General features: G+C 69.9%; 236 protein-coding genes and 4 pseudogenes (2 of these 240 only partly in view). 131 read left to right on the top strand and 109 right to left on the bottom strand.

Annotated elements, in window-relative coordinates; genetic code table 11:
- Positions 1–334, bottom strand: the 5' portion of a protein-coding gene (locus tag G4X40_RS12570) for a DUF222 domain-containing protein (RefSeq protein ID WP_277832869.1). It extends 71 nt beyond the left edge of the window; 334 of the gene's 405 nt are visible here — the first part of the coding sequence; its start codon is at positions 332–334; the stop codon falls past the left edge of the window.
- 151 nt (positions 335–485) lie between these two features.
- On the opposite strand from G4X40_RS12570, the gene G4X40_RS12565 reads away from it, so the two are divergent.
- Both G4X40_RS12565 and G4X40_RS12560 read left to right on the top strand, forming a co-directional pair.
- Positions 486–1064 carry a carboxymuconolactone decarboxylase family protein gene (locus G4X40_RS12565; protein WP_277832868.1) on the top strand — a complete coding sequence of 193 codons (579 nt, stop codon included), beginning with the start codon at positions 486–488 and terminating at the stop codon, positions 1062–1064.
- A complete protein-coding gene (locus G4X40_RS12560; protein WP_277832866.1) occupies positions 1061–1927 on the top strand; it encodes an RNA polymerase sigma-70 factor in 867 nt (288 codons plus the stop codon). The genes G4X40_RS12565 and G4X40_RS12560 overlap by 4 nt, the downstream gene beginning before the upstream one ends.
- A gap of 3 nt (positions 1928–1930) precedes the next feature.
- Here G4X40_RS12560 and yaaA read toward each other — a convergent pair whose 3' ends face one another.
- Positions 1931–2674 (bottom strand): peroxide stress protein YaaA, encoded by a 744-nt coding sequence (gene yaaA / locus G4X40_RS12555; RefSeq protein ID WP_277832865.1) that lies wholly within the window; start codon positions 2672–2674, stop codon positions 1931–1933.
- 60 nt (positions 2675–2734) lie between these two features.
- Between yaaA and G4X40_RS12550 the strand changes: the two genes are divergently transcribed.
- Complete coding sequence (locus tag G4X40_RS12550; protein ID WP_277832863.1) at positions 2735–4480, top strand: proline--tRNA ligase; 1746 nt, start codon at positions 2735–2737, stop codon at positions 4478–4480.
- Positions 4481–4544: 64 nt separating this feature from the next.
- Here G4X40_RS12550 and G4X40_RS12545 read toward each other — a convergent pair whose 3' ends face one another.
- Both G4X40_RS12545 and G4X40_RS12540 read right to left on the bottom strand, forming a co-directional pair.
- Positions 4545–5387, bottom strand: coding sequence for an SDR family NAD(P)-dependent oxidoreductase (locus G4X40_RS12545; protein WP_277832862.1), 843 nt, complete (start codon positions 5385–5387; stop codon positions 4545–4547).
- Between the two features lies 1 nt (position 5388).
- Complete coding sequence (locus G4X40_RS12540; protein ID WP_277832860.1) at positions 5389–5895, bottom strand: nuclear transport factor 2 family protein; 507 nt, start codon at positions 5893–5895, stop codon at positions 5389–5391.
- Positions 5896–6034: 139 nt separating this feature from the next.
- On the opposite strand from G4X40_RS12540, the pseudogene G4X40_RS12535 reads away from it, so the two are divergent.
- Positions 6035–6691: pseudogene (locus tag G4X40_RS12535) on the top strand (O-methyltransferase); the annotation flags it as partial.
- Positions 6692–6702: 11 nt separating this feature from the next.
- Here G4X40_RS12535 and G4X40_RS12530 read toward each other — a convergent pair.
- Together G4X40_RS12530 and G4X40_RS12525 are read right to left on the bottom strand one after the other, a co-directional pair.
- Positions 6703–7092, bottom strand: a complete 390-nt coding sequence (locus G4X40_RS12530; protein WP_332844338.1) for a ferritin-like domain-containing protein — start codon at positions 7090–7092, stop codon at positions 6703–6705.
- An 80-nt stretch (positions 7093–7172) separates the two neighbouring features.
- Positions 7173–7670 carry a hypothetical protein gene (locus G4X40_RS12525; RefSeq protein ID WP_408642189.1) on the bottom strand — a complete coding sequence of 166 codons (498 nt, stop codon included), beginning with the start codon at positions 7668–7670 and terminating at the stop codon, positions 7173–7175.
- 141 nt (positions 7671–7811) lie between these two features.
- Between G4X40_RS12525 and rimP the strand changes: the two genes are divergently transcribed.
- From rimP to truB, 11 genes are all read left to right on the top strand, one after another.
- Positions 7812–8429, top strand: a complete 618-nt coding sequence (gene rimP, locus G4X40_RS12520) for a ribosome maturation factor RimP (protein WP_277832857.1) — start codon at positions 7812–7814, stop codon at positions 8427–8429.
- A complete protein-coding gene (nusA, locus tag G4X40_RS12515) occupies positions 8426–9454 on the top strand; it encodes a transcription termination factor NusA (RefSeq protein WP_277832856.1) in 1029 nt (342 codons plus the stop codon). Before rimP ends, nusA begins: the two co-directional genes overlap by 4 nt.
- A complete protein-coding gene (locus G4X40_RS12510; RefSeq protein WP_408642188.1) occupies positions 9402–9815 on the top strand; it encodes a YlxR family protein in 414 nt (137 codons plus the stop codon). Before nusA ends, G4X40_RS12510 begins: the two co-directional genes overlap by 53 nt.
- Positions 9816–9934: 119 nt before the next feature.
- Positions 9935–12754: a translation initiation factor IF-2 gene (gene infB, locus G4X40_RS12505; RefSeq protein WP_277832854.1), complete on the top strand. Its 2820-nt coding sequence runs from the start codon at positions 9935–9937 to the stop codon at positions 12752–12754.
- Between the two features lie 90 nt (positions 12755–12844).
- Positions 12845–13138: a DUF503 domain-containing protein gene (locus G4X40_RS12500; RefSeq protein WP_277832853.1), complete on the top strand. Its 294-nt coding sequence runs from the start codon at positions 12845–12847 to the stop codon at positions 13136–13138.
- Between the two features lie 65 nt (positions 13139–13203).
- Positions 13204–13680: a 30S ribosome-binding factor RbfA gene (gene rbfA, locus G4X40_RS12495; protein WP_277832852.1), complete on the top strand. Its 477-nt coding sequence runs from the start codon at positions 13204–13206 to the stop codon at positions 13678–13680.
- Positions 13681–13712: 32 nt separating this feature from the next.
- A complete protein-coding gene (locus G4X40_RS12490; RefSeq protein WP_277833092.1) occupies positions 13713–14711 on the top strand; it encodes a DHH family phosphoesterase in 999 nt (332 codons plus the stop codon).
- A gap of 83 nt (positions 14712–14794) precedes the next feature.
- A complete protein-coding gene (locus G4X40_RS12485) occupies positions 14795–16075 on the top strand; it encodes an MATE family efflux transporter (RefSeq protein ID WP_408642187.1) in 1281 nt (426 codons plus the stop codon).
- 55 nt (positions 16076–16130) lie between these two features.
- Entirely contained in the window at positions 16131–17054 is a 924-nt protein-coding gene (locus G4X40_RS12480; RefSeq protein WP_277832851.1) for a metallophosphoesterase family protein, read from the top strand.
- Positions 17051–17719, top strand: coding sequence for a 4'-phosphopantetheinyl transferase family protein (locus G4X40_RS12475; protein ID WP_277832850.1), 669 nt, complete (start codon positions 17051–17053; stop codon positions 17717–17719). The genes G4X40_RS12480 and G4X40_RS12475 overlap by 4 nt, the downstream gene beginning before the upstream one ends.
- A 37-nt stretch (positions 17720–17756) precedes the next feature.
- Positions 17757–18698 (top strand): tRNA pseudouridine(55) synthase TruB, encoded by a 942-nt coding sequence (gene truB / locus G4X40_RS12470; RefSeq protein WP_277832849.1) that lies wholly within the window; start codon positions 17757–17759, stop codon positions 18696–18698.
- A 21-nt stretch (positions 18699–18719) separates the two neighbouring features.
- Here truB and G4X40_RS12465 read toward each other — a convergent pair whose 3' ends face one another.
- Both G4X40_RS12465 and G4X40_RS12460 read right to left on the bottom strand, forming a co-directional pair.
- Positions 18720–19784: a PucR family transcriptional regulator gene (locus G4X40_RS12465; protein WP_277832848.1), complete on the bottom strand. Its 1065-nt coding sequence runs from the start codon at positions 19782–19784 to the stop codon at positions 18720–18722.
- Positions 19785–20096: 312 nt separating this feature from the next.
- The gene (locus tag G4X40_RS12460; RefSeq protein WP_277832847.1) at positions 20097–20801 is read right to left on the bottom strand and encodes a metal-dependent transcriptional regulator; all 705 of its coding nucleotides are present in this window, start codon (positions 20799–20801) and stop codon (positions 20097–20099) included.
- A 116-nt stretch (positions 20802–20917) separates the two neighbouring features.
- Here G4X40_RS12460 and G4X40_RS12455 point away from each other — a divergent pair, with 116 nt between their 5' ends.
- The 9 genes from G4X40_RS12455 (at position 20918) to G4X40_RS12415 (ending at position 31499) form a co-directional block, all read left to right on the top strand.
- Complete coding sequence (locus G4X40_RS12455; RefSeq protein WP_277832846.1) at positions 20918–21886, top strand: bifunctional riboflavin kinase/FAD synthetase; 969 nt, start codon at positions 20918–20920, stop codon at positions 21884–21886.
- 134 nt (positions 21887–22020) lie between these two features.
- Positions 22021–22290 carry a 30S ribosomal protein S15 gene (gene rpsO / locus G4X40_RS12450; protein ID WP_277832844.1) on the top strand — a complete coding sequence of 90 codons (270 nt, stop codon included), beginning with the start codon at positions 22021–22023 and terminating at the stop codon, positions 22288–22290.
- 495 nt (positions 22291–22785) lie between these two features.
- The gene (locus tag G4X40_RS12445) at positions 22786–25122 is read left to right on the top strand and encodes a polyribonucleotide nucleotidyltransferase (protein WP_277832843.1); all 2337 of its coding nucleotides are present in this window, start codon (positions 22786–22788) and stop codon (positions 25120–25122) included.
- Positions 25091–26518: a M16 family metallopeptidase gene (locus G4X40_RS12440; protein ID WP_408642200.1), complete on the top strand. Its 1428-nt coding sequence runs from the start codon at positions 25091–25093 to the stop codon at positions 26516–26518. The genes G4X40_RS12445 and G4X40_RS12440 overlap by 32 nt, the downstream gene beginning before the upstream one ends.
- 103 nt (positions 26519–26621) lie before the next feature.
- Entirely contained in the window at positions 26622–27368 is a 747-nt protein-coding gene (gene dapB, locus G4X40_RS12435; RefSeq protein ID WP_277832841.1) for a 4-hydroxy-tetrahydrodipicolinate reductase, read from the top strand.
- Between the two features lie 38 nt (positions 27369–27406).
- The gene (locus G4X40_RS12430) at positions 27407–27826 is read left to right on the top strand and encodes a hypothetical protein (protein WP_277833090.1); all 420 of its coding nucleotides are present in this window, start codon (positions 27407–27409) and stop codon (positions 27824–27826) included.
- A 101-nt stretch (positions 27827–27927) separates the two neighbouring features.
- Positions 27928–28329: a flavodoxin family protein gene (locus G4X40_RS12425; RefSeq protein WP_277833089.1), complete on the top strand. Its 402-nt coding sequence runs from the start codon at positions 27928–27930 to the stop codon at positions 28327–28329.
- A 51-nt stretch (positions 28330–28380) separates the two neighbouring features.
- A complete protein-coding gene (locus G4X40_RS12420) occupies positions 28381–29124 on the top strand; it encodes an HAD family hydrolase (protein ID WP_277832840.1) in 744 nt (247 codons plus the stop codon).
- Entirely contained in the window at positions 29121–31499 is a 2379-nt protein-coding gene (locus tag G4X40_RS12415) for a glycoside hydrolase family 65 protein (protein WP_277832839.1), read from the top strand. Before G4X40_RS12420 ends, G4X40_RS12415 begins: the two co-directional genes overlap by 4 nt.
- Positions 31500–31517: 18 nt before the next feature.
- On the opposite strand, the gene gnd is transcribed toward G4X40_RS12415, so the two are convergent.
- From gnd to G4X40_RS12395, 4 genes are all read right to left on the bottom strand, one after another.
- Positions 31518–32537, bottom strand: coding sequence for a phosphogluconate dehydrogenase (NAD(+)-dependent, decarboxylating) (gene gnd / locus G4X40_RS12410; protein ID WP_277832838.1), 1020 nt, complete (start codon positions 32535–32537; stop codon positions 31518–31520).
- Positions 32538–32604: 67 nt separating this feature from the next.
- Entirely contained in the window at positions 32605–33993 is a 1389-nt protein-coding gene (locus tag G4X40_RS12405) for a glucose-6-phosphate dehydrogenase (RefSeq protein ID WP_277832837.1), read from the bottom strand.
- A gap of 102 nt (positions 33994–34095) precedes the next feature.
- Entirely contained in the window at positions 34096–34917 is an 822-nt protein-coding gene (locus G4X40_RS12400) for a tyrosine-protein phosphatase (RefSeq protein WP_277832836.1), read from the bottom strand.
- Between the two features lie 215 nt (positions 34918–35132).
- Entirely contained in the window at positions 35133–35567 is a 435-nt protein-coding gene (locus G4X40_RS12395) for an SRPBCC family protein (protein WP_277832834.1), read from the bottom strand.
- A gap of 178 nt (positions 35568–35745) precedes the next feature.
- Here G4X40_RS12395 and thyX point away from each other — a divergent pair, with 178 nt between their 5' ends.
- The 7 genes from thyX (at position 35746) to G4X40_RS12360 (ending at position 45646) form a co-directional block, all read left to right on the top strand.
- On the top strand, positions 35746–36498 hold the full coding sequence (gene thyX / locus G4X40_RS12390; protein ID WP_277832833.1) for an FAD-dependent thymidylate synthase: 753 nt from the start codon (positions 35746–35748) through the stop codon (positions 36496–36498).
- A 98-nt stretch (positions 36499–36596) separates the two neighbouring features.
- Positions 36597–37505, top strand: coding sequence for a 4-hydroxy-tetrahydrodipicolinate synthase (gene dapA, locus G4X40_RS12385; protein WP_277832832.1), 909 nt, complete (start codon positions 36597–36599; stop codon positions 37503–37505).
- A complete protein-coding gene (locus tag G4X40_RS12380) occupies positions 37502–39511 on the top strand; it encodes a ribonuclease J (RefSeq protein ID WP_408642186.1) in 2010 nt (669 codons plus the stop codon). The genes dapA and G4X40_RS12380 overlap by 4 nt, the downstream gene beginning before the upstream one ends.
- Before the next feature lie 63 nt (positions 39512–39574).
- On the top strand, positions 39575–40198 hold the full coding sequence (locus G4X40_RS12375; RefSeq protein WP_277832830.1) for a TIGR03085 family metal-binding protein: 624 nt from the start codon (positions 39575–39577) through the stop codon (positions 40196–40198).
- 99 nt (positions 40199–40297) lie between these two features.
- The gene (locus tag G4X40_RS12370) at positions 40298–43027 is read left to right on the top strand and encodes an FtsK/SpoIIIE family DNA translocase (RefSeq protein ID WP_277832828.1); all 2730 of its coding nucleotides are present in this window, start codon (positions 40298–40300) and stop codon (positions 43025–43027) included.
- A 196-nt stretch (positions 43028–43223) separates the two neighbouring features.
- Complete coding sequence (locus tag G4X40_RS12365; protein ID WP_277832826.1) at positions 43224–44213, top strand: TerC family protein; 990 nt, start codon at positions 43224–43226, stop codon at positions 44211–44213.
- A 146-nt stretch (positions 44214–44359) separates the two neighbouring features.
- Positions 44360–45646 (top strand): bifunctional lysylphosphatidylglycerol flippase/synthetase MprF, encoded by a 1287-nt coding sequence (locus tag G4X40_RS12360; RefSeq protein ID WP_277832824.1) that lies wholly within the window; start codon positions 44360–44362, stop codon positions 45644–45646.
- 24 nt (positions 45647–45670) lie between these two features.
- Here G4X40_RS12360 and G4X40_RS12355 read toward each other — a convergent pair whose 3' ends face one another.
- Complete coding sequence (locus G4X40_RS12355; protein ID WP_277832823.1) at positions 45671–45955, bottom strand: YciI family protein; 285 nt, start codon at positions 45953–45955, stop codon at positions 45671–45673.
- A gap of 37 nt (positions 45956–45992) precedes the next feature.
- A complete protein-coding gene (locus G4X40_RS12350) occupies positions 45993–46547 on the bottom strand; it encodes an amino-acid N-acetyltransferase (RefSeq protein ID WP_277832821.1) in 555 nt (184 codons plus the stop codon).
- 43 nt (positions 46548–46590) lie between these two features.
- Between G4X40_RS12350 and pgsA the strand changes: the two genes are divergently transcribed.
- The 4 genes from pgsA (at position 46591) to G4X40_RS12330 (ending at position 49352) form a co-directional block, all read left to right on the top strand.
- Complete coding sequence (gene pgsA / locus G4X40_RS12345) at positions 46591–47310, top strand: CDP-diacylglycerol--glycerol-3-phosphate 3-phosphatidyltransferase (RefSeq protein WP_277832820.1); 720 nt, start codon at positions 46591–46593, stop codon at positions 47308–47310.
- Positions 47294–47833 (top strand): CinA family protein, encoded by a 540-nt coding sequence (locus G4X40_RS12340; protein ID WP_277832818.1) that lies wholly within the window; start codon positions 47294–47296, stop codon positions 47831–47833. The genes pgsA and G4X40_RS12340 overlap by 17 nt, the downstream gene beginning before the upstream one ends.
- A 75-nt stretch (positions 47834–47908) precedes the next feature.
- A complete protein-coding gene (locus G4X40_RS12335) occupies positions 47909–48328 on the top strand; it encodes a helix-turn-helix domain-containing protein (RefSeq protein ID WP_277832817.1) in 420 nt (139 codons plus the stop codon).
- Between the two features lie 202 nt (positions 48329–48530).
- The gene (locus G4X40_RS12330) at positions 48531–49352 is read left to right on the top strand and encodes a PspA/IM30 family protein (protein ID WP_277832816.1); all 822 of its coding nucleotides are present in this window, start codon (positions 48531–48533) and stop codon (positions 49350–49352) included.
- A 24-nt stretch (positions 49353–49376) separates the two neighbouring features.
- Here the strand turns inward: G4X40_RS12330 and G4X40_RS12325 are convergent, their stop codons facing one another.
- The 3 genes from G4X40_RS12325 to G4X40_RS12315 are packed head-to-tail and all read right to left on the bottom strand — an operon-like array spanning position 49377 to position 51273.
- Positions 49377–49985: an energy-coupling factor transporter transmembrane component T family protein gene (locus G4X40_RS12325; RefSeq protein WP_277832815.1), complete on the bottom strand. Its 609-nt coding sequence runs from the start codon at positions 49983–49985 to the stop codon at positions 49377–49379.
- Complete coding sequence (locus tag G4X40_RS12320) at positions 49982–50662, bottom strand: energy-coupling factor ABC transporter ATP-binding protein (RefSeq protein ID WP_277832814.1); 681 nt, start codon at positions 50660–50662, stop codon at positions 49982–49984. Before G4X40_RS12320 ends, G4X40_RS12325 begins: the two co-directional genes overlap by 4 nt.
- A gap of 11 nt (positions 50663–50673) precedes the next feature.
- On the bottom strand, positions 50674–51273 hold the full coding sequence (locus tag G4X40_RS12315) for a biotin transporter BioY (protein ID WP_277832812.1): 600 nt from the start codon (positions 51271–51273) through the stop codon (positions 50674–50676).
- Positions 51274–51523: 250 nt separating this feature from the next.
- On the opposite strand from G4X40_RS12315, the gene G4X40_RS12310 reads away from it, so the two are divergent.
- The 3 genes from G4X40_RS12310 (at position 51524) to G4X40_RS12300 (ending at position 53144) form a co-directional block, all read left to right on the top strand.
- Positions 51524–51697, top strand: a complete 174-nt coding sequence (locus G4X40_RS12310) for a hypothetical protein (protein ID WP_277832810.1) — start codon at positions 51524–51526, stop codon at positions 51695–51697.
- Positions 51698–51773: 76 nt separating this feature from the next.
- Positions 51774–52490, top strand: a complete 717-nt coding sequence (locus G4X40_RS12305) for a PIG-L deacetylase family protein (protein WP_277833088.1) — start codon at positions 51774–51776, stop codon at positions 52488–52490.
- A gap of 9 nt (positions 52491–52499) precedes the next feature.
- The gene (locus G4X40_RS12300; RefSeq protein ID WP_277832809.1) at positions 52500–53144 is read left to right on the top strand and encodes a dihydrofolate reductase family protein; all 645 of its coding nucleotides are present in this window, start codon (positions 52500–52502) and stop codon (positions 53142–53144) included.
- A 26-nt stretch (positions 53145–53170) separates the two neighbouring features.
- Here G4X40_RS12300 and G4X40_RS12295 read toward each other — a convergent pair whose 3' ends face one another.
- Positions 53171–54091 carry a diacylglycerol kinase gene (locus tag G4X40_RS12295; protein ID WP_277832807.1) on the bottom strand — a complete coding sequence of 307 codons (921 nt, stop codon included), beginning with the start codon at positions 54089–54091 and terminating at the stop codon, positions 53171–53173.
- Entirely contained in the window at positions 54088–55668 is a 1581-nt protein-coding gene (locus tag G4X40_RS12290; protein WP_277833087.1) for an FAD-binding oxidoreductase, read from the bottom strand. Before G4X40_RS12290 ends, G4X40_RS12295 begins: the two co-directional genes overlap by 4 nt.
- 101 nt (positions 55669–55769) lie before the next feature.
- Here G4X40_RS12290 and G4X40_RS12285 point away from each other — a divergent pair, with 101 nt between their 5' ends.
- The 4 genes from G4X40_RS12285 (at position 55770) to G4X40_RS12270 (ending at position 59723) form a co-directional block, all read left to right on the top strand.
- On the top strand, positions 55770–56435 hold the full coding sequence (locus G4X40_RS12285) for a TetR/AcrR family transcriptional regulator (protein ID WP_277832806.1): 666 nt from the start codon (positions 55770–55772) through the stop codon (positions 56433–56435).
- Entirely contained in the window at positions 56428–57945 is a 1518-nt protein-coding gene (locus tag G4X40_RS12280; RefSeq protein ID WP_277832805.1) for a glycerol-3-phosphate dehydrogenase/oxidase, read from the top strand. The genes G4X40_RS12285 and G4X40_RS12280 overlap by 8 nt, the downstream gene beginning before the upstream one ends.
- 84 nt (positions 57946–58029) lie before the next feature.
- Positions 58030–58833, top strand: coding sequence for an aldolase (locus G4X40_RS12275; protein WP_277832804.1), 804 nt, complete (start codon positions 58030–58032; stop codon positions 58831–58833).
- Entirely contained in the window at positions 58833–59723 is an 891-nt protein-coding gene (locus tag G4X40_RS12270; RefSeq protein ID WP_277832803.1) for a dihydrodipicolinate synthase family protein, read from the top strand. The genes G4X40_RS12275 and G4X40_RS12270 overlap by 1 nt, the downstream gene beginning before the upstream one ends.
- Positions 59724–59734: 11 nt before the next feature.
- Here G4X40_RS12270 and G4X40_RS12265 read toward each other — a convergent pair whose 3' ends face one another.
- Positions 59735–59995 carry a hypothetical protein gene (locus tag G4X40_RS12265; protein ID WP_277832802.1) on the bottom strand — a complete coding sequence of 87 codons (261 nt, stop codon included), beginning with the start codon at positions 59993–59995 and terminating at the stop codon, positions 59735–59737.
- A gap of 191 nt (positions 59996–60186) precedes the next feature.
- Here G4X40_RS12265 and G4X40_RS12260 point away from each other — a divergent pair, with 191 nt between their 5' ends.
- The 5 genes from G4X40_RS12260 (at position 60187) to G4X40_RS12240 (ending at position 63431) form a co-directional block, all read left to right on the top strand.
- A complete protein-coding gene (locus G4X40_RS12260) occupies positions 60187–60453 on the top strand; it encodes a DUF2795 domain-containing protein (RefSeq protein WP_277832801.1) in 267 nt (88 codons plus the stop codon).
- A 129-nt stretch (positions 60454–60582) separates the two neighbouring features.
- On the top strand, positions 60583–60777 hold the full coding sequence (locus G4X40_RS12255) for a hypothetical protein (protein WP_277832800.1): 195 nt from the start codon (positions 60583–60585) through the stop codon (positions 60775–60777).
- 45 nt (positions 60778–60822) lie between these two features.
- The gene (locus tag G4X40_RS12250; RefSeq protein WP_277832799.1) at positions 60823–61251 is read left to right on the top strand and encodes a hypothetical protein; all 429 of its coding nucleotides are present in this window, start codon (positions 60823–60825) and stop codon (positions 61249–61251) included.
- A gap of 12 nt (positions 61252–61263) precedes the next feature.
- Positions 61264–61557: a DUF4193 family protein gene (locus G4X40_RS12245; RefSeq protein WP_277832798.1), complete on the top strand. Its 294-nt coding sequence runs from the start codon at positions 61264–61266 to the stop codon at positions 61555–61557.
- 668 nt (positions 61558–62225) lie between these two features.
- Positions 62226–63431, top strand: coding sequence for an AI-2E family transporter (locus G4X40_RS12240; RefSeq protein WP_277832797.1), 1206 nt, complete (start codon positions 62226–62228; stop codon positions 63429–63431).
- A gap of 15 nt (positions 63432–63446) precedes the next feature.
- Here the strand turns inward: G4X40_RS12240 and G4X40_RS12235 are convergent, their stop codons facing one another.
- Positions 63447–64556: an enolase C-terminal domain-like protein gene (locus G4X40_RS12235; RefSeq protein WP_277832796.1), complete on the bottom strand. Its 1110-nt coding sequence runs from the start codon at positions 64554–64556 to the stop codon at positions 63447–63449.
- Positions 64557–64695: 139 nt separating this feature from the next.
- Between G4X40_RS12235 and G4X40_RS12230 the strand changes: the two genes are divergently transcribed.
- On the top strand, positions 64696–65898 hold the full coding sequence (locus tag G4X40_RS12230; protein WP_277832795.1) for a phosphatidylserine decarboxylase: 1203 nt from the start codon (positions 64696–64698) through the stop codon (positions 65896–65898).
- Between the two features lie 103 nt (positions 65899–66001).
- Here G4X40_RS12230 and G4X40_RS12225 read toward each other — a convergent pair whose 3' ends face one another.
- The 3 genes from G4X40_RS12225 to G4X40_RS12215 are packed head-to-tail and all read right to left on the bottom strand — an operon-like array spanning position 66002 to position 68127.
- Entirely contained in the window at positions 66002–66766 is a 765-nt protein-coding gene (locus tag G4X40_RS12225) for a GAF and ANTAR domain-containing protein (RefSeq protein ID WP_277832794.1), read from the bottom strand.
- Between the two features lie 58 nt (positions 66767–66824).
- Entirely contained in the window at positions 66825–67562 is a 738-nt protein-coding gene (locus tag G4X40_RS12220) for a GAF and ANTAR domain-containing protein (RefSeq protein WP_277832792.1), read from the bottom strand.
- Complete coding sequence (locus G4X40_RS12215; RefSeq protein WP_277833086.1) at positions 67555–68127, bottom strand: TetR/AcrR family transcriptional regulator; 573 nt, start codon at positions 68125–68127, stop codon at positions 67555–67557. Before G4X40_RS12215 ends, G4X40_RS12220 begins: the two co-directional genes overlap by 8 nt.
- Positions 68128–68332: 205 nt before the next feature.
- Here G4X40_RS12215 and G4X40_RS12210 point away from each other — a divergent pair, with 205 nt between their 5' ends.
- The 5 genes from G4X40_RS12210 (at position 68333) to G4X40_RS12190 (ending at position 72699) form a co-directional block, all read left to right on the top strand.
- Positions 68333–69361 carry an STAS domain-containing protein gene (locus G4X40_RS12210; RefSeq protein ID WP_277832791.1) on the top strand — a complete coding sequence of 343 codons (1029 nt, stop codon included), beginning with the start codon at positions 68333–68335 and terminating at the stop codon, positions 69359–69361.
- Positions 69354–69737: a LapA family protein gene (locus G4X40_RS12205; RefSeq protein WP_277832790.1), complete on the top strand. Its 384-nt coding sequence runs from the start codon at positions 69354–69356 to the stop codon at positions 69735–69737. Before G4X40_RS12210 ends, G4X40_RS12205 begins: the two co-directional genes overlap by 8 nt.
- 80 nt (positions 69738–69817) lie before the next feature.
- Positions 69818–70765 (top strand): acyl-ACP desaturase, encoded by a 948-nt coding sequence (locus G4X40_RS12200; RefSeq protein WP_277832789.1) that lies wholly within the window; start codon positions 69818–69820, stop codon positions 70763–70765.
- Complete coding sequence (locus G4X40_RS12195; protein ID WP_277832788.1) at positions 70762–70926, top strand: hypothetical protein; 165 nt, start codon at positions 70762–70764, stop codon at positions 70924–70926. The genes G4X40_RS12200 and G4X40_RS12195 overlap by 4 nt, the downstream gene beginning before the upstream one ends.
- 450 nt (positions 70927–71376) lie before the next feature.
- Positions 71377–72699: a hypothetical protein gene (locus tag G4X40_RS12190; RefSeq protein WP_277833085.1), complete on the top strand. Its 1323-nt coding sequence runs from the start codon at positions 71377–71379 to the stop codon at positions 72697–72699.
- Between the two features lie 31 nt (positions 72700–72730).
- Here the strand turns inward: G4X40_RS12190 and G4X40_RS12185 are convergent, their stop codons facing one another.
- The 4 genes from G4X40_RS12185 to G4X40_RS12170 are packed head-to-tail and all read right to left on the bottom strand — an operon-like array spanning position 72731 to position 75936.
- Positions 72731–73411: a TIGR04282 family arsenosugar biosynthesis glycosyltransferase gene (locus tag G4X40_RS12185; RefSeq protein ID WP_277832787.1), complete on the bottom strand. Its 681-nt coding sequence runs from the start codon at positions 73409–73411 to the stop codon at positions 72731–72733.
- Positions 73408–74067 carry a glycosyltransferase family 2 protein gene (locus G4X40_RS12180; protein WP_277833084.1) on the bottom strand — a complete coding sequence of 220 codons (660 nt, stop codon included), beginning with the start codon at positions 74065–74067 and terminating at the stop codon, positions 73408–73410. The genes G4X40_RS12185 and G4X40_RS12180 overlap by 4 nt, the downstream gene beginning before the upstream one ends.
- Position 74068: 1 nt before the next feature.
- Entirely contained in the window at positions 74069–75127 is a 1059-nt protein-coding gene (locus G4X40_RS12175) for an NAD-dependent epimerase/dehydratase family protein (protein ID WP_277832786.1), read from the bottom strand.
- The gene (locus G4X40_RS12170; RefSeq protein ID WP_408642185.1) at positions 75124–75936 is read right to left on the bottom strand and encodes an S-methyl-5'-thioadenosine phosphorylase; all 813 of its coding nucleotides are present in this window, start codon (positions 75934–75936) and stop codon (positions 75124–75126) included. Before G4X40_RS12170 ends, G4X40_RS12175 begins: the two co-directional genes overlap by 4 nt.
- Positions 75937–76425: 489 nt before the next feature.
- Here G4X40_RS12170 and G4X40_RS12165 point away from each other — a divergent pair, with 489 nt between their 5' ends.
- The 3 genes from G4X40_RS12165 to G4X40_RS12155 all read left to right on the top strand — a co-directional run bounded on the left by G4X40_RS12165 (position 76426) and on the right by G4X40_RS12155 (position 78941).
- Positions 76426–77649 carry a molybdopterin-dependent oxidoreductase gene (locus tag G4X40_RS12165; RefSeq protein ID WP_277833083.1) on the top strand — a complete coding sequence of 408 codons (1224 nt, stop codon included), beginning with the start codon at positions 76426–76428 and terminating at the stop codon, positions 77647–77649.
- A gap of 10 nt (positions 77650–77659) precedes the next feature.
- A complete protein-coding gene (locus G4X40_RS12160; protein ID WP_277833082.1) occupies positions 77660–78217 on the top strand; it encodes a hypothetical protein in 558 nt (185 codons plus the stop codon).
- A gap of 70 nt (positions 78218–78287) precedes the next feature.
- On the top strand, positions 78288–78941 hold the full coding sequence (locus G4X40_RS12155; protein ID WP_277832784.1) for a class I SAM-dependent methyltransferase: 654 nt from the start codon (positions 78288–78290) through the stop codon (positions 78939–78941).
- Between the two features lies 1 nt (position 78942).
- Here G4X40_RS12155 and G4X40_RS12150 read toward each other — a convergent pair.
- The 4 genes and pseudogenes from G4X40_RS12150 to G4X40_RS12130 form a co-directional block, all read right to left on the bottom strand.
- A pseudogene (locus G4X40_RS12150) lies at positions 78943–79359 on the bottom strand (GtrA family protein); the annotation flags it as partial.
- 1007 nt (positions 79360–80366) lie between these two features.
- Positions 80367–80615, bottom strand: a complete 249-nt coding sequence (locus G4X40_RS12140; protein ID WP_277832783.1) for a hypothetical protein — start codon at positions 80613–80615, stop codon at positions 80367–80369.
- A 2-nt stretch (positions 80616–80617) separates the two neighbouring features.
- Positions 80618–80965, bottom strand: coding sequence for a DUF5994 family protein (locus G4X40_RS12135; protein ID WP_277832782.1), 348 nt, complete (start codon positions 80963–80965; stop codon positions 80618–80620).
- Between the two features lie 162 nt (positions 80966–81127).
- Complete coding sequence (locus tag G4X40_RS12130; RefSeq protein ID WP_277832781.1) at positions 81128–81607, bottom strand: DUF5994 family protein; 480 nt, start codon at positions 81605–81607, stop codon at positions 81128–81130.
- A 426-nt stretch (positions 81608–82033) separates the two neighbouring features.
- Between G4X40_RS12130 and G4X40_RS12125 the strand changes: the two genes are divergently transcribed.
- Positions 82034–83809, top strand: a complete 1776-nt coding sequence (locus tag G4X40_RS12125; RefSeq protein WP_277832780.1) for a glycoside hydrolase family 15 protein — start codon at positions 82034–82036, stop codon at positions 83807–83809.
- A 207-nt stretch (positions 83810–84016) separates the two neighbouring features.
- Here G4X40_RS12125 and G4X40_RS12120 read toward each other — a convergent pair whose 3' ends face one another.
- Both G4X40_RS12120 and G4X40_RS12115 read right to left on the bottom strand, forming a co-directional pair.
- The gene (locus G4X40_RS12120) at positions 84017–84370 is read right to left on the bottom strand and encodes a hypothetical protein (protein WP_277832779.1); all 354 of its coding nucleotides are present in this window, start codon (positions 84368–84370) and stop codon (positions 84017–84019) included.
- A complete protein-coding gene (locus tag G4X40_RS12115) occupies positions 84367–85563 on the bottom strand; it encodes an alcohol dehydrogenase catalytic domain-containing protein (protein WP_277832778.1) in 1197 nt (398 codons plus the stop codon). Before G4X40_RS12115 ends, G4X40_RS12120 begins: the two co-directional genes overlap by 4 nt.
- A 144-nt stretch (positions 85564–85707) precedes the next feature.
- Here G4X40_RS12115 and G4X40_RS12110 point away from each other — a divergent pair, with 144 nt between their 5' ends.
- Genes G4X40_RS12110 through G4X40_RS12095 form a run of 4 tightly spaced genes read left to right on the top strand, consistent with a single transcriptional unit; the run spans position 85708 to position 89017 of the window.
- On the top strand, positions 85708–86175 hold the full coding sequence (locus G4X40_RS12110; RefSeq protein WP_277832776.1) for an oxidoreductase: 468 nt from the start codon (positions 85708–85710) through the stop codon (positions 86173–86175).
- A gap of 12 nt (positions 86176–86187) precedes the next feature.
- Positions 86188–87678 (top strand): molybdopterin-dependent oxidoreductase, encoded by a 1491-nt coding sequence (locus G4X40_RS12105; protein ID WP_277832775.1) that lies wholly within the window; start codon positions 86188–86190, stop codon positions 87676–87678.
- Positions 87678–87962: a hypothetical protein gene (locus tag G4X40_RS12100; protein WP_277832774.1), complete on the top strand. Its 285-nt coding sequence runs from the start codon at positions 87678–87680 to the stop codon at positions 87960–87962. The genes G4X40_RS12105 and G4X40_RS12100 overlap by 1 nt, the downstream gene beginning before the upstream one ends.
- Before the next feature lie 11 nt (positions 87963–87973).
- Entirely contained in the window at positions 87974–89017 is a 1044-nt protein-coding gene (locus G4X40_RS12095; protein ID WP_277832772.1) for a S1C family serine protease, read from the top strand.
- Positions 89018–89040: 23 nt separating this feature from the next.
- Here G4X40_RS12095 and G4X40_RS12090 read toward each other — a convergent pair whose 3' ends face one another.
- The 8 genes from G4X40_RS12090 to G4X40_RS12055 all read right to left on the bottom strand — a co-directional run bounded on the left by G4X40_RS12090 (position 89041) and on the right by G4X40_RS12055 (position 92551).
- Positions 89041–89229 carry a hypothetical protein gene (locus tag G4X40_RS12090; protein WP_277832771.1) on the bottom strand — a complete coding sequence of 63 codons (189 nt, stop codon included), beginning with the start codon at positions 89227–89229 and terminating at the stop codon, positions 89041–89043.
- 41 nt (positions 89230–89270) lie between these two features.
- Positions 89271–89453 carry a hypothetical protein gene (locus G4X40_RS12085; protein ID WP_277832770.1) on the bottom strand — a complete coding sequence of 61 codons (183 nt, stop codon included), beginning with the start codon at positions 89451–89453 and terminating at the stop codon, positions 89271–89273.
- A gap of 136 nt (positions 89454–89589) precedes the next feature.
- A complete protein-coding gene (locus G4X40_RS12080) occupies positions 89590–90012 on the bottom strand; it encodes a glutamate--cysteine ligase family protein (protein WP_277832769.1) in 423 nt (140 codons plus the stop codon).
- Positions 90009–90344 carry a carboxylate-amine ligase gene (locus G4X40_RS12075; RefSeq protein WP_277832767.1) on the bottom strand — a complete coding sequence of 112 codons (336 nt, stop codon included), beginning with the start codon at positions 90342–90344 and terminating at the stop codon, positions 90009–90011. The genes G4X40_RS12080 and G4X40_RS12075 overlap by 4 nt, the downstream gene beginning before the upstream one ends.
- A 48-nt stretch (positions 90345–90392) precedes the next feature.
- Positions 90393–91178: an RNA polymerase sigma factor SigF gene (locus tag G4X40_RS12070; protein ID WP_277832766.1), complete on the bottom strand. Its 786-nt coding sequence runs from the start codon at positions 91176–91178 to the stop codon at positions 90393–90395.
- 15 nt (positions 91179–91193) lie between these two features.
- A complete protein-coding gene (locus G4X40_RS12065) occupies positions 91194–91616 on the bottom strand; it encodes an ATP-binding protein (protein WP_277832764.1) in 423 nt (140 codons plus the stop codon).
- Positions 91617–91631: 15 nt separating this feature from the next.
- Complete coding sequence (locus G4X40_RS12060) at positions 91632–92042, bottom strand: ATP-binding protein (RefSeq protein ID WP_277832762.1); 411 nt, start codon at positions 92040–92042, stop codon at positions 91632–91634.
- A gap of 107 nt (positions 92043–92149) precedes the next feature.
- Complete coding sequence (locus G4X40_RS12055) at positions 92150–92551, bottom strand: anti-sigma factor antagonist (RefSeq protein WP_277832761.1); 402 nt, start codon at positions 92549–92551, stop codon at positions 92150–92152.
- A 235-nt stretch (positions 92552–92786) separates the two neighbouring features.
- Here G4X40_RS12055 and G4X40_RS22965 point away from each other — a divergent pair, with 235 nt between their 5' ends.
- From G4X40_RS22965 to G4X40_RS12040, 3 genes are all read left to right on the top strand, one after another.
- Entirely contained in the window at positions 92787–93008 is a 222-nt protein-coding gene (locus G4X40_RS22965; protein WP_408642199.1) for a WhiB family transcriptional regulator, read from the top strand.
- Positions 93009–93172: 164 nt separating this feature from the next.
- Positions 93173–93343: a hypothetical protein gene (locus G4X40_RS12045; protein WP_277832760.1), complete on the top strand. Its 171-nt coding sequence runs from the start codon at positions 93173–93175 to the stop codon at positions 93341–93343.
- Positions 93344–93430: 87 nt separating this feature from the next.
- Positions 93431–93631, top strand: a complete 201-nt coding sequence (locus G4X40_RS12040) for a CsbD family protein (protein ID WP_277832758.1) — start codon at positions 93431–93433, stop codon at positions 93629–93631.
- Between the two features lie 53 nt (positions 93632–93684).
- On the opposite strand, the gene G4X40_RS12035 is transcribed toward G4X40_RS12040, so the two are convergent.
- The 3 genes from G4X40_RS12035 to G4X40_RS12025 form a co-directional block, all read right to left on the bottom strand.
- A complete protein-coding gene (locus G4X40_RS12035; RefSeq protein WP_277832756.1) occupies positions 93685–94377 on the bottom strand; it encodes a DUF6875 domain-containing protein in 693 nt (230 codons plus the stop codon).
- 8 nt (positions 94378–94385) lie between these two features.
- Positions 94386–98855 (bottom strand): amino acid adenylation domain-containing protein, encoded by a 4470-nt coding sequence (locus tag G4X40_RS12030; protein WP_277832754.1) that lies wholly within the window; start codon positions 98853–98855, stop codon positions 94386–94388.
- 344 nt (positions 98856–99199) lie between these two features.
- Positions 99200–99475, bottom strand: coding sequence for a hypothetical protein (locus G4X40_RS12025; RefSeq protein ID WP_277833109.1), 276 nt, complete (start codon positions 99473–99475; stop codon positions 99200–99202).
- On the opposite strand from G4X40_RS12025, the gene G4X40_RS12020 reads away from it, so the two are divergent.
- Positions 99372–101048: an HNH endonuclease signature motif containing protein gene (locus tag G4X40_RS12020; protein WP_277833079.1), complete on the top strand. Its 1677-nt coding sequence runs from the start codon at positions 99372–99374 to the stop codon at positions 101046–101048. The genes G4X40_RS12025 and G4X40_RS12020 overlap by 104 nt on opposite strands.
- Before the next feature lie 57 nt (positions 101049–101105).
- Here G4X40_RS12020 and G4X40_RS12015 read toward each other — a convergent pair whose 3' ends face one another.
- Positions 101106–101441 (bottom strand): hypothetical protein, encoded by a 336-nt coding sequence (locus G4X40_RS12015; RefSeq protein WP_277832753.1) that lies wholly within the window; start codon positions 101439–101441, stop codon positions 101106–101108.
- A gap of 33 nt (positions 101442–101474) precedes the next feature.
- The gene (locus G4X40_RS12010; RefSeq protein ID WP_277832751.1) at positions 101475–102509 is read right to left on the bottom strand and encodes a YncE family protein; all 1035 of its coding nucleotides are present in this window, start codon (positions 102507–102509) and stop codon (positions 101475–101477) included.
- Positions 102510–102727: 218 nt separating this feature from the next.
- Between G4X40_RS12010 and G4X40_RS12005 the strand changes: the two genes are divergently transcribed.
- Both G4X40_RS12005 and G4X40_RS12000 read left to right on the top strand, forming a co-directional pair.
- Positions 102728–103054 carry a hypothetical protein gene (locus tag G4X40_RS12005; protein ID WP_277832749.1) on the top strand — a complete coding sequence of 109 codons (327 nt, stop codon included), beginning with the start codon at positions 102728–102730 and terminating at the stop codon, positions 103052–103054.
- Between the two features lie 68 nt (positions 103055–103122).
- Positions 103123–104127 carry an iron-containing redox enzyme family protein gene (locus G4X40_RS12000; protein WP_277833078.1) on the top strand — a complete coding sequence of 335 codons (1005 nt, stop codon included), beginning with the start codon at positions 103123–103125 and terminating at the stop codon, positions 104125–104127.
- A 108-nt stretch (positions 104128–104235) separates the two neighbouring features.
- On the opposite strand, the gene G4X40_RS11995 is transcribed toward G4X40_RS12000, so the two are convergent.
- Positions 104236–104499 carry a CDGSH iron-sulfur domain-containing protein gene (locus G4X40_RS11995; RefSeq protein WP_277832747.1) on the bottom strand — a complete coding sequence of 88 codons (264 nt, stop codon included), beginning with the start codon at positions 104497–104499 and terminating at the stop codon, positions 104236–104238.
- A 72-nt stretch (positions 104500–104571) separates the two neighbouring features.
- On the opposite strand from G4X40_RS11995, the gene G4X40_RS11990 reads away from it, so the two are divergent.
- Together G4X40_RS11990 and mbp1 are read left to right on the top strand one after the other, a co-directional pair.
- Positions 104572–105297, top strand: a complete 726-nt coding sequence (locus tag G4X40_RS11990) for a HemK2/MTQ2 family protein methyltransferase (RefSeq protein ID WP_277832745.1) — start codon at positions 104572–104574, stop codon at positions 105295–105297.
- 246 nt (positions 105298–105543) lie between these two features.
- Complete coding sequence (gene mbp1 / locus G4X40_RS11985; RefSeq protein ID WP_277832744.1) at positions 105544–105780, top strand: microaggregate-binding protein 1; 237 nt, start codon at positions 105544–105546, stop codon at positions 105778–105780.
- A gap of 268 nt (positions 105781–106048) precedes the next feature.
- Here mbp1 and G4X40_RS11980 read toward each other — a convergent pair whose 3' ends face one another.
- The 6 genes from G4X40_RS11980 to G4X40_RS11955 form a co-directional block, all read right to left on the bottom strand.
- Positions 106049–107839 (bottom strand): thiamine pyrophosphate-requiring protein, encoded by a 1791-nt coding sequence (locus G4X40_RS11980; protein ID WP_277832743.1) that lies wholly within the window; start codon positions 107837–107839, stop codon positions 106049–106051.
- Between the two features lie 28 nt (positions 107840–107867).
- Positions 107868–109418 (bottom strand): GMC family oxidoreductase, encoded by a 1551-nt coding sequence (locus G4X40_RS11975; RefSeq protein ID WP_277833077.1) that lies wholly within the window; start codon positions 109416–109418, stop codon positions 107868–107870.
- Positions 109419–109519: 101 nt separating this feature from the next.
- Complete coding sequence (locus G4X40_RS11970; RefSeq protein WP_277832742.1) at positions 109520–110149, bottom strand: gluconate 2-dehydrogenase subunit 3 family protein; 630 nt, start codon at positions 110147–110149, stop codon at positions 109520–109522.
- Positions 110149–110607, bottom strand: coding sequence for a hypothetical protein (locus tag G4X40_RS11965; protein WP_277832740.1), 459 nt, complete (start codon positions 110605–110607; stop codon positions 110149–110151). Before G4X40_RS11965 ends, G4X40_RS11970 begins: the two co-directional genes overlap by 1 nt.
- A 71-nt stretch (positions 110608–110678) precedes the next feature.
- A complete protein-coding gene (locus G4X40_RS11960) occupies positions 110679–112946 on the bottom strand; it encodes an MMPL family transporter (protein WP_277832739.1) in 2268 nt (755 codons plus the stop codon).
- Complete coding sequence (locus tag G4X40_RS11955) at positions 112943–114052, bottom strand: acyl-CoA dehydrogenase family protein (RefSeq protein ID WP_277833076.1); 1110 nt, start codon at positions 114050–114052, stop codon at positions 112943–112945. Before G4X40_RS11955 ends, G4X40_RS11960 begins: the two co-directional genes overlap by 4 nt.
- Positions 114053–114233: 181 nt before the next feature.
- Here G4X40_RS11955 and G4X40_RS11950 point away from each other — a divergent pair, with 181 nt between their 5' ends.
- From G4X40_RS11950 to G4X40_RS11905, 10 genes are all read left to right on the top strand, one after another.
- Positions 114234–115466 (top strand): aminotransferase class I/II-fold pyridoxal phosphate-dependent enzyme, encoded by a 1233-nt coding sequence (locus G4X40_RS11950; RefSeq protein ID WP_277832738.1) that lies wholly within the window; start codon positions 114234–114236, stop codon positions 115464–115466.
- A 14-nt stretch (positions 115467–115480) separates the two neighbouring features.
- A complete protein-coding gene (locus tag G4X40_RS11945) occupies positions 115481–116992 on the top strand; it encodes an NAD-dependent epimerase/dehydratase family protein (RefSeq protein ID WP_277832737.1) in 1512 nt (503 codons plus the stop codon).
- A gap of 65 nt (positions 116993–117057) precedes the next feature.
- Positions 117058–118416: a TIGR01777 family oxidoreductase gene (locus G4X40_RS11940; protein ID WP_277832735.1), complete on the top strand. Its 1359-nt coding sequence runs from the start codon at positions 117058–117060 to the stop codon at positions 118414–118416.
- Positions 118417–118551: 135 nt separating this feature from the next.
- Positions 118552–119121 (top strand): lipocalin family protein, encoded by a 570-nt coding sequence (locus G4X40_RS11935; RefSeq protein ID WP_277832734.1) that lies wholly within the window; start codon positions 118552–118554, stop codon positions 119119–119121.
- A 20-nt stretch (positions 119122–119141) separates the two neighbouring features.
- Positions 119142–120629 carry an SDR family oxidoreductase gene (locus G4X40_RS11930; protein ID WP_277832733.1) on the top strand — a complete coding sequence of 496 codons (1488 nt, stop codon included), beginning with the start codon at positions 119142–119144 and terminating at the stop codon, positions 120627–120629.
- An 11-nt stretch (positions 120630–120640) separates the two neighbouring features.
- Entirely contained in the window at positions 120641–121024 is a 384-nt protein-coding gene (locus G4X40_RS11925) for a hypothetical protein (protein ID WP_277832732.1), read from the top strand.
- Entirely contained in the window at positions 120982–122385 is a 1404-nt protein-coding gene (locus tag G4X40_RS11920) for a cryptochrome/photolyase family protein (protein ID WP_332519298.1), read from the top strand. Before G4X40_RS11925 ends, G4X40_RS11920 begins: the two co-directional genes overlap by 43 nt.
- A 33-nt stretch (positions 122386–122418) precedes the next feature.
- Entirely contained in the window at positions 122419–123297 is an 879-nt protein-coding gene (locus tag G4X40_RS11915; protein ID WP_277832730.1) for a MerR family transcriptional regulator, read from the top strand.
- A 21-nt stretch (positions 123298–123318) separates the two neighbouring features.
- A complete protein-coding gene (locus tag G4X40_RS11910) occupies positions 123319–124023 on the top strand; it encodes a GAF and ANTAR domain-containing protein (RefSeq protein ID WP_277832729.1) in 705 nt (234 codons plus the stop codon).
- Positions 124024–124324: 301 nt separating this feature from the next.
- A complete protein-coding gene (locus tag G4X40_RS11905; protein WP_277832727.1) occupies positions 124325–124756 on the top strand; it encodes a VOC family protein in 432 nt (143 codons plus the stop codon).
- Positions 124757–124874: 118 nt separating this feature from the next.
- Here the strand turns inward: G4X40_RS11905 and G4X40_RS11900 are convergent, their stop codons facing one another.
- From G4X40_RS11900 to G4X40_RS11870, 7 genes are read right to left on the bottom strand one after another with little or no spacing between them, the layout of a single operon-like run.
- The gene (locus G4X40_RS11900; RefSeq protein WP_277832725.1) at positions 124875–125984 is read right to left on the bottom strand and encodes a histidinol-phosphate transaminase; all 1110 of its coding nucleotides are present in this window, start codon (positions 125982–125984) and stop codon (positions 124875–124877) included.
- Positions 125981–126985, bottom strand: coding sequence for an ornithine cyclodeaminase family protein (locus G4X40_RS11895; protein ID WP_277832724.1), 1005 nt, complete (start codon positions 126983–126985; stop codon positions 125981–125983). The genes G4X40_RS11900 and G4X40_RS11895 overlap by 4 nt, the downstream gene beginning before the upstream one ends.
- Positions 126982–127350, bottom strand: a complete 369-nt coding sequence (locus G4X40_RS11890) for a Dabb family protein (protein WP_277832723.1) — start codon at positions 127348–127350, stop codon at positions 126982–126984. The genes G4X40_RS11895 and G4X40_RS11890 overlap by 4 nt, the downstream gene beginning before the upstream one ends.
- The gene (locus G4X40_RS11885; RefSeq protein WP_277832722.1) at positions 127347–127955 is read right to left on the bottom strand and encodes a hypothetical protein; all 609 of its coding nucleotides are present in this window, start codon (positions 127953–127955) and stop codon (positions 127347–127349) included. Before G4X40_RS11885 ends, G4X40_RS11890 begins: the two co-directional genes overlap by 4 nt.
- Entirely contained in the window at positions 127952–128923 is a 972-nt protein-coding gene (locus G4X40_RS11880) for a branched-chain amino acid transaminase (protein ID WP_277832721.1), read from the bottom strand. The genes G4X40_RS11885 and G4X40_RS11880 overlap by 4 nt, the downstream gene beginning before the upstream one ends.
- On the bottom strand, positions 128923–130326 hold the full coding sequence (locus tag G4X40_RS11875) for a phenylacetate--CoA ligase family protein (RefSeq protein ID WP_277832719.1): 1404 nt from the start codon (positions 130324–130326) through the stop codon (positions 128923–128925). The genes G4X40_RS11880 and G4X40_RS11875 overlap by 1 nt, the downstream gene beginning before the upstream one ends.
- 9 nt (positions 130327–130335) lie before the next feature.
- Entirely contained in the window at positions 130336–130815 is a 480-nt protein-coding gene (locus tag G4X40_RS11870; RefSeq protein ID WP_277832717.1) for a DUF2000 domain-containing protein, read from the bottom strand.
- A 325-nt stretch (positions 130816–131140) separates the two neighbouring features.
- Between G4X40_RS11870 and G4X40_RS11865 the strand changes: the two genes are divergently transcribed.
- A complete protein-coding gene (locus G4X40_RS11865; protein WP_277832715.1) occupies positions 131141–132067 on the top strand; it encodes an acyl-ACP desaturase in 927 nt (308 codons plus the stop codon).
- A gap of 106 nt (positions 132068–132173) precedes the next feature.
- Here G4X40_RS11865 and G4X40_RS11860 read toward each other — a convergent pair whose 3' ends face one another.
- From G4X40_RS11860 to G4X40_RS11825, 8 genes are all read right to left on the bottom strand, one after another.
- Positions 132174–133136 carry an SDR family NAD(P)-dependent oxidoreductase gene (locus tag G4X40_RS11860; RefSeq protein ID WP_277832713.1) on the bottom strand — a complete coding sequence of 321 codons (963 nt, stop codon included), beginning with the start codon at positions 133134–133136 and terminating at the stop codon, positions 132174–132176.
- Positions 133133–133480: a hypothetical protein gene (locus G4X40_RS11855; protein WP_277832712.1), complete on the bottom strand. Its 348-nt coding sequence runs from the start codon at positions 133478–133480 to the stop codon at positions 133133–133135. Before G4X40_RS11855 ends, G4X40_RS11860 begins: the two co-directional genes overlap by 4 nt.
- A 94-nt stretch (positions 133481–133574) precedes the next feature.
- Positions 133575–134318: an anti-sigma factor gene (locus tag G4X40_RS11850; RefSeq protein ID WP_277832710.1), complete on the bottom strand. Its 744-nt coding sequence runs from the start codon at positions 134316–134318 to the stop codon at positions 133575–133577.
- Complete coding sequence (gene sigK / locus G4X40_RS11845; RefSeq protein WP_277832708.1) at positions 134311–134940, bottom strand: ECF RNA polymerase sigma factor SigK; 630 nt, start codon at positions 134938–134940, stop codon at positions 134311–134313. The genes G4X40_RS11850 and sigK overlap by 8 nt, the downstream gene beginning before the upstream one ends.
- Positions 134941–134983: 43 nt before the next feature.
- Positions 134984–136282: an SAM-dependent methyltransferase gene (locus G4X40_RS11840; protein ID WP_277832706.1), complete on the bottom strand. Its 1299-nt coding sequence runs from the start codon at positions 136280–136282 to the stop codon at positions 134984–134986.
- Complete coding sequence (locus G4X40_RS11835) at positions 136279–137004, bottom strand: DUF1365 domain-containing protein (RefSeq protein WP_277832704.1); 726 nt, start codon at positions 137002–137004, stop codon at positions 136279–136281. Before G4X40_RS11835 ends, G4X40_RS11840 begins: the two co-directional genes overlap by 4 nt.
- Positions 137001–138353: an NAD(P)/FAD-dependent oxidoreductase gene (locus tag G4X40_RS11830; RefSeq protein ID WP_277832703.1), complete on the bottom strand. Its 1353-nt coding sequence runs from the start codon at positions 138351–138353 to the stop codon at positions 137001–137003. The genes G4X40_RS11835 and G4X40_RS11830 overlap by 4 nt, the downstream gene beginning before the upstream one ends.
- A 301-nt stretch (positions 138354–138654) precedes the next feature.
- Positions 138655–139314 carry a fasciclin domain-containing protein gene (locus tag G4X40_RS11825; RefSeq protein WP_408642183.1) on the bottom strand — a complete coding sequence of 220 codons (660 nt, stop codon included), beginning with the start codon at positions 139312–139314 and terminating at the stop codon, positions 138655–138657.
- Positions 139315–139507: 193 nt separating this feature from the next.
- On the opposite strand from G4X40_RS11825, the gene G4X40_RS11820 reads away from it, so the two are divergent.
- Entirely contained in the window at positions 139508–141277 is a 1770-nt protein-coding gene (locus tag G4X40_RS11820; protein ID WP_277832702.1) for a cytochrome c biogenesis protein DipZ, read from the top strand.
- Positions 141278–141413: 136 nt separating this feature from the next.
- Here the strand turns inward: G4X40_RS11820 and G4X40_RS11815 are convergent, their stop codons facing one another.
- On the bottom strand, positions 141414–141689 hold the full coding sequence (locus tag G4X40_RS11815) for a hypothetical protein (RefSeq protein WP_277832700.1): 276 nt from the start codon (positions 141687–141689) through the stop codon (positions 141414–141416).
- A 206-nt stretch (positions 141690–141895) separates the two neighbouring features.
- Positions 141896–142192 carry a WhiB family transcriptional regulator gene (locus G4X40_RS11810; protein ID WP_277832698.1) on the bottom strand — a complete coding sequence of 99 codons (297 nt, stop codon included), beginning with the start codon at positions 142190–142192 and terminating at the stop codon, positions 141896–141898.
- A 529-nt stretch (positions 142193–142721) separates the two neighbouring features.
- Here G4X40_RS11810 and G4X40_RS11805 point away from each other — a divergent pair.
- A complete protein-coding gene (locus tag G4X40_RS11805) occupies positions 142722–143132 on the top strand; it encodes an STAS domain-containing protein (RefSeq protein WP_277832696.1) in 411 nt (136 codons plus the stop codon).
- Between the two features lie 264 nt (positions 143133–143396).
- Here the strand turns inward: G4X40_RS11805 and G4X40_RS11800 are convergent, their stop codons facing one another.
- The 3 genes from G4X40_RS11800 to G4X40_RS11790 are packed head-to-tail and all read right to left on the bottom strand — an operon-like array spanning position 143397 to position 146670.
- Positions 143397–143840, bottom strand: a complete 444-nt coding sequence (locus G4X40_RS11800; RefSeq protein WP_277832694.1) for a response regulator — start codon at positions 143838–143840, stop codon at positions 143397–143399.
- Positions 143837–145417 carry a sensor histidine kinase gene (locus G4X40_RS11795; protein ID WP_332844335.1) on the bottom strand — a complete coding sequence of 527 codons (1581 nt, stop codon included), beginning with the start codon at positions 145415–145417 and terminating at the stop codon, positions 143837–143839. Before G4X40_RS11795 ends, G4X40_RS11800 begins: the two co-directional genes overlap by 4 nt.
- 47 nt (positions 145418–145464) lie before the next feature.
- A complete protein-coding gene (locus tag G4X40_RS11790; protein ID WP_277833070.1) occupies positions 145465–146670 on the bottom strand; it encodes a PP2C family protein-serine/threonine phosphatase in 1206 nt (401 codons plus the stop codon).
- Between the two features lie 448 nt (positions 146671–147118).
- On the opposite strand from G4X40_RS11790, the gene G4X40_RS11785 reads away from it, so the two are divergent.
- Positions 147119–147781, top strand: a complete 663-nt coding sequence (locus tag G4X40_RS11785; RefSeq protein WP_277832692.1) for a response regulator transcription factor — start codon at positions 147119–147121, stop codon at positions 147779–147781.
- A gap of 336 nt (positions 147782–148117) precedes the next feature.
- Positions 148118–148366, top strand: a complete 249-nt coding sequence (locus G4X40_RS11780) for a LapA family protein (RefSeq protein WP_277832690.1) — start codon at positions 148118–148120, stop codon at positions 148364–148366.
- A gap of 120 nt (positions 148367–148486) precedes the next feature.
- Here the strand turns inward: G4X40_RS11780 and ectB are convergent, their stop codons facing one another.
- The gene (ectB, locus tag G4X40_RS11775) at positions 148487–149746 is read right to left on the bottom strand and encodes a diaminobutyrate--2-oxoglutarate transaminase (RefSeq protein WP_277832688.1); all 1260 of its coding nucleotides are present in this window, start codon (positions 149744–149746) and stop codon (positions 148487–148489) included.
- Between the two features lie 444 nt (positions 149747–150190).
- On the opposite strand from ectB, the gene G4X40_RS11770 reads away from it, so the two are divergent.
- The 12 genes and pseudogenes from G4X40_RS11770 (at position 150191) to G4X40_RS11715 (ending at position 160765) form a co-directional block, all read left to right on the top strand.
- Positions 150191–150760 carry a type 1 glutamine amidotransferase domain-containing protein gene (locus G4X40_RS11770; RefSeq protein ID WP_277832686.1) on the top strand — a complete coding sequence of 190 codons (570 nt, stop codon included), beginning with the start codon at positions 150191–150193 and terminating at the stop codon, positions 150758–150760.
- Complete coding sequence (locus G4X40_RS11765; RefSeq protein ID WP_277832685.1) at positions 150757–151740, top strand: TIGR03557 family F420-dependent LLM class oxidoreductase; 984 nt, start codon at positions 150757–150759, stop codon at positions 151738–151740. The genes G4X40_RS11770 and G4X40_RS11765 overlap by 4 nt, the downstream gene beginning before the upstream one ends.
- A pseudogene (locus G4X40_RS11760) lies at positions 151737–152415 on the top strand (HAD family hydrolase). Before G4X40_RS11765 ends, G4X40_RS11760 begins: the two are co-directional and overlap by 4 nt.
- 105 nt (positions 152416–152520) lie before the next feature.
- A complete protein-coding gene (locus G4X40_RS11755; protein ID WP_277832684.1) occupies positions 152521–153117 on the top strand; it encodes a hypothetical protein in 597 nt (198 codons plus the stop codon).
- A gap of 57 nt (positions 153118–153174) precedes the next feature.
- Positions 153175–153561 carry an ATP-binding protein gene (locus G4X40_RS11750; RefSeq protein WP_277832682.1) on the top strand — a complete coding sequence of 129 codons (387 nt, stop codon included), beginning with the start codon at positions 153175–153177 and terminating at the stop codon, positions 153559–153561.
- The gene (locus tag G4X40_RS11745) at positions 153561–154370 is read left to right on the top strand and encodes a SigB/SigF/SigG family RNA polymerase sigma factor (RefSeq protein ID WP_277832680.1); all 810 of its coding nucleotides are present in this window, start codon (positions 153561–153563) and stop codon (positions 154368–154370) included. Before G4X40_RS11750 ends, G4X40_RS11745 begins: the two co-directional genes overlap by 1 nt.
- 48 nt (positions 154371–154418) lie before the next feature.
- Entirely contained in the window at positions 154419–154961 is a 543-nt protein-coding gene (locus G4X40_RS11740) for an Rv1733c family protein (RefSeq protein WP_277832678.1), read from the top strand.
- Positions 154962–155042: 81 nt separating this feature from the next.
- Positions 155043–155603 carry a hemerythrin domain-containing protein gene (locus tag G4X40_RS11735; RefSeq protein ID WP_277832677.1) on the top strand — a complete coding sequence of 187 codons (561 nt, stop codon included), beginning with the start codon at positions 155043–155045 and terminating at the stop codon, positions 155601–155603.
- Between the two features lie 13 nt (positions 155604–155616).
- Complete coding sequence (locus G4X40_RS11730) at positions 155617–156579, top strand: TIGR03557 family F420-dependent LLM class oxidoreductase (RefSeq protein WP_277832676.1); 963 nt, start codon at positions 155617–155619, stop codon at positions 156577–156579.
- A gap of 6 nt (positions 156580–156585) precedes the next feature.
- Positions 156586–157260: a UdgX family uracil-DNA binding protein gene (locus G4X40_RS11725; RefSeq protein WP_277832675.1), complete on the top strand. Its 675-nt coding sequence runs from the start codon at positions 156586–156588 to the stop codon at positions 157258–157260.
- A 184-nt stretch (positions 157261–157444) separates the two neighbouring features.
- The gene (locus G4X40_RS11720; RefSeq protein ID WP_277832674.1) at positions 157445–157600 is read left to right on the top strand and encodes a hypothetical protein; all 156 of its coding nucleotides are present in this window, start codon (positions 157445–157447) and stop codon (positions 157598–157600) included.
- 54 nt (positions 157601–157654) lie between these two features.
- Positions 157655–160765 (top strand): FAD-binding and (Fe-S)-binding domain-containing protein, encoded by a 3111-nt coding sequence (locus G4X40_RS11715; protein ID WP_277832673.1) that lies wholly within the window; start codon positions 157655–157657, stop codon positions 160763–160765.
- Here G4X40_RS11715 and G4X40_RS11710 read toward each other — a convergent pair.
- Entirely contained in the window at positions 160742–161788 is a 1047-nt protein-coding gene (locus tag G4X40_RS11710) for an SDR family oxidoreductase (protein ID WP_277832671.1), read from the bottom strand. The two genes, G4X40_RS11715 and G4X40_RS11710, sit on opposite strands and share 24 nt — an antisense overlap.
- A 316-nt stretch (positions 161789–162104) precedes the next feature.
- Between G4X40_RS11710 and G4X40_RS11705 the strand changes: the two are divergent.
- Positions 162105–162257: pseudogene (locus G4X40_RS11705) on the top strand (DUF6328 family protein); the annotation flags it as partial.
- Positions 162258–162369: 112 nt separating this feature from the next.
- Here the strand turns inward: G4X40_RS11705 and G4X40_RS11700 are convergent.
- Positions 162370–162753 carry an STAS domain-containing protein gene (locus G4X40_RS11700; RefSeq protein ID WP_277832669.1) on the bottom strand — a complete coding sequence of 128 codons (384 nt, stop codon included), beginning with the start codon at positions 162751–162753 and terminating at the stop codon, positions 162370–162372.
- Between the two features lie 111 nt (positions 162754–162864).
- Here G4X40_RS11700 and G4X40_RS11695 point away from each other — a divergent pair, with 111 nt between their 5' ends.
- The 3 genes from G4X40_RS11695 (at position 162865) to G4X40_RS11685 (ending at position 163904) form a co-directional block, all read left to right on the top strand.
- Positions 162865–163020: a DUF6131 family protein gene (locus G4X40_RS11695; RefSeq protein ID WP_277832667.1), complete on the top strand. Its 156-nt coding sequence runs from the start codon at positions 162865–162867 to the stop codon at positions 163018–163020.
- A 24-nt stretch (positions 163021–163044) separates the two neighbouring features.
- Positions 163045–163440 carry a hypothetical protein gene (locus G4X40_RS11690; RefSeq protein ID WP_408642182.1) on the top strand — a complete coding sequence of 132 codons (396 nt, stop codon included), beginning with the start codon at positions 163045–163047 and terminating at the stop codon, positions 163438–163440.
- Positions 163441–163505: 65 nt separating this feature from the next.
- Positions 163506–163904, top strand: a complete 399-nt coding sequence (locus G4X40_RS11685) for an ATP-binding protein (RefSeq protein ID WP_277832666.1) — start codon at positions 163506–163508, stop codon at positions 163902–163904.
- A 59-nt stretch (positions 163905–163963) separates the two neighbouring features.
- On the opposite strand, the gene G4X40_RS11680 is transcribed toward G4X40_RS11685, so the two are convergent.
- Positions 163964–164623, bottom strand: coding sequence for an SDR family NAD(P)-dependent oxidoreductase (locus G4X40_RS11680; protein WP_277832663.1), 660 nt, complete (start codon positions 164621–164623; stop codon positions 163964–163966).
- Here G4X40_RS11680 and G4X40_RS11675 point away from each other — a divergent pair.
- From G4X40_RS11675 to G4X40_RS11665, 3 genes are all read left to right on the top strand, one after another.
- Positions 164564–164941 carry a hypothetical protein gene (locus G4X40_RS11675; RefSeq protein WP_277832662.1) on the top strand — a complete coding sequence of 126 codons (378 nt, stop codon included), beginning with the start codon at positions 164564–164566 and terminating at the stop codon, positions 164939–164941. The two genes, G4X40_RS11680 and G4X40_RS11675, sit on opposite strands and share 60 nt — an antisense overlap.
- 230 nt (positions 164942–165171) lie before the next feature.
- The gene (locus G4X40_RS11670; RefSeq protein ID WP_277832661.1) at positions 165172–165696 is read left to right on the top strand and encodes a DUF4142 domain-containing protein; all 525 of its coding nucleotides are present in this window, start codon (positions 165172–165174) and stop codon (positions 165694–165696) included.
- Positions 165697–165797: 101 nt separating this feature from the next.
- The gene (locus G4X40_RS11665) at positions 165798–166820 is read left to right on the top strand and encodes an alpha/beta hydrolase (RefSeq protein WP_277832660.1); all 1023 of its coding nucleotides are present in this window, start codon (positions 165798–165800) and stop codon (positions 166818–166820) included.
- Positions 166821–166911: 91 nt separating this feature from the next.
- Here G4X40_RS11665 and G4X40_RS11660 read toward each other — a convergent pair whose 3' ends face one another.
- Positions 166912–167820 (bottom strand): LysR family transcriptional regulator, encoded by a 909-nt coding sequence (locus G4X40_RS11660; RefSeq protein ID WP_277832659.1) that lies wholly within the window; start codon positions 167818–167820, stop codon positions 166912–166914.
- Between the two features lie 118 nt (positions 167821–167938).
- Here G4X40_RS11660 and G4X40_RS11655 point away from each other — a divergent pair, with 118 nt between their 5' ends.
- The 7 genes from G4X40_RS11655 to G4X40_RS11625 all read left to right on the top strand — a co-directional run bounded on the left by G4X40_RS11655 (position 167939) and on the right by G4X40_RS11625 (position 174122).
- Complete coding sequence (locus tag G4X40_RS11655; protein ID WP_277832657.1) at positions 167939–168391, top strand: tautomerase family protein; 453 nt, start codon at positions 167939–167941, stop codon at positions 168389–168391.
- 57 nt (positions 168392–168448) lie between these two features.
- Positions 168449–169375: an STAS domain-containing protein gene (locus G4X40_RS11650; protein WP_277832656.1), complete on the top strand. Its 927-nt coding sequence runs from the start codon at positions 168449–168451 to the stop codon at positions 169373–169375.
- A 27-nt stretch (positions 169376–169402) separates the two neighbouring features.
- On the top strand, positions 169403–169786 hold the full coding sequence (locus G4X40_RS11645) for an STAS domain-containing protein (protein ID WP_277832655.1): 384 nt from the start codon (positions 169403–169405) through the stop codon (positions 169784–169786).
- On the top strand, positions 169776–170186 hold the full coding sequence (locus tag G4X40_RS11640) for an ATP-binding protein (protein ID WP_277832653.1): 411 nt from the start codon (positions 169776–169778) through the stop codon (positions 170184–170186). Before G4X40_RS11645 ends, G4X40_RS11640 begins: the two co-directional genes overlap by 11 nt.
- Positions 170179–170808 carry a SpoIIE family protein phosphatase gene (locus G4X40_RS11635; RefSeq protein ID WP_277832651.1) on the top strand — a complete coding sequence of 210 codons (630 nt, stop codon included), beginning with the start codon at positions 170179–170181 and terminating at the stop codon, positions 170806–170808. Before G4X40_RS11640 ends, G4X40_RS11635 begins: the two co-directional genes overlap by 8 nt.
- Positions 170805–173045, top strand: a complete 2241-nt coding sequence (locus G4X40_RS11630) for a SpoIIE family protein phosphatase (RefSeq protein WP_277832650.1) — start codon at positions 170805–170807, stop codon at positions 173043–173045. The genes G4X40_RS11635 and G4X40_RS11630 overlap by 4 nt, the downstream gene beginning before the upstream one ends.
- A gap of 162 nt (positions 173046–173207) precedes the next feature.
- Entirely contained in the window at positions 173208–174122 is a 915-nt protein-coding gene (locus G4X40_RS11625) for an alpha/beta hydrolase (protein WP_277832648.1), read from the top strand.
- 74 nt (positions 174123–174196) lie between these two features.
- Here G4X40_RS11625 and G4X40_RS11620 read toward each other — a convergent pair whose 3' ends face one another.
- The 3 genes from G4X40_RS11620 to G4X40_RS11610 form a co-directional block, all read right to left on the bottom strand.
- On the bottom strand, positions 174197–174667 hold the full coding sequence (locus G4X40_RS11620) for a CinA family protein (RefSeq protein ID WP_277832647.1): 471 nt from the start codon (positions 174665–174667) through the stop codon (positions 174197–174199).
- A 12-nt stretch (positions 174668–174679) separates the two neighbouring features.
- The gene (locus G4X40_RS11615; protein ID WP_277832645.1) at positions 174680–175249 is read right to left on the bottom strand and encodes a flavin reductase family protein; all 570 of its coding nucleotides are present in this window, start codon (positions 175247–175249) and stop codon (positions 174680–174682) included.
- Positions 175250–175387: 138 nt separating this feature from the next.
- A complete protein-coding gene (locus tag G4X40_RS11610; protein ID WP_277832644.1) occupies positions 175388–175711 on the bottom strand; it encodes an ANTAR domain-containing protein in 324 nt (107 codons plus the stop codon).
- A 135-nt stretch (positions 175712–175846) separates the two neighbouring features.
- Between G4X40_RS11610 and G4X40_RS11605 the strand changes: the two genes are divergently transcribed.
- Together G4X40_RS11605 and G4X40_RS11600 are read left to right on the top strand one after the other, a co-directional pair.
- The gene (locus G4X40_RS11605) at positions 175847–176071 is read left to right on the top strand and encodes a hypothetical protein (RefSeq protein ID WP_277832643.1); all 225 of its coding nucleotides are present in this window, start codon (positions 175847–175849) and stop codon (positions 176069–176071) included.
- 52 nt (positions 176072–176123) lie between these two features.
- Entirely contained in the window at positions 176124–176438 is a 315-nt protein-coding gene (locus G4X40_RS11600) for a hypothetical protein (RefSeq protein ID WP_277832642.1), read from the top strand.
- 29 nt (positions 176439–176467) lie between these two features.
- Here G4X40_RS11600 and G4X40_RS11595 read toward each other — a convergent pair whose 3' ends face one another.
- Positions 176468–176647 (bottom strand): hypothetical protein, encoded by a 180-nt coding sequence (locus tag G4X40_RS11595; protein WP_277832641.1) that lies wholly within the window; start codon positions 176645–176647, stop codon positions 176468–176470.
- Positions 176648–176882: 235 nt separating this feature from the next.
- Here G4X40_RS11595 and G4X40_RS11590 point away from each other — a divergent pair, with 235 nt between their 5' ends.
- Complete coding sequence (locus tag G4X40_RS11590) at positions 176883–177416, top strand: DUF1360 domain-containing protein (RefSeq protein WP_277832640.1); 534 nt, start codon at positions 176883–176885, stop codon at positions 177414–177416.
- A 29-nt stretch (positions 177417–177445) separates the two neighbouring features.
- Here G4X40_RS11590 and G4X40_RS11585 read toward each other — a convergent pair whose 3' ends face one another.
- Positions 177446–177931, bottom strand: a complete 486-nt coding sequence (locus G4X40_RS11585) for a nucleotidyl cyclase domain-containing protein (protein ID WP_277832638.1) — start codon at positions 177929–177931, stop codon at positions 177446–177448.
- Between the two features lie 483 nt (positions 177932–178414).
- On the opposite strand from G4X40_RS11585, the gene G4X40_RS11580 reads away from it, so the two are divergent.
- Positions 178415–178828, top strand: a complete 414-nt coding sequence (locus tag G4X40_RS11580) for a ChaB family protein (RefSeq protein WP_277832637.1) — start codon at positions 178415–178417, stop codon at positions 178826–178828.
- A gap of 2 nt (positions 178829–178830) precedes the next feature.
- Here the strand turns inward: G4X40_RS11580 and G4X40_RS11575 are convergent, their stop codons facing one another.
- Positions 178831–180927, bottom strand: a complete 2097-nt coding sequence (locus G4X40_RS11575; RefSeq protein WP_277832636.1) for a catalase — start codon at positions 180925–180927, stop codon at positions 178831–178833.
- Positions 180928–181149: 222 nt separating this feature from the next.
- Between G4X40_RS11575 and G4X40_RS11570 the strand changes: the two genes are divergently transcribed.
- Positions 181150–181350, top strand: a complete 201-nt coding sequence (locus G4X40_RS11570; RefSeq protein ID WP_277832635.1) for a hypothetical protein — start codon at positions 181150–181152, stop codon at positions 181348–181350.
- Positions 181351–181363: 13 nt separating this feature from the next.
- On the opposite strand, the gene G4X40_RS11565 is transcribed toward G4X40_RS11570, so the two are convergent.
- On the bottom strand, positions 181364–181726 hold the full coding sequence (locus G4X40_RS11565; RefSeq protein ID WP_277832634.1) for a hypothetical protein: 363 nt from the start codon (positions 181724–181726) through the stop codon (positions 181364–181366).
- A 20-nt stretch (positions 181727–181746) separates the two neighbouring features.
- Positions 181747–182412 carry a hypothetical protein gene (locus G4X40_RS11560; protein WP_277832632.1) on the bottom strand — a complete coding sequence of 222 codons (666 nt, stop codon included), beginning with the start codon at positions 182410–182412 and terminating at the stop codon, positions 181747–181749.
- A 142-nt stretch (positions 182413–182554) separates the two neighbouring features.
- On the opposite strand from G4X40_RS11560, the gene G4X40_RS11555 reads away from it, so the two are divergent.
- The 4 genes from G4X40_RS11555 to recX all read left to right on the top strand — a co-directional run bounded on the left by G4X40_RS11555 (position 182555) and on the right by recX (position 185808).
- Positions 182555–183733, top strand: a complete 1179-nt coding sequence (locus tag G4X40_RS11555; protein WP_277832631.1) for a glycosyltransferase — start codon at positions 182555–182557, stop codon at positions 183731–183733.
- Positions 183734–183737: 4 nt separating this feature from the next.
- Entirely contained in the window at positions 183738–183932 is a 195-nt protein-coding gene (locus tag G4X40_RS11550; RefSeq protein ID WP_277832630.1) for a DUF3046 domain-containing protein, read from the top strand.
- Positions 183933–184194: 262 nt separating this feature from the next.
- The gene (gene recA / locus G4X40_RS11545) at positions 184195–185235 is read left to right on the top strand and encodes a recombinase RecA (RefSeq protein WP_277832628.1); all 1041 of its coding nucleotides are present in this window, start codon (positions 184195–184197) and stop codon (positions 185233–185235) included.
- 9 nt (positions 185236–185244) lie between these two features.
- Positions 185245–185808, top strand: a complete 564-nt coding sequence (gene recX / locus G4X40_RS11540; RefSeq protein ID WP_277832627.1) for a recombination regulator RecX — start codon at positions 185245–185247, stop codon at positions 185806–185808.
- Between the two features lie 46 nt (positions 185809–185854).
- Here the strand turns inward: recX and G4X40_RS11535 are convergent, their stop codons facing one another.
- From G4X40_RS11535 to G4X40_RS11520, 4 genes are all read right to left on the bottom strand, one after another.
- Positions 185855–186787 carry an amino acid ABC transporter permease gene (locus G4X40_RS11535; RefSeq protein WP_277832625.1) on the bottom strand — a complete coding sequence of 311 codons (933 nt, stop codon included), beginning with the start codon at positions 186785–186787 and terminating at the stop codon, positions 185855–185857.
- Positions 186784–187470, bottom strand: a complete 687-nt coding sequence (locus G4X40_RS11530) for an amino acid ABC transporter permease (protein WP_277832624.1) — start codon at positions 187468–187470, stop codon at positions 186784–186786. Before G4X40_RS11530 ends, G4X40_RS11535 begins: the two co-directional genes overlap by 4 nt.
- Before the next feature lie 62 nt (positions 187471–187532).
- Positions 187533–188381, bottom strand: a complete 849-nt coding sequence (locus G4X40_RS11525) for a glutamate ABC transporter substrate-binding protein (protein WP_277832623.1) — start codon at positions 188379–188381, stop codon at positions 187533–187535.
- Between the two features lie 12 nt (positions 188382–188393).
- A complete protein-coding gene (locus G4X40_RS11520) occupies positions 188394–189122 on the bottom strand; it encodes an amino acid ABC transporter ATP-binding protein (protein WP_277833066.1) in 729 nt (242 codons plus the stop codon).
- A gap of 211 nt (positions 189123–189333) precedes the next feature.
- Between G4X40_RS11520 and miaB the strand changes: the two genes are divergently transcribed.
- Together miaB and G4X40_RS11510 are read left to right on the top strand one after the other, a co-directional pair.
- Positions 189334–190833, top strand: a complete 1500-nt coding sequence (gene miaB, locus G4X40_RS11515; RefSeq protein WP_277832622.1) for a tRNA (N6-isopentenyl adenosine(37)-C2)-methylthiotransferase MiaB — start codon at positions 189334–189336, stop codon at positions 190831–190833.
- A complete protein-coding gene (locus G4X40_RS11510; protein WP_277832621.1) occupies positions 190830–191639 on the top strand; it encodes an Rv2732c family membrane protein in 810 nt (269 codons plus the stop codon). The genes miaB and G4X40_RS11510 overlap by 4 nt, the downstream gene beginning before the upstream one ends.
- A gap of 104 nt (positions 191640–191743) precedes the next feature.
- Here the strand turns inward: G4X40_RS11510 and G4X40_RS11505 are convergent, their stop codons facing one another.
- A complete protein-coding gene (locus G4X40_RS11505) occupies positions 191744–193285 on the bottom strand; it encodes a DUF349 domain-containing protein (protein WP_277832620.1) in 1542 nt (513 codons plus the stop codon).
- Positions 193286–193465: 180 nt separating this feature from the next.
- Here G4X40_RS11505 and G4X40_RS11500 point away from each other — a divergent pair, with 180 nt between their 5' ends.
- On the top strand, positions 193466–194218 hold the full coding sequence (locus G4X40_RS11500) for a class III extradiol ring-cleavage dioxygenase family protein (protein WP_277832618.1): 753 nt from the start codon (positions 193466–193468) through the stop codon (positions 194216–194218).
- Positions 194215–195147: a tRNA (adenosine(37)-N6)-dimethylallyltransferase MiaA gene (gene miaA, locus G4X40_RS11495; protein ID WP_277832616.1), complete on the top strand. Its 933-nt coding sequence runs from the start codon at positions 194215–194217 to the stop codon at positions 195145–195147. Before G4X40_RS11500 ends, miaA begins: the two co-directional genes overlap by 4 nt.
- Positions 195148–195151: 4 nt before the next feature.
- On the opposite strand, the gene G4X40_RS11490 is transcribed toward miaA, so the two are convergent.
- The 6 genes from G4X40_RS11490 to G4X40_RS11465 all read right to left on the bottom strand — a co-directional run bounded on the left by G4X40_RS11490 (position 195152) and on the right by G4X40_RS11465 (position 203513).
- The gene (locus tag G4X40_RS11490) at positions 195152–196936 is read right to left on the bottom strand and encodes a VWA domain-containing protein (RefSeq protein WP_277832614.1); all 1785 of its coding nucleotides are present in this window, start codon (positions 196934–196936) and stop codon (positions 195152–195154) included.
- A 98-nt stretch (positions 196937–197034) separates the two neighbouring features.
- The gene (locus G4X40_RS11485; RefSeq protein WP_277832613.1) at positions 197035–197895 is read right to left on the bottom strand and encodes a 3-methyladenine DNA glycosylase; all 861 of its coding nucleotides are present in this window, start codon (positions 197893–197895) and stop codon (positions 197035–197037) included.
- Positions 197896–197905: 10 nt separating this feature from the next.
- On the bottom strand, positions 197906–199006 hold the full coding sequence (locus G4X40_RS11480) for a hemolysin family protein (protein ID WP_277832612.1): 1101 nt from the start codon (positions 199004–199006) through the stop codon (positions 197906–197908).
- Positions 198999–200372, bottom strand: coding sequence for a hemolysin family protein (locus G4X40_RS11475; RefSeq protein WP_277832611.1), 1374 nt, complete (start codon positions 200370–200372; stop codon positions 198999–199001). Before G4X40_RS11475 ends, G4X40_RS11480 begins: the two co-directional genes overlap by 8 nt.
- A gap of 312 nt (positions 200373–200684) precedes the next feature.
- Positions 200685–202121, bottom strand: a complete 1437-nt coding sequence (gene guaB1, locus G4X40_RS11470; RefSeq protein WP_277832610.1) for a GMP reductase — start codon at positions 202119–202121, stop codon at positions 200685–200687.
- Between the two features lie 27 nt (positions 202122–202148).
- Positions 202149–203513, bottom strand: coding sequence for a DEAD/DEAH box helicase (locus tag G4X40_RS11465; RefSeq protein ID WP_277832608.1), 1365 nt, complete (start codon positions 203511–203513; stop codon positions 202149–202151).
- Positions 203514–203709: 196 nt separating this feature from the next.
- Between G4X40_RS11465 and G4X40_RS11460 the strand changes: the two genes are divergently transcribed.
- Positions 203710–204171 (top strand): DUF4262 domain-containing protein, encoded by a 462-nt coding sequence (locus G4X40_RS11460; RefSeq protein WP_277832607.1) that lies wholly within the window; start codon positions 203710–203712, stop codon positions 204169–204171.
- 77 nt (positions 204172–204248) lie between these two features.
- Here G4X40_RS11460 and gndA read toward each other — a convergent pair whose 3' ends face one another.
- The 3 genes from gndA to G4X40_RS11445 form a co-directional block, all read right to left on the bottom strand.
- Positions 204249–205709 carry an NADP-dependent phosphogluconate dehydrogenase gene (gene gndA, locus G4X40_RS11455; RefSeq protein WP_277832606.1) on the bottom strand — a complete coding sequence of 487 codons (1461 nt, stop codon included), beginning with the start codon at positions 205707–205709 and terminating at the stop codon, positions 204249–204251.
- Between the two features lie 71 nt (positions 205710–205780).
- Positions 205781–206746: a M56 family metallopeptidase gene (locus G4X40_RS11450; RefSeq protein WP_277832603.1), complete on the bottom strand. Its 966-nt coding sequence runs from the start codon at positions 206744–206746 to the stop codon at positions 205781–205783.
- A 33-nt stretch (positions 206747–206779) separates the two neighbouring features.
- Positions 206780–207235: a BlaI/MecI/CopY family transcriptional regulator gene (locus G4X40_RS11445; protein ID WP_408642181.1), complete on the bottom strand. Its 456-nt coding sequence runs from the start codon at positions 207233–207235 to the stop codon at positions 206780–206782.
- A gap of 465 nt (positions 207236–207700) precedes the next feature.
- On the opposite strand from G4X40_RS11445, the gene G4X40_RS11440 reads away from it, so the two are divergent.
- Positions 207701–208111: a PaaI family thioesterase gene (locus G4X40_RS11440; RefSeq protein WP_408642198.1), complete on the top strand. Its 411-nt coding sequence runs from the start codon at positions 207701–207703 to the stop codon at positions 208109–208111.
- A gap of 67 nt (positions 208112–208178) precedes the next feature.
- Here G4X40_RS11440 and G4X40_RS11435 read toward each other — a convergent pair whose 3' ends face one another.
- The gene (locus tag G4X40_RS11435; protein ID WP_277832602.1) at positions 208179–209549 is read right to left on the bottom strand and encodes an NAD(P)/FAD-dependent oxidoreductase; all 1371 of its coding nucleotides are present in this window, start codon (positions 209547–209549) and stop codon (positions 208179–208181) included.
- A gap of 354 nt (positions 209550–209903) precedes the next feature.
- Between G4X40_RS11435 and G4X40_RS11430 the strand changes: the two genes are divergently transcribed.
- The 4 genes from G4X40_RS11430 to G4X40_RS11415 all read left to right on the top strand — a co-directional run bounded on the left by G4X40_RS11430 (position 209904) and on the right by G4X40_RS11415 (position 213741).
- Positions 209904–210929, top strand: a complete 1026-nt coding sequence (locus G4X40_RS11430; protein WP_408642197.1) for a beta-ketoacyl-ACP synthase III — start codon at positions 209904–209906, stop codon at positions 210927–210929.
- A gap of 466 nt (positions 210930–211395) precedes the next feature.
- On the top strand, positions 211396–212016 hold the full coding sequence (locus G4X40_RS11425; RefSeq protein ID WP_277832599.1) for an Rv1733c family protein: 621 nt from the start codon (positions 211396–211398) through the stop codon (positions 212014–212016).
- A gap of 59 nt (positions 212017–212075) precedes the next feature.
- Positions 212076–212924: a COG4705 family protein gene (locus G4X40_RS11420; RefSeq protein ID WP_277832598.1), complete on the top strand. Its 849-nt coding sequence runs from the start codon at positions 212076–212078 to the stop codon at positions 212922–212924.
- 121 nt (positions 212925–213045) lie between these two features.
- Positions 213046–213741, top strand: coding sequence for a response regulator transcription factor (locus G4X40_RS11415; RefSeq protein WP_277832596.1), 696 nt, complete (start codon positions 213046–213048; stop codon positions 213739–213741).
- Here G4X40_RS11415 and G4X40_RS11410 read toward each other — a convergent pair.
- The 3 genes from G4X40_RS11410 to G4X40_RS11400 form a co-directional block, all read right to left on the bottom strand.
- On the bottom strand, positions 213723–215129 hold the full coding sequence (locus G4X40_RS11410) for a sensor histidine kinase (RefSeq protein WP_277832594.1): 1407 nt from the start codon (positions 215127–215129) through the stop codon (positions 213723–213725). The two genes, G4X40_RS11415 and G4X40_RS11410, sit on opposite strands and share 19 nt — an antisense overlap.
- 98 nt (positions 215130–215227) lie before the next feature.
- Positions 215228–215524 carry a hypothetical protein gene (locus G4X40_RS11405; RefSeq protein WP_277832592.1) on the bottom strand — a complete coding sequence of 99 codons (297 nt, stop codon included), beginning with the start codon at positions 215522–215524 and terminating at the stop codon, positions 215228–215230.
- Between the two features lie 132 nt (positions 215525–215656).
- A complete protein-coding gene (locus G4X40_RS11400) occupies positions 215657–216013 on the bottom strand; it encodes an ArsR/SmtB family transcription factor (RefSeq protein WP_277832590.1) in 357 nt (118 codons plus the stop codon).
- A gap of 199 nt (positions 216014–216212) precedes the next feature.
- Between G4X40_RS11400 and G4X40_RS11395 the strand changes: the two genes are divergently transcribed.
- Complete coding sequence (locus G4X40_RS11395; RefSeq protein ID WP_277833061.1) at positions 216213–218078, top strand: heavy metal translocating P-type ATPase; 1866 nt, start codon at positions 216213–216215, stop codon at positions 218076–218078.
- Positions 218079–218323: 245 nt separating this feature from the next.
- On the opposite strand, the gene G4X40_RS11390 is transcribed toward G4X40_RS11395, so the two are convergent.
- Positions 218324–219166 (bottom strand): COG4705 family protein, encoded by an 843-nt coding sequence (locus G4X40_RS11390; protein ID WP_277832589.1) that lies wholly within the window; start codon positions 219164–219166, stop codon positions 218324–218326.
- 208 nt (positions 219167–219374) lie between these two features.
- On the opposite strand from G4X40_RS11390, the gene G4X40_RS11385 reads away from it, so the two are divergent.
- The gene (locus G4X40_RS11385; RefSeq protein WP_277832588.1) at positions 219375–219857 is read left to right on the top strand and encodes an adenosine-specific kinase; all 483 of its coding nucleotides are present in this window, start codon (positions 219375–219377) and stop codon (positions 219855–219857) included.
- 58 nt (positions 219858–219915) lie between these two features.
- Here G4X40_RS11385 and G4X40_RS11380 read toward each other — a convergent pair whose 3' ends face one another.
- The 3 genes from G4X40_RS11380 to G4X40_RS11370 all read right to left on the bottom strand — a co-directional run.
- Positions 219916–220680 (bottom strand): SDR family oxidoreductase, encoded by a 765-nt coding sequence (locus G4X40_RS11380; protein ID WP_277832587.1) that lies wholly within the window; start codon positions 220678–220680, stop codon positions 219916–219918.
- A gap of 76 nt (positions 220681–220756) precedes the next feature.
- Positions 220757–222388, bottom strand: a complete 1632-nt coding sequence (gene nuoN / locus G4X40_RS11375) for an NADH-quinone oxidoreductase subunit NuoN (protein WP_277832586.1) — start codon at positions 222386–222388, stop codon at positions 220757–220759.
- Positions 222385–223876 carry the 3' portion of an NADH-quinone oxidoreductase subunit M gene (locus G4X40_RS11370; RefSeq protein WP_277832583.1) on the bottom strand. Its footprint extends 131 nt past the window's final position, so the window shows 1492 of its 1623 coding nt (coding positions 132–1623); its start codon lies off the right edge, out of view; its stop codon occupies positions 222385–222387. The genes nuoN and G4X40_RS11370 overlap by 4 nt, the downstream gene beginning before the upstream one ends.

The raw sequence follows: 223876 nt of genomic DNA, 5'->3' as shown, positions 1-223876 counted from the left end.
TCTCCGCCTCGACCCTGGACAGCAGGGAGTCGTCGATATCGGCCGTCGAACGCCAGATCGCGTCGACCCGTCGATGGTCCAGATCTCCTGCCTCGAACGCACCCCGGACCAGCGGAAGGGGGTCACGCAGTGCGGCGCTGATCGGGATGTAGTTCTGCGCGATGCGTTCGGACACGGTCGGGGCGACCGCCACCTCGCTGTTCGCGAGCTTCTCGGCCCGCTCGCATTCACGGAGCTGGTCACGGGCCGCCTCGGCGCAGTATCCGCCCGGCTTTCGCTCGACCGCGCTGGGCGATGCGCCCACCGGGGGTGCCGGTCGGTCGGTGCGTCTCACGGTCGTCATCGTTCACCCATGATGGCGAACAAATGTCCGAGTACCGCGTTGTGGATTTGTCCACCGCTGCCTGTCACAACAGTGCGGCGGCCGGTGTCTGAATGTCAGGAGAAGGGATGGCGGGGGAGAGCAGCCAACTCGAGGAGGAGTCATGTCCGGCAACAACAGGATCCCGAAGGCCGAGCTCACGGGCGTGCGTGGAGCGATCGTCAAGCGGGTCTCCCGCAAGATGCTCGGTGACGTGCCCGAGCCGGTGGAGATCGCCTGGCACAACAAGAAGGTGTTGAACTTCAGCTTCACGGTCGGTCGCAAGGTCGGGAAGTGGGATCAATGCGACGAGTCACTGAAGTCGTTCGCGCACATGGCCGTGGCCGGCATGGTCGGCTGCAGCTTCTGTCTGGATCTCGGCTACTACCAGGCGCGGAACGAGGGTCTGGACATGGCAAAGGCGCACGAGGTCGCCCGCTGGCGTGAGTCGGCGGCGTTCACGCCGCTCGAGCGGGACGTGCTGGAGTATGCCGAGGCCATGACCGCCACCCCGCCGACGGTCACCGACGAGCTGTCGGCCCGGCTGCTGGAGGCGCTCGGACCGGCCGCGCTGGTCGAGCTGACGACGTTCATCGCGCTGGCGAACTTCTACACGCGGTCCAACACGGCGATGGGCGTCGAGTCCCAGGGGTTCGCAACCGACTGTGAACTGCGGCCGCTCGACCTACGCTCGACCTCATGACCGACGACCCGTTCGTCGCCCACCGCGCGCTGCTGTTCACGGTCGCGTACGAGATCCTCGGCTCCGCCGCCGACGCCGAGGACGTCGTGCAGGAATCGTGGCTGCGGTGGGCCGACGTCGACCAGGTGCAGGTGCACGACCCCCGCGCGTACCTGGTTCGGGTGGTCACGCGGCTCGCGCTCAACCGGCTGCGGACCGTGGCGCGCCGGCGTGAGGAGTATGTCGGCGAATGGCTGCCCGAACCCCTGCTCACCGGCCCCGACGTCGCCGACGACGCGGTCTTCGCCGAGAGTGTGTCGATCGCGATGTTGACCGTGCTGGAGACCCTCGGGCCCACCGAGCGGGCGGCATTCGTGCTGCGGGAGGTGTTCGACGTTCCGTACGACGAGATCGCCGAGGCGGTCGACAAGTCGCCCGCCGCGGTCCGGCAGATCGTGCACCGTGCCCGTGAGCACGTCACGGCACGGCGTCCGCGGATGCAGGTGGACCGCGCTCGCCAGCAGGCGGTGGTCGAGAAGTTCGTCGAGGCGGTCACCACCGGCGACGTGCAAGCGCTGATGGACGTCCTCGCGCCGGACGTCGTGGCCATCGCCGACGGCGGCGGGGTGGCGACGGCGGTGCGCAAGCCCATCGCCGGGCGGCGGACCGTGGCGGCGTTCCTGTCTCGCGCGGCCACGCTCCCGGACCTGGACGTGACCGTCGCGACGCTCAACGGTCTGCCGGGCGTCGAGTTCGACCTGCGCGGTGACGTGACCGCGATCAGCGTGGTCGTCGAGGACGGACTCATCACCCGGATCTACGGGATGCGCAACCCGCACAAGCTCGGCGCACTGGGCACGGTCGCGGACCTGCGCCGGCGGTGACCGTCAGGTCAGGATCACCAGTTCCCGGTCGCCGGCGATCTCCACGGTCAGTCCGGCCTTGGCCGCGACCTTCGCGACCTGACCGAGCGAACTCGGCTCCGCGCGCGTGGTCGCCAGTGCCCGCGCCAACAGCCCCTTGTGGTGTTTGTTGAAGTGGCTCACGACCTTTCGGCTGCCGTCCGGCTGCTCGGTGAGCACCGTCGCGGTGATCGCGCCGGGGACCGGTCCGAGCACCTGGTAGCTGCCCGACCGGAGGTCGACCACCAGATCCCCGTCGGTCTGCGCCGCCAAGGCCTCGGTCAACTCCGGCTTCCAGACCGAGCGCAGCGTGCCGAACCCGGGCAGTGCCGACCCGCCGGAGAGCCGATAGGCGGGCACCGGGTCACCCGCCCGCACTGCGCCGAACAGTGCCGAGCCGATCGCGAGCCGGCCCAGCGCGCGGGCGTGCTGCGCGGCCGTCATCGACCCGTGGTCGAGCGCGTCGAACAGCACCCCCGTGTACCGCTCGACGGCGGGTCGTGTCGGCGACGTCCACAGCGCGGCGTTCCGGTCGATCTCGGAGTCCTGCTTCGGTCCGAGACCGAGCGCCTTGAGGCTCGCCGGGCGGTCCGCCGACAACTCGACGAGCGCGTCGGCGAGCTTGCGGCGGATCGGGCCCAGGGACCCAAAGGACAGCGCCTCGAGGTCGAGCGGGGAGCCGTCGCCGCCGTCGGACTTGGTTTCGGAGGGTGGCAGGAGGACGAGCACGGGTGGCAACGCTACCTGCAGTCACCGCGACACCCCGCGCACGGACTAGGCTGAACCCCCGTGATCACGCGTCTGTCCCAGCTGTTCCTCCGTACCCTGCGCGACGACCCGGCCGATGCCGAGGTGCCGAGCCACAAGCTGCTCGTCCGGGCCGGCTATGTCCGCCGTATCGCCCCCGGCGTCTACTCCTGGCTGCCGCTGGGCCTGCGGGTGCTCCGCGAGGTCGAGCGGGTCGTCCGCGAGGAGATGGACGCCATTGGCGCGCAGGAGATCTCGCTGCCCGCTCTGCTCCCGCGGGAGCCGTACGAGACGTCGAACCGCTGGACCGAGTACGGTCCCGACCTGTTCCGGTTGCAGGACCGCAAGGGCAACGACTACCTGCTCGGTCCCACCCACGAGGAGATGTTCGCGCTCACCGTCAAGGGTGAGTACAACTCCTACAAGGACTTCCCGGTCACCCTCTACCAGGTGCAGGCGAAGTACCGCGACGAGCAGCGGCCGCGTGCGGGCATCCTGCGGGGTCGCGAGTTCATCATGAAGGACTCCTACTCCTTCGACCTCACCGACGAGGGGCTGGCCGATTCCTACCGGGCGCACCGCGACGCCTACGAGCGGATTCTGGCCCGGCTCGGCGTGAAGTACGTGATTGTCTCGGCGACCTCGGGGGCGATGGGCGGCTCCGCGTCGGAGGAGTTCCTCGCCGAGTCCGAGATCGGTGAGGACACCTACGTCCGCTGCCTCGAGTCCGGATACGCCGCCAACGTCGAGGCCGTCAAGACCCTCGCGCCCCAGCCGATCCCGTTCGACGGATTGCCCGCCGCGCAGGTGCACGACACCCCGGGCACCGAAAGCATCGACACTCTGGTCGACTGGGCCAATGCCGCCGAGTTGGGTCGCACGGTCACCGGCGCGGACACGCTGAAGAACATCATGGTCAAGACTCGCGTGCCCGGCGGGGAGTGGGAGTTGCTCGGCATCGGCATCCCCGGCGACCGCGAGGTCGACGAGAAGCGTCTCGAAGCGGCGCTGGAACCGGCCGAGTACGTGCTCATCACCGAGACGGACTTCACCAACAATCCGTTCCTCATCAAGGGGTACATCGGACCGAAAGCGCTGCAGGACAACGATGTCCGCTACCTCGTCGACCCGCGGGTGGTGGACGGCACCGCCTGGATCACCGGCGCCGACGAGCAGGGCAAGCACTACGTCGACCTGGTCGCGGGCCGGGACTTCACCCCCGACGGCACCATCGAGGCGGCCGAGGTCCGCGACGGTGACCCGTCCCCGGACGGTGCCGGCACGCTCGTCGCCGCCCGCGGCATCGAGGTCGGGCACGTCTTCCAGCTGGGCCGCAAGTACACCGACGCCTTCGAGGTGAACGTGCTCGGCGAGAACGGCAAGCCGGTGCGCCCGACCATGGGCTCCTACGGCATCGGCGTGTCGCGACTGGTCGCGGTGATCGCCGAACAGCACCACGACGACAAGGGCCTGCGCTGGCCCGCCGAGGTCAGCCCCGCCGACGTGCACGTGGTGATCGCCAACAAGGACGAGTCGGCCCGCGAGGGCGCGGAGACGCTTGCCTCCGAGCTCGACAAGTCCGGCGTCTCGGTGATCCTCGACGACCGCAAGTCCTCGCCCGGCGTGAAGTTCAAGGACTCGGAACTGCTCGGCGTGCCGCTGGTCGTGGTCGTCGGTCGCGGCTGGGCCGAGGGCAAGGTCGAACTGCGCGACCGTTTCACCGGCGAATCCCGCGAGGTCGCCACGGAGCGGGCGCTCGGCGAGGTGCTGGCAACCCTCCGCGACTGACGACCGTCCGAGGCCGATGCGGTGCTCGGCGCCGGGCAACCCCCGGCGCCGGGCACCCGGCTCGTCAGAAGAGCGGGCCGCCGCCGAAGATCGCCCGATGCGAGTCGGGCTGGTTGCCCTCGATGTCGGTGACGCCGTAGTCGAGTGCGACCTCCGCGGTGATGAGCGTGTGACCACTGCGGTCGCCGACCTCGGGGTCGTCGGTCAGCGCGACGACGACCCGGCCGATGAACTCCGGCGTCTCGGCGTTCGCCAACGGGAAGCCCTCGAAATCGTCGCGACCGCGCGCGAGCATCGCCTCGTTCTTGACCAGTCCCGGCCACAGCGACACCGCGGTCACGCCCGTGCCCTTGAGCTCGACGGCCATGTCCGCGGCCATCTTGTCCAGGCCGGCCTTCGACATCCCGTACAGCACCGAGTGCAGGTGCCCTCGGGTGCCGAACGAAGAGATGTTCGCCATCACCCCGGACCCGCGCTCGACCATCAGCTTCGCCGCCTCGACCGACGCGACGTAGTGCGCGCGCAGCCCGATCCCGATCAGCTGGTCCCAGTCGTCGATCGGCCGCTTCCAGAACGGCTGCGAGAACCCGGCGTATCCGTCGGAAGGGCCCGCCCAGACGTTGTTGACCAGCAGGTCCAGCCGGCCGTCCTGCTCCTTCGCGATGCGCGCGAACAGGCCCTGGATCTGCGCGTCGTCGCGGTGGTCGACCTGCACGGCGATCCCGCGTCCGCCGCGCTCGGTGACCAGGCGGGCGGTCTCGTCGAGCGGCCCGCCGCTGCCGACCTCGCCTCGCGCGGTGACGTACACGGTCCATCCGGCCGAGCCGAGCGCCAGTGCGATGCCCTTGCCGACGCTGCGGCTCGCGCCCGTGACCAGCGCCACCCGGGGGGTGTTCGATCCGCTCATCTCACTGCTCCACGATTGTGTCGTCGGCCAGCGGCCGGGTCATCGCCCACAATTGCCGGAAATGGCACTTGGACATCTTCCACACTCCGTCCTCGATCACGTACTCGTCGTCGTACTCGCCGGTGAGCAGCTTCTCGGTGCGGTCCACGAGGTTGACCTGGCGGAACCGCAGCGTCCAGCGGCCGGCGGCGTGGCCGGGGCCGGTCGGGGTGATCTCCGGGTGCATGCCGTGGTGCATGTCCAAGATCACATGCTTGCCATCGACCTTGTGCAGCGCGATGCGCCGGAACACCTCGGCGATCTGGTCGGCGTCGGCGAACCGGCCCAGCGCGCCGTAGTCGACGTCGGCGCCGGTCGTGATGAAGCACGCTCGGAACGCCTCGGGGTCCTTGGCGTCGCAGGCGCGGAAGTAGCGGTGCTTGAGGTTCTCGATGGCTTCGATCTGCTCGAGTCGGTCGAGGCGTGCCGCGGCGGTGGCCTCGGCCGCGGTGGTGATCGGCGAATTCAAGTGGTCATCCCCTCCGTTTCGGTGGCAGTGTTGTGGTCGATCGCGATTGTGACCGGTTGCACAACTCGGCCGTGCGTCGACCTTAGGCGCTCGCATGTCGGGACGATGCCGAGGCGTCCCGCGCAGAGGGAGGACGGACATGGCGAACCACGACGAGGCCTGGGGCCGGGTCGACGAGTTCCTCGGCGCGACACTGATTCCGGAGGATCCCGCGCTCGCGGAGGTGCACCGGTCCAACGCCCGTGCCGGCCTGCCGCCGATCGACGTCGCCCCCAATCAGGGCAAGCTGCTGAACCTGTTGGCGCAGTTGGCCGGAGCGCGCCGGATCCTCGAAGTGGGCACGCTCGGCGGATACAGCACGATCTGGCTGGCGCGGGCGCTGCCGCCCGACGGCCGGCTGATCACCCTCGAGATCGACCCGCGGCACGCGGAGGTGGCGCGGGCGAACGTCGATCACGCGGGCGTGCGGGAGCGGGTCGAGATCCGGGTGGGCGCGGCGCTGCAGTCCCTGGCCGCGCTGGCCGACGAGCATGCCGAGGCGTTCGACCTGGTTTTCATCGACGCCGACAAGCAGAACAACGCCGCCTATGTGCGTGCGGCGCTGGGGATGTCCCATCCCGGCACGGTCATCGTCGTCGACAACGTCGTGCGCGGCGGCGCGATCCTCGACGCGCAGCCCGACCCGACGGCCGCGGGCAGCCGGGAGGTGCTCGAACTCCTCGGCGCCGAACCGAGCCTGGACGCGACCGCGTTGCAGACCGTCGGCGCCAAGGGCTGGGACGGGCTGGCCATCGCACCCGCGCACCGTCAGCGCTGTCCCGGGAAGGCCGTGGTGGGCGGCTGCACGTTCAGTGCGACGTTCCAGTTGCCCGCGCGCACCGCGCAATCCGCGAGCGCCTGGACGGCGATGTCGCGTACCGCCTCGGCGTCGGCGCGTTCGAGCGCCGCGCGCCACGCGACCGCGCAGTCGTCCTCGACGCGGACCGCCAGTCGGGCGGCGGACTTCGGGTCGGTCACCGGGAACGGGACGGTGTAGCCGGCCGCCTCCCGCGGGATCGGGGCGCCCGCGGAGGCGAGCAGGTCGACGGCCTCGTCGCGGACCGCGCGGTGGGCGGCCACGAGCGTGGCGACCTGCGTCGCGCGGGTCGGATTGGCGTAGGCGGCGATCAGGCCGTAGGCGTAGACGGCCGCGTACACGGACTGCAGGGCGCCGGTCAGCGCCTGCTGATCCGACGTGCTCAGGGAGGCGGGGGTCGCGCTCGGCGATACCGGTGTGGTCACGGCAGCAACACCGCCACCTCGGCCGCGCAGGCGGCGCCGACGCTGCCGGTCAGCCCGGCGCGGTAGCCCGAGAGCGTGCGGGCGACACCGGCGGCCTCCCGCTGGGACTGGCGCAGGGTCGAACGCAACTGGTCGAGCGTGGTCGTCGGCTCGGGGGCGACCGCGGTCGCCGTCGCCGACGCGGTGGTGGCACCGGCCGCCCGGGCGATCTCCGTGTCGAAGGCGTCCGCGTGCGCGGTCCGTTCGGTGCCGATCTGCGTGAGCGCGGTGGCCCGGTCGGGGAACTTGGCCACCATGGCTGTGGCGGTGGCGGCGTCCTGACGCGCCGAGCGCGACAGCGCGATGAGCGGATCGACGGACTGGCCGGAGTCGTCCGACGAGCAGGCGGCGACGGTGAGACCGGCCAGGCCGAGTCCCAGACCCGCCCCGGCGATCCGGAGCACCGAGCGGCGCGGCATCGTGGCCGGGCCGGTATGTGATGAGAGCGACTGCACGATGGACATCCTGCCAGCTGCGCCGGGTTACCCTTGACATCCACGCACTCGTGCGTCCGATGAACGCTGCCCCGGTGGAGGACCGCCCGGGCCGGACACCGGCCGCGGTGCCCCGGCCCGACAACTGAAACGAGGACGCCGATGCCAGTGCCGCACAGGGACAAGGTCGTCGAACTGCTGGGCGGTCTCGTCGAACGTGAGGGTTACGACCTGGAGGACGTCATCGTCACCTCCGCGGGCAAGCGCAGCGTGGTCAAGGTCGTCGTCGACTCGGACAGCGGTCTGGAACTCGATGCGGTGGCGCACCTGAGTCAGCTGGTCTCGGATGTGCTCGACGAGGAGAACTCGTTCGGCGAGGCGCCCTACACCCTCGAGGTCACCTCGCCGGGCATCGACCGGCCGCTGACCGAGCCGCGGCACTGGCGGCGGGCGCGGGGACGCAAGGTCGCCGTCGACCTGACCGGCGCCGAGCAGTTGCTCGCGCGGGTCGGCCGGCTCGAGGAGTCGCGCAAGTCGGCCCCGACGGTCGGTCTGGTGGTGCGGGGCAAGGGCGGTCCGTCGGTCCGTCAGGTTCCGCTGGCGGACATCCGGCGGGCCGTGGTGCAGGTGGAGTTCTCGACGCCGGACCCGCGGGAACTCGAACTCGCGGGTGGCGTGGTGCAAGGCAGGGTGCCCGCCGGTGATCTCGACAATGCCGTGGCCGCCGGTGCCACGGACGAGGCCGGTGTGGCGGAGGAAATGAAGGAGAGCGACAAGTGAACATCGACATCGCCGCCCTGCGGGCGATCGAGGCGGAGAAGGAAATCCCGGTCGACACGATCATCGCGACGCTGCAGACGGCGTTGCTGACCGCCTACCGGCACACCGACGGACACCAGCCGAACGCGCGGATCGACATCGACCGCAAGACCGGGGTGGTCCGCGTGATGGCCCGTGAGGTCGACGCCGAGGGCAACCTGATCTCGGAGTGGGACGACACCCCGGAGGGCTTCGGGCGCATCGCGGCCACGACCGCACGTCAGGTCATCCTGCAGCGGTTGCGCGACGCGGAGAACGAGAAGAGCTTCGGCGAGTTCGCCACCCACGAGGGTGAGATCGTCGGCGGGGTCATCCAGCGGGACGCCCGCGCGAACGCGCGCGGCATGGTCGTCGTGCGGATCGGCAGCGAGTCCAACGGGGCCGAGGGCGTCATTCCACAGGCCGAGCAGGTGCCGGGCGAGAACTACGAACACGGCGAGCGCATCAAGTGCTACGTGGTGGGCGTCACCCGCGGCGCCCGCGGACCGCAGATCACGCTGTCGCGGACCCACCCGAACCTGGTGCGCAAGCTGTTCGCGCTCGAGGTGCCGGAGATCGCCGACGGTTCCGTGGAGATCACGGCGGTCGCCCGCGAGTCCGGGCACCGCTCGAAGATCGCGGTGGCCTCGACGGTGTCCGGGCTCAACGCCAAGGGTGCGTGCATCGGCCCGATGGGGCAGCGCGTGCGCAACGTGATGAGCGAACTGGCGGGCGAGAAGATCGACATCATCGACTTCGACCCGGATCCGGCGACGTTCGTCGGCAATGCACTGTCGCCGTCGAAGGTGGTCTCGGTGACCGTCGTCGACGAGGAGAACCGGGCGGCCCGCGTCGTCGTGCCCGACTTCCAGTTGTCGCTCGCGATCGGCAAGGAAGGCCAGAACGCCCGACTGGCCGCACGGCTGACGGGGTGGCGGATCGACATCCGCAGTGATGCGGAGGCCGCACCGGCCGGGCAGCCGGCGGCGTCGCCGACAGGCGACTGAGGTGCAATGCGCCGGAAACTTGCGGACAGCGGTAGAGTGTTCAATGGTCCAGCGTGAAGATTCCGCGCCCGTGCCCGTGGCTGCCGAAACACCGGTTCGCACGTGCATCGGTTGCCGGTCTCGAGCGCAGGCCACCGAACTGCTGAGGATCGTGGCACGAGAGGCCGGGCCCGGAGCCTTCCTCCTCGTCCCCGATCCGCGGCGCAGGCTGACGGGCCGGGGCGCATGGCTGCATCCCACACCGGAATGTCTGGTCCAGGCAGAACGGCGTCGCGCATTCGGGCGAGCGTTGCGGGTATCCGGCCAGCCGGGCACCGAGGCGGTGGCCGATTGGATCGCGGCAGACAGCACGACCTCTTGAGAAGGACAGGTACGAGCACTCATGAGCACACCGTGAAGCACCAACGATGAACGTCCATCGGAGATAACCCGAGGTCGTGCGGGGACAGCCACCGCTCGACCTCATCAGTGAGGAGAGCAGTGGCAGGCAAGGCCCGTGTGCACGAGTTGGCGAAAGAACTCGGTGTCACCAGCAAGGAACTACTCGCGAGGCTCAAGGAGCAGGGCGAGTTCGTGAAGTCGGCGTCGTCGACGGTGGAGGCCCCGGTCGCTCGGCGACTGCGGGAGTCCTTCCCGAGGTCCGCAGACGCAAGCGGCGCGGCGCAGTCCGCCGCGCCGAAGCCCGCGACCCCGGGACGCCCGGCACCCAAGCCCGGCGCCCCGCGTCCGGGACCGAAGGCCCCGGCCGCCCAGGCGCCGGCAGCCCCGACCCCGGCACCCGCCGCAGCGGATCCTGCTCCGGCACCCGCCGCAGCGGCTCCTGCTCCGGCACCCGCCGCGAAGCCGGCAGCCCCGCAGCCGCCGGTCGCGAAGCCGGCAGCTCCCGCGGCGCCCGCCGCGTCGGCGCCCACGCCGGCCGCGCCGAAGGCCCCGTCCGGTCCGAAGCCGGGCCCGAAGGCCCCGCGTGTCGCGAACAACCCGTATTCGTCCGCGCCCACCCCGGCGCCGCGACCGGCTCCCCGCCCGAGCCCGGGCCCCGGTGGCCCGCGTCCCGGCGGCGGCCGTCCGATGCCGGGTCAGGGCGGTCCGCGTCCCGCACCGGGCCAGGGCGGACCCCGCCCGGCGCCCGGTCCGGGTGGCCCGCGTCCGAGCCCCGGCTCGATGCCCCCGCGCCCGAATCCCGGTGCCATGCCGGCGCGCGCCCAGCGTCCGAGCACGACCGGTCGCCCCGGTCGTCCCGGCGCTCCGGGTGGTCGTCCCGGCGGCGGCGGTTACCGCGGCGGTCCCGGTGGCGGCGGCGCTCCCGGTGCCGGTGGCGGCGCTCCCGCGGGCGGCTTCCGTGGTCGCCCCGGTGGCGGCGGCGGCCGTGGTGGCCGTGGCGCGACCGCCGGTGCCTTCGGGCGTCCGGGTGGCGCCCCGCGTCGTGGACGCAAGTCGAAGCGGGCGAAGCGCGCCGAGTACGAGAGCATGCAGGCGCCGTCGGTCGGTGGCGTCAGGCTTCCGCGCGGCAACGGTGAGACGATCCGTCTCGCCCGCGGCGCCTCGCTGTCCGACTTCGCCGACAAGATCGACGCGAACCCGGCAGCGCTGGTGCAGGCGTTGTTCAACCTCGGCGAGATGGTCACCGCCACGCAGTCGGTGGGCGACGAGACGCTCGAGCTGCTCGGCGGCGAGATGAACTATGTCGTCCAGGTCGTCAGCCCGGAGGACGAGGACCGTGAGCTGCTCGAGTCCTTCGATCTGAGCTACGGCGAGGACGAGGGCGGCGAGGACGATCTCGCGCAGCGTCCGCCGGTCGTCACGGTCATGGGTCACGTCGACCACGGCAAGACCCGACTGCTCGACACGATCCGCAAGGCGAACGTGCGCGAGGGCGAGGCCGGTGGCATCACCCAGCACATCGGCGCGTACCAGGTGGACACCGACCTCAACGGCGAGCACCGCCTGATCACCTTCATCGACACCCCGGGCCACGAGGCGTTCACCGCCATGCGTGCCCGCGGTGCCAAGTCGACCGACATCGCGATCCTCGTGGTCGCGGCCGACGACGGCGTCATGCCGCAGACGGTCGAGGCGATCAACCACGCCCAGGCGGCCGACGTGCCGATCGTGGTCGCGGTCAACAAGATCGACAAGGAGGGCGCGGATCCGGCGAAGATCCGTGGCCAGCTGACCGAGTACGGGCTGGTTGCAGAGGAGTACGGCGGCGACACCATGTTCGTCGACATCTCCGCCAAGCAGGGCACCAACATCGAGTCGCTGCTCGAGGCGGTCCTGCTCACCGCCGACGCGTCGCTCGACCTGCGGGCGAACCCGGACATGGACGCGCAGGGTGTGGCCATCGAGGCGCACCTGGACCGCGGTCGTGGACCGGTGGCGACGGTGCTGATCCAGCGCGGCACGCTGCGGGTCGGCGACTCGATCGTCGCCGGCGACGCCTACGGTCGCGTGCGCCGCATGGTGGACGAGAACGGCGACGACGTCGACGAGGCGCTGCCGTCGCGTCCGGTCCAGGTCGTGGGCTTCACGTCTGTGCCGGGTGCGGGTGACAACCTGCTCGTCGTCGACGAGGACCGGATCGCCCGGCAGATCGCCGACCGGCGCAACGCGCGCAAGCGCAATGCCCTGGCCGCGCGCAGCCGCAAGCGGATCAGCCTCGAGGATCTCGATGCCGCGCTCAAGGAGACCAGCGAGCTCAACCTCATCCTCAAGGGTGACAACTCCGGCACGGTGGAGGCCCTCGAGGAAGCGCTGCTCGGGATCGAGATCGACGACGAGGTGCAGCTGCGGGTCATCGACCGCGGTGTCGGTGGCATCACCGAGACCAATGTCAACCTGGCGTCGGCGTCGAACGCGATCATCATCGGCTTCAACGTCCGTGCCGAGGGCAAGGCGACGGAGCTGGCGAACCGCGAGGGCGTCGACATCCGGTACTACTCGGTGATCTACCAGGCGATCGACGAGATCGAGAAGGCCCTCAAGGGCATGCTCAAGCCGGTCTACGAAGAGGTCGAGCTGGGCAAGGCGGAGATCCGCGCCCTGTTCAAGTCCTCGAAGGTCGGCACGATCGCCGGTTGCCTCGTCACCTCGGGCATCGTGCGGCGCAACGCCAAGGCCCGTCTGCTGCGCGACAACGTGGTGGTCGCGGAGACCATGACGGTGTCCTCGCTGCGACGCGAGAAGGACGACGTGGTCGAGGTCCGCGAAGGGTACGAGTGCGGTCTGACGGTGACGTACAACGACATCAAGGTCGGGGACGTCATCGAGACCTACGAGCTCCAGGAGAAGCCGCGCGACTGACGCGGTACGTCCCGGTGGGCGGGCTGCCACGGCAGCCCGCCCACCGGAATCCCGGGCCGGGTACCGACCACGGGGCGCTGAAGGAGGTCCATGTACGTCGGTGCCTTGGAGCTCGACATCCTGCTCGGCGACGTCCGGTCGCTCAAGGAGAAGCGCTCCTACGTGAAACCGGTGGTCGCAGAGCTCCGTCGTCGGTACGAGGTCAGTGTCGCCGAGGTCGGTGAACACGACCGCTATCGACGCTCGCTCATCGGACTGTCCGCGGTCAGTTCCGATCTGCGCCACGTGCACGAGGTGCTCGACAACTGCGAACGTCACGTCGCCGGCCGTCCCGAGTTGCAACTGCTCGCGGTCAGGCGGCGCATTCTCGGCCCCGAGGACTGAAGATCCGCGGGCCGTCAGATCATCAGGCCCCAGAGTTCCAGGCCAACCAGAGGAGAGTGAGCGCGATGGCAGATCCAGCACGCGCGCGTCGGCTTGCCAAGCGGATCGCCACGATCGTGGCGACGGCGATCGCCCACGAGATCAAGGATCCCCGGCTCGAGTTCGTCACCGTCACCGACGCCAAGGTGACCGCGGACCTGCACGATGCGACCGTCTACTACACCGTGCGCGGCGCGAGCCTCGAGTCCGAACCGGACGACGAGGGAGCCGCGGCGGCGCTCGAGAAGGCCAAGGGCGCGCTGCGCACCAAGGTAGGCGCCGGCACCGGGGTCCGGTTCACCCCGACGCTGAAGTTCGTGGCGGACACCGTGCCGGACACCGCCCGGCACATGGAGGAGCTGCTGGCGAAGGCGCGGGCCGCCGACGATGCGGTCGCGCGGTCGGCGGTCGGTGCGCAACCGGCGGGGGAGGCGGACCCGTACAAGAGTCCGCCGGACACCGATCCGCAAGAGGAAGCCGGCACGACCGACCCCACGTTGTGACCCCACCGATGACGGAATTGCCGATGACCGACATGCAGTCCGCGCCCGGTGCCCCGATCGGCGGCACCGGGACCGAACACGGAATCGACGAGGCGGTGGCCTTGCTGGCGGCCGCCACGTCGGTGACCGTGCTGTGCCACGTCCACCCCGACGCCGACACCATCGGCAGCGGTCTGGCGCTGGCGATCGCGCTGGCGCGCAGGTCGATTCCCGTCCAGGTCTCGTTCCCGCATCCGCACGAACTGCCGGAGTCGCTGCGCTCGATGCCCGGCGTCGAACACCTCGTGGCGCCCGAACAGGTCGCCGCCGAGGTCGACCTGTTGGTGACCGTCGACGCGGGAAGTCCCGACCGGGTGGGGGATCTGGCCGGGCGGATGGCGGGAGCGCGCCGCACCCTGGTGATCGACCACCACGCGACCAACACGCGGTTCGGCATGGTCAACGTGGTCGACGTCGACGCCGAGTCGACGACCGTGGTGATCGCCCAGATCCTGCAGGCTTGGGGGGTGCCGATCGACGCGGCGCTCGCGCACTGCCTCTACGCGGGGCTGGTCACCGACACCGGCTCGTTCAAATGGGCCGGCGCGCGCTCGCATCGGCTCGCTGCGGACCTGCTCGACACCGGGATCGACGGCGCAGCGATCAGTCGCACCCTGCTCGACACCCATCCGTTCGGCTGGCTGCCGATGCTCTCCGCAGTGCTCGGCACGGCGCGGCTGGAACCGGACTCCGCCGGGGGACTGGGGTTGGTGCACGCGGTGATCCGGCGTGCCGACGTCGGGTCGCTGCGGTGGGAAGAGGTCGAGTCTGTCGTCGACATCGTCCGGACGACCGCCGACGCCGAGGTCGCCGCGGTGCTCAAGGAGCAACCGGACGGCCGGTGGTCGGTGTCGCTGCGGTCCAAGCGTGCCTTCGACGTGGCGCAGGCCGCCCGCACGCTCGGCGGCGGCGGTCACCGGTTCGCGGCCGGGTTCACGGCCGAAGGGGAGCCGGACGAGGTGTTGTCGTCGCTGCGCCGGGCACTCGGCTGACCCGCTCGGCCGACGTCGCTGCGGCCGACCTCCGTGCGGCGGGGGCGGGCCGGTTTCTCCGGCTCGCGCTGCCGGCGCTCGCAGTGCTGGCCGCCGAGCCGCTGTACCTGCTGCTGGACACCGCCGTCGTCGGCCGACTGGGGGCGGACGCGCTGGCGGGACTGGCGCTCGGCGGCGTGGTCCTGGCGCAGGTGAGCACCCAGCTGACCTTCCTCAGCTACGGCACGACCGCGCGGTCGGCGCGGATGCACGGCGCCGGCCGCACCGGCGCGGCCGTGGGGGAGGGCATCCAGGCCACCTGGCTCGCGGTGATCCTCGGAGTGGTCATCGCCGGCGCGGTCCAGGTGTTCGCGCGGCCGCTGCTGTCGGTGCTCGGCGGCGGCGGGCCGATCGCCGCCGAGGCGGTGAGCTGGCTGCGGATCGCCTCGCTGGGCGCGCCCTTGATTCTGATCGGGCTCGCCGGCAACGGGTGGATGCGCGGAGTGCAGAACACGGTGCGGCCGCTGCGCTGCGTGCTGGCCGGGATCGCGGTGTCTGCGGCGCTGTGCCCCGTGCTGGTGCACGGGTTGCTGGGCGCGCCGAGGCTCGGGCTGCCGGGCTCCGCGCTGGCCAACGTACTGGGGCAGGCGGTCGCGGCCGCGCTGTTCGTCGCGGCCCTGGTCGGCGAACCCCGCGGCGGGGTCTCGTGGCGCCCGTCCTGGGCGGTGATGCGCGCGCAGATGGTGCTCGGCCGTGATCTGATCCTGCGCAGCCTCGCCTTCCAGGTGTGCTTCCTGTCCGCGGCGGCGGTCGCCGCCCGGTTCGGTGCGGCCGCGCTGGCCGCCCATCAGGTCGTGCTGCAGCTGTGGAACTTCCTGGCGCTGGCCCTGGACTCGCTGGCCATCGCCGCACAGACCCTGGTGGGGGCCGCGCTCGGCGCGGGCCGCGTGGGCGAGGCGAAGGTGACGGCGGTGCGGGTGACGCGCTGGTCGCTCGGATGCGCGGTCGCGGCTGCGGCCTTCTTCGCCGCGGGCTGGTGGTTCCTGCCACCGGTGTTCACCCCGGACGCCGCGGTGGTGGCGCAGATGGGACGGATCTGGCCGCTGTTCGTGGCGATGATCCCGGTCGCCGGGGTGGTGTTCGCGCTCGACGGCGTGCTGCTGGGCGCGGGGGACGCCCGATTCCTGCGGACGGCGACGCTGGCCGCCGCGCTCGTCGGCTTCCTGCCACTGATCTGGACGGCGTCGGCGATGGACTGGGGCCTTCGGGGCATATGGTCCGGGCTGGCGGTGTTTATGGTGTTGCGGATGGCTGCCGTGCTGGTGCGGGTGCGGTCCGGACGCTGGGCGGTGCCCGGCGTGGAGATGGGACGGGCATCCGGCTGAGCGACGGCGGACGCGACGGTGCGGTCGGCGAGCAAGTGCGGCGGAAAGGTGATTCGTGGGAAAGCTGTGGGCGATCAGCGACATTCATGTGGGGCATCGGGGCAATCGCCCCGTCACCGAGGCACTGCATCCCGAGTCGCCGGACGACTGGCTGATCGTCGCCGGTGACGTCGGCGAGAAGGTCGAGGAGATCCGGTGGGCGCTGCGACTGCTCACCGAACGATTCGCGAAGGTCATCTGGGTGCCGGGCAACCACGAGCTGTGGACCACGGCGAAGGAACCGGTGCGCAAGTTCGGTGTGGCGCGTTACGACCACCTGGTGCAGATGTGCCGCGAGATCGGCGTGCTGACCCCGGAGGACCCGTACCCGATGTGGCACGGTGAGGGCGGCCCGGCCACGCTGGTACCGATGTTCCTGCTGTACGACTACAGCTGGCTGCCCGACGGCGCCGCCACCAAGGAGCAGGGACTGGAGATCGGACGTGACCGCGGTGTGCTGGCCACCGACGAGTTCCTGCTCTCGTCCGAGCCCTACGCCACGCGCGACGCGTGGTGCCGGGCGCGGCTGGAGCTGACCCGGCGCCGACTCGACGCGCTGGACCCCACCGTGCCCACCGTGCTGATCAACCACTTCCCGCTGGTGCGGGAACCCACCAGGGTGCTGATCCACCCCGAGTTCGCGATGTGGTGCGGCACCGACGAGACCGCCGACTGGCACACTCGGTACAACGCGATCTGCTCGGTGTACGGGCACCTGCACATCCCCCGCACCACCTACTACGACGGCGTCCGCTTCGAAGAGGTCTCCGTCGGCTATCCCCGCGAGTGGGAGCGCCGAGGGCTGCCCGAACCGGTGCTGCGGCAGATCCTGCCGGTCCCGGTGTACCCGCCCGGTCGGCTCAACAAGTGGGGAGGTCATTTCCAGGTGACTCCGGAACAAGAAGCGCAGGTGGAGCGGATGAGGGCGATGCGCCGATGATCGAGTCGATCCTTCCGTCGGGTGTCGCGTCGGCCGAGCTGTACGAGGACCCCGACGGACTGGAACTGTTCCCGTCCGAGCAGGCAGAGATCGGCCGCGCGGTCGAGAAGCGTCGACGCGAGTACACCAGCGCCCGGCACTGCGCGCGCCAGGCCATGGCGCAACTCGGGGTGCGGGCCGCGCCCGTGCTCAAGGGGGACATGGGGTCGCCTCAGTGGCCCGGTGGTGTGGTCGGGTCGATGACGCACTGCGACGGATACCGGGCGGCCGCATTGGGCTTCGCGATGCAGGTGCGCTCGGTCGGCATCGACGCGGAACCGCATGCCGGGCTGCCCGACGGGGTGCTCGAGGCGACCAGCCTGCCGGCCGAGCGCGACTGGCTGGCCGCGGTCGGCTCTGGGGGCGAGCCCGCCGTGCACTTCGACCGGTTGTTGTTCTGCGCGAAGGAGGCCACCTACAAGGCCTGGTTCCCATTGACCGGCCGGTGGCTCGGCTTCGAGGACGCGCACATCACGTTCGAGCGTTCCGACGAGGGGACCTGGGGGTCATTCCGCAGCGAACTGCTCGTGCCCGGGCAGACGCATTCGGGTCCGCCGCTGTCCGCGTTCGACGGACGGTGGCTGGTTCGTGACGGGCTGATCCTGACCGCCATCGCGGTGGTGTGACCGGCGCGTCCGATTGCTCCTGGCACAATCGCCTGTTGTGTCTGCACGCGCGAAACCTTCCTCCGGCCTCGACGGCGCCGGGCTGCTCATCGTCGACAAGTCCGGGGGGATGACCAGCCACGACGTGGTCGCGCGCTGCCGGAAACTGCTCAACACCCGCAGGGTGGGGCACGCCGGGACCCTCGATCCGATGGCGACGGGCGTGCTGGTGCTCGGCGTCGAGCGGGCCACGAAGATGCTGGGACTACTGGCGCTGACGACCAAGTCGTACACCGCAACGATCCGGCTGGGACAGTCGACGACCACCGACGACGCCGAGGGCGAGCCGACCGGCGGGGCGAGCGCGGCCGCCCTCGACGAGCAGCAGGTGCGCGACGCGATCGGCGCGTTCGTCGGCGACATCGACCAGGTGCCCGCCAGCGTCAGCGCGATCAAGGTGGACGGCCGTCGCGCGCACGCCCGGATCCGCGACGGTGAGCAGGTCGAGATCCCGCCCCGCCGGGTGCGGGTGGACCGCTTCGAGATCACCGGCGTGCGGCGGCCGGAGCCGGGCGATGGGCTGCTGGACGTCGACGTCGAGGTGGACTGCTCCTCGGGCACCTACGTGCGCGCGCTGGCCCGCGACCTGGGCGCGGCGCTGGGGGTGGGCGGGCACCTGACGGCGCTGCGGCGCACCCGGGTCGGGCCGTTCACGCTCGACCACGCCCGGACCCTGGAGGAACTCGCGGAGAACCCGGGCGTCAGCCTGGACATCGACCACGCAGCGCAGACGGCGTTCGAGCACCGGGTGATCGACGCGGCCGAGGCGGAGTCGATCAGCCAGGGGCGGTGGCTCGAGCCGGTCGGCATCAAGGGCGTGTACGCCGCGATCGATCCCGACGGCCACACCATCGCGCTGCTGCGCGAGAGCGGCCGCCGGGCCGCGTCGGTGATGGTGGTGCGGCCGGCCACCCTGCGTGACCTGGACCAGCAGGGGTAGGCCGGTCCGAGCCCGATCGGGTCAGGCGTCGCGGTCCGGTCCGCCGGCCGCCTGCCCGGTGCCGCGGACGAACTCGCGCACGACCAGCGCCGAGCGCAACTGCCACCGCCCGGAGGCGCGCACCGGATCGCATCCGGTCAACTGGGCGACCCGCTTCATCCGGTAGTCGACGGTGTTGGGGTGCAGGTGCAGTTTGCGGGCGGTGCGTTGCCGGTTCAGGTCGTTGTCGATGTGGACCTCGAGGGTCTCGAGCAGTTCCGGCGCCGCCTCGAGCGGTCCGAGCAGCTCGAGGAGCCGGTCACGCGCGGGGCCCGGCCGGGTGAGCTGATACTCGAGCGCGAGATCGGCCAGCCGGTACAGATCGGGTGCATGACCCAGGTGCCGCGCGAGGACGAGCAGCTCGTGCGCCTGGTCGGCGGCGTGCGCGACATCGCCGGTCTGCGCCGGCACCGCGGTGGCCGTGATGTCGACGTCCGCGATGCCCGACACCCGGTCGAGGTGGGACCGGACCTCGTCGATGTGCGGCGAGCCCGGCAGCAGCAACGTGCACTGCCGGGGAGACAACCTCGCGAGCAGCGGCGCGCCGAGTTCCGCGACCAGCGCCCGCTCGAGCCCCGGGACCGTGCCGCGGGCGGCGGAGAGGTCCGCGGGCCGGCGCGCGGCGGTGAACGCGACGACGGTGTGCTGGTCGGCCAGGACCAGCCCGCAGCGCGCGGCGAGTGTGGTCGCGTCGCGTCCGGCGAGCAGCGCGTCGACCACGTGGACGACGGCGGGCGCGGTCGACTCGACGGTGGTCGCCGTGGCCACATAGGAGGCCGAGGCCACCTCGCTGACCCGTTCGGCGAGCGAGAGCAACAGGCGTGCCCGTGTGCGCAACGAGTCCACGGTGACGTCGATGGTCTGCTCGAGGACGATCTCCCGTGCCCCGGCCATCGCGCGGTGGCACTGGGAGAGCACGTGGTCGATGCGCTCGCCGGAGCGAGCGCCCCGGGAGGCGAGCACACGCACCGGCGTGAAGTCGCCGTCGTCGGGCAGGTGCCCGAGTTCGAGGGTCGACACGCTCAGCCGCAGGCATGCCTCGACCATGTCGTCCGCGGCTGCGCGAATGGGCCGCGGCGCCACCGACGTGGCCGGCGGCACGTGCGGACCGGTGGTGTGCGCAGCCTCCAGTGGTGCGGTGATGACTACCTCCCCGACGAGATGTCGTGATTGCTCTCACAGACTTTACCGACTGGTCAAGCTTCCTGTCAGTTTTACTTCAGAGTTGGAACGAGTGATTTCGTTCCAGGGTGGAATCGAATACGGGTAGCGGCACGACCGCGGCCCGTGACCGTGTCGATGCCGTTGTCAGCGCGCGCTGCGGTCCGCGGCGGGGGCCGGCCGGAACCGTCGGGCGGCTCAGTCGCGGACCAGCCAGATCGCTTGTGCCGCAGGGTGGCCCAGATCGATCGGTCGCGCTTCGGTGCGGCCGACGCGGATCGAGAGCGTGCCCGCGTAGTCGCGTCGCTCGACCACGGTGATCGGCACGTCCAGGGTGATCCCGACGGTGTCGAAGTAGCGCAGCATCTGCGGATCGTCGTCGGAGATCCGCGCCACATGACCGCCCTGTCCGTCGTGGAACTCGCTCAGTGGGCGCGCGGGCGGCGCCGGGACCGAACCTGCCGGATCCGGAATCGGGTCGCCGTGCGGATCCCTGATCGGATGCCCCAGCTTGGCGTCGATGCGGGCGATGAGCCGGTCGGACACCGCATGTTCGAGGATCTCCGCCTCGTCGTGCACCTCGTCCCAGCCGTAGCCCAGCTCGGAGACGAGGTAGGTCTCGATCAGCCGATGCCGGCGGACCACGGCGATCGCCGCCGCCTCGCCCTGCTTGGTGAGCGTGATCGAGCCGTACCTGGCGTGGTCGACCAGTCCCTGGTCGGCGAGTTTGCGGACCGCCTCGGAGACGGTGGAGGCCGACACGCCGATGCGTTCGGCCAGCATCTTCGTGCTCACGGGGCGGTCGGCCGACCATTCCTGCGCCGACCAGATCGTCTTGAGGTAGTCCTGTGCCACCGGGGTCAGGTCGAACGACGACGTGCCGTCGGGCGTGGCGGTGGGCATGAGGTGATCCTAACGGTGCCGGTGGCAGCGTGATCTATGCCGTCGGCCGGGGACACCGGACGGCGCGGGTCGCGGCGGGTCGGCGTTCCCTCCGGCGAGGTCGTAGGCTTTGGCCCGTGCAAAGGTGGCGAGGACTCGATGATGTTCCTGCTGACTGGGGACGGTGCGTGGTCACCATCGGCGTGTTCGACGGGATTCACCGTGGACACGCCGAGTTGATCCGGCGTGCCGTGGAGGAGGCGGCCGATCGCGGGATCGCGAGCGTGCTGCTCACCTTCGATCCCCACCCCTCGGAGGTGATCAGACCGGGCAGTCATCCCGCGCAGTTGAGCACACTGCACCGGCGGGCGGACCTGGCCGAGGAACTGGGCATCGACGTGTTCTGCGTCATCCCCTTCACCCCGGAGGTGTCGAAGATCCCGCCGGAGCGGTTCGTGCACGAGATCCTCGTCGAGCGGTTGCACGCCGCCGAGGTCGTGGTCGGCGACAACTTCACGTTCGGGCACAAGGCCGTCGGCGACGTGGCGATGCTCAAGGCGCTCGGCACCCGGTTCGGATTCGGCGTGCAGGGCGTGAGCCTGCTCTCCGAACATGCCGTCACGGTCTCGTCGACCTACATCCGCTCCTGCGTCGACGCGGGCGACGTCGCGCTGGCCCGGGAGGCGCTGGGGCGTCCGCACCGGGTCGAGGGCGTGGTCGTACGCGGCGAGCGCCGCGGTCGCGACCTCGGCTACCCGACCGCGAACATCGACTCCCCGCCCTACTCGGCGATCCCGGCCGACGGTGTGTACGCCGCGTGGTTCACGCTGTTCGGCTACGGACTGCCGGGGCGCGAACTGGAGCCGGGCCGGCAGTACCCGGCCGCCGTGTCGGTCGGCACCAACCCGACGTTCTCCGGGCGCAACCGCACCGTCGAGGTGTTCGTGCTCGACGCCGATGCGGACCTGTACGGCCAGCACGTCGGGGTCGACTTCGTGCGCCGGCTGCGGCCGATGCGCAAGTACGACACGGTCGACGCGCTGATCGAGGCCATGGCCGACGACGTCGAGCAGGCACGGCAGATCCTGGCCGCCGACCGCGCCTGAGCGGTGGTCACCGCCGGCTCGGGGCGGTCGGGTCGGCTGGTAATCTGGCAGATCGGTTGTGGCTGCGGTTCGCGGCGGCTGCTCCGGAGTGGTACCCCCTTTCACGCGGACATCAGTGATTCAGGAGAACTCACGTGGCACTGACCACCGAGGAGAAGAAGGCCGTTCTGGCCGAGTACGGTGTGCACGAGACCGACACCGGTTCGCCGGAGGCGCAGGTCGCGCTGCTGACCAAGCGCATCGTCGGGCTCACCGAGCACCTCAAGGAGCACAAGCACGACCATCACTCCCGCCGCGGCCTGCTTCTGCTGGTCGGACGTCGTCGTCGCCTGCTCAAGTACGTCCAGAAGGTCGACATCGCGCGTTACCGCTCGCTGATCGAGCGCCTGGGTCTGCGTCGCTGATTCAGCCCGCAGCCCGGATCGGTACGTCTCGAGGGCCCGTCACCGTCATCGGTGACGGGCCCTCGCGTATCGCCGACACGGGGGTCTTGTGCGGCCTGCACGGTCGCGCCGCGCCGCGATGGTAGTGTTTTGCCTGGCCCTGATGGTGGACGCTGGTTCCCCGGGGTCGGGAAATGTGGCCAGCTCGGAATTCGGGTCGGCCAAGATGAATGGATCCGCGCAGCACCGAGCATGTGAACAGCACTGAAGCAAAGGCCACACCAATTCGGAAATCCCCGCTTCTGTCGATCGTGCGTGACCGGTCGGTCCTCGGTAGTGGCCACCGGTGCGCCTGGGCAGGTAGCGCGTCGACACGGGGTCGACGCCGCCCGGGCATCCCGATGGCTTCGATCGAAGACCGCCACCGCACGAGCGTGATCAGCGCACCCCCTGATGTGGACCACGGTGTGCTCGCGGACGGAAGCGCGAAAAGACGAGAGGACGAGAAGAGAATCCATGTCTGAGAACGACTACCTCGACGAGGGTGTGTTCGAGAGCACCGCCGTCATCGACAACGGGGCCTTCGGCACCCGCACCATCCGCTTCGAGACGGGCCGCCTGGCCCAGCAGGCCGCGGGCTCCGTCGTGGCCTACCTCGACGAAGAGACCATGCTGCTGTCCGCCACGTCGGCCAGCAAGGCGCCGAAGGAGCACTTCGACTTCTTCCCGCTGACCGTGGACGTCGAGGAGCGCATGTACGCCGCGGGCCGCATCCCCGGCTCGTTCTTCCGTCGCGAGGGCCGCCCGTCCACCGACGCGATCCTGACCTGCCGTCTGATCGACCGGCCGCTGCGCCCGTCGTTCGTCGACGGTCTGCGCAACGAGATCCAGGTCGTCGTCACCGTGATGAGCCTGGACCCCAACGACCTGTACGACGTCGTGGCCATCAACGCCGCGTCCGCGTCCACCCAGATCGCCGGCCTGCCGTTCTCCGGCCCGGTCGGCGGCGTGCGCGTCGCGCTGATCACCTCGGACACGGCGGAGCCGGGCAATTCTGCCGGCGCGAACAAGTCCGCGCAGTGGGTTGCCTTCCCGACCGTCGAACAGCTCGAGAACGCGGTGTTCGACATGGTCGTCGCCGGCCGCATCGTGACGCCGGCCTCGGGCTCCACGCCCGCCGACGTGGCGATCATGATGGTCGAGGCGGAGGCCACCGATTCGGTCATCGCCAAGATCGCCGACGGTGCGCAGGCGCCGACCGAGACGGTCGTCGCGCAGGGCCTCGAGGCGGCCAAGCCGTTCATCGCGGTGCTGTGCCAGGCCCAGCAGGAACTGGCCGCCAACGCGGCCAAGGAGACCGGCGACTACCCGGTGTTCCCCGCCTACCGGGACGACGTCTACGCCGCGGTCGAGGCCGCCGCGAAGGCACCGTTGTCCGAGGCGCTGACCATCGCGGGCAAGCACGACCGCGACGCGCGCACCGACGAGATCAAGGTCGACGTGCTCGAGAAGGTCGCCCCCGACTTCGAGGGACGCGAGAAGGAGATCGGCGCGGCGTTCCGCTCGCTGACCAAGAAGCTGGTCCGCCAGCGCATCCTCACCGACCACTTCCGCATCGACGGCCGCGGGATCACCGACATCCGTTCGCTGTCCGCCGAGGTGGCCCTGGTGCCGCGTGCGCACGGCAGCGCGCTGTTCGAGCGTGGCGAGACGCAGATCCTGGGCGTGACCACGCTGGACATGGTCAAGATGGCGCAGCAGATCGACTCGCTGGGCCCCGAGACCAGCAAGCGGTACATGCACCACTACAACTTCCCGCCGTACTCGACCGGTGAGACCGGCCGCGTCGGTTCGCCGAAGCGCCGCGAGATCGGCCACGGTGCGCTCGCCGAGCGCGCACTGGTGCCGGTGCTGCCGAGCGTCGAGGACTTCCCGTACGCGATCCGTCAGGTGTCCGAGGCGCTCAGCTCGAACGGTTCGACGTCGATGGGCTCGGTGTGTGCCTCGACGATGTCGCTGCTCAACGCCGGTGTGCCGCTGAAGGCGCCGGTCGCGGGCATCGCCATGGGCCTTGTGTCCGACGAGGTCACCAAGGAAGACGGCACTGCGGAGACTCGTTACGTGGCTTTGACCGACATCCTCGGTGCCGAGGACGCGTTCGGCGACATGGACTTCAAGGTCGCCGGCACCAAGGACTTCGTGACCGCGCTGCAGCTGGACACCAAGCTCGACGGCATCCCGTCCGAGGTCCTCGCGGGCGCGCTGACCCAGGCGAAGGACGCGCGGCTGACCATCCTCGAGGTGATGGCCGAGGCGATCGACGCGCCGGACGAGATGAGCCCGTACGCCCCGCGCGTGACGAGCATCAAGGTCCCGGTCGACAAGATCGGCGAGGTCATCGGGCCCAAGGGCAAGATGATCAACTCCATCACCGAGCAGACCGGTGCGAACATTTCCATCGAGGACGACGGCACCGTGTTCGTCGGCGCCACCGATGGACCGTCTGCGCAGGCGGCGATCGACCTGATCAACGCCATCGCCAACCCGCAGCTGCCCAAGGTGGGCGAGCGCTTCCTCGGCACGGTCGTCAAGACCACCGCCTTCGGCGCGTTCGTCTCGCTGCTCCCGGGCCGCGACGGACTGGTGCACATCAGCAAGCTGGGCAACGGCAAGCGGATCAACAAGGTCGAGGACGTCGTCAACGTCGGCTCGAAGATCCGGGTCGAGATCGCGGACATCGACAACCGCGGCAAGATCAGCCTGGTGCCGGTCCCCGAAGAGGGCACCGCAGACAGTGCCGATGCCAAGTCGGACGACAAGGCTGCCGAGAAGCCCGAGGCTTCCGCTGAGTAAGCAGTCACCCGCAGGAAGGGGCCCCTCGGCCGGACTCACCGGTCGAGGGGCCCCTTCGGCGACCCCGGGCAGCGCCTCGTCGAAGAAGGCCGCGGTCGGGAACGTCGTGGCCGACGGGGTGCGCCGCACGGTGCTGCCCGGCGGGCTGCGGGTGGTCACCGAGTTCGTCCCCGGCGTGCGTTCGGCGTCGGTGGGAGTGTGGGTCGGCGTCGGTTCCCGGGACGAGGGCCGCAGCGTGGCCGGCGCCGCGCACTTCCTCGAGCACCTGCTGTTCAAGTCGACGCCGACGCGCACGGCGGTCGACATCGCACAGTCGGTGGACTCGGTCGGCGGCGAGCTGAACGCGTTCACGGCCAAGGAGCACACCTGCTTCTACGCGCACGTCCTCGACGAGGACCTGGCGCTGGCGGTCGATGTCGTCGCCGACGTGGTGCTGCGCGGGCGGTGCGCGGGCAGCGACGTCGAGGTCGAGCGCGGGGTGGTGCTCGAGGAGATCGCGATGCGCGACGACGACCCCGAGGACCTGCTCGGCGATGCGTTCCTCACCGCCATGTTCGGCGATCACCCGGTCGGCCGGCCGGTCATCGGGACCGTCGAGTCCATCGAGGCGATGACGCGGTCGCAGCTGCACTCGTTCCACGTACGCCGCTATCAGCCCTACCGGATGGTGGTGGCGGTGGCCGGCAACATCGAGCACGAGCACGTGGTCGAGCTGGTCCGGACGGCGTTCGGGGGTCACCTCGAGGGCGATCGGCTGCCCGCGCCGCGCCGCGAGGGCACGGCCCGGCTGCGCACCGCGCCGACGCTGGCGGTGCTCGACCGCGACGGCGAGCAGGCGCACCTGAGTCTGGGCGTGCGCGCCTTCGGCCGGCACGACGAGCAGCACCGGTGGGCGTTGTCGGTGCTCAACAACGCACTCGGAGGCGGTCTGAGCTCGCGGCTGTTCCAGGAGATCCGGGAATCGCGCGGGCTGGCGTACTCGGTGTACACCGGCGTCGACACCTACGCGGACACCGGTGTGTTCTCGGTGTACGCCGGGTGCCAGCCGGAGAACCTCGGCGAGGTGACCGAGCTGACCCTGCGGGTGCTGGCCGATGTCGCGGCGAACGGCATCACCGAGGACGAGTGCCGGCGCAGCAAGGGCGCCCTGCGCGGGTCGCTGGTGCTGGGCCTGGAGGACTCCGGCGCCCGGATGACCCGGATCGGCCGCAGCGAACTGAGCTACGGCGATCACCGGTCGGTCACCGAGACGTTGCAGCGCATCGACGCGGTGACGGTCGACGAGGTGCGGGCGGTGGCGGCGGTGCTGCTGAACCGGCCGATGGGCGCGGCGGTGGTCGGGCCGTACGCGCGCAAGCGCGATCTGCCGCGGGCGGTGCGGTCGATCGTGCGCTGACGGGGACAGACGCCGACCTCACAGGGAGGTCGGCGATGGCGGTGCGTACCCTCGACAGGGGAAAACCTGGCGGGGCAGCAGTCGGAACGAAAGATGGGTTGACGTGAGCATTCGGGTCGGTGTCCTCGGCGCCAAGGGCAAGGTCGGGCAGGCTATCTGCGCCGGTGTCGAGCGTGCGGCGGACCTCGAGTTGGCCGCGGAGGTCGACAAGGGCCAGCGGCTCGAGGCGTTCGTCGAATCGGGCACCCAGGTGGTGGTCGACTTCACCCATCCCGATGTGGTGATGGACAACCTGGAGTTCCTGATCCGCAACGGCATCCACGCAGTCGTCGGGACCACCGGCTTCGACGCGGCCCGGCTGGACCGGGTCCGGAGCCGGCTGGCCGACCGACCCGAGGTGGGCGTGCTGATCGCCCCGAACTTCGCCATCGGCGCCGTGCTGTCGATGCGGTTCGCGCAGGCGGCTGCGCGGTTCTACGACTCGGTCGAGGTCATCGAGCTGCACCACCCGCACAAGGCCGACGCGCCGTCGGGCACCGCCTATCGGACCGCAGCGCTCATCGCCGAGGCGCGGCGCGAGGGCGGGGTCGGGATCAGCCCCGACGCCACCACCACCGAACTCGAGGGCGCGCGCGGTGCGAGCGTCGACGGGGTGCGCGTGCACTCGGTCCGCCTCGCCGGCCTGGTCGCGCACCAGGAGGTGCTGCTGGGCACCGAAGGCGAGACGCTGACCATCCGGCACGACTCGATCGATCGGACGTCCTTCGTCCCCGGCGTGTTGCTCGGGGTGCGGGAGATCGCCGGACGGCCCGGGTTGACAGTCGGGCTCGACCCGTTGCTGGACCTGTGAAGACGCAGTACGCGATCGGCGGCATCGCCATCGCGCTGATGGTCTACTTCGTCCTGCTGGGCCGGCAGGGCATCGAGCTGATCCAGATGGGCGGGGTGGGACCGATCGGCATGGGCATCGGCGTGCTGATCCTGCCGTTCCTCGGCATCTGGATCACCTGGTCGACGCTGCGCGCAGGAGTCCGGCACCAGCAGCTGGCACGCCGCATGCACGAGGAGGGCCTCGAGCTCGACGTCGCCGACCTGCCGAAGATGCCGTCCGGACGCGTCGAGCGCGGCGCCGCCGACGAGCTGTTCGCCCAGGTCAAGTCCGAGTGGGAGGTCGACCCGGACAACTGGCGCAGCAACTACCGGCTCGCCCGCGCCTACGACTACGCCGGTGACCGGCGCCGCGCCCGCGACATCATGCGCCGCGCGGTCGCGCTCGAGGAACGCGAACGCTCACACGAAACGCACTGAGCGCACGGTAGATTCGGTGTGACCCACCGATACGGACCGAGGGAGTCGGCGTGGCACGTCTGTTGTTGGTGCACCACACGGTCTCGCCGTACACCCAGGCGATGTTCGAGGCGGTGGTGTCCGGCGCGACCGACCCCGAGATCGAGGGTGTCGACCTGGTCCGGCGTCCGGCGCTGACGGTCTCACCGGCCGAGATGCTCGAGGCCGACGGGTATCTGCTCGGTAGTCCCGCGAATCTCGGCTACATCAGCGGCGCGCTCAAGCACGCGTTCGACGGTGCGTACTACCAGTTGCTCGACTCGACGCGCGGGCGACCTTTCGGGCTGTACCTGCACGGCAACGAGGGCACCGAGGGCGCCGAGCGTGCCGTCGACTCGATCACGACCGGCCTGGGCTGGTCGAAGGCCGCCGGCTACGTCACGGCCTCCGGCAAACCGGGCAAGGACGAACTGCAGGCGTGTTGGGAACTCGGTGCGACCGTCGCCGCGCAGCTGATGGGGTAGCGGTCCGCCAAGCAGACCCCTCATCGCCGAGGCTGCGGTAGCGTCGAAGCCGTGCTGGACCTTCCGGATCATGTGCGTGCGTGCCTGTTCGACCTCGACGGTGTGCTGACGGAGACGGCGGTGGTGCACGCCCGCGCGTGGAAGCAGATGTTCGACGACTTCCTGCGCGACCGGGCCCGCCGCGATGGTGCTGACTTCGTCCCGTTCGACGAGCACGCCGACTACGACGAGTACGTCGACGGTAAGCCGCGTGCCGACGGCACCCGGTCGTTCCTGCGATCGCGGGGCATCGAATTGCCCGAGGGCACAACGCAGGACGGCCCCGATGTCGAGACGGTGGCCGGTCTGGGCCGACGCAAGAACGACCTGGTGCTGCAGATGATCCGCACCGACGGCGTGCAGGCCTATCCGGGATCGGTCCGGTTCGTGCACGCCGCCCGCGACGCCGGACTGCGGTGCGCGGTCGTCTCATCCAGCGCGAACTGCCGCGACGTGCTCGAATCCGCCGGAATCGCCGACCTTTTCGAGCTGCGCATCGACGGAGTGGTCGCGCAGCAGCAACATCTGCGCGGAAAACCCGCGCCGGACACGTATCTCGCCGGCGCCCGCGGACTGGACCTCGAGCCCGCCCGGTGCGCGGTCTTCGAGGACGCGCTGGCCGGGGTGGCCTCGGGTCGCGCCGGGGACTTCGGCTGGGTGGTGGGGGTGGACCGGGTAGGGCAGGCCGATGCGCTGCGCGAACACGGGGCGGACGTCGTCGTCGACGATCTCGCAAACCTGTTGGGGCAGCAGTGATCCGGCATCCGGCCTTCACCGTCGAACCCTGGTGCGTGCGGGCCACCCGGTTCGATCTGGACGTGCTCAGCCAGGTCGAGTCGGTGTTCGCGCTGTCGAACGGACACATCGGCTGGCGCGCGAACCTCGACGAGGGGGAGCCGAACGGGCTGCCCGGTTCGTACCTGAACGGGGTCTGGGAGCAGCGCCCGCTGCCGTACGCCGAGGCGGGTTACGGCTACCCGGAGGCCGGTCAGACGGTCATCAACGTCACCAACGGCAAGCTGATCCGGCTGCTGGTCAACGACGAGCCGTTCGACGTGCGCTACGGCACGCTCCACGAGCACGAGATGGTGCTCGACCTGCGCGCCGGGCTGCTGCGCCGGACCGTCGAGTGGACCTCGCCGGCGGGGCGAAGGGTGCGGGTGGAGTCGGTGCGCCTGGTGTCTCTGACGCAACGTGCGGTCGCCGCGATCTGCTACGACGTCCAGGTCCTCGACGGCCCCGCGCGGGTGGTCGTGCAGTCGGAACTGGTCTCCAACGAGCAGCTCCCCGAGGTGGCCGGCGACCCGCGCGCCGCCTCGGCGGTGCCGGACCCGCTGCGCCCGGAAGCGCATGGAAGCCACCAGCTCTGGGCGCAACTGGTGCATCGGACCAGCGGCAGCGGGCTGCGGGTCGGGTGCGCGATGGACCATGTCGTCGAGGGGTCGAACGTGCAGTCGGTGGCGGAGAGCCACCCGGACCTCGGCCGGGTGACGCTGACGGCGGAGTTGAAGCCGGGCCAGCGGCTGCGGGTGGTCAAATTCGTCGCCTACGGCTGGTCCGGGGTGCGGTCGCTGCCGGGCATCCGTGCGCAGGTGGACGCCGCGCTGGCGTCGGCGCGGCAGACCGGCTGGGACGGTCTGGTCGCCGAGCAACGCGAAGCGCTGAACCGGTTCTGGGATCGCGCGGACGTGGAACTCGACGGGGACAGTGAGATCCAGCAGGCGGTGCGCTTCGCGCTGTTCCATGTGCTGCAGGCCGGCGCCCGCGCGGAGGGGCAGGCCATCCCCGCCAAGGGATTGACCGGGCCCGGCTATAACGGCCACACCTTCTGGGACAGTGAGACGTTCGTGCAGCCAGTGCTGACCTACACGTCGCCGCGCGCGACCGCGTTCGCGCTGCGCTGGCGGCACAGCACGCTGCCGCTCGCGAAGGAACGCGCCGCGCAGCTCGGTCTGCGCGGAGCCGCGTTCCCGTGGCGCACCATCCACGGTGAGGAGTGCTCGAGCTATTGGCCCGCCGGCACCGCGGCCTTCCACGTCAGCGCCGACATCGCCGACGCGGTCATCCGCTACGCACGGGCGACCGGCGACACCGACTTCGAGCAGTCGGTGGGGCTCGAGCTGCTGGTCGAGACGGCGCGGCTGTGGCGTTCGCTCGGCCACCACGACGCCGAGGGGCGCTTCCGGATCGACGGGGTGACCGGCCCCGACGAGTACAGCGCGGTCGCGGACAACAACATCTACACAAACCTGATGGCGCAGCAGAATCTGCGCGCCGCCGCGGTGTGGGGGCACCGGTATCCCGGGAAGGCCCGCGATCTGGGCGTCGACGAGGAGGAGCTGGCGCAGTGGCACGACGCCGCCGACGCGATGTTCATCCCGTACGACGAGGAACTCGGCGTGCATCCGCAGGCGGAGGGGTTCACCGAACACAAGGAGTGGGACTTCTCCGTCTGCACCGACGACGACTATCCGCTGTTCCTGCACTTCCCGTACTTCGACCTCTACCGCAAACAGGTCACCAAGCAGGCCGACCTGGTGCTCGCGATGTTCCTGCGCGGCGACGCCTTCACCGCCGAGGAGAAGTCGCGCAACTTCGACTACTACGAACGGATCACCGTCCGCGACTCGTCGCTGTCGGCGTGCGTGCAGGCGGTGCTGGCCGCCGAGGTCGGGCATCTGAGCCTGGCCCACGACTATCTCGGCGAGGCCGCGCTGATGGACCTCGACGACCTCGAACACAACACCCGCGACGGGTTGCACATCGCGTCGCTGGCCGGCACCTGGATCGCCCTGGTCTACGGACTGGGCGGGCTGCGGCACTACCACGACGAGGGGCCGGTCGCGTTCAGTCCGCTGCTGCCGGAGGGGATCACCCGGCTCGCGTTCAATGTGTTCCTGCGCAAGCAGCGGCTGCGGGTGTCGGTCGTCCACGACGGCGCGACCTACACGCTCGAATCCGGGGATCCGGTGCGGTTGCTGCACCACGGGACCGAGGTGGTGGTCACCGAGCGCGCGCCGGTCACGATGCCGCTGCCGCGGACCGAACCGCGCCCCGCGCCGACACAGCCGCGGGGGCGCGTCCCGGAACATCGCGGAACCGGGTCGGCGGGAGCCCCTACCCGGAGGTGAGTGCCGGCAGCCGCGCGGTCACTGCGCAGGCTTCTCGTCGTGGCCGCCGAACTGCTTGCGCATCGCCGAGAGCGCCTTGTCGGCGAACTGGTCCAGGTCGCGCGAGGCGAAACGTGAATACAACGCGGCCGTGAGCACCGGCGCGGGCACGCCCTCGTCGATCGCCGCGATCGCGGTCCAGCGGCCCTCTCCGGAATCCGAGACGTGGCCGGTGAACTCGGACAGATCCGGCGAGGAGTGCAGCGCCGACGCGGTCAGGTCGAGCAACCAGGATTCGACGACGCTGCCGCGCCGCCACACCTCGGACACCTCCGCCACGTCGATGTCGTAGCGGTAGTACTCGGGATGGTCCAGCGGTGCCGTCTCGGCATCGGATTCGGACGGGCGGGTACCGATGTCCGCGTTGTGCAGGATGTTCAGGCCCTCGGCGAGCGCGGCCATCATCCCGTACTCGATCCCGTTGTGCACCATCTTCACGAAGTGCCCCGCTCCGCTGGGGCCGCAGTGCAGGTACCCGCGCTCGGACCGGGCCGGCTCGCCGTCGCGGCCGGGGGTGCGCGCCGCGGCGTCGACCCCGGGCGCGATCGAGGCAAACACCGACTCGACGGCAGCGAACGCGTCGGCATCGCCGCCGACCATCAGGCAGTAGCCGCGGTCCCGACCCCATACGCCGCCGCTGGTGCCGCAGTCGAGCAGATGGATGCCCTTCTCGGACAAGGTCTTCGCGTGGGTGAGGTCGTCGCGGTAGTACGAGTTGCCGCCGTCGATGACGATGTCGCCGGGGGAGAGGACCTCGGCGAGCTCGTCGATCACCGAGGTGGTGACCGCGCCGGCCGGGACCATCACCCACACCGCGCGCGGGCCGGTCATCGCGGCGGCGAGTTCTGCGGTGGACGAGACGCCCGTGGCGCCCTCGTCGGCCAGCGCGTGGACGGCGTCGGCGTCGCGGTCGAAGACCACGCACTGATGGCCGTCGCGCATCACCCGCCGGACGAGGTTCGCGCCCATCCGTCCGAGTCCGATCATCCCCAGTTGCATGACAGCCCCTTTCTGCTGACGATCACGTGCTCGAATCCGATTGTGGGACAGATGAAGCCCGGCCCGCCTATTCGCCGAGCCAGGGCTCCTGCCAGTGTGCGTGGCCGCGCACGACCGAGTCGGCTTCGTCCGGACCCCACGAACCGGTGGGATAGGTGTGTACCGGCGGCGGGTTGTCGAGCAGCGGCTGGACGATGCGCCAGGTCTCCTCGACCGCATCCTGGCGGGCGAACAGGCTGTGGTCGCCGGACATCGCCGAGTGCAGCAGCCGCTCGTACGGTTCGAGCGGCTCGCCGAGCTCGCCGGCGAACAGCGTCTGCAGGTGCACGTTCTGCCACGTCTGTTTGCCCATCGCTGTCAGATGCATGCGCATGCCGGGGTCCGGGTCGATCCGCAACACGATCTGGTTGGCGTCGACCTGGGTGGACTTGCGCAGGAACGCGAGCTTCGGGGTGCGGCGCAGCAGCAACCGCACCTCGGTGACCCGTTCGGGCAGCCCCTTGCCCGCGCGCAGGAAGATCGGGACCCCGGACCACCGCCAGTTGTCGATCTCGAGCCGCATCGCCACGAAAGTCTCGGTGGTGCTGCCGGCTTCGACGCCGTCGACATCCAGGTAGCCCTCGTACTGGCCGCGTACGCAGTGCGCGGGATCGAGCGCAGGCATCGCGCGGAACACCTCGCACTTCTTGTCCCGCAACTCGTCCGCGGTGTCGCCGGCCGGCGGCTCCATCGCCACCAGCGCGAGCACCTGCATCAGGTGGTTCTGCACGACATCACGCAGTGCGCCGACCTTGTCGTAGAAGCTGCCCCGGTCGGTGACCCCGAAGTCCTCGGCCATGGTGATCTGGATGGACGACACGGTGTGCCGGTCCCAGATCTCGGCCAGCGCGAGGTTGGCAAAACGCAGGTACTCCAGTTCGATCACCGGCTCCTTGCCGAGGAAGTGGTCGACGCGGAGGATCTGGCTCTCGTCGAGGACATCGTGCAGCCGGGCGTTGAGATCGCGCGCCGAGTCCAGGTCGTGGCCGAACGGTTTCTCCACCGCCACCGTCGCGCCGGTGAGCAGGTCGGCCTTCCCGAGTTGCTCGACGATCGGCGCGAACAGGCTCGGCGGCATCTCGAGATAGAACAGCGGACGCTGGTAGCGGTGGATCCGGGAGGCCAGCTGCCGGTACACCTCGTGCTCGGTGACGTCGCCGGACAGATAGTCGAGCCGTCCGGCAAGCCGCGTGAACACCTCGTCGTCGACGGTGGTGCCGGACTCGGCGATCGACTCGCGCGCCCGGGACACGAGGTCGTCGAGTCCGATGTCGTCGGCGGCGACACCGACGATCTCGCAGCGCAGCAGCCCGTGCTGTTCGAGCCGGTACAGCGCCCGGTAGGTCATCTTGCGAGCCAGATCGCCGGTGATCCCGAAGATCACCAGGACGTCTGCTTCCGGGGCCTCACCGGCCATATCGCTCTCCGCTCCGCGCATCGGTGTGCGATGGCGCCGTGTCGATCATGGTTGCCGACGACCAGTTAACGCCGAATGCGCGGAGCGTGCGAGCGCATCGCCTCAGACCAGCAACTTGGCCTTGAGAGCGGCGATGTCCGCGGTGGTCAGTCCGAGGCCCTGGGCGACGTAGTTGTCGAAGCTGCCGTACTTCGCGCCGGCCGCGGCGAAGGCGTCGTCGAGCCAGGCCTGCTGCACGGTGTTCTGCAGCGCGGCGAGCGGGCCGGTGGCGGTGCCGTTCCGGGCCAGGTACTGATTGCTGAGCATGTAGTCGGCGTTCACGGTGTCGCGCGGGACGCCGAGGATCGTCAGCAGGACGGCGGTCATCCAGCCGGTGCGGTCCTTGCCGGAGGTGCAGTGGTACAGCGAGGCGCCGGGGGAGTCGATGATCTGGGTGAACGCGTCGTGGAAGGCCTTCGCGGCGCCGGGGTCGGTCGCCATGAGCCGGTACATGGCGGGCATGTCGGCCATGTTCAGGTAGTTCGCGGGATTGCCGCTGCCGCCGACGACGTCGTCCCAGTGCTCGGTGGCGCCGGCGGGCAGCTTGTCGGGCGCGAGCGCGCGTTCGAAGACGGTGCGGAAGTCGATGTCCGTGCGCAGGTTCCGCTGCTGCAGCGCGGTGAGGTCGGCTGGGGTGAGGCTGCCCAGCGCATTGCTGCGGAACACCACACCGGTCTTGACCGTGTGCCCGTCGGTGGTCCGGTAGCCGCCGATGTCGCGGGCGTTGGACGCGCCGGTCAGGTGCAGCGACCGTGCTGTGCTCGACTGCGCTGTGGTCGGGGTGGCGGGCGCAGTGGTCGCGAAGGCGATCGCGGGCACCGGTGCGGCCAGGAGCGCGAGGGTGAGGGCGCCGGTGGCGGCGGTGCGGGTCAGGCGGGGCGCCATGTGTTCTCCGTTCGTCGGGCGGGCCGTCGACGTCCGCAGCGGTGTGCGCGCGACGAGTCGACGGCATTCGCAACACGGTGTCGACTATTTCAGGGGTAGTTGAGTGTTTCCTGAGCCGCGACCGACCGGGCCGCGACAGCAGAAGGGGCCGGCACCCGGGTGAACCCGGGAACCGGCCCCACCGCATCACCCCGCGGTGACGTCGCGGTGAACGCTCAGCGACCCTCGACGAACTTCTTGATGCCCTTGGTTGCGGTCTCGATGGCCTGCTTCTGAGCCTTCTTGACGATGAAGCCCGGAACCGGGATCTTCAGGTCGACGGTGAGGTCGAACGCCGCGTGCGTGCCCTTGTCGGTGGCGGTGAGCACGTAGCTGCCGTCCTGCGCCTTCTGCTGGGTGCTCTCGATCAGCGTCCAGGTGACCTTCTCGGAGCCCTCCCAGCTGTACTCGACGACCTGCTCGTCGGTGATCCCCATGACCGAGACCGCCATGCGGACACGCTTGGGCCGGCCGTCGTCGTAGGTGGTCTCGACGCTCGCGCTCTTGTGTGCAGAGGACCAGGTGGGCAGGGCGTCGATCGCCGCGATCCCGTCCATCACCTGTTCCGGCGTTGCGGCGATGTCGATCTCCGCGTGCCCACTGACTGCCATCTTGCGCTCCTTGATCCTGGGCGATCGGCTCCGATCCGATCGTCGTGGACGACAATCATGCACCGAAACGACCCCGGCGTCGGGCATTCACCGGTGCGCGGCACGCCCGATAGGGTTGGGGGCAACCAGGTCGGCGCCGGTCGAACCGGTGTTCAGGTCCAGTCGAGAGAGGTCCGAAGTGCCACAGTCCGTCCCGCTCCAGGTGCAACTCGTCGCGAAGACGGAGTTCTTTCCTCCGGCGGACGTCCCCTGGACGACGGATGCCGACGGCGGCCAGGCGCTGGCCGAGTTCGCGGGCCGCGCGTGCTACCAGAGTTGGGACAAGCCGAACCCGCGGACCGCGACCAATGCGGGTTATCTGCGCCACATTCTCGAGGTCGGGCACCTGTCCGTGCTCGAGCACGCCTCGGTCAGCTTCTACGTGAGCGGTCTGTCCCGGTCGTGCACGCACGAGCTGATCCGGCATCGCCACTTCTCGTTCTCGCAGCTCTCGCAGCGCTACGTCCCCGAGCACGACTCGAACGTGGTGCCGCCGCCCGCGATCGTCGGCGATCCGCAACTCGAGGCGCTGTTCGCGAAGGCGACCGATGCCAGCCGGGCGGCGTACGTCGAACTGCTCGACGCCCTCGAGAGCAAGTTCGCGGACGTGCCCAACGCGATCCTGCGCCGCAAACAAGCACGTCAGGCGGCCCGTTCGGTGCTGCCCAACGCCACCGAGACGCGGCTGGTGGTCACCGGGAACTATCGGACGTGGCGGCATTTCATCGCCATGCGCGCCACCGAGCACGCCGACGTCGAGATGCGCCAGCTCGCCATCGAATGCCTGCGCAGGCTGATGGACTGCGCACCGAACGTCTTCGGTGATTTCGAGATCGGCGAGCTGTCCGACGGGACCGAGGTGGCGACCAGCCCGTTCGTCGCGGAGGGCTGAACGCCGGGGTGGGAACCGGGAAACACTCGGTACGACGTGCCCGGTCACTGCTCACGCGAGTGCAGATCGGGGCTGTAAAGCGGGTAGCGTGATCAGCCATGAGCACAGGTGATTCAGCTACTGCCGCCGAGCGTGTATTCGGCACGGTCTTGACCGCGATGGTGACTCCGTTTGCCGCCGACGGCAAGCTGGACGTCGAGGCGGGCGTGAAGCTGGCGAAGCACCTGGTCGAGCAGGGTTGTGACGGTCTGGTTCTGGCGGGCACCACCGGCGAGTCGCCGACCACCACCGAGTCGGAGAAGCTGGAACTGATGCGCGCGGTTGTCGCCGAGGTCGGCGACCGCGCCCGGATCGTCGCCGGCGCGGGCAGCAACGACACCGCGCACAGCGTCGAACTCGCCCGCGACGCGGCCGCCGCCGGCGCGCACGGGCTGCTGGTCGTCACCCCCTACTACTCGCGTCCGCCGCAGCGCGGCCTGTACGCGCACTTCACCGCAGTCGCCGAGGCGACCGACCTGCCGGTGATGCTCTACGACATTCCGGGCCGCTCGGTCGTGCCGATCGAATCGGCCACACTGCGCGAGCTCGCCCTGCACCCGAAGATCCTCGCGGTCAAGGACGCCAAGGGCGACCTGAGTGCCGGCGCCGACCTGATCGCGACCACCGACCTCGCCTTCTACTCCGGCGATGATCCGCTGAACCTGCCCTGGCTGGCCGTGGGCGCGGTCGGCTTCGTCAGCGTGATCGGGCACCTGTGCTCCGCGAGGCTGCGTGAGATCCACACCGCCGTCCGCGAGGGCGACCTGGTCAAGGCACGCGAGCTGAATGCGGCGCTGGCCCCGCTGATCCGCGGCGTCTGCCGGCTCGGCGGTGTCGCGGCGTCGAAGGCGGGTCTACGACTGCAGGGGATCGATGTCGGGGAGCCGCGGCTTCCACAGGTGGCGCCCACGCCGGCCGAGATCGACGCGCTGGCCGCCGACATGCACGCCGCGGGGGTGCTCCCGTGAGCCCCGCAGATCGCCCGCGGGGCCGCGCCCGCCGCGTCGCCGGACCGCCGAACCCCCAGCCGACCCCCCAACCGGAGGTAGTGCAGCCCGTGACCGTGCAGCCCGAGTCCGCTTCGTCGCCGCAGCAGGAGGCGTCCGCGCCGGAGCAGCCCACGGGGGCAGCGGCCCCTGCGGCATCATCCGGGGCACCGAAGAAGCGGTCGTCGAGCAGGCGCAAGCGCGCCGCCGCACCCGAGCAGGCCAAGGCGGGGCAGCCGAACACCGGGCAGCCGAACTCCGGGCAGGCGAAGACCGGCCAGGGCAAGCGGTCGGGTCGGTTCGATCCGACCGTGCGCCTGGGGACCCCGCCGAAGGCGCCGAAGAAGGGCCTGCGGGTCGTCGCGCTCGGCGGCATCAGCGAGATCGGTCGCAACATGACCGTCTTCGAGTACGACGGGCGCCTGCTGATCGTCGACTGCGGCGTGCTGTTCCCGGAGGACGAGCAGCCGGGCGTCGACCTGATCCTGCCGGATTTCTCGTACATCGAGGACCGGATGGACGACGTCGAGGCCGTCGTGCTCACCCACGGCCACGAGGACCACATCGGCGCGCTGCCGTTCCTGCTCCGGCTGCGCCCCGACGTGCCGGTCATCGGCTCGAAGTTCACGCTCGCGCTGGTCGCGGCGAAGTGCCGTGAGCACCGGCAGCGCCCGAAGCTGATGGAGGTCGTCGAGGGCGAGACCACGACCAACGGGCCGTTCGAGTGCGAGTACTTCGCGGTCAACCACTCGATCCCCGACGCGATCGCCGTCGCGATCCGCACACCCGCGGGCGTGGCGCTGCACACCGGCGACATCAAGCTCGATCAGCTGCCGCTGGACGGTCGGCTCACCGATCTGGGCGGCTTCTCCCGGCTCGGTGACGACGGCGTGGACCTGTTCCTGGTCGATTCGACCAACGCCGAGGTGCCCGGCTTCGTCATGCCCGAGCGCGAGATCGGCGGCGTGCTGGACGGGGTGATCGGCAAGGCGAAGCAGCGGGTGATCGTCGCGTCCTTCGCGAGCCACGTGCACCGCATCCAGCAGGTCGTCGACGTCGCGCACCGGTACAACCGGCGGGTCGCGTTCGTCGGCCGGTCGATGGTGCGCAACATGGCCATCGCCCAGGACCTCGGCTACCTCTCGGTGCCGGACGGACTCATCGTCGACCTGGACACCGCGGCCAACCTGCCCGACGACCGGCTGGTGCTCATCTCGACCGGCTCGCAAGGCGAGCCGCTGTCGGCGCTGTCGCGGATGGCGCGCGGCGAGCACCGGCAGATCAACGTCCGCGAGAACGACCTGGTCGTGCTGGCGTCGTCGCTGATCCCCGGCAACGAGAACTCCGTGTTCGCGGTGGTCAACGGACTGGCCAAGCGGGGCGCGTCGGTGATCACCCAGCAGAGCGCCAAGGTCCACGTCAGCGGTCACGCGTCGGCGGGCGAGCTGCTGTACCTGTACAACGCGGTCCGGCCGCGCAACGCCATGCCGGTGCACGGCGAGTGGCGTCACCTGCGGGCCAACGCCGCGCTCGCGGTCGCGACGGGCGTGCCCGAGGACCGGGTGGTGCTCGCCGAGAACGGCGTGGTCGTCGACCTGGTCGACGGCAAGGCGCAGATCACCGGCCAGGTGCCGATCGGTCACGTGTACGTCGACGGCCTGTCGGTCGGCGACGTGGGCGAGTCGACCCTGTCGGACCGGCTGATCCTCGGCGAGGGCGGTTTCATCGCGATCTCGGTCGCCATCGACACCACGACCGGGCGGGCCGTGAGCACCCCGCAGGTGTCCGGCCGCGGTTTCTCGGACGACCCCACCGCATTGCAGGGCGCGGCGCAGCTGGTCGAGAAGGAACTCGGCAACCTCGCGGCCGAGGGCGTCACCGACACCCACCGCATCGCGCAGGGCGTGCGACGGGTGGTCGGGCGCTGGGTAGCCGAGAAGTACCGTCGCCGGCCCATGATCGTGCCGACGGTCATCGGCGTGGAATGAGCTCGGCCGGCTCGAACCCGGCCCCCTGAACGGGGGCCGGCGCCACACGGACAGGAGCATCGAGTGAGCATCGCGCGGGACGAACGCCGGCAACTGGTCGAGCTGATGCGGGAGGTGGGCCCGGACGCGCCGACGCTGTGCGGGCAGTGGACCACCCGTGACCTGGCGGCACACCTGGTGGTGCGCGAGCGCCGGCTCGACGCGGCCCCCGGGATCCTGCTGCCGCCGCTCGCCGCACACACCGAGCGGGTGCAGCAGTCGGTCGCCGCGCAGGACTATGCGCGGCTGCTGGGTGACGTCGAGTCCGGACCGCCGATCTGGTCGCCGTTCCGGCTGCTCGACGCCCAGGTCAACATGACCGAGATGTTCGTCCACCACGAGGACGTGCGCCGCGCCCGGGACGGTTGGGAGCCGCGCACGCTGGCGCCCGCCGTGCAGGCGGCGCTGTGGCGCGCGACGACGATGCTGGCGCGGCGAAGCTACCGGAAGAGCCCGGTCACGGTGGTGCTGGTGGCCGCGGACGGAGCTACGGCCACGCCGGTGCGCCGCGGCGAGCAGGCGGTCGCGCTGCGCGGCGAACCCGCGGAACTGCTGCTGCACGCCTTCGGGCGCGACCAGGTGCGCGTCGACTTCGAGGGCGACCCGGCGGATGTCGCGGCGGTGCAGGGGCTGGACCGCTCCGTCTGATCGCCCCGCCGGCCGAGAGCGATCGTCACACGCCCAACCACCAGTGTGACGGGTGTTTCGAATGGTCCCGGAGGGGCGGGTGGGACTAATCTTGGCGCCATGGCAGGTAAGTCGAGCACCCGTGGACCGGTCAAGCGTACGTCGTCAGCGCGTACCGGCGGCGGCACCACGCGGGGCTCGCGCGGGACCGGCTCCCGGTCGGGTTCCGGCAGGTCGTCCGGCACGCGGTCGACCGCGAAGCGCTCCGGTGCGGGCGCGCGCGGCGGTGCGTCGTCCCGCGCAGGCTCGGGTGGGGGAGCGGCCGGCCGGGGTTCGGCGCGTTCGCGTCCACCGGCCCGGCGCGGGGCCGGCGGTGGTGCCATGCGGTCGGTGGGGCGCGCCGTCGCCGGGGGCTGGGCGATGGTCGCCAAGGGCGTCGGTGCAACCACCCGCGCCGTCGGGCATGCCAAGGACATCGAGCACGGACATCGCCGCGACGGCATCGCGCTGGGCCTGATCGCCGTCAGCGTCGTGATCGCCGCCGGCGTGTGGTTCGACGCCGGCGGACCGGTCGGATCCTGGATCGACAGCGGCGCGCGCTGGGTGCTCGGCTCGGCCGCGATCCTCGCGCCGATCGTGCTGACAGCCGTCGGCGTGGTGCTCATGCGTACCGAGGCGAACCACGACGCACGGCCCCGGCTGGTCCTCGGCTCGGCGCTGACAATCCTGCCGGTGCTGGGCATCTGGCACCTGATCGCCGGTTCTCCCGACGACGCCCACGGCCGAGCGGAGGGCGCCGGGTTCGTCGGGTATGCCGCCGGTGGGCCGCTGGCCAAGGGACTGACCGTGTGGTTGACGATCCCGCTGTTGCTGCTCGCCGCGGTGTTCGGGGTCCTGCTGCTCACCGGCACCACCGTGCGGGAGGCGCCCGCGCGCCTGCGCACGCTGTTCGGCACCCGGCACTACGAGTACGACGGCGAGGACGGCTACGTCGGCGAGGACGGCTATGAGGGCGACGGCTGGGACGACGGCGGCGGACGTGGCAGGTTCGGATCCTGGTCCCGCGGTCGCCGCGACGGGTTGTCGCCGTACGACCGGGTGCCCTACGACAACTACCCGCTCGACGAGTTCGACCAGCCGGACCACCCCACCGAGCTGATCCCGGTGGCCGAACCGATCACCGAGGCGCCGTCGGCACCGGCACCGGCGCCGGCCGTGCCGCCGGCACCGAAGCCGAAACCGAAGCCGGTGGCCAGGGCGCCGAAGCCGGAGCCGGAACCCGAGGCCGAGCAGATGGTGCTGGACCGGGTCATCGAGGGCGACTACACGCTGCCCCCGACCGATCTGCTGATCCCCGGCGACCCCCCGAAGACCCACAGTGCGGCCAACGACGCGATGATCGAGGCGATCACCGGCGTCCTCGAGCAGTTCAAGATCGACGCCGCCGTCACCGGGTTCACCCGGGGGCCGACGGTGACCCGCTATGAGGTCGAGCTCGGGCCCGGCGTGAAGGTCGAGAAGATCACCGCGCTGCACCGCAACATCGCCTATGCCGCGGCGACCGACAACGTGCGGCTGCTGGCGCCGATCCCCGGGAAGTCGGCGGTCGGCATCGAGGTGCCCAACGCGGACCGCGAGATGGTCCGGCTCGCGGACGTGCTGTCCTCGCCGTCGACCCGCAAGGACCACCACCCGCTGCTGATCGGCCTCGGCAAGGACATCGAGGGCGACTTCGTCAGCGCGAATCTTGCGAAGATGCCGCACCTGCTGGTCGCGGGCTCGACCGGCTCGGGTAAGTCGAGCTTCGTCAACTCGATGCTGGTCTCGCTGCTCACCCGCGCCACCCCCGACGAGGTCCGGCTGATCCTCATCGACCCCAAGATGGTCGAGCTGACCCCGTACGAGGGCATCCCGCACCTGATCACGCCCATCATCACCCAGCCGAAGAAGGCGGCCGCCGCGCTGGCGTGGCTGGTGGAGGAGATGGAGCAGCGCTACCAGGACATGCAGGCCAACCGGGTGCGGCACATCGACGACTTCAACAAGCGGGTGCGGTCCGGTGAGATCACCGCGCCGCTGGGGTCCGAGCGCGTGTACCGGCCGTACCCGTACATCCTGGCGATCGTCGACGAGCTCGCGGACCTGATGATGACTGCCCCGCGCGACGTCGAGGACGCGATCGTGCGCATCACCCAGAAGGCCCGCGCCGCCGGCATCCACCTGGTGCTGGCGACGCAGCGCCCGTCGGTCGACGTCGTGACCGGCCTGATCAAGACCAACGTGCCCTCGCGGCTGGCGTTCGCGACCTCATCGCTGACCGACTCGCGGGTCATCCTGGACCAGCCGGGCGCGGAGAAGCTGATCGGCATGGGTGACGGGTTGTTCCTGCCGATGGGTGCCGGCAAACCGGTTCGCATGCAGGGTGCGTTCATCACCGACGAGGAGATCTCGAAGGTCGTCGACTTCAGCAAGAACCAGGCCGAGCCCGACTACACCGAGGGCGTGACCGCGGCCAAGGCGGGCGAGAAGAAGGATGTCGATCCCGACATCGGCGGTGACCTCGACGTGCTCCTGCAGGCGGTCGAGTTGGTTGTGACCAGCCAGTTCGGGTCGACTTCGATGCTGCAGCGCAAGCTGCGGGTCGGGTTCGCCAAGGCGGGCCGGTTGATGGATCTGATGGAGACCCGCGGGGTCGTCGGGCCCAGCGAGGGATCGAAGGCGCGCGAGGTGCTGATCAAGCCCGACGAGCTGGACGGGCTGCTGTGGTCGATCCGCGGCGGCGACCCGTCCGAGGCGCCGGGCGCCGCGGCCGACGACCCGGTGGGCGAGGACGCCGACGCGCCGTTCTGATCTTTTGTCCGCTCGTCGACCGACCGGTAGGCTGGGCGCAGCAATGGAGGGGAGTATCCCCGATCCTGCGTGGGCCTCGTCAACACGTCCGGCCGACCGCGTCGCGGTCGTGAGCGGTCCGGGTCCCACGGTCGATGGCCTCGGCGATCGGCGGGAGAGACCTCCGGTGTCCGAAGCGGTCCACCGGAGGTAATTCATGCACGTCAGTGCGTTGGTCTGGGTTGTCACCTGCGCGGTGATCATCGGCCTGTTCGTCTTCGACTTCTATGCTCACGTGCGCACACCGCACGAGCCCACCTTCAAGGAATCAGCAGGCTGGTCGGCCGTCTACATCGGGCTGGCGGTGCTGTTCGGCCTGGTCGTCTACTGGCAGTGGGGCGGGGCGTACGCGGGCGAGTTCTACGCCGGGTTCATCACCGAGAAGTCGCTCTCGATCGACAACCTGTTCGTCTTCGTGATCATCATGGCCCGCTTCGCGGTGCCGAAGATCTACCAGCAGAAGGTGCTGCTGTTCGGCATCGTCATCGCGCTGGTCCTGCGCGGCGCGTTCATCGCGGTCGGCGCGGCGGCGATCAACGCCTACAGCTGGGTGTTCTATCTGTTCGGTGCGTTCCTCGTGTTCACCGCCGTCAAGCTGGCCCGCGACGCGGGCCACGAGCCGGACACCGAGGCCAAGCGGGACAGCCGGCTGGTCGCGATGGTCAAGTCCAAGCTGCCGACCACCGATGTGTACGACGGCGGCAAGATGATCACCCGGGTGGGCGGCCGGCGGGTGCTCACGCCGATGATGGTCGCGCTCGTGGTCATCGGCTTCACCGACGTGCTGTTCGCGCTCGACTCGATCCCCGCGATCTACGGGCTCACACAAGAGGCCTATCTGGTCTTCACCGCGAACGCGTTCGCGCTAATGGGCCTGCGGCAGCTGTACTTCTTGCTCGGCGGGCTGCTCGACCGGCTGGTGTATCTGTCCTACGGGCTCGCGCTGATCCTCGCCTTCATCGGGGCGAAACTGGTATTGCACGCGTTGCACGAGAACACGCTGCCGTTCATCAACGGCGGCGAGCACGTCGCGGTGGTCGACATCCCGACGTCCGTATCGCTGGTCGTGATCATCGGGGTACTGGCCGTGACGACGGTGGCGAGCCTGATCAAGTCCCGCCCGCGCACGCGGACACCCGCGTCCTGATCCGGGTGCCCCCGGGGGCGTGCACCGCCGCCGGGGCCGTGCCGGTCGTCTGCAAGAATCATGCACGGGCATGGATCTTCGCGGGGGAGTGCTGTGCCCGGATGTCATGAGGAGGGGTCACGGCAAGCGCACGGTTGGTCACGGACATGGCGGCACCGCGGGTTCCCACGGTGCCGCGGTTCGCCGTGTGCGCCCTGCCGGTGGTGCTGGCGGTGCTCGCCCTGGCGAGCCACCGATCCTGGGTGCTCGCGCTCGCGGTCGCCGCGGCGTTCGTCGCCCGCGGGGTGGTGCTGAACCGGCCGATCGTCGCCGGCCACGCGGTCGCCGCGGCGGTGACGCTGGGGATCGCGGTGGCCGCCCACTACAGCCACCACCACCAGGTGGCACTGGTGACGATGGCCCTGTCCGGCATGGTGTTGATGATGCCGCGGTCCTCGCACGCGCAGCCGGAGCGGCTGCGGGAGGTCGCGGCGCTGGTCGACCGCACGCCCGGCGACCCGCTCGCCCCGTTCGTGCTGCACTCGGCGAAGAGCTACTTCGTCAACCAGGCGGGCACCGCCGCCATCGGCTACCGCACCCGGTTGGGGATCGCTGCGGTCGGCGGCGATCCGGTGGGACGGCCCGACGACTTCGAACCGCTGCTGCGCGAGTTCTCGGTCTTCTGCTGGTCCAACGGCTGGCGGATCGCCGTGCTCGGGGCGGGCGAGCGCTGCGCCGCGCTGTGGCGGGTGCACGGCCTGCACCCGGTCCCGATCGGCCGGGACGTGGTGATCGACACGCGGCAGTTCACGATGACCGGCCGGGGTTTCCGTAACCTGCGGCAGGCGGTCAACCGGACCCGCAACGCCGGGCTGACCACCGAGGTGCACCCCGAGGCGGAGCTGGCCCCGGCCGCGCGCGACGAGCTGATGGCCATCGTCGACTCGGCGCGCGCCGGGCACCAGGAGCGCGGCTTCTCGATGATCCTCGACCACCTGCTCGACGGCCGGCATCCCGGCATGCTGGTGATGGTCGCCCGTGACGCGACGGGGCGTGCGGTCGCCTTCCAACGCTACGGCCGGGCCGACGGCAATCGGATGATCACCATGGACGTGCCCTGGCGCGTGCCGGACGCCCCCAACGGCGTCGACGAGCGGATGACTGTCGACATGGTGACCTATGCGCAGGAGCACGGCGGTACGGCGCTGTCGCTGGCGTTCGCGCCGTTCCCGGAGATCTTCTCGGAGGAGGACCCGGGCATCGGCTATCGGGTCGCCTACCTGGCGGTGCACCTGCTCGATCCGTTGATCGCGGTGGAGTCGCTGTACCGGTTCCTGCGCAAGTTCAACGCGCTCGCCGACCGCCGGTACGCGATGCTGCGCTGGGGACAGCTGCCGTGGGTGCTCGTCGCGTTCCTGACACTCGAGTTCGTCCCGCACCGCAAACGTCCCTGACCCGGCGTCCCCGACGGGTGCAGCTCAGTCGGCGAACGCGCCGATCACCGGCTTCCACTCGGTGACCCGGACGCCGCCGATCAGCCCGTCGCGGGCGAACGGGTCGCGCGCCAGCATCGCCGCGGCCGCGTCCGCGCCGTCGGCCGAGATGATCAGCAGGACCCCCGAGCCGTCCGGGTAGGGGCCGACCGTCAGGAGGATGCCGTGGTCGGCCTGCTCGGCGAGCCATCCGCGGTGTTCGGGCCGGGTGCGGTCGCGGGCCTCGGCCTTGTCGGGCAGATAGGTGTAGTCGACGGCGAAGAGCGGCATGGGTGATCGGTCTCCCGTTCTCGTGGGTGTGGTCGGTCTACAGCGTGGCGAGCATGCGGGTGTTGCCGAGGGTGTTGGGCTTGACGAAGCTCAGGTCCAGGAACTCGGCGACGCCCGTGTCATACGACCGGCACATCTCCTCGTAGACCTCCTTGGTCACCGGTGTGCCGTCGATCTCGGCGAACCCGTGGCGCCGGAAGAACTCGACCTCGAAGGTCAGCACGAACACCCGCTCGAGTTCGAGTTCGCGGGCGGCCTCCAGCAGCCGGGCGACGACCGCGTGCCCGACACCGCGGCTCTTGACCTGCGGATCCACGGCGACCGTGCGGACCTCGCCGAGGTCGGACCACAGCACGTGCAGCGCGCCGCACCCGATCACGTGGCCGCCCTGTTCGGCTACCCAGAACTCCTGGACCGACTCGAACAGCGTGACCAGGTTCTTCTCCAGCAGGATCTTGCCGGCGTAGATGTCGACGAGGCGCTTGATCTGCGGCACGTCCGAGGTGCGGGCGCGTCGCACGACGACGGCGGCGCGGTCGGCGCTCACCGTGCGGGCGGCATCCACTGGCACGTCGGACGAGTCGAAGGTCATGCCGTGCAGCGTAGTCACCACCACTGCCGATAGGCTGCGTGACGTGCCAGTGCCACACCGCAGCGACCCCGCCGACGCCCCTGTGGGGACGATCCCGGCGGACGGTCATGCGCCGGTGCCGCTGGTGAACATCGCGAACGTGCTGACGGTACTGAGGATCGTTCTGGTGCCGGTGTTCCTGGTGGCACTGTTCGTCGATTCCGGACACGACACGACGTGGCGGATCGTGGCCGCCGCGGTGTTCGCGGCCGCCGCCGTCACCGACCGGTTCGACGGTCAGCTGGCCCGCAAACACGGCCTGGTCACCGACTTCGGCAAGCTGGCCGACCCTATCGCCGACAAGGCGCTGATCGGCGCCGCGCTGATCGGACTGTCCGCGCTGGGCGACCTGACCTGGTGGGTGACGGGCCTGATCGCGGCGCGCGAACTCGGCATCACCGCGCTGCGGTTCTTCGTGCTGCGGCACGGGGTGATCCCGGCCAGCCGCGGCGGCAAGCTCAAGACGCTGGTGCAGTCCGCGGCGATCTTCCTGTACCTGCTGCCGTTGCCCTCGTCGTGGGAACCGTACCTGCTGGCGTTGATCTGGGTGGCGGTCGCGCTGACGCTGATCACCGGCGCCGACTACGTCGTGCAGGCGATCCGGCTGCGCCGCCGTCCCCGCCACGGCGAGGCCCAGGTCGCCGCTCCTGAGGGCAGCACCGGCGGGGGCAGCACCGGCGCGGGGGACCCGGCCACGCGGGACGACGATGTCGCCCAGCGCTGAGCGCGATCCGCTGACGCCGCCGACCTGCGCGCCCGACCTGGTCGCGGCGTTGGCCGCGACCGGTCAGACGGTGGCCAGCGCGGAGTCGCTGACCGCGGGCCTGTTCGCGGCGACCCTCGCCGGGGTGCCGGGCGCGAGCGCGGTGCTGCGCGGCGGCGTCATCGTCTACGCGACCGAGCTGAAGGCACAGTTGGCGGGGGTGCCGCAGGAGGTGCTCGACCGCGACGGGCCGGTCGCCCCCACGACGGCGCGGGCGCTCGCCGCCGGGGTGCGGGAGCGCTGCGCCGCCACCTGGGGGATCGGGTTGACGGGAGTGGCGGGGCCGGATCCGCAGGACGGCCGTCCGGTCGGCACCGTATACATCGGCATCGCCGGTCCGGAAGGGACCGATGTGGTGGAACTGGCCGCGCAGGGCGACCGCTGGGCGATACGCTCCGGGACCACCCGGCGGGCGCTGTCCGAGCTGCTCGACCGGGTACGCGGGCAGGGAGGGGCCGATGCCGACCTGGAACCGCCGGGATGAAGTTCGGACGCGCCGGGAACCCTGTGTGCAGGCTCGGACGTTGTACAGCAAGATGGGGTCGGAGTGGAGGACGAGATGACGCTGCTGTTGCGAGAGGCGATCGGTGAGAGCCTGCGCCGGGCCCGCACGTCCCAGAGCCGGACATTGCGTGAGGTGTCGAGTTCGGCGCGGGTGAGCCTGGGTTACCTGTCGGAGGTCGAGCGCGGCCGAAAGGAGGCGTCGAGCGAACTGCTCGCGGCCATCTGCACTGCGCTGGAGGTGCCGATCTCCGAGGTGCTGTTCGACGTGAGCGAGACGATGGCCGAATCCGATGCGGTCAGGTCGGGCACGGATGCCCGGGTCGCGCAGCCGGTCGGGGCCGCGCACGTCGACCGCCCGGCGGAGCAGCCGTCGGCCCGCCCCGAGCCCGCGGCGGCGGTGCACGCCGCGGCGTCGCTGTCCGGCGGTCCGCGGGTGGTCATCCCGCAGGCGCATGCGGCGGTGCTCGCGGCCTGACGCCTGCCGTCCGGTTCGTCGGCGTGGTGCGGGCCGGTACGGCGCAGACTAGATTTCTGGTGGGACGGCTCCGCCGCGGACCGGGTTTCGGGGTGTGGGGAGCAGATCTGGACGGGGGCTCGCGGGCCCCCGACGGCGCACGACGGTCGTGCACCGGGGTCGCGCGCGGCGCGGCGGAAGGCAGAGAAGGCGGGATCAGGCGATGGCCAACCCATTCGTCAAGTTCTGGAACTACTTCAAGGCGTCGGCCAACTACAAGATCGACGAGCGGGCCGACCCGAAGGTGCAGATCCAGCAGGCAATCGAAGAGGCCCAGCGTCAGCACCAGGCCCTCTCACAGCAGGCGGCCGCGGTGATCGGCAACCAGCGTCAGCTCGAGATGAAGCTGAACCGGCAGCTGGCCGAGGTCGAGAAGTTGCACGCGAACGCCCAGCAGGCCGTCATGCTGGCAGACCAGACCCGGGCCGGTGGCGACGCGGCCAAGGCCACCGAGTACGAGAACGCCGCCGAGGCGTTCGCCGCGCAGCTGGTCACCGCCGAGCAGTCCGTCGAGGACCTCAAGACGCTGCACGACCAGTCGCTGCAGGCCGCCGCAAACGCGAAGAAGGCCGTCGAACAGAACTCGATGGCGCTGCAGCAGAAGATCTCCGAGCGCACCAAGCTGCTCAGCCAGCTCGAGCAGGCGAAGATGCAGGAGCAGGTCAGCAACTCGCTGCGGTCGATGACCGAGATCGCCGCCCCCGGCAACACCCCGTCGCTCGACGATGTGCGTGAGAAGATCGAGCGCCGGTACGCGACCGCGCTCGGCTCGGCCGAGCTGGCGCAGAACTCGGTGCAGGGCCGCATGCTCGAGGTCGAGCAGGCCAGCACACAGATGGCCGGGCACAGCCGGCTCGAGCAGATCCGCGCCCAGATGCGTGGGGAGCTGTCGGGCGGGACGGGCACCGGCGCCGCCGGGCAGGTCCCGCAGCAGGCCGTCAATCCCGCGCCGAACACCAACGGCGCCCCGCACCCCGGCCAGTAGCCGGACGTCTGCCGGGGTCGGCGCTCAGTCGTCGTCGACCCCGCGGGCGGCGAGCGCATCGCCCATCGCGTCGGCGCTGCGCAACGCGCCGACCACCACGGGCACGGCCAGCGCGCGCAGCGAGAAGCCGAGTCCACGCGCCTTCCGTGCCTCGGTGACGGAGCGGACCAGTTCGGTGATCAGCGGGATACACCGGATCGCCATGGCCAGCACCAGGCCCACCCGGTCGGGGTTGACCCCGACCCGGCGCAGCGGACCGAGGACGCGCACCGTCACGTCGAGCATCTCGGTGACCCGGGTGGTCAACGTGACCAGCGACGCCAGCGCCATCGACAGGGCCAGCACCCCGCACACCACCAGGGCACGGCGCCAGCCGGTGAAGATCCACTGGAACGCGCCGATCACCACCAGCATCGGGACCAGCGGCCGCAGCTGCGCGGCGACGAGCCGGGCGGGCAGCCGCGCCGCCGCGAACAGCAACGTGATCACCGCGGCGGCGGGCGCCAGTTGCCAGGGGCGCCGCACCACCAGCGTGAGTGCGACGATGGCCACGACCAGCGCCGCCAGCTTGAGACCGGCCGGCGTGCGATGGAGCAGCGACCGGCCCGGGTGGTACAGGCCGAGCGTGGTCATCGCACCAGACTCCGATAGTGCCGCAGCGCAGCGCCAGGGGCGTCGTCGGCGGCGACCCGCCCGGCGTCGATGACGAGCACCCGGTCGAAGCTCTCGAGCAGGTCCAGTTGATGGGTCACCACGATCACCTGCTGGTCGAGGCCGGTGAGCGTCTCGGCGATCAGCCGGGCGTTGCGCAGGTCCAGCAACGTGGTCGGCTCGTCGGCGACGAGAATCTGCGGCTCGGTGACCAGCACCGCGGCCAGCGCGAGCAGCTGCTTCTGGCCACCAGAGAGCAGGTGGCTGGGGTGGTCGGCGTGACCGAGCAGGCCGAACCGTTCGAGGATCGCCCGCACCCGCGCGTCGCGCTGCTCGCGTGAGAGATCGGTGCGCCGCAGCGAGAAGGCGACGTCTTCGGCGACCGTCGGCATGACGATCTGGTGGTCGGGGTCGGTGAAGACGAACCCGACCCGCCGGCGCACGGCGCGACCCTCACGGCGGGTGTCCAGCCCGTCGACCGTCACCCGGCCGGTGTCCGGCGTGATCAGCCCGTTGATCATCCGGGCCAGCGTGGACTTGCCGCTGCCGTTGGTCCCGACTATCCCGATGCGCTGCTCGCCCAACTGCACGTCGATACCGTCGAGCACCCGCCGCTCGCCGTACCCGTGCCCGACCGACGCGAACCTGATCTCACCCACGACGCCGGACCTCAGACTGCGGCGCGGGCCCGCACGCCCGCGGGCGCGATCAGGCCCGGGTAGGCGCGGTGCACCTGTGCGGCGACGGCCGCGGTCACGGCGGCCTTGACGAGATCGCCGGGCACGAATGCGGCGTTGGTGGTCAGCGCCTGCCAGAACGTCAGGTCGGTGCGCAGCATCATCCCGGTCAGCCCGAACGCGTACATCACGACGATCCCGCCGAGGATGTTCACGGCCAGCCCGCCCAGCACGGTGTACCGGGGCATCATCCGCGCGGTCAGCGCGCCGATCACCGCGACGCTCGCGATCCAGCCGACCAGGAAGCCGACGGTCGGTCCGGCGAACACGGCCAGTCCGCCGCGACCGGACAGCACCGGCAGGCCCACGGCGGCCAGCACCTCGACGGCCAGCACCGCGAGCACCCCCTTGCGGGCGCCGATGATCGAACCGGTCAGCATCACGCCGAGTGTCTGCAGGGTGATCGGCACGCCGCTGGAGCCGATGTTGATCTGGCCGGGCAGGCCCAGCGCGACGATCAGCGCGGCGAACACGGCGATCTGGGCCAGGTCGCGCGAGGTGAGTGCGCGCCGGCGGGGATCGGATGGTGACACGGGGTGCGGGCTCCTACGGCTTGCGGCGAATACCCGACGAGCCTATTCCCCTCGTCACAGTGACCTCCGACCGTGGGGTCCGCTACCGGCCGGTACGGATTTCGGGGCACTGGGGGATGACCCTGATCTTTCCCTGAAATCGGCGCTGGGCAGGAGCTTTGCGGCGTCGCCGATGGCAACCTGGATGCAGTCACGCAGACGGGCGGGCACACGGCGCCGCCGACGGTGACGCGGAGCGGAGGAGACGGAGATGTTCTGGAAGATTCTCGGCGTGGTGGCGCTGATCTGGCTGGCGTTCGTCGTGCTCGGGATCCTGATCAAGGGTTTGGTCTGGATCCTGGTGGTCAGCGGCCTCGCGTTCGGTGGGTACCTGCTGTACCGGGCGGTGACCAAGAATCCGGGGCAGCCGCTGATCCCCAAGTGAGTCCGGCCGGTTGCGGCGCGCCTGACCGCGGGGTGCGCCGCCGGGCGGCAGAGTGGGCGACATGGAGCAGGCAGCGCTGGAACCGATGGTCGAGGACTGGCAGCGGGTGCTGGTGATCGTGGCCCACCCGGATGACGCCGAGTACGGGATGGCCGCGGCGGTCGCCAAGTGGACCGACGCCGGCAAAGACGTCGCCTACGTGCTGGCGACCCGCGGCGAGGCCGGCATCGCCGGGCTGGCGCCGCACCTGTCCGGACCGCTCCGCGCGGAGGAACAGCGCCGGTCCGCGGCCGCCGTCGGGGTCCAGACGGTCGAGTTCCTCGACTTCCCGGACGGCCGGCTGCAGGAGGGCCTGGACCTGCGGCGCGCGTTGGCCGGCGCGATCCGGCGGCACCGGCCGGAACTCGTGGTCACCCTCAACCACCGCGACAGCTGGGCGCGCGGGCGCCTGAACAGTGCCGACCATCGTGCGCTCGGCCGGTCGGTGTTCGACGCGGTCGCCGACGCGGCCAACGAATGGATCTTCCCGGAGTTGGCGGTCGCCGAACTGGCGCCGTGGTCGGGCGTGCGCGCCGTCGCGGTGGTGTCGCCGCAGGCCACCCACGGGGTGGACGTGACCGGGTACGTCGACCGCGCGGTCGCCTCGCTGGCGGAGCATCGCCGCTACCTCGAGGCGCTCAGCGACGAGCCGGTCGAGCAGCAGGCCCGTGACCAGGTCGCGTGGGCGACCGCCCCGAAGCCGGGGATCGGCGACGGCCCGGCGGTCGGCTTCGAGCTGTTCGAGTTCGCCTGAGGAGACCCGATGTCCCGCACCCGCGTCCACAACCTGTTCATCTCGCTCGACGGCTACGCGGCCGGCGAGTACGTCACGCTCGATGCCCCGATCGGCGATGCGCGGGGTCTGTTCGCGGGCTTCGACGGGCGGGTCATCCATGGCATCGACCGGGCGGACGCCGACGTCACGCTCGACCGTGCACTGACCACCCTGTGGGGTCAGGGGGTCGGCGCCGAGATCATGGGCCGGCGTAAGTTCGGCCCGCAGACCGGCGAATGGCCCGACGGCGGCTGGCGCGGCTGGTGGGGCGACGAACCGCCGTTCGAAACACCGGTGTTCGTGATGACCCACCATCCGCACCCGACGCTCGACTTCGCCAACGGGACGAGCTTCCGGTTCGTCGACGGCACGGCACAGGAGGTGCTGGCCCTGGCCCAGGAGGCCGCGCAGGGCGGCGACGTGCGGATCGGCGGCGGCCCGACGACGGTGCGCCAGTTCCTCGAGGCCGACCTGATCGACTTCATGCACTTGGCCGTCGTGCCGATCACGCTGGGGCGCGGTGTCTCGCTGTGGGACGGGCTCGCCGGTGTCGAGGAGCGGTTCACGGTCGAGTCGGTCGCCTCGGCGAGCGGGGTGACCCATCAGCTGTGGAACCGGATCGCCCGCGGCTGACCGGCCCGTTCGGTGTCCCGCGTCGTTCAGTGTCCCGGCGCGACCATCACCCGGGCCGCGTCCGGCACCACCTCCACGGTGACCGGCAGCGGCGCCAGGCGCTCGCCGTCGGCATAGGCGGTGATCGGCGATCCGGTCAGGCCCGGGTTCGACAACCGTACGGTGCGCGACCGGAACGTCTGTACCTCCGGCAGTCGGACGTGCGTGCCCTTGTAGACGGTCGGGAACAACCGGACCAGGCGCATCCGTCCGCCCGCGGCGACCACCGTGATGTCGAGCAACCCGTCGTCGACGACGGCGTCGGGACAGATCCGCATGCCGCCGCCGTAGGTGGAGCCGTTGCCGACCGCGACGAGCGCGGCGTCGAGTTCGATTGTGCGGTCGTCGAGTTCGATGCGAAACGGCAGCGGCTTCAGGTTCGCCAGTTCCGCGAGCATCGCCAGGTTGTAGCGCATCGGCCCGCGGGGCCAGCGCATCCGGTTGGCGCGGTCGGTGACCAGCGAGTCGAATCCGCTGGCCAGCACCGTCCCGAACCAGGTCTGCCCGACCCGGCCCAGGTCGATCGAGCGGACCGGGCCGTCGATGATGATGTCGGCCGCGGCGACCGGATCGCCGACGGGGATGCCGAACAGCCGGGCGTGGTCGTTGCCGGTGCCGCTGGGCAGGATCGCCAGCGGTGTCCCGGTCTGCGCGATCACGTTGAGCACCAAGGAGACCAGTCCGTCGCCGCCCGCCGCGACGATCGCGTCGGCGCCGGCGGCGACCGCGTCGCGGGCCAGCGCCGCCGACTCCTGCGCGCTCTCGCCCTGCACCACGGTCACCCGCAGGCCGCGGGAGATCAGCCGTTCGACGGCGCGGCGCGTGTACACCTTCGCGAGGCCGTGACCGGCGGCCGGATTGGTCAGCACCGTCACGTCGGCGACCGGCGCCCGATCGGTCCCGCTCACGGGATCAGCTTGCCCGGGTTGAGGATTCCGTCGGGGTCGACGGTGTTCTTGACGGCGCGCAGCACCGCGACGCCGAGTTCGCCGACCTCGGCGGCCATCCACGGCCGGTGGTCGCGGCCGACCGCATGATGGTGGGTGATGGTGCCGCCCGCGGCGACGATCGCGTCACCCGCGGCACGTTTGGCCGACATCCACTGCGTCAGCGGGTCTTCCGACTGTGCGCACACGACCGTGAAGTACAGCGATGCGCCGGTCGGATAGGTGTGCGAGATGTGGCACAGCACCAGCGCGGGCGTGCCCTGGGCGGTCAGGTTCCCGGTGAGCGCCGCGGTCACCGACTGCCGCAGGTGCGCGAGGTTCTGCCAGGTGGTCGCCGTCTCCAGCGTCTCGGCGATCGCGCCGGCCCGCAGCAGCGTGTCGCGCAGATAGGGGGCGTCGAACCGCCCGTGCTCCCACGCCCGCGTGGGCTGCTCGCCCAGCGCGGTGCCGCCGGCCGCGGTGAGCAGCGCCGCCGCACGGCCGGCCCGGGCCTGCGCGCCGGCCCGGTCGCCCTCGAAGGTGGTGATGGCCAGGCATCCGCCGGTCGGCGCCGCGCCGCCGATGTCGGAGGCCAGCGCCAGGTTCAGGCCGGTCTCGGCCTCGTCCGACAGGCGCAGGACAGTCGGCTTGTCCGGCGACTGCGCGAGTGTGCGCAGCGCGTGCGCGCCGGCGGCGAAGTCGGGGAACGACCACGCCTGGTAGACGGTGTGTTCCGGCTCCGGGTGCACCCGGACGGTCACCTCGGTGATGATGCCGAACACGCCCTCGGAGCCGATGAACAGCTCGCGCAGGTCGGGGCCGGCGGCCGAGGCGGGGGCCTGACCGAGGGCGAGCTCGCCGGCGGGGGTGACCACCCGGAACCGCTGCACCATGTCGTCGAACCGGCCGTAGCCGGCGGAGGCCTGCCCGGAGGAGCGGGTGGCGGCGAACCCGCCGAGCGTGGCGAACTGGAAGCTCTGCGGGAAGTGCCCGAGCGAGAGGCCGTGCTCGGCGAGCAACTGCTCGGCCTGCGGGCCGGTGGTGCCCGCGCCGAAGGTCGCCGTGCCGGATTCGACGTCGAGGTCGAGCAGGGCGTTCATCCGCCCCAGGTCGAGGGTGACGACGGCGGTGAGGTCGCCGGGCTCGGGGTCGACACCGCCGACGACGGAGGTGCCGCCGCCGAATGGGACGACCGCGATGCGGTGGGCGGCGCACACGGTCAGGACTGCGGCGACCTGGTCGTGGTCGGCCGGCTCGACGACCGCGTCGGGAGCCTGCTGTGGTCCGCTGTCCTTGCGGCGCAACAGGTCCGGGGTGCTCTTGCCGCCGCTGTGCCGCAGCCGACGGTCGTGGTCGGTGTGCACGTGGTCGGCGCCGACGGCCTCGGCGAGCGCCGTCGACGCGGCCGAGGTGAGTGCGGACTCGGTGAGCGTGACCGCGGCGGCATCGCGCTCGGGCTGCAGATCGCCGCTGACCCCGAGTGCCGCGGTCAGCAGCGCGCGCTGGGCGTCGGAGAGGTCCTGGCGTCGCTCGGGCAGTCCCCAGGCGTCCCAGGCCATTGCGGGGGCGGCGGTGTCGGGTGACTGGGGGAACGGCATCGGAACGGCGTCGGCGCGGGCCGTGTCATCGCGGTCGGTCATGCGTTACAGTGTTACATACGATGTCTAGTTGTAACGAGTGTGTGGAGGATTCGGCTGTGGAGGATCGGGGTGCGGACGAGCCGTCGAGCGTGGACGACGCGATCCTCGACGCCGCGCGCGGCTGCGTGCTGGACTTCGGCGTGCGCCGGTCGACCCTCGCCGAGGTCGCGCGGCGGGCGGGGGTGAGCCGGCCGACGGTGTACCGGCGCTGGCCCGACATGCGCGCGGTCGTCGGCGACCTGCTGACCAGGGAGATCCGCGCGAACCTGCCCACGCCGGTGCTCGGTGTCGGACCGGCCCGCGCGGCGCTGGTCGCGACGGCGGTGCGTTCGTGCGCGCTGATCCGCAGCCACCCGCTGTTCGAGAAGATCTACCGGACCGATCCGGAGATCATGATGACCTACATCAGCGACCGGCTCGGCACCAGCCAGCGGGCGCTGATCGAACTGCTGGCGACGGGGATCACGGCAGGTCAGGCAGACGGTTCGATCCGCGCCGGGGTGCCGACCGAGATGGCCGCGATGCTGCTGCTGATCTGCCAGTCCGCGGTGCAGTCGGCGTCGATGATCGCCGAACTGCTCGGCCGGCCCGCACTCGACGAGCAACTCGGATTCGCGATCGACGGCTACCTGCGGCCCAGCGCCACCGACCACGACCACATGACGAAGGGCGACGCCCATGCCTGACCTGCACCCGGCCGACCCGTCCGCGCTCAACCGGGCCCGGCGCGGCCGCGAGCTCGCCGACCTGGCCGAGTCCGGCCGCGCCGTCGACCTGCTGGTGATCGGCGGCGGCATCACCGGCGTGGGCGTCGCGCTCGACGCCGCCACCCGGGGACTGTCGGTGGCGCTCGTCGAACGCCACGACCTGGCGTTCGGGACCAGCCGGTGGAGCTCCAAACTCGCGCACGGCGGTTTGCGCTATCTGGCGACCGGCAATGTCGGCATCGCGCGCGAGAGCGCGGTCGAACGCGGCATCCTGATGACCCGGACCGCTCCGCACCTGGTGCGCGCGCTGCCGCAGGTGGTGCCGCTGCTGCCCACCGTGTCGGGATTCGAACGCGCGCTGGTGCGCACCGGCTTCCTCGCCGGGGACGCGCTGCGCTGCAGCGCGGGCACCCGGGCGAGCGTGCTCCCGCGTTCACGGCACGTCGCGGCCGCCGAGGCGGTCGCGCTGGCGCCGACGATGCGGCGCGCCGGCCTGCGCGGCGGGCTCGTCGCGTGGGACGGGCAACTGGTCGACGATGCGCGCCTGGTCGTCGCGATCGCCCGCACCGCGGCCGCGCACGGCGCGAAGATCCTCACCCGGGTCGGTGCGAGCGAGGTGATCGGCACCGGCGCCCGGCTGCGCGACGAGCTGACCGGTGAGGAGTTCACCATGACTGCACGAGCGGTCGTCAGCGCGGCCGGCGTGTGGGCCGGTCAGGTCGACCCCGGAATCCGCTTGCGGCCCAGCCGCGGCACCCATCTGGTGTTCGACGCGCGCAGCTTCGGCGGCCTGCGCGCCTCGCTGACCGTGCCGATCCCCGGCACCACCAACCGGTTCGTGTTCGCGCTGCCCGCCCCGCACGGCCGCGTCTACCTCGGCCTGACCGACGAGGAGGCGCCCGGGCCGATCCCCGACGTCCCGGCACCGACCGACGGGGAGGTCGACTTCCTGCTCGACACCGTCAACCGCGCCCTCGGCACCCCGCTGACCCGCGACGACGTCGTCGGTCGGTTCGCCGGGCTGCGACCGCTGCTCGACACCGGCGACGGCGACAGCGCCGACCTGTCCCGCAGCCACGCGGTGATCCGCGGCGACAGCGGGCTGATCAGCGTCGTCGGCGGCAAGCTGACCACCTACCGCGCCATGGCCGAGGACGCCGTGGATGCGGCAGTCGCGTCGGCGAACCTGCCCGCGGGGCGGTGCCGCACCCGTCGGTTGCCGGTGGTCGGGGCCGCCGCCGCGCCTTCCGAAGGGGTCTCGCCGCTGCTGTTCGGCCGGTACGGATCGGAGGCGGCGGCGATCGCCCGCGCCGACCGCACGCCGGTCGCCGCGGGCATTGACGTCACCCGCGCCGAGTTCGCGTTCGCCGTCACCCACGAGGGCGCGCTGGACGCCGACGACGTGCTGGACCGGCGCACCCGCATCGGGCTGGTCGCGGCCGACCGGGAACGCGTGCGGGCCGCCGCGCAGGAGGCGGTGGCCGGCTAGGAGGCGCCGGGCCCCGGTTGCTGCGGGCCTCGCGGTTGACCGGCGTCCTACGGTGGAGAAGGACGTGTGGAACGGGAGGCCACCATGGCGACCACGATGAACCTCGGCAAGAGCGAACTTATGGACACCGCCCGCAGATCGATGGACACGCGGGTCGAGCGGGGGGAATGGACGACCCGGCAGAAGATCGCGCTGACCTGCCGCTCGCTGTTCGACGCGGGCCACGACGCGGGGCTGGCCGGGCAGATCTCGGCGCGCGGCGAGAGCCCCGGCACCTTCCTGACCCAGCGGCTCGGCCTGGGCTTCGATGAGATCACCGAGGACAACCTGCTGCTCGTCGACGAAGATTTGACGGTGCTCGAGAGCGGCGGGAACGGTCCTGCCATGGCGAACCCCGCCAACCGCTTCCACAGCTGGATCTACCGGGCCCGGCCCGACGTGAACTGCATCGTGCACACCCACCCGTTGCACGCCGCCGCGCTGTCGATGCTCGAGGTGCCGCTGCAGGTCTCACAGATGGACACCACCCCGCTCTACGAGGACTGCGCCTTCCTGCCCGACTGGCCGGGTGTGCCCGTCGGCAACGAGGAGGGCGAGATCATCAGTGCCGCACTCGGCGACAAGCGCGCGATCCTGCTCGCGCACCACGGGCAACTCGTCGTCGGCGCCACCGTCGAGGAGGCGTGCTCGCTGGGCCACCTGATCGAACGGGCCGCACAACTGCAGTTGCTCGCGATGTCCGCCGGCGAGATCCGACCGCTCCCACCGAAACTGGCGCAGGAGGCGCACGGCTGGACGCTCGTGCCCCGGCGCAGCGAGGCCAACTTCGCCTACTACGCGCGCCGGGCCCTGCGCCGGCACCCGGACGCGATCACACCGGCACCCTGATGTCCGAGCCGATCACCGGCATCGTCGGCTATCCGGTCACGCCGTTCGTGCCCGACGACCCGTCGACCGTGAACGTCGAGGTGCTGCACCAGTTGATCGACCGGATGATCGACGCCGGCGTCGACGCCATCGCCCCGCTGGGCAGCACCGGCGAGAGCGCCTACCTCGACCACGACGAATGGGTCATGGTCGCCACCGAATCGATCCGCAACGTCGCGGCACGGGTGCCGACGGTCGTGGGGGTGTCCGACGTGACGACGGCCGGGGCGGTCGAGCGGGCCCGGGTCGCCGAGAGCCTCGGCGCCACCGCGTTGATGGCGACGCCGGTCTCGTACTGGCCGCTGACGGAGGAGGAGGTGCGGGTGCACTTCACTGCCATCGCCGCCGCGGTCACCGTCCCGCTGATGGCCTACAACAATCCCGCCACCACCGGCATCGACATGTCACCCGAGTTCCTGGTGCGCTTGGTCGCGGCGGTCCCCAACATCACCATGGTCAAGGAGTCGTCGGGGGACATCGGCCGGATGCGCCGGCTGCGCGAACTGAGTGAGGGGTCGCTGCCGTATTTCAACGGGCGCAATCCGTTGGCGCTGCAGGCGTTCGACGCCGGCGCCGCGGGGTGGTGCACGGCCGCGGCCTGCCTGGTCCCGCACCGGGTGGTCGCCTTCCATCGTGCCGTCGTTGCGGGTGACGCGGCTTGCGCGACAGAATGTTTCGCCCAGATGGAACCGCTGCTGGAACTGATCGTCAGCCGGGGCCTGCCGACCACGGTCAAGTCGGGCTTGCGGTCGATCGGCATCGACGCGGGCGACCCCCGCCGGCCGCTGCTGCCGTTGGGCGCGGCCGAGGCTGCGCGGCTGGCGGGGCTGATCGCGGCGTGCGAACGATGAGCAGCCGACGGTCACCTGTCGTGCTCGGCCTCCGTGGTCACCGCCGCGCGCCGGATGGCGGCCTCCAGGTCGGCCCCGGACACCCCGTCGGTGTCCCAGCTGCCGCCGGCCAACTCGTGCACCTCGGCGAGTACCCGATCGATGTCGACCTCGGCGACGTTGGTGCCGGCGTTCTCGATCGCCGCGGTGATCTCGGCGATGACCTGGGCCTTGTCGGATTCCGGCCCGCCGGGGGATCGTGGGTCGGAGGAAGGGCGGGACTGAATGGTCATCACGGCTCCGTTCTCGCGGGCGCACGTGCCGGTCGGGCACACGCTCGGCATGATCGGTTACCCGCCGCCGGGCGCCGGTAAACCGTGGCGCGGGGAGTGTCCGGGTTTGCGCGGCCGCGGTCGCGGGAACCTCCCGTGACGCGAACGGTTCCGCGGACACGACCGTCTGCCGAGCACGAGGAGGTGTCGCGATGTCGCCGCCGGACGCCACCGAGGACGTCGAATACGTCCGGATGCTGTCAGAGGCCGGCTACCCGTGCGGACGCGGCGAGCTGCTGGCCGCGCTGCGTGGTGCCGGTGCGGACGACCGCCTGCTCGCGCGCCTGGACACGGTGCCGGACCGGATATACGAGGGGCCCGACGAGGTGATGATGTTCACCGAGGACGCCGAGAGCACCGCGCTGGACGAAGACGTCGCCGAAGCGACGGGCCCAGATCCGACGGACACGGGGAGGTGAACGGCGGGTGTCGCTCGACGACCGCGCGCGCGACCGGGTGCTTGCCGGGCGGAAGTGATCCGCGGGGGTGTAGATCCACGGCGACCGGGTATGTCCCCAGCTCAGCAGCCCGGAACCGAGGGGAGGGACATGAGCATCACCGTGCGGCCCGGAACCGCCGTCGTCTACACGGACATCGTGTGTGCCTGGTCGACCCTTGCGCTGTATTGCTTTTACCGCCTTCGTGAATCGGCCGGTATGACCGAGCGCGTCCGTGGAGCACGGCGCATTCCCGGTCGTCGACCGCGCCCGGTCCCCGAGGCGATGAAGATCTTGGTCCGATGAGCCGCCCTCGGCTGACGGCTCACGGATGAGAGGAAGGGAAACAGCATGACCACAGTTGTTCAACCGTCCGGCGACGCCGTGGTGGTGGACCGGCTGGAACTGACCGAACTGGTGGACACCGCATTGGAACGCACCTGCGCCGGATCCGAACGGGTCGGGCTGATCCACCTCGGCGCCGCGGACGCCCTCGCCGACGGCCGCATCGGGTTGCCGGTGGACCTCACCTCACGGCTGCACGGCGAACTGCACCGCGGCGACGTCCTCGGCTGTCTCGGGCGCAGCGACTATGCGGCGCTGGTGACCGGTTCGCTGGCCGAGATCCGCGCCGCCGCAGACCGGTTGGTCGGCGAGCTCGAGAACTCGGACACCGGCGAGAGCGCCTGGACGGAGATCGGGATGGCGGTGGCCGTCGACGCCATCGAATGCGCGGTCGAACTGCTCGACCGCGCGGGAATCGAGTGTGGCCGAGTGTGAGAGGAGCACATCATGTCAGTCGACTTCGATCGACCGCGCGACGACGACTCCGACCGGTCGGGCGAGGAGCCCGGACCGCTGGGCCGCGGCAGGGGCGCGGAGCCGGACACCGAACTCGACGACCGTGAGGACACCGCCGAGACCATGGACCTGCCCGGCGCGGACCTGTCCGGCGAGGAGCTGGGGGTGCGGGTGGTCCCGATGAAGCGAGATGAGTTCACCTGCAGCAGATGCTTTCTCGTGCATCACCGCAGTCAGCTCGCCCGTCACGAGGGCGACCGGCTGATCTGCCGGGACTGCGTGTGAGTCCGGGTCATGTGCCGTGCAGGACTGCCTGCACGGCACAGCCGTAGACCAGGTGCGGCAGCGGGTGACGGCTGAACCGGCCGGCACAGACTCGCGACGACACCGACTCCCAGCCCGGCGGCGATACCGCCCCGCTCCGGCAGCGGTGCGCCGGGGCCTGCAACTCCCCGCCGCGGCCAGGCCGAGCCGAAGCGGGGTGCCCGGCAGTCCACGCGGTGAAACCCGAAGCCCACGTGACGGCGTTGCCGGTACTGCGCGAGTTTGCGAGGCCGGCGTCGCGCACAGACGGTCGGAAGGGCCCGTCGGAGCAGCGGGACAGCCCCCGACCTTCGGAGGTCGAGGGCTGCGCTTGCGCGGGCTTCTACCAGCTGCCCAAACTGCCGAAGCCGAGGCTGCCAATGCCCCAGCCGAGGCTTCCGAGGCTGCCCCACACCTTCCTGATCGGCCACTGTGCGAACAACGCATCCATCATGGATCACCTACCCGTGTTGCTTGTGATGGACAGTCTCGATTGTGTGCCCCGTCCCGTTTGTTCTCAAACGCCGGTTTGTTCTCAAACGGCGACCGTGCCCGAATCGGCGGCGAGCGGGCGTGGCGAGCGCGCGCCGGTCCGGGGTGTTCGGTCCGAACCGGGTATGGGCCGCGGGGCCGCAGGGAACCATGGACGGATGGACGACGCGGAACTCCTGGGCGATTCCGGGCCGGGCGATTCCGAACCGGGCGATTCCGGGGCGGGCGGGGCCGAGCAGGACGGGACCGAGCCGGACGGGACCGAGCCCATCGCGGCAGCCGAAGCGCAAGCGGCCCGATCCAGCACGTCCGAACACCCGTTGGGCAGGCCGGGCTCGCGGTTCGACCGCCACTCGCCGTTCATGATCGGGCTGACCGGTGCCGCCGGGGTCGCGGTGACGGTCGGGGTGGTCGAACTGGTGCTCGGCGCCCGCAGCGCGCTCGTGCTGATCGCGCTGGCGTTGGTGTTGGCGACCGGTCTGGAGCCCGTCGTCGGGTGGCTGGTCCGCCGTGGGCTGCCTCGCTGGGCGGCGGTCGCCGTGGTGATCGTGGTCGTCCTGCTGCTCGTGGCCGGCTTCCTGGCCGCGGTGATCACCCCGCTGGTCGAACAAGGCGGCCAGTTCGTCGCGCACGCGCCGGAGCACCTCAGGGGCCTCCAGCAGCGGTATCCGGCGATCCACCGCCTCGATCAGCACTTCCACCTGCAACAACGGCTGACCCAGCAGCTGTCCTCGGATGGTTCGAAGATCATCGGAGGGGCGTTCGGCGCCGGGAAGGTGGTGTTCGGCGCGGTGACCGGACTGGTGATCGTGCTCGTCCTCTCGGGATACTTCCTGGCCGACTTCCCGCGCATCCGCGCCGGCATCTACCGGCTCGCCCCGGACTCGCGGCGTCCCCGCGCGGTGCTGCTCGGGGACGAGATCTTCCGCAAGGTCGGCGGATACGTGCTGGGCAATCTGGTGATCTCGGTGATCACCGCGCTCTGTACGTTCGTGTGGCTGCAGATCTTCGGTGTGCCGTATCCGCTGCTGCTCGCGGTGCTGGTCGCCGTGCTCGACCTGATCCCCGTCGTGGGGTCGACGATCGCGGGGGTCATCGTCGCGCTCGTCGCGCTGACGGTGTCGTTGCCGGTGGCGATCGGCACCGTGGCGTTCTTCGTCGCCCTGCGGCTGATCGAAGACTATGCGTTGGTGCCGAAGATCATCGGCCGCACCGTCGAGGTGCCGGCGATGGTGACGGTCGTCGCGGTTCTGCTGGGCGGCGCGGCGCTGGGCATCATCGGCGCGCTGCTGTCGATCCCGGTCGCCGCGGCGGTGCTGCTGCTCGCGCGCGAGACGGTGTTCCCGCAACTGGACCGGACGTGACGCCGCCGACGGCGGTCACCGCACCCGGAACGGTTCGAGGTCTTGCGCCTTGAACGTGAGCCCGTGCCCGGCGGTCGCGCGGTCCGGTTGCAGCGCCCCGCCGTCCGGTTCGAGTACGCCGTCGAACGCCATCGACTCGATGCGCACGTGATCGTGGAAGTACTCGAGGTGGCGTAAATGCCAGACCGCGGTGCCGACGTGGGCGCTGATCTGCGGCGCGCAGTGTAGCGACAGGTCGAGACTGCGTGCATCGCACAGTGCGGCCACCCTGAGTACACCGGTGATGCCCTGGGCGCGGGTGACGTCGGCCTGTAGGCAGTCGACCGCGCCGGCGTCGAGCATCTGCTGAAAGTACGGCAGGTCGTAGCCGTACTCGCCGGCGGTGATGTCCATGCCGGGCGGGCCGTCGTGTGTGACGCGGCGCAGGCCCTCGAGGTCGTCGGAGGAGACGGGTTCCTCGAACCACCGCACGTCGTGGTCGGCGAAGCGCTGCGCCCACAGCAGCGCCTGTTTACGGGTGTACGCGCCGTTGGCGTCGACGAACAACTCCGCGCCGTCGCCGATCGCCGCGCGTGCCGCGGCCACCCGCTCGGCGTCCGCCGCCGGGTCGCGGCCGACCTTCATCTTCACGCGGACGATGCCGCGCTCGACCCATCCGCCCAGTTGGGCGCGCAGCGTGCTGTCGTCATAGGAGGTGAACCCGCCGCTGCCGTAGATCGGGGTGGCGGCGTGCATCGCCCCCAGCGCGAAGCACAGGGGCTCGCCGAGCAGGCGGGCCTTGAGGTCCCACAGGGCGATGTCCACCGCGGAGATCGCCTCGGCGACCAGGCCCGGCCGGCCCAGGTTGCGGACCGCGTGGCGCATGTCCGCCCAGCGCGCGGGCGGGGCGAAGGCCTCCTCCTCGGTGACGGCGCCGGCCAATTTGCCGGTGATGATCTCGGCGGCGGCAGGACCGGCATAGGTGTACCCGAGGCCGACGGTGCCGGCGGCGCGCGCGGTCGCGATCACGAGCGTCGTCGAATCCCACGCCAGTGTCCCGTCGGATTCCGGTGCGTCGGTGGGGATCGTGTAGGCGGCGGCCTCCACGGAGTCGATGGGTACCTGCGCTTCGAGTGGCGTAGTCATGCGGCGGGCATACCCGCCCGGACTCCGGGTATGCCGGGTGGATCGACTCCTCGAATGCGTGTGGCAAGGGCGAAGTCACATGGGTTGACGCGGCGGCGTGCGGGTAACCGAGGGGCACCCAGTCGAGGAGGGATCAGCTGTGAGCTCGCCCGAAGTGATCATCGACCGCCTGCATGACGTGCTAGGCGGCGACGGTCGTCTCGCGGTACGACTGGAGCTGTCGATCCGGAAAGCGCACGAGCTGGCCCGAGCGAAGCTGGACCCGGACTTGTTCGCGGCGCTGGAATGGCCGCTGGATCTGGCGGGTTACGAGGCGTACCTCAAGCGTTTCGTGCGGTGGGTGCCCCAGCAATCCGGCGGCGACGCATGGAAGGGCCAGGGTGGTCCCGCGGATCGCTACTCCAAGGAGGTCAGCGACCGGCTCGCGCACTTTTTCTGGCTGGTAGACCAGGAGGTCGGCCCGAAGGGGGGAACGATCGGGAAGGATTCCGCAGCCTTCCGTGGTTGGCTCACCGAATTCGCGCGCCAATGGGGTGATTTCCTGGACACGACCGAGTCGTTCAGCCAGGAAATCCTGGACACCTTCATCGACTATGCGCCGGAATACTCGATCGGCGAATCCCTGGTGGACGGCAAGCCCAACATGCCGAGCGGCTGGCTCACCTTCAACCAGTTCTTCGCACGCCAGCTCAACGCCGGGCTGCGGCCGATAGCCGAACCCGCCAACAACCTGATCGTCACTTCGCCGGCCGACTGCAGCTTCCGACATGCGTACGACATCGACGGTGAGTCGAACATCCCTGCGACGACCATCAAAAACAACCGCACGTACGGCAACATCGCTGAGCTCCTCGAGGGCAGCAGGTACGGCGAGTCGTTCGCGGGGGGAACTTTCGTCCATTACATGTTGCCGCCGTCTGCCTACCACCGCTTCCACCTGCCCGTCTCCGGCCTGATCCGTGAGTCCTTCGTGATTGCCGGAGAGGTGTACCTGCAAGTCACACTCGAAGGCCATCAGCTCGATTCGAAGGACAGCACCACCACAGGCTTCGAATTCGCGCAGACCCGCGGGGTGGTCACCATCGACACCGGCGATACCGGAGGCGACGACATCGGCGTCGTCGCAGTGGTCCCGGTGGGCATGGCGCACGTCGGGTCGGTCGTCCTCACCGCGCTCGAGGACAGGCCGGCCACGAAGGGAGACGAGTTCGGCTACTTCCAATTCGGCGGATCCGACATCATCTTGCTGTTCCAGTCCGGAACCGATCCGCAGGTCGACACCAGCGACGACTTCCGCCTCGTCGGCACGCCCGTGGCGCGCTGTAGCCGGCGTCCCGCCTGACGCCGCAACCGCCCTGCTGCGCCGCGTGCGGCGACGCGCACCACATGCTCTGGCAGGGGCCCGACCGCCGGATCATCCTCGGAGGGCAGCCGACATTGACAGGTCAGGTGGGGGGTCGGGTCCGGGCAGTGTGCAGAAGTTCGGCGGGGTCGAGGTCGCCGGTGACGATGCGGTGAGCGATGTCGCTCAGGCGGCTGCTGTGTCGGCGGGCGTGACCGCGGAGCGTCTCGAAAGCCTGCTCCATGTCGAGGTTGCCGGCGCTGGCGAGGACGCCCTTGGCCTGTTCGATGGTGATTCGGCTGTTCAGCGCGGTCTGCAACTGTTCGGTCAGGATCTCGCTGCGGGCGATGGCACGTTCTTGAAGGATCCCGATCGTGGCGGTGTCGGCCAGCGCCCGCGCGATCGCCAGGTCTTGCTCGTTCAGCGATCCGGGTTGGGTGCCGAACAAGTTCAGCGCGCCGATGGTCTGTTTGCGCAACCGCAACGGCACCGCATGCACGGAGGCGAAACCCTCACCGATGGCTTCGGGCACGAAAGAGGGCCAACGCTCAGCTAGTTCCGAGAGGTCGGCGATCAGGACGGGCTCGCCGCTGCGGAAACATTCCAGGCAGGGCCCCTCATTGCTTTGCAGCTGAAACAGCTCGAGCAGGCGGGTGCGTTCACTCGAGGCGGCCAGCACCTGCAGCCCGCCGCGTTGGTCGGCGAACACCAGCCCTGCCGCGCCGACGTCGAGCAACTCGACGCAGTGGCGCACCAGTTGGTGCAGGAGGTCGGCGACGTCGTAGTCGTCGACGAGCGTGTCGGCCATCGCCACGAGCGCCCTGACCACGCGCGATTCACGGTCGTTCTCTGACATGGTCTTCCCCACTTCTTGAAGTCTCCGTTACCACGGTAACGCGGTCTCAACTTGGCCGACCAGCGTTGTTTCAGCCACCTGGATCGGACAGGCTGGAGCGTCCCACGATGACGTCGCGGGCGATGTCGTCAACGGCGCGTCCGGTGGCGAACGCGAGTGCCCGAAGTCGTGTCAACGCTTCCTTCGCGGGGATGTTGAGCTGATGGGTGAGTATGCCGGTGGCTTGGTGGATGGCGATTCCGTCGCGGGGCAGGGCGGCGAGCCATTCCCCGTCGACCCGCGCGCCGGGCGCGGAGTGCAGCGCCAGCAGCGCGACGGCGGCGACGTCCACCACCCGCAGAGCAAGGGACAGTTCCGCGGCCGTCAACGCTCCGGCACGTCTGCGATGCATCTGCATCGTGCCGATGTCGATCGCGCCGCTGCGTATCGGGAAAGCGAACACCGCGGCGACGTCCAAAGCGCCGACCTCGGCGGCGAACATCGGCCAGGAGGAGGTGACGGCGCGTGACAGGTCCGGGACGAGCACCGGGCGGCCGGCGTCGATCGACTCGACGCAGGGACCCTCTCCGAGAGTGAACTGCAGCGAGGTGAGTCGGCCGCTGACCGGGTCGCTGGCGTAGAGCGCCTCGCGGCCGTGATCCGCGGTCGCCGCGGAGATCGACGCGCCGTCGACCGGAAGAACCCCCACACACGCCCGGCACACTCGCACGACCGGCGCCAAACCGCTGGAGTTGTCCCGTATCCCTTCCACGACCGCCGCCCACACGGTGCTGATCGCGTGCCGGTCATTGCCCGGCGCGCTAGCCATGTGCGCCGCTGTCGGCGCAGGGCGCAACGGGTGGGCGACTACGCTCGATCAACGCACAGGCCATGGACTTCGCGCGCATTGCCGCCTGCGGATCTCCTTCGGCGGCCGCGATGATGGCCCCCTTCATCAAGATGTGGAACGACTTGGCGAATTCGTCCGGATCGGCCAGCGATGCCTCCCGAGCGAGCTGGGCGACGAACGTCCGGATGTGCTCGAGGTAGCCGATGCTCGCTTTCCCAGCAGGATGGACAGGCCCCATCTCGAGGAGGACGTTGATGAAAGAACAGGACTCGAAATCTGTGCGGGCGAACCAGTCGGCGAAGACGTCGAAGATCGCAAGCAACTGTGCTTCTGGGGTGTCCGCGCGTTCGCGGGCGCCCCGTTGGACGATACCGACGGTCCACAGCTGCTCCCGACGGGACAAGAAGGCCAAGACCAGGTCGTCCTTGGAGGGGAAGTGTCGGTAGAGGGTGGCTTTCGCGACCCCCGACTGGGCGATGATCTCGTCGATTCCGACCCCCCGCACCCCACGCTGGGCGAATAGCGGGTAGGCGGTGGCCAGGATCCGTTCACGCGCTCCGAGTACCGGACCGCGGCCGCCGCCCGGTGTACGTATGCCGAGCGTGTCGGCCAATTTCACCACCTCAATATAGGTAGAAAGACTTGTCTTTTCATGCTATACCAATAGCGGTGCTTCTCTGGCTTCATGCCCCGGGCTGTCCCAGACCTTGACAGTCGCTCACGTGTATTCGGCGACGTAGGTAGGCGACATGCTCATCGATCACTCTCCCCAGTCTGGACCCGACGCAAACACGGCGCGCGATCGTCGGCGAGACGGACCCTGGGTCGACACGGACAACGCCGTCGGACACGGCGGCGAGGCAACTGCCACGATCGATGCGCTGGCGGCCATCACGGCGCGGGTGGTGACGGAGGTGCCGGGCGCCGATTTTGCCGGCATCGTCGGTGACGCCGAAACCTTCGCCCGTCGCTGCGATGGACAACCGGTTCACGTGGCCGTCGTGACGCTCGATCACCTGTATGCGGCCACCGCCGACGGTCCCGGTCGATCAGCAGTTCGTGAGATGAACTGCCAACGAATCGCCGATACGCATCACGAGACGCGTTGGCCCGTGTTCATCGCACAGGCGAGCACTCTCGGCGTGCGTTGCGTGAGGTGCCTGCCCCTCGCTCCGGCCGGCGCCGGCAATGTCGGCGTGCTGAACGTCTACGGTTCCGGCGCCGACGCGATCGATGACGGCAGCGACGAATTGCTGAGCCGATTCGCTGGCGATGCAGCTGCAGTGCTTTCGGGGCAGCGAGGCCATCTGGACCGTCTCGAGGATCGAGAGGGCGACCTGACCGGATCCGACGCGCGCACCGAACGCATCGGACTGAGCGAACGCGTACACGGATCCGATCCGCTCCTCGAACTCGCCGCTACATACACAGATTCGGCGGTGACGCTCCACGTGGCAGGAGAGGTGGACCTGTCCAATGCGGCGGAACTGTTCGCAGCAATGAACGACGTGGTGTCGCGACGGGGTGACCAACGGGTTTTGCTCGACCTCATTCGTGTCGGTTTCATCAGCGTCGCCGGACTCGAGGCGATGCACGCCATCGCCGAACGGTACGGGGACGGCGGAGGCCTTTCCCGGGTCGACCTCGTGGCCACCCAGCCGGTACTCCGACCGATGCGGCTACTGGGGATGGACACCGAGTTCGCCTGCCACGGCATTGCGCCCGAAGGTGGCGCTCTGACCCCGACCCCACGTATCGGCGGTGAATCTGATGGATGACATGCAGAATCCGGATCCGACGAACCCGCCGGAGCCGGCATCGGCGTCCCCGCAGAAGCCGGCGTCGCCACCGGCATCATCATCACCAGAGGCGACGCCGGCGGCGCGCCCGCCGAGGAAGGGCATCGTCGGCACCCGTGTCTCGAAGACATGGATGGGCATCATCATCGGCGTGCTGGTGCTGATCCTCATCCTGATCTTCGTGGTGCAAAACAGTACGAGCGTCCACTTCTCCTACCTGGGCGCCCACTTCTCTCTGCCCGCCGGTGTCGCGATGCTCCTCGCGGTGATCGTGGGCGTGATCCTCATGGCGATCGTCGGCACCGCCCGGATCCACCAGCTTCGCCGCGCACTCAAACACCGCAGGCCGCGATAGGCGTCCTATAACAGTTCGTCCGTCGGCTGGACGTGGGGTCGGTACCGTTGATGCAGCCGCAGGATCGGAGATCATGCGAAATGACACGCGAGATGACCGAGTTCGAACTTCTCGAGGAACTCGAGCCGGTGGTGGAGACCAACCTGAATCGACATCTGACGATCGCCAAGGACTGGTATCCGCACGACTACGTGCCGTGGGATGAAGCGCGCAACTTCAGTGCCATGGGCGGAGTCGACTGGGACGCTGAACAGTCAAGCCTCGATGACGCAGGCATGGCTGCCATGGTGACCAATTTGCTCACCGAGGACAACCTCCCGTCATATCACCGCGAGATCGCTGAGAACTTCTCTCTCGATGGCGCCTGGGGGACGTGGGTCGGGCGGTGGACCGCGGAGGAGAACAGGCATGCAATCGTCATGCGCGACTACCTGATCGTCACTCGAGGCGTCGATCCAATCGCACTAGAGCGTGCGCGTATGGAACACATGAGCACCGGATTCACCTCGGCGACCGACGGCGGGGTATTGCCCGGCGTGTCGTACGTCACCTTCCAGGAGCTCGCGACAAGGGTGAGTCACCGCAACACGGGGAAGGCCTGCGGTGACCCGATCGCGGACCGGATGCTTCAGCGGGTGGCGATCGACGAGAACCTGCACATGGTGTTCTATCGAAACCTCGCGGCGGCAGCCCTCGATCTTCAGCCGAACCGGATGATGCGTGTGTTGGTCGACGTGCTGCGGGGGTTCCAGATGCCCGGTGTCGGGATGCCGCACTTTCGGCGCAACGCGGTCATTATCGCCAAGGCCGGAATCTATGACCCGCGTAGCCATCTGGACGAGGTGATCCGTCCGGTGCTGCAATTCTGGCGGATCTTCGACCGCACGGACTTTGCTGGCCCGGGTGAACAGGCCCGCGACGATCTCGCAGCCTTCATCACCGACCTCGAAGCGAAGGCCAGGAGATTCGAAGAACACCGCGAACGAATGCTCGCCAGGGAAGCAGCAGGGCGGCAGGCGACCGGTTGACCTCCAACTTTCGCGTTGCCGACGCGGCCGCGGGCTCGCAGGGCGAGGCCGGGGCGGATGGTGAGGCTCGTCTCGACGCGCTCACGGCGGAGCTCACCGAACTGGCCGCCGCCGAGGCGGCCGAGATCGCCGCCGAAGCGATGGTCGGGGCAGGAAACTAGAGCGCCGCGTGAACGCCGTCCAGCAGTCGGAGGTGGATATCGCGTGGTCGTGGCAGTACTTGGACAACATCGCGGAATCTGCGTTCTGTCCACCGTGTCGGTCAGGTCCGCCGGCCCTGTCGCCGCGGCTTTCCTTCCCTGGTCTTCGGAGAATGTGCGGCCGTGTTACTTACATAGGTCCGCTGGCGGGCCAACTCCCGGAAAAGGCTGCGCGCCGAGAGGTTTCGAGCGCGCGGGCGGGGCAGCAGTATCATCATGTGCGGGTACCGACGTATCACGCGTATCCACGCGGCGGCCGCCGAACGCGGCATCCTGTGCGGACCGACCCCTGCGAGTCAGACACTTGTGGCCCCGCCGGGCCTTACCCTCATAATCGTGCAGCAGCAGCAGGCGACCGGCAGGCGCGACAAGCCTGGAACCGGCCGCGCCGGTCGGACCTGCCGTGGTGACCTGGTGGCCGCGGCGCTGGCTGCGGCGCTTGTCTCGGCTGCCTTCATCGTTCCGCACCTGGGTTTCCGGTCGGTCACACCTCTGATCAACAGCACCGCCGAAGAGATCAGGCAATTCGCCGAGACCGCCCCGATATTCGGATGGTGGGATGCGCACGTCGGGTGGGGCACCCCGGTCGCCGTCGCCATCGCGATCGGCGTGGTCGCATGGGGGCCTGGCCTGGCACAGGCCATGCGCTGGCGCCGATTGACGTTCGTTGTCTGGCTCGCCTCGGCCGCGTGGGCGATGTCGCTCGCGATGATCGACGGCTGGCAACTCGGATTCGCGGGCCGGCTGACGAAGCCGCCCGAGTACCTGATCGAGGTACCCGGCGTCACCGACATTCCCGCGATGCTGCGCGGCTTCTCCGGCCGCATCCTCGAATCCCAACCCGATTCGTGGACCGCCCACGTCTCCGGACATCCACCGGGCGCATTGCTGACGTTCGTGTGGCTGGACCGGATCGGACTCGGTGGCGGCGCATGGGCAGGCGCTCTGTGCGTCGCGGTCGGGTCGAGCGCGGCGATGGCCGTGCTGGTCGCGGTCCGCGCGCTCGGCGACGAAACGCTTGCCCGCCGCGTCGCGCCCTTCGTCGTGCTCGCGCCCACTGCGATCTGGATCGCGGTCTCTGCGGACGGCTATTACGCGGGCGTGACCGCGTGGGGGTTGGCCCTACTCGCACTGGGCGCGACACGCTCCACCTGGGCGGCGATGGCCGCCTCCCTCGGCGCGGGCGTGTTGCTTGGCTGGGGAATCTACCTGAACTACGGCTTGGTCCTGATGGGACTCCCCGCAATCGCAGTGCTGGTGACCGCCCGCAACTACCGGCCGCTGCTCGGTGCGGTGATCGGCGCTCTCGCGGTCGCGGCGGCGTTCACGGCGTCGGGGTTCTGGTGGTTCGAGGGGTACTCACTGGTCCAGCAACGTTATTGGCAGGGGATCGCGCAGAACCGACCGTTCGCCTATTGGGCGTGGGCGAATCTCGCCTCGCTGGTGTGCGCGGTCGGGTTGGCCCCCGCCGCCGCATTGAACCGAGTGTTCACGCTCTCGGAGCTCCGGTCGAGGAAGGCACTGAACCTGCTTGTCGTCGCGTGTCTCGTCGCGGTGCTCGCGGCGGATCTCAGTGCGTTGAGCAAGGCCGAGACCGAACGCATCTGGCTGCCGTTCGCGGTGTGGCTGATCGCCGCACCGGGTCTGCTGCCGACGCACAGTCACCGTTTCTGGCTCTGCGTCCAGGCCGCGACGGCTCTGCTGCTCAACAGTCTCATCCTGACGAACTGGTGACACGACGGACGGCTGCCGGACGTCCCGGGCGTCAGCTCACGGGCCGGTGCTCTTGGACCGCCGCCAGGAAGCGACTGCCCGCACCGAGCTCGGCAACGACGGTCCGAACGTCGTCGGGTGTGTCGACATCGGACAGTTCGTCGAGTTCGGCGACGCGGCACCCGTACCGCTGCAGCCCGTGGAGAGTTCGTGAACCGGTATCCGGCCTTGAGGTCTCGATGTTCGCCAGAACGCCTGCCATGTCCGGAGTCGTCACCCCGAGCGCCCACCAGCCTCCGTCGGTCGCCGGACCGAGCACCGCATCGACATCCGGCCGCACCAGTGTCTGGGTGACCGCGCTCAGCAGCGTCGACGTTACCTGCGGCGTGTCCATCCCGATCTGCAGGACCGGGCATCGCGCCACGGCCGCCGCATCGACGTGCGCGTTCACCAACCGGTGCGCGAAGCAGCACCCGCGTTGCGCGATCACCGTAAACCCCGCCAGGGCGGACATGACCTCGACGCTCCGGTGAGCGCGGTCGAGGTCGCCGGTGAGGGCAACCACATGCGCCGCGGCCGGTGTATCGCGCACAGCGGCGAGGGTGTCCAGAAGCGACGCCGCGGCAAGCTCTGCCGCCGCGTCCGGCGAATAGACCGGTGTCAGCCTCGTCTTCGATCGGCCGGCGACCGGAGCCTTGGCGACGACCAACAGTGCACACATGCTGCCGGTCATCTGATTACCCTCCAGAAGTCACGCATGGCGCGGACGCTGCCTGCGACCGACCCGGACACCTTTGAGGTGCCCGCAGTGCGGCGCCGGTAGGTGACATCCCGTTCCACCACGCGCAGATCGGAAGCGGCCGCCCTGACCAGGAGCTCCAACGGGTACCCGGAACTCCTGTCGGTGATCCCCAGGCGCAGCAGCACATCGCGTCTGGCCACACGGACGGCTCCGATGTCGTGAACGGGCAGGCCGTGACGTCGGCGCAGTCGGGCGGCGATCAGCGCGTTGCCGACCCGTGCGTGCAGCGGCCAACCGGAGCGTCGGACGGGACGACGGCGCCCCACCGCGAGATCGGCGCCCTCACGCACCAATTGGACCAGCACCGGCAGCTCACCCGGGTCCATCGACCCGTCCCCGTCGAGCACACAGACGATCTCGGTCCGCGAGGCCTCGAGGCCGGCGTGCACGGCCGACCCGTATCCGGGGACCGGTTCTCGGACCACTTCGGCGCCGCACCGGAGCGCGATCTGCGCAGTGTCGTCGAGAGATCCGTTGTCCACCACCAATGCCCGATATCCGTCCGGCACCCCCGCCAGAACCCCCGGAAGCGAACCCGCTTCGTTCCGGCACGGGATGACGACCGTCACCGATCCTGCCCCACCGATCTCAGACACTGGGCGGCCCCGCAGGCACCGCGCGCCGCATCGGTTCCCGGACGAACCGGCTCAAGCCCTCGTCGGGGGCGATCGTGGCGCGAAAGCCCAGAAGATGCACCGCCCGGCTCGGGTCGGCCACGATGTGGCGCACGTCCCCGGGCCGGTACTCGCCGGTCACCACCGGCGTTCGTCCACCGTGGGCGCGGGCCAACGTGCGCGCCACTTCTCCGATGGTGAGCGGTCGACCCGAGCACACATTGATCGGGATGAACCCGTCGAGTTGTGCCTCCACCGCCCTGGCATTCGCCTCGGCGACATCGCGCACGTGGACGAAGTCCCGGGTCTGCCGCCCGTCCTCGAAGACACAGGGGGCCCGGCCCGATTCGAGTGCCGAGCGAAACAGCGCGGCAACACCGGAATACGGGGTGTCGCGCGGCATGAGGTCGCCGTACACGTTGTGATAGCGCAGCGCTGTGACGGACGCTCCGAGGGTGAGCGACCACGCCAGCGCGTATTTCTCCTGAGCGAGTTTGCTTGCCGCATAGAAGCTCCGCGGTTGCAGCGGCGCATCCTCGTCCACCGGCTCCCAGCTGAGCGGCTCACCCCCGTCGGGGCATCGGCTGTCGAAGATGCCACTGTCGAGGTCGGACCGCAGGCGCGGACCCGGAACAACACGTCCGTGCCGCGGACATCGGTAGAGTCCCTCGCCGTAGACCACCATGGACGAGGCCAGCACCAGTCGACGGCACCGTGCACGGTGCATGGCGGCGAGCAACACCGCTGTCCCGTAGTCATTGTGACTTGCGTAGGCAGGGGCGTCGTCGGTGTCGACTCCCGCGCCGACCACCGCGGCCTGGTGGCACACGACGTCGATGCCCCGCAGGGCGCGCTCGACCGCGTCGGGATCACGGATGTCGAGCAGACCCACAGCGGTCGGGGGGGATGCGCCGGTGCCGTGCGCTGATCCGAGCATCGCATCGACCGCGACCACCTCGTGTCCCCTGTCCATCAGCGCGGACCGCACGTGCGAACCGATGAACCCGGCCGCCCCGGTAAGCAGAATCCTCACGGCAGCTCGATGGGCAGCGTGACGCCGTCATGGACCCGGCAGTGCGCGCAGTCGGTGGTCGGGGCCTCGGCGACCGCCGCGCGCACGAGATCCTTGAAGGGGCCCAGGTTCCGCTCGAACTCGGCGAAAACGTCCACTGCGCGTACTCCCTCACCGGCGGTCAGTCCGGCATCGAGATCGGTGACCAGCGCGATCGTCGCGTAACAGAGTTCGAGTTCCCGCGCGAGCACGGCCTCGGGATGGCCGGTCATGTTCACCAAGGTCCAGCCCTGCGCGGCGAACCACCGGCTCTCCGCCCTGGTCGAGAAGCGCGGGCCCTCCACCACAACCACGGCGCCGCCGTCCACCGTCCCGGGCAGCATCGCCGCGGCCCGCAGACCCGGACAGTAGGGGTCGGCAAATCGCACGTGCACGGCGCCGCCGTCGAAGTAGGTCTGCGTGCGACCGGACGTGCGGTCGACCAACTGGTCCGGGACGACGACCGCCCCCGGGCCCAGATCGGGGCTGAGACTTCCCGCCGCACACGGGGCGAGGACCTTCCGCACGCCGAGCGTGCGCAGTGCCCACATGTTGGCGCGATAGGGCACCGTGTGCGGCGAATACTGGTGCCGTTCACCATGACGAGGCAGGAACGCCGTCTGCCGCCCGGCGACCGCCCCAATGGTGATCGGTGCGCTAGGTCGCCCGTACGGGGTGTCCACGATGACGCCGTGGGCATCGGAGTCGAAGAACGAATAGAAACCGCTCCCTCCGATCACCGCAATGTCCGGCCCGGACGAGATTCGCGAGGCCGGTGCAGGTTCCTTCATGGCCGACATTCTCCTCCCGCCTCTGCGGCGCCACGGCGAATTCGGCGTTCATCGGCCGCGGCACCGGGTATCGAACTGGCCATCGATTTTTTCGAACACCGGCACCGGTTCTCATGTCCGCCGGCACATCATGAGGGCTTCGTAGCCGACGGCCGGCGGATGGGTCGAGGCGAGCCGGCATCACCGTGTACTGGAATGTCACCGTGTACCGGCGGCCTGTGCCGTCGGAGAAGTCCGTCAACCGGATCCGCGGGAGCGCGATTCATAGGAAACTGGAACGCGGACCTGCACGGCACAGGACCAGACCGTTGCCCATGTCGAGCGGAGTGCATCGTGAGCGAGACAGGACCGCCAGCAGAGCCGGACGTGCCGCGACACGACGGGACAGTCGATCCTGACGGCGTCGGCACGGACGCCGACTACGGATTCCCGGCGGCGCTGTGGAGGGCCGTTGCGCGTCGTCGCCCACCGGGTCTGCCCGCCCCACGGATGTGGCGAAGCCCGGTGCGAGGCCCCTGGTTGACTGCGGTGTTCGGCGCGGCGCTCCTCGTCGCACTTCCGGTGGTCGCCGTGACCGGACTGCTCGACTACATCGCCTACGGCCCCCGCTTCGGACAGGCCATCCCCTCCGAGGTCGGGTGGCTGCATCTGCCGTGGTTCGACTGGCCCACCAAACCCGCGTGGCTCTTCGGACTCACCCAGGGGCTGCACGTCATCGTCGGGCTGACGATCATCCCGCTGGTGCTGGCGAAACTGTGGTCGGTGATGCCGAGACTGTTCGCCTGGCCCCCGGCCCGCTCGTCGGCACAGCTGCTCGAACGGCTCTCGCTGCTGTTCCTCGTCGGCGGGATCGTATTCGAGATCGCCACCGGAGTGCTGAACATCCAGTACGACTACCTCTTCGGATTCAGCTTCTACACCGCGCACTACTTCGGCGCGTGGGTGTTCATCGCCGGTTTCCTCGTGCATGTGTCACTCAAACTGCCCCGGATGGTCCGCAGTCTCGGATCCCGATCGATGCGTACCGAACTGCGGACCTCACGCGCCGCCACCCGGCCCGAGCCGCCGGACACCGACGGGCTGGTCAGCGAGAATCCCGCGCCGCCCACACTCAGTCGCCGCGGAGTGCTCGCCCTGGTCGGCGGGGGTTCACTGCTGGTTGCCGTACTCAGCGCCGGTCAGTCGATCGGTGGCATCATCCGGACCACCTCGCTGCTGCTTCCCCGCGGACGCAGCGACGGATCCGGACCCAACGACTTCCAGATCAACAAGACCGCATCCGCCGCGGCAATCGATCCCGCCGTCGCCGGGCCCGACTGGCGGCTGACATTGCGCGGCGGTCACCGGGAGGTGACCCTCGATCGGGCAACGCTGGTGGCCATGCCCCAGCACTCCGCGCGGCTGTCCATCGCGTGTGTCGAGGGGTGGTCGACGACACAGACCTGGACCGGTATACCACTCGCCGCGCTCGCCGAGCACGTCGGTGTGCCGGTCCCCAGGTCTGCGTTCGTGCAGTCATTCCAGCGCAACGGCGGGTTCGGACAGGCCATGCTGCAGCCGAACCAGATCCTGAACCCCGACGCGCTGCTTGCACTCAGGGTAAACGGAGTCGATCTGTCTCTCGACCACGGATATCCGGCGCGGATCATCGTGCCTGCGCTGCCCGGTGTGCACAACACCAAGTGGGTCCGCTCGATCGACTTCCGGAGCTGACATGCGCGCGATGCCGAACGTCAAACGCTTCTACGGGGCACACCCGCTGCATCTTCTGGTGTTGGTGGCGAGCTTCGCGCTCGTCAGCTACGTGATCGAGACCATCGGCCTGACCACGCTGTGGAATCGGGACATTTGGTGGCAGTCGATTCTCGTCTGGTTCGTGGGCGCGGTCATCCTCCACGATCTTGTGCTGTTCCCGCTCTACGCGTTCGCCGACCGGTCATTAATCGCCGGTTGGCGCGGGGTCACCGGCCGCGTGCAGGTCGCGAAACCGACGGTGTCACCGGTGAATTACCTGCGGATACCGGTACTGGGCAGCGGTTTGCTCTTCGTGCTGTTCTTCCCCGGAATCGTCGAGCAGGGACAGCCGACCTACCTCGCGGCCACCGGTCAGACGCAGCAGCCATTCCTCGGCCGCTGGTTGCTGCTCACTGCCGTGATGTTCGCAGTCAGCGCCGTCGTCTACTCGATCCGGCTGGGGCTCACCCGCCGCCACCGGCTCGCGGCCAGCGGACGGCGGGCCACCGAGGCGGAGGGAACATCCTCGCCGGAGTCCTCGGCGTGACCACGACGGGATCCGCCACTCAAGGAGCTGCGCACCGCGCGGCGCGGCAGCGTCGATACCGCAGCTCGGCATGACAGCCGAGGACCCTATCGACGTGCTCTACCGCGATCTCTTCGCGGGGGTGCCGTGCTGGGTCAGCAGTCCGGACGGCACGCGCCGTCCTCTTCCGTGGCGTCGCTACCTCGGCGGCGCACTGTCCACACCCGCCGACCGCTTCGCCGACAGTGTGTTGCTTCAGCCGTGCGCCGGACCCACATTGGACCTCGGCTGTGGCCCCGGACGATTCACTGCGGCGCTGGCCCGGCGGGGTGTGCCGTCTCTCGGCATCGACCTCTCCTCGGTCGCAGTGCAGATGACCATCCACCGTGGCGGCGCGGCGCTGCGCCGGGACATCTTCGCGCCGTTGCCGAACCTCGGACTGTGGGCGCATGTCCTGCTGGCGGACGGGAACATCGGTATCGGCGGCGACCCTTTGCGAATGCTGCGTCGCGTGCGGGAACTGCTTGCGCCGAACGGAATTCTGGTTGCCGAGATCGACCCACCCGCGACCGGTCTGAGCCACGAAGTGGTGCGATGGGAGAATGCCCGCTGCGTGGGTGAATGGTTTCCGTGGTCGCGGGTCGGTTCCGAAACAGCGGGCCCGCTCGCGCACGCCGCCGGTCTCAGAGTGCGCGGGATGATCGAGGCGTCCGGTCGGTACTTCATCCATCTGACGCGGGAATGACTCAATCTGCACCCGAATCATGTTCACCATGACGCGCCACGAACACCCACCGCAATCCGAGGAACCGCACAAGAGTGGCGACGGAATTGGCGGCGAACAGCACCACCACCTCGACCTGCTGAGACGCTGTGGGAGTCAGGACGTGCAGTGCGAGAAGCGACCCGCTCGTCAGCGCCAGGCCGAGGCCGAAGACCACCAGGCCCTCCAACTGATGCTTGGCGGCATGCCGTCGGCCCCGCACGCCGAACGTGAACGCGCGATTGGCGGCGGTGTTGGCGATCGCGGTGAGCAACAGGGCGAGGAAGTTGGCCACCTGCGCGCCGACCGCCCGGCGCAATGCCAGATACAACACCAGGTAGGCAGCCGCACTGACGACGCCGATCAGACAGAACCGTACGAACTGGCCCACCGCCCCAGACCGGCTCAACCGACGGGGAACCGCGTGCCCGCCTTGATTGGCACCGCGCTGAAACCCGGCCATGATCTCGGTCCTGTGGCTCGCTTACTCGGCGACTGCATTGATTCTCTGAGACTATCCGGATAACGGTGGATCCGGTTCTGACACATCGGTTTAGGTTTCACTCGGGGTGATCCGGTCCTCGAACGCGATAACGAAGGCGTTCAGTGCCGGCTTCCACCTCGCTGGCCATCGTGCTCTTCCCTTCCCCGTGTCGTTACCGCTCGGTTCGAACCGGTAACGCCAGGTGTTGGCCGGCTTGTCGCAGGGACCGAGCACCGTGAAGCCGAACTCGTGGCCGGGCTGGCAGGCAATGATCGTGCACTTGGTCCAGTACACGGGCTCGTTCAGGGTTGGCAGGCAGGGTCTCGGAAGTTTCAGACCGCGGTGGTCAGGCCGTGGGGTCCGAGGGTGGTCCAGTGCCGGTCGGAAGTCAGGACCGGGTAGTCGTGAGCGCCGGCGTATCCGAGGCAGCAGAGGTCACAAAGTGAGAGCACCTGCACCGGCTTTGTGCCGCTGATCCTTCTGTTCCACGCGTTGCGCTGTGTCGATCGTCTTGGGGGGGCGGGGATTGTCGTGCAGCGGCCACCGGCCGGTCGGCGACCACGACCCGAGGGCAAGAAGGCCGCCCTCGGGGTCGTGGTCGGGACCGGCGCCAGCGTGCAACACTTAACACACCTCGCCGGCGTTTGCTGACGGGACGATGCCCCGCGACGGGACCGGCGCGAGCCGTTGCGCCGACGTCGTCGCCACGATCCCGGCGCCGCTCGGGTTCGTTCTCGCGCAGTGGGGTGCGGGTCGACGCGGCCGACGCCCGCCCCGCGACTCGAAACGGGTGCACCGGGCACGGCGTGGACTGCGCTGACCGTCGCCGATCGCCGACGCCCGAAGCGTCCGGTGCCGCACTGCGCACCCAGGGCCATCCGCGACGGTTTGACTGCGGCCCGGATCACCGGCGACGGAGCCCTCTACATCTCGCAGTTGGTCATTGGTGCCCCGCCCCGTGGACCGGCATCGTCGACGGTGATCAGTAGTTCCGAGTAGGCGACCCGTAGCGGGGCACGTCCGTCCAGCCGGGACAGCGCGGTCTCCGCAGCGGTTCGCAGTGGGAACGTGACCGTGGCGTAACCGGCCCGGAGCAGTGCCCGCGCCGGGGCTCTCGCCGACCACCGCACACCGCCCCCGCCGCCGGGTGCGTTGTTCTCGCGGCGGGTCACGGTCACCCCCCGCCGGCCCCCGCCGCAGCCATGGCGGCGTGGGCGTGCGTGAAGTGCGTGGCAGCCGGAATGATCAGCAGGGACAGGCGGGTTCCGTTGTCCCCGAACAGGTACATCACGTCCGGCGGTTGGTCGGCGACGCGGTCCTCGACCGTGACCCCGTCGGGCAGGTCGGCCCGGCGTTGCGAGATGCTCGCCGGATTCCACCCGAAGGTGATCCGTTCGGTCACGCCGACACTCGGTGTAACCGCGCTGATCAGGTCGTGCAACTCTCTGGTCAGGTTCGCGGTGCGCGGCCACCAGACCCCATCGAGCAGAGTCTCGCCGCAGGCGTGTGGGGTCAGCCGCACCCGCGGTGTGCGGGTCGGATGCGGGAAGGGCTGACGCCCATCCGCCGAAGATCGGGCCGGACCCAGGTCGAGTTGACCGGGTGTGGGGTGGTGTCTGTGCATCATGGTGTTGGACTTCCGTATTCGGGTCGAGTCGGTCGATTGTTGCCGCGCAGTCGCGCGTCATCTTCGTGGTCGGGATCGCCGCCAGCGGGCGGTGGCCGACCCATCGTCGGCATCCCAATGTTTCTGCGCCGCAACATGGTCGGACCGGCAAGTTGCCTCTCGCACGCCGGTCATCAGGAGTTCGTCGGCGCTGGTGGCGTCGTTCGGGGTGGCCGCGGCCATCAGTGTGGCGTGCGCGAACCGGGGTTCGGTGCACGGCGGCACCACCAGCAGTGTGAGCCTGATGCGGTGGGCAAACAGGACGTACAGAGTGTTGCGGGGCTGGAACCGGTATCCGTCGAGCCACACCGTGTGGTCGTGCACGCGGATCCGCTCGGGTGCCGGCGACCACTCGTCGAGGTCATAGATCACGCGCTCGACGAGGCCGACCTGTGCGAACAGCGCGTCGAGCAGGGAGGGAAGGTCGTGGGTGAGGTCGCGTGTACGCGGCCACCATGCCCCGTTGATGAACCCTGCAAACGTGGGATTGAGTCGCAACCGTGACGAGCCCGACGGGCACCCATCAGGATGGTCAACAGACGGCAGCACAGCATGATTCAGCGTCACGGTCGACGCCCCTGTCTCGGCCGCGAATCGGCCAGATACTTCAATCGGTGACGACGCATTCTCGAATGAAGCGTACGAACTGCCGCCGATACCCCCAGCCTACGCGCAGCGGACGGACATCCCGGCACAGATTCCTTCGGGCTCCCGGTCGGCGACCTGCTTACGCAGGGGGAGTAGTTCGGTTCGCTCGGCCCGGTGGGGTGGCGCCTCGGTGTGGACAGCTGCCGCCTCGGTGCGGCGTCGTTCGTCGGCGACCGATCGTCCGAGCAGGGAACCTCACATGGACACCGCGCATATCCACCACGGATTCGGGGTATCTGACACGGTGGGCCGGATGCGACGACGATCGGGGGTGTCATGCCGGTCGAGTCCGACGAGCAGACGGCGACGCAGTTCCCGCCGCACGTGCTGCGCGAGTACGCGTTGCTTGCCGACGGCGAACGGGGCATCGTCATCGGGCCGCGCGGCGACTGCGTGTGGATGTGCCTGCCGCACTGGCACAGTCCCGCGGTGTTCAACACACTGCTCGGCGGGTCGGGCGTGTATGCGGTCGCGCCGGCGTGGGCGCGGTTCGTGTGGGGCGGCCGGTACGAGGCGCGCTCGCTGATCTGGCGTTCGCGGTGGGTGACCACTGACGGTGTCGTCGAATGCCGCGAGGCGCTGGCCTTTCCGGGCGACATCCACACCGCGGTGGTGCTGCGCCGAATCCGTGCTCTCGACCAGACCACCCGGATGCGGGTCGACCTGAACGTGCGCACGGGTTGCGGCGTGCGCGAGATGACCGACCTTGTCTGCACCGGGGGAGTGTGGTCGGGCCGGTCGGGACCGTGCCGGCTGCGGTGGTCCGGCGCGCCGGGCGCGCGGCCGGACGAGCAAGGCCGGCTGACCGCGTTCATCGACGTGGAACCGGGAAACGACCACGACCTGGTACTGGAGATCTCCGACCGCGAACTGGACGCCGATCCGGTGGACGCGGACCGTGCCTGGGAGTCCACCCGGCGGGCGTGGGAGCAGGCGGTGGCGTCCGCGGACGGGACACTGGCGGACGCCGACTGCGAGCACGCCTACGCGGTGCTCCGGGGGCTGACCAGCCGCGGGGGCGGCATGGTCGCGGCGGCGACGACGTCGCTGCCGGAGCGTGCCGAGCAGGGCCGCAACTACGACTACCGGTACTGCTGGATCCGCGACCAGTGCTACACGGGCCAGGCGCTGGCGTCGGCCGGCCCGTCCGCCCTCCTCGACGACGCCGTGGCGTTCGTCGCCGAGCGGGTGCTGGCGGACGGGCCTCAGCTGCGGCCCGCGTACACGGTCTCTGGCGACGACGTACCCGACGAAGAGAACCTCGATCTGCCCGGCTATCCCGGCGCGGAGGTGCGCCGGGGCAACTGGGTCCGCAGCCAGTTCCAACTCGACGCTTACGGCGAAGCGCTGCTGCTGTTAGCCGCGGCCGCGCGCCTGGACCGGCTGGACCGCACTCACTGGGAGGCCGCCGGCATCCTGGTCCGCGCGATCACGGACCGCTGGGCCGAACCCGACGCCGGCGTGTGGGAACTCGACAACCGTCGATGGGCGCATTCCCGACTGATGTGCGCGGCCGGCCTGCGACGCATCGCCGAGGTGGCACCGGGAAAGCGGGCGGCGTCGTGGAACGAGCTGGCTGACAAGATCGTCCGCAGCGCCACCGCCGACTGCGTGCACCCGTCGGGCCGCTGGCAACGTGCGCCCGACGACCCGCGTCTCGACGCGGCGCTGCTGCTACCGGGGATCCGCGGCGCGGTGCCGGGTGACGATCCGCGCAGCCGGGCCACCGTCGAGGCCGTGCGCCGTGAACTCGCTGAGCAAGGCTATGTGTTCCGGTACAAGCCGGACGAGCGTGATCTCGGCGAGGCCGAAGGCGCCTTCCTGCTGTGCGGGTTCTTCATGGCGCTCGCGGACCATCAGCAGGGCAACGAGCTGGCGGCGGTGCGCTGGTTCGAGCGCAACCGGACCGCGTGCGGCCCACCGGGATTGTTCACCGAAGAGTTCGACGTAGACCAGCGTCAGTTGCGCGGAAACCTGCCGCAGGCCTTCGTGCACGCGCTGATGTTCGAGGCGGCCCACCGCCTGGCAGAAGCGGCCCCGCCGCCGCGGTGAGGCCGGAGCAGAGGACGGGACATGGTGCAGCGCAACCGCATTGCGCAGCCCTGGGACGCGCAGCCTCCTTACCGGCCGAGGCCCTGGGGGCCGGACCGCGTGGACATGCACTTCGACGTCGGATTGGCCGAGTCGGAAGTCGACCGGTGGGTCTTGTGTAGCTGTCGGGCACCCCCGGCTCGGCGGCTGCTAACCCGGGTCGGCGGGTCAGCGTCCGGACAGCCCGCCGGCGATGGCCCCATAGGCGAGCGCGACGGTGAGCAGGAACCATCCTGCGCCCTGCCAGATCGGCCACGTTCCGCCGGCACGCCAGGCGCGGTACGTCCAGCCGAGCGCGCCGAAACCGCCCAGCAGCAGCAGCCCGGCGGGCAGGAAGATCAGCAGGTAGCGGTCCCGGGTCTCGCACACCCACGCGCCGTCCGCACACGGACGTTGCGCGGTGGCGACGATCACGGCGACGGCGGCCGCGCACGCGAGGACGATCACCGCGACGTAACCGGCCGCCCGTCGGTACGCCCGCGGGTCGTGCCAGCTCTTCTCGGTGTCGCGCCGGTACATCATCTCGTGCCGTCACCCCACGGCTTGAGCAGAACCTTGACGGCGCCGTCCCGCTTGGCCTGGAACATCGCGTAGGCCTGCGGCGCCTGCTCCAACGGCAGCTCGTGGGTCGCGAACCCGTCGACACCGAGGGGGTCGTCGTCGGTGAGCAGCGGCAGGATGTCGTCGACCCATCGTTTGACGTTGGCCTGCCCCATCCGCAGCTGAATCTGCTTGTCGAACAAGGTGAACAGCGGTAGCGGGTCGACCTTGCCGCCGTACACGCCGATGATCGAGATCGTGCCTCCGCGCCGGACGGTGTCGATCGCGGTCAGCAGTGCGCCCAGCCGGTCGAGGCCCGCATTCGCGATCATCGGCGCCGCCAACTGGTCCGGCAGTATCGCGGTCAGCGACTGGATGGCCTTGGCCGTCGGCGACCCGTGTGACTCCATCCCGACGGCATCGATGACGGCATCCGTTCCCCGGCCACCGGTCATGTCCCGGATCGCCACGGCGACGTCGTCCACCTCGCGTAGGTCCACGGTCGTGATGCCGCGGTCGCGCACGCGCTGCAGACGTTCGGACACCAGGTCCACGCCGATCACGCGCACGCCCTCGTGGTGCGCGATACGGCAGGCCATGTCGCCGATGGGGCCCAGCCCGAGCACCGCCACCGACCCACCAGGGGGCACATCCGCATACCGGACCGACTGCCACGCGGTGGGCAAGACGTCGGACAGATACACGAAACGAGAGTCCGGCGGGCCCTCCGGCACCACCATGTGGGTGTACTGGGCCTGGGGGACGCGCAGGTACTGTGCCTGCGCCCCGGGCACGTGACCGTAGAGCTTCGAGTAACCGAACAGTGCCGCGCCCGTGCCCTGCTCGCGGACCTGAGTCGTCTCGCACTGCGTGGGCAGGCCGCATCGGCACATCACACAGTGGCCGCAGGCGATCTGGAACGGGATGACCACCCGATCGCCCACGGCCAGGCTCCCGGTTTCGGTACCCACCTCGACGACGGTGCCCATCGGCTCGTGCCCGAGGATGTCGCCGGGATCCATGAAGGCGCCGAGCACCTCGTACAGGTGCAGGTCGGACCCGCAGATGTTGGTGGTGCTCACCTCGATGATCGCGTCGGCCGGCTCCTTGATGACCGGGTCGGGCACGGTGTCCACCCGAACCTTCCGCTTGCCCTGCCACGTGACAGCCCGCACGGTCGCCTCCTCACATGCGCTCACCGGTGGTGAGATCCGAATGCACCGGACCTGGGCTACCCGAGCGTGGGAAGCGGCAAACCGGCCCGTTTCCCGCGGCGGCGCCCGGGGTACGCGTGGCCCGTGGTCTCGTTGGTCTCACGCATGTGGCGGGGCACCCGGCTGTACCGGATGCTGACCGCCTACCGGTACCTGGCGTTCAACCTGCCGAGAGCGGTCACCGGGTCGGGCATGGTGTTGCTGCTGGGCGTTGCCGCACCGCAGATCTATGCGGTGACCGAGGGGAGATCGCTGCCGGCGTATCTGGTGGCCTACCTGTGCCTGCTGGTGGTGGGGCTGCTGTTGGCCGCGTGCAGCCTGCTCACCGGGGGCAGCGCCGACGACCAGCCCCGGGGATGGTGGGCGGGCAGCGCGATGTGCGTGATCTTCTTCGGCGTGTACCTCGGCAGCCGCGGTGCGGGTCTGCCCGGGATGCCCGAGCTCAAGGGCTGGTGGGACTACGCGCCAGGGACGTTTGCCGGGGCGTTCGCGCTGGCCTACCTGGGTCTGCACGGCTCGATCATCCTGGGCATCAACGTCGCCCATCCCCAACGCCGCTGCTGGCACGAGTGAGGGAGTGCGCGGATGACGACGCTCGACTACCCGGCCTGGTTGCGAATCGACCACTGGCTCAACGTCCTGTTCCTGACCCTGCTGATCCGCAGCGGCATCGAGGTGCTGTCCGGTTACCCGAAACTGTATTGGCGCGACGACTGCCGGCCCGGCACCGAGTGGGCCCGGTTCACCCGCAAGCAGATGCCGACCGACAAGCTCTACGACACCCTCGACGAGGAGGAGAGCTACCCCTCACTGATCGCGCTGCCCGGCCACCGCAAGCTGGGCATGGGGCGGCACTGGCACTTCGTGTCGGTGATCGGCTGGGTGCTGGTCGGCGCGTCCTATTACGTGCTGCTGTTCGCCACCGGCCAGTGGCATCGCTACATCCCGTACTCGTGGTCGATCTTCCCGGAGGCATGGCACGACATCGTCACCTACATGTCGTTCAACCTGCCACCGCTGCTGCCCGGCCAGCCGATGGACGCCGTGCAGAAGCTTTCCTATGCCGCGGTGATCTTCCTGCTCGCCCCGCTGCAGATCCTCACAGGCGCCGCCCAGTCGCCGGCCGTCGAGGCACGCTTCCCCTGGTACGTGCGGCTGTGGGGTGGACGGCAGTCCGCGCGCAGTCTGCACTTCCTCGGCCTGGCCGCGTTCGTCGGGTTCGTCGTGGTCCACCTGATGATGGTGTTCTTCTGGGGATGGGGTCAGCTGAACGCGGCAATGGTCTTCGGCTCGGTGCGCAACATCTACTGGGCGACGGCGTTGTCGGGGGTGATCGTGCTGGCGATCGTCGTCGTCCACATCGCCGCGACCCAGTGGAGTCTGCGCCGGCCGCGCAGCGTGCAGCGCCGGCTCGGCGCCATCGTCACGGCGGGGCGACGACTTGTGCTGCGCCCGTTGAGTTCTCGGCAGCATTACACGCGGCAGGCGGTGTCCGAGGAGCACCGGGTCAACGGCAAGCCGCCCACCGCACTCGAATACAAGGTGATGGCGGTGCACGACTTCGCCGACTGGCGGCTGTCGGTCGGCGGGCTGGTCGAGCGGCCGGTCGCGCTCGACCTCGCCGAGTTGCGGGCGCTGGCGCCGCCGCGCACCCAACGCGTGCTGCACAACTGCGTGCAGGGGTGGAGCAGCATCGGGGAGTGGACCGGCGTGCCGCTCGGTGATCTCGTCGATCATGTGCGGCCGCTCCCGCAGGCGAAGTACCTGTGCCTGCTGACGATGCAGGACACCGGCCGCGACGATCCCAGCGCCGACGGCAGCGGCCAGTTCTACGAGGTGATCGACCTGGAACTGGCACACAATGCGCAGGCGCTGCTCGCCTACGACATGAACGGCGCGCCGCTGCCGATCAAACACGGTGCGCCGCTGCGGCTACGGGTGGAGACCCAGGTCGGCTTCAAGATGGCCAAGTGGATCGACCGGATCGAGTTCGTCGAGGACTACGCGGGGATCGGCATGGGCATGGGTGGCTGGCGGGAGGACAACGTCTACTACGACAAGGACGTCGAGATCTGATGGGCACCGAGATCCGGGTGCGCCCGGAGTCGATCGAAGTCGACGAGGTGGCGCGGCGTCGCGTGTTGCGGCGTATCGCCGCGGAGGGCGCGCGCTGTCACCATTGCGGCGGCACCGACTTCGTCGTCGGCCGTGCCCTGTACCTGGGGTTTCTATTTCTGGACGAGGACACCGACGCGTATCTGGTCGCGCTCACGTGCACAGACCTCGACTGTCCGCGCCCGCACACCGGGATCCGGCTCCGAGGCGAGCAGTTCCTGGACGACGGCTACCACCGCACCTGAGGAGAATGATCATGGCCCACACAGCTTTCCCCGCGGTCGAGACGATCGCCGTCGCACTGCTGACCGTCGGAGCGTCCGCTCTGGTCCCTCCCGCGGCGGGCGCCGCGCCGTCGGAGGTGGGCCCGTGCACACCGATGCCCGCGACCTGTGCCGGCGTGGTCGACATCGACACCGTGTTGGGTTATCAGGGTGAACGTGCCGCAGGAACCGGGATGGTGCGCTCCGCGAACGGCGACGTGGTCACGAACAACCACGTCGTCGAGGGCGCCACCGCGATCAGCGTCACAGACGTCGGCAACGGCCGTTCCTACCGCGCGCGGGTACTCGGGTGGGACCGTGTACACGACGTCGCGGCGCTGCGACTGGAGGACGCCGCGGCCCTTGCCACGGTGCCGGTCGGTGACTCGTCCTTGGTCACGGTGGGCGAACCGATCGTGGGGGTCGGCAACGCCGAGGGAGCGGGCGGAACGCCGAGCGTCGCGCCCGGTGTGGTGACCGCGCTGGACCAGGCGGTCAGCGCGCAGGACGAGGGCTCCGGCAGCGTCGAGAACCTGACCGGGCTCATCGAGATCGACGCCGACATCCAGCCCGGCGACTCCGGTGGCCCGCTCGTCGACCGGTTCGGCCGGGCGGTCGGCATGGACACGGCCGCATCGGAATCGCTGAGCCTGCTGCCGCCCGGACGCCAGGCGTTCGCCATCCCGATCAACGAGGTCATGGGCATCGCCGGGCAGATCGAGTCCGGCGCCGGCGCGCCGACCGTGCACCTCGGCGAGACCGCCTTCCTCGGCGTCGGGATGGCCACCGGTGGGGCGCCTTCAGCGCAGGGCGTGGCGGTGCGTGAGGTGGTCGCCGGCTCACCGGCGGCCCGCGCCGGGGTGCGGGTGGGCGACGTGCTCACCGCGATCGACGGGCGCCGGGTGGACTCGGCGGCCACCGTCGTGCGGTCGCTCGACGGGCATCACCCCGGTGATCGGATCTCACTCGGCTGGATGCCGGTCTCCGGGGCTGCGCGGTCCGCGCAGGTGCAACTGGTTGCGGGTCCGGTCGGCTGAAGTCGCGGGTCCCGGCGGGGCCGTCAGGCGTGGTCGCGCGCGGCCGCGCACCCGGGACACAGGGTCATGTTCGACACGATCCACCCGTTGGTGGTCGCATCGGCGACCGCTTGGGCCTGTCCGGCGCCGGCGCTGGTGAAGCCGTGTTCGCACACGTCGCAGTGGAAGGTCCACGTTGCTGCAGATGTCGTGTCGTCGCGATGGAGAGTCATGGTGCCGTCTTGTCGCAGTCGGGGTGGAGATCATCAAGGGCTCAGCGGACGCGTAGCGCGTCGTCGGCCGGCAGGTGCGTGATGCCGAGCATCGCGAGCAACTCCAGGCAGTCTTGCGCGTCGAGAGAATTCGCGGCTACCACCCTTCGCGCCTGCGCGATGGCCTGGGCATCGGGCGGGGCGTCGTCGGGTTGCGCCGCGGCGGCCCCTGCGTGGTCTGTCATGTTCGTTCCTGGTGGTTTTCGTTCCTGGTGGTTCCGATGCTCTACGCCGAGCGGTTGGGTGCGCCATGTGATCGGTGCCGCTCGGATCACACCGAATCTGGTGACGGTGTACCCGGTTCACGCGAGACCATACGACTCATGCTGCGTGCAGTCCGTGATGGATTGGCGACGACTTCTTCGTCCAGGTCGTCAGGCTTCCAAGCCGGCACTGACGGGCCGGTGCGCCGGCGCCAGGTGGCGGGTGAGAGACGACATCGGCGACGTCGTGGCGTCGCCTGAATTGTCGCCGTTGTCGCGCCGCACCGCCGCGCCCCGCGAGGAGCCGTTCGACGGCACGGCACACCGCACCGAGCTCACCGGTCGCTTCCAGCTCCGCACGCACATGGGCGATCAGAATCGACACCTTCAGGGACGCGCTTGCCGAGGTGGAGGTGACCGGATCGAGCAATGCGGCCGTGAGTCCGTCGCGTGCCGCCTGCTGGTAGGCCGACCGGAGCGTCTCCGGCGACGGTGCGGCCGCCCGGGCGCGGGTGGCGATGTCGCGTAGGACCCGCATCACGAGGGCCGCACCAGCGTGGCCAGTAGGACCGTCTCCTCGACTGTGGCGGGCACATCGCTGACCCGCACCTCGACGGTCGGCAGATCCGAGGACGGCCGTACGTCCCAGAACACCACCGCCTCGTCGAGCACCACGCCGGCGTCGGCCATCGCCGCCACGGTCGCATCGTAGTGCGCAGCCGAGTCGAAGAACGGCGGTGCGCACGAGCACGCCCACGGGCACCCGATCATGGACCGCCAGCCGGCGAACCCGGTGTCGCGGCCGTGGAACAGCGGCGAGCTGGCGGTCATCGCGAGCAGCGTCGGAAGCCACGGCCGCAGGTGGTTGCCCATCCGGGCCGTCGCATATGCACACGTCTGCGGCCCGGGCCGGTCCAGGGGCTACTTCGCCAGATCCGCCCTGAGCCGGGTGAGCGTCTTCGAGAGCACGCGGGAGACCTGCACCTGGGAGATCCCGATCTCGCGGGCGATCTCCGACTGGCTCTTGTCGTGGAAGAACCGCAGTGTGAGCATGCGTCGCTCCCGGGGCGGCAGCTGCTCGAGCAGTGGGCGCAGGGCCAGGCGCAGTTCGGACTTGTCCAGCTCGGCGTCGTCGGACGCGATCGTGTCGCCGAGGGAGACGCCGGCGCCCTCGTGGGGCGCCAGCGGGGTGTCCAACGACCGTGTCTGATAGGCGGTCGACGCCGCGAGCGCTTCGATGATCTCGTCGACATCAGCCCCCAGCTCGGTGGCCAGCTCGGTCGCGGTCGGTGATCGGCCCAGCCGCTGGGTGAGCGTCTCGGTGGTCTTGTTGAGGTTGACGCTGAGGTCCTTGAGCCGGCGCGGTACCCGCACCGCCCACGTCCGGTCGCGGAAGTGGCGTCGGACCTCGCCCATGATCGTCGGGACCGCGAACGCGGCGAACTCCCGGCCGCGGCCGGGGTCGAAGCGGTCGACGGCGTTGATCAGACCGAGGCTGGCGACCTGATACAGGTCGTCGAACTCCACGCCGCGATTGGCGAAGCGGCGGGCGATGTTGCGCGCCAGCGGCAGGGCCAGCGCGATGATCCGGTCGCGCAGTGCCGCGGCGCGCTCGTCCTCGGGCGGACAGTTCGCCAGCTCGTCGAAGAGTTCTGCGAGGTCGCGGTCGGCGCCCTGGTGGCCGGCGTGGTGAGCGGCTTCATTCATGCTGACTGCCAAGGATCACAGGGGCTTTCGTGTGCGGACGACGACGGTCGTCTCATTGGCCAGCTGTGAATCCGTGGGGTGCTGGCTCACCGACAGGGTTCCGGCCAGCGCGCGCAGGATGCGCCACTCGAGGCTGCCGTCCTCCGGCCGCCAGTCGGCCGCCGTGGTCGCGGTGATGGCCGCTTCGAAGGTGTGCTCGTCGGCGGTGTAGTGGCAGACGAGTCCGGCGCCCGGCGCCGCCGCCGCGATCAGCAGGGTGCAGATCTGGTCGACTGCGAGCTTGAGGTCCGCAGCCTGGTCGAGCGTGCAGTCGTTGCGCATCGCGACCGCCTCGGTGAGCAACCGGATAATCGGGAGTTGCTCGTGTTGCGCGGGAATCAACAACACGACGGAGCGGCCGTCGTCGACCGCGCTGTGAGGAGGCTGGGCATCAGCCATGGCCTGTACCACTTTTCAACCACACTGTTCGTCGTCGGGTGCGGGGCGGGCGCAGTCGCGCGTCCACTCCAGGGTTACCTGTGTTCCGGTGCCGTCGACACCGGGGTTGATCTCCATCGCGTCGCTGCACGAGCGCATGAGGGTGATGCCGCGGCCGCGGTGCAGGGACGGATCGGCTTCGTCGAGTCGCCAGCGCCCCCGGTCCGTCACGGTGACGACGATCGTTCCCCGCCATGCGTCGTGGGCGGCCCAGAGGTCGAAGGTGCCGACCTCGCCTGCCGGGTAGGCGTGCTCGACCACGTTGACCATCGCCTCGTAGGTGGCCAGCAGGAAGTCGCACGCGTCGTCGGCGGGAAGCCCTGCGTCGGAGGCGAACCGGGACAAAGCGCTGCGCATGGGCGCCAGCCGGCATGCTTCGGCCGGCACCGCCGTGAACGTCACCGCACCCGGGACGATGCGCGAATCGAAGGCACTCTCGTGTTCCGGATCCGCGCGTTCCGGTGGGCATTGTGCCGGCCTCTCCTCGGTGCAGTTCATACCGTGGCCATGGCGGCCTCGACGGTCGCGTGCACATCGAGGGCGTCCGACAGTCCGGTGAGTTCGAGTGGGCGCACGGTCGCCGGCCCCGAGGCCACCACCATGAACCGGCTCCGCTCGTCGAGTTCGCTGCTGCGCATCAGCACGGCCAATCCGGCCGAGGCGAGGAAACCGACCTCCGTCAGATCGACGATCATCACCGACCCGGGATGCCGGGCGATCAATTGCTCCAACTCGTCCTGGAGGCGGGGCGCGGTGACCACGTCGATCTCGCCTGCCGCGTGCAGGATCACGCAGCCGTCGGCCGCCTCGACCGTGAGGGTGAGGTTGGAGTCGTGTCCTGCGTCGGGAGCGTCCATACGACGCAATATACGAGCCGCATCGTCCTGGGTGGTCATGGTTGCGCCCTACCGATCTTGAGTGAGCCTGCTGACAGCGTCGACACCACTGCTCCTGAATTCGTGACAGTTGCTTTCGAGAAGGTGGTGTACCCGCACCGGGCGCGAGTCATACCTGCCGATTCGCGGACCTCCGCCGGAGGACACTCGGGGGCGCCGGCGGGCCGCAATTCGGTCGCGTGGCTGGCTACCCGATTCTGCGAGTTGTAAACAGGCCGAAGCCGTTTGACGTCGCCTGTCGGGGGTCGGTAGATACTTCCACTTCTTCTCCCCGGTCGGCGAGACACGGCGTGCGCGGTACCGGCGAGAGGCTCGGGCGAAGGCCGTGTGCGGTTCGTGCCCCGTCCTGCGTGAATGCCGTCGTCACGCCCTGACGGTTCACGAGCCGTACGGGGTCCGGGGCGGGCTCACCGAGGGCGAACGGCAGCGGGCTCACGACTGGGCAGCGACCGCGTGAAGGTCGACGACGCCCTCTGACCTGCGCCGGAGGATCGGGCATCCAGATGCGTGTATGACCACGGCGGTGGGTGGGTATGTGTCGGTCGAACTGATCCGCAGGCGACGAAGCGCCGCGCGGTGGGGCAGCAGCCGGCTCTCCGCGGAACGTGAAAGGGCGAACAGATGAGTGAATTCAGACCCACCGCCGAGGCGGCGGCCTTCGAGGCCGCGCTCCTGCCGGACGGCGGCGACTTCTCCGTACCGCAGAGCGGGCCGGAGATGGTGATGGATGCGGTCGCCAAAGCCGAGCGCGCGCATATTCGTGACGCCTGCGAGGCGCTCGGAACCCCCTGATCGGCCGACGATCGGGAGGGGGAATTCGCCGGCGCGAATCAGGCCGGATCGAGAACTTTCTGTTGGTGGAACACAAGGAGGTCGGAAATGAGCGTGGGTGACAAGTTCGAGAACAAGGCCGAGGAAGTCAAGGGTCGCGCGAAGGAAGCCGCGGGCTCGGCAACGGGCGATGAGGACTTGAAGAACGAGGGCAAGGCGGATCAGGCCTCGTCCGCGCTCAAGAAGGGCGTGGAGAAGGTCAAGGACAAGGCCAACGAGGTCGCCGAGAAGCTCACCGGCGACAACTGACCCTCCAGGAGTATCGGCCGCACCGGCGCCTTCGCCGGTGCGGCCGACTCGTCTCACTGCGCCGGATCGTCGCCGATCAGATGGCGATGGCTGTGGGTGATGCCGGTCTCGCCGCTGGCGTGGATGTCGTCGGCGAGGGTGGCGCGCAGCGCGGACGGCAACTTCGGGGCGAAGGTGTCCAGGTAGGCGCGGACCCATTCCCGGTGCTCGAGCAGGAACGGCAGATCGGTCGTCATCATGTTGCGCGCCACCAGCATCGACAGTGGAGTGCTCAGCGGCCGGAAGTCTCGGTTCCACAGGCCCTCCTGCGGACAGCCGTCATAGAACTGGCCGAGCATGAACCCGTGCTCGACGAAGCGCGTCTTGTGGCGGGCCTGGGCCGCGTCGATGACCGCGTTGTCGTTCAGCCCCTCGAACACCGTCACCAGCGCGTGCGGGACCTTGCCGGGCCGGCGCCCGGTCAGCGTGACGAACAGTTCGTACATGTCGTCGACAAGGGGAGTCATCGCGTCGTCGTCGTTGTCGGTGTACGGGGAGTTCCGGGAGTCGACGAATGCCGCCCACAGATGCCGGTGCGCGATGGCGGGGGCTGCGAACGGGCACACCGGACCCGGCCGGCCCAGGCCCGGATGCGGGTGGGTGAGGTAGGAGCGCGACCAGGCGACGAACTCGCGCGCGCGGGAGTCCGCCGGAGGATCGGCGAACGGCAGGTTCATCCAGTTGATCCCGGTACGCGGCCCGGTCATCGAGACCGTCATGGCAGCGTGCCGATCGCACGGTCCGGCGCGTCGGCCACCGATGTGACCAGGCGCGCGAGCGCGGCCAGATACCGGTCGGCGGTGTTGTCGTCGAAAAGTTCGGTGGCATAGTCGATGCGGGCATCGACGCGGCTCAGGTCGCCGCCCGCGTCGTGATGCTCGGTGACGGTCAGCGCCAGATCGGACTTGGCGACGCGCAGATCGATCGGGATCTCCTCCACGGTCAGCCCCGCCAGTGTCGGGGCGAAACGGGTCGCAGGCTGGACGATCAGCGTGAGCTGGGCCGGTCGGGGCGCGTCCTCGCCGGCATTCTCGAGCATCGACTCCTGGGTGGTGTCGGGCTGCGCGAACGCGGCGAGATCGCGGCGCCGGACGGCGCCGAGGACGTCGGCGAAGGTGTCGGTGGCGGTGATCGGGGTGCGTAGTTCCAGGGTCCCGGCGAACATGCCGACCAGTCCGGCCAGGCGTGGATCGGCGCGGCCGGCGCAGGGCGTGCCGAGCACGATGTCCTCGACGCCGGTGAGTCCGTGGATCCACATCGTGACCAGCGCGTGGTAGGCCATGAACGCGGTGGCGTCACGGTCGCGGGCCAGGCGCTGCAGTCGGCGGCAGGCGGCGCCGTCGAGGCGGACGCGCACATGCTCGCCGCGGGCGGTGCGGCGCGCGCCGGCGGGCCGATCGGTGGCCAGCGGCGCCGGATCGGCCGATCGGTCAAGGCTGTGGTGGGCGTCCGCAGTGCCGAGATCGCCGCGTGCCGTGCGGCATTCCCACTGCCAGAGCGTGTAGTCGGCGTAGGTGACCGGAAGTGGTGCGAAAGCGGGTGTGCTACCGGCTGTTCGGGCGGCATAGGCGACGGTCAGGTCGGCGGCCAGGGGACGCATCGACCAGCCGTCGGCGACAAGGTGGTGCACGGTCAGCACCAGCACGTGCACGCCGGGGCGCGGGCGCAGCAGGGTGGCCCGCAGGCACGGCCCGGTGGCGATGTCGAATCCGGTGCAGGTCAGTGCGGCGATCGCGGCGGGCACTTCGTCCGGTGAGGTCGGGACCGGGGTCAGGTCGAGCGCGACCTCGCCCACATCCAGCAGTCGCTGCACGGGTTCCCCGGTGGCGGCATCGACGGGGAAGGCGGTGCGCAGCAGTTCGTGGCGGGTGATCACGTCACGCAGTGCGGACGTCAGCGCGCCGACGTCGAGGCACCCGCGCAGCCGCATCGCGAACGGCATGTTGAGTACCGGACTGTCCCGGTCGAGCCGGCTGACCAGCCACAGGGCACGCTGCGGCGGCGCCAGCGGGACGCTCGACGGTCGTGGCCGTGCGCGCAGGACGGGCGCGTCGTGCGGTGACGCGGGGGTGTGATCGAGGTGGCCGGCGAGGTCGGCGACGACCGGATACTCGAAGATGTCGCGAACCCCGACGGTCACCCCGGTGGCGGCGGCCAGCTCGGTGGCGAGGGTGGCGGCGGTCAGCGAGTGCGCGCCGAGCTCGAACAAGTTGTCCGAGCGGCCGATCCGTTCGATCCCGAGCAGTCGTGCCGCCAGGTCCCCGACGATCCGTTCGGTGTCGGTGCGCGCGGGAGTGTGCGTGGGCGACGGCCGGGGCGGGTCGGGCAACCGGTGGCGGTCGAGCTTGCCGGTCGCGGTGGTCGGGAGGCGTTCGATCAGCATCGCGGTGGTGGGCACGAGCGGGGCGGGCAGCAGCGTCCGGGCGTGGGAGAGCGCGGCGGCGGCGAGGTCCGTGACGTGTCCGTCCGTCGGCGGGGTACGCGCGACGAGGTAGGCGGTCAGCCGGTCGCCGGCCGGTCCCGCGGCGAGTGTGACTGCGGCGCCGGTGATATCGGGGTGATCGGTGAGGGCGGCCTCGATCTCGGCGGGCTCGATGCGTACGCCGCGCAGTGTCAGCTGACCGTCGACGCGGCCGTGGTACGTGAGGGTGCCGTCGCGCCGGCGGCGGACGAGATCGCCGGTACGGTACATGCGCGCCCCGCACGCGTAGGGGTTCGCGACGAAAGTGCTTGCGGTGCCGGGACTGTCGTGGGCGTAGCCGCGGGCAAGAGACGGACCGGCCAGGTAGAGCTCGCCGAGGGCATCGTCGGGCAGCAGGTGCAGGCGGCGGTCGAGGACGAGAGCGCCGGTGCCGGGTAGCGGTGTGCCGATACCGGCGGGTCCGGTGGTGTCCAGCGGTTCGGTGTCGGTGGCGACGACGGTCGCCTCGGTGGGGCCATAGCTGTTGATCAGCCGCCGCCCGGGGGCCCAGGCGGCCACCACGGCGGGAGGGCAGGCCTCTCCGCCGGTGACCACCGTCCGCAGGTCGGGCAGGCGCTCGGGCGCGAGGGTCCCGAGGACCGCGGGGGTGGACAGGTAGTGGGTGATGCGCTCGGTGGCCAGCAGTCGCGACAGCGCCGGTCCGCCGACCACCCCGTCGGGCGGCAGGACCAATTCCGCGCCCGCGGCCGCCGCGGCCAGCGGTTCGAGCAGCGCCGCGTCGAACCCGGGCGCGTGGCCGGCGAGCACCCGTGAGCGGTCGGTCACCCGGAACCGGTCGACCACGTGTGCGGCCAGCGCGGCCAGCCCGGCATGCGTGACGGCAACGGGTTTCGGCGTGCCGGTGGTGCCCGAGGTGTAGATCAGATACGCGAGGTTGGCCGGGCGCAGCGGGCGGGCGCGGTCGGCGTCGGCGACCGGATGACCGGGCCGCACCGCGATCGCGGCGACGGTGTCGGGGTCGTCGAGCACCAGCCAGCGCGGACCGTCGGGAAGCGCACCGCGGTGCCGCGCGGTGGTGATGCCGATGCGCGGGCGGGCGTCGGACAGCAGCCACGCGATGCGCGCGACCGGCGCGGCAGGGTCGATCGGCATCCACGCCGCGCCCGTCTGCGCTATCGCCCACAGGGCGGTCACCCCGGCAGGCTCGGACCGGTCGACCGCGACGACCACCACTTCCTCCGGCCCGGCGCCCGCGCCGATCAGTTCCCGCGCCAACCGGGCCGACGTCGACCACAGTTCGCCGTAGGTCAGCGTTCGGTTGTCGTCGCTGATGGCGATCGAGTCCCGATGCGTCGCAGCCGCACTGGTGAGCAGATGTGCTGATGTGTCAGGGGCCGTGCGTGTCTCGGCGCTCGCCGTCGGCGGACGGTGGGGTGCCAGTTGGTGCGCGCGTGTTCCGGGGCCGGCGTGAGCGAGATCGTCGAGCAGGGCCAGCAGGTGTTCGCGATGCGCGAGCAGATCCGTGGGGGAGTGGAGCCGAGGGTTGGCGAGCAGGTCCAGGTGTGCGGGCGCCGAGGCCCCCTGCCGGTAGACGTTGGCCACGAGATCCTCGACGAGGCCGGCGGACAGCACCCGCGTCCCGGTTCGCGCGGCTCCGAAGGTCAGCGGGTCGTCGACAATCATGATGTCGACCAGCGGGCCGATGGCGCCGCGACCGGCCAGCGAACCGGCGTGATCGCGGCGGATGTCCTCGAGCCGGTACAACTGATGGCGCAGTGCACCGGTCACCGCGGACTGCACCCGCGCCACCAGCTCGTCGACCCGCAGATCCGGGTCGACCCGCACCCGCACCGGCACCGTGTTGGCGACCATGCCGGCCGAACGTCGCAACGCGGCGGTGGTCCGGCCGCTGACCGGCAGCGACACCACCACATCCGGCTCGCCGCTCATCCGCGCCAGATGGAGCAGGACCGCGGTGAGGGCGAGCACCGGAACACCGCTCCGGTGGGCGGCGGCGTCCGACAGTGCACGGTCGAGTCGGGTCGGCAGGGCGCCCGCCGCCGTCAGCGGGGACGGCGCGGGCGCGGCGGTCCGTCCGGTCAGCGACGGCACGACGCGCAACCCGGCGAGGCGTTCGGCCCAGTAGCGGCGGTCCCGCACGGCGCGGGGCGCGGCCCGGTAGGCGTTCTGCCAGGCGAGGATCTCCGGGAGCGTGAGGGCCCCGGCGGGTCGCGGCGGGCGGTCGCTCCAGGCGGCGTCGTACAACTCGGCGGCGCGGCGCAGCACGTTCCATGCGCCGACCCCGTCGATGGCGACGTGATGCGCCCGCGCATACCACCAGTACTGCTCGCTGCCGACCTGCATCAGGGTGGACCGGCCGGGAGCGCCCGAGAACAGATCGATCGGCGTGGTCAGGTCGCTGTCGACGAGGGACCGCGCCGCCGCCGTCGGGTCGGCCGCGCCGCGGAGGTCGACCAGGTGCAGCCACCGCGCGTCCGCGTGGTCGACACGTTGCACCACCTGTCCGTCGAGGCGGCCGAACCGCAGGAACGGCGACCCCAACTCGTGTGCGGCGGTCTCCGCGGACCGCTGCAGAGCAGGGATGTCGAGCGGTCCGTCCAGTTCGAGGACCTGGGCGATGCAGATCGGGGTCTGGGGGAGAAGCTGTTGGGCGTGCCAGAGCGCGGTCTGCCCGGCGGACAACGCGAACCACCGCGCCGCGGTGGTTCGGCTGCGCGTGACGGTGTCGTCCGGCGTGGTCATCGCTACTTCATTCTTGTCTCTCGGTCGCCTGCTCGCGGCGTGTCGGGCCGAGAATCGGGTGGAGTCCGCCTCGGGTGGGCGGCTGCCGGTGATCCGGCTCGACAACCGGGCGGCGCCGTACGCCCCGCCACGGCGGCGGCCCTCGCACAGAACCATGGACGCCGCGTGGCCTTGCAGAAGCGGTGGCGGCCGCGGCGGCCGCGCGGTCGTGTCGCGAGGTCGAACAGTTGGTGCACGACCAGGAGTTACCCAGACCTGGGCAGAACAGACATTCGTGTGTGCAGTGGCGGTGTCGGCCGCTGGGCTTCTGTGGCGGTTGTGTCGGACCTCGGGCGTACGGTCGATCACATGTTCGACGAGTTGCGGGATTCGGTGGTCGGCGCGGTGGGGTCACCGGCTGTGCTCACCGATGCGCGGCTGGTTGATGTGATGGTGGGTCTGCATCGGCTCGAGGCGGTGGTCGCGGAGCGCACGTTGGCGTTGATGGCGGAGTTGGGGGTGCGCCGGAACGCGGAGGTGACGGTGGGGTTGCCTTCGGGGTGTTGGTCGTCGTGTGGGGAGGAGTTGGCGGAGTCGGAGGTGTCGGCGGCGTTGACGATGGGTCGGGCGTTCGCCGGCATCCAGATCGCGTTCGGCCTGTCGTTGCGGGAGCGGTTACCGCGGGTGCGTGAGGCGTTGGCTGCGGGTGAGTTGGATGTGTATCGGGCGCGGTTGATCGACAGTGAGACCCGCAATGTCGACGACGAGCATCTGGCCGCGGTGGAATCGGAGGTGCTCGCGCGGGTGCGGGCAGCGGCTGCCGGTGGTGGGGTCGGGTTGACGGGTCGGCGGTTGGCGAACGCGGTGCGCAGGGCGGTCGTGCAGGTCGATCCGGCGGGGGTGCGGGCACGGCGTGTGCGGGCGAAGCGGGAGCGGTTTGTGGGGACCTCGCCGTGTGAGGATGCGATGGTCACGCTGATCGGGAAGCTGACCGCCGACGACGGGCGTATCTTGGAGGGCCGTTTGCGGGAGGTTGCGAACACGGTGTGTCCGCGTGATCCGCGGACGTTCGAGCAGCGTAAGGCCGACGCGCTGATGGTCCTGATTTCCGGGAACAGTCAACTTCCGTGCGTGTGCGGTCGGGTGGATTGCACCCAACCGGCTGCCGATGCGGCCCCGGTGGCGCGCAAGGCACTGGTGCATGTGCTGGTGCGTGAGTCGACCCTGTGTGGTGAGGACGAGGAGCCCGGCTATCTCGACGGCTACGGGGTCATCGATGCGGATCATGCCCGTGACCTCGCGAAGGGCGCGGTCGTGAAGCCGGTGAAGGTTCCTGCTACCGCCGATCCGGCTGGGAGGGCCGGGGAGAGCAGCGAACCCGCGACCGATCCGCCTGGCCGCAGCGCCGCCGACCAGAAGCGCACACAAAGCGCAGCAACACAGCCCGGCCGGCAGGCCGCCGGCGCCTCCCCCGAGCCCGAGCTCGAGTCCGAGCCCGAGCTCGACGGCGACAGCGAGGCTGCGAGCGACGCCGACTACGGAGCCGCAGCTGATGCTGTACCCGACTCTGCACCCGATACTGCTGCACCGCCACCGGATTCGGCACTGCGTTACCGTCCTGAAGCGACGCTCGACACGTGGATGCGAATCGTGTTCGGCACGTGTGCGTGGCCCCACTGCGACGTCCCGGCATGGGACTGCGACCTCGACCACCGGATCCCGTTCGACCACAACAATCCGGCAGCAGGTGGGCCGACCACCGAAGCCAACCTCACCCCGTATTGCCGGCGCCATCACCGGATGAAACACACCGGCCACTGGCGTCAACATCGCCGGCCCGACGGCGACGTCGACTACACCGCGCCGACCGGGCACACGTACCGCCAACCCGGCGGCGGGGCCTTCAACCTGCTCGACATCGACCCCGGCGGTATGAACACCGGTGGCAACGAACGCGGCCCGGTCGAAGACGCCGACGGGGTTGGCGACACCGGCCCGGAGGATGGGCACCTGCGCCGCCGCCACCGGACCCGCGCCCAGAACCGCGCCGCCCGCATCCACACCGAACGCCGCCTCAACCGACAACGCATCGACGACGCCACCGCACGGCGTGAAGACCACCTACGAATCATGTTCGGACACAGCGGTAAAGCCGCAGGAGAGGACAACGACGAGCACCACGAGGACGGCGAGGATGAGCAATGCCCCTACTGACTCCGCAGGGCTGGAGCTCGGATCGGCGCGTCGCAAGCCCGACAGGGGCGCCGCGGCTCAGTCGTCGTGCCCCAGTGCGGGTGTGGCGAGCGAAAACCGACGCATCAGTGGCCGCATCGAATCCAGCTGCGCGCGGAGGGACTGGAAATGGCGTTCGTCGGCGGCGTCGAGTTCGTGCAGCGCGCTGTAGTGCGCGAGCCGGGGAAGCCGTCCGGCCAGCGCCGTACCCCACCGGATGCTGAAGTCGTACACGTCCTCGTCGGCGACGTCATCGTTCTCACCCAGCGTGAGGAGTGCATGGATCTGCTGGTCCAGGACGGCGAAGTCGTCGTCGACGCCGATCGGCCGGCTGCCCGACCCCTCTGTCCGCGCAGTGCTGTCAGAGACGCTCATGCTCTTCTCCGATCCCGGGAGGGTGGTGATCCGTCAAAGTCTGGGTTTTGCGACACCGAGGACGTGGTCCTGGCCTCGGACGGTGAGATAGACCCGGTGCGGGCCGATCGCCATGCCCGAGACCGCGGCATCGCCGAGACGGTCAGCGAGGGAAATCGTGCGGATCACCGGGATCGTGGAGTTCCGGTAGCCGGTGAACGACGCGGACTGCAGCACCACGAGACCCCGATCGGTGGCGGCATAGATGCGGGTGTCGTCGGTGCCGAGGAATCGGATCGGGGCGGGCAGGACTGCGTGCCCGACCACCTGCAATCCGTCGCCGCCGCGCTGCACGTCGACCGCCAGGAGTTCGCGACTGCCGGGCCCGGCGACATAGGTGCGGGTCACCTTCGCGCCGTCGCCGGCGGCCGCCTCTGCAGTCACCGCATATGTGCCCCGTAGCGGCGGGGGTGAGCCCGCACCCTTGTAGTAGCCGATCTCGCCGGGTCCGTACAGGTGGTATTCGACGACGTCGCCGCGGTTGGCCCCGTCGATGGTCGACTTGGCATCGCCCGGCACGTCGGCGGTGGCCAGCGCCGTGCGTCGGTGCAGGTCGACCGGCGTCACATGGGTGCCGTCGACCGAGAGCGCGAGCAGCAACCGGGAGCCGGCGTCCTGGGCCAGATAGGCCGGCGCCGGACCCGCGGTGAGTGTGCCGACCGGGCGGAGCCCGTCGAGGTCGACGACGGCGACACGGCCGGCGCCCGGCTGCGGTACGAACACATGCCGGTCGTCGAGTTCGCTGATCTCGATGTCGCGGCCGGCCCCGAGCGGTGCCGATGTGCGCGTGACAGGTCGCCGCGATCCGTCCGGGTCGGTCACCGTCACCAGGCGATGGTCGTCGGTGAGCGCGACCAGCGCATGCTCGCGATACGACCACGCCGGTGAATTCAACGCTGTGCCCGTGGCGGTGGACACGACCGCCGGATCGGCCTCGAACGAACTTCCGGGCGCGGCGCATCCCGCCACCACCGCGCTTGCGATCGCGGCGGCGGACAACACCAGCCGGACGCGGCCCGCTCCGCCCATGACCCGACCTCCCTCACCGGGTTGCCTTGCGGCGCACGGCCCCGACCTTGCGCCGTGTATCGCCACAGGGGTACCCGCCGGCGCTTGGCTTACACACCGTGCGCGAGACGCACACCGTGCGCGAGACGGCCGGGTTGGGTGGGGCGGGCGTCGGGTATGTCCCCGTGCGGCGACGGTGGTCGCCGCGAGAGGCACCCGATCGACGAGGAGGGAATGCGATGCGGTTCAACCTGGCAGGCCTGATCGGATACACACTGGTGCTGGTCGGGGTGGTGGCCGCGGCGCTGTGGCTGGTCGCGCTCGCCGAGGGGCTCGGCGGATGGAGCGTGATCGCCGGCGTGGTCGCGCTCGTGTGCCTGCTGGCCGGGGGCGGCCTGCTGGTGGCGCTGTTCCTGCGCGGGCCGCGCAGTCCGAAGGTCGCGCGTGCGCGCCGCGACCCGCTCGAGCCGGAGGTGACCGAGGCGGAGGCGCGCGACTACGAGCGCCGCCACCACGACGGCGACCGCCGTCCGGCCCGGATGCCCCGGCCGCGAGGTGCGCGGTGAGCGAGACGAACGAAAACACGGCCCGACACAACCCGAGGTGCGCGCACGCGACCCGGGAGCAGCGGCCCCTGGACCCCGCGTGCACCAACGCCGAACCCGCGCTGCCCACCTCGCGTGGGCCGCTGTCCGAGGCGGTGATCGCGGCGCTCGCCGCCACCCCGGGTACCGAGGGCGCGGTGGCCGCCGGTGCGGTCGGGACGGATCCGCTCGGCGCCGACCATCAGTTGGCGCTGCTGCTCTGTTACGAACTGCACTACATGTCCTTCCACGGGGTCGACCCGCAGTGGGAGTGGGAGCCGGAACTGCTGAGATTGCGCGGCCGGCTCGAGCGGTCGCTGCTCGCGGAACTGCGCGACCGGGTGCGCAGTTCCGCGGACGACGCGATGACCGCGCTCGACGCGATCGACACCGCACCGGCAGGCGGCCGGGGGATCGGGGACCACCTGCTCGGCGGCGGTACGTGGGAGCAGGCATGCGAGTACTTCGTGCACCGGTCGATCTACCAGCTCAAAGAATCCGATCCGTATGCCTGGCTCATTCCCCGTCTGCGCGGCGACGTGAAGGCGGCGCTCGCGGCCGTCGAGTTCGACGAATTCGGGGCGGGCCGCGGCGTCCGGGTCCACGCGCACCTGTTCGAACGACTCCTCGACGCCGCCGGATTGGACCCGACGTACTTCGCCTACCTAGACGCCGTCCCCTCCTCGACACTGCTGGTCGCGAACGTGGCGACCCTGTTCGGGCTGCACCGGTCACTGCGGGGCGCTGCCGTCGGCCACTTCGCGGTCACGGAACTGACCACCGGGCCCGGTGCCCGCAAGCTCGAACGCGCGCTGGACCGGCTGGGCGCGCCCGAGGCGTGCATCGAGTTCTACACCGAGCACGTCGAGGCAGACGCGGTGCACGAGCAGGTGCTCCGCCACGACGTCGTCGCCCCGCTGCTGGCCGCGGAACCGGAACTCGACGCGGACGTCGCGTTCGGCGTCGCCGTCACCGGATTCGTCGAGGACGCCATGGCCGAAGACATCCTGGCCTGCTGGGACGCGGACCGCAGTTCGCTGCTGCGTCCGCTGTGACGATGCGGTACGCGACACACGGTGCGGTACGCGCACACGGTGCCCGCGCCAGAGTGCTGCCGCGTGATACCGCCCCTGACAGCACCCGCTCTTCACCGCGCGGCGGCCTCAGCGGCGCTGCAGGCCGGCCGTCGCGCGCCGATGGCTCGAGTCGCACAGCGGTAGGGTGCCGCTGCGTCGGCAACCGCACAGGGCGACGACGAACCGGTCGCAGCGCACCCACTGTCCGTCGTGCTCGACTTCGATCGGCCCTTCGATCAGCACCGGGCCGCCCGGCACCACCCGCACGCGCCGCGGCCGGGTGCCGGATTCGCCGTCTCGTCCCCTGTGGTCGTGCCCCCTGCGTTCGTGTCCCGTGCCGTCATGTCCCATGTGGGGGACATACCCGGACCGCGCCGGGATCACCCCTCGTTTGGACCTCGATCATGCGGGTAAAGGACAGGCATGCACGCACCGACCGTTCACCGGGTCCGCGACGCCGTCCGGACTCGACCGATCGTGTGTTTCCCGGGCGTCTACCCGCCCCAGGAAGACACGGCGCTGCTCGCCGACGCCATCGGCTCGCTCGGACTGGATCCGGGATTCAGCGCGCTCGACATCTGCACCGGGAGCGGTGCACTGGCCATCGCAGCCGCCCGGGCCGGTGCCGGACATGTTGTGGCGGTGGACCGTTCGCGAATGGCTTTGTTCAATGCGCGGATCAACGCGCGACGCTCGGGAGTCGACTTCCGCGTGCGCAGGGCGGATTTGCGTTCCCTCGACGACCACCGCGGAACCTTCGACTTAGTGGTGAGCAATCCGCCGTACGTCCCCGCGGCTCCGGGCACGGACGGCAAAGGCTGCCCGCCGCGGCACTGCTGGGACGGCGGCCGGTCGGGGCGCCGCCTGCTCGACCCGCTGTGTGAGGCGATGCCGAGGCTGCTGTGTCCGGGCGGCACCTGCCTGCTGGTGCAGTCGGCCTCGGCCGATGTGGACCGCACGATGACGTTGCTGTCCGCCGGCGCGCTGGACGCCCGGGTCGTCGACACCCGGCGGATCCCGTTCGGTCCGGTGATGACCGGACAGTCCGCGTCCCTGTGGGCGCGGGGGCTGGTCCCGACCGGTTGCACAGAAGAGGAGATAGTGGTCGTCGGCGCGCGCCGCCCGGGGCGATCTGCCGCGACAGTCTGAGCGCAGGGCGAGCCGAGCGAGCGCCGATCGTAGTCCTGGTCCTTCGCTCCGGTGATGTGTCCGGTCTCCGTGCCCATCGTTCGTTGCTTCCTCTGTTGGATCGGTTCACGTCCACGATCTGCGAACTTGCCCCGGGCGCGGCGGCACGAAACCCGGGGGCACGTCGGGTGCGGGGGCGGTTTGACGCCTTCGACAGCGGGTAGCCCGGACACGGCAGTCAACCGCCAACGACGAAAGGTGTGACCCGTGGGTGAGAAGAACAGCGGACCCGAGGAAGGCGTCAAGGGCGTCGTCGAGGGCGTCAAGGGCAAGGCGAAGGAAGCGGCGGGCGCCGTGGTCGGCAACGACGAGCTGTCCCGCGAGGGACGCGCGCAGCAGGACAAGGCCGATGCGCAGCGCGAGGCCGCCGGCAAGGAGGCTGCGGCCGAGAAGGCGCGCGGCGAGGCGGAAGCCCAGGAACAGCGCGAGCGCTCGCACCAGTAGCGCCGCGGACGCCGGGCGTTCGTTTCGGGGGCGACCGGCGCGAGGGGACGTGCGGAATTCTTTCCGCACGTCCCCTCCCTGTGTGCCGCCGTGGCAGACGTCGACGAACCAGGCGTGGGCTTCGTCGGCGCTCTCGATCTGTGCGGGCTGCGCCACGTCGCCGTCGGGTGTGATGACTCGTTAGGTCGCCGTTGCCGTTCCTCGGATGGCGACCAGCCCGAACGAGACGGTCCCCTTCCACATGGCTCTCATGGTGGCCTCCTGACGCTCACTTCTTCGGGTGCGGGAGGAACTCCTGCGCCTTCGCCTTGACCCCCACCTTGATGAACTCCCACGCGTCCTCGTCGCCCTTGAGCACCGCGGCGGCGGCCTTCTTCGCCTGATCCAGATCGGCGTGCGGCGGGATCGGCGGCAGGTTCGGGTCGCAGTGCACGTCGAGCACGGTGGGCCGGTCCGCGGCGAAGGCCGCCTCGCAGGCCGCGTCGACCGCGGCCGGATCGTCGACGACGACGCCGTGCAGGCCGAGGCTGCGGGCGAACGCGGCATAGTCGACGTCCGGGAGTTCCTGCGACTCGACGAACTTCGGTGCGCCGCTCATCGCCCGCATCTCCCACGTGACCTGGTTGAGGTCGTCGTTGTGCAGAATCGCGATCGTCAGCCGCGGGTCCGACCATTCGCGCCAGAACCGCTTGATCGTGATCAGTTCGGCCATGCCGTTCATCTGCATCGCCCCGTCGCCGGCGAACGCGAGCACCGGGCGGTCCGGGTGCGCGAACTTCGCGCCGATGGCGTAGGGCACGCCGGGCCCCATGGTGGCGAGGTTGCCCGAGAGCGAGCCGCGCATGCCCGGCCGGAACTTGAGGTTGCGCGCGTACCAGTTCGCCGACGATCCGGAATCGGCGGCGACGATGACGTCGTCGGGCAGCCGGTCCGAGAAGGAGTCGAACAACCGCATCGGGTTGATCGGGTTCGCCTCGAGCATGGCCTGCGCGTGCATTGTCCGCCACCAGCGGTCGACGTTGGACTCGATCGTCTCGCGCCAGGAACGGTCCTGCTTGCGGGTGAGCATCGGCAGCAGGGCCTCGAGCGTGGTACGGGCGTCGCCGACGATGTTGACCTCATAGGGGTAGCGCATGCCGATGAACCGGGGATCGATGTCGATCTGCACGGCCCGGGCCTGGTCGTAGTCGGGCATGAACTGCGTGTACGGGAAGCTCGAACCGACGGTCAGCAGGGTGTCGCAGTCGTTCATCAGCTCGTAGCTGGGCCGGGTGCCGAGCAGCCCGATCGCGCCGGTCACCCACGGGTGCTCGTCGGAGAGCACGTCCTTGCCGAGCAGCGCCTTGGCCGCACCGGCGCCGAGCACGTCCGCGACCTCGCCGATCACATCCGCCGCACCGCGCGCCCCGGAGCCGACGAGCATCGCCACCTTGCTACCGGAGTTGAGCACCTCGGCGGCCCGCTCGAGCGCCGCATGATCGGGCTGCATCTGCGGCAGTTCCATGCCGGTGCTCGACGGCACCATCTTGAACGCGTGCGTGGGCGGACTGTACTCCAGCTCCTGGACGTCGGAGGGGATGATCAGGGCCGTCGGCGCGCGCTGCGACAGCGCGATCCGGATGGCCCGATCGAGGACGTTCGGCAATTGCTCGGGCACCGTGACCATCTGCAGGTATTCGGAGGCGACGTCCTTGTACAGGCTCATCAGGTCGACCTCCTGCTGGTACGACCCGCCCATCGCGCTGCGGTTGGTCTGCCCGACGATCGCGAGCACCGGCACGTGGTCGAGCTTGGCGTCGTACAGACCGTTGAGCAGGTGGATGGCGCCCGGTCCGGAGGTGGCGAAGCAGACCCCGAGCCGGCCGGAGAACTTCGCGTACCCGGTCGCCTCGAAGGCCGCCATCTCCTCGTGGCGGGCCTGCACGAACTTCGGCTTGTTGTCCGCGCGGCCCCAGGCAGCGAGGATCCCGTTGATGCCGTCGCCGGGATAGCTGAACGTCGTGTCGACGCCCCACTCGCGCAGGCGGGCCAGAATGTAGTCGGAAACCTTCTCGCTCATGGGTTATCTCCTGATCTCTTGCGTGCGTTCAGTCGTGCTCGCTGCCGGAGACGAGGTCCTGCGCCGTCAGCGCGGCGAGGGCCATGATCGTCAACGCGGGGTTGGCGCTGCCCTGGGTGGGCAGCACGCTGCCGTCGGTGATGTACAGATTGGGCACCGCGAAGGTGCGGCAGCGCCGGTCGACGACGCCGGTGGCGGGGCCGGCCCCCATCCGGGCACCGCCCACGAGATGGGCGAAACGGTCGATGGTCATGGTGTCGGTCGCCCCGGCCGCCTGCAGGATGTCCTGCATGGTCGTCTCGGCGGCCCGCATCAACTTGCGGTCGTTGTCGCACTGGGAGTAGGTCATCAACGGGACCGGCAGCCCGTGGCGGTCGGTCTCGTCGGTGAGGGTGACCCGGTTCTCCGGCAGGGGCAGGAACTCGCACAATGCGCCGAGACAGGCCCAGTGCACGTAGTCGTTCATGTACCGCCTCAGGTCTGCACCCCAGTGGCCCTGGGCGGCAACATGTTCGGCCCAGGTGATCGGCAGCGGCGACACGGTCTGGATCGAGTAGCCCCGCCGGTACGGCTTGGTCGGGTCGGTCTCGTAGAAGTCCTCGGAACTGACCTCCGGGGGCGGGCCCTTGTACATCCGCACCTCGGCGTCGAACCGGCCGCCGACCTGCGGGGCGCCCTGCACCATCACGTAGCGGCCGACCAGATCGTGGTCGTTGCACAGCCCGTCGGGGAAGCGCGCGGACGTCGAGTTCAGCAGCAGCCGCGGCGTCTCGATGGAGTACCCGGCGACCGCGACGATCCTGGCCCGCTGCAGGTACTCCCGTCCGTCGCGCAGGTACCGCACCCCGGTGGCACGCCCGGTGCGTTGATCGATCTCGACCGCGGTCGCCATGGTGCCGGTGCGGACCTCGGCGCCGTGCGCGAGCGCGTCGGGCACGTGGGTGATGAGCGTGGAGGCCTTGGCGTTGACCTTGCAGCCCTGCAGGCAGTAGCCGCGGTAGATGCAGTGCGGGCGATTGCCGAAGCGGCCGTTGGTGATCGCGACCGGCCCCACCTTCGCGGTGATGCCGAGCCGGTCGGCGCCGCGCAGGAAGACCTCGCCGTTGCCGCTGACCGGATGCGGCCGATGCGGATACCGGTGCGGCTCACCCCACGGCCACGGGTCGCCGGAGGCGGGCAACTCCCGCTCGATCTGCTCGTAGTGGGGACGCAGATCGGCATAGTCGAGGGGCCAGTCCACACCGACCCCGTCCGCGGACGCGATGTGGAAGTCGCTGGGATGCAGGCGCGGGACGAAACCGGCGAAGTGGACCGTCGAACCGCCCACCCCGGTACCGGAGTTGTTCGCGCCCAACGGGACCGGGTCGGACCCGTCGATCTGTCGCGGATCGGTCCAGTACAGGTCGCCGGATCCGGCCTCGTCGCTGACCCAGTCCTGCTCCGGGTCCCAGAAGGGCCCCGCCTCGAGTGCCGCGACGCGCCAGCCCGCGCGGGCCAGGCGCTGCAACAGGGTGGCTCCGCCGGCTCCGCAGCCGATGACCACCAGGTCCAGCTCGTCCTCGGGGGCGAAGGTGCGCATCCGGGTGCGCAGCGGATGCGTCGCGGTGAAGCCGCTACGGTCGAGCAGCCACGCCGACGCGTTGCGGGAACGGACGTCGGAGTCGGCCGCGCCGGCGCCGATCACGGGGCCGCTCCGTCGCCGGTCTCGGCGGGATCGAGGCCGGGACGGGCATCGGCGACCTCGATGCCCTCGCGGGCGTCGATGCCCAGGTTCTTGTAGCCGCGTGGATACGCGGGCCCGGGGAAACCCATGGCGTTCCAGGCTTGCGGGTGCGAATACAGTGCCGCGAGCGCGTACCGCATCCACAGATTCCACGCGTGGGCCCCGGGCAGGCCGTGCCAGTCGTCCGACTCGTGCACCTTGCGGAGTATGGCGGTCTGGTCGGCCGACGGGCAGTCCGCGAAGTCGCGTCGGTTCACGCCGCGGGCGTCGTCGTCGAGCGCGTCGAGGGTGCGCAGCCAGGCGGGCGGATCCTGCGGCATGTCGCGGTAGTGCCAGCCGTCTGTCGCGTCGGCCGCCAGACGGCGCTCGATCAGCGGCATGACCGGGACACGGTGCCCGTCGTCCTGGTCGAGCAACCGATCCAGCAGCGCCTGCGCGGTCGCGCGCCGGTGGTCGTCGAAGAAGTCGGGACCCTCGTCGTCCGGCGCGCCGACGCGCGAGCGGATGGCCTCGACGGTCGCGCGGTCCCAGGTGCGGGCCGCCGAGAGCGCGTCGAAACCGGGGAAGCGGATGGGTTGCGCGCTCACTAGGGCACCTCCGCCGGGGCGCCGTCCCACAGCGACGCCTCCCGCCGCAGCACGGACGCGAGCAGGCCCATGCCGCCCACCAGGGTCACCAGCAGCGGCGCGAGCAGCGGCGGGCCCATCTCCATGTTGTAGCGGAAGTTGCGCCAGCCGCCGGGCTTGTGCGCGATACCGCGGCCGTGTAGGTACACGCCCTGCGCACCGTTGGCGACGATGACGGCGGAACAGACCGGCAGCATCGTGCGCGCCATCCGCTCGCTGCGGTACCCGGCCACCCCGGCGGCCGCGCCGACCGGACCGAGCCAGACCGGCCACCACATGACCTTGTTGCCGAAACTGGCGGAGTCGTGTTCGAAGTAGATCTCGGTCGCGGTGACGACCGCACCGATCCCGGTGAACAAGGACAGTGCCCGTTCGAACCTGCCCTCGCGCACGTTCGCCACCATCGCGCGCACGCCCATGCGGGCCTCCTCTCGCGAATTGGAGTCATGGCTCTCATACCCGCTACGCGGTCGCTCACACCTCCGGGATGTCAACGGCGTGGACGGCGGCGGCCGAGCCGGTGGAGAGTCGAGGGCGTCTGGCGCGGTCGGTCGTGAGCCCCCGCCGGGCTGTGCAGTGCGGTCATCCACCGCGGCGCCCACCAGTTGAACCGACCCATCAGCTGCATCAACGCCGGAACCAGGACGCCACGTATCAGCGTCGCGTCGGCGAGGACCGTGATCGTCAGGCCCAACCCGAACAACTGGATGAACGAGACCTGAGACGCGACCATCGAGAAGAAGACCACAGCCATCAGCGCGGCGGCGGCGGTGATGATCCGTCCGGTGCGGGCCACGCCGAGCGCGACGGCACGCGAGTTGTCCGCCGTGCCGCGACCGGATCGCATCCACTCGCCGCGGATGCGCGAGAGCAGGAACACCTCGTAGTCCATCGACATCCCGAAGGCGATGCAGAACATCAGGATCGGTATCGACGGGATCAAGAATCCGGTGGGGGTGAATCCGAGCAGCCCGCCGAGGTGACCGTACTGGAAGGCCCACACCATCGCGCCGAAGGCGGCAGAGAGCGAAAGTGCATTGATCACAAGTGCTTTGAGCGGCAGGACCACGCTGCCGGTGAACCAGTAGAGCACCAGGAAGGTCGCGAGCGCGATCAAGGCGAGCGCCAGCGGCAGCTTCGCCTCCAACGCAGCGGTTGCATCCTCGTTCTGTGCGGCCGCACCGGTGAACAGCACCGGCGCGGGGCTCGGAACCGCTCGGAGGTCGGCGAGTTGGTCGGCGCCCGTCGCGGAGAACGGGTCGACGTCGGATTCGATGGTCAGGAATGTGCTCGACCCGTCACGCGTCCCGGGTGCCGCCGACCCGATCCGGAGACCGGAAACGAAGGTGCCGGCGCTGGAGCGGACCGCGCCCACACCGTCCACGTCGGACAAGCCGACCGCGTAGTCGCCGAGGGAGCCCGGCCCACCGCGGAAGTCCGGCAGCACGGCAACGACCGTCGAGGTCGCGTTCTGGGCGTAGTCCGATCGCAACACGTCCCCGACCTGCCGGCTCGCGGAGCCGTCGGTGATGACCCGGTCGTCGGCGGCACCGAACCGGACCGACAGGAACGGCGCTCCGAGGGCGAGCAGCAGTGCGATGACGACGACCGCGACCGGCGCCGCGTGCCGCATCACCGAGGTCACCAACCGAAACCACAGTGTGCGCTCCGGCTCGACAGGCGAGCGCGGCGGCCGTCCGAGTCGGCGCCGCAACAGTTCTCGCACGTCGAGTGCGTCGACGCGCCGGCCCATCAGGGTCAGGGCTGCCGGCAGGATCAGGATCGACGCCAGCGATGCGGTCGCGACGACGGCCAGGCCCGCGTAGGCGAAGGACTTCAGGAAGTACTGCGGGAACACCACCAGGGCAGCGAGCGACAGGGCGACGGTCAGCGCCGAGAACAGCACCGTGCGGCCGGCCGTCTGCACCGTGCGCAGCACCGCCGGTACCGGGTCGAGGCCACGACCGAGTTCCTCACGGAATCTGCTGACGATGAAGAGGCTGTAGTCGATGGCCAGCGCGAGCCCGAGCGCCGTGGTCATGTTCAGCGCGTAGACGGACACATCGGTGACGAGCGTCAATGTGCGCAGCAGCGCCAGCGTGGAGACGATGGAGAAGACGCCGATCGCCAACGGCAGCAGCGCCGCGACCACACTGCCGAACACCCAGATCAGCAGCAACGCGGTCAGTGGCAGCGCGATGGCCTCCGCGACCGCAAGATCGGCGGTGATCCGGTCGTTGATCTCGTGCTCGACGGCCGCGAAACCACCAGCACGGACGGTGATCCCGTCGCGGCTGCCGGTCAGCCGATCGGCGATCACACCGGCGCGATCGGGTGCGTCGGTGTCGTCGCCGGCGACCCTGGCGGTGATGATCGCGCTCATCGAGTCCTTGCTGCGCAGGGCCGGAGCGACATCCGGCGGGGCGGACCAGTAGGACTCGACGGCGCCGACGTGGGGTTCGTGCGACAACTCGGCGGCGACCCGATCTCCGGCGGCGCGCGCCGCGCCGGTGTCGACACCATGGTCGGTGGTGACCAACAGCACCAGATTCGGCTCGCCCCCGTGGAACCGCTCGGCCAGCAGCTGCGATGCCCGAGTCGACTCCGCGTCGGCGGCGGTGAAGCCGCCCGCCTTCAGGTGCGAGGACGCCGACGCGCCGAACACCACCGCCAGCGCCGCGATCACGAGAGCGCCCGCCAACACGACACGTGGGTGGCGCGTGACCGCCGCGGCGAGCCTGGTCAGCAGCGACGTCACACGAAGGCGAACTCGTCTCCGGCGTGGAACCGCGCCAATGATTCCGAGACGGACCGACGTGAGGGCGGGTGGAAGGCGAGCGCATGGACGGCCGCCGCGAGGTAGCCGATGTCGGAGGACTTGATGAACGCGATGCCACCGAGGGACTCGATCGCCGTCGCCGAGGCGCGCACGAGTGCGTCCCGGATGGCGATCCTGCACAGCAACAGTCGCACGGAGATGTCCTGACCGCGCTCGCCCTCGTCGACCGCACGGGCGATGTTCTCGATGGCGCTCACACCGGTCTCGATGTCGGCGGCGGCTCGGACGTAGCCCTCGTAGTCGGCCTTGCCGGCCGCCAGCAGCCGCTCGAGCAACGAGCTCGCCGCACCCAGGTAGTTCGCGGTGATGAGCATGCCGAACCACAGGTATCCGGTCATCTCATGGCGGCCGTCGGGGTCGTCGGCACCGTTGAGCAGCACCAGATCCGCGGGCACCTCGACGTTCTCGAGGTGGACCTCGTCGCTTTCCGCCCCGGCCAGGATCGACGTCTCCCAGAACTGCCGCACCGTGATCCCGGGGGTCTGGGCGGGGATGAGGGCGATCCCGCGCTCGCCGTTGTCGATCTGCACGCTGGCGGTCAGCAGGTCCATCGACCCGGACAGGCTGCACGGCTTCTTGCTGCCGTTGACGACGTAGACGTCGCCGTTACGTGTCGCACGCATCGTGGGGATGAACACGCTGCCACCGGGCGCGCCCTCGGAGAACCCGGACGCCACCAGCGCCCGCTGCTCCACGAGCCCCTTGAGGAGTGCGCGGTCGTCGTCGGTGCCCTCCTGCGCGAACTCGTTGAGCGTTGCGAGCGACAGGTGGTGCATCGTGGTCGCCGCGCCGAGCGAGGGCGACCGGCTCCCGATCGCGCGCTGCACGCGCACCGCATCCAGTGCGGACGCGCCGAGTCCCCCGGACGCGACAGGGATCGTCAACCCGGCGCCGCCGGCGTCCCGGAACCGCCCGATCGCGTCGCTGCCCCGGCGTTCCATCTCCAACAGCGGCGTCTCGTCCAGGTAGGACACGAGCTCGGGCAGGAAAGACTGCAACGCTGCGCGTTCACGGGCCATCAGCATGGTCGTCACACTCCTCGGATCGTTTCGGTGGTTCGGCGCATCGGGCTTCACCGCGGAGATTCGGAGCGGCCGGGCTTCCGGATGGGTCGCGGATTTTCCGGCGCCCCGACCGATCCCCGGCGGGGCCGGCGTCGAACCCCCTCGGACAACGGACCCCGCACACCCGACGGAGCGAGCACCTATGACGGTGAACAGATTGACCCGAAGGCTCAGTGGCGACGACCGCATCGAATTGTTCCGGTCGGTGCGTGAGGCGGTCGGCATCCCCTACTTCCGGGTGATGGAGTCGGCCACCGCGCCGACCGTCCGGGTAGAGGGCGCAGACAAGATCATGCTCGGCTCCAACAACTACCTCGGTCTCGCCGACCACCCGGCGATCCGGCAAGGGGCGCAGGACGCGTTGGACCGATTCGGCGCCGCGATCACCGGCAGTCGGCTCCTCAACGGCACCATCGATCTGCACCTGGAGTTGGAGGCCGAGATCGCCGCGTGGCACGGCACGGAGGACGCGATGGTGTTCACCACCGGGTACCAGACGAACGTCGGCACCATCAGTGCGGTCGTCGGCCCCGGCGACCTCGTCGTCGTCGACTCGGCGGCGCATGCGTCGATCCGTGACGGGGCCGCGCTCTCCGGGGCGACCGTACGCACCATGGCACACAACGACATCGGCGACCTGGAACGCATACTGGGCGAGGCCCGCGACGACGCGGGCGCGACCCTCGTGATCGTCGACGGCCTGTATTCGATGGAGGGCGACATCCCGCCGCTGCGGGAGATCTCCGACATGTGCCGTCGGCACGGCGCGGCGTTGATGGTGGACGAGGCGCACAGTCTCGGAATGTTCGGTCCGGCGCGAACCGGCGCCGCGGAGCTGTTCGGCGTGCACGAGTACGTCGACATCCGGATGGCGTCGTTGTCCAAGGGACCCGCGTCGACCGGCGGTTTCATCGCCGGATCGGCCGACATGCTCGACACGCTTCGCGTGCACGCGCGCGCGTTCCTGTTCACGACCTCCGGGGTCCCGGCCGCGATCGGCGCCTCGCTCGCGGCCGTCCGGCTGATCCGGAGCGAGGAGGGTGCGCACCGTGCCCGGCGGGCGCTGGACAACGCGTCGGTGCTGCGGACGGGGTTGGCCGAGAACGGCATCGACGTGGGAGCGCTGTCGCCGCTGCCCGACGGTGGCAGCACCGCGACCCCGATCGTCGCGCTGCACGTCGGCGATGACGTCGTGGCGATGAACCTGTGGCGGCTGATGTTCGACCGCGGCGTGTTCGCCAGTGCCGCACTGTATCCCGCGGTTCCCCGCGCGGGCGCACTGCTGCGGCTGTGCGTCATGGCCTCCCACACCGACGAGCAGTTGCGCCGGGCGATCGAGATCATCTCGGAATCCACCGCCATGGCGAGGGTGTGACCGTGAGGGTGGCCGTGACCGGAGCGACCAGCGACTTCGGCACCACGATCCTCCCGGTGCTGCTGGCGGACCCGGAGGTCAGCGCCGTGGTGGGCTTGAGCAGGCGGGAACTGCAGATCTCCCATCCCAAGCTCGAGTCCCGGCGGATGGACGTGCGCGACCCCGGCCTCGAGGAGGCGCTGCGGGACTGCGCCGCGGTGGTGCATCTCGCGTTCGTGGTCGAGGAGATCCGGGACAAGTGCGAGACGCACGACATCAACCTGCGCGGGTCACGCAATGTCATCGACTGCGCCTACCGGGCCGGCGCGCGCCGCGTCGTCATCGCGTCGAGTGTCAACGCCTACGGCCCGCAGTTGCGTCCGAAGCCCGTGACCGAAGACGTCTATCCCGAAGGCGATCCGGTGCGGTACTACTTCCACGACAAGGCGGAGGTGGAGCACTACGCCGAATGGTGGCTGCGCCGCCACCCCGGGCAGATGGCGATCTCGATGCTGCGGCCCACCTACATCGTCGGGCCCGACTTCGCCAACGACGGTATCGAGCAACTCACCGGGCCGGTCGCCGTATTCCCCCAGGCCGACGAGGCCGCCTATCAATTCCTGCATCAAGGCGACCTGGCCGACGCCTTCCATCGCGCGGTCAAGGCGGATCTGGTCGGTCCCTACAACGTGGGGCCGACGGACTGGGTGGGTGTGCGGGAACTCGCCGCCATGCAGGGACAGCGGCTGTTCGAGGTGCCCGAGCGCCCGGCCGTCGTCGTGGCGAACGCGGCCTTCAGGTTGGGGCTGACACCGTTCTCCGGCCACTGGGTGACCGCGGGGGAGACGGTCGTCGATTCGTCCCGGCTCACCGCCGCGACCGGATGGCGGCCGTCCATGTCCGCGCGCGAGGCCGCCGCGATCATGATTCTGCTGCAGGGCAAGTCGTTGCTGCGGCGCGAAGACGGGCTGGCACGGCACGCCGCCTGCGAGGCCGCGCTGGCGCCGGCGTCGAAAATCGTCGGCGTCGACGGTAGCGGCCTCGACCACGTGCAGATCGCCACACCCACCGGCGGCGTGCACGCCGAGGTCCACGCGGATCAGTCCGGGTCGCGGCGGGGGACGGTGCTGATCGCGGCGCCGCCGGGGTCCCACGCGCGACACCTCACCCCGATGGCCGCCGAGGTCTGCGCCCGGGGGTTGGACGTGGTCGTCCTCGACCTGCCCGGTCACGGTTTGAGCACAGGCGAGCGCGGTCGTGCCCCGCGCCGCGCGGTGCGCGCCGCCCTTGCCGCGGCGACCGCATACGCGCGAGCACGATTCGACCGGGAACCGGTGGTGCTCGGTGCGCGAGGGGGCGACGGGCTCCGTGTGCCAGGTCGGACGCGGGCCCTGCGGGGCCGCTTCGGAACGGCACCGGGGTACCGGCGGGCGGACCCGCTGCTGCCCCGCACCGTCCGCTACGACGACAGCCTCGGACACCTGCCCCGCGCCGACACCACCGCCGACGTGCTGCGACTCGCCGGGTTCGGGCGCGGTCGGCGGTGATGCCCCCGCGGAGGAATCGGCGTCGAGCGCTTCAACGTCCTACGACACCCGGCTACCGTGGGGGAATGGGTTTGGTCCACGCGAGCATCGTGGAGGCGCCACGGGCGGAGGTGTTCGCCTGGCACGCAAGGCCGGGTGCACTGGCGAGACTGAGTCCGCCGTGGGCGTCGCTGCGGCCGATCGCAGAGTCGGACTCGCTCGAGCGGGGCCGGGCAGTGCTCGGGTTGCCGTGCGGGCTCCGCTGGGTCGCCGACCACGATCCGGCCGCGTACGATCCGCCGCGGCGTTTCGTGGACACCCTGGGCGTCGACGGACTCGCGTCGCTGCCCGCCCGGCTGGCGGTGCCGCGGTGGCGGCACACCCACGACTTCGAAGCCGTCGGCGACGACCGCACGCGCGTGGTCGATCACGTCGACAGTCCGGTGCCGGGATTGCTGCTCCGCGCCATGTTCGACTACCGGCACGCCCAGTTGGCCGGCGATCTGCGGGCGCATCGTCTGGCCGAGGCGAACGGGCTGCGGCCGCTGACCGTGGCGATCTCCGGTGCGTCCGGACTCGTCGGGACGGCGCTGGCCGCCTTCCTCACGACCGGGGGACACCGGGTGGTCAGATTTGTTCGGCGGTCCGCGCGCCATCCGAACGAAAGGCGTTGGGAGCCAGCTGATCCCGAACCCGGGCTGCTGGAGGGTGTCGATGCGGTCGTGCACCTGGCCGGTGCGTCGATCGCGGGCCGGTTCACGCCCGCACACAAGGAGGCGATTCAGGGCAGCCGGATCGGCCCAACGCGAAAGTTGGCGGAGTTGGCCGGTAGGTCCGGCGGCCCGGGGACATTCGTGTGCGCCTCCGCGGTCGGCTACTACGGCGCCGATCGGGGCGACGAGGTCCTCGCGGAGGGCAGCGCGCGCGGCGACGGATTTCTCGCGGAGGTGGTCGCCGACTGGGAGGATGCGTGTGAGCCCGCGCGGCAGGCCGGAGTACGGGTCGTCAACGTCCGCACCGGGATCGTGCAGTCACCGCTCGGCGGCACGTTACGCCTGCTGCGCCCGCTGTTGCGGGCCGGGCTCGGTGGCCGGCTCGGCGACGGCAGGCAGTGGCAGTCCTGGATCGGCGTCGACGATCTCGTCGACGTCTACCACCGCGCCGTGTGGGACACCGCACTGACCGGCCCGGTGAACGCGGTCGCGCCGGTGCCGGTTCGCAACGCCGACTACACCCGGGCCCTTGCGGCCGTGATGCACCGCCCCGCCGTCCTGCCCATGACGTCGGTGGGTCCGCGGATACTGCTCGGCGACGAGGGCGCACGGGAACTCGCCTGTGCGTGCCAGCGGGTGGAGCCCGCCAAGCTGGTCGCGGCCGGGCACCACTTCCGCCACCCGTTGATCGAACCTGCGCTGCGGCACCTGCTGGGCAAGGGCGAGGCCTGAATCGGGCGGGGCCGGGTTCGACCGCGGCAATGCATCGATTCTGCATCGAATGTGCGCTACCGTGTGAAGTCGGAGGCGATCAGCATGCACGGAACTCGACGAGCAGCAGCCGTGGCAGCGATGGCGGTCGGCCTGATGGGATCCGCATTTCCCGCCGGCGCCGTGCCGGCCGGCCCCATCCCAGGATCGCTGCCGCCCGCGCCGGCACCGGTCGCCCAGTTGTCCGTGGACCGCTACCTCGGAAACTGGCACCAACTCGCCGCGATCCCGCAGCCCTACAACGTCAACTGCGCACGGGACACCGAGGCCCACTACGGTCTCGACGCGACAGGCGCGGTGACCGTCCATAACACCTGCACCACCTTGTGGGGAAGCCGCAACGAGATTACCGGCACCGCAACGGTCAACGATCCGGTGACCCGGGCGCAACTGCATGTGAGCTTTCCCGGCGTGCCGACGCAGAACCACCGCAGCGGGCCGACCAACTACATCGTCACCGCGCTCGGACCGGACTACTCGTGGGCCGTGGTGACCGACCCCTACCGGGTGTCGGGGTTCGTCTTGTCCCGCAACCCGTCACTGGATCCGGTGCAATGGCGCGCCGTCAAGCAAGCCGTCGAAGCGGCGGGGGAGAACACCTGCGTGTACCTCACATCTCCCACGGTCGGCGGCCTCGAGACGACAGCCCCGATGTGCCTGACCTAGCTTCGTGGTGGTGATCCAGGATGAATGTGGTGGTGTTCGGGGCGACCGGATACATCGGCGGTCGTCTGGTCCCGGAACTGCTGCGCGCCGGGCACCGGGTACGGATATTGGCCCGGCAGCCGGACAAGCTGACCGGTGTGTCGTGGCGCGGCGACGTCGAGGTGGTGGCCGGCGATGTCACCGACCCGGCGTCCATCGCGGCAGCGGTCCGGGACAGCCAGGTGCTCTACTACCTGGTGCACTCGCTCAACCGGCGTGACTTCGTCGACGTCGACCGAATGGCCGCCACTGTGGTCGGGCACGCCGCGGCAGCGGCAGATGTCGAGCGGATCGTGTATCTGGGCGGTCTGGTTCCGGATACCCGGCCGCTGTCGCCGCATCTCGCGTCGCGCCACGAGGTGGGCGAGATCCTGCGTGCCAGTGGCGCGCCCACGGCCGAACTGCGGGCGGCGGTAATCCTCGGCTCCGGCTCGGCGAGTTTCGAGATGCTGCGGTACCTGTCCGAACGGTTGCCCGCGATGGTCACACCCCGCTGGGTGCGCAACCTGATCCAGCCGATCGCCGTGCGGGATGTGCTGCACTACCTCGTCCGCGCGCCGCTTCTCCCGCGAGAGGTCAACCGCACCTTCGACATCGGCGGTCCGGATGTCCTCACCTATCTGGAGATGATGCGCAAGTACGCGGTGATCGCCGAGTTGCCGCGCCGGGTGATCCTTCCCGTTCCGGTGCTCACGCCGTGGCTCTCGGCGCAGTGGGTCAACCTGGTGACACCGGTTCCGCGGTCGATCGCGGTTCCGCTGATGGAGTCGCTGATCCACGAGGTGGTGTGTACTGAGCACGACATCGCCGCCTACATCACCGATCCTGAGGGCGGGCTGACGCACTATGAGCGGGCCGTGGAGTTGGCGCACGCGCGGATCCGCAACCTGGACGTACCCACACGCTGGTCCGATGCCGGCCGGTTGCCGCCGCCGTCCGACCCCCTCCCGACCGACCCCGAGTGGACGGGCGGGTCGCTCTATCAGGACATCCGTGAACGCCGGACCGCTGCCGACCCGACGGCGGTGTGGCAGGTGATCGAATCCATCGGCGGTGACCACGGGTGGTACTCGTTCCCGCCGGCCTGGTCGGTGCGAGGGTGGGTGGACAAGGTCACGGGTGGCGTAGGGCTGCGCCGGGGGCGGCGCGACCCGCACCGGCTACGGGTCGGGGAGGCGCTCGACTGGTGGCGCGTCGAGTTCATCGACCGCCCGAAGGTGCTGCGACTGCGCGCCGAGATGAGGCTGCCGGGCAATGCCTGGCTCGAGTTGTCCGTCGAACCCGAACCAGGTGGCGGTGCACGCTATCGGCAGCGGGCGTTGTTCGAGCCGCACGGACTGGCCGGACACGCCTACTGGGCGGCGATCTCGCCGTTCCACGACATCGTGTTCAGCGGCATGGCCCGCAACATCACCGGCGCCGCGGAACACGATCAGGCCGCCGACGACCCCGCCGCCGACCACGTATGAAGGGAAGATCCATGCGCACGACGAGTCTGCCCGCCCGAATCCTCGGTGCCCTCACCGCGACCTACGGAGTCGCGGTCGCCGCCGAACCCGCGTTGCTCCTGCGTCCCACCAGGCTCGGGGAAGACCGCGCTCACCTGATTCTGGCCCGACTGGTCGGGCTGCGCGACACCGTATCCGGCCTCACGATGGTAGTGGCGCCGAGTCCGTCTGCGCTGCGTGTCGCGGTCGCCGTGCGGGTAACGTCCGACCTCTGCGACACGGTGGTGCTCGGGGTGGCCTTGCGCGGACGTCCGCAACGGTCGAAGACCGTGGCGGTCACCGCGGGCTGGGCACTCTTGTGCGCGGCGAGTGCGTGGCCACTGCGCTCGTCGACGGCGCGGGGCGACCGACGGTGACCGTCGCGATCGCCCTGTTCACCCGGGACCTGAGGGTGCACGACAACCCCGGCCTGGCCGCGGCCGTGCACCGGGCGTCGGAAGTGGTGCCGCTGTTCGTGCTCGACGACGCCATCGCCGCGAGCGGGTTCAACGCGCCCAACCGGGCGCGGTTCCTGTCCGTCGCCCTGACCGACCTCGACGGCGAGTTGCGCAGGCGAGGTGGACGGCTGGTGGTGCGTCGCGGCAGCGTCGTCGACGAGGTCGTGCGGGTCGCGGTGGACACCGGTGCCACCGAGGTGCACATTGCCGCTGATGTCAGTGGGTACAGCCGCCGACGGGAACAGCGGCTGCGGCAGCGTCTGCGGCCGCTCGGCTGTGCTCTGCACGTGCACGCCGGATCGATCACCGTGGCCGACGCGGGTGAGCTCAGGCCCTCGACCGGCCGCGACCATTTCGCCGTGTTCACCCCCTATCACCGGCGCTGGCGGGAGTGGCCGCTGCGCCGTCCGCTCCCGCCGCCGCCGCGAATTCGCGTGCCGCGGGTGGGCGGCGAGTCGCTCCCGTCGGCCGAATCCGTCTGCGCCGGAAGCGCCTCCCCGCAACTCCGGGTCGGCGGTGAGCAGGCCGGCCAGGCACTGCTGCGCCGGTGGCTCGACGGCCCGATCCGCCACTATCACGAGCGCAGCGACGATCTCGGCGCCGACGCCACCTCGCACCTGTCGCCGTACCTGCACTTCGGATGCGTGTCGGCGACCGAGATCCTCGCCCGGCTCGACCACACCGATCCCGGCGCAGAGGCTTTCGCCCGGCAACTGTGCTGGCGGGACTTCCATCACCAGGTCCTCTCCGCTCGTCCCGACGTGGCCGTCGCGGACTACCGGCCGCGGGAAAGGCACTGGATCACGGACGAACGCATCGTCCAGGCCTGGCGGGACGGCCGCACCGGATATCCGATCGTCGACGCCGGCATGCGCCAACTGGCGGCGCAGGGATGGATGCCCGGCCGGGCCCGACTGATCGCGGCGAGCGTACTGACGAAGACCCTTCGCGTCGACTGGCGGATCGGCGCCGCGCATTTCGCGCACTGGCTCGTCGACGGCGACATCGCGAACAACCAACTGAACTGGCAGTGGGCGGCAGGCACCGGAACCGATACGCGGCCGAACCGAACGCTCAACCCGCTGCGCCAGGCCGAGCGCTTCGACCCGCTCGGCGACTATGTGAGGCGCTGGATACCGGAGTTGGCCCACCTGGTGGGAAAGGACATTCACCGCCCCGGGCAGCACGCCGTGCCCGCGTCGGTCTATCCGGGACCGGTGACTGCGCACCTCCACGCCGATGAGCAAGGGCTGTTCGAGCTGTTCCCCGCACTAGCCTGAGGTCTGCACATCGCACGGTGAGGAGGGTGGAACATGGGTGCAGCCGACCCTGCCGCGTACACCGTCCGGGCGGTGGCCGAACGGCTCGGCATCCCCACCGCGACCCTGCGGAGCTGGAACCAGCGGTATGGCATCGGTCCGAGAGCCCATGAGCCGGGGCAACATCGGCTCTACACCGCCGAGGACGTGCGGACCGCCGCGCGGATGGTCGAGATGGTGCGCGCCGGTGCCAGTCCCGCGGGCGCGGCCCGTGCGGTGCTGACGGCACCTCGTCCTCCGGTTCCGGACGATCCCGCAGCGGTGTTGGAGGCCGCGCTCGGTCTCGATTCGGATGCCGTCGGTGCCCTATTGCACGCGCACCTCGATGCACACGGGGTGGTCGCGACCTGGGAACGACTGTGTCGGCCGGTGTTCGCGGAGGTGATGACCCTGCAATCCGGCGGCCACGGCTGCATCGATGTCGAGCACGTGCTCTCGTGGGCGACGGCGAGCAGCCTGCACAGGCACAGTGCGGAGTCGGCCGTCGAGCCGCGAGTGCTGCTGGCGTGCACCAGCGGAGAGGGTCACACCCTTGCGCTGGAGGCATTGCGGGCCGCCGTGGCCGAACGCGGCATCGGCGCGCGCATGCTGGGCGCCTCGGTGCCGAACTCTGCGCTGCGTGACGCGGTGCGGCGTGGGTCACCCGAGGTGGTGGTGCTGTGGGCGCAACGCCGCGAGACCGCGCGCGTGTCGGCGGTCCGGGCCGCGTCCGCAACCGGCGTCGTGGTACTGATCAGTGGACCAGGCTGGGGCGCAACCAGTCCCGAGCCTCCGGCGCGCTCGGTCCACGACTTGGCCGGCGCGGTCGACCTCGTCGGCCGGCTGCTCACCGAGGCCGGACCGGCGACGGCCCGGTCGGGCAGTGCGCCGTGAGTGGTCACGGCGCTCGTGGAGATGGCAGACACACTCGTCGACGACTACGACGTCGCCGATCTGTTGCACCAGTTGGTGCAGCATTGCGTCGAGTTGCTCGACGTCGCCGCCGCCGGCCTGGTGTTCGCCGACCAACGCGGCGGACTGCAGGTGCTGGCAGCCTCGAGCGAACGCACCCGCCTGCTCGAACTGTTCCAACTGCAAAGCAATCAGGGGCCCTGCCTGGAGTGTTTCCGCAGCGGCGAACCCGTCCTGGTTGCCGATCTGGCGGCGCAGACCGTCCGGTGGCCCTCATTCGCTTCCGAAGCACGTCGCGAGGGCTTCGCCTCCGTACACGCGGTGCCCCTGCGGTTGCGTAAACAGACCATCGGCGCCCTGAATTTGTTCGGCAACCAACCCGGATCATTGACCGCGGAAGACCTGGTCATTGCGCGGGCGCTGGCCGACACTGCCACGATCGGGATCCTTCAAGAACGTGCAATCGCCCGCAGCGAGATCCTGACCGAACAGTTGCAGACCGCGCTGAACAGCCGAATCACCATCGAGCAGGCCAAGGGCGTCCTCGCCAGCGCCGGTAACCTCGACATGGAGCAGGCTTTCGAAGCGCTCCGCGGTCACGCCCGCCGACACAGCAGCCGCCTGAGCGACATTGCTCACCGCATCGTCACCGGCGACCTCGACCCCGCCGAACTCCTGCACACGGCACAGACACACCGGGCAACCTGACGGGCAGCATCGTGTACCCCACCGTGACGAAGGAGGGCGTGCTGCGGGTGGCGGAGGCCAGCCGTCATGGCGAAGATTCAGGATCCGCTGCGCATGGCGAGAGATACTGGGCCGGTGCGGGGTAGGTGATGCCGGTGACGAACCGCACCGCCCACAACCACACTTTTGATCGCGGGTCTCGAGGACCCATGGCTTGGGCGAGTTGGGATTCGGTGACCACCGAGGGGCATCCGGTGCGCAGTGACGCGGTGCGGCCAACGTTTCGCGGTGACCCGGGGGTCGTTCCGACTACAGTGGGTCAATGGCACTGATCACGAGTTCGGGTTACGCACATGTTCGGATCACGGTCACCGATATTGCCCGGTCGAAGCAATTTTACGACCGGGTCTTCGGTTGGCCTGTGGCGGTCGACGAGTCGAGTGCGGTCGCGGAGCCGGGCGTGCGCGAGTCGCCGGAACGTTTCTACGGCGGGACTATTTATCAAACTCCACAGGGAACACTGTTTGGGTTGCGACCGGTCGGCCAAGAAACGTTCGACCCGAATCGCACCGGGCTGGATCATGTCAGCTTCGCGGTCGCATCGCGCGCCGAGCTCGAACGGGCCGCGGCCGCGCTGACAGATGCGGGTATCGAGCACGGCGAAGTCACCGACCTTACCGCCGCCGGCATCGCCATCTTGTCCTTCCAGGATCCGGACGACATCAACGTCGAGCTCACCGCGCCGCTGAACTGACCGACGGCGTGCCCAGTCGGGCACACCCGTGACCGAACTGTCACCTGATCTTGCAGCAGTCCCGAACGGCCGCGTTGTGGCATGCGGCGACTATCTGAAACCGCTCGGGTCTCGGTTGTCAGTAGAAGCTGCGGCCCCACGTTTCCGAGGTTGCCAAGGCGCCCCCGAGCGCCCATTCCGCGTCGGTGTTGGCTCGCTTGTCGCCGATGGTGAGCCGGATACCGTGGTCAGGCACCACACGGGCGAGGATGCCGGAGGATTCGATCTGGGTTCCGAGTTCGGCGGCGTGTGCACCGATATCGATCCACAGGAAGTTCGCCGCGCTCGTGGGGACGCGTAGTCCCATGTGGGAAAGTTCGGCGCCGAGCCGATCGCGGGCGTCGATGACGTGGCGGACGCGCTCGAACAGCTCGTCTTCGGCCTCGAGTGAGCGTAGTGCGGCGGCGATGGCGATCGTGCTGACGCCGCAGGGCACCGCGCATTTGCGGAAGGCGCCGGCAAGTGTGGGGTGGGCGAGGCCGTAGCCGACGCGTAGCCCGGCCAGGCCGTAGGCCTTGGAGAAGGTTCGCAGGACGACGACGTTGCGGAATCGGCGGTAGAGGTCGAGCCCTGATGGGCCCTGGTGGTCGGGCACGAATTCGGCGTAGGCCTCGTCGATGAGGACGAGGACGTCGTCGGGGATCTGCTCGAGGAAGGCTTGTAGGTCGTCGCCGGGGATGAGGGTGCCGGTCGGGTTGTTCGGATTACACACGAATACAGCGCGTGTGCGCTCGCCGATGGCCTCCGCGATGGCCTGGAGGTCGTGGTGGTGATCACGCAGCGGGACCTCGCGCGTGGTGCATCCGGCGATGGCGGCGACGATCGGGAAGGCCTCGAATGAGGGCCAGGCGTAGACGATGTCGTCGCCGGGGCGCAGCATCGCCTGCGCGATCTGCTGGTAGATGCCCATGGTGCCGGGGCCGGTGAGGATGTCGTCCGTATGACAGCTGTGGCGGCGGGCGAGCGCAGCGATCAAGGTGGTGGGTTCGATGTCGGGGTACCGATTGATGCCGGTGGCGGCGTCGTTGATCACGGCGAGTACCGAGGGCAGCGGGGGATAGGGGTTCTCGTTGAGGAACAGGCGGTGCGGGAGAACGCCCGCGGGTGCCTTGGGGGGTTGGGGAACGTATCGGGCGACCGAGTCCAGCGCCGGACGTGGCCGTGGGCCGTCGCCTTGCAGTCTGCTCATCGTCTGCCCTCGCTTCCCGGTTCGGTTGCCCCGGAGAGTGTTTCGGCGATGTAGAGGCCGGACATGATGTCTTCGACGGCGAGTCCGAGGGATTTGAACAGGGTGATCTCATGGTCCGTCGTGCGGCCGGGGCGGTCCCCGAGGAGCACCTCACCGAGTTGTGTGGTGACGCTTCGCTGCGCGATCAGGCCTTCCTGTAGGGGATGGCGCAGGTCTCCGGATTCGGCGAGCGCCGATTCGAGGCTGTCGACGACGATCGTGGTGCGGGCGACGGCGTCGGAGGTGAGTTCGCGGGCGTCGGCGAAGGATCCGCCGACGGCGTTGAGGTGGGCGCCGGCGGCCAGCCACGGTGCCTCCACGAGGGGTTCTTTGGTGGCCATGGTGGTGCAGATCAGGTCGGCGCCGTCGAGTGCGGCGGCGGGGTCGTCCATGACCTCGACGGGTACGTCGAGCCATGCCGCTGCCCAGTTCTGGTAGTCGATCGCGTTCTCGTGGGTGCGGTTCCATACCCGCACCCGGCGCAAGGGTCGCACGGCGGCCATCGCCTCGAGGTGGCTGCGGGCCTGAACGCCGGCGCCGAGTATGGCCAGATCGCCGGCCCCGGCCGTCGAGAGTGCACGTGTTGCGACCGCGGACACCGCGGCGGTGCGGATGGCGGTGATCGCGCCCGCATCCATGACGGCGGACGGGGCGCCGGTGTCGGGGTCGAACACCATGACGACACCGATGTGCAGTGGCAGGCCCTGGGCCGGGTTTTCGGGGCGCAGCACCATCGCCTTGAGGCCGAAGCCGCAGTATTCGTCGCCGGCGACGTGGCAGGGCATCGTGCCGAGCAATCCGGTTTCGGTCTGGGGCCGGATGATCGTGCGCAGCGGTTGGGTCACCTGCCCGGAGCAGTAGCGGCGCATCGCAGTGTCCATCAGCTCGATCGCCTTGGCCATCGGCAGCGCTGCGCGCACCGCTTCGGAGTCCAGGAACGATGGCGGCGCGGGTTCGGTCATGTGTTCGCTCCCTCGCGTGTGTTCGTTTCCTCGTGCTCTCGGGGGTTCGTTCGAGTGAGGGTTACCGCGTCTTCCTCGACGACGTCCGCGATGACCCAATCGCTGATCTCCCGCCAGATGCGGATGGCTTGTTGGTGGAACGGATTGTCGAGATACCGTTCGAGATCGTGCGGGTCGCGCAGAAGGCCGACCACGACGAAGTCGCAGGCGACGGCCCGGTCCGAAATGTTCTTGCCCGCGTACCAACTGAGCAGTTCGGGCACCTCGTTGCCGACGCGGCCTGCGATCTCCACGGCATGCACCGCTCGGGGGTCGTGCCAGGACACGCCCTCGTGGAGGGTGAACAACACGATGTGGCGGATCATGCCGAACGCGTCCGGGTAAAGGCGGTCCAGAGCATTTCGATCGGGCGCACCGGTGAAATGAACTCGAGATCATATATTTTGGCTGCTACGTCGGTGGTCAGCGCCACCGTCATCTGTCCGGCGGCCACAGATGCGGCCGCGGCGCTGGTCGAGAGCATCGGCACCACCGCGGACACTTCCATACCGTCGGGCAGCAGTTCCTCGATCAGGGGGATGGGCGAGGGGTGGGTGGCGACGTCGATCCGCGCGGGAACCTGCGTGCCGCGGGCCTTGGCGAGCCCGTAGTCGGGGGTGTTGAACCGGTAGGCCGCGCCGATGGACAGCTTCGGGTCCATGTAGAAGCGGCTGATCTGGCCGTACGCGTTGGCCACCAACAGGTGTGTGGCGGCGTCGGTGAGCACGGCCTCGGCGGCGTGTTCGTAGGTGGTGTGCAACTGCACAGCACCGTCCGGGGAATCGAGGTGGCGGCTGGCCCAGTCGAGCAGATATCGAGCACTGGCCTCGCTGCTTGTCCCGGGTGGGCCGAGGGTCGCGACGGTCATGGCCTGGCTCGGCTCGAGTCCGAGGTCAAGGACGGTGCTCGCTTGTTGATCGGTCTGCGTCATGACGTTCCACCGTTTCTGTCAGGGACCGGGACGGGCGTCAACCAGTGGTGATAGCGCGGGAGGACCCCGCGCACCGCGTCCGTGTACAACTGCCGGATCTCGCTTGTGAGCGGCCCCACCTCGCCGTTACCGACCGGGCGACGGTCGACCTCGACGACCGGCGCGATCTGAACCCCAGTGCCGGCGAGGAAGCACTCATCGGCGCCATACAGTTCTGCCGGCTGCACCTCGCGCTCGACGACCGGGAGGGCAAGCTCGCGTGCGGCGAGTTCGAGAACGGTCGCCCGGGTGATGCCCGGCAATATGTCCGCGCCCGGGGGCGGTGTGATCAACCGACCGTCCCGGACGACGAAGATGTTCGCGGTGCTCGCCTCCGCCACGGTGCCGCCGGCGTTGAGCATGACCGCGTCGTCGAGGCCGGCCGCCTGCGCCTGGTCCATCGCGAGCGCGTTGTTGGCGTAGCCTCCGGTGATTTTCGCGGCTGCGGGAAGCGCGGACCCCGGTATCCGGCGCCAGGAACTGACCGCGCACCGCAACCCGACAGGGTTGGTGTAGCTGCCCATCGGCACTGTGGTGACCGCGAACTCGGTGCTCACCCCGGCGAGACGGACACCGAATCCGGTACCGGGCAGCAGTGCGCCCTTGTAGGCGAGCGGCCGCACATAGGTGTCGCGCACCGTGTCGTTGGCCACGAGCAACTCGATGACGAGGTCGGTCAGCTGCGCGGTGGTCAGGTCGAGATCCAGCCGCATCAGCCGCGCCGAACGGTGCAGACGTTCAAGATGATCGGACAGGCGGAACAGATTCAGTGCGCCACCGCTGTGGTCGGCGTAGGCGCGGATGCCCTCGAATACACCGGTTCCGTAGTTCAGCGCCTGGTTGGTGACCGGTACCTGCGCCTGACCGGCAGGGATCATCACCCCGTTGTGATAGACCGCGGGAGTCCCGTCGAGCCGTAGCGGCGGCATCAGCGTTTCCTGCTCGCCGAGAGCCGCTCCGCCGCTGCGCGTTCAGCGTCGACCGGTCCGCCGCGCCGATCGTGGAATCGCGCGGCCTTCCAACTGACCATCGCACCCGTGCCGGCGATGCCGTCGGTGTGGCCGCGCCGCACCACCGTGCGTACGCCGAGTTCGGCTTGGATCTGCCTTTCCAGGCCTCGCACCTGCGCATCGTCGTGCTCGTAGGGCAGCTCCACGACGATGTCGAGTGTCTCCTCCCCGTCGTCGCTGGTGAGGGCCATCTGGTAGTCGAGACAACCCGTGGCGTGGGTGAACACGGCTCTTTCGACCTCGTAGGCAGTGAAGGACCGGCCGCCGAGTTGCACGGTGTCGCGGATTCGGCCCACCGGTTCGATTACCCAGCCGCCGCTGGGCTCTGCGGTCGCGGTCACCATGTCGCCGGTGCGGTAACGAATCAGGGGCTTGTGGCCGCGGTAGAGGTTCGTGACCACCATCTCACCGGTGACCGCGTTGTCCACCGGAACATCGATGACCTCGTCGGTCTCGGGGTCGATGAGCTCGTAGTAGTTGTTCAACGGCACCGTGCGCTGACGCCCATCGGGGCACACGACCGCCAGGATCGAGGCCTCCTGTGAGGCGTACATGCAGTTGTATATGGCCGCGCCCCAGATCCCGCCGATGTTCTCGAGCATCTCCGGGGTGCTCAACTCCCCGAGCGCGAAGATCACCTGCAATCCCAGCGTCCGTGGGTCGCGGCCGGCGCGGATCACATGCCGCGCCAGCTCGATGGCAACACCTGGAGTGCACACCACCGCGGTGACCCCCAAATCTGCGATCAGTCCCAACGCCCGCTCTGGGCCCACCAACGGCGATCGCGGCCACATCTTGACCACCGTGTGTCCGAGCGCGCGGAAGACGTCCTCGAAGGTGTCGCCCGTCGAATGCAACTCGGTCGGCCCCATCACCGCGATGATGTGCCGGTCCCCATGCCGGGACAGGACTTCGCCGTAACGCAGGATCAACGCGGTGTTGTTCGCGATCGAGTCGACCTCGTTGCGTGGGCACGGCGTCGACGGTCCGGTGGTGCCGGTCGTCTCGTAATACACCCACGCGCCGTCGAGCGGTCCGCAGGCGAGGTCATGCTGCGCGGTCCGCAGATCGTCCTTGGTGGTGAACGGGATCTGCGCGACATCGGAGAGCGCGCATCCCTGTGGATGAGTGGCCATGAACTCGCCCAGACGGCGGCGATAGAAGACCGAATCGGCGTATGCCCTGCTGAGGGCCACGTTCAGGCGTTCACGTTGGAACGCGCGCACCGTCTCCACCTGGTAGTCGCCGCGCTCGTAGGCGCGTTGTTCGCGCAGAACCCGAAGCGCCAGTTGCGTGAGCTCGGGGTGAAAGATTGAGTACAAGCTGCTCTCCTACCTCAATAGGGGGAAGCTGCCCACCATCTTGTTCACGGACTTCTTCGGGCCGATGATGCCGACCGCCGAGAGCGGGATATCGGCGCTGTCCGCCGCCGCCAAGGCCTGCTCATACTCGAGGTACGTCCGGCAGGACTGCGCCAGGCTGCTGAACGGGAAGACCGTCATCTCACGGTGGTCGGCAGCCCACAGGTACCGCGACACGAGTTCGGCCTGCGAAGCGGCCAGGATCGGCAGTGGCGCGAGCACCACACCGGGGTAGCGGTGACCATCGCGGCTCGACAGAGCCGGCCCCACAAGGCCACGCACCTCGCATCCCATGGACACCCCGACCACGCTCACCGCGTTCGAGGCCAGACCAATCGGCAGCGCCGCATCGACCAGCACCACAGACTTGTCGGTGGCCGCGTCGAAAACGGTGCGGCGCATCGCCGCGTCGGGGACGGACATTCCCTGCACCGCATTGCGCAGTGTCATCACCGCCTCTCAGCGCTCCCGCCTCTGCCAGGGTAGGCTGATTGACCGACACCGGAACCAGGATCGGGGAAACGACCACCGACTATTCCGATCTCACGCATGAGGTCATCGTCGTCACATGTCGCGCTGGGGTGGTGTCTGCCACGCGAAGTGGCGCAGTAGCACCTGGTGAAGTCCGCCTGACCGGTCACAGCCGAGTACGAGTCCTGACTCGACCAGTGGCGTAGTTGCCGTGGGAAACGAACGGCGAAATCCAGTGCACCACACCGTATTTGACAAAGTCGATGCAGCCGGAGGATCCGTGCTGATCGGAGGTCACCAAAAGATGCCCCGTGAACTGACCGAACAGGAACTGCTCAAGGAACTCGAACCCGTAGTGGAGGCGAACCTCAACCGCCACCTGGCGTTGGCCAAAACATGGCATCCCCACGACTACGTTCCCTGGGGCGAGGGCCGCAACTTCCGTGCTCTCGGGGGAACCGATTGGGACCCCGACCAATCGGGCCTGGACAAGGCAGCCAAAGCCGCAATGGTGACGAATCTGCTCACCGAGGACAACCTCCCGTCTTATCACCGCGAGATCGCCGAGAACTTCTCCCTCGACAGAGCCTGGGGCACGTGGGTGGGGCGCTGGACCGCCGAGGAGAACCGACACGCCATCGTGATCCGGGACTACCTGGTTGTCACCCGCGGTGTCGACCCGGTCGCTCTCGAACGTGCACGCATGGAAAACATGACCACCGGATTCGTCCCCGCAACCGACAAAGGCGTACTGCACACCCTTGCGTACGTCACCGTCCAAGAACTCGCCACCCGAGTGAGCCACCACAACACCGGCAAGGTGTGCGGCGAGCCGATCGCCGACCGAATGCTGCAGCGGGTGGCGGTCGACGAGAACCTGCACATGGTCTTCTACCGCAACCTGACGTCTGCGGCGTTCGACCTGCAACCGGACACGATGATGCGCGCGTTGGTAGACGTGCTGGGCTCATTCCAGATGCCCGGCACCGGGATGCCCGACTTTCGGCGTAACGCCGTCACCATCGCCAAGGCGGGAATCTACGATCCCCGCATACACGTCGACGAGGTGATCCGCCCGGTACTGCAACACTGGCGGATCTTCGAACGCACAGACTTCGGCAGCGAAGGCGAGCACGCCCGCGACGACATTGCCGCACTTCTGGAAGACCTCGAGACCAAAGCCGATCGCTTCGAGGAACGGCGCGAACGCCTGCTCGACCGCGCAGTGTAAGGGCGCTGTTATCGAGTCGACGGCCCCCGGCGGGACCCAGCGAATCTCGGTCCCGCAATCAATTCTCGCCTCGAAACCGCGGCACTGCGCGGAATCAGAATGCACCTTACGGGTCGAGTCCGGCCGCGCGGGCGCAGTACCCCCACACCCGGTCCACCTCGTCCTGGGTGGCCCGGGTCGCGCGCCGGTAGTGCGTCGGCCGGATGCGACGGTCGTGCCAGAAATGTCCGGAAGGCGGTGCGGGGGTGGTGGCGGCGAGCCAGACGGCCGTGTCCGCACCCTGCCGCGCGGTGCGGAGCAGGGGAGCGGTGATGCGCCTGAACAGCGGGAGCGACTGCGCGAGGCCGGGTGTGTCCACCCAGCCCGGATGCATCGCGGCGACCGTGACCCGGTGTTCGACCCAGCGCCGCGAGAGGATCGGCGTCAATGCGACCTGGATCCGTTTGCTGCGTGCGTAGGCGGTGGCACCGCGGTAGGCGCCGCGGCGGTATTCGAGATCACCGGACGGCAGCGGCTGGGCATACATTCCGCCCGAGGACATCAGCACGACCCTCGGGCTTGGCGCCTCGGCCAGCGCCGGCAGCAGCAGTTCGGTGAGCAGCAGCGGGCCGAGAACGTGGGTGGCCAAAGACAACTCATGTCCCTGGCCGGTCTCGGCACGGGCCGGTGGCAGCACGCCGGCGTTGTGGATCAGCGCGTCGATCCGGCCGTGACGGCCCATCAGGCCGGCGGCGAATTCGCGCACGTCGGCGAGGTCCGAGACGTCGCACCGCTCGACGACCAGGTCAGCCTCGGGGTTGTCGCGCAGCAGTTCCCGGCGTGCGGATTCACCCCGTTGCCGGTTGCGGACGGTCATCAGCACCGTGGCCCCCAGGCGTGCTGCGGCGGCCGCGACGGCCTTGCCGATGCCGGAGTTCGCGCCCGTGACGAGCACCGTTGCCCCCGCCAGCGCAGCGGCCGGGGGATCGCCTGCCCGCCACGTGCGGCTGCGCACGGCGTAGCCCAGTCGGGAGTACCCGGGGACGATCGTCCGGTCGAGGACGGTGTCGAGGGCGGCGGTGACGGTCATGTCACACCGCCCTGGCGGCGACGTGCCCGCCGGTGGGATCCAGCGCCGGGCGCGGGTGATGCCATCGGGTGCTGCCGATACCCGAAGGTGTCGACGACCAGCTCGCCCAGCGCCGGTGCCACCAACGACATGTCGGGCCATATCGCGGGCAGTTGCGTGGTCAGCCGTTCTGCATGTGTGCTGGCGAACCGTGGTGGATCGCCGGCGCTGCGCGATCGCCGGTAGCCGAGTACATCCACGATGCGGTACGCCCACACCGCCGCGTCGGTGTGTACCGCCGGCCACTGGGCGAGCAGGCCGGCGGCGAGTTCATCGGATTCGCCGCTACCGGTGGCGATCGTCATAGGTCCACTCCTGCGTTTCGCCGGACAGGGCACACCTGGGGTTCGTGGCCGCCGCCCCGCCGGATGGGTCGGTGCGGCGGGGCGGCTCGCGCGGTCAGGCCAGTGGCACCGTGACAACGGGAGCGCTGGTGGGCTGATCGGACCCGGTGCCGGGCTCGACGGTGACCGCCACCGACGTCGCGGCGTCCAGTGCGGGGATCACCTCACCGCCGGGCGGCGGCATGGTGGTGGCGCTCATCGTGCCCGCCGAGCGGGGCGCGCCGACGGGCGGCATGAACCACATCTGGTAGACGTGGCCGGCCGGCGGTGGTGGCACGTTCGCCATCGACACGACCGCGGCGTTCGAGTGGGCCGAAGCGCTCACGGTGATTGTGCCGCCGGCCACGGCGGCCGTGGCGGTGTGCGTGTCGGGGCTGGCCATGACCTGCGCGACCGTCGGCTCCGACGGGGTGTGCGCGGTGAACTGGCCGGTCACGGCTGCTGCCCCGAGACCGATGGCGACCGCTGCGGCCGCGGCCACGACGACGCGGGCGATCCGCCGCCGGCGTCGCTCGACGCGCCTGCGCTCGAGATCATCCGGCGCGGGCCGATGCGACTCGTCGATGGCGGTGAGCAGGTTCTCTCGCAGGCGCGGTGCCGGCGCGACGGTGTCGGCGACGCCGATCAACGCCATCGTCTCGTGCACGTCCGCCACGATGCGGCCGAAGCTGCGGGCCGTCTGCGGGTCGGCTGACCCGAGCCTGCCGACGATGTCGTGACGTTCGGATTCGGACACGGCGTCGAGCGCGTACGGGTACGCGAGCTCGAGGAGCCCGTCGTCGGTGTGGTTGTCAGGCATCGGTGTTCACCCCCAGACAGTTCTTCAGTCGGATCAGTCCGTCCCGGATGCGGGACTTGACGGTGGGCAGCGGCACCGCCAGGTGCTCGGCGACCTCGCGGTAGGTGCGCCCGCTGTAGTAGGCCAGGCCGATGACCTCCCGTTGGGTCGCGGTCAGCGAATCGAGGCAGTCCACCACCTGCTGTTCGTCGAGACGCTGGTCGACCTGTTCGGCGACCACGTCGTGTTCGCGACCCAGGTGGGCACTGCCGTAGACGTGGTTGCGGTCGGCGGCGGACTGCTCCGAGCGGACGCGGTCGACGCTGCGCCGGTGTGTCAATGTCATCAGCCACCCGATCGGGCTCGCCTGACGCGGGTCGTACTGGCGCGCGGCTGTCGACCACACCTGCAGGTAGACCTCCTGCGTGACCTCTTCGGCGAGAGCGGGATTGCGCAGCACGCGCGTCGCCAACCCGAAGACCCGCGCGCAGGTGCTGTCATAGAACTCGGCGAACGCCGCACGATCTCCGCAGGCGACCGCGGCCAGGCGATCCGCGAGACGGTCGTCTGCGGGGCGTCGGCCGGGCACCGGGCACGAGGGAGCGTCCTCTGTCTCGCGGTCGACGCTCCGGGGTGAGTCCATCGGTGCATCGTCGCACACCGGGCCGGCGAGCGAACCCCGCTTGTCACGGCTCACGGATCGGCTCCCGGTCGAGGACGAAATGGTGGACGTCGAGATAGCCGGAGGCGAATCCGGCCTCGGAATAGGCGAGATACAGCCGCCACATGCGGCGGAAGATCCGGTCGAAGCCCAGCGCCTCTGCGCCGCCGGTGTGCGCGGTGAACCGCTGCGACCACAGACGCAGGGTCTGCGCGTAGTCGTGTCCGAAGCCGCGCGCATCGCGGATCCGCAATCCGGTGTGCTCGGCGGTGAGCTGCTCGAGCAGTTCGACCGACGGCAGGAATCCGCCGGGAAAGATGTACTTGTGCACCCACGTGTACGTGCGGCGGGTGGCGAGCATCCGGTCGTGCGGCATCGTGATGGCCTGTAACGCGATCCGGCCGTCCTCGTCGAGCAGACGGTCGAGGGTGCGCAGGTAGATCGGCAGGTATTCGTGGCCGACGGCCTCGATCATCTCCACCGAGACGACCGCGTCGAATCTGCCGGTCACGTCCCGATAGTCCTGCAGCGCGACCGTGACCTGGCCCGACAGTCCCGCGGCGGCGATGCGTTCGCGAGCGAGCAGTTGCTGCTCGCGCGAGAGGGTGACGGTGTGCACCCGGGCCCCCCGTCGCGCGGCCCGGATGGCCAATTCGCCCCAGCCGGTACCGATCTCGAGGAGACGCGTGCCGGCCGTGACGCCGGCGGCGTCGAGCAGTGCGTCGATCTTGCGCCGCTGCGCGGCGGCCAGATCCGACCAGACCGGAGCCGGAGCGGACGGGGCGAACAGCGCCGACGAGTAGGTCATGGTGTCGTCGAGGAACAGGCTGAAGAACTCGTTCGACAGGTCGTAGTGGTGGGAGATGTTCGCGCGGGCGCCGGCGCGGGTTCCGCGGTCGGCGCGCGGCCGGCGGGGCAGGCACACCGCGCGCAGGTGCTGCAGCGGCGGCGGGATCAGCGTCGCGATGCGGGAGGCGAGCACGGTCAGGACCGCGGTGAGGTCGGGCGCCGACCAGTCTCCGGCCATGTAGGCCTCGCCGAAACCGATCAGTCCGCTGTCCGCGACACGGGCGAAGAACTCGCCGGGCCGATGGACCAACATCCGTGGTGTCGCCTCGCCCGACCGGGACCCGGCGCCGAGGAGGGTCCCGTCCGGATACTCCACGCGCAGCGGCAGGTTCCGGACCGCGCGGCGGAAAAGGGCGGCGGCGACGGGCGCGCCGACTCGGGCGCGGGGCCCCCGCGGGACGGTGGTGACCGCGCTCCACCGCGGCGAGGCGGCGGCGTCGCTGCGCGGCGCGAGGTGGGCCTGGTCGGTGCTCATTGCACGCTCTCCTGGAAGTGAGGTCGGGGTTGGATCGGCAGACGGCGTAACCACAGTCGAAGGCCCTGCCAGCGGATCAGCAGTGCCACGAGCATCGGCGCGCCGGGGACCGCCAGCAGTGCCCGCAGTACGGTGCGGTTGTCGGCCGGATGCACCCGGCCGGTCATGGTCGCGGCGAACACCGTGGTGCCCGCCGGGTCCAGCAGGGTGATCGCGATGCCGAGCCGGGCGGCCGGTTCGGGAACGTGTAGCCGGTAGGTGCCGCTGACGGAATTGAACGGCGACACGTAGAAGGACTTCGCGACGGTGGCGTTGCCGTGGCCGTCGGTACGCAGCAGGTAGCGGTGCCGTTCGCCGTAGGTGTTGTGCACCTCGGCGACGACACACGCCAGGGCGCCGGCGCGGTCGTGGCACCAGTACACGGTCAGCGGGTTGAACACGAAGCCCAGCACCCGGGCATTGGTCAGCATCCGGACCCGTCCACCGGTCAGCTCGATGCCCTCGCCGCGCAGATAGCGGTCGATGTTGGTGCGCAGGCTCGCATGCGGATCACCGAGGTGGTCGCGGGCCCGGAAGCGGGCCAGCGGCCGCAACGGCCTGGGCAGTCGCGGCAGGTCGTCGAGGTCGACGAGCCAGCTGTAGCTGCGATAGGCGAACTCGTGCCGGACCGGTTCGCGGCGCACGTGGCGGATCCGGGTGCGAACGATCTGCGGCGCGCTCATGCCGGCCTCCCGGCCGCGGTGCGCAGTTCCGGGGCGGGACCGCGCCAGACGCCGCCGAGTCTCGCGGCCGCGACGGACCCGGACAGCGCGCCGTCCTCGTGAAAGCCCCAGCCGTGATATGCGCCGGCGAACACCAGCCGATGATCGCCGAGCTGCGGCAGTCGGTACTGGGCGGCAAGGAAATCCGGGGTGTACTGCGGATGCTCGTAGACCATGGTGTCGATCACCGCCGCCGGATCGACGCGGTCGCCGTCGCCGACCGTCACGACGAAGCGCCGGTCCGCGTGCCCGTCGAGGCGCTGCAACCGGCTCAGGTCGTAGCTCACCAGCACCCTGTCCGGGCGGGTGTGGCAGTGCGGGAGCCGATAGTTCCACGACGCCCGGGCGCCGGCGCGCCGGGGCAGTACCGAGGTGTCCGTGTGCAGCACGGTGTGGTTGACCGAATACGGCAGCGCCCCCAGCACATCGATCTCGGCGGTGGTCGGCGATTCGAGCAACGTCAGGGCCTGAGCGGGGTGGGTGGCGACGACCGCGGCGTCGAAGAACTCGACCCGATCGTCGCCATCACGCACCGCGACCCCGTCGGCGTGGCGCTGCACCGTCCGTACCGGCGCGCCGGGCCGCACGACGTGCAGTCGCTCGGCGACCGCCTGGACATAGCGTGCCGAACCGCCGGTGACGGTGCGCCACGTCGGAGAACCGAACACGGTGAGCATGCCGTGGTGGTCGAGGAACCGCAGCAGGTACCGGACCGGATAGTCCAGCGCGACGTCCGGCGGACACGACCACACCGCGGCGACCAACGGCACCATGAAGTGCGCGGTGAAGTACGGGGTGAACCGCGCCGCCGCGAGAAACACCCCGAGCGTGCGCTCGGGCGTGGCGTCGGGGTCGCCGGCGGCGGAGTCGAGTTCGGCCCGCGCCAACCGGTGGAACCGGGTGACCTCGGCGAGCATGCGCAGGTACTGCGGCCGTGCCAGCGCACGCGGCTCGGCGAACAGCCCCCGCAGGCCCTTCGCGCCGGCGTACTCCAGGCCGCAGCCATCGCACCGCACCGACATGGACATGTCCGATTCCTGGGTGGCGACGCCGAGTTCGTCGAACAATCGCAACAGCGTCGGATAGGTGCGGTCGTTGTGCACGATGAACCCGGAATCGACACCGACCGTGGATGATTCACCCGAGCGGGCGCTCACCTGATGGGTGTGGGCATGCCCGCCGAGCCGCGGCTGCGCCTCGAACAAGGTCACCTCCGCGGTGCGGGCGAGCACCCACGCGGCGGTCAACCCGGACACCCCGGCGCCGATCACCGCGATCCGCCGCCCGGCAGCTGCTGTCGTCTCCTGCATGCCTGTTGTTCGGAGCCGACGCGGATGCGGATGGGTCGCGCCCGCCGGCGGCGGGACTCGGGGGCGAACAGGTCGGTGGCCCAACCCCTCGGAGTAGGGGCTGGGCCACCGGAGGAGGTGAACCGCAAGGGCAGGTTGCCGACGTTCACACCCACGACGCGCGGATTGCCGGAGCGGAGGTCTGGTTCCACTCCCTGGCCCGGTACATCGCAGGTGAGGTGTCGACGTGCGCGGTCACCTCGATCAGGGGACACCCCCGGATCCGTCGGAGGCAGGGGTGTCGTCGTGTTGTCGGTGCCGGTTACTGTGCGGGCGGCATGAGGACCGAGTCGACCAGGTAGACGGTCGCGTTCGCGGTGTGCACGCCGCCGCAGATCACCGAGGCGCCGTCGACCTTCATGTTGTCGCCGGTCCCCGTGACGGTGACGGTCGACCCCTCGACGGTCTTGTGGGTGCCGTCGATCTGCGCGGGGCTGAGCTGGCCCGGAACCACGTGGTAGGTCAGGATCTTCGTGAGTTCGTCCGCGTTCGTCTTGAGCGAGTCGATCGTGGCGGGGTCGATCTTCGCGAACGCCGAGTCGACCGGCGCGAACACGGTGAACTGTCCGCCGTCGAGCGTGTCGACGAGATTGACCTGCGGGTTGAGCTTGCCGGACACCGCCGAGACCAGTGTCGTCAGCAGCGGGTTGTTCGACGCCGCGACCGCCACCGGTGCGGTCGACATGCCCGTGACCGAGCCCGGCCCGGTCGGTACCTTCGCCGCGTAGTCCGCGCACCCGGGCCCGACCAGGTCGGCGGCGGGGTTCATCTGCGCGCTCATCGCCGGCGACTGCATCGACGTCGTGGGCGAGGCGGCCTTGCTCGAGTTGCCCGAGGAGTTGCTCGAGCATGCGGACATGCTCACGGCGGCGACCGCGGCCAGACCGACGGCCGCGAAAGCCTTGTACTGGAGGTTCTTCATCGTTTCACCCTTCGTCGACCGCGGACGTCACCCGTCGGTCATCGGCACTGTCACCCGTCATTCGGCGCACCGGTGGGATCGGATGGGTCGGTGCACAGAAAATTTCGGAAGCGGTTCGGCCGGATGCGGATCCGGACGGGAATTCGCGGGTCGATCCACCCAGCCGGCAGCGCCGCGGCAGCGAATACCGGGCATGTACACGTTGGTCCTCATCGGATTCGTCGGCGGACTGATCACCGGTATCTCGCCGTGCATCCTGCCGGTGCTGCCGGTCATCTTCTTCTCCGGAGCACAGAACGCACGGAGTGACAGCCCCGCGGACGAGGCGGCAGCGCCGTCGGGCGCCGGAACCGTCACCACCACCGCCGTCCGTCCCCCGCGCAGTCTCGCCGACACCCTGCGGCCGTATCGGGTGATCGCCGGTCTGGTGGTGAGCTTCTCGCTGGTCACACTGATCGGCTCGGCCCTGCTGTCGGTGTTGCACCTGCCGCAGGACACGATCCGCTGGGCCGGGCTGGTCGTGCTCACCCTCATCGGGCTCGGACTGATCTTCCCGGCATTCGAGCACCTGCTCGAGCGGCCCTTCTCCCGGCTGCCGCAGCGGCCCGTCGCCCAGGGCAAGAGCGGATTCGGCCTAGGGCTGGCACTCGGCGTGCTCTACGTTCCCTGCGCGGGACCGGTGCTCGCCGCGATCGTCGTCGCGGGCGCCACCGGCCACGTGGGCCTGTCGACGGTCGCGCTGACGGTGTCCTTCGCGTTCGGTGCCGCACTGCCGCTGCTGATCTTCGCGCTCGCGGGACGGCGCGTGGCCGAACGGGTCGCCGCCTTCCGCCGCCGGCAACGCCTGATCCGCATCGTGGGCGGCGTCGTGATGATCGCCCTCGCCGTCGGGTTGGTGTTCGACCTCCCGGCGGTCCTGCAACGCGCGATCCCGGACTACACGAGTTCGCTGCAGAACTCTGTGGGCGGCGCGGACACGCTGCAGGACAAGCTGGATCTGGGCGGCATCGTGACCGACCAGAACCGGCAGCTGTCGAACTGCACCAACGGCGCCGCGGAGCTGCAAAACTGCGGCGGCGCACCGGAACTGACCGGAATCACCGCGTGGCTCAACACCCCCGGAGGCATGCCGGTCGACCTGAAGTCCCTGCGCGGCAAGGTGGTTCTCATCGACTTCTGGGCCTACTCGTGCATCAACTGCCAACGCGCCATCCCGCACGTGGTCGACTGGTACAACACCTACCGCGACGCCGGACTCGAGGTGATCGGCGTGCACACCCCCGAATACGCCTTCGAGCGCGTCCCCTCGAACGTGGCGTCCGCGGCGAAGGGGCTGCACATCGACTATCCCATCGCGCTCGACACGAACTACTCGACCTGGACCACCTATCGCAACAGCTATTGGCCCGCCGAGTACCTCATCGACGCCACCGGCACCGTGCGGCACATCGAGTTCGGCGAGGGCGGCTACGCCGGCACCGAGAAGCTCATCCGGCAACTTCTCACCGACGCCCACCCCGGCGCCGCGCTGCCGGCCGGGACCGAGGTCAGGGACACCACCCCCACGGTGAGCACCACCCCCGAGACCTATCTGGCGGTCGGCAAGGTCGTCAACTACGCCGGGGGAGCACCGTACGAACCGGGGACCGCCCTGTTCGCGTACCCGCCGGCGCTGCCCGCGGACAGCTTCGCGCTCCGCGGTCGGTGGACCCTTGACCACCAGGGCGCGACCGCCGCCGGACCGGACTCGAGCATCGAACTCGACTACCACGCCGAGAACGTCTACCTCGTGGTCGGCGGCACCGGCACGGTCGCGGTCACCCAGAACGGCACCACCCGCCGGATCCCCGTCAGCGGCCCGCCCACACTGCATCAGATCGTCTCCGCAGGCCACAACGCCCGCGGCCGGCTGCAGGTCACACCCGGCGAAGGAATGCAGGTGTTCTCGTTCACCTACGGATAGCTCCGTGCGCCACCGGCGGCAACTCCGAGAACAATTCGGGCATTGACGGCGGCCCGACGCGGGGCAACGCGTGCTGCCCTGCCGGTATCCAGGGCGCTGCGGTTGCTGCGCGCTGTCGATTCTCAGATCTCACACCTCAGATCGCGCCGAGCGCCTCGCGGGCCGCCTGAATGTGGTTCCTTTCGGCGTTCGCGACGGCGCGCATCGTGCGCTGAGCCTTCGACGTGGCCGGCAATGTGGTTGCAGCGGTGGACATGTGATCGAGATGAGTCACTGAATCGACAGTCGGGGTGCTGGAGAAGAATACGCTCATGGTGGTGTTACTTCCTGTGGGTTCGTCTCCAGCGTGGTCGGCGCCGGGATGGGCCGCGCGGGGGATCGGGGTCAATGGTGGGGTGAGGGCGACGGTCACCCGTCCGGTGTGTTCGCTGGGTTTCGTCGATGTTGGCCTGAACGTGGACCTGACCGGGCGCTTACTGCAGGGTGTGCCGGCCCGAACGGATTTCGAAACCGCGTCCCATCGGGTTGTTACTCCTGAGTGCCGTGTTGTTAGCCCTGAGCGCCGCCGGTTATACCTCGGGAAGGTCGTCGCCACCGGGCCATCACCGGGCAACCGGTTCAGGCGGAGGCGGCGAGGTAAATCCGCCGGCGTTCGCCTTCGGTGAGTCCACCCCAGACCCCGAAAGGTTCGCGAACGGTCAACGCGTGGTTGAGGCATTGGGCTCGGACAGGGCAGGTGTCGCATACCTTCTTCGCCTGTTCCTCGCGCCGGTGCCGGGTCCTGCGGGTCTCGCGCGCGGCAGAGAAGAAGATGGCGGAGTTCGCGTCGCGGCATCGCCCCCGAACCTGCCATTCCCATCGACTGTCGATCGGTTTGAGGAGCTGGCGCAGAACGCCTCGGTCACTGCTGGTCATTTCGTCCTCTGTTCCTGGAAAGAGTTTTGCACCCGGTGTGCAGTCAGGAGCGGGGTGGGTGAAACATTTTGTAGTCAGTCGTCGGGTCGGAAGTCAAGTCGAAAATCCCGCGTTTAGAACCGAGCTGGTATGGGTAGGAAGTGACGCTCTTGGGGAGGTCGAACTGCCGATTCGACGGTGCTCGCGGCTGCTCCTGCCAGCGCAAACGGCCAGGTGCTCGGCGTGATGCCGCTGTGGCCGGGGCCGTCGAGGTATAGCTGCGGAGCAAGATGGGTATGTAGTCCTCGGTCGATATTTCTTTTGTGACAATTACCTTGAGGAGATTGAGAATGCCGTTCCTGTCGAAGAATGCCATCCGAACGGGCTGCGTGAAGCGCATGTATTCGCTGTACGGGGTGCCCTACTTCGGAGGACGAAATGGGATCGACATGGTCCAGACGTTGTCCACGGGGAGTGGACGCCGGGGACAGTTCTCCGCCTCGGCGCCGACGGTTCCGGCTCCGCTGGCCGTCTTGGCCACCGCCTCCCGGTGAACGACGAAGCCCTGTCGGCCGACGGTATATTTCGCCGCATGGAGATGCCCGGAACGTCCTACGCGTCCACATTGGCCCTCGGGTCAGCGGTCACCGAAGGCGTGGCGGTGATCCACACCCGAGGTGAGGTAGACGTGGTCACCGCTGCAGAACTGCAAGGGGCGCTGGAGGAGACGGTCGCCCGGCATCAGTGCACGGTGCTGATCGTGGACCTGTCCGATGTGAACTTCCTCGCGTCCGCGGGACTGGCGGTGCTCATGCGCTGCAGTGACAACCTCTCTGATCGTCAGTGCAGGTTCCTCGTGGTCGCCAACAGTCCGGCCACGGTTCGGCCGCTCGAGTTGACCGGGCTCACGGAGGCGCTCGAGGTGTACGACTCGGTCGAAGCGGCCTTGGCGACGGTGTGAACCCCGTGGGTGGACGTTCGGTGGCGGTGTCTTCGAGTGTCCCGGGACCGGTGATCGACGCGTTGGCAGGAGGTGGCCGACGTGAGTTGTCGCTGCCGGCGCTTCCCCCCGGATGTCCGCACGCTCGCGATCGTCCGCGGTGCCCTGGCCGCATTCGTCATGAAGTGATCAGATCTGATGCAGACCAAGGCGGGTCCACGTCTCACGTTTGCTGACGAAGACGCTCGCCCAGGTGCGCACTGGGCTGAACGACTGAACCTCTGTTCACGCGCGGCCGGGAAGCCGCACGACCTGCACGAAAAAGTCGTCGATCTGCCGGATGGCGGAGATGAACTGATCGAGATCCACAGGCTTGGTGACGTAGGCGTTGGCGTGCAGCTTGTAGCTGCGCAGGATGTCTTCCTCGGCACTGGAGGTGGTCAGGATCACCACCGGGATGTCGGAGATGTCGGGGTCGGACTTGATCTTCTCGAGGACCTGCCGACCATCATATTTGGGAAGGTTGAGGTCGAGCAGGATCAGGTCCGGCCGGACGGCCTCGGTGAATCGACCTCGCCGGTACAGAAAGTCCAGGGCCTGTTCACCGTCGCGGGCGACGTGGAGAGTGTTGCCGACCTTGTTGTACTCGAACGCTTCCCGAGTCATCAGCTCGTCGCCCGGGTCGTCCTCTACGAGTAGGACGTCGATGGCCTGTCCGGTGGGGCTCACGCGAGTGCTCCTTGCTGTGTGTCGTCTGCGTCGCTGTCGGTGTCCGGGTTGTGCTCGGCAATGCTGGGTAGGGTAAGGCAGAATCGGGCGCCGGCAGTGTGGGTCGTATCGAGCCAGATCTTTCCGCCGTGGTACTCGACGATCTTCTTGCACAAGGCCAACCCGATCCCCGTACCTGAGTAGGCATCGCGGGCGTGAAGTCGCTGGAAGATGATGAAGACCTTGTCAGTGAACTCCTCTGGGATTCCGATCCCGTTGTCCTGCACGCAGATCAGCCATTCATCGCTGGACCGGAGGTCTGCGGTGATGGACACCTCTGGGGCGCAGTCGGGTCGTGCGAACTTGATCGCGTTGCCGATCAGGTTCTGCCAGAGCATGGTCAACAGCGTCGCATCTCCGGTGATCTCGGGAAGATGTTGTGGTTTGGTGATGTGCGCGTCCGAGTCCTCCACCGCTGCAGCGAGATTGCCCAACGCTTTGTCGAGCGGCTGGTCGAGGGGCAGCCGGCTGAAACTGTCGCCGACCCGTCCGACCCGCGAGAAGGTCAACAGGTCGTTGATCAGCGCCTGCATCCGCTTTGCGCCGTCGACGGCGAAGTCGATGTACTGGTGGCCCCGCTCGTCGAGCGACCCGCCGTACCGCTTCTCGAGTAGCTGGCAAAATGACGCGACCTTACGCAGGGGCTCTTGCAGATCGTGCGAGGCGACGTACGCGAACTGCTCGAGTTCGGCGTTGGAGCGGCGCAACTCGACGGTTTGCGCGTCGAGGGCAGTGGTTTGTTCCTCCAGGCGCGCTTGCCGGTCTCTGACCATCTCCAACTCGGTGACGATTCGGCGGCGCATGCCTTCGATGTCTTCGGCGAGAGCCCGGATGTCCGTCGGACCTCTACCGGCATCGACCTGATGAGCGAAATCTCCCTGAGCGACCAGACGTGACGAATCCGAGAGCCTGCGCAGGGGTCTGGTCACTGCTGTGCGTATCAGCGCCGCGAACACGGCGCCGACGGCGAGGAGTACACCGAACATTGCGGCGAAAACGATGTTGCGTAGCAGGGTTACCGAGGAGAGGCGATCCTGCGCATCGATGCGGGCCCGCTCGATGTGCTGGTTCTGGGCGGTGAACAGGACACGCAAGGTGTCGAAGTCGGTCTTGCCGCGGTCGAACACCGCAGGGTCGATCCGACCGGGGGCATTGGTTGCCTGCGCAAGCAGTGGCACGGCGAAGTCGGTGCGCCACCGGTCTGCAGCCTGCTCGATGGCGGTCAGGTCGGAGAGCAGGTCTGGCCGGTCCCCGATCAACCGACGGAGCTGACCGGTGGATAGCTGTTGGGTCTGCAGGCCCTGGTTGTATGGCTCGAGGAACGAGGGATCTCCGGTCAACGCATACCCGCGCACACCCGTTTCCTGGTTGAGCAGCGAGGACTGGAACTGGTAGGCCGCAGCTCTCGCCGGCAAGAGGGTGCCGGTCAGCTCATCGGTGACCTGCGAGCTGCGGGTCAGTGAAACTGCGCCGGCGACCGCGCCTGCGCAGATCAGCACGGCCATGATCGACAACACCAGATTGAGCCAACCCTGCACGGTCAATCCCGCGCTGAACGGTATGCGGCGTAGACGCAACCGTCCCCTCATGAGCGAAAGCCGCCCTTCGTCCACTGCACATGTACCACCGCGACGTCATCGGTCAGGCCGCCGTATTCGCCGGCCAAGCGCTCCGCGTGACTGATCAAGGCATCGACGAAACCATCGGCCGACGCGGTGCCTCGGGTGCGCGCGTAGTCGAGCAGACCGTCTTCGCCGAGCCGCTCGGTGGGGCTGATCAGTCCTTCGAAGAGTCCGTCGGTGAACAACACCAGCGAGCCGTGCTCACCGATGCGGCATTGCTGCGATGTCCACTTGGCGTGTTTACGCACCAACCCCAACGCAGGCCCGCCGGAGGCCTCCACCCAGTCGACGCCTGTACCTGTGCGTATCAAGAATCCGGGGTGGCCGGCACGGATGACGCCCATCGTGGTGCGGTCGGGTGCAAGCTCCACGCTCGTGACCGTCGCGAAGATGTGCGATTGGGTCCGCTCGGCGACAAGGATCTCTTCGAGCGTGCGCATGGCGGCCTCTGCGGGAACACCGGCGACAACGAGTGTCCGCCAGGCGATCCTCAGGCTCACGCCCAACGCAGCCTCATCCGGTCCATGGCCGCAGACGTCACCGATGAGCAGATGCACCGTGCCGTCATCGTCCTCGACGACATCGTAAAAATCGCCCCCGAGCAGGCCATGCGCCCGGCCAGGACGGTAGCGCGCCACCACCTCCACACCATGACGGCGCAACAATGGAACCGGGAGCAGTCCCCGCTCGAGTCGGGCGTTCTCCTGCGCGCGGTGCTCGCTGGCCCGCAATGCCGCCGTATCCTGCTCGGCCCGCTTACGTTCGATCGCATAGCGCACCGCGCGGGTGAACAGGTCGGCGTCGACGCGCCCTTTGACCAGATAGTCCTGGGCGCCTGCTGCGACCGCGGCGAGCCCGGTGCCGTCCTCGGCCAGCCCGGTCATCACCACCACCGGGACCCCGCGCGCGGAGCGCTGTACCTTGTCCAACGCGTCGAGTCCCTGCGCGTCCGGCAGGTGCAGGTCGAGCAGAATGCAATCGGGGCGAACGGTCGCCAGTTCCACTTGTGCGTGCCCGAAAGACTTGGCCCACACGAGATCGAAATCCGACGCCGCGTCGGCGGCCATCTCCTCCACCAGGAGGGCATCGCCCGGGTCGTCCTCGATCAACAACAGCGTCAGCCGCGCCGTCAGATCCGGACCAGGCGCAGTCGGTCGAGGCCGACCGATGGGGGCTTTCACCGGCGGACCCCAGACCTGGCCCGGGCGGCCGTCATCGCCCTTCCGCACCGCCGGCGGTGCCGAACCTTCGTCAACGAGCTCATGACCTTGCTCTCCTGCTCCTGTCGCACCGATGAGGCGGAAGCGGCAACCGTCTCCCTGCGGCCGGCCCGTTGGGGGCGCCGCTGACACGCATGCGTCGACGCCCGTTCCGATCGCGCACACCACCGCCCATGCCGGAACCGAGATACCGCGTACCGCATGCGCCTGCGGGAGCAACGGTATCGGGGCGGGATGGGATGCGTCTTCACCCCTAGGGGTGTGGTCCGAGCATCGCACGTTGTCCTTGGCCGGCTTGGGCCTGCATGAGATTCGGCGCACCACATCACGCCCGCATGAACCGCGCAGGCTCACCGACACCCGAAAGGGTGAAGACAAGGCCGATACAGTAGTTGGTGTGAAGACGATCCGTGTCGCACTCGTTGATGACTACGAGGTTGTCGTTCAGGGGTTGGCCTCCATGCTGCGCAACTATCGTGACCGCGTGGAGGTTGTCGAACTCAACGCCAACACCGACGTCTGCGACGTGGCCGACATCGCTTTGTACGACTCGTTCGCCAACCCGCAAACCGACAGCACTCAGATCCGTGATCTCGTCGCGAATCCTCTGGTCGGCAAGGTCGTCATCTACACGTGGAACTTCGCCAAGCGATCCGTCTCGGATGCGTTGGCAAACGGCGCCAGCGGCGTCGTGTCGAAGAGTCTGCCCGCGGCCCAGTTGGTCGAAGCGCTCGAATCGGTGCACCGCGGGGATCAGCAGATCCACCCCAGCCACGAAGGGGCCAAGATCGTTGCCGGTGACTGGCCCGGACGTGAGGAAGGACTGACCCAGCGGGAAGCGGAAGTCCTCGCACTGATCACGCAGGGATTGAGTAATGTCGAGATCGCCGAAACGTCTGGCCTGGCGCTGAACTCGATCAAAACCTACATCCGCAGCTGCTACCGGCGGATCGGGGTCTCCAGCAGAACGCAGGCCGTCTTGTGGGGGTTCGAACACGGCTTCCTCCCCGATAGGTCACGCGCGCGTCCCTCCGATGTCGACGACCCGCGTGTCCGGTGAGACCGGCGTCGAACCGGACTACGCCGTCGATCAGCCTCGCGGGCGTTGTCCAAAGGCGGTGTTGCGGTCCCGCCCCTACACTGGATGAGTAGGCCAATGATGCGCTGGCGCAGGGCAGTTGCCGAACGCGCCGCGGTGAATCCTGATGGCATGAAGTGGTGATGCGGGATGAGTGACACGCCGAATGAGGACCGAGGGAACAGCCAGGAGTCGTCGGCCGCGGGTACTGACGAGGCTCCAGAGGTGCCTGCATCGGCGGACGCCGCGTCCCGTACGGTGCCACCCGCACCGGCGCGACCGAGTCGGGTGCCCCGCGGAGTTGCCTCGAAGGTGTGGGTGGGCAGCATCATCGGTGCGCTGGTCCTGGTGTTCCTGCTGATCTTCATCCTCCAAAATGGCACATCGGTGAGATTCGAGTACCTCGGTGCCCACTTCGCGCTGCCGGCCGGTGTTGCGATGTTGCTCGCACTGCTGCTCGGTGTGGTGATCATGGCAGTGATCGGTAGCGCGCGGATCCATCAGCTACGCCGGGCATTCAAGCGTCGCAAGGTGCGTCAGCTGCCCTCGCAGGCATCACAGCGGTAGGCGGAACGCGCACCGGAACCTCCGCAGGGAGTTGGCGGCGGTGCGAGCACAGCGCCCCTCTTCAGAGGTGATGCACCGTGCTCGCACCCGAATGCACTCGAGCAGACTGGAGAAGGCTGATCAGGCCCCGAATGCGCGGGTGGTGGCCTCGGCGAGGACGGACAGGCCGTGATCGAGTTCGTCCTCTGAGATGGTCAGCGGCGGAAGGAGTTTGACCACTTGGTCGCTCGGACCGGAGGTTTCCGCGAGTAGTCCGGCGTCGAACGCGAGTGAGCACACCTTTGTTGCGAGGTCGGGTTGCTCGAACGCCAAACCCTGGACGAGGCCGCGGCCGCGGGTGCTGACCCCGTCGAAGTCGTCGGCGAGGGTGGTCAGTTTCTCGGCCACCCGTGAGCCCTTGATGAGGGTGTCCCCCTCGAACTGTTTGTCGTTCCAGTACTGCTCGAGTGCCACGCGGGCGGTGACGAACGCGGGGTTGTTGCCACGGAACGTGCCGTTGTGTTCGCCGGGTGCCCAGATGTCGAGTTCGGGTTTGAACAGTGTCAGGGCCATCGGCATTCCGTACCCGCCGATCGACTTCGACAGTGTGACGATGTCCGGGGTGATGCCGGCGACCTCGAAGGAGAAGAACGGACCCGTGCGTCCGCACCCCATCTGGACGTCGTCGACGATCAGCAGGATGTCTCGCTCCGCGCACAAGTCCGCCAGGGCGCGCAGCCACTCAGGACGCGCGACGTTGACGCCGCCCTCGCCCTGAATGGTCTCGACGATGACCGCGGCCGGGCGATTCAGGCCACTGCCCGAGTCGTCGAGCACGCGCGAGAACCAGTGAAAGTCTTCGGCTACGCCGTCGAAGTAGTTGTCGAACGGCATCGGAGTGGCGTGCACGAGCGGCACACCCGCCCCGGCGCGCTTCATCGAGTTCCCGGTGACCGACAGTGCACCGAGCGTCATCCCGTGAAAGGCGTTGGTGAAACTGATGATCGACTCGCGGCCGGTGGCCTTGCGGGCGAGCTTGAGGGCAGCTTCGACCGCGTTGGTGCCGGTCGGCCCGGGGAACTGGACCTTGTAGTCCAGCCCGCGCGGACGCAGGATGTTCTCTTCGAACGCGGTGAGGAAGTCGCGTTTGGCGACGGTGTGCATGTCCAGACTGTGGGTGATTCCGTCGTCGGCGAGGTAGCTCAGTAGGGCTCGCTTGAGCACATCGTTGTTGTGCCCGTAGTTCAACGCGCCGGCGCCGGCGAAGAAGTCGAGGTATTCGCGGCCGTCCTCGCCGCGGATCCAGGACCCCTTGGCGGTGTCGAACACCGTGGGCCAGTTGCGGCTGTAGCTACGCACCTCGGACTCGAGGGTGGTGAAAATGGTGCTCGGATCGATCACGTCGGTCCTCCGTTCCCGCGGCGATCCACCGCACCCGCGTGAATCGGGGCAGATGGGCTTGCTGCGTTGTCGGCGACATCAGCACGAAGCTGCTGCCCACCGGGATTGGTTGTGGCCTTCTGTGCTTGCCAAACACTTGCACAGTCCGCCGACGATGGCCGGTCCCGTCGCCCGCTTCAGGCGTGTCACGACGGTGTCCACGCAGGTCACCTCTTCGCTGTGATCCCCGCCACGTGACGGCCAAGTGATGGGCGGCGCGAAGGCGGTTCACCGGTCGGGGGAGATCCGGACCTGAGCATCGACCTCGACTGCTACGCCGCGCCACCTACCGACGAAGAACTGCAGGTGTTCGCGTTCACCCACGGATAGGTCCGCGCGGGGTTAGCGGCCCGCCGATCCGGGGTATGCGTCCGGGAAAACGGACCGCGAGGAGAGGACAGGGCGATGGCCAACCCGTTGCAGGGCAAGAAGGTGGCGTTCCTGGTGGCGCCGGAGGGCGTCGAACAGGTCGAGCTGACCGAGCCGTGGAAGGCGGTCGTCGCGGCCGCCGGCGAGCCGCTGCTGGTGTCGACCGAACCCGGCTCCGTGCAGGCGTTCCACCACCTCGATCGCGGCGAGCGGTTCGACGTGGACCGGGTGGTCGACGACGTCGGTCAGGCGGACTTCGACGCGCTGGTGCTCCCCGGAGGTGTGGCGAACCCCGATCAGCTGCGCACCCACCCGCGGGCGGTCGCGTTCGCCAAGGAGTTCTTCGACGCGGGCAAGCCGGTGGCGGTCATCTGCCACGGCCCGTGGACGCTCGTCGAGGCAGGCGTGCTCGAGGGCCGGCGGCTCACCTCGTGGCCGAGCCTGCGCACCGACATCCGCAACGCCGGCGGCGAGTGGGTCGACGAGGAGTTCGTCCGCTGCGACTGCGGGCCCACCGTCTTGATGTCGAGCCGCAAGCCCGACGACCTGCCGGTGTTCTGCGCGCGGTTGGTGCGCGAGCTGAGCCAGCCCACGGTGCCGGCATGAAACTGGGATACAAACTGCTGGCCGAGGCGCTCTCGCCCGCGGAGCTGGTGTCGGCGGCGGTGCGCGCGGAAAGTGCCGGGTTCGACTTCGTCGAGATCAGCGACCACTACCACCCGTGGCTGCACTCCCACGGGCATTCCCCGTTCGCGTGGTCGGTGCTGGGCGCGATCGCGGCGCGCACCGACACCCTCGAGTTGGCGACGGGGGTGACCTGCCCGTTCCTGCGCTATCACCCGGCGATCGTCGCGCAGGCCGCGGCGACCGTGGCGTTGCTGTCCGAGGGCAGGTTCACGCTCGGGCTCGGCGCCGGAGAGCGGCTCAACGAGCACGTCGTGGGGGAGGGCTGGCCGTCCGCGGCCGTGCGGCACCGGATGCTCGAGGAGTCGATCGAGATCATCCGGTTGCTGTGGGAGCCGGGCTTCCACTCGTACCGGGGCGATCATCTGACACTCGACCACGCTCGGGTCTTCGACCTGCCGCCGACGCCACCGCCGATCGTCGTGGCCGCCGGTGGCCCCGGTTCGGCCGGGCTCGCGGCCCGCTGCGGAGACGGTCTGTTCTGCACCGAGGCGTCCGAGGAACTGGTCGGCAGCTACCGCACCGACGGCGGCGAGGGTCCCCGCTACGCCGAGGTGCCGCTGGCGTGGGCCGAGTCGGACGAGGCGGCGCTCGCGTCGGCGCATCGGCTCATGCGGTTCGGTGCGCTCGGCTGGAAGGTGCAGGCCGAACTGCCCGACGAGGACGGGTTCGAGGCGGCCTCCCGCTACGTGCGTCCCGAGGACATGGCCCCGACCACCGGCTACGGCCCCGATCCGCAGGCGCATCTCGCCGCGCTGCAACAGTTCGCCGCCGCCGGCTTCGACCACCTCGTCCTGCTCGATTCCGGACCCGACCCGGAGGGCTTCTTCTCCTTCTTCGAGCGTGAACTGGCACCTGCCGCAAGAGAACTCGGCCGCGCACCGTCGGGGTCGGCTCGATGAGCGCCCGCTCGGCCGTCCTGCTCGACGTCGACGGGACGTTGGTCGACTCGAACTACCACCACGTGCTCGCCTGGCAACGCGCCTTCGCGGACGTGGGGCACCAGGTCGAGGCCCGGCGGATTCACGAGCAGATCGGCAAGGACGGCAGCGCCCTCGTCGCCGAACTGCTGGGCGAGGCCGCCGAGCAGGCCGGTGGACGCGCCGAGGACCTGCACACCCGCTACTACCTGGACCTCGCCGACGAGTTGCAGCGGCTCCCCGGGGTGCACGACCTGCTGGCCGCGGTCGCCGGACAGGGCGTCGCCGTGGTACTCGCCAGTTCCGCCGGCAGCGACGAGATGGCGGCGCTGCGCCGGGTGCTCGACGCCGACGAGCTCATCGACGAATTCACCTCCGGCGGCGACGTCGACCAGGGCAAGCCCGATCCCGATCTGGGTGGCGGTGGCACTGGACAAGGCCGGCGTGGACGCGGAGCACGCGGTGTTCGTCGGCGACGCCGTCTGGGACATCCGGGCGGCCCGGCGGCTACGGGTGCCGACGATCGCGCTGCTCAGCGGGGGCATCGCCGAGCCGACCCTGACCGCCGCCGGCGCCGCGGCGGTCTACGACGACGCCCGCGACCTTACGGTGCACCTGGACGCCTCACCGATCGCCGCACTGTTCGCCGGACGGTGACCAGGGTTCGTTCCGGGGCCGATCGGGTATCCGCAAGTGCACAGCGTGACGAGAACCGAGATCGACCAGAACCACAGATCGACCACAACCACGAGGAGGACGATCATGGCTGCGAACACCGCTGAACCGGGCCGGTTGTGGGTGCCGCGCAGACGCGGTGCCGTCGGCGGGCTGCTGCTGATGCTGCTGGGGGCCTGGGGCGCCATCGTGCCGTTCGTGGGACCGTACTTCGACTTCACCTATGGACCGGCAAGCACGTGGTCCTGGACCGCGGCGCGCGGATGGTTCGAGGTCGCGCCGGGCGCGGCCGCCTTCCTGGGCGGCCTGATGCTGCTGCTCACCAGCAGCCGCGCCGTCGCCATGGCGGGCGCCTGGCTCGCCGTCGCCGGCGGGGTGTGGTTCGTGATCGGGCCTGCGTTCGCGCCGTGGCTGACTCCCGGCGAACTCGGTGCGCCCGGCGACCCGCGGGCGGGGATGTCCGCGCTCGAGCAGATCGGCTACTTCTCCGGTGTCGGCGTCGCGATCGCGCTGCTCGGCGGTATCTCGCTCGGCCGGCTGTCCGCGCTGACCGTGCGCGATGCGCAGGCCGCGCAGGCGCGGCGTCAGCGGGCGACGACCACCGCCACCGACCGGCGCCACCGCGGCCTGTTCCCGCATTCGCACGCACACGCGCACGCTGCCGGACCTGCGGTGGGTGGGTAGCCTTGACACGGGACGCGAGCTGAGCCGATGACACAGCAGCACACCGGGACGGCAGCAATGCGTGTGGGATCTCCGGTCGAATTCACCGTGCCGGCAGACGCAGGACACCTGCCGGTGGTGCGGGCCATCGCCGAAGCGATCTGCCTGACCGCCGGATGCGACCTGGACCAGACCGCCGACATCAAGCTCGCCATGGACGAGGCGTGCTGCAACCTGCTGGCCGGCGCGGTCCACGGCTCGCAACTGGTCTGCACATTCGAGGGGGAGGCCGCGGCCATGCGCGTCTCCATCACCTCGACCGAGGCGACGACGACGCCCGTCACCACCGGGTTCGGCTGGTTCGTCCTGGAGTCGCTGACCGACTCGGTCGGCACGGCGCATTCTCCGGGGACACCGATGACCGCGACCATCACCTTCACCCGTGCCGGGGACGGCGATCGGTAGTGCGGGGAGAGAGCAGAGGCCGCGGGCGGTCGCCGACCGCATCGGACGACTACGCCGACGTGCTGGCCTCCTTCGAAAAGCTTGCGGCCTGCGAATCGCCCGAGAAGCGCCGGACCCTCCGGGACGGCATCGTCGAGCGGTGCCTGCCGCTGGCCGCGCACATCGCACGCCGGTTCCAGGGCCGCGGCGAACCGTATGACGACCTGCTCCAGGTGGCGAGCCTGGGTCTGGTCAACGCCGTCAACCGGTTCGACGTCGACCGCGGCGCCGACTTCGTGTCGTTCGCGGTCCCGACGATCATGGGCGAGGTGCGGCGGCACTTCCGCGACGCCGGGTGGGCGATGCGGGTGCCGCGGCGCATGAAGGAGATGCACCTGCAGATCTCGGCCGCGGTGAGCACCCTTTCGCAACGGCTGGGCCGGGCGCCGACGGCGACGGAGATCGCCGCCGAACTCGGTGTCGACGTCGCCGAGGTCTCCGAGGGCCTGCTCGCGGGCAGCGCCTACCAGACGATTTCCGCCGACGCGGCCATCGGAGACCGCAACGACGACATGCCGATGCTCGAAACGCTCGGTCAGGAAGACCGGGAACTGGAGAAGGTCGAGTACTACGCGGCGGTCCGGCCGATCCTGGAGAAGTTGCCGGAACGCGAACGGCGGATCCTGACCCTGCGCTTCTTCCGGTCCATGACCCAGACCCAGATCGCCGAGCAGATGGGGATCTCGCAGATGCATGTCTCGCGCATCCTCTCGCGCACCCTCTCCCGGGTGCGGTCCGAACTCGACGCACAAGGCTGCGAAGCGCCCTGACATGCGTCGGGGCGATTGCGCCCGCCGCCGACGGGGTACGCCGTCGCCATGAACATGCGAGCGGTGCGGCCCGTGTTGCGGCCGGTGCTCGCGCCCCACGACCCGCTGGTGCGCTGGTGTGATCGGTGCGAGTCCTGGGCGGCGCTGGCGGTGGCAGCGGTCGTCGCCGCGCTGCTGCCGGCGGCACTGGTCGCGGGCTGGATGTGGGGATCCGCGCAGTACGCCGGCATGGTCGGGCATCGCCACGACGTCGTGGCCCAGGTGGTGGCGCACCCGGACAGTCACGTCCGCCCCGGACTCGTCGAGGCGACGTGGTCATGGGACGGGCTCCGGCGGACCGGAATCGTTGCGGCTCATCAGGATCCGCCGGGCAAGGTGGGCGTCGCCGTCGACGACCGCGGCCGGCCGGCGAGTGTCCCGGAACTCGCCGACGTGCGGTCGTCGGCGATGGGTTCGGCCGCCGTGCTGTGGATGGTCGTCGTGGCCGGCTCGGTCGGCACGGTGCGGGCGGTGCATCTGCGGACCGAACGGCGCAGGGCCGCCTTCTGGGACGCGGAACTGTGCCGTTTCCTCGGCCCGGAGCGCCCCTGACGGCGGGCCTCGACGGTTTGCGCCGGGCGTGCCGCGGGTAGCTCAGGGCAGGACGGACCGCGTCGACCGAGGAGGAAGACAATGAGCGAGGTTCATGCGTCGTCGTCGGGTGATGTCATCGACTTCCTGATCGACCAGCACCAGCAGATCAAGTCGCTGTTCCGGGAGACTCTCGCCCACACCGGCGACGAGCGGGAGGAACAGTTCGTGCACCTGCGGCGGCTGCTGGCGGTGCACGAGACCGCAGAGGAGGAGATCATCCACCCGCGCGCGAAAGACGAACTGCCCGACGGTGAGAGCATCGTGCAGGCACGGCTGGACGAGGAGAACGAGGCCAAACAGGTGCTCGGCAAGCTGGAGACGCTCGACGTCGACTCGGCAGAGTTCGAGCGCCAGCTCAGCGAACTGCGCGTGGCGGTGCTCGACCACGCGGACAGCGAGGAGCGCGAGGAGTTCGCGCAGTTGCGGCGCGGCATGAGCGAGCGTGAGCTCGAGCGGATGGTCCGCACAGTGCGCCTGTCCGAATCGGTCGCGCCGACGCGGCCGCACCCCGGTGTCGAGACCCGCGGCGTGAACCTGGTCGCGGGCCCGTTCGCGTCGATGATGGATCGCGCCCGCGACGCCATCGTCGGCAAGGGTTAGGCCGGGCAGTGCCATGATGGTGTTCGGATACCACCTGGCCTGCGAGGAGTACGAGCCGAAAGAGCTGGTGCGCCAGGCTGTTCGCGCCGAAGCGGCCGGCTTCGACAGGCTGTGGATCTCCGACCACTTCCACCCGTGGAACGAGCAGCAGGGACAGAGCCCGTTCGTGTGGTCGGTGATCGGCGCGCTCTCGCAGGCGATCGACATCCCGGTGACCACGGCCGTGACCTGCCCGATCATGCGGATCCATCCGGTGATCCTCGCGCATGCCGCGGCCACGTCTTCGGTGCTGCACGAGGGACGGTTCGTACTCGGGCTGGGCACCGGTGAGGCGCTCAACGAGCACGTCACCGGGTGCAGGTGGCCGCCGTCGGCCGTGCGCCGGGAGATGCTCGAGGAGGCCGTGTTCGTCATCAGGGAATTGCTCACCGGCCGGCAGATCAACTTCCACGGAAAACATTTCACCGTCGAGAACGCGCGGATCTACACGGTGCCCGAGGAGCCGACGCCCCTGTACATCTCGGGATTCGGACCGCACTCGGCGCGGCTCGCCGGGCGGATCGGCGACGGCTTCCAATGCACCACACCCGAACGGGAACTGCTCGATGAGTTCCGCGACGGCGGCGGTGCGGGCAAGCCGACCCAGGCCGGGTTCAAGGTGTGCCACGCACCGACCCTCGACGCGGGCGTCGAACTCGCCCACCGGATCTGGCCGAACGAGCACCTGCCCGGCGAACTGGCCCAGGTGCTGCCCACGCCGGCCCACTTCGAACAGGCCTGCACACTGGTCCCGCGGTCCACGGTCGCCGAGTCGGTACCGTGCGGTCCGGACGCGAAACCGTTCGTCGACCGGATCCAGGACTACATCGGCGCCGGCTTCGACGAGGTGTACGTGCAGCAGGTCGGTCCCGACCAGGACGCGTTCTTCGACTTCTGGGAACAGCAGGTCGCGCCCGCGTTCACGGGAGGCCGGTGATCCCCGGTGACGGGCGCCGAGAACTACCTGCCGCGGGACCGGACGATCAGCGCCCTCGCGGCGGCGGCCCGGTGCTGTCAGGGCTGTCCGCTGTACGAGCCGGCGACCCAGACGGTCTTCGGGGAGGGGCTGGCGTCGGCCGCGCTGATGCTGATCGGCGAGCAACCCGGCGACCGCGAGGACCGGGCCGGCCAGCCGTTCGTGGGGCCTGCCGGGACACTGCTGCACCGGGCGCTCGACGACGCCGGGATCGACGCCGACCGGGTCTACCGCACGAACGCGGTCAAACACTTCACGTTCACCCGGCAGATCGGCGGCAAACGCCGTATCCATCAGCGGCCCAGCCGGACCGAGGTGGTCTCGTGCCGGCCGTGGCTGCTCGCCGAGATCGAGGCGCTGCGGCCGCAGGTCATCGTGTGTCTCGGCGCGACGGCGGCGCAATCGCTGTACGGTTCGGCCTTCCGGATCACCGCACACCGCGGGGAGGTGCTGCGGCTGCCCCGCGAGATCGGACCCACCGCGCGGTGCCCGGCACTTGTGGTCGTGACCATCCATCCGTCGGCGGTGCTGCGTGACCGCGACGAGGCCCGGCGCCGCGACGCCTATGACGCGTTCGTGGCGGACCTGCGCGGCGCGCGGAACCTGATCCCGGCGCGGGCCGGCTCGGGATCTCGCGGATGACGCGTTTGAGGTCGGCGCCGGCCGGGAAGACCGTGTGCGCGGCCACCAGCCGTGGTGATGCCCCTGTCTGCGATGACCAGACCCAGTCCGGACAGGGGCGTCGCGCCGCGGTCGGGCCGGGGCGGCAACAGTCGGTGCGCTGCACTCTGGTTTGACGCTCACGTGGCAGGGGTACCCGAAGGTCATGATCATCGTCATCATCGTGATCGTCCTGGTCATCCTGGCGATCGTCGCCGTCTTCGGATACACGCAGATCGGCAAGTGGCGCCGGTCCCGTTGGCCTGCAGAGGAAGAGACGGGGCAGCGCACGGGCCGTGACCCTGCCGACCGCTCCGACTGACCCGGGTACGGACACGACACCGGCCGGACGTGCGGAGGCGCGAAGGAGTGCACGATGCCAGACACCCGGTTCGCCGCGGGCAGGGCGGCGGTCGAGACCGTCAACGTCACCGGGCTCCTGGACCAGTTGCGGCGGTACGTGCGCGGTGAGGTGCGCTTCGACGACGCCGCCAAGGCCATGTACGCGAACGACGCCTCGAACTTCCGCCAGGTGCCCATCGGCGTGGTGGTGCCCAAGACGATCGACGACGTCGTCGAGACCGTCCGCGCCTGCCACGCGTACCGGGCGCCGGTGCTGTGTCGCGGCGGCGGGACCAGCCTGTCCGGCGAGACCGTCAACGTGGCCGTCGTCATCGACTTCTCCAAGTATCTCGACGAGATCACCGCCATCGACCCGCAGCGCCGGCTCGCGACCGTCCAGACCGGGGTGATCAACGAACAACTCAACAAGGCGACCGGCGTCCATGACCTCGTCTTCGGCCCGGACCCCTCCTCGCACTCGCGGTGCACCCTCGGCGGCAACCTCGGCAACAACTCCTGCGGGGTGCACTCCATCCAGGCCCACCTCTACGGCCCCGGCCCGCGCACCTCCGACAACACCCATGCGCTGGAGGTGCTCACCTACGACGGCGCGCGCTTCTGGGTGGGCAACGGCGAGGAGGACGACCTGCCGTCGATCATCGCGGCGGGCGGACGCAAGGGGGAGATCTACGCGCAACTGCGCGATCTGCGCGACGAGTACGCCGACGACATCCGCGCCGGCTTCCCCGACGTCGACACGCTGCCGCGCCGGGTGTCCGGATACAACCTCGACGAGCTGCTGCCGGAACGGGGATTCAACGTCGCCCGCGCGCTGGTGGGAACGGAGAGCACGTGCGCGGTGGTGCTCAACGCCACCGTCATGCTGACCCCGGCGATGAAACACTGCACCCTCGTGGTGGTGCAGTTCGACTCGATCGGCGAGGCCGGCGACGCGGCTCCGGCGATCATGCGGTGGCGCCCGATCGGGCTCGAGGTCGTCGACCACCTACTCGTACACGACCAGGAGCTGACCGGATCCAATGCGGCCGGGCGCGCCGCGCTGCCCCGGCCCGACTCGCACGGAGCCTGGCTGATGGTGCAGTTCGGTGCCGACCGGCCCGACGAGTCGTACACCCGGGCACAGGAATTCGTGGACTGGCTGCGAACCGAGTGCGGCTACGCAGCGGACCGGACGGTGATCGCCCGCAGCGTCCAGGACGGCGGCAACAGTGACGAGCTGTGGTCGATCCGTGAGGCCGGGCTCGGCTCGACGGCCTTCCCCGTCGACAGCGGCGACCACTGGCCCGGCTGGGAGGACTCCGCGGTGCCGCCCGATCGGGTCGGCGACTACGTGCGCGACCTGCAACGGCTCTACACCGACCACGGACTGCACGGCGCCATGTACGGGCACCTGGGCGAGGGGTGCATCCACTCGCGGATCGATTTCGATCTGCGTCACCACGACGGTCTGGTGAACTACCGCGGATTCCTCGAGGCGGCGGGCGATCTCGTCGCCTCTTACGGCGGCTCGATGTCCGGCGAGCACGGCGACGGCCAACAGCGAGCCGAACTGCTGGGAAAGCAGTACGGCCCGCGCCTCATCGAGGCCATGCGCAGGTTCAAGACCATCTGGGATCCCGACTGGAAGATGAACCCCGGCAAGGTAATCGACCCGTACCGCTTCGACGAGAACCTCAAACTGGGCGTCGACTACAACCCGGCGCGCCCGGCGGTGAAGTTCGCCTATGCGGAGGACCACGGCGACTTTGCGCACGCTGCGTTGCGCTGCGTCGGCGTCGGCAAATGCCGGGTGCCCGATGCGCAGACCACCATGTGCCCGAGCTACCAGGTGACCAGGGAGGAGAAGCACTCCACCCGCGGCCGGGCCAGGCTGCTGTTCGAGATGCTGCGCGGCGAGGTCATCACCGACGGATGGCAGTCGCGGGAGGTCGCCGACGCGCTCGATCTGTGCCTGTCGTGCAAGGGCTGCACCAACGACTGCCCCGTGAACGTCGACATGCCCACCTACAAGGCCGAGTTCCTCCACCATCACTACCGGTCGTGGCGTCGTTGGCGCTCCCGCAGCGCCTACGCGTTCGGCTTCATCGACCAGGCAGCGCGGGTCGCGTCGGCGATGCCGGAACTGGTCAACGCGGTGCTGCAGACGCCGACGACGGCGTTGGCGGCCAAGTTCGCCGGGGGCATCGACCGGCATCGGCCGCTGCCTGCCTTCGCGCCGATGACGGTGCAGCAGTGGTTCGCACGCCGCCGGGTCGTCAACCCCGGCGGGCCGCCGGTGGTGGTCTTCCCGGACACCTTCACCAACCATCTGCACACCGAGGTCGGTGTCGCGTGCATCGAGGCGATCGAGGCCGCCGGGTGGCGAGTGGTGATGCCGAGCGGGCACGTCTGCTGCGGTCGGCCGCTCTACGACTACGGCTTCCTCTCGGCGGCCGAGCGTTACCTGCACCACGTGCTCGACGCGTTGCGCGAGGACATCCGTGCCGGCACGCCGATCGTCGGACTCGAACCGAGTTGCCTGGCAGTCTTCAAGGACGAGCTGGGTAAGCTCCTGCCGCACGACGACGACGCGGAACGCCTGGCCCGCAACAGCTTCCATCTCGGCGAGTTCTTGACCGTGCACGACATCGAGGTGCCGAAGGTCCGCGGCGGAGGGCACGCGCTGCTGTGGGGGCACTGCCACCAGCGCGCCACCGGGGGTGTCGACGGCGACCAGCAGGTGCTCGAACGGATGGGCATGGACGTCGATCCGGTCTCGGGCGGATGCTGCGGCCTCGCCGGTTCGTGGGGCTTCGAGTCCGGCAGGTACGCGCTCTCGCTCGAGTGCGGTGAGCAGGCGCTGTTTCCCGCCGTGCGGGACGCGGACGCGGACACCTTGGTGGTCAGCAACGGCTTCTCCTGCCGCACCCAGATGGCGCATGCGGGTGTGGCGCAGGCGCTGCACCTCGGCCAGGTGCTGGCGATGGCCCGGGCCGGTGCACGCGGCGGGCACGACCCCGGCGACGCCGACGGCCGACCCGCCCCGGGATGGCCAGTGCGGACGGCGCGGACCGCCGGCCCGGTCGCGGCGGCAGCCGCGGCTGCCGCGGCCCTGACCTGGTCAGTGCTGCGGCAGCCGCGCTGAACCCGCCACCGCGGCAGCCGCGACGGCCCCGGCCGCGCCGGCGGTGCCGGTGAGCAGGCGGCGGTGACGGCTCAACCACATCTGTGCGCTGTGGCCGTGCGCCTGGTCGTCGAAGATCCCGTGCGCGCCGTGGTCGCCGCCGGCCGCCCCGTCGACCGGGCGCCACAGGTTCGCCGGACGTCCCGAGCCGACCGGCTGGTCGGTCTGCTGCGACTTGTATCCGCTGCGGGCGAGGTAGCGGTCCAGCAACGCCGGCGCGACACGCTGACCGAGGATGGTGGCGACGGTGCTCGCGCCCACCCAGTACTGCTTGCGACGCGGATGGTCGAGCGCATACAGGACGGCGCGGGCGGCGACCTCCGGCTGATAGATGGGCGGCACCGGTTGCGGGTGATGCGGCAGACGTGAGAGCACCCAGGAGAACTGGGGCGTGTTCAACGCCGGCATCTGCACCACGGTCACGTGCACGTTGCTGCGCTCGTGCAGCAGCTCGGTGCGCAGCGACTCGGTGAATCCGTTGATCGCATGCTTGGCGCCGCAGTACGCGGACTGCAGCGGGATGGCGCGCTCGCCGAGCGCCGACCCGACCTGCACGATCACCCCCTGCCCGCGCGGGCGCATGCGCTCAAGTGCCGCCATGGTGCCGTGCACGAAACCGAGGTAGCAGACATCGGTGACGCGGCGGTACTCCTGCGGTTCGATCTCGTGGAACGGCGCGAACACCGAGGTGAACGCGACGTTGATCCAGGCGTCGATCGGACCGAAGTGCTGCTCGATCCGCGTGGCGGCCTCCTCGACCGCGGTGGGATCCGCGACATCCGTGGGGATCGCCAGCGCCTCGCCTCCGGCGCTGCGGATCTCGTCGGCGGCCGCGTCCAGCCCGGCCTCGCCGCGCGCGAGCAGACCGACACGTGCTCCTCGCTCACCGAGCATCCGTGCGGTCGCGCGCCCGACGCCGGCGCTGGCCCCCGTGACCACCACGACCATGGGCCGGCCTGCCTGCGCTCGTCGATGCCTGATCATCGTTGCACTTCCTCACTGCCTCGAGAGTCCGTCCGCAGGCGTTCCGGCGCCGCGCACGCTTGCGTTCGAAGGTTCCCGGCGCGGCGGCGCGGCAAACGCCGATGATCGCGTTAGTGCAGGGCCCGCGCCGGGTATGCCGTCGGTAAGAATCGATCAAAGGCGGCGATGATGTGGTTCGACCAGTGGCTCGGCTCGGCGGCGTGCCCGGAGAGTGCGGCGTGGTTGGCGGCGCACACCGAGGCCGAACCCGCGCCCGACGCGGCGGGCCCGAGGGGTGGTGACGGTGCGGAACACGGCGGGCGACCGGACGAGCCGCGTGGACGCCGTTCCCGGCGCAGAGACACCCGACCGCCACGAGACGCCGACCGAACGTCTCGACCGTAACTGGTCGGCGCTGCTGCAGGAGTTGCGCGTCACCCAGACCGGAGTGCAACTGCTCACCGGCTTCCTGCTGACGTTGCCGTTCCAGGGGGCCGTCGGCGCGGTCGTGGCCGCGGCGCTGGCCGCAGCGGTGTTCGTCGGGCTGTGGGTGCTGCTCCCGTTGCTGCTGCGCGGCGTGCGCGACGGCGCGAACCCGTCCGTCAGCTCTGCAACGCTGATTCCAGGCTCGGATACACGTGCAGTTCGTCGCTGAGACCGGTCAGCTCGATCGGACGCGCGGTCGCCGGGCCGTCCGCGACCACGGCGAACGCGATCTCGGTGCCCGCCGCGTGGCGGCAGGCCGTGAGCATGGCCAGACCCGCCGACGCCAGGAAGGTGACAGCACTCAGGTCGATGACGATGCGTCGTGGGCGGTCCGCGAGCACCGCTTCGATGTCGCGTTGCAACCCGGGGGCCGCCACGATGTCGATCTCGCCGGACAGGGCGACCACGCGTGCCTCGCCGTCTGCTGTGACATAAGCGCCCGGGCCGGCCTCGGTCGGAGAGTCGGCGCCGTCTTGGTCACGCATCCCGGAAGTTGTCACGCCATCGATTGTGGCCCCACCGGGCGGGAACCGCCACACGGTTAGGCAGATGCGGCGGCGGGTAGTCCCGGTGCAACACGTAAGAAGTGGTCGCCGAACTGGGAGAAGAACATGATCACCCTGGGAATCATTCTGTTGATCATCGGATTCCTGATCAAGATTCCGGTGCTGTGGACGATCGGGATCATCATCGCGGTCATCGGAGGGATCCTGCTGTTGCTGGGTGCCCTGGGACACGCGGTCGGAGGCAGGACCCACTACTACTGATCCGGCAAAGACGGAGGTGACCGCATGTCCGGCGACGAATATGCACACGGCCCTACCGAGGGCGGAGACTACGAGCAGGTGATGGGCGCCGAACCCGCCGAGGGCCTCGACGAGGACACCCTCGCACTCGACCCCATGGAGGAAGGTCTCGAACCGCCCGAGCGGTGGGCGGCCGCCGACAAGTTCGGCGTCACCGCTGGTGAGCAACGCCGCGGTGAGACGCTGGATCAGCGGCTCGCGCAGGAGGAGCCCGACACCGTCGAGGAACGGGTCGGCGACGGCGTCGAACAGCCCGAGGATGCACGGGCGCGGGAGTACGCGGAGCAACTCGGCACGTCGGCCGACATGTCCGGAGGCTCGGTGGCGGAGTCGTTGCGCGAGCCCGACGGGGCCGAGCCGGCGCCGAAGGACGCGTTCTGATGACGTCGACCGGTCGGGACGGGCGCGAAAGGTAGGCTGAACGGCAAAGGGAGCGAGGAGGATCCATGTCGGCGGCCGATCGCACCGACGATCCCCGGTCACGGGTGGAGTTGCGGTTGGCTGCGGCCCCGGATCGGCTCCCCGTCGTCCGTGCCGCGGCAGAAGCGTTCGCATTGCTCGCGGGATTCGACATCGATGCTGTCGCCGACCTGAAACTGGCTGTGGACGAAGCGTGTTCGGAACTGGCGACTCGTGCGGCCGCCGGTACCGAGCTGACGTGCGTCTTCTCCTGCGAAAGCGGCGGCATGGGGGTGACGGTCTCCGCCGTCGTTTCCGCCCACGCCGGCGAGGCCCCCTTGGACAGCGGGTTCGGCTGGCACGTCCTGCGCACGCTGACCGACGAGGCGCGTGTTGGTCGTGAGGACGCCGGCGTCATGGTCATCGAGTTCGTCAAGCGACGGTAGACGATTCACCTTGTCGGGATGCGGGCACCTCGGTTTCCGCGATGCCCGGTTTGGGACTGTCACCACGGGACGACGGCGCCGTCCCAGGAGCAGAAGCTGCCACTCGGCCCGTCGTCGGGTAGCAGCGCCAGGTGCACGGCTGCCGCGGCGGCTTCGGCAGGGTCGCCGCCGTGGGTGGCGGCCGGGGTCAGGTTGGTGGCGCGCAGGCCGGGAGCGAGCGCGTTGACCTTGACTCCGTCGCCGGCCAACGCGTCCGCGTAGAAGACGGTCAGCGCGTTCAGCGCGGCCTTGGAGGAGCGGTACGCCGCGCCGTTGCCCCAGTTGTGGTGGTCGAACTGGGGATTGGGGAAGGTGCTCCACGTCAGTGACCCGGTGCCGCTGGAGACGTTCACGATCCGGGGGTGGGCCGACCGCCGCAGCAGGGGCAGGAAGGCGTTGGTGACCGCGACGACCCCGAAGACGTTCGTCTCGTAGGTGCGGCAGAACATGGCGACATCGGACTCCGTGGCCGGCGCGCCGCCCGGGTTGATGCCCACGTTGTTGACGAGCACGTCGAGTGCGGGGAGGTTCGCGGCGGCGGCGACGACGATGGTGAGTCCGGCGGCCAGCAATACACCGTCCTTGCCGACGAGCTCGAGCGTCTCGCCGCGGCCGTGCGGTTGCGCGGTGCCGGACTCGAGGACATCGGGGAGTTCGCCGGCGCGACCTTCGACTACCACGCGGCGCACCCGCAACTCGCCCGTCTGCTGCAGTGGGAGGGGCTCGGACAGGCGCCGACCGCGGACGAGCGGGCGCGAACAGACCATTATCGGGCGAAGGTGGAGAGCTTCGCCGCCGCGCAACGTAACGGGCTACTCGCCGGCGGGATCGACGCGGCGCACCTGGTGTTCGCACTCATCGCCCTCGCCGCCTGGTGGCAGACGGTCCCGCAGCTCGCGCAGATGATCACCGGTGCGCCGGCGGATGATGCCGCCGAACGGGAACGACGACGGGCGTTCGTCGTCGAGGCGGCCCGGCGGCTTGCCGCACCGCGCTGACCGCCGCAGGGTCGGTCATTCGGCGGTTCTGTGCGACCGGCGGAACCGGACGTGGATCTCTTGGGACTTCTTGCTCCGCTGTGCCGTCGCCTGCCGGGTGTAGGTCTTCCGATCCGCGTGGGCCAACTCCGCGGCGGCGTCGAAGGACGTCCCGGAAGGCCGGGGGTCTGATTCGTCGGCGAACGGGGAATCAGGGGATGAACACAGTCCACGGCGGAGGAGGGAATGCCATGCGTTTGAACCGAATGCTCACGGTGTCCGCGCTCGTGGCGGTGATGTTCGGCCCGGGGATGAGCGCGCCGGCCGGTGCGCGGGCGGCCGTGGTGAACCAACAGGATCGGGTGTTCCTGGTGGCCTCGCACCAGGGCGACATGGCCGAGATCCTGTCCGGGGCCGACGCCGCGGCGGCGGGTATGTGCCCGCAGGTACGACAGCTCGGCAGCATGCTCGTGGCCGACCACACCCGGCTCTACCAGCAGGGTGCGGCGGTGGCCGACGACCAAGCGGTGCTGCTGCCGCCGGTGCCGGACCCCGAGCAGACCGGGTTGGTGACCGAAACCGCACGGCGCCAGGGCGCGGACTTCGATCGGACGTGGCTGCGCATGCAGGAAGACTTCCATCTGCAGACGCTGCAGGCCGGCGCCCAGGAGGCCGCGGCGGGCAGTTCACCGCGGGTGACCGCACTCGCCCGCGCAACCGCCCCGGTCATCGACCACCACCTGACGCTGGTCCGGCAAGCGATGTCCCGGTGCTGAGTTCCTGTTGGGCGCGACCCGGCATCGCCGGTTTGGCGGGCTCGATGGAGGGTATTGACCCATAGTGTCGCGGCCAGTCGTAGCACGGAAGGAGACGGAAGGTGGCTCCGAAGGCAGTGGCCGCCGGTGTCGTGTTCGCCGGCCGGGCGGCTCTGTGCGTAGCTGCTGCGTTCGCGCTCGGGCCGGTCCCCGCCGCCGCGGCGCCGGCGCCGCCGCAATCCGGCGGTTGGTCGACGATGCGGGTGTATTCGGCCGCGATGGGCAGGCCGGTCGAACTGCAGGTGCTGCGGGCCGCGGATCCGGCCGTCCCCGCTCCGGTCCTGTACCTGCTCAACGGCGCCGACGGCGGGGTGGTCGGCGACGCGTCGACCTGGCAGAACAGCACCGACATCACGTCGTTCTTCGCCGGACGCCAGGTCAACGTCGTCACCGTGGTCGGCGGCGCGTACAGCTATTACACCGACTGGCTCCGCCCCGATCCGGTGCTCGGCGTCAACGAATGGTCCACCTTCTTGACCCGCGAGCTTCCGCCGGTGATGAACTCGGCTCTGGGTGCGAGCGGCCGCAATGCGATCGCCGGCCTGTCGATGTCGGCGACGTCGGTGCTGTCACTGGCCGAGCATTCCCACACCCTCGGTCCCGGCGCTGGGCCCCTGTACCAGGCTGTGGGTGCCTACTCCGGCTGTGCACAGACCTCGACGGCGCCCGGCGTGGACTATGTCCGGATGGTCGTACGCGGCAGGGGCGGCGGCGATGTGCAGAACATGTGGGGACCGATCGGCGGACCCGACTGGATCGCCCACGACCCGGCCCGCAATGCCGAGAACCTGCGCGGCACTGCGCTTTATGTCGCGTCCGGCTCCGGACTTCCCGGCCCGCACGACACCCTCGCGGATCCCGACGTCCACGGAAGCCCGGGAGCATTGGCGAACCAGGTCGGCGGCGGCGTCCTGGAGGCGGCGGTCGATCAATGCAATCATGCTCTCGCACAAGAACTCCGGGATATCCACATCCCCGCCACGTTCGACTTCACTCCGACGGGAACCCACTCGTGGGGCTACTGGCAGGACGACCTGCACAAGTCGTGGCCGATGATCGCCGCCGCCACCGGCACCGGCCGGTGACAACTGCTGCTCGGTCGCGCAGCAGCCCCGAACGTGTGGGAAGCGGCCGCGTGGATTGTCCGGCCGCGGATCCTGTCCCGGGCGAGCCCGGCTATTCGGCCAGTTCGGCTGCCTGCCGGCGTAATTCGTGAACCACGGCATCCGCCGACGCCGTCGCCGGTCCGGGCAGGCGCACCACGCTGATGCGCCGCCGCTCCTCCGGCACGCCGTCGACGGCGACGAGTCGTACGCCGGGAGGGAGCGCCGACCGCAGCGTCGAGGGGACGGTGGTGATGCCGGCCCCCGCGGCGACCAGGCTCAGTTTGGTCATCCAGTCGCGGGTCGCGTGCCGGATGCGGGGCCGACCGGCCAATCCCGGCCAGATGCCGAGCACCGGCTCGTCGATCCCGGCCGGGCTGCCGATCCATGTCTGCCCTGCGAGTTGATCGACGGTGACGCCCGGACTGCCGGCGAGCCGGCTGGTCTCCGGCACCGCCAGCGCCAGTCGGTCTTCCAGGAGCGGCTCGACCTGCAGCGGTGGGTCGTCGGTGTCCGGTGCGCGGTGCGGTGGCCGGGAAGACACAAGGGCGAGGTCGAGGGCACCGGTACGCAATGCCCGCAGCAGTGACGGGGTGGACGCCTCCCTGGTGGTGATGCGCAGGTGCGGGTGTTCACGACGCACGGCCGCGAGGGAGCGGGCGACGAGCACAGCGCCGGCAGAGGGGAAGAACCCGAGCCGCACGCGGCCGACATCGTCTGTCGTGCCGCGCAGTTCCCGCTCGGCGCTCGCGAGTGCGTCGAGAGCGACGAGGCCGTGGCGCAGCAGGGTGTGCCCGGCGGAGGTCGGCCGCACCCCGCCAGAGTGACGGTCGAACAGCCGGGACCCGGCGGCCTGCTCGAGTGCGGCGACCTGCCGGGAGACCGCCGACTGCGTGTAGCCCAGTGCATCTGCCGCGGCGGTGAAGGAGCCGCGCTCGGCCACCTCACGCAGCACCCGTAACCCCGTGAGCGTGAACTCCATGAGAATTCATCATATCGGGTATGCGATACATTCGCTGTACGCATGGCGTCGGGACTTCTAGCGTCGATGGCGTGAACGACGAAACCGCCACGGCCGCTTGCCAGGAAGGGAACGAACCATGCCGTTGATCAACGTCTACCTCCGCCGGGGTACCACCCCCGAGTACCGCCGTCTCGTCTCCGAGGCCCTGCACAGGTCCATGGTCGATGTCCTGGGGATTCCGCAGGACGACCAGTTCCATGTCTTCCACGAGGTCCCGCCCGAGGATCTCGTCGTCCAACCGGTCGCCTTCGGCCTGCGGCGCGGTGAGCGCACCATGTTCATCCAGCTCTCGTTCAACGAGCGGCCTCCGGAGCACAAGCACGCGCTGTTCCGGGCGATCGTGGCCAACCTGCACCTGTATGCCGACGTGCCCGAGGAGGACATCATGATGGTGGTGTTCGAAACCGCCCGCGAGAACTGGTGGGCCGCCGGTCGGGTCATCGACCCCGTGACCGGCTACGACGAGCGGATGACCGGGTCCGCTGCCGACGCGGATCGCTGTGCGACCGATGGAGTCACGCTAGGCTGACCGGGAGCCAGTTCCGAAACGGTGGGTCCGCCCACCTGCGCGGGAAGCGGGTGCACGATGATCGAACCGGCAGGTGAGCGGGCCCCGGCGGCGGTCGACGCCCCCGTGGGAGCGGGACGGACGGCGCGGCCGCCCGACGAGTCCCTGCTCCCGCAGATCGTCGATCACCTGCGGCGCAACCGCACGGCGCTGCGGGAGGAATGGTCGCGCCGCATCACCGATGCACAACTGCTCACCGCCATGAGCCCGGAGGAGCTGTTCTCGGAGGCGACGTCGGTCTACGACAACTATGTCGAGGTGCTCGAGACCGGCAGCGTGGAAGCCCTCCAGGACTACGCGCGGGACCTGTCCGAGCGGATCATCCCGCGCGGGGTGCAGACCGACGAGGTGCTCGGCATCGTGCTGCTGCTGCGGGACGTGCTGGCGCGCTCGCTCTTCGAGAAGTATCAGCAGGATTTCGACCGGCTCAACATCGTGCTCGACGTCTACGAGCCGGCGGCCAATCGCATCGCGAACACCGTGGGTGTGAGCTTCGTCGAGGAGCGCGAACGGATCATCCGGCAGCAGCAGGAGGCGATCCGCGAGCTGTCGACGCCGGTACTGCAGGTGCGCGAGCAGCTGCTGATCCTGCCGATCATCGGTGTCCTGGACGGGCAGCGGGCCCGGCAGCTGACCGAGCAGCTGCTGCTGGGCATTCGGGCCAACCGCGCGAAGGTCGTCGTCATCGACGTCACCGGCGTGCCCGCGATCGACTCGACCGTCGCGAACTACCTGGTCCAGACGGTCGACGCCTCGCGGCTGATGGGCGCGAACGTCATCATCACCGGTTTGTCCGCGGAGATCGCGCTGACCCTGGTCACCATCGGGCTGGACCTGTCGAAGATGAACGCCGTCGGTGACCTGCAGGGCGGCATCGAAGAGGCCGAACGGATGCTCGGCTACGTGGTCAGCCGGGACGGCGGCTCGCTGCCGGAAGCCCACTGAAGCACCCGACCGTGAGAGGTTCCGATCGTGCCGGTGCCGATCCTGAAGCAGGGCCCGTACCTGTTCGCGACCGTGCAGGACGCGTTCACCGACCGAGACGCCCGCCGTCTCCAGACCGACCTGATGGCACAGGTCGGTCGCTACCGATCACACGGGATCGTGCTGGACGTCACCGCGCTCGACGTGATGGATTCCTTTGCGGCACGGACCATTCAGACCATCGCACATTCCACCCGGCTGCTCGGGGCGGACACCGTCGTGGTCGGGTTGCAACCGGTGGTGGCGCTCGCGATGGTGCAGCTGGGCCTGACCCTGACGAACCTGAGGACGTCGCTGGACCTCGACCAGGGCCTCGCCCTGCTCGACGGGCTGCGGAACCGACGGCCGGGCGGGCACCGCGATGGCCGGTGAGCGCACGGTCGAGGTCCGCGACGTCGACGACATCGTCACCGCGCGCCGCGCAGGTCACGCGCTGGCGGTCGAACTGGGGTTCTCGCTCACGGACGTGACGATGGTGGCGACGGCCATCTCGGAGATCGCCCGCAACATCACGACCTACGCGTCGAGCGGTGGCATCCACTTCACCGTCGAGGACTGCGAGGGACGCAAGGCGTTGATGATCGAGGCGCGGGACGACGGGCCGGGGATCGCCGACGTCGACCTCGCGATGGAGGACGGGTACTCGACCGGCGGCGGACTGGGGCTGGGCCTGCCCGGGGCGCGCCGGCTGATGGACCGATTCGAGGTTCGATCCGCACCGGAAACGGGAACGCTGGTGCGCATGTGGAAGTGGATCCCCTCCGATGCATGACTCCGGGCGTTTCGGCGACATCGAGTGGGCGGTGGTCACCGAACCGCTCGCCGGGCAGCCGGTGTCCGGCGACCACTGGGTGGTGCGTGATGTCGGCGACGGGGCTGTGCTCGCCGCCGTCGCGGACGGGCTGGGCCACGGACCCGAGGCGGCGGGCGCGGCCCGGCTCGTCGACGACGTGCTGTCGCAATACCACGGCGAACAGCCCGACCGGCTGTTGCGACGGTGCCACCGCGCGTTGTCCGGCAGCCGCGGCGCCGCGGTGTCCGTGGGCCGGCTCCAACCCGACGAGCGCTGCGTCGTCTGCGCCGGGGTCGGAAACGTCTGCGCCGGCGTGATCGGCACGCGACCGGAGGGTGTCGGGTGGCTGGCGAATCCACCCGCCGACGCGGGGATCGTGGGCGCCCGCATGCCCGGCGGCGTCCGCGTCAACCCGCTGGTGATGCGCGTCGGCGATCTGTTCGTGCTGGCGACCGACGGGGTGGCGACCGCGCTGCCCGAGCATGTCCGCCTGGGCCTGCCGATCGACGAGATCGCGCGTGCGCTGTTCGACGGGGCGGCGCGCACCGATCGGGACGACGCGCTGGTGCTGGTCTGCCGGATCCGGGGGGCCTCGCGGTGAACGATCACGGCCTCGACTTCCGGAGCGCGTACGCACAGGCGCTCACCGAGTATCTCGACACCCCAGGCGAACAGACCCTCGCGACGGGGTTCGACCTCGGCAGGCAGGCATTGGCGGACGGGATCGGCGTCCTCGAGGTGGTCGAGGAACATTTCCGCCTGCTCGAGAGTCACCACGCGGAGGCCGGCCGGTCCGCAGGTGGCGCCGAGCCGGTGCACCTGGAATTCCTCATGCAGACCCTGGCCCCGTTGGATGTCGCCTCGCGCGGCTTCCTGCCCGGGGCGCGCGGATTGCGGCGGCAACGGGCCCGCGCAGACGAGTTGGCAGCCACCGACCGGTTCCGGCGCGCGCTGGTCGGCGCCCTGCAGGAGGGCTTCTTCGTCGCCGACAGCGACCGTTGCATCATCGAGGTGAACGCTGCGTTCGGCGAGCTCACCGGATACGGCGCCGACGGATTGCCGTACCACTGGCCGCATCCGTGGCTGGGTGATGAGGCCGCGACTTCGGAGATGACCGCGCACCTGCGCGCCGACCGCCGGCAGTCGACGATGCCGATACGACATCGCGACGGCCGTGCCCTGTGGATGGCGGTGAACACCAACTCGATCGGTGTCTTCGCCGGGCACGAGGGCACGGTGGTCGGCACGATGCGGGACGTCACCGCCGATCGGGCGGCACGGGCGCGGGAGCAGTTGAGCGCGCGGTTGTCCGACGAGCTGAGCGCGGCCACCACGATTGCCGATGTGCTGTCGTCGGGACTGCGGGAAGGACGGGCCGCGCTGGGCGCGTCGGCGGCGGTGGCGGCATGGTGGACAGGCGGCGAGGAGCAACCGGCGACCGCGCAGGCGGACCCGGAGTCGCCGTCGTGCTGGGCCGAGCTGGCGGCGCCGGTGCGGACGGTACTCGAACAGGTCCGGCGCAGGCCCACCCTGACGGTGACGACGGTGCCGGCGGACGGGCATCCCGGCTACGTGGCCGGACTCGCCGCGCCGGTCGGCATCGGCGGTGACTGTGCGGTGTACTTCGCGTTCACCGAGGAACGACGGTCGCAGGCCGACGACCGGGCGTTGATGGTGCTGCTGCTCGGTCACCTGTCGATCGCGATGCAGCGGGCCCGCAGTTTCGACGACGTCAGACGCACCTCGCTGACCCTGCAACGCGCCATGCTCGGCGAGCTGGACCCGTCGCCGTGGTTCGCCGTGCGGTACGAGCCCACGGTGCCCCCGCTGGAGATCGGCGGCGACTGGTACGACGTCCTACCGCTGTTGTCGGACCGATTCGGCATCGTCGTCGGCGACTGCGTGGGGCGGGGCCTGGCGGCCGCGGCGGTGATGGGGCAGCTGCGGGCGTCGTGCCGGGCGCTGCTCGCCCGCGGGGTCAGTCCCGGCCAGGTGATCGACGATCTCGACCTGGTTGCGGCGCATGTTCCCGGGGCGGCGTGCTCGACCGTGTTCGTGGCCGTTCTCGATGCCCGGACCGCGACGGTCCAGTACAGCTCGGCGGGGCACGTCCCGCCGATGGTGATCGGGCCGGAATCTCCGGTTCGGCTCCTCGACGCCGCGGCATCGGTGCCGCTGGCCACTTTCGACCGCTCGCCGCGACCGCAGGCGACCGCCGTACTGGCGCCCGGCGCCACCCTGCTCATGTACACCGATGGCCTGGTGGAACGGCGCACCGAGGACATCGACACCGGCATCAACGCCGTGATGCAGGCGCTGGCGAGCCGGGACCGCGACTCCCCGGGCGTGGTGGCCGACTCCGTCCTGGAATCCCGTCGCCCGGCGGTCGGCTACGACGACGACGTCGCGCTCCTGGTCTACCGGCAGCCGCCGGACCCGCTGGCCGTCGACTGTCCGGCGACCGCGGACCGGCTCGCCGGCGTGCGTCAGGAGACGGCTCGCTGGCTCGGGCTCGCCGCGGTGCCGCCCGCCGTCGCCGCCGACTTCGTGTTCGCGATCAACGAGGCGTGCACCAACGCCGTGGAACACGCCTATCGCGATCGACCTCCCGGGCCGATGTCGGTCCGCCTGCGCGCGGACGGCGACGCCGTCGACGCGGAGATCTGCGACACCGGGCGCTGGCAGCCGATCCGGCCGTCGACCACCCGGGGCCGCGGGTTGGCGTTGATGCGGGCGCTGTGTCAGCGGGTGGAGGTGAGCACCGACGGCCGAGGTACCACAGTCCGGTTGACGTTGAGGCGTCCGGCTCCCCGCTTTCGCGGGCCGGTTGGCGGCTGATCTGGAACGCCCTTCGCGTCACGGCGTTCGTTTCGCGGGCCGGTCGTGCGGGTACCCGGTCCCATGAAGCGTTCAGCGGCCGCCACGGGCCGAGCCGACGTCATCGGTGTCCGTCACGGGCGTCCGAGTGTCCGCTCAGGGCTGCTCAATCTCGGTGTACGGATGACGGTCAAGCCGCTGATCCGGGCATGGGCGATGGTGCCGCAATGGGATTGGCCGACCGGCCTGCTCGACATGTTGGCGGGGTCGCTGCCGCACCCGGCGTCGGCGATGATCGATCCGGTCGACCTGGGTTCCTGTGCGGCCGAGTGGATCCGCGCGGAGGCCGTCGACACCGACCGTGCGGTGCTGTATCTGCACGGCGGGGCGTTCATGGCTTGCGGACTGAACACCCACCGATCGGTGGCGCTGCGGATGTCGGCCGCCGTGTCCGGGGCTGTGCTCAACGTGGACTACCGGATGCTGCCCAAACACGCGATCGCCTGTGCGGTCGAGGACGCTCTCGCGGGCTACCGGTGGCTGCTCGGCATCGGCTACAAGGGGCCCGACATCGTGATCGCGGGTGATTCCGCGGGCGGATACCTCGCATTCGAGGCGGTGCTCGCGCTGCGCGCGGCCGGTTTGCCGGCACCCGCCTGCCTGGTGACGTTCTCGCCGCTCACCGATGTGGGGGACATGGCGCGAAAGCAGCGCGGCCCCAAGGCCCGTGAGTGCCCGCTGCTGCCGGTGGAGGCGCTCGACGCGTTCACGCGCTACATCGAGCGGGCGCATCGGCGCCTGTGCGTGGACGGCAGCCCGGGCCCGCTCGCGAACCCGGTCGAGGAGGACCTCTCAGGTATGCCACCGGTGATGATCCAGGCTGGCAGCGACGAGATGCTGATCGGGGACGCCGAGTTGATGGCATGCCGCCTGCGCCGGGCCGACATACGCTGCGACCTGCACGTCTGGGACGGTCAGATGCACGCGTTCCCCGCGGTAACCGGGGCGATACCCGAAAGCCTGCGGGCGATGGACCTGGTCGGCGACTTCGTCGCCGACGTCACGAACAGCCGCCGACAGCCGGTGCGTGCCTCGTGAGCGGTGCGGGGCCGCAACGCAACTCGCGTGCGCGACGGGGCCGGCGCAGGCGCTGTGTCAGCGTAGGCGCCGGGTCAACGCAGGCACTGGGCCAACATCTCGAGCGCGCGCACGGTGGTCCGTGCGACGACGGCCTCGGGGCCGCCGGAGAAGTGCTGAGGTTCGGTCGTCACGGTGCCCCGATCGAATAACCCGAACCAGACGGTGCCCGGGTCGTGGCCGTCCTGCGGATCGGGGCCTCCGGATCCCGTCACGGCGACGAGCAGGTCGGCACCGAGCAGTCGGGCGGCACCGGTGGCCATCGCCCGCGCGCTGTCCTGCGAGACGACCGGGCCCACCGGCACGCCGAGCAATCCGTACTTGACCTCCCGCGAGTAGGCGACGATGCCGCCGCGGTACCACTGGGACGCGGAGGGCGCGGCGGCGAGCAGGCACGAGATCCGCCCGCCGGTGAGCGACTCGGCCGTGCCCACGGTCACTTCTTCCCGCTGGGCCGCCGCCGAGACCTCCGCGGCCAACTCGGATGCAGTATCGGGGGCACCCATGCGGCACCCAGCTCACGCGTCGTGACCGGCGGACAGTCCCTCGACGTCCGACGCACTCAACGAGGCTGTGGCCCCGTCGACCCCGGCCCCGTCGACCCCGGCCCCGTCGACGCTGCCGCGGAGGAAGCCCAGCAGGAATCCGACGTGATCGCCCAGCGGCCACTGTTGCAGCACGCGGCCGACGAACCAGGACGGCACCGCGTCGAGGACCGGCACCCCGTCGACGCGCGACCACGAACAGTGGTCGAACTTGTCCATCTCGTCGCCGGTGTGCTCGCCGAACAAGCGTGCCAGGTCGAGTTGGCCACGACCGAGTGTGTGCACGGCGATCCGGTCGGCCGCGCAGGCCACCCGAAAGGTGGCATTGGCCGGCGAGATCGCGACGAGGTAGCGCAGCGGGTCCATGCTCACCTGTGCGGAGAACTCGACGAGGCAGCCGGCAGCAGCGTCGCCGGTGGCGGTCGTCACCACGACCATCGGTGGGTCCATCCGTGAGAGCGCTTCGGCTGCACCGAGTTCGGTGGCCGCAGGCGGGAGGGCGGGTCGGTTCGGCGTCTGCTCTTGCCGGGTGGTGGTGAGCATCGAGACGGCTCCTTCGTTCCGGGACGCGCTCCGCATCCCCGGTCCGGCTACCCGGTTCGGCGGTGGATCTAACCTGCCGGCGGCGACTCGGAGGTCACGGCGTTGGACGCTCCCGGGTCCTCGCGTGGCGCCTGCCGCTCAACCGGGGGAGGACGTCCCACGGCCGGATGCGAGTCCGCCGAGGACATCGCCCCACTCGCGGCGCACGGCGCGGCGGCCGGCCGCGTTCTCGGCGCACTCCGACCCGGTGGCCGCATCGATCAGCGCGCGCGCCACCGTCAACACCGCGATCCGGTTGCGTTTGGCGACCTCCACGAGCTTCGCGAACGCCTGATCCGGGTCGCATCCGGTGGCGGCGACCACGATCCCCTTGGCCATGTCGAGGGTCGCACGGGTTCGGCGGGATTCCGGTGCGACCGCGTGCGCGGCGCGCCCTCGCACCTGGGCGGGCAGATTCGTCATGCCGACACACCTCCTGCCCCGGCTGTACCCGCGCGACGGCGGTGCCCAAACCCCGCTCCCGGTTTCGCGGCGAGGGTTCGGTGGTACCGCTCCGTGGTACCGCAGTGCGCAAGCAAACCCCCAGGGAGGGCAGCCATGGCGGAAACATCCGGGCCGACCGACAATCGCAACGACGAACCGATCGCGCAGCAGGCGCAGGTCGGCGACCGGATCGCTCCCACCGACGCGGTGAACCCGTCCGCCGAGCCCGGTTCGTGCTGGGCGGTGGTACGGCTGCTGCCGCAGGGCGCGGTGCTCGCCGAGCGGGACGGCGAGGTCCGCGAGTTTGCCTCCGCCTCGTTCATCGTGGTCGACCCGTAATCGTGCTGTGCTGCGGCTGCCACGGGCGCCGCAGCGGTCAGTGATCCGGTGGGTGGCCGCGTTCAACTGCGCGGGCGAGGGCCGGCAATCCCTCCTCGTCGGCGAAGTGCAACAGCGGCTCGAAGCCGCCGGCCTGGAGACAGGCGTCTGTCCGGACGACACAGGCGCAGGCGAGGAAGCCCAACACCCTCGGGCCGGGCAGGCGGGCAGGCCGGTCGGCCGAGTGCGCTCCGGTTGCGCGCTCCGGTTGCGCCTCGAGCAGTTCCTCTGCGTCGTCCAGGTGACCTGCGGCCCAACAGGAGTCGTCATCGTAGAAGGCGACATGGCGCGTGCCGGCACCGCGGACTCCGGTGGTGCGGGCGGCTGATCCGAGGTTGCGGCCCAGCGCGACCACCCTCACCGCGGGCGCGAAGTCCGTGCCGCCGCGACGGTGTCGTCGACCGAGCCGTTGTCCACGACGACGACCGGGGTGTCCGGCGCCCCCAGCAACTCGCCGAGCGTGCGCCGGCGCGCCGGGTGTTTTGCGAGCACACGCGCCGGGCATGCCCACGCCACGAATGCCGTGCCCGTCCCCACCGTCCGCTCGCCGCTGGCCGGCGACCCGCACTCACGCGTTGCGGCGCATTCGTCCGGGGCCGTCGGCCGCGTCCGACAGGTCCGCCGGGATCGCCGACGCGCGGGGCCTGCACAGCGCCACCGATCCGGACGTGCCGGCCAAACCGCGGGCCCCAGCGGCCGGACCGCGTGGCGATTGCCGGTTCGAGGTGCGGGTACCCGGCGGTTGCCCGTATCGACTGGACCGAGGAGCGAGATGAACCACAGCAAGGATGTGATCGAGCAGGTGACCGCCCGCGCCGAGGCGGAGGCCGACCGCTATCGCGGCGACGAGGTCAGACCGCTCGGCGGTTACGTCGTGATCATCGGCGTGTATTCGGCGCTGGTGGCCGTCGCGGCGACGATGGCCGCGCTGACCGGGCGTCGGCTGCCCGAACGGTGGTCGGTGCAGGACCTGGTGACGGTGGCGCTCGGCACACACAAGTTGTCGCGGACGATCTCTAAGGACGCGGTCACCAGTCCGCTGCGCGCGCCGTTCACCGAGTACGAGGGCACGTCCGCGCCGTCGGAGGTGCGCGAGGAGGTCCGTGCGACCGGCGGGCTCCGGCACAGCCTGGGCGAACTGCTCTCGTGCCCGTTCTGCCTGGACATGTGGGTGGCGACCGCGTTCACGTTCGGGATGGTCTTCGCCCCCCGGCCCACCCGTCTGGTTGCCGGCACCTTCTCGGTGCTCGCCGGGGCGGATTTCCTACAGTTCGCCTACGCCGGCGCCCAGCAGTCGCCGAGCTGACACCCCGGCCCGGACGCGCCGGACAGGCGTCAGACGGGGCCGGGACGGGGCACGGCGATCAGTGTCTCCGCTTCCTCGCGCGAATCCACCACCACGGCGACCGTCGAAGCGAGCGGCCCGGAGAGTTCCTCGGCGACCGCGCGGGCTCGTGACAGCACCCGTGGTCCCGCTCCGCTACACAGCACCGCATACTCGGCCGGGCCCAGACGGCCGAGCACGTCGCGCGGCTCGAGGTGCGCGCGCAGCCGCGCCTCGAGCAGGCGGCCGGTGAGCCGGCGGGCCAGGCGGTCGTCGCGGGGGAGACGGGCCTGCTCGGTCGCCGCATCGGTCAAGCCGATGTGCACGACCGCGACCTGGATCCGCCCCGCCGCGGACCGCTCCACGGCGGTCTCGACCAGTTCGACGAAGCGGGATCGGTCGACGGGTCCGACCGCACCGGGTTGGACGAGATCGCGGCCGTCCCCGGCGGATGGCGGATCGGTCCCCGGGCCGAAGACGTGTCGCTGCGCACTCACAGAAGAGGCACCCACCGGGGTCACGTTACGCCCGCCGCCGCCCGTTTCGGGCCGCTCACAGCAGTCTTTACGGCTTTGCCGTGTGCCCGGATCGCCGCGTCGCCGCGGACCGGCACCGCATCTGCACGGGGTCAGGCACCGGCTCGGGCTCCGGCTGAGGTGGGGCGGGGTCAGGTCCCGGACCCGGCGGGGAGCCGGGCTGCGGACCGTGGGGTACCGGGTCGGGGCTGGGCTCGTTCGGCGTTGGGTGCGGATGGCCCCGGGGCGTGAGGAACTGTGTTCCACGTTCTCGGCTGACCGCGTGTGGTGGTCGATCGGTCCATGGCGTCGTCCTACGTTCGTGGATGTGTACGTCGGCCTTCGTGATACCCGAAGTCCTGCGCGACAAACGAGACACGGCGTCGCCCCACGTCGAGCTGTTTCGTTTCGCCGCTGCCGTGCCGGGTATCCCGCGCCGTGTCCGAACCGAACGGGAGGTTGGTCATGCCCAAGGCAACCAAGGGCGGTCAGGCGAGGCAGAGCGAGCTGCCGAGCACACTGAAGAGGTCCGGCGGCAAGGCGCAGCGCACGTTCGCAAAGGCGCACGATTCGGCGGCCGAGGAGTACGGCAGCGAACAGTGCGCCCACCGCGTCGCCTACGCCGCGCTCAAGCACAGCTTCGAGAAGGTCGGCGACCACTGGGAGCCGAAGGACAAGCGCGGTCCGTCTGATCAGCGCGCCCTCAGCGGCGGCCCGAACGCCTCCGGCAAGTCGGCCGAGGGCGTCGATGCCAATGCGAGCAAGGAACATCTTCTCGGTATCGCGCGCCGCCTCGACATCCATGGACGGTCGACGATGCGGAAGGCCGAGTTGGTCGACGCGATCAAGAAGGAGAACCGGCGAGAGCGCGGAAAGTGATGTCAGGCGGGTACCGACGAGGCGTCCCGGTCCCACACGCGATGGTGTGAGAGCAACTCCAGCAGCTCCTCGGCTATCGGTGCGGGATCGACGGACGCGCTGTCGGGCGCGGTGACCACGCCGGTGACCTTGGTGACCGTGGCGGTGTCGACCGCCGGTAGCCCGGCATGCGCGAGCAACTCGGTGCCCTCGCCCAACGCCGCGATCGGCTTGAGATGACGGTATGCCTCCGCCACGAAATGCGTTGCGTAGCCGTCAGACTGCAGAGTCTCGGTGCTGCCCGCGCCGCCTGCGACGAGCACGGCGTCGTAGAGCACCGAGGCCATGGTGTCGATCGCACGGTCGACGTCGAGCGCCGCACCGTCGGTGGCCTCGAGTTCGCCCTCGTGCGGTCCGAGGATCTCGGTGACGACGCCGCGGTCGTGCAGCAGGGTGATCACCCCGCGCACCGTCTCGGCATCGACCCCGTCGGCCGCGAGCACCGCGACCTTGCGGGTCTGCACTGGGCAGGCTTCGCCGCGGATCTGCGACAACGCGGGCGACCGTTCCTCGGTGGCCGGGCCGTCGGACTTCGGGGCCGGTAGGCCCAGCCCGGCCGCGACCCGCTCGGCCAGCGTCGGGTCGATCCGGCCGAGATGGTCGACGACGCGCACCCGCACCAACTCCTCACGCACCTTGCCCAGCTCGAAGCGGAAGGCCGCGACGATGTGGTCGGCCTCGGGCTCGGTCATGCTGTTCCAGAACAGCGAGCACTGCGAATAATGGTCGGCGAAGCTCTCGCTGCGGCGCCGGATCTTGTGGCCCTCGACCCGCTCGGCGTAGTGGCGGTACGTGTCCTCGTCCGCCATCGCCGGACACCCGCCGCCGATCGAGTTGTCCGAATAGCTGGTGCGGCCCACATGGATCCGCTGCTGGCCGTAGCCGTCACGCTGGTTGGAGACCACGTCGGCGACCGGCCGGTTCACCGGAAGCTGCGAGAAGTTCGGCCCACCGAGCCGGATCAGCTGGGTGTCGAGGTACGAGAAGTTGCGCGCCTGCAGCAGCGGGTCGTTGGTGAAGTCGATGCCGGGCACGACGTTCGCGGTGTGGAAGGCGACCTGCTCGGTCTCGGCAAAGAAGTTGTCGGGATTGCGGTTGAGCACCATGCGTCCGACCGGTCGCACCGGGACCTGTTCCTCCGGGATGATCTTCGTGGCGTCGAGCAGGTCGAAGTCGAACGCGCTCTCGTCCGCCTCGTCGACGAGTTGGACGCCGAGTTCCCACTCGGGGTAATCGCCGCCGGCGATCGCGTCCCACAGGTCGCGGCGGTTGAAGTCCGGGTCCGCGCCCGCGACCTTCTGGCACTCCTCCCAGATCAGCGAGTGCGTGCCCAGTTTCGGCCGCCAGTGGAACTTCACGAACGTGCCGCGCCCCTGCGCGTCGACCAGCCGGAAGGTGTGCACCCCGAAGCCCTGCATCATCCGGTAACTGCGCGGCAGTGCACGGTCGGACATCAGCCACATCACCGTGTGCAGCGTCTCCGGCTGCAGGGACACGAAGTCCCAGAAGGTGTCGTGCGCCGACTGCGCCTGCGGTATCTCGTTGTCCGGCTCCGGCTTCACCGCGTGCACGAGGTCGGGGAACTTGATGCCGTCCTGGATGAAGAACACCGGGAAGTTGTTGCCGACGAGATCGTAGTTGCCCTGCTCGGTGTAGAACTTCGTCGCGAACCCACGTACATCGCGCACCGTGTCCGCCGATCCTCGTGATCCGGCGACGGTCGAGAAGCGCACGAACACCGGGGTTTCGACGTCCGGATCGGTCAGGAACCGGGCGCAGGTGTAGCCGGCCAGCCGGTCGTCGTACGCGCGAAACGTGCCGTAGGCGCCCGCGCCGCGGGCGTGGACCACCCGCTCGGGGATGCGCTCGTGGTCGAAGTGGGTGAGCTTCTCGCGCGTGTGGAAGTCCTCGAGGAGGGTCGGGCCGCGGTCCCCGACGGACAACGAGTTGTCGGTGTCGTCGATGCGGACGCCCTGCTGGGTGGTCAGGTGCCGATCGGACGGGTCGATCCGGTCACCGGCAAGTCGGATGTGCTTCGGATCGTCGGTCTGTCGCGCCATGATGTGCCTTCCCGTGAGCGTCGTCTTGCGGGCCGCCGTGGTCCCGGCGCACCGTGGACAGGCGTTCCCGCCGGGGCGTCCGGGCAAACGTGCGGCCGATATTCGCCCCGGCGCGTCCGCGCGGCCGAGGCGTGCGCCGGTTTACGGGCCGTCCCGAACGGGAAGACCTCCGGTGTTCAGAGTCCTGCCCAGGAGGGGCCGGCACGGTGAGTCGGATCCGAGATGAGAATTCTTTCTGCGGTACTGCTGGTGTGGTTGATCATCGGCGCGGTAGCGGCCGGCCAGCGTGGCTACTACTCGAGTTCCCCGGCCAACTGTGCCGGTGTGGGAACGATCGTGGTGACCATCTTGGCGGGGCCGTTGAACTATGTCGGCGTGAATCCGCAGGTGAAGAATTGCCAGTTGCCCCAGCCGAGCCGGTGAGCACGATGCCGACTCAGTGTTGCGACTCCTCGGCCCAGGCGACGTCCTCGCCGCTGTCGTCGAGCAGCAGAGCGACGGAATCGGCGCCGAGTTCGGCCGTGACCGTGAGCCAATAGGTTTCGTCAGGTGCCCACCCCGCGATGACGCTCGCCGTGCCGGCCTCGACCTCGATCGCGGCGCCCGCAGCGGCCAGGTATCCCGCGACAGTGAGGTGAACGCCCGAGTATTCGTCCGCGAGCCGCGCCCAGTCGGGGACGACCCAGCTGCCGGTCCGGCCGGTCGCCCGGTACCAGTCGTGCCGCTTCTGCGCGGTGACCTCGACGGGGAACCGTCGGCAGAGTGCGGCCCACGCCTGTGCACCGTCGACCTCATACACGCGCGCGTCCGGCGGGAGACTCACCCGGCGAGCGGCGGCGCGTGTCCAGCCCATGCTGTCCTCGACGAACCACAGCTGCGCCGGCGTCCCGTCGAACACCGTCCGCGTCGAACAGAGCACGGGGGTATCGACCACCACTCGGCAGACCAGTTCGCCGCAGGGTTCGTCGGGCGTTCCCGTTCGGCCCGGATCTCCTCGTCGACGACCCGAGCGTGCCAGTCGCGCAGCCGTTCTGCGGCAGTCGAATCCGCAAAGTCGGCGCCGTCGTCTTCCCAGGTCACCGACCACTGGTCGTCCGTCGCAAGCGGCTCCGTCCACCACTGCGACAGCGGCGACCGTGTGATGTGCTCGGCGATCCGTCGGAGCTCGCGCCGCACGGGCTCGGCGGCGGCCAGGAGGTCCTCGCCGTCCGGTTCCTCCCAGTAGCGGGCCGCATCCGTCGCGCCGGTGACCGCCGAGCGCAGCGCCGCCGCGGTCACCTCGGGAAGCGGCACCTCGGCCAGTCGACGGGCCACCTCGCCCGGGGCGACGACGGTCTGGCGAACCTCGTCCGCGCCGGGGCCGAGCAGCGTCACCGAGTCCGGTGCGAGGTGATGGGCGGCGAGGAAGACCGCGGAGCAGAACGCGTCGTCGTTCCACTCCGGGAGCAGCGCCCGCTCGGCCTCCATCGCGTAGGCGAGCAGCATCCGGCGTCCGCGAGGTCCCGCCGTCAACGCGTCCGCCGCCGTCAACCGGCTGCCACCGGGAGCTGCCTGATGGTCATCGTGATCACGCTAGCGGTGGGCGGGCGCCGGTTCGGCCCGGTTCGGGTGATGTGAGACTGAGCGCATGCGAGTTGCCGTCGTCGCCGGACCCGATCCCGGACATGCGTTTCCCGCGATCGCGTTGTGCCTGCGCCTGGTCGACGCGGGCGACGAGGCGGTGCTGATCACCGGCCGGCGCTGGGTGCAGCGGGCGCGGGCCGAGGGGCTCGAGGCGGTCGAGCTGCAAGGCCTGGCGCCGCGAGACGACGACGATGACGCCGATGCGGGCCAGCGCCTGCACGCGCGCGGCGCCCACATCGCGACCGCGCTGCTGCCGGACCTCCGGGCGATCGGTCCGGACCTGGTGGTCTCCGACGTCCTGACCTCCGGGGGTGCGCTGGCCGCCGAACTGGCAGGGATCCGGTGGGTGGAGCTGTCGCCGCATCCGCTGTATCTGCCGTCGCGGGGATTGCCGCCGATCGGCAGCGGACTGGCGCCCGGCGAGGGTTTCGGCGGCCGCATCCGCGACGTGATCATGCGCGCGGCGACCGCCCGGTCGGTACGCCAGGGTGAACGCGAGCGCCGGGAAGCCCGGGTGGGGATCGGTCTGCCGGCCCGCTCACCTGAGCCGGCGGCGCGGCTGATCGCGACGATCCCGGCGCTGGAGGTGCCCCGGCCGGACTGGCCCGACCGCGCGCATCTGATCGGACCGCTGCTGTGGGACCCCGCCGACGGTGAACTGGCGCCGCCGCCGGGCGACGGGCCGCTGGTGATGGTGGCGCCGTCCACCGCCGCCACCGGTGAGCTCGGCATGGTCGACGCGGCGCTCGAGGCGCTCGCGCCGGACCTCGTGGGGCAGCGGTCGGTGCGGATGGTGGTGTCGACGCTGCACGACGGTCCCGCCGACCTGCCCGCCTGGGTGCGCGCCGGTCGGGGACGGCAGGACGCGATGCTCGCGCAGGCGGCGGTGGCGGTGTGCGGGGGTGGGCACGGGATGCTGGCGAAGGCGCTGTCGGCCGGGGTGCCGTGCGTGGTCGTCCCCGGCGGCGGCGACCAGTGGGAGTTGGCGAACCGGGCGGCACGGCAGGGCAGTGCGCTGATCGTGCGGCCGCTCACGGCGCAGTCGCTCGGCGACGCGGTACGCCGTGTGCTGACCGAACCGTCGTTCGCGGACGCCGCACGGGCCGCCGCCGCAACTGCGCGCGACGTGGTCGACCCGGTGCAGGTGTGCCGGGCGGCGGCGGGGGCCGCGACGGTAGGCTGACCGCGTGCGTCTGACCGAGTTCCACGAGCTGATCCGCGAAGAGTTCGGTCAGGTCCGCGGCGATTCGATGCTCCGCGACCATGTGCTGACCAGCTTCGGCGGGCGCACCGGCGCGGAGGCCATCGAGGCCGGCGAGGAACCGCGCGAGGTGTGGCGGGCGCTGTGCTGCGACTTCGACGTGCCACGCGTGCGCTGGTGACATCCTTCTGATCGCGCCCGGTTCCGGCCCCGCCTGCGGCCGTCGCGCGGCGTGTCGGTAGTCCTCGAACAGACGTTCGTCTACACTGTGCGTGTTCGCAGTGATCCGAGTACGGACGGCACGTGAGCCCGGCATCGGAGAACTCGGCAGGAGCACTGGCCGGAACTTGTCGGTACCCGGCTCTAGCGTTAGGGCAAAGCACAGACCAGGCACCGGTCGGCAGCAGGCCGACCCACACAGACTGGGCCGAGAAGGAGACACCATGGCTGCACAGGCACCTGATCGCGACAAGGCGCTCGAGCTCGCGCTCGCGCAGATCGACAAGAACTTCGGCAAGGGTTCGGTGATGCGTCTGGGTGAAGAGGCGCGCCAGCCGATCGCCGTGATCCCGACCGGTTCCATCGCGCTCGACGTGGCGCTCGGCATCGGTGGGCTGCCCCGCGGCCGGATCGTGGAGATCTACGGTCCGGAGTCCTCGGGTAAGACGACGGTCGCGCTGCACGCGGTCGCCAACGCGCAGGCCGCCGGCGGGATCGCGGCGTTCATCGACGCCGAGCACGCGCTGGACCCGGACTACGCCCGCAAGCTCGGTGTCGACACCGACGCGCTGCTCGTCTCCCAGCCGGATACCGGTGAGCAGGCGCTGGAGATCGCCGACATGCTCATCCGCTCCGGGGCACTCGACATCCTGGTCATCGACTCGGTGGCCGCGCTGGTGCCCCGCGCCGAGATCGAGGGCGAGATGGGCGACAGTCACGTCGGTCTGCAGGCCCGCCTGATGAGCCAGGCGCTGCGCAAGATGACCGGCGCGCTGAACAACTCGGGCACCACCGCGATCTTCATCAACCAGCTGCGCGAGAAGATCGGCGTCATGTTCGGCTCGCCCGAGACCACCACCGGTGGAAAGGCGCTGAAGTTCTACTCGTCGGTGCGGCTGGACGTGCGCCGGATCGAGACGCTCAAGGACGGCACCGACGCGGTCGGCAACCGCACCCGCGTCAAGGTCGTGAAGAACAAGGTCTCGCCGCCGTTCAAGCAGGCCGAGTTCGACATCCTCTACGGGCAGGGCATCAGCAAGGAGGGCTCGCTGATCGACATGGGCGTCGAGCACGGGTTCGTCCGCAAGTCCGGCTCCTGGTACACCTACGAGGGCGACCAGCTGGGCCAGGGCAAGGAGAACGCCCGCAAGTACCTGCTGGAGAACCCCGATGTCCGCGACGAGATCGAGAAGAAGATCAAGGAGAAGCTCGGCATCGGCGCTGTTCTGACCAGTGACGAGGACGCCGCGCCGGCCGAGTTCTAGGCCGAGCTCATGACGGTGGCAGGCGAAGGCGCGCACGGCGCCGCGTCGCAGGGGACGGAATCCCAGGAAGCCGCGGCCAAGGAGGCGTGCCTTCGCCTGCTCACCGATCGGGCCCGCAGCCGGACCGAACTGTCGGATCGGCTCGCCAAGAAGGGCTACCCGCCCGTGGTGATCGAGCGGGTCCTCGACCGGCTCGCCGCGGTCGGGCTCGTCGACGACGCCGCGTTCGCCGACCAGTGGGTGCACTCGCGGCACACCTTCTCCGGCCGCGGCAAGCGTGCCCTGGCGATGGAGTTGCGCCGCAAGGGCATCGACGAGCAGACCAGCGCGCGGGCGCTCGAGCAGGTCAGCGCCGACGACGAGCGCGAACGCGCGACCGAACTGGTCCGCAAGAAGCTCGGCCGGATCCCGTCAGTCGCCGACAGGGACGAGCGCGACCGTGTTACGCGCCGGCTCGTCGGCATGCTCGCGCGCCGCGGATATCCGCCGTCGATGGCCTTCGACGTCGTCAAGCAGGAACTCGCAGGGCTGCCCGAGGACGAGGGCCCGGATTTCGACGGCGCGCAGTTCTAGGCAACAGTTCTGGGGTAACACCGGGCACCAGACTGTGTGGGCACGGTCACTTGGACAAGCCGCGGAACCCGGTGTCCTTGACGTCGACCAGGTCGTCGACGCCGGGTACGCCCTCGATCAGGTCGGTGTCGACCGGAGCGACCGGCGGCAGGCCCCGGCTGCGTCGACCGGTGCGCAACCGCTTCTCGAGCCAGGTGGCCAGCGAGGTCAACGCGAAGTTGATCACGATCATGATCACGCCGACCACGACGAGCGCAGCGAAGAAGTTCCGGTAATACGACGCGGCTTGCTGGCCGCTGCGGATCAGCTCCACGTAGCCGATCTGATAGCCCAGCGCGGAGTCCTTCAATGCGACGACCATCTGCGAGACCAGCGCGGGCAGCATCGCGCTGACCGCCTGCGGCAGCAGGATGAGCCGCATCGTCTGGCTCTTGCGCATGCCCAGCGCGGAGGCCGCCTCGGCCTGGCCCTTCGGCAGTGACTGGATGCCGGCCCGCAGGATCTCGGCCATCACCGAGCCGTTGTACAACGTCAGGCCGACGATCACCGCGGCCAACGCCAACTGCTCGGACGGGAACACGCCGTACTGGGCGAACGCCTGGTACGCGAAGATCATCAGGATCAGCACCGGGATGGCCCGGAACAGTTCGACGAACGCGCCGCTGATCCACCGCACCCACCGGTGATCGGAGAGCCGGCCGATGCCGAGCACCGCGCCGAGGATCAACGCCAGCACGATCGAGACCGCCGCGGCGACCAGCGTGCCTTTCAGACCGGGCAGCAGGTATGTCGTCCACGTGTAGTGGATCGTGAACGGCTCCCACTTGGCCCACTCCAGCTGGCCGTTGTCGGCGAGCGTGGAGATCACGTACGCGGCGACCGCGATCAGCACCAGCCCGAAGACGACGGCGATGATCCGGTTCCGCACGCGTGCCCGGGGGCCGGGCAGGTCGTAGAGAACACTCGCTTGCTCACTCATCGCTTCACCGCCAGGCGCTTGCCGAGATAGCCGAACAGGAACCCGACGGGCAGCGTCAGCACCATGAACCCGACGGCGAAGATCGCGAACACGAGGAACAGCTGATCGGCCTCGTTCTCGATCATCGTCTTCATCAACAGCGACGCCTCCGCCACGCCGATCGTCGAGGCGATCGTGGTGTTCTTCGTCAGCGCGATCAACACGCTGCCCAACGGTGCGACGACCGCGCGGAACGCCTGTGGCAGCACGATCATCCGCAGGCTCTGCCCGAACGTCAGCCCCAACGACCGGGCGGCCTCGGCCTGACCGAGCGGCACCGTGTTGATGCCCGCGCGCAGCGACTCGCACACGAACGCCGCGGTGTAGACGATGAAACCGAGCACGGCGAGCCGGAAGTTGTTGTCGTCGATGAACGTGGGGTCGCTCTCCGGCGCCAGCGCAAGCCCGAGGTTCTGGTAGAGCCCTACCGAGCAGAACACGATGATCAGTGTCAGCGGCGTGTTGCGCACGATGTTCACGTACCAGCTGCCGAACAGCCGCAGGATCGGGACCGGCGAGACGCGCATCGCGGCGAGCAGCGTGCCCCAGATCACCGAGCCGATCGCGGCCCAGAACGTGAGCTGGATCGTGATCCAGAATGCGCTGCCCAGCTGGCTGCCGTAGGTGTCGAACAGATGCCCCATGGTCACCTCCTTCGGGACTGTGCGTGAGTTGCGGGGCCCCGCAACTCACGCACGGCGGTTGGTCAGTAGCGGTCGACGGTCGGCGGCGGGGGCAGCGGATAGCCCGACTTGCCCATCGTCTTCTCCAGCGCGGCATGCCAGGCGCCGGAGGAGATCATCTGCTCGATCGCGTCGTTGATCTTGTTTCGGCCGGCGGTGTCGCCCTTCGCCAGACCCACGCCGTACTTCTCGACGGTGAACGGCTTGCCGACCAGCTTGAACTCGCCCGGATACTGCGCGGCGTAGCCGGCCAGGATGATGTCGTCGGTGGTCAGTGCGTCGACCTTGCCGCGGTGCAGTGCCTCGACGCACGACGAGTAGCTGTCGAACTGTTGCGGCTGCACCTTCGGGAACGCCTTCTTGATCTTCTGCGCCGGCGTCGACCCGGCGACCGAGCACAACTTCTTGCCCGGCTGCTCGAGCGATTCGGGCCCGGTGATCGAGTTGTCGTCGGCGCGCACCAGCAGGCCCTGGCCGGCGATGTAGTACGGACCCGCGAAGTCGACGACCTTCTTGCGGCTGTCGGTGATCGAATAGGTGCCGACGATGTAGTCGACCTCGCCGTTCTTGATCAGCGTCTCGCGCTGCGACGACGGCGCTTCCTTCCAGGTGATCCCGCCGGGCGGTACGCCGAGATACTTCGCGATGTACTCGGCGACCTCGACGTCGAATCCGGTCATGGTCTTGTCCGGCTCACGTAGCCCCAGGCCGGGCTGGTCGAACTTGGTGCCGATGATCAGGTGCCCGGCCTTCGCGTCCTGCAGCACGCTGCGCGGTTCGCTGCTGCCGCAGCCGGCCAGCGTGACGACGGCGACGACCAGCAGCGCGACCGCGGACAGGTACTTGCGTGCGCGCACTCGGGTGACTCGCATCTCGAATACCCCTCAGTGCCCGAGGATCTTGCTCAGGAAGTCCTTGGCACGATCCGAGCTGGGTGCGGTGAAGAAGGTCTCCGGATCGGTGTCCTCGACGATGACGCCGTCGGCCATGAAGATGATCCGGTCGGCGGCCTTGCGCGCGAAGCCCATCTCGTGGGTGACGACGATCATCGTCATGCCCTCCTTGGCCAGGCCGACCATCACGTCGAGCACCTCGCCCACCATCTCCGGGTCGAGCGCCGAGGTCGGCTCGTCGAACAGCATCACCTTCGGCTCCATCGCCAGGGATCGGGCGATCGCCACCCGCTGCTGCTGGCCGCCGGAGAGCTGCCCGGGATACTTGTCCGCCTGATTCGCGATGCCCACCCGGTCGAGCAGCGCCTCGGCGTGGCGGCGTGCCTCGGCCTTGCGCAGCTTGCGGACCTTCATCGGCGCGAGCATCACGTTCTCGATCACCGTCTTGTGGGCGAACAGGTTGAACTGCTGGAACACCATGCCCACCTCGGAGCGCAACGTCGCCAGCGCGCGACCCTCGGCCGGCAGCGGCCGACCGTCCACCGCGATGGTCCCGGAGTCGATCGGCTCGAGCCGGTTGATGGTGCGGCACAGCGTCGACTTGCCCGAACCGGACGGTCCGAGCATGACGACGACCTGGCCGGCGGGGACCTCGAGGCTGATGTCCCGCAGCACGTGCAGGCTCCCGTAGTGCTTGTTGACCGACGCCATCGAGATCATCGACGTGGCGCCGGAACGCACGCCCGGCTCCGGTGCCGGTGCGGCGTGCTGCGGCTGTGTCATAGCGATAAACCCTAGGCGGTGCAATGGTGAGACGCGACACACACCCGCGGCGGGTGTCGGCGTCGACGCGCTGGTGTCGACGCCCCGCCGAGTCGGGCGGAGTCGCGGCGATGCCGGGGCACTGCGGCCGAGGTCGTACCCTGGACCGGTGGACCAGACCCGCAGCTACCAGGTGCGCACCTACGGGTGCCAGATGAACGTGCACGACTCCGAACGGCTGGCGGGACTGCTCGAAGACGCCGGTTACGTCCAGGCGGCCGACGGGCAGGACGCGGATCTGGTCGTGTTCAACACGTGCGCGGTCCGCGAGAACGCCGACAACAAGCTCTACGGCAACCTCGGGCACCTGCGGCCGGCCAAGGACGCGAACCCGAACATGCAGATCGCCGTCGGCGGATGCCTGGCGCAGAAGGACCGTGACACGGTCGTCAAGAAGGCGCCGTGGGTCGACGTCGTGTTCGGCACCCACAACATCGGGTCGCTGCCGGTGCTGCTCGAACGCGCCCGGCACAACCAGCAGGCCGAGGTCGAGATCCTCGACGCGCTCGAGGTCTTCCCGTCCGCGCTGCCCGCCAAGCGTGACTCCGCCTACTCCGGCTGGGTGTCGATCTCGGTGGGCTGCAACAACACCTGCACCTTCTGCATCGTGCCGTCGCTGCGCGGCAAGGAGGTCGATCGCCGTCCCGGCGACATCCTCGCCGAGGTGCAGGCGCTCGTGGACCAGGGCGTGCTCGAGGTGACGCTGCTCGGCCAGAACGTCAACTCGTACGGAGTCTCGTTTGCCGACCCCGGTCAGGAACGCGACCGCGGGGCCTTCGCGAAGCTGCTGCGCGCGTGCGGCGAGATCGACGGACTCGAGCGGGTCCGGTTCACCTCGCCGCACCCGGCCGAGTTCACCGACGACGTCATCGAGGCGATGGCGCAGACCCCGAACGTGTGCCCGCAGTTGCACATGCCGCTGCAGTCCGGGTCGGACCGCGTGCTCAAGGCGATGCGCCGCTCGTACCGCAGCGCGAAGTTCCTCGGCATCATCGAGAAGGTGCGCGCCGCGATGCCGCACGCCGCGATCACCACCGACATCATCGTCGGCTTCCCCGGCGAGACCGAGGAGGACTTCCAGGGCACCCTCGACGTCGTCCGGCAGGCGCGGTTCACCAGTGCGTTCACCTTCCAGTACTCCAAGCGGCCCGGCACCCCGGCGGCCGACATGGGCGAGCAGGTACCCAAAGAGGTCGTGCAGGAACGCTACGACCGGCTGATCGCGCTGCAGGAGCAGATCACCCTCGAGGGCAACCGCGAGCTGGTCGGCACCGAGGTCGAGTTGCTGGTCGCCGCCGGGGAGGGTCGCAAGGACGCGGCGACCGCGCGGATGAGCGGTCGGGCACGCGACGGCCGGTTGGTGCACTTCCGGCCCGAGGGCCCGGCCGACGGCGACATCCGGCCCGGCGATGTCGTCACCACCGTGATCACCGACGCGGCCCCGCACCATCTGATCGCCGACTCGGGCATACTGCGGCACCGTCGCACGCCCGCGGGCGACTCGTTCGAACGCGGCATCACCCCGAAGACCGCACCAGTGGGGGTCGGTCTCGGACTACCTGGGATCGGCGCGCCCGCGCCGGAACCCGTCACAGGATGTGGGAAATGACCAACGAACCGACCACCGGAGCAGACGCGAACGGTTCCACCGACGACCGCGCGGAGGCGGTGCTCTCGACCGTCCGCAAGGATTTCGAGGATGCCGAACGCAAGATCGCCGGCGAGATCGATCCGGGCATCCGCGCGGTGGTCATCGCGGTGCTGGTGCTGCTGCTGCTCGGCACGTTCTCCTTGACCCACACCGGCGGGGCCAGCGGCTGGGACGTGCTCTCGGGTGATTCGAGCGCGGTCGCCGAGTCGATCTCGATCGCCTCGCGGGTGTTCGTCTGGATGGCGCTGGTGTTCGGCGTGGTCGGCTCGATGCTGGCGCTGGTGACCCGGCGCTGGGCCATCGCGTGGGCGGCGGTCGCCGGCACCGCGACGACCTGCATCCTCGGCATGCTCGCGATCTGGTCGCGGCTGACCCCGAACCGCAACACGTCGTCGGCGGGGCCGGCGGTCGGATCGGCGGGGGCGCCGTCCGGCGGTCAGCCGGTCAGCACCGGCACGTCGGTGCATTCCGTCGACGTGTCCGGGCCCGGTATCGGCCTGATCCTCGCGGTGATCATCCTGGTGCTGCTGACCTTCTACTGGATCCGGGTGGTGTGGGCCCGCAGCGCCTCGCAGATGGTCGCCGCCGAGGAGCGCCGCAGCCACGCCGACGCGCAGGAGCAGCGCGTGCTCGACCAGATGCGCCGTTCGTCGGCCTCGGCCCGGCGGTTGCGGCAGAACGCCACGGACGAGGGCGCGGAGGTCGGGGACACCGCAGACAAGGGTGCAGTGGACAAGAGCGCAGCGCCGGGGGACACGGCATAGCATCGCGGGCGTCCTGCGTCACACGACAAGAGTCATAGAGAAAGGGGAGCCGCCGGCAGTGCCGGCGGCTCCCTTACTTCTACGACGGGAATGCGGTCGCTGTCTCAGCGTTCGCTGACCGCTCCCTCGGCCGCGTCGGCCCACTCGCGCCACTGCTGTGCCTGCGCGAGCGCGTCCTTGGCGTCCTTCGGCTTGCCGGCGGCCTCCGCCTTCTCGGCCTGCGCCTCGAACTGCAGCACCCGTTCGCGGAACTGGGCGGCGCGGGCGATCGCCTCGGGGTCGGATCGACGCCACTGCGAGTCGACCGCCTCACGCACGCGCTGTTCGATCGTGCGCAGTCTGCCTTCGAGTTCGTGCATGCGTTCACGTGGAACCTTGCCGATCTCATCCCAGCGTTCCTGGAGCAGCCGCAAGGCGGTGCGGGCAGCCTCGAGGTCGGCGCCCGGGTCGATGCGCTGCGCATCGGCCAGCAGCGTCTCCTTGGCGCGGGCGTTCTCCTCGAACTCGGCGTCGCGCTCCGAGTTGGCGGCGTTGCGGGCGCCGAAGAACACGTCCTGCGCGGCCTTGAACCGCTTCCACAGCGCATCGTCGGTGTCGCGGGGCGCGCGCCCGGCGACCTTCCACTCGGCCATCAGGTCGCGGAACGCGCCGGCGGTCGGACCCCAGTCGGTCGACGCCGACAGCTCCTCGGCGCGGGTGACGAGCTCCTCCTTGCGCACCTTCGCGCTGGCCCGCTCGCGGTCCAGCTCGGCGAAGTGCGCGCCGCGGCGGCGGTTGAACGCCTCGCGGGCCTTCGAGTAGCGGCGCCACAGCTGATCGTCGGTCTTGCGGTCGATCCCGCGGATCGTCTTCCACTCGTCGAGGATCTCGCGCAGCCGGTCGCCGGCCGCCTTCCACTGGGTGGACTCGGCGCCGATCAGCTCCGCCTCGGCGGCGAGCTTCTCCTTCCGGGCGATGTGGGAGGCGCGGGCGTTCTCCTTGCGTGCCTTCGCCTCCTCTTCGGCGTGCTCGGAACCTTCGACGATCCGGTCCAACCGGGTGGCGAGCGCATCGATGTCGCCGATGACCGCGGCCTCGTCGAGCGACTCGCGCAGGGTCACCGCCGCGGCGCGGGTCTTGCGCGCGTCGCCGGCGCCGGAATCGAGCCGGATCTCGAGCAGCTCGACCTCGGTGGCCAGGTCGTCATAGCGACGGGCGAAGTGCGCGAGGCCCTCGGCGGCGTCGCCGGCCTGCCACTCGCCGACCTTGCGCTCACCGTCGGCGGTGCGGACCCACGCGGTGCCGTCCTCGTCGACATGGCCGAACTTGGCCGGGTCGGTGCCGCACAGGTGCACGGCCGCGCCGTGCGGATGCACACCGGGTTTCGGCGCCGCCGGCTTCGGGGCATCCGCGTGGTGCGCATCCGCGTGGTGCGCATCCGTGTGGTGCGCACCTGTGGGCTGCGGGGGGCCGGGTGTCTCGGCGGAAGGAGCGGCGGGCTTGGGAGCGCTGGGCCTGGGGGCGCCCGGTTTGGGAGCACCCGGTTTGGGCGCGCCGGGCTTGGGTGCGCCGGCCTGGGGGGCGCCCGGGTGCGGAGTACCGGCTGCCGCGGGCAGGCCCGGGTTCGGGGTGGGCTGCCCGTTCGATGGGGCGTTGCTCTCGGTCATGGTTCCTCGTCTCTGCCGCGCGACACGGCCGCCGTCCTGCCCGAAGTCCTCCGCCGGATCACGGGCACACGTCCCATTGAACCCGGTCGAGTTGTTCTCGACCATTGAAACAGGTCAGCGACGGGTCAGCGGCCACTACGGCGTCTGACGCGCGGTGGGCGTCGACTACCGTTGCTGCTTGTGCTGACCGCTGCCGCCCTCGTTTCCGGGCCACCTCTGCTCGTACCCGAACTGGCAGGTGGCGCCGCCGGCGAGACGACCGACCTGCGTGAGGCCACGCTGGCGGCGGCACACACGCTGGTCGAGCTCGGCTGCGAGTGGACGGTGCTGGGCGCGGGAACCCCCACCGGCGTCCGTATCGGCACCTTCGCCGGCTTCGGCGCGGACGTGACGGTCTCGCTCGACGCCGAAGCCGGCGACGCCGAAGCCGGCGACGTCGAAGCCGACGACCGAGTAGCCGAGGGCCGGGTGGCCGACCCGATGATGCCGCTGCCGCTGCTGATCGGCGGATGGCTGCGCGGGCAGATCGCGCCGCGGTCGACGGTCCGCTCGCTGCTGGTCGACCCCGCAGCGGACCCCACCTCCTGCGCGGCAATCGGCACGCAGCTGCGCACCGAACTGGACGCCCGGCCCACGCCGCAGGGGTTGCTGGTGGTCGGGGACGGCGCGAACACGATCGGCGCGAAGGCCCCGGGCGGTCCGGACGCGCGGGCGACGGAGGTCGAGGAGGATCTGCGCCACGCCCTGGCGGACGGCGACGGCGCCGCGCTCGCCGCGCTCGATCCCCAGCTGTGCGACGAGTTGGGGGTCTCGGGCCGGCCGGCATGGCAGGTGTTGGCAGCCGTCTTCGGTGCGACCCCCCGCACCTGCACCGAGCTCTACACCGGAGCCCCGTTCGGGGTGGGCTATCTGGTGGGGACGTGGGTCCTGTGAGCGGGCGGGAGACGAGTATCCGGCCCGTCGCCGTGGTCGGGCCGACCGCCTCGGGCAAGTCGGAGTTGGGCCTGACGCTGGCGGCCGAGCTCGGCGGCGAGATCGTCAACGTCGACGCCATGCAGCTCTATCGCGGCATGGACGTCGGTACCGCCAAGCTGCCGGTGGCCGAGCGGCGCGGCATCGTGCACCACCAGCTCGACGTCCTCGAGGTGACCGCGACCGCGACGGTCGCGTCCTTTCAGGCGTCCGCGCGGGCCGACGTCGAGTCGATCATGGAACGCGGCCGGGTGCCCGTCCTCGTCGGCGGCTCCGGGCTCTATGTCCAGGCCCTGGTCGACGACCTGGCGTTCCCGGCCACCGACGCGGCGGTGCGGGCACGCCGCGAGGCGGAACTGGCAGAGCGGGGCACGCTCGCGATGCACGACGAGCTGCGCCGGGTCGACCCGGCGGCGGCGGAGGCCATCCTGCCCACCGACGGCCGGCGGATCGTCCGCGCGCTCGAGGTCGTCGAGCTCACCGGGTTGCCGTTCAGCGCGTCCGCACCGAAGGTGGGGGAACCGCGGTGGGGGACGATCCTGCTCGGCCTGGACCGCGACACCGAGGAACTCGACTCCCGCATCGTCGCGCGCACGGCGCAGATGTTCGACCACGGCCTGCAGGCCGAGGTGGAGGCGCTCGTCGGCGCGGGACTGCGCGACGGGGTGACGGCGCGCCGCGCCCTCGGCTATGCGCAGGTGCTCGCGGCCCTCGACGGCGAATACGACATGGCGACCGCGCAGGAGCTGACGACGATCGGCACCCGCAGGTTCGTCCGCCGGCAGCGGTCGTGGTTCGGCCGGGACAAGCGGATGACCTGGCTCGACGCCGCGGACACGGACCTGGCCGACCGCGCGCTGCAGGTGGTCACCGAGCGAACCGGTTCCTGAGTGGTCACTGCAGCAGTGCGGTGACCGCGTCGCCGAGCGCGGGCCCGGCGGAACCGGTCACCGTCCGCACGGTGCCGCCGGTCTGGGCGGCGACCGCCTGCAGGGTGGTCAGGTCGGGGTTGTCGCCGATGGTGATGACGTCCACCCGCACCGGCTTGGCCGGATCGGCCGCCTGCTCGAGGTTCGCCAGCAGCGTCGAACTCGACTTGTAGGCGGCGTCGTCGTTGGGGCCGTCGGTGATGAGCAGCACCGAGTTGGGCTTGCCCGGCGCGTAGTGGGCGACCGCGTCGTCGTAGGCGTCCTGCAGCGACGGGTAGGTGTGGGTCGAGGTCGCCGGGCTCAGTCCGTTCAGTGCCGTGTCCAGCGACTGTCTGCGGGTTTGGCTACCGATGCGGTCGGACAGCGGGCCGCCCGGGACCTTCTCCACCCACGGCTCCGGCCCGTCGAGTGCGGCGCTGAACACCCGCAGCCCGACGTCGGCGCTGTCGGGGAGTGCCCCGATGCGCCGGGCCAGGTCGTCGGTGGTGTTGCGCAGCCGGGTCTGGCCGCCCTCGTCGGTGCTCATCGACCCCGAGATGTCCAGCAGGATCGTCGTCGCCGCGCCGGGGGACGGATTGGCCAGGACCGTGCCGACCGCGGTGGCCGCCGCCGCGGTCGGTGCCGCCATCGTCTGCTCCGGCCGGGTGAACGCCACCGCGGCGCTGGTGGGCATCGTGGCGCCGCCGGCGTCGACCAGGAAGCCTGCCGCGGCGAGGGTCTGCTGCTGCTCAGGCCGCCGGATGTACTCGACGAACGCCGAGGCGGCGCGGGCCATCGTCTCGTCGACGTTCGGGCCGCCCACCTGGATCGCGGGGTAGTCCGCCATCGGCGCCGCGCCGGTGGGGACGAGTTCCGCGAGCGCGGCACCCGGGTTGTCCTCCGTGGCCCGGTAGAGCTGCTGAGCGGTCACCGGCACGGCGTGCAGCGGGGCCGTCGCCGCGTCGGTCTGGGTGTGCAGTGCGGTCAGCGCGACGGCGGTGGTCGGCGGCGTGGGGTGCGGGGCGGCGCTCGCCAGGGTGGCCACCGCCGCGGTGACGGGCGCGGAGTGGGCGGCGGCCTCGGTGAGCGGGCCGGGTCCGGGACCCGCGGTCGCGGTGGCGACGGCGGTGGCGGCCAGCGCGGTGGCGTCCGACCCGGGGCCGGTCGGCATCGCCAGGCGCAGCCCGCCCCAACCGGGTAGCCCGGAAGCGTCCAGGGCGTGCGGGTCGGACTGCAGCCGCGGGAGATCCCGCCAGGCGGGTGGGTGCGCGGCGAGTGTCTTCGCGACCGGCGGGGCGACCGCCAGCACGACCGGCGTGCTCGCGACCGAGTCCGGCGCGCCCGACACCAGCTGCGGGTTCACCGCCGCCAGGCGGTCGGTCCACAGGGTGCTCTGCGGCACCCACAGGGCCGGTGTCGCGGCCGGCTGACCGCCCGGCGGGGTGGGCGCGGTCAGGGCGGCGAAGGTGGCCGCCGAGTCCGCGGCCGTGACCGCGGCGGTGATGCAGTGGTCGCGGATGACCGGGCCGGTGGCGTTGTACGCGCGGGCGAGTGCGGACAACGCCGGTGCGATCGTCGCGTCGGCGGAGATCGGCAGTGTCTGCCGGCCGGACACACACGTCGCGGCCGCCTGCTGGCCCTGTTCGCCGGTGTGCGCGCGCAGCTGGAACCAGCCGACGACGCCGAGGACCACGATCACCACCGCAACCATGGCGATGATCGGCCCCCTGCTGATCTTGCGGACCGCGCTGCCGTCGCGATGCCGAGCCACCGGGCCTCCCAGCCGTTCACACGAGTACTTCGGTCGGCGCGCTCGATCGCGCCGACCATGACCGCGCCGAGTCTATGCGGGCGCCGTGTCGTCCCAGCTCAGGCGCGCGCGAGGGTGGCCAGCGCGCGGCACTGCCTGGTCAGCAGCTCCCGCAGCACCGCCGCGCGCTCGGCCAGTGCCGACTGTTCGCGGACGTAGGCGGCGCGGCCCTGCGGAGTCTCGATCGGCACCGGCTCGTAGCCGAGGTCCCGCAGGTCATAGGGGCTGGCGCGCATGTCGAGTTCGCGTGCGTCCCAGGCCAATTCGAAGCAGTCGACGGTCAGGTCGCTGTCGATCAGCGGGCTGAGCTTGTAACACAGCTTGTACAGGTCCATGTTGGCGTGCAGGCAGCCCGGCTGTTCGCGTGCGACCTGGTCGGCGCGGGTCAGCGGCTCGATGTTCAGCGGCACCGCCTCCGGGGTGAAGAAGCGGAACGCGTCGTAGTGGCTGCAACGGATCTCCGCGGACTCGACGACCCGGTCGGTGCCGTCCGCGCCGAGGCGCAGCGGCACGGGATGACGGGTCTCGTCGGACCGGTACACCATCGCCCACTCGTGCAGCCCGAAACAGGACAGCCGCGGCGGGCGCCCCGCGGTTGCCGCGGTCAGCGCGGCCGCGTACTCGACCGCGTCGCGCCGCCGTGCCAGGAACGCCGGGTCGACGGTGACGCCCGCCGTGGTGCGGTGATAGCCGCGCCGGTCCGCGTACTCGTCGCCGCCCTCGAGGGTGACGCCGAAGCCGGGATGCCAGCGCAGCAGCTGCGCCGGCCGGAAACTGTAGTAGGTGAACAGGAAGTCGACCACCGGGTGCTTGCGGCCGCCCCGGTCGCGGTGCGGGCCGATGAGGGTGTCGACCCGGTCGCGGTGACGGTCACGCAGGGACTGCCACTGCGACCGGGCCAGCACGGTGGTGCCGGTCATCGGCCCGGGCTCACCGGTCGATGCCCTGCGGCGGGGGATCGGCGCGGTGCGTGCTGTCACGCACCGTGCCGACGAACTCTTCGACCAGATCCTCGAGTGCGATGATCCCGACCAGCACCCGCCGGCCGACCTCGGGCGACCACCGGGTGACCGAACCGAGGTGGCTGCTCGAACGCCGCAGCGTCGCCAGCGCCTCGTCGAGCAGGGTGTCATCGGCGACGCGGGGCAGCGCTCGAACCTGCGAGAGCGGTATCCGGGTGTCGGGGCCGGCGTCGGCGTCGCTCACCTCGGTCAGAACGTCCTTCAGGTGCACGTACCCGACCAGCTGACCACCGCGGGCGCGCACCGGATAGCGCGAGTACCCGGTCTCGACCACGGCACGCTCGACCGAACCCAAGGTCGGTCCGCCGACCGACAGTGGTACGGTCCGCACCTGCGCCAGCGGGATCATCACCTCGGCGACCGTGCGGCCGGTGGTGGTCAGCGCGCGGGTCAGCCGCTGGTGCTCCTCGGCGTCGAGCAGACCCTCGGATCGCGATTCGCCGATCATCTCCGAGAGTTCGAGCACCGACACCGTGGTGTCGAGCTCGTCGGTCGGACGCACCCCCATGGCCCGCAGCACCGCGTTCGCGCACCAGTTGTAGAACGCGATCACCGGCCGGGCGAGCCGGATGAACGCGAGGTGCGCGGGCACCAGCAGCATCGCGGCCCGCTCGGGACCGGCGATGGCCAGGTTCTTCGGCACCATCTCGCCGAGCAGGATGTGCAGGAACGCCACCAGCGCCAACGCGATCGCGAAGGCGATCGGGTGCAGCAGCGCCTCGGGCGCCCCGATGAGGTCGAGTGGCTTCTCGATCAGATGCGCGATCGCGGGCTCGCCGACCTTGCCCAGCACGATCGAACAGATGGTGATGCCCAGCTGGGCGCCGGCGAGCATCAGCGACAGGTGTTCGCCCGCATGGATCACCGTCATCGCGCGCTTCTTGCCCTGCTCGTGCAGCGCCTCGAGCCGGTCGCGGCGCGCGGAGATCAGCGCGAACTCGGCGGCGACGAAGAACGCGTTGCCGGCGAGCAGCGCGATTGTGAGCAGGATTCCCCACAGATCAGGCATCGGAATCGCCTCCCTTGCCGCCCAGGGACTCGGGATCGGCGGTCAACTCGGTGGTCAACGCGACCCGGTCGATGCGGCGACCGTCCATCCGGACGATGCGGGCGTGCCACTGTTCGTGCGGTTCGCCCTCCGGACCGAACGGCAGCGTCACCTCGTCGCCCTCGACCGGGATTCGGCCGAGGTCGGCGAGCAGCAGACCGCCGAGGGTGTCGTACTCGCCTTCCGGAATCGGTTGTCCCAGTGCGTCGCTCAGTTCGTCGATGCGCAGCAGGCCGGAGCACAGCCAGCCGTCCGCGGTGCGCTGCACATTGGCGGGCTCGCTGTCGTGCTCGTCCTTGACGTCGCCGAGGATCTCCTCGATGAGGTCCTCCATGGTGACCACGCCGGCGGTGCCGCCGTACTCGTCGACCACCAGCGCGACCTGCATGCCGTCGGCGCGGATCTGCTCCATCAGCGAATCCCCGTCGAGGCTGGCGGGCACGACCGGCACCGCGCTGACCAGCGCGTCCAGCGCGGTGGTGGGCCGGTCAGGTCCGGGCACGGCGAACGCCTGCTTGACGTGCACGACGCCGAGGGTGTCGTCGAGGTCGCCGCGGACGACGGGGAACCGGGAGAACCCGGTCCGTTCGGAGGCGGCGAGCAGGTCGGCGACGGTGTCGGTGGCGGCCAGCACCTCGACCTTGACCCGCGGGGTCATCAATTCCTCCGCGGTGCGTTCCCCGAACTGCAGGGACCGGTCGACCAGCCGCGCGGTGCCGGCGTCCAGCGAACCGCGCAGCGCCGAGTTCCGCACCAGCGAGCCCAGTTCCTGCGGGGATCGGGCCGAGTGCAGTTCGTCGGCCGGCTCGACGCCGAACCGGCGCACGATCCAGTTCGCGCTGGAGTTGAGCCCGGTGATCGCCCACTTGAAAACGCGGGAGAACCCGGCCTGCAACCCGGCGGTCGCGCGTGCCGTCTTGAGCGGATGGGCGATGGCCAGGTTCTTGGGCACCAGTTCGCCCAGGATCATCGACAGCGAGGTCGCGAGCAGCAGTGCCAGCACCAGCGAGACCCAGGATGCCGCGGACTCGGGCAGGCCGACCGCGCGCAGTGCGGGACCGAAGATCCGGACCAGCACCGGCTCCGCGAGATAACCGGTGATCAGTGTCGTGATGGTGATGCCGAGCTGTGCGCCGGAAAGCTGGAACGACAGCGTGCGGTGCGCATGCTGGACCTGCCGCGAGCGGCGGTCACCGTCGCGCGCGTGGGCGTCGACGGTGCTTTTCTCGAGGGCGGTCAGGGCGAATTCGGCGGAGACGAACAGTGCCGTGCCGAGGGTCAGGGCCAGGAAGCCGATCAGGCTGGCGATCGTGATGACGATGTTCATCGCTCACCTGCGGTGGCCGTGCGGGGCGAGCCGGGTTTGTCCCCCGGCTCGGTAGGGCAGCCCTCCGTAGAGCAGCTGTCGGCGGATCCGTCCGCCGTGGAGCCTGGGGTGCCGGTGCCTCCGGCGGGCGTGGGTCCGGCGGAGTCGTTGCTGACGACGTTGGTGGCGGGTGCCGTGGGCACCGGGGTCCTTCCTGTCGGGTGGGGCGACCGTGGTGCGGCAGGACAGCTGCCTGCGGCCGCCGCGGTCGCCGGGGCTGAGCGAGATTCTACCGATCACCCGCGGTGGTGCGCCCGAACGCGGGTGTGATCGTCACCAACCCGCCGGCAGCGGGCGGCCCTCGGCGAAGCCCGCGGCCGACTGGACGCCCACCACCGCGTTGCGGTGCAACTGTTCGAGCGTGTGCGCACCGGCATAGGTGCAGGTGCTGCGCACCCCGGAACAGATGTGGTCGATCAGGTCCTCGACACCGGGACGCTCGGGGTCCAGGCGCATGCGCGAACTGGAGATGCCCTCCTCGAACAGCGACTTGCGGGCCCGGTCGAACGCGCTGTCGCCCGCGGTGCGGGCCGCGACCGCCCGTTTCGAGGCCATCCCGAAGCTCTCCTTGTACTCGATGCCCGACGGGTCGCGGCGCAGATCGCCGGGGGACTCGTGGGTGCCGGCGAACCACGAGCCGATCATCACGTTCGAGGCGCCGGCGGCGAGTGCCAGCGCGACGTCGCGGGGGTGCCGGATGCCGCCGTCCGCCCAGACGTGCCGCCCCATCTCGCGGGCGGTGGCCGCGCATTCGTGGACGGCGGAGAACTGCGGGCGGCCCACGCCGGTCATCATCCGGGTGGTGCACATGGCGCCGGGCCCGACCCCGACCTTGACGATGTCGGCGCCCGCCTCGATCAGGTCGCGGGTGCCGTCGGCGGTGACCACGTTGCCCGCGACCACGGGGACCCCGAGGCCGCAGTCGGCGACCGCTCGGATGGCGTCGAGCATCTTCTCCTGGTGCCCGTGGGCGGTGTCGATGACCAGCAGGTCGGCTCCGGCCGAGACCAGCGCGCGGGAGTTCGCGGCCACGTCACCGTTGATGCCGACGGCGGCGGCGACCCGCAGCCGCCCCCGGTCGTCGGTGGCGGGGTGGTAGATGCCCGCGCGGATCGCCGCGGTGTGGGTGAGCACGCCGGCCAGGGTGCCGTCGTCGTGCACGAGTACCGCGAGCCCGGCACGATTGGCCTCGAGCAACTCGAAGATCTCCCGCGGACCTGCGGTGACCTTCGCGGTGGGGAAGTCGGTGGCGGCGACGTCGATGACCCGGGTGAACCGGTCCACGTCCACGCAGGCCTCGGCGGTGACCAGTCCGATCGGCGCGCCGTCTTCGACCAGCACCGCGGCGCCGTGGGAGCGCTTCGGGATGAGCGCGACCGCGTCGGACACCGATGCGCCCGGGTCGAGCATCACCGGGGTGTCGGCGACGAGGTGCCGGCTCTTGACGAACTCGACGGTCCGCGAGAAGGCGGACAGCGGCAGGTCCTGCGGCAGCACCACCAGCCCGCCGCGCCGCGCGACGGTCTCGGCCATCCGGCGCCCCGCGACCGCGGTCATGTTGGCGACGACGATCGGGATCGTGGTACCGCTGCCGTCGACCGTGGCCAGGTCCACGTCGAACCGGGAGGCGACGTCGGTGCGGTGCGGGACCAGGAAGACATCGTCATAGGTGAGGTCGTAGGGCGGGTTCTCTCCGGTGAGGAAGCGCACGCTGACCAACCCTACGCGGGAACGGTGTCATTTTCGGCGTGAGCGCCGACCCGGAGCGGGCCCCCGGCCGCGGTGCGTCGGCCGGCGGTCGCGGCCCGGGTTCCGCGCGGTGCGCTGCGGCTCGGCGGCCGGTTCGGGTGTGGGCGGGGTCGCGGGGATCGGCCGCCCGGACGGCTCGCGCGCCCCGGTGATCTCGCGCAACTCCGCGCTGTCGGGGCGGACCCGGAGGGGCTCGGCGTCGATCTGCGCCTGCCGCAGCACGGCCCGCGCGCCGGGGAGTTCGGTCTCGGTGACCACGGTGATCACGACCCCGGAGGCGTCCGCCCGCGCGGTGCGGCCGGCGCGGTGCAGGTAGTCCTTGGCAGTGCCGGCGGGGTCGGCGTGGAGCACGACCCCGATGTCGTCGACGTGGATGCCCCGCGCGGCGACGTCGGTGCTGACGAGCACCGGCGTGGTGCCGTCACGGAACAGGTTGAGCGCGCGCACGCGTTTCGGCTGGGTCAGATCGCCGTGCAGCCCGTCGGCGACCACACCCGCCGCACGCAACCGCGCGGCGAGAGCGTCGACGGCCGACTTGGTGCGCACGAACACGATCGTGCGGCCGCGGCGTGCGGCGATCCGGTCGACGACCGCGTCCTTGTCCCGCTCGGCGACGACGAACAGGTGGTGGCGCATCCGCGGCGCCGGCGTCGGCTCGGCCACCGCAGTGTGGGTGACCGGGTCGCGCAGATAGTCGTCGATCAGCGCGGCGACGTCCTCGTCGAGGGTCGCGGAGAAGAGCAGCCGCTGGCCGCTCGGCGGCGTGCGGTCGAGCAGCGCGCGCACCTGCGGGACGAAGCCGAGCTCGGCGAGGTGGTCGGCCTCGTCGAGAGTGGTCGTGACCACGTGGTCGAGCGCGACGGTGCCGCGGGCCACGTGGTCGGCGAGGCGCCCGGGTGTGGCGACGACCAGGTCGATCCCGCGGCCGAGTACCTGGGCCTGGCGCGCAAGCGGCACGCCGCCCACGACCGCGGCGACCCGCAGCCCCAGCGCGAGGGCGGGGTCGTCGAGCGCGTCGACGACCTGTAACGCCAGCTCACGGGTCGGCACCAGCACGAGCGCACGCGGATGCGCCGGCTTGCTGGCGCCGCCGCGCAGCCGCAGCAGCATGGGCAGGCCGAACGCGAGGGTCTTGCCCGACCCGGTCGGCGCGCGGCCGAGCACATCGCGGCCGGCGAGGGCGTCGGGGATCGCGGCTGCCTGGATCGGGCGCGCGGTGGTGAGCGCGGAACGTTTGAGGGCGTGCACGAGCGCCGGCGGGCAGCCCAGGTCGGCGAATGTCGCCGGCGGCGCGGGCACCCGATCCGGGGTCGGCCCGTCGGTCTGATCCGGTGTCCGGTGCTCGCTGTCCACCCGGGGCACGCTACCGGACCGCATCGCGTGCACTTGTCGGTCCGGTGGTGCACACTAGTCGCACACAGGTTCGATCAAACGTGAGTTCGATGCAGGGCTGATCGACGGCATGGCGTGGCTGATCGACGAGACGGCGTGATGGGACCACATGACCGATGGAGGTACTCCGATGTGCGAGATGTGCGGCGGGATGTCCATGAGGAAATACCGGACCGAGGTCGAGCGGAAGGTGGCGCGGTACGGGCGGGCGATCCAGTACGTCGAATCGGCGGTGGACGAGCGCGGGATCTCCCCGGCGTTCGCCTACACCGTGGGCCTGACGGCGATCGACCAGCCGGAACTGATCATGACCGGGCGCGATGCGGAGTTGTCGGCGCTGGTGCTCAACCAACTGTCCGGGCAGGTGCTCGACGGTGCGGTGCTGCAGGCCGGCGACCGGTGGAGCGTCGGCAGGCTGGACGTGTACCTGGTCGACGTGCACGGCTGCTGCGTCGACTGGCTGGCGATGGCGCAGCGGATCTACGGGCGCGGCCGGGTGCGCGCCATGCAGACCGTGTGGGCCGACGGACAGGGGCAGCTGCCCTGGGAGGGCAGCGAATGCTCGATGATCGTGCAACCGGTGCTGGGTCCACCGCCGGGGGCGGCGCTCACCGGGTGAGACGGCGGCCCGGTGACGCCGGCGGCCGCGCATCCGGTGAGATGCGCGGCCGGCCGGGACAGGCGTGCTGTGGTCGGTCAGGCGGACACTTCGCTGTGGTCGCCGCTCCACAGCGTGTGGAACTTTCCGTCGGCGTCGATCCGCTCGTAGGTGTGGGCGCCGAAGAAGTCGCGCTGGCCCTGCGTGAGCGCGGCGGGCAGGCGCTCGGCGCGCAGGCCGTCGTAGTACGACAGCGACGAGGCGAAGGCCGGCACCGGGATGCCGAGCTGGGTGGCGGTGACGACGACGCGGCGCCACGAGTCGATCGCGTTCTCGATGGCCTCACGGAAGTACGGCTCCACGATCAGCGACGTCAACGCCGGGTTCGTGTCGTACGCCTCCTTGATGCGGTTGAGGAAACGGGCGCGGATGATGCAGCCGCCACGCCAGATCGTCGCCATGTCGCCGGGGGTGAGATCCCAGCCGTACTCGTCGCTGCCGGCGCGGATCTGATCGAAGCCCTGCGCGTACGCGACGATCTTGGAGGCGTACAGCGCTTGGCGGATGTCCTCGGTGAACTGCTCGGCGTCGGTGGGCTTGGCGCCGAGGGCGCCCGAGGCCAGTCCCTGCGCGGCCTTGCGCTGGTCGCGGGAGCCGGACAGCGCGCGGGCGAACACCGCCTCGGCGATGCCGGTCACGGGGACGCCGAGGTCGAGCGCGGACTTGACGGTCCAGCGGCCGGTGCCCTTCTGCTCGGCGGCGTCGACGATGACGTCGACGAGCGGCTTACCGGTCTTCGCGTCCTTCTGCTGCAGCACCTCGGCGGTGATCTCGACGAGGTAGCTCTCGAGTTCGCCGGAGTTCCACTCGGTGAACACGTCGGCGATCCGGTCGGCGTCGTAACCGAGCGCATCCCGGAACAGGTTGTACGCCTCGCCGATCAGCTGCATGTCGGCGTACTCGATGCCGTTGTGCACCATCTTCACGAAGTGGCCGGAGCCGTCGGGACCGATGTGGGTGCAGCACGGCACGCCGTCGACCTGCGCAGCGATCGACTCGAGCAGCGGACCGAGCGCCTCGTAGGACTCCTTCGGACCGCCGGGCATGATCGACGGGCCGTTGAGCGCGCCCTCCTCGCCGCCGGAGATGCCGGCCCCGACGAAGTGCAGGCCGCGCTCGCGCAGCGCCGCCTCGCGGCGGATCGTGTCGGTGTACAGCGCATTGCCGCCGTCGATGATGATGTCGCCGGTCTCCATGGCGCCGGCGAGTTCCTCGATGACCGCGTCCGTCGCCTCGCCGGCCTTGACCATGATCAGCACCCGCCGCGGCTTCTGCAGCGCGGCAACGAACTCCTCGACGGTCTCGGTGCGGACGAAGTCGCCTTCGTCGCCGTGCTCCGCGATCAACGCATCGGTCTTGGCGATGCTGCGGTTGTGCAGCGCCACGGTGTGGCCGTGCCGGGCCAGGTTGCGGGCGATGTTCGAGCCCATGACCGCGAGACCGGTGACGCCGATCTGGGCGCGGGCCGTCGACGATGAATCGGAGGTAGCAGAAGTCATGGGTAACAGCTTCCCCTGTGTCGAAACAAAACTGAACTCGGGTCCCACTGGGTCGCCGGGCCGCCGCCGGCTCAGTAGCGCAGCAGGCGCTGCAGTTCCACCAGCCACGGCACCGCGACGGCGATCGTCGGCACGACGAGGATCGCGGCGGAGGCGATGTAGGCGGCCGCGGCGGTGCGGGCGTCGTTGCCGCCCGCGCCGAGGCGCTGTACGCGCAACAGGGTGGTCGGCCCGCCCGCGGCGAGCGCACCGGCGGGTGCCGTCGAGTTGGCGCACGTCACCAGTGCGCGCGCCAGCGGGGGAGCGCCGGTGACCCGGCGTGCGGAGTCGTCGGCGAGCAACTCGACCAGCAGCCGCACCGAGCCGAGCGCGGTCCGGCTGCGCACGATCCTCGGGAAGGCCTGGTGGACGGCGCCGAACGCCTCCAGGACAAGGTCGTGCCGGGCGCGCAGGTGTGCGCGTTCGTGGGAGAGGATCGCGGTGATCTCTTCGTCGCCGAGGCTGGCGAAGGTGCCCTCGCTGAGCACGATCCGGCGGCGGAGCCCGGGCAAGCAGTAGGCGACCGGTTCTGCGGCGTCGAGGACGCGCAGCTCCGTCGCCCGCACGTCGGCCCTACCGGGCGGGATGTGCTCGTTGGTGGACCGGTCGAGCAGGTCGACGAGCATGCGATGACGTGCCCGGCGTCGGCGGGTGTGCACACCGACCAGCACGATCGAGTAGATGAGCTTGGCGCCGACCAGCAGGGTCAGTGCGAAGACGGCCACCGCCGCGAGCCACAGCGGCAGGCCGAGCGCGGCGATCTCCTCGGTGGGGGCGGTCGTGGGCCGGCCGTCCGGGCCGAGGATGAGCAGTCGGCTTGCGATGGCCAGTCCCGAGCTGAAGGCGGACAGCACGGCCGCGATCGCGATCGCCTGCCAGAGCACCAGTGCGGCGCGCGGGGCCCGGTACGGCCACTGGGCACGACTCAGGGCCGTGGGTACCGGCCCGGCCAGGACCAGTGCGAGGACGGCGAAGACCAACGCGGACACGGAGTTCATGGTGCATCAGTGCCCACGCGAGGGCAATACGAGCTACTCGTGGTCACGTCTGGAGCCGGCCCGGCCGAGCGTGGCCCGGCTCAGCGGCGAGCGGCGCCGCTGAGCAACGTCGGCGGGACGCTCCTTGGTCTCGAGGTCGGCCAGCGCCTGACGGAGCGCATCCGCCTCGTCGGGGGTGACCCGCTCGACGAAGTGCACGAGTGCGGCGGCGCGGGAATCGGATTCGCTGGCCTGGTCGAGTGCGTCGACCATCAGCCCGGCGACGAGTTCGTCGCGGCTGTGCACGGGGGAGTAGCGATGGGCGCGGTCGCCGCGTTGCTGGCTGACGAGGTTCTTCTTGGCCAGACGCTGGAGCACCGTCATCACCGTGGTGTAAGCGAGTTCACGGCGTTCGCAGAGTGCGGCGTGGACCTGTCGGACGGTCTGCGGTTCCGGCTGGGACCACAGGTGGTCCATCACCGCCTTTTCGAGTTCCCCAAGTCCAGCCATGTTTCCAATCCTAGTGGTCGCTCCGACGCAGTGACGTACTACCTGTCGTAGTGAACTGATGGGTGTCCGATTTTGTTCCCCGACGTCAGACCTTGCCAGATTAGGCAAGCCTTGCCTATAGTCGGGTTCGGTTGCGGTGCGTGCCACGACACCGCCGAGGCGGCGACACGTCAGCGCCCGCCACGGACCGACCACCACGGAGTCGACGCTGAGGGCTGCAGCGCCGCGACTCCACGCCCGGGGCGGGTCCCGCGCCGACACGGCGCCGGACCCGCCCCGTCATCTCCCGCCCGCCCGAGGCTGCACCACGCCGGAACGCGTCGGCCGCGCACCATCGTGGTCGTGTAGACCTGACGCGGGCGCGTGCGACGCGCGCGACGGACCTGAAGGAGAACCCCTGTGAGCAACGAACCCGGTGTCTCGCCGGAGACGACCCTGCCTGATCTGGCCGGCGCGGATGCGGACCTGGACGAGATCAACGCCTTCCTGCGCCGCGGGTTCGGCAGCACGCTCGGCCTCGAGTACACCGAGATCACCGGGGACCGGGTGCACGCGCAGTGGACGGCCGGACCGAACCAGCACCAGCCCAGTGGCATCGTCCACGGCGGCGTCTACTGCTCGGTGATCGAGGCGATGGCGAGCATCGGCGGCGCGGCGTGGCTGGGTGATCGCGGCCATGTCGTCGGCGTCAACAACAACACCGACTTCCTGCGCGCCACCCGCGAGGGTGTGCTCGAGGCCGAGGCGCGCCCGGTCCACCGCGGCCGCACCCAGCAGGTGTGGCAGGTCGACATCAGCGACGACCGCGGCCGGCTGATCGCGCAGGGCAAGGTGCGACTGGCGAACATCGCGGACACCGCGAACATCGGCAAATGAGCACGTGCGGCAAATGAGCACGTGCGGCAAATGAGCGTGACCGGCGCGGCCGACCGCCGGTGACCGGTCAGCCCGCCGCCTCGTCCGCCGACCGGCCGTCGGCCAGGCCTTCCTCGAGTTCGGCGATCGCGGTGCGGGCGAACACCTGCTGCTCGGTGATCGTCATCTGCGTGCGGGCGCGGCCGACGAACGACACGGTCCACGACACGAACGTCGTCAGGCGACTCTTGAACCCGACGATGTAGACCAGGTGCAGGGCCAGCCACATCAGCCAGGCGATGAACCCGCTGAACTCGAGTTTGCCGACCTTCGCGACCGCGCTGTACCGCGAGATCGTCGCCATCGACCCCTTGTCGAAGTAGTCGAACGGCTTGCGGTCGGACGGGTGAGCGCCCTTGAGCTCGGCCTTGATCTGCGCGGCCGCGTACCGGCTGCCCTGGATCGCGCCCTGCGCCTGGCCGGGCACCCCCTCGACGGCCATCATGTCGCCGACGACGAACACGTTGGGGTGCCCGGGAATCGTCAGGTCCTCCTTGACCTTCACCCGGCCCGCCCGGTCGAGTTCGACGCCGGACTGCTCGGCCAGCTGCCGGCCCAGGGGGCTGGCCGACACCCCGGCCGACCACACCTTGCACGCCGACTCGATGCGCCGTTCCTGCCCGTCGCGGTCCTTGACGACCAGGCCGTGCTGGTCGACGTCGACGACCATCGCGCCAAGCTGGATGTCGACGCCCATCTTGGTGAGCCGCTTCGCCGCGCGCGACCCCAGTTTCTCGCCCATCGGCGGCAGCACGGCGGGGGCGGCGTCGAGCAGGATCACGCGCGCGGTGGTGGTGTCGATGTTGCGGAACGTGCCGGCGAGGGTGCGGTCGGCCATCTCGGTGATCTGCCCGGCCATCTCGACCCCGGTCGGTCCCGCGCCGATCACCACGAACGTCATCAGGCGTTCGATCTCGCCCGGGTCGGCGGACAGCTCCGCGCGCTCGAAGGCGCCGACGATGCGGCCGCGCAACTCGAGCGCGTCGTCGATGGTCTTCATGCCGGGGGCGAACTCGGCGAACCGGTCGTTGCCGAAGTACGACTGGTCCGCGCCGGCCGCGATGATCAGGCTGTCGTACGGGGTGACCGTGATGTGGCCGAGCATGCGCGAGGTGACGGTGCGGGCCTCGAGGTCGATCCGGTACACGTTGCCGAGCAGGACCCGCACGTTCTTCTGGTCGCGCAGGATGACACGGGTCGACGGCGCGATCTCGCCCTCGGACAGGATCCCGGTGGCGACCTGGTAGAGCAGCGGCTGGAACAGGTGATGTGTGGTCTTGGCGATAAGGGTGATGTCGACATCGGCCCGCCGCAGCGCCTTGGCGCCGAACAGGCCGCCGAAGCCGGAGCCGATGACGACGACTCGGTGACGGGGGTGCTGTGCTGACTCGTTGCCCATCGCATGCTCCTCGCGGTCTGGTGACGCGCCTGCGGGTGTGGTCGACGATCCGGCCGTGGGTCGAGCCTAGTGAGGTTCGGGCGTGCGGTCCTGTGGTCTGCGAGGTTTCGCCGTGTCGTGTCCGGCAGGGTGGTCCGGCGTGTCGTGTGCGGTCCGGGTTGTGGAACCGCGGCGACTGTGACGTAGCGTTCGATGAACTGGGCAGGCTCCAAAGCAGACCGGAAAGTCTGGACGGCCGTCCGGGCGATGGGTACGTTCGGTGGGCCCGACGAGGCGTCGGGCCGTTTTTCGGCAAGAAGGGTGTGGGTCGACGTGGTCGAATTCGCTGTCAACCGGGGACGCGAGAACGTGGCGATGCTGAGCATCGGCGCGTACCGTCCGCGGCACCTGGTCAGCAATGACGAGGTGTGCGAGGTCCTCGACTCCACCGACGAGTGGATCTACGAGCGCACCGGTATCCGCAACCGCCGCTGGATCAGCGGCGACGAGACCCTGCGGTCGATGGCGGTCGCCGCGGGTGCGCGGGCACTGGACAACGGCGAGATCGACCGGTCGAAGATCGGTGTGCTGATCTTGGCGACGTCGAGTTGGCTCAAGCTGACCCCGCACGGCGCGCCGTCGGTCGCCTACGACCTGGGCATGAACGGGATCCCCGCCTTCGACCTGACCTCGGGCTGCGGCGGCTTCGGCTACGCGCTCGGCGTCGCCGCGGACATGATCCGCGCCGGCTCGGTGGAGTACGCGCTGGTCATCGGCGCCGAGACGATGACGGTCGGCCTCGACCCGACGGACCGCGGCACCGCGATGATCTTCGGTGACGGAGCGGGTGCGGTCGTCGTGGGACCCAGCGAGGAGAACGGCATCTCCCCGACGGTGTGGGGCAGCGACGGCGAGAACGCCGAGGCGATCACCCAGGACGTCGACTTCCTGCAGTACATGAACCGCGCGCAGGCCCTGCAGGGCACCGACCCGGAGGTCGAACCGGTGGGCCGGATGTCGCTGCACATGGAGGGCCCGAAGGTGTTCCGCTGGGCGGCCGTCACGCTGCCGCGCGCGCTCGCGACCGCGATCGAGTCGTCGGGGGTGGCGAAGGAGGACATCGAGGTGTTCATCCCGCACCAGGCGAACCAGCGGATCAACGACCTGATGAAGAAGAACCTCGGCCTCGCCGAGGACGTTCCGGTCGCCAACGACATCGAGAACACCGGCAACACCTCCGCCGCGTCGATCCCGCTGGCGATGGAGGAGATGCTGGTGACAGGCAAGGCCAAGGGCGGCCAGACGGCACTGCTGCTCGGCTTCGGCGCCGGGCTGAGTTACGCGGGCCAGGTCGTCACCCTGCCGCCGGCCCCGAAGGAGTCGAGCTTCCCCGAGGGGTGAGTCGCCGCCCATTGTGGGCCCGCTGAGCGCGCTGCCGCACGCTCAGTGGGCCCACAGCCCTTTCCTGGCAGAACCGGAAGCGCCGCGGCTCCTGGTCTTTGATCGGAGGCACCGGTGGGGTGTGGCCCGGCGGCGCCCACGTGCCGTCTGTCGCGGTGCCCGATCTGGTGGCCACCTTCAACTCCGGCTGCCGGCTCGCCGACACCCGTGGTGGCTTCTAAAGCCGCGGCCGAGTGGGCAAGCCGCTCGTTGCGGGTGCGGCGTCGTTGGTCGTCGACGACCTCGGGACATCCACTCGCGGATGGTCACCTATTCGTAGAGGCGGCCGGGCCCGGCCGGCGTCGTCGACCCGCACGAGTTGCTGCCCCACATGCCGGGCGATCCGGAGCGGTATCTGGCCGCCGATCAGCGGGACTTCCTGTACGTCCCCGCCCGATGAGGTGCAGGGGGGAGTAATAATGCTCGGGTGCACAGCATCCGGTATCGGATCACCCGCCGACCGGCAGGTGCGATGACGGGCGCGGCACTGTGGCTGCGGGTGCAATGGGTGCGGCTGGCCGGATCGAGCCCACTCGTCCGGCGCGGTGACCGGCTGGCGGCCTGGCTGGTGCTGGTGGCGCTGGCGGCCGCCGTGTTGGCGGTGCCCGCGGCGGTCGGGATCGGCCGCATCGCCGAGCAGCGGGCACTGGTACTGGCCCAGCACGAGCTCCGGACGCGACACCGAGTGCCGGTGACGACGCTGGCCGCCGCATCGCATCCTCTGGCGTCACCCGACCCCGGCGCCGTGACCGTGCTGGCGCGGTGGTTCTGGCGCGGTCATCACAGCGGGTCGGTGGCGGTTCCTGCCGGAACCGGACGCGGCTCGCACCTGACCCGGTGGGTCGACGAGCAGGGGCGGCTCACCGGCGCCCCGATGACGATCGCCGAGGCCCGGTCGACGACCGCGCGTGTCGCCTTCGCGGCGTGGGGCTGCTTCGTCGGCGCGCTGCTCCTGCTCGGCCGCGGCGTCGGGCGTCGGCTCGCCCGCTCGCAGGAGGCCCGATGGGACCGCGACTTGAAACGGCTCGTCCGCACCGAGGGCCGCTGACCCGCGCCTGACCCCGCGTCTCAGCGCCGCCACAGCGACCCGGTGACACGCTCGCGGACATGGCAGGCAACCCAGGAAACCCGACCGCAGTCGCGGCGAGCGCAGGCGCCCGGACCGCACGACGACTTCTGTGCAAGGTCCCCGAGGTCACCGTCTTCTTCTGGATCATCAAGATCCTGGCCACGACGACCGGCGAGACCTTCGCGGACTACCTCAACATGACCCTCGGACTCGGCTTGCAGACCACCACGGTGGTGATGGGGATCGCGCTGATCGTGGCGCTGATCGCCCAGTTCCGCGCCGACCGGTACATCCCGTGGCTGTATTGGCTCAACGTGGTGCTGATCAGCATCGTGGGCACCCTGATCACCGACAACCTGACCGACGGGCTCGGCGTGCCGCTGACCGTGTCCACCACGGTGTTCAGCATTCTGCTCATCGCCACGTTCATCGCCTGGTACGCCAAGGAGAAGACGCTGTCGATCCACAGCATCTACACCCGCCGGCGCGAGGGCTTCTACTGGCTCGCGATCCTGTTCACGTTTGCGCTGGGCACCGCGTTCGGCGACATGATCGCCGAGAAGTTCTCGCTCGGCTACCCGCTGGCGCTGTTGCTGTTCGCCGGCCTGTTCGCACTCGTCGCGGTGGCGACGCTCGGATTCAAACTGAATGCGGTGCTCGGCTTCTGGCTGGCCTACATCCTGACCCGGCCGCTCGGCGCATCGCTGGGCGATCTGCTGTCGCAGCCGCGGAACGCGGGCGGCGTGGGGATCGGGACCACGGTGACGAGCGTGGTGTTCCTGGCCGTGATCGTCGCGCTCGTCGCCTTCCTGACCGTCACCAAGCGGGACGTCGGCGCCGCGCCGACAGACGGGACCGCGAGCCCGCGACAGGTGGACCCGTCATAGCGACCTGCGGGTTGACCTGTGCGACAACGCCACCGCACGCGATCCGGCCGACCGGCCTTCTCGCGTGCGGGGCGCTACGGTGAGGAGGATCGATGACCACGGGTGAGAGGGAGCAGAACCGGTGAGGGTGCTCGTCGTCGAGGACGAGGTGCGGCTGGCGCAGACGGTGCAGCGCGGGCTCGAACTCGAGGGGTTCGCGGTCGGGTTGGCGCACACCGGGCCGGACGGACTGTGGCGTGCGACGGAGGAGTCCTTCGACGTGATCGTGCTGGACATCATGTTGCCCGGGTTGAGCGGTTACGAGGTGTTGCGCCGTATCCGCGCCGCCGAGGTGTGGACGCCGGTGTTGATGCTCACCGCGAAGGACGGCGACTACGAGGAGGCCGACGCGTTCGACCTGGGTGCCGACGACTATCTGACCAAGCCGTTCTCGTTCGTGGTGCTGGTCGCCCGATTGCGCGCGCTGCTACGCCGCGGCGCGCCGCAGCGGCCGGTGGTGCTCGCCGCGGGAGACCTGACGCTCGACCCGGCCGGACATCGGGTGTTCCGCGACGACGTCGAGATCGTGCTCACGCCAAGGGAATTCGGTCTGCTCGAATACCTCATGCGGCACATGGGCACCGTCGTCACCAAGACCGCCATCCTGCACAGCGTCTGGGACGCGCACTACGACGGCGCCGAGAACGTCGTCGAGGTGTATGTCGGCTACCTGCGCAAGAAGATCGACGCGCCGTTCGGCCGCTCGAGCATCGACACGCTCCGGGGCGTCGGCTACCGGCTCCGCGCCGACGGCGGGGCTCAGCTCGCCGAGCGGTGATCGGGACCTTCCGACGGAAGTTCGACCACGAAGCGCGCACCACCGAGTGGGGAGTCGCCGATGGTCACCGATCCGCCGTGGGCGGCAACGATTTCGGTGACGATGGCCAGCCCCAGACCGCTGCCGCCGGTGGCGCGGGAGCGGTCGTCCTGCAGGCGCACGAACCGTTCGAACACCCGCTCTCGCTCGGAGTCCGGGATGCCGGGCCCGTCGTCGTCGACGACGATGCGGGCGGTCGGCTCGCTCGTCTCGGTGGTCAACGCCACCGTCGACGCCGCGTGCGCCGCGGCATTGTCGACGAGGTTGCGCACGACACGGGCCAGGCGTTCGCGGTCGCCGCGGATCCGGACGGGCGCGGTGACGGTGTGGACGGTGACGTCGCCGCGCAGGCGTAGCCGGCGGGCCTCGCCATCGGCGAGATCGTCGAGGTCGACGTCGCCGACGCGCAGCGCGATGCCGGTCTCGTCGGCGCGGGCGAGGATGAGCAGGTCCTCGACGAGGTCGCGCATGCGTTCGGTTTCCGGAAGCAGTGTGTCGGTGAGCAGGGCGCGGTCGAAGGCCTCGGGCCGTTCGCGGGCCACCTCGAGCGCGGCGGTCAGCGTCGCCAGCGGGCTGCGCAGTTCGTGTGAGGCGTCGCCGACGAAGCGGCGCTGGGCCAGGTGCCCGGCCTCGATGCGGGCGAGCATCGCGTTCATCGTCGTCGCCAGGCGCGCGATCTCGTCCCGCGCCGGGGGAACGGGTACCCGTTCGGACAACTGGGCCGCGCCGATCGCGGCGACCTGCGAGCGGATCGCTTCGACCGAGCCCAGCGAGCGGCCGACGAGCGCCCAGGTCGCGGCCGCGGCCACCAGCACGATCAGCGGCCCGCCGACCGCCAGCAGCACCGCCACCGTGATCAGCGTGGTCTCGACGGACTCCTTGCTCGCCGCCACCAGCACCGTCACCGGCCCCGTCGTCGACACCGCCGGCCGTGCCGAGACCCGCAGGTCCGACTCCGGCCCGGATGTGGCGCTCACGCCGCTCACCGGTGCCTGGCCGGGATCGAGTCGCAGGTCGATCAGCGGGGCGCGCCACGATTGGCTGGAGGTGCGCACGACCTGTCCGGACGGAGAAACGATCTGCACCCCGGAGATCCGGCTGTCGGTGGTGAACAGCGCGGCGTCGAGGTCGGCGGGACTGTCGTGGGTGAGCTGGTTGGCGATGTCGGTCGCCCGTGCGGTCGCCGCCGAGTCCACCGCGCCGACCAGGGAGCGGTCGAGCATCCACAGCAGCGCGCCGGCGCCGACCAGCAGGGCCAGTCCGACCACCACGGCCGCCGCCAGCGCCGAGCGCACCCGCAGCGGCCAGCGCGACGGGCGCAACGGCTCCGGCAGTCGATTCGTCGTCACCCGGGCATTCTCCCCTCTGTGGATCGTCGGAGGCGGACATGACCGATCCCCCGACCGGGCGGGTCGGGGGATCGGCGCCGCGCCACGGGGGTTCGTGGTCAGTTCGCGGCCTGGCCCGGCTGGTCCGGGGTGTCGCCCGGCTCGGGGGTGTCGACCTGACCGTGATGATCGGCGGTGTCGCCGGGGCCGCGCTGGTCCTGTTGGTCGGCGACGCCCGGCTGGTCCGGGGTGTCGCCCGGCTCCGGCGTGTCCACCTGCGAGGAGAGGTGGTGCGACGGACCGGTGGAGCCGGTGGAAAGGGTTGCGGCGGTGGCCACTCCGGCGCCGACGCCGCCGAGCGCGAGCACGGTGGCCGCCGCGGCGACGACCTTACGGGAGACGGTGAGCTTGGGCATCGATCGTCCTTTCGTCGAGGGTCGTCCGTCGGGTTCGATCGGACTGCCCGCAACGATGCCGAGCGGTCGCTGAGAGGGCGCTGTGCCCGGCTGAGGGCGCGCTGAAGCCGGCGCCGGCCGTGACGGGGTCGGTCAGGCGGTGCCCTCGTCGTGCAGGCCCAGCCGCAGGTGCTCGATGTGATAGACGGCGTGGTCGAGCAGTTCGGCGACGTGGTTGTCGTAGAGGCTGTAGACGATGCTGCGCCCGGATCGGGTGCCGGTGACCAGTCCGAGCGCGCGCAGCAGCCGCAACTGGTGCGAGACCGCCGATTGCTCCATGCCGACCGCGTCGGCCAGTTCGCCGACCGAGCACGGCCCCTGCCGCAAGCGGGTGAGCATCAGCAGCCGGCTCGGCGTCGCCAACGCCTGCAACGTCTCCGCGACCGTCGCGGCCGAGGCCGCATCCAGCGCCGCCGCCGACGTCACCTTGCCTTGCACGCCATGACCCATGGCACGAATTCTAAACCTACGTCACACATGAAGAGATCTTCATTTGTGCTCTAATGGCGAGGATGACGCCCGAAAGCGAGGGCGCGCCCGACCCTGGAGGATTCCGATGGCCCCGCCCCCGACAACCGCTCCGGCACCCACCTCGGCGGCGGTCGGCGCCTCTGTGCACGTTGTGCCGGCCGGGCCGCGGTGGGGGCGGATGTGGCGGGTCCCCGAGGTGCGCTGGGCCGCCGCGGCGACCGTGCTGTTCCTCGCCGGATTGATGGTGCAGTTCGCGGGCGGGCCGGCGTGGGCGTGCTGGGCGTTGTATCTGGCCTGCTACGCCGCCGGCGGCTGGGAGCCGGCCCTCGCGGGCCTGCGGGCACTACGCGAGAAGACCCTGGACGTGGACCTGCTGATGATCGTCGCGGCGATCGGCGCGGCGGCGATCGGGCAGGTCCTCGACGGCGCGCTGCTGATCGTCATCTTCGCGACCTCGGGCGCGCTGGAGGCGGTCGCGACGCAACGCACCGAGGACGCCGTCGGCGACCTGCTCGACCTCGCGCCGGAGCAGGCCACGGTTCTCGACGGGGACGGTGAGCAGCGCGTCGACACCGCCTCCCTGCGGGTCGGGCAGATCGTGCTGGTGCGTCCCGGCGAGCGGATCGGCGCCGACGGACTGGTCGTGGCCGGGTCGAGCGAGGTCGACCAGGCTTCGATCACCGGGGAACCGCTGCCGGTGGCCAAGACGGCCGGCGACGACGTGTTCGCCGGCACCGTCAACACCACCGGCGCGCTGACCGTCCGCGTCGAGCGCGATCCCGCCGACACCGTCATCGCGCGGATCGTCGCGCTGGTGCGGCAGGCGTCGGACACCAAGGCCCGCACCCAACTGTTCATCGAGAAGGTCGAGCAGCGCTACTCGATCGGCGTCGTCGTCGCGACCCTCGCGTTGTTCGCCCTGCCGCTCGCGTTCGGCGCGGCATTCGAGCCGACATTGCTGCGGGCGATGACGTTCATGATCGTCGCCTCGCCGTGCGCGGTGGTGCTCGCGACGATGCCGCCGCTGCTCTCGGCGATCGCGAACGCCGGCCGCCACGGAGTGCTCGTGAAGTCCGCCGTGGTGATGGAACGGCTCGGCCAGACCGACGTCGTCGCCTTCGACAAGACCGGCACCCTCACCGAGGGCACCCCGCGGCTGACTGCGGTCGAGGCACTGCCGGACGCCTCGTTCGAGGAGGCCGAGTTGCTGCGCCTGGCCGCCTCCGCGGAGCGGCCCAGCGAGCATCCGCTCGGCCGCGCCGTCGTCGCGGCAGCCCGCGACCGCGACCTCACGCTCGGCCCCGTGGCGGAGTTCGCGTCGCTACCCGGCCGCGGGGTGACCGCCACCGTCGGGGGCCGGCGGATCGAGGTCGCCGGTCCCCACGATCTGTCCGGCGACGCCGCCGCGATCGTCGCGGAGCTCGAGGCGGGCGGGCGCACCGCGGTGATCGTCACCGTCGACGGCGCCCCCGCCGGGGTGCTCGCACTCGCCGACCGGCTGCGCCCCGGCGCCGCGGCCACCACCGCCGCACTGACCGCGCTGACGGGCGCCGGACCGGTGCTGCTGACGGGCGACAATCGCGCCGCGGCAGAGAACCTCGCCCGGCAGATCGCGATCACCGATGTGCGGCCGGGCCTGCTGCCGGACGCGAAGGTCGCCGCCGTGCGGGAGCTCGAGTCGGCGGGGCACCGGGTGCTCGTCGTCGGCGACGGCGTCAACGACGCCCCCGCGCTGGCGGCCGCGCACACCGGCATCGCGATGGGCCGGGCCGGTGCCGACCTGACCCTGCACACCGCGGACGCGGTGATCGTCCGCGACGAACTCGCCGCGATCCCGGCGGTGATCGCGTTGTCGCGGCGCGCCAAACGGGTCGTCGCAGCGAACCTGGTCATCGCGGCCGGTTTCATCGCGGCACTGGTGATCTGGGACCTGACCGGGCACCTTCCGCTGCCGCTCGGCGTCGCCGGCCACGAGGGGTCGACGATCATCGTCGGCCTCAACGGACTCCGCCTGCTCCGACGGAAGGCCTGGCGCGCGGTGTGAACCGGCCGTGAGTGGCTCGCCGCTCGAGAATCTGTGCCCGGACTCTGTGCGCTCGCCCTCGGTGTGGTCGACGAGGTGTGCGTCAGCCTCGTGCCGGTGCTGTTCGGCGAGGGGATCCCGTACTTCGCGAAACCGGCACGGGCCACCAGCTCCTCGACGATCCGATCGTCATCCAGGGACGCCGCGCCCTGCACCCGCGGTACCCCGTCCGTGTTCACTGAATCCGTGACCGCCACTCCACGGACTCAGTGAACGCGCGGCTCCACCTCGGCCGGCTGCGCATCCGCGTGGGTGACGGCCAGGTAGCCCACGCACACGGCGATCGCGATGGCGAGCGCGATGCTGACCGCGCCGGTGCCCAGGTTCAGGCCGCCGCGCTCGTGTGAGACCGCGGCCCAGTCCGAGAACGACGCGCCCAGCGGTCGGGTCACGATGTAGGCCGCCCAGAACGCCGGCACCGCGGCGAATCCGAAGCGGGCGTGCGCGATCCACGGGATGACGATGACGACCGCGAACAGCAGACCCGAGGCGAGGTAGCCCAGGTGCAGCGTGGTCGCGGTCATGTCGCCGACAGCGGTGCCGAGCGCGAACGTCGTCACCACCGTCAGCCAGTAGAACGCCTCGCGGCGCGGCGTGTGGATGCTGTGGATCGAGAGCGTCTTCTCGCTGCGGTGCCAGGCCACGAGCACGATCGTCAGCATGATCGCGAACACGAGCACCGACACCACGTAGGGGACGCCGAGCACCACGTGGATCGCGTCGGCGACCATCGTGCCGAACACGCTGACCATCACCACGGCGAACCAGTACACGCCCGCGAGGTAGCGGCGCACCGCGAACTGGGCCGCCAGTGCCACGGCGAGCAGGATCCCGGTCAGGGCGACCGCGAGCACCGGGTCCATGTGGAAGACAAGGTAATCCGAGATGGTCTCGCCCATGCCGGTGGTGAGGATCTTGATGATCCAGAACGCGGCGGTGACCGCCGGGACCTTCGCGGCGACGTACCGGCCGACCGCGGCCGGGTCCGGTCGGGCGACCGGATCGACGGGTCGGTCGCCGGTGGACGAGCTGCGGATCGGGCCGGTCACGGTGCTCCCTTCGCCCGGCGGTGCGGCGACCGCCGACTACCTACTACTTCCGAGACAGTAGGTAACGATCCTTGGGGATCCCTGTGCGCTGGGGGAGGTACCGGTGCCTCGGTTGCTGCGGCGTGACGGGCATTGCCGACCCGACCGGCGACGGAGCAGACTGACGGGCACGTCCTCTGCTCGTCCACCGGTAATTGAGGAGGTCATCGTGGAGTTGCACATCGTCGCGGTCGACAAGCCCGACGACATGAACGTCATCGTCGGGCAATCCCACTTCATCAAGACCGTCGAAGACCTGCACGAGGCGCTGGTGGGGGTGGGGCCACACCTGAGGTTCGGTGTGGCGTTCTGCGAGGCCTCCGGACCCCGCCTGGTGCGCTGTTCGGGCAACGACGACCGTCTCGTCGACCTGGCCACGCGCAACGCGGCCGCGGTCGGCGCGGGCCACTCGTTCTTCGTGTTCTTGGAGGACGGCTATCCGGTCAACGTCCTGAACACGATCAAACAGGTGCCCGAGGTGTGCGGGATCTATTGCGCCACGGCCAACCCGCTGGAGATCATCGTCGTCGAGACGGACCGAGGCCGGGGCATCGCCGGTGTGATCGACGGTCGCCCTCCCGCCGGCGTGGAGACGAGCGCCGATGTGGCGGAGCGCAAATCATTGCTGCGCACCATTGGCTACAAGCTCTGAGGGTTGACGCCAAGCAGGGGATGCCCGCCGCATCGCCGAGGCGGGCACCGGGCGGGTGCTAGTTGCCGTGCGGGTCCGCGGCATTGAGCGAAGCGACCACCTGGTCGTAATCGCCGCGGGCCTCGGCATGGCGCAGGAACTCGACCCGCTCGACCCGGATCTCCGTCGCGTCAGGCTGGTCCCGCAGCAAGGTGACGACCTCGTCGACGAACTCGTCCAGCGGCATCGCGAACTCGCTGTCCTGCTGGCCGGGGAGCAACTCGGTGCGCACCGCCGGCGGCACCAGTTCGACGACCTGCACTCCGGTGTCGGCCAGTTGCAGCCGGATCGACTCGCTGAGCATGTGGATCGCGGCCTTGGACGCGTTGTAGCTCGGTGTGACCCGCAGCGGGACGAAGGCCAGCCCGGAGGACACGGTGACGATGGTGGCCTCCGGGCGGGAGCGCAGGTGCTCGATGAACGCGGCGATCAGGCGGATCGGACCGAGCACGTTGGTGGTGATGATCGACTCGGCGGAGGCGAGGAACGACTCTGGCCGGTGCCAGTCCTCGATGCGCATGATCCCCGCCATCGCCACGATGACATTCAGATCGGGGTGCGCGGACAGCACCTGCGCGGCTGCGGCGTCGATGCTCGCCTGCTCGGCGACGTCGATGGCCACCGTGTGCAGGCCGGGGTTCTCGCGCCCGATCTGCTCGAGCAGATCGGTGCGGCGGCCACCGATGATGACCGTGTTGCCCTCGGCCTGCAGACGCCGGGCCAGCGCCAGTCCGATACCGCTGGTCGAACCCGGGATGAAGATCGTGTTTCCGCTGATGTGCATTCACCGATTCTGGCGGACGTCGCTGCGGCGCACCAGGGATCGGCGATCGGGGGACCCGCGGTCCCTGCCCGACCCCTCAGTGCAGGAACTCGGCGGCCCGATTCACCAGGTCCAGCAACGGCTGCGGCCAGATGCCCAGCACGACCGTCACCGCCGCGGTCAGCGCGATCGAGGCGCGGGTGGCGACGGACGGGACGACGATGACCGGGCCGTCCTCGGGCGGCTCGGCGAAGAACATCAGCACGATCACCCGGATGTAGAAGTAGGCGGCGACCGCGCTGCAGATGACACCCACGATGACCAGCGCGAGCCCGCCCGCCGACAGTGCCGCCTGGAACACCGCGAACTTGCTGACGAAACCACTGGTGAGCGGGATGCCCGCGAACGAGAGCAGCAGTATCGAGAAGCATGCGCCCAGGGCGGGTGAGCGCCGGCCGACGCCGGTCCACGCGGCCAGGTCGGTGACCTCCCGCGCCGGATCGGTTCGCGAGCGCACCATGCCGGTGATCGCGAAGGCGCCGAGCGTGCTGAAGCCGTAGGCGATCAGATAGAACATCGACGACGACAACCCGTCCCGGTCGAGCGCGATCACCGCGGTGAGGATGAACCCGGTGTGCGAGATCGACGAGTACGCCAGCATCCGTTTGACATCGGTCGCGGTGACGGCCATGACCACGCCGACCACCATGGTGGCGATCGCGACCACCCACAACATCGGCCGCCAGTCGTCGGCGAGGGAGGGCACGGCCACGTAGAGCACGCGCAGCAGCGCCCCGAACGCCGCGATCTTCGTGGCCGCCGACATGAATGCGGTGATCGGGGTCGGCGCCCCCTGATAGACGTCCGGCGTCCAGGCGTGGAATGGGACGGCACTGATCTTGAAGAACAGGCCGACGCACAGCACGGCGATGCCGATGATCGCCAGTGTGCGGTTGTCGTGCTGACGCTCGAGCGCCGCCGCGATGCCGGCGAGGTTCACCGTGCCGGCGAATCCGTACAGCAGCGCGACGCCGTACAGGAAGAACGCCGACGAGAACGCGCCCAGCAGAAAATATTTCAGCGCCGCCTCCTGTGAGCGGAGCCGGCGCCCGCGCGCCAGGCCGCACAGCAGGTACAGCGGCAGCGAGAGCACCTCGAGCGCCACGAACATCGTCAGCAGATCGCTCGCGGCGGGGAACAGCATCATGCCGCCGACCGCGAACATGGTCAGCGGGAACACCTCGGTGTGCATGCGGCCGGACTCGGTGGCCGCGCGTTCGGCGGCGCTGCCGGGCACCGCGGCGGCCTGCCCGGTGAACGCATCGGCGCCCCCGAGGCGGCCTGTCGGGACACCGGCGGTCGCGACACCGGCCGGTGCGGTCACCGATGCCGCCGCCACCGACGCGCCGGCACCCACCGCCGAGAGTCGCTGGCGCTCGGCGAGAAACGGCACCGCCACCAGCGCGACGAGCACGATCACGCCCTGCAGCGTCAGCGTCGGCCCGTCGACCGCGACCGCCCCCATCACCGTCATCCGGCGGGTCCCCGTGAGCAACGCGACCGCGACGAACGCGCCGGCCAGCCCGCCCACGGTGAGCGCCAGCTGGCCCCCGTAGCGGAACCTTCTGGGCGCGAACGCCTCGACCAGCACGCCCGCGACGGCAACCCCGAACACGACGAGCATCGGCACCAGCAGGCTGTACTCGATCGACGGGGCCACGGTCCTCATCGGTGCCCACCTCCTGCGTGCGGGCCGGCGCCGGCGGTGGCGGTGGCAGGCGGGGGCAGCGTCGGTCCCGGATCGTGCAGGTGTGCGGTGCTCATCGTCTGCCGGACCGCCGGGTCGATCAGGTCCAGCGCGGGCTTCGGGTAGAAGCCGAGCCCGATCAGCAGCACCACCAGCGGGACGACGACGACGAGCTCGCGCGGCACCAGATCGGTGACCTTCTCGTTGTGCTCGGCAACCGGCCCGCCCATCGTGCGCTGATACAGCCACAGCACATACAGCGCGGCCAGCACGATGACGATCGACGCGACGATCGCGGCCGCCGGGTATCGCGTGAACGTGCCGATCAGCACCAGGAATTCGCTGATGAACGGCGCGAGCCCGGGCAGCGACAGCGTGGCGAGCCCGGCGATGAGGAACGTGCCGGCCAGCACCGGCGCGACCTTGCGGACCCCGCCGAACGCGGCGATCATCCGGCTGCCGCGGCGGCTGACCAGGAAGCCCGCGATCAGGAACAGCGCGGCGGTGGAGAGACCGTGGTTGACCATGTACAGCGCCGACCCGGCCTGCGCCTGGCTGGTCATCGCGAAGATTCCCAACACGATGAACCCGAAGTGGGAGATCGACGTGTAGGCGATCAGCCGCATGATGTCGGTCTGCCCGACCGCCAGGATCGCCCCGTAGAGGATCCCGATGACCGCGAGCGTGATGATCAGCGGTGCAAAGTACTTCGCGGCGTCGGGGAACAGCGGCAGACAGTAGCGCAGCATCCCGAAGGTGCCCACCTTGTCGACCACACACATCATCAGCACCGCGGTGGCCGGGGTGGACTCGACCGCGGCGTCGGGCAGCCAGGTGTGGAAGGGCCACAGCGGCGCCTTGACCGCGAACGCGAACATGAATCCGCCGAACAGTGCCTTGGCGACGCCCGGATCGATGTGCAGCTGTCCGGAACTCACCGCGTCGACGATCGCGCGGAAGTCGAACGTGCCGGAGGCGAACGGGCTGCCGTGGCCGGCGGTGACCACGTACAGTCCGATCACGGCAGCCAGCATGATCAACCCGCCGAACAGGTTGTACAGCAGGAACTTCACCGCGGCCCGCGCGCGGCGGCGCGGGTCGTCGCCCTCGCCGAAGCCGCCGATGAGGAAGTACAGCGGCACCAGCATCGCCTCGAAGAACACGTAGAACAGCAGGATGTCCAGCGAGGCGAACGAGATCAGCACCATCGACTCGACCAGCAGCGTGAGCGCCACGTAGGTGTGCGCGATGCGCCGGTGACCGTAGCCGGGCAGCCCGCTGCCGTCGTGCCAGCCGGCGAGCAACAGCAGCGGCACCAGCACCGCGGTCAGCAGCACCAGCACCAGCCCGATGCCGTCGAGACCGAGGCTGTAGCTCGCGCCGAAGGACGGCATCCACTCGTGCGACTCGACGAACTGGAACTGCGGCCCGGCGGTGTCGAAACGTACCCCCAGCACGACCGCGACGGCC

Origin of the sequence: Speluncibacter jeojiensis, assembly GCF_029589495.1 — a bacterium.
Classification (GTDB): Bacteria; Actinomycetota; Actinomycetes; order Mycobacteriales; family Mycobacteriaceae; genus Speluncibacter; species Speluncibacter jeojiensis.
Note: the sequence above shows the minus strand (reverse complement) of the source record. Positions and strands in the feature narration are given on the sequence as shown.

Bases quoted from the DNA above. Each gene is read 5' to 3' on its own strand.
- G4X40_RS12565 (WP_277832868.1), top strand. From the start codon at position 486: ATGTCCGGCAACAACAGGATCCCGAAGGCCGAGCTCACGGGCGTGCGT.
- G4X40_RS12560 (WP_277832866.1), top strand. From the start codon at position 1,061: ATGACCGACGACCCGTTCGTCGCCCACCGCGCGCTGCTGTTCACGGTC.
- G4X40_RS12545 (WP_277832862.1), bottom strand. From the start codon at position 5,387: ATGAGCGGATCGAACACCCCCCGGGTGGCGCTGGTCACGGGCGCGAGC.
- rimP (WP_277832857.1), top strand. From the start codon at position 7,812: ATGCCAGTGCCGCACAGGGACAAGGTCGTCGAACTGCTGGGCGGTCTC.
- G4X40_RS12510 (WP_408642188.1), top strand. From the start codon at position 9,402: ATGCGGAGGCCGCACCGGCCGGGCAGCCGGCGGCGTCGCCGACAGGCG.
- G4X40_RS12500 (WP_277832853.1), top strand. From the start codon at position 12,845: ATGTACGTCGGTGCCTTGGAGCTCGACATCCTGCTCGGCGACGTCCGG.
- rbfA (WP_277832852.1), top strand. From the start codon at position 13,204: ATGGCAGATCCAGCACGCGCGCGTCGGCTTGCCAAGCGGATCGCCACG.
- G4X40_RS12490 (WP_277833092.1), top strand. From the start codon at position 13,713: ATGCAGTCCGCGCCCGGTGCCCCGATCGGCGGCACCGGGACCGAACAC.
- G4X40_RS12475 (WP_277832850.1), top strand. From the start codon at position 17,051: ATGATCGAGTCGATCCTTCCGTCGGGTGTCGCGTCGGCCGAGCTGTAC.
- G4X40_RS12465 (WP_277832848.1), bottom strand. From the start codon at position 19,784: ATGGTCGAGGCATGCCTGCGGCTGAGCGTGTCGACCCTCGAACTCGGG.
- G4X40_RS12460 (WP_277832847.1), bottom strand. From the start codon at position 20,801: ATGCCCACCGCCACGCCCGACGGCACGTCGTCGTTCGACCTGACCCCG.
- G4X40_RS12445 (WP_277832843.1), top strand. From the start codon at position 22,786: ATGTCTGAGAACGACTACCTCGACGAGGGTGTGTTCGAGAGCACCGCC.
- G4X40_RS12430 (WP_277833090.1), top strand. From the start codon at position 27,407: ATGGTCTACTTCGTCCTGCTGGGCCGGCAGGGCATCGAGCTGATCCAG.
- G4X40_RS12425 (WP_277833089.1), top strand. From the start codon at position 27,928: ATGTTCGAGGCGGTGGTGTCCGGCGCGACCGACCCCGAGATCGAGGGT.
- gnd (WP_277832838.1), bottom strand. From the start codon at position 32,537: ATGCAACTGGGGATGATCGGACTCGGACGGATGGGCGCGAACCTCGTC.
- G4X40_RS12405 (WP_277832837.1), bottom strand. From the start codon at position 33,993: ATGGCCGGTGAGGCCCCGGAAGCAGACGTCCTGGTGATCTTCGGGATC.
- G4X40_RS12400 (WP_277832836.1), bottom strand. From the start codon at position 34,917: ATGGCGCCCCGCCTGACCCGCACCGCCGCCACCGGCGCCCTCACCCTC.
- G4X40_RS12395 (WP_277832834.1), bottom strand. From the start codon at position 35,567: ATGGCAGTCAGTGGGCACGCGGAGATCGACATCGCCGCAACGCCGGAA.
- dapA (WP_277832832.1), top strand. From the start codon at position 36,597: ATGAGCACAGGTGATTCAGCTACTGCCGCCGAGCGTGTATTCGGCACG.
- G4X40_RS12370 (WP_277832828.1), top strand. From the start codon at position 40,298: ATGGCAGGTAAGTCGAGCACCCGTGGACCGGTCAAGCGTACGTCGTCA.
- G4X40_RS12365 (WP_277832826.1), top strand. From the start codon at position 43,224: ATGCACGTCAGTGCGTTGGTCTGGGTTGTCACCTGCGCGGTGATCATC.
- G4X40_RS12360 (WP_277832824.1), top strand. From the start codon at position 44,360: ATGGCGGCACCGCGGGTTCCCACGGTGCCGCGGTTCGCCGTGTGCGCC.
- G4X40_RS12355 (WP_277832823.1), bottom strand. From the start codon at position 45,955: ATGCCGCTCTTCGCCGTCGACTACACCTATCTGCCCGACAAGGCCGAG.
- G4X40_RS12350 (WP_277832821.1), bottom strand. From the start codon at position 46,547: ATGACCTTCGACTCGTCCGACGTGCCAGTGGATGCCGCCCGCACGGTG.
- G4X40_RS12340 (WP_277832818.1), top strand. From the start codon at position 47,294: ATGTCGCCCAGCGCTGAGCGCGATCCGCTGACGCCGCCGACCTGCGCG.
- G4X40_RS12335 (WP_277832817.1), top strand. From the start codon at position 47,909: ATGACGCTGCTGTTGCGAGAGGCGATCGGTGAGAGCCTGCGCCGGGCC.
- G4X40_RS12330 (WP_277832816.1), top strand. From the start codon at position 48,531: ATGGCCAACCCATTCGTCAAGTTCTGGAACTACTTCAAGGCGTCGGCC.
- G4X40_RS12325 (WP_277832815.1), bottom strand. From the start codon at position 49,985: ATGACCACGCTCGGCCTGTACCACCCGGGCCGGTCGCTGCTCCATCGC.
- G4X40_RS12310 (WP_277832810.1), top strand. From the start codon at position 51,524: ATGTTCTGGAAGATTCTCGGCGTGGTGGCGCTGATCTGGCTGGCGTTC.
- G4X40_RS12300 (WP_277832809.1), top strand. From the start codon at position 52,500: ATGTCCCGCACCCGCGTCCACAACCTGTTCATCTCGCTCGACGGCTAC.
- G4X40_RS12290 (WP_277833087.1), bottom strand. From the start codon at position 55,668: ATGGCCTGGGACGCCTGGGGACTGCCCGAGCGACGCCAGGACCTCTCC.
- G4X40_RS12285 (WP_277832806.1), top strand. From the start codon at position 55,770: ATGTCTAGTTGTAACGAGTGTGTGGAGGATTCGGCTGTGGAGGATCGG.
- G4X40_RS12280 (WP_277832805.1), top strand. From the start codon at position 56,428: ATGCCTGACCTGCACCCGGCCGACCCGTCCGCGCTCAACCGGGCCCGG.
- G4X40_RS12275 (WP_277832804.1), top strand. From the start codon at position 58,030: ATGGCGACCACGATGAACCTCGGCAAGAGCGAACTTATGGACACCGCC.
- G4X40_RS12270 (WP_277832803.1), top strand. From the start codon at position 58,833: ATGTCCGAGCCGATCACCGGCATCGTCGGCTATCCGGTCACGCCGTTC.
- G4X40_RS12265 (WP_277832802.1), bottom strand. From the start codon at position 59,995: ATGACCATTCAGTCCCGCCCTTCCTCCGACCCACGATCCCCCGGCGGG.
- G4X40_RS12260 (WP_277832801.1), top strand. From the start codon at position 60,187: ATGTCGCCGCCGGACGCCACCGAGGACGTCGAATACGTCCGGATGCTG.
- G4X40_RS12255 (WP_277832800.1), top strand. From the start codon at position 60,583: ATGAGCATCACCGTGCGGCCCGGAACCGCCGTCGTCTACACGGACATC.
- G4X40_RS12250 (WP_277832799.1), top strand. From the start codon at position 60,823: ATGACCACAGTTGTTCAACCGTCCGGCGACGCCGTGGTGGTGGACCGG.
- G4X40_RS12245 (WP_277832798.1), top strand. From the start codon at position 61,264: ATGTCAGTCGACTTCGATCGACCGCGCGACGACGACTCCGACCGGTCG.
- G4X40_RS12240 (WP_277832797.1), top strand. From the start codon at position 62,226: ATGGACGACGCGGAACTCCTGGGCGATTCCGGGCCGGGCGATTCCGAA.
- G4X40_RS12235 (WP_277832796.1), bottom strand. From the start codon at position 64,556: ATGACTACGCCACTCGAAGCGCAGGTACCCATCGACTCCGTGGAGGCC.
- G4X40_RS12220 (WP_277832792.1), bottom strand. From the start codon at position 67,562: ATGGCTAGCGCGCCGGGCAATGACCGGCACGCGATCAGCACCGTGTGG.
- G4X40_RS12210 (WP_277832791.1), top strand. From the start codon at position 68,333: ATGCTCATCGATCACTCTCCCCAGTCTGGACCCGACGCAAACACGGCG.
- G4X40_RS12205 (WP_277832790.1), top strand. From the start codon at position 69,354: ATGGATGACATGCAGAATCCGGATCCGACGAACCCGCCGGAGCCGGCA.
- G4X40_RS12200 (WP_277832789.1), top strand. From the start codon at position 69,818: ATGACACGCGAGATGACCGAGTTCGAACTTCTCGAGGAACTCGAGCCG.
- G4X40_RS12185 (WP_277832787.1), bottom strand. From the start codon at position 73,411: ATGACCGGCAGCATGTGTGCACTGTTGGTCGTCGCCAAGGCTCCGGTC.
- G4X40_RS12170 (WP_408642185.1), bottom strand. From the start codon at position 75,936: ATGAAGGAACCTGCACCGGCCTCGCGAATCTCGTCCGGGCCGGACATT.
- G4X40_RS12165 (WP_277833083.1), top strand. From the start codon at position 76,426: ATGTGGCGAAGCCCGGTGCGAGGCCCCTGGTTGACTGCGGTGTTCGGC.
- G4X40_RS12160 (WP_277833082.1), top strand. From the start codon at position 77,660: ATGCCGAACGTCAAACGCTTCTACGGGGCACACCCGCTGCATCTTCTG.
- G4X40_RS12155 (WP_277832784.1), top strand. From the start codon at position 78,288: ATGACAGCCGAGGACCCTATCGACGTGCTCTACCGCGATCTCTTCGCG.
- G4X40_RS12125 (WP_277832780.1), top strand. From the start codon at position 82,034: ATGCCGGTCGAGTCCGACGAGCAGACGGCGACGCAGTTCCCGCCGCAC.
- G4X40_RS12120 (WP_277832779.1), bottom strand. From the start codon at position 84,370: ATGATGTACCGGCGCGACACCGAGAAGAGCTGGCACGACCCGCGGGCG.
- G4X40_RS12110 (WP_277832776.1), top strand. From the start codon at position 85,708: ATGTGGCGGGGCACCCGGCTGTACCGGATGCTGACCGCCTACCGGTAC.
- G4X40_RS12105 (WP_277832775.1), top strand. From the start codon at position 86,188: ATGACGACGCTCGACTACCCGGCCTGGTTGCGAATCGACCACTGGCTC.
- G4X40_RS12100 (WP_277832774.1), top strand. From the start codon at position 87,678: ATGGGCACCGAGATCCGGGTGCGCCCGGAGTCGATCGAAGTCGACGAG.
- G4X40_RS12095 (WP_277832772.1), top strand. From the start codon at position 87,974: ATGGCCCACACAGCTTTCCCCGCGGTCGAGACGATCGCCGTCGCACTG.
- G4X40_RS12090 (WP_277832771.1), bottom strand. From the start codon at position 89,229: ATGACTCTCCATCGCGACGACACGACATCTGCAGCAACGTGGACCTTC.
- G4X40_RS12085 (WP_277832770.1), bottom strand. From the start codon at position 89,453: ATGACAGACCACGCAGGGGCCGCCGCGGCGCAACCCGACGACGCCCCG.
- G4X40_RS12075 (WP_277832767.1), bottom strand. From the start codon at position 90,344: ATGGGCAACCACCTGCGGCCGTGGCTTCCGACGCTGCTCGCGATGACC.
- G4X40_RS12070 (WP_277832766.1), bottom strand. From the start codon at position 91,178: ATGAATGAAGCCGCTCACCACGCCGGCCACCAGGGCGCCGACCGCGAC.
- G4X40_RS12065 (WP_277832764.1), bottom strand. From the start codon at position 91,616: ATGGCTGATGCCCAGCCTCCTCACAGCGCGGTCGACGACGGCCGCTCC.
- G4X40_RS12055 (WP_277832761.1), bottom strand. From the start codon at position 92,551: ATGACCACCCAGGACGATGCGGCTCGTATATTGCGTCGTATGGACGCT.
- G4X40_RS12045 (WP_277832760.1), top strand. From the start codon at position 93,173: ATGAGTGAATTCAGACCCACCGCCGAGGCGGCGGCCTTCGAGGCCGCG.
- G4X40_RS12040 (WP_277832758.1), top strand. From the start codon at position 93,431: ATGAGCGTGGGTGACAAGTTCGAGAACAAGGCCGAGGAAGTCAAGGGT.
- G4X40_RS12035 (WP_277832756.1), bottom strand. From the start codon at position 94,377: ATGACCGGGCCGCGTACCGGGATCAACTGGATGAACCTGCCGTTCGCC.
- G4X40_RS12030 (WP_277832754.1), bottom strand. From the start codon at position 98,855: ATGACCACGCCGGACGACACCGTCACGCGCAGCCGAACCACCGCGGCG.
- G4X40_RS12025 (WP_277833109.1), bottom strand. From the start codon at position 99,475: ATGCCGGCGAACGCCCGACCCATCGTCAACGCCGCCGACACCTCCGAC.
- G4X40_RS12015 (WP_277832753.1), bottom strand. From the start codon at position 101,441: ATGAGCGTCTCTGACAGCACTGCGCGGACAGAGGGGTCGGGCAGCCGG.
- G4X40_RS12010 (WP_277832751.1), bottom strand. From the start codon at position 102,509: ATGGGCGGAGCGGGCCGCGTCCGGCTGGTGTTGTCCGCCGCCGCGATC.
- G4X40_RS12005 (WP_277832749.1), top strand. From the start codon at position 102,728: ATGCGGTTCAACCTGGCAGGCCTGATCGGATACACACTGGTGCTGGTC.
- G4X40_RS11995 (WP_277832747.1), bottom strand. From the start codon at position 104,499: ATGGGACATGACGGCACGGGACACGAACGCAGGGGGCACGACCACAGG.
- G4X40_RS11990 (WP_277832745.1), top strand. From the start codon at position 104,572: ATGCACGCACCGACCGTTCACCGGGTCCGCGACGCCGTCCGGACTCGA.
- G4X40_RS11980 (WP_277832743.1), bottom strand. From the start codon at position 107,839: ATGAGCGAGAAGGTTTCCGACTACATTCTGGCCCGCCTGCGCGAGTGG.
- G4X40_RS11975 (WP_277833077.1), bottom strand. From the start codon at position 109,418: ATGCGCACCTTCGCCCCCGAGGACGAGCTGGACCTGGTGGTCATCGGC.
- G4X40_RS11965 (WP_277832740.1), bottom strand. From the start codon at position 110,607: ATGGGCGTGCGCGCGATGGTGGCGAACGTGCGCGAGGGCAGGTTCGAA.
- G4X40_RS11955 (WP_277833076.1), bottom strand. From the start codon at position 114,052: ATGCTGATGGCCCGTGAACGCGCAGCGTTGCAGTCTTTCCTGCCCGAG.
- G4X40_RS11950 (WP_277832738.1), top strand. From the start codon at position 114,234: ATGACGGTGAACAGATTGACCCGAAGGCTCAGTGGCGACGACCGCATC.
- G4X40_RS11940 (WP_277832735.1), top strand. From the start codon at position 117,058: ATGGGTTTGGTCCACGCGAGCATCGTGGAGGCGCCACGGGCGGAGGTG.
- G4X40_RS11935 (WP_277832734.1), top strand. From the start codon at position 118,552: ATGGGATCCGCATTTCCCGCCGGCGCCGTGCCGGCCGGCCCCATCCCA.
- G4X40_RS11930 (WP_277832733.1), top strand. From the start codon at position 119,142: ATGAATGTGGTGGTGTTCGGGGCGACCGGATACATCGGCGGTCGTCTG.
- G4X40_RS11925 (WP_277832732.1), top strand. From the start codon at position 120,641: ATGCGCACGACGAGTCTGCCCGCCCGAATCCTCGGTGCCCTCACCGCG.
- G4X40_RS11915 (WP_277832730.1), top strand. From the start codon at position 122,419: ATGGGTGCAGCCGACCCTGCCGCGTACACCGTCCGGGCGGTGGCCGAA.
- G4X40_RS11910 (WP_277832729.1), top strand. From the start codon at position 123,319: ATGGCAGACACACTCGTCGACGACTACGACGTCGCCGATCTGTTGCAC.
- G4X40_RS11905 (WP_277832727.1), top strand. From the start codon at position 124,325: ATGGCACTGATCACGAGTTCGGGTTACGCACATGTTCGGATCACGGTC.
- G4X40_RS11900 (WP_277832725.1), bottom strand. From the start codon at position 125,984: ATGAGCAGACTGCAAGGCGACGGCCCACGGCCACGTCCGGCGCTGGAC.
- G4X40_RS11895 (WP_277832724.1), bottom strand. From the start codon at position 126,985: ATGACCGAACCCGCGCCGCCATCGTTCCTGGACTCCGAAGCGGTGCGC.
- G4X40_RS11890 (WP_277832723.1), bottom strand. From the start codon at position 127,350: ATGATCCGCCACATCGTGTTGTTCACCCTCCACGAGGGCGTGTCCTGG.
- G4X40_RS11885 (WP_277832722.1), bottom strand. From the start codon at position 127,955: ATGACGCAGACCGATCAACAAGCGAGCACCGTCCTTGACCTCGGACTC.
- G4X40_RS11880 (WP_277832721.1), bottom strand. From the start codon at position 128,923: ATGCCGCCGCTACGGCTCGACGGGACTCCCGCGGTCTATCACAACGGG.
- G4X40_RS11870 (WP_277832717.1), bottom strand. From the start codon at position 130,815: ATGACACTGCGCAATGCGGTGCAGGGAATGTCCGTCCCCGACGCGGCG.
- G4X40_RS11865 (WP_277832715.1), top strand. From the start codon at position 131,141: ATGCCCCGTGAACTGACCGAACAGGAACTGCTCAAGGAACTCGAACCC.
- G4X40_RS11860 (WP_277832713.1), bottom strand. From the start codon at position 133,136: ATGACCGTCACCGCCGCCCTCGACACCGTCCTCGACCGGACGATCGTC.
- G4X40_RS11855 (WP_277832712.1), bottom strand. From the start codon at position 133,480: ATGACGATCGCCACCGGTAGCGGCGAATCCGATGAACTCGCCGCCGGC.
- G4X40_RS11850 (WP_277832710.1), bottom strand. From the start codon at position 134,318: ATGCCTGACAACCACACCGACGACGGGCTCCTCGAGCTCGCGTACCCG.
- sigK (WP_277832708.1), bottom strand. From the start codon at position 134,940: ATGGACTCACCCCGGAGCGTCGACCGCGAGACAGAGGACGCTCCCTCG.
- G4X40_RS11840 (WP_277832706.1), bottom strand. From the start codon at position 136,282: ATGAGCACCGACCAGGCCCACCTCGCGCCGCGCAGCGACGCCGCCGCC.
- G4X40_RS11835 (WP_277832704.1), bottom strand. From the start codon at position 137,004: ATGAGCGCGCCGCAGATCGTTCGCACCCGGATCCGCCACGTGCGCCGC.
- G4X40_RS11830 (WP_277832703.1), bottom strand. From the start codon at position 138,353: ATGCAGGAGACGACAGCAGCTGCCGGGCGGCGGATCGCGGTGATCGGC.
- G4X40_RS11825 (WP_408642183.1), bottom strand. From the start codon at position 139,314: ATGAAGAACCTCCAGTACAAGGCTTTCGCGGCCGTCGGTCTGGCCGCG.
- G4X40_RS11820 (WP_277832702.1), top strand. From the start codon at position 139,508: ATGTACACGTTGGTCCTCATCGGATTCGTCGGCGGACTGATCACCGGT.
- G4X40_RS11810 (WP_277832698.1), bottom strand. From the start codon at position 142,192: ATGACCAGCAGTGACCGAGGCGTTCTGCGCCAGCTCCTCAAACCGATC.
- G4X40_RS11770 (WP_277832686.1), top strand. From the start codon at position 150,191: ATGGCCAACCCGTTGCAGGGCAAGAAGGTGGCGTTCCTGGTGGCGCCG.
- G4X40_RS11765 (WP_277832685.1), top strand. From the start codon at position 150,757: ATGAAACTGGGATACAAACTGCTGGCCGAGGCGCTCTCGCCCGCGGAG.
- G4X40_RS11755 (WP_277832684.1), top strand. From the start codon at position 152,521: ATGGCTGCGAACACCGCTGAACCGGGCCGGTTGTGGGTGCCGCGCAGA.
- G4X40_RS11750 (WP_277832682.1), top strand. From the start codon at position 153,175: ATGCGTGTGGGATCTCCGGTCGAATTCACCGTGCCGGCAGACGCAGGA.
- G4X40_RS11740 (WP_277832678.1), top strand. From the start codon at position 154,419: ATGAACATGCGAGCGGTGCGGCCCGTGTTGCGGCCGGTGCTCGCGCCC.
- G4X40_RS11735 (WP_277832677.1), top strand. From the start codon at position 155,043: ATGAGCGAGGTTCATGCGTCGTCGTCGGGTGATGTCATCGACTTCCTG.
- G4X40_RS11730 (WP_277832676.1), top strand. From the start codon at position 155,617: ATGATGGTGTTCGGATACCACCTGGCCTGCGAGGAGTACGAGCCGAAA.
- G4X40_RS11720 (WP_277832674.1), top strand. From the start codon at position 157,445: ATGATCATCGTCATCATCGTGATCGTCCTGGTCATCCTGGCGATCGTC.
- G4X40_RS11715 (WP_277832673.1), top strand. From the start codon at position 157,655: ATGCCAGACACCCGGTTCGCCGCGGGCAGGGCGGCGGTCGAGACCGTC.
- G4X40_RS11710 (WP_277832671.1), bottom strand. From the start codon at position 161,788: ATGATCAGGCATCGACGAGCGCAGGCAGGCCGGCCCATGGTCGTGGTG.
- G4X40_RS11695 (WP_277832667.1), top strand. From the start codon at position 162,865: ATGATCACCCTGGGAATCATTCTGTTGATCATCGGATTCCTGATCAAG.
- G4X40_RS11690 (WP_408642182.1), top strand. From the start codon at position 163,045: ATGTCCGGCGACGAATATGCACACGGCCCTACCGAGGGCGGAGACTAC.
- G4X40_RS11685 (WP_277832666.1), top strand. From the start codon at position 163,506: ATGTCGGCGGCCGATCGCACCGACGATCCCCGGTCACGGGTGGAGTTG.
- G4X40_RS11670 (WP_277832661.1), top strand. From the start codon at position 165,172: ATGCGTTTGAACCGAATGCTCACGGTGTCCGCGCTCGTGGCGGTGATG.
- G4X40_RS11660 (WP_277832659.1), bottom strand. From the start codon at position 167,820: ATGGAGTTCACGCTCACGGGGTTACGGGTGCTGCGTGAGGTGGCCGAG.
- G4X40_RS11655 (WP_277832657.1), top strand. From the start codon at position 167,939: ATGCCGTTGATCAACGTCTACCTCCGCCGGGGTACCACCCCCGAGTAC.
- G4X40_RS11650 (WP_277832656.1), top strand. From the start codon at position 168,449: ATGATCGAACCGGCAGGTGAGCGGGCCCCGGCGGCGGTCGACGCCCCC.
- G4X40_RS11640 (WP_277832653.1), top strand. From the start codon at position 169,776: ATGGCCGGTGAGCGCACGGTCGAGGTCCGCGACGTCGACGACATCGTC.
- G4X40_RS11635 (WP_277832651.1), top strand. From the start codon at position 170,179: ATGCATGACTCCGGGCGTTTCGGCGACATCGAGTGGGCGGTGGTCACC.
- G4X40_RS11625 (WP_277832648.1), top strand. From the start codon at position 173,208: ATGACGGTCAAGCCGCTGATCCGGGCATGGGCGATGGTGCCGCAATGG.
- G4X40_RS11620 (WP_277832647.1), bottom strand. From the start codon at position 174,667: ATGGGTGCCCCCGATACTGCATCCGAGTTGGCCGCGGAGGTCTCGGCG.
- G4X40_RS11615 (WP_277832645.1), bottom strand. From the start codon at position 175,249: ATGCTCACCACCACCCGGCAAGAGCAGACGCCGAACCGACCCGCCCTC.
- G4X40_RS11610 (WP_277832644.1), bottom strand. From the start codon at position 175,711: ATGACGAATCTGCCCGCCCAGGTGCGAGGGCGCGCCGCGCACGCGGTC.
- G4X40_RS11605 (WP_277832643.1), top strand. From the start codon at position 175,847: ATGGCGGAAACATCCGGGCCGACCGACAATCGCAACGACGAACCGATC.
- G4X40_RS11590 (WP_277832640.1), top strand. From the start codon at position 176,883: ATGAACCACAGCAAGGATGTGATCGAGCAGGTGACCGCCCGCGCCGAG.
- G4X40_RS11580 (WP_277832637.1), top strand. From the start codon at position 178,415: ATGCCCAAGGCAACCAAGGGCGGTCAGGCGAGGCAGAGCGAGCTGCCG.
- G4X40_RS11575 (WP_277832636.1), bottom strand. From the start codon at position 180,927: ATGGCGCGACAGACCGACGATCCGAAGCACATCCGACTTGCCGGTGAC.
- G4X40_RS11570 (WP_277832635.1), top strand. From the start codon at position 181,150: ATGAGAATTCTTTCTGCGGTACTGCTGGTGTGGTTGATCATCGGCGCG.
- G4X40_RS11560 (WP_277832632.1), bottom strand. From the start codon at position 182,412: ATGCTGCTCGCCTACGCGATGGAGGCCGAGCGGGCGCTGCTCCCGGAG.
- G4X40_RS11555 (WP_277832631.1), top strand. From the start codon at position 182,555: ATGCGAGTTGCCGTCGTCGCCGGACCCGATCCCGGACATGCGTTTCCC.
- recA (WP_277832628.1), top strand. From the start codon at position 184,195: ATGGCTGCACAGGCACCTGATCGCGACAAGGCGCTCGAGCTCGCGCTC.
- recX (WP_277832627.1), top strand. From the start codon at position 185,245: ATGACGGTGGCAGGCGAAGGCGCGCACGGCGCCGCGTCGCAGGGGACG.
- G4X40_RS11535 (WP_277832625.1), bottom strand. From the start codon at position 186,787: ATGAGTGAGCAAGCGAGTGTTCTCTACGACCTGCCCGGCCCCCGGGCA.
- G4X40_RS11530 (WP_277832624.1), bottom strand. From the start codon at position 187,470: ATGGGGCATCTGTTCGACACCTACGGCAGCCAGCTGGGCAGCGCATTC.
- G4X40_RS11525 (WP_277832623.1), bottom strand. From the start codon at position 188,381: ATGCGAGTCACCCGAGTGCGCGCACGCAAGTACCTGTCCGCGGTCGCG.
- G4X40_RS11520 (WP_277833066.1), bottom strand. From the start codon at position 189,122: ATGATCTCGATGGCGTCGGTCAACAAGCACTACGGGAGCCTGCACGTG.
- G4X40_RS11510 (WP_277832621.1), top strand. From the start codon at position 190,830: ATGACCAACGAACCGACCACCGGAGCAGACGCGAACGGTTCCACCGAC.
- G4X40_RS11505 (WP_277832620.1), bottom strand. From the start codon at position 193,285: ATGACCGAGAGCAACGCCCCATCGAACGGGCAGCCCACCCCGAACCCG.
- G4X40_RS11485 (WP_277832613.1), bottom strand. From the start codon at position 197,895: ATGACCGGCACCACCGTGCTGGCCCGGTCGCAGTGGCAGTCCCTGCGT.
- G4X40_RS11480 (WP_277832612.1), bottom strand. From the start codon at position 199,006: ATGCCTGATCTGTGGGGAATCCTGCTCACAATCGCGCTGCTCGCCGGC.
- G4X40_RS11475 (WP_277832611.1), bottom strand. From the start codon at position 200,372: ATGAACATCGTCATCACGATCGCCAGCCTGATCGGCTTCCTGGCCCTG.
- G4X40_RS11460 (WP_277832607.1), top strand. From the start codon at position 203,710: ATGAGGAAATACCGGACCGAGGTCGAGCGGAAGGTGGCGCGGTACGGG.
- gndA (WP_277832606.1), bottom strand. From the start codon at position 205,709: ATGACTTCTGCTACCTCCGATTCATCGTCGACGGCCCGCGCCCAGATC.
- G4X40_RS11450 (WP_277832603.1), bottom strand. From the start codon at position 206,746: ATGAACTCCGTGTCCGCGTTGGTCTTCGCCGTCCTCGCACTGGTCCTG.
- G4X40_RS11445 (WP_408642181.1), bottom strand. From the start codon at position 207,235: ATGGCTGGACTTGGGGAACTCGAAAAGGCGGTGATGGACCACCTGTGG.
- G4X40_RS11435 (WP_277832602.1), bottom strand. From the start codon at position 209,549: ATGGGCAACGAGTCAGCACAGCACCCCCGTCACCGAGTCGTCGTCATC.
- G4X40_RS11430 (WP_408642197.1), top strand. From the start codon at position 209,904: ATGCTGAGCATCGGCGCGTACCGTCCGCGGCACCTGGTCAGCAATGAC.
- G4X40_RS11420 (WP_277832598.1), top strand. From the start codon at position 212,076: ATGGCAGGCAACCCAGGAAACCCGACCGCAGTCGCGGCGAGCGCAGGC.
- G4X40_RS11405 (WP_277832592.1), bottom strand. From the start codon at position 215,524: ATGCCCAAGCTCACCGTCTCCCGTAAGGTCGTCGCCGCGGCGGCCACC.
- G4X40_RS11400 (WP_277832590.1), bottom strand. From the start codon at position 216,013: ATGGGTCATGGCGTGCAAGGCAAGGTGACGTCGGCGGCGGCGCTGGAT.
- G4X40_RS11395 (WP_277833061.1), top strand. From the start codon at position 216,213: ATGTGGCGGGTCCCCGAGGTGCGCTGGGCCGCCGCGGCGACCGTGCTG.
- G4X40_RS11380 (WP_277832587.1), bottom strand. From the start codon at position 220,680: ATGCACATCAGCGGAAACACGATCTTCATCCCGGGTTCGACCAGCGGT.
- nuoN (WP_277832586.1), bottom strand. From the start codon at position 222,388: ATGAGGACCGTGGCCCCGTCGATCGAGTACAGCCTGCTGGTGCCGATG.